This is a genomic window from Kiloniella majae, assembly GCF_002118315.1.
Taxonomy (GTDB): domain Bacteria; phylum Pseudomonadota; class Alphaproteobacteria; order Kiloniellales; family Kiloniellaceae; genus Kiloniella; species Kiloniella majae.
Map to the genome: position 1 here is coordinate 1 of NZ_MTSZ01000006.1, position 215369 is coordinate 215369.

Annotated in this window: 207 protein-coding genes, 4 tRNA genes and 1 riboswitch; of the genes, 117 read left to right on the plus strand and 94 right to left on the minus strand. The window is 43.7% G+C overall.

Annotated features, from left to right (window positions below; genetic code table 11):
• Positions 1-290: 290 nt before the first annotated feature.
• Both gltA and gltX read right to left on the minus strand, forming a co-directional pair.
• Entirely contained in the window at positions 291-1595 is a 1305-nt protein-coding gene (gene gltA, locus BKB51_RS15790; protein WP_085902093.1) for a citrate synthase, read from the minus strand.
• Between the two features lie 110 nt (positions 1596-1705).
• Positions 1706-3121 carry a glutamate--tRNA ligase gene (gene gltX, locus BKB51_RS15795; RefSeq protein WP_085902094.1) on the minus strand — a complete coding sequence of 472 codons (1416 nt, stop codon included), beginning with the start codon at positions 3119-3121 and terminating at the stop codon, positions 1706-1708.
• A gap of 302 nt (positions 3122-3423) precedes the next feature.
• Between gltX and BKB51_RS15800 the strand changes: the two genes are divergently transcribed.
• Positions 3424-5541 carry a ComEC/Rec2 family competence protein gene (locus BKB51_RS15800; protein ID WP_085902095.1) on the plus strand — a complete coding sequence of 706 codons (2118 nt, stop codon included), beginning with the start codon at positions 3424-3426 and terminating at the stop codon, positions 5539-5541.
• Between the two features lie 39 nt (positions 5542-5580).
• Here BKB51_RS15800 and lexA read toward each other — a convergent pair whose 3' ends face one another.
• The 6 genes from lexA to BKB51_RS15830 form a co-directional block, all read right to left on the minus strand.
• A complete protein-coding gene (gene lexA / locus BKB51_RS15805; RefSeq protein WP_085902096.1) occupies positions 5581-6282 on the minus strand; it encodes a transcriptional repressor LexA in 702 nt (233 codons plus the stop codon).
• Positions 6283-6395: 113 nt separating this feature from the next.
• Positions 6396-7589, minus strand: coding sequence for a molybdopterin molybdotransferase MoeA (locus tag BKB51_RS15810; RefSeq protein ID WP_085902097.1), 1194 nt, complete (start codon positions 7587-7589; stop codon positions 6396-6398).
• On the minus strand, positions 7589-8074 hold the full coding sequence (moaC, locus tag BKB51_RS15815; protein WP_085902098.1) for a cyclic pyranopterin monophosphate synthase MoaC: 486 nt from the start codon (positions 8072-8074) through the stop codon (positions 7589-7591). The genes BKB51_RS15810 and moaC overlap by 1 nt, the downstream gene beginning before the upstream one ends.
• A 93-nt stretch (positions 8075-8167) precedes the next feature.
• Positions 8168-8962, minus strand: a complete 795-nt coding sequence (gene trpC / locus BKB51_RS15820; RefSeq protein WP_085902099.1) for an indole-3-glycerol phosphate synthase TrpC — start codon at positions 8960-8962, stop codon at positions 8168-8170.
• Complete coding sequence (gene trpD / locus BKB51_RS15825; RefSeq protein ID WP_085902100.1) at positions 8959-9996, minus strand: anthranilate phosphoribosyltransferase; 1038 nt, start codon at positions 9994-9996, stop codon at positions 8959-8961. Before trpD ends, trpC begins: the two co-directional genes overlap by 4 nt.
• Positions 9997-10062: 66 nt before the next feature.
• Entirely contained in the window at positions 10063-10626 is a 564-nt protein-coding gene (locus BKB51_RS15830; protein ID WP_085902101.1) for an anthranilate synthase component II, read from the minus strand.
• 213 nt (positions 10627-10839) lie between these two features.
• Here BKB51_RS15830 and BKB51_RS15835 point away from each other — a divergent pair, with 213 nt between their 5' ends.
• The 3 genes from BKB51_RS15835 to BKB51_RS15845 all read left to right on the plus strand — a co-directional run bounded on the left by BKB51_RS15835 (position 10840) and on the right by BKB51_RS15845 (position 14855).
• On the plus strand, positions 10840-13086 hold the full coding sequence (locus tag BKB51_RS15835; RefSeq protein WP_085902102.1) for a heavy metal translocating P-type ATPase: 2247 nt from the start codon (positions 10840-10842) through the stop codon (positions 13084-13086).
• A gap of 2 nt (positions 13087-13088) precedes the next feature.
• A complete protein-coding gene (gene cueR / locus BKB51_RS15840; RefSeq protein ID WP_085902278.1) occupies positions 13089-13484 on the plus strand; it encodes a Cu(I)-responsive transcriptional regulator in 396 nt (131 codons plus the stop codon).
• Between the two features lie 105 nt (positions 13485-13589).
• On the plus strand, positions 13590-14855 hold the full coding sequence (locus tag BKB51_RS15845; RefSeq protein ID WP_085902103.1) for a divergent polysaccharide deacetylase family protein: 1266 nt from the start codon (positions 13590-13592) through the stop codon (positions 14853-14855).
• 108 nt (positions 14856-14963) lie between these two features.
• Here the strand turns inward: BKB51_RS15845 and BKB51_RS15850 are convergent, their stop codons facing one another.
• Positions 14964-15551, minus strand: coding sequence for a TetR/AcrR family transcriptional regulator (locus BKB51_RS15850; protein ID WP_085902104.1), 588 nt, complete (start codon positions 15549-15551; stop codon positions 14964-14966).
• Between the two features lie 69 nt (positions 15552-15620).
• Between BKB51_RS15850 and BKB51_RS15855 the strand changes: the two genes are divergently transcribed.
• Entirely contained in the window at positions 15621-16031 is a 411-nt protein-coding gene (locus tag BKB51_RS15855) for an antibiotic biosynthesis monooxygenase family protein (RefSeq protein ID WP_085902105.1), read from the plus strand.
• A gap of 10 nt (positions 16032-16041) precedes the next feature.
• Positions 16042-16722 (plus strand): glutathione S-transferase family protein, encoded by a 681-nt coding sequence (locus BKB51_RS15860; RefSeq protein ID WP_085902106.1) that lies wholly within the window; start codon positions 16042-16044, stop codon positions 16720-16722.
• A 24-nt stretch (positions 16723-16746) separates the two neighbouring features.
• Here the strand turns inward: BKB51_RS15860 and trpE are convergent, their stop codons facing one another.
• Positions 16747-18264: an anthranilate synthase component I gene (gene trpE / locus BKB51_RS15865; protein WP_085902107.1), complete on the minus strand. Its 1518-nt coding sequence runs from the start codon at positions 18262-18264 to the stop codon at positions 16747-16749.
• Between the two features lie 2 nt (positions 18265-18266).
• Positions 18267-20165 (minus strand): SurA N-terminal domain-containing protein, encoded by a 1899-nt coding sequence (locus BKB51_RS15870; RefSeq protein WP_085902108.1) that lies wholly within the window; start codon positions 20163-20165, stop codon positions 18267-18269.
• A gap of 243 nt (positions 20166-20408) precedes the next feature.
• Between BKB51_RS15870 and tpiA the strand changes: the two genes are divergently transcribed.
• From tpiA to eno, 5 genes are all read left to right on the plus strand, one after another.
• Complete coding sequence (gene tpiA / locus BKB51_RS15875; RefSeq protein WP_085902109.1) at positions 20409-21155, plus strand: triose-phosphate isomerase; 747 nt, start codon at positions 20409-20411, stop codon at positions 21153-21155.
• Positions 21156-21304: 149 nt separating this feature from the next.
• Complete coding sequence (gene secG, locus BKB51_RS15880; RefSeq protein ID WP_085902110.1) at positions 21305-21640, plus strand: preprotein translocase subunit SecG; 336 nt, start codon at positions 21305-21307, stop codon at positions 21638-21640.
• A gap of 90 nt (positions 21641-21730) precedes the next feature.
• Positions 21731-23359 carry a CTP synthase gene (locus BKB51_RS15885; protein ID WP_085902111.1) on the plus strand — a complete coding sequence of 543 codons (1629 nt, stop codon included), beginning with the start codon at positions 21731-21733 and terminating at the stop codon, positions 23357-23359.
• 75 nt (positions 23360-23434) lie between these two features.
• A complete protein-coding gene (gene kdsA / locus BKB51_RS15890; protein WP_085902112.1) occupies positions 23435-24298 on the plus strand; it encodes a 3-deoxy-8-phosphooctulonate synthase in 864 nt (287 codons plus the stop codon).
• 60 nt (positions 24299-24358) lie between these two features.
• Positions 24359-25636, plus strand: a complete 1278-nt coding sequence (gene eno / locus BKB51_RS15895; protein ID WP_047763438.1) for a phosphopyruvate hydratase — start codon at positions 24359-24361, stop codon at positions 25634-25636.
• Between the two features lie 138 nt (positions 25637-25774).
• Here the strand turns inward: eno and BKB51_RS15900 are convergent, their stop codons facing one another.
• Both BKB51_RS15900 and BKB51_RS15905 read right to left on the minus strand, forming a co-directional pair.
• The gene (locus BKB51_RS15900; protein ID WP_085902113.1) at positions 25775-26491 is read right to left on the minus strand and encodes a DUF4198 domain-containing protein; all 717 of its coding nucleotides are present in this window, start codon (positions 26489-26491) and stop codon (positions 25775-25777) included.
• Between the two features lie 38 nt (positions 26492-26529).
• Positions 26530-27729, minus strand: coding sequence for a GTP-binding protein (locus BKB51_RS15905; RefSeq protein ID WP_085902114.1), 1200 nt, complete (start codon positions 27727-27729; stop codon positions 26530-26532).
• A gap of 238 nt (positions 27730-27967) precedes the next feature.
• Between BKB51_RS15905 and BKB51_RS15910 the strand changes: the two genes are divergently transcribed.
• The 7 genes from BKB51_RS15910 to BKB51_RS15940 all read left to right on the plus strand — a co-directional run bounded on the left by BKB51_RS15910 (position 27968) and on the right by BKB51_RS15940 (position 35260).
• Complete coding sequence (locus BKB51_RS15910; RefSeq protein ID WP_245813289.1) at positions 27968-28213, plus strand: FtsB family cell division protein; 246 nt, start codon at positions 27968-27970, stop codon at positions 28211-28213.
• 188 nt (positions 28214-28401) lie between these two features.
• The gene (gene pdhA, locus BKB51_RS15915; RefSeq protein ID WP_198946775.1) at positions 28402-29439 is read left to right on the plus strand and encodes a pyruvate dehydrogenase (acetyl-transferring) E1 component subunit alpha; all 1038 of its coding nucleotides are present in this window, start codon (positions 28402-28404) and stop codon (positions 29437-29439) included.
• A 27-nt stretch (positions 29440-29466) separates the two neighbouring features.
• The gene (locus BKB51_RS15920) at positions 29467-30855 is read left to right on the plus strand and encodes a pyruvate dehydrogenase complex E1 component subunit beta (protein WP_085902116.1); all 1389 of its coding nucleotides are present in this window, start codon (positions 29467-29469) and stop codon (positions 30853-30855) included.
• Between the two features lie 21 nt (positions 30856-30876).
• Entirely contained in the window at positions 30877-32193 is a 1317-nt protein-coding gene (locus BKB51_RS15925) for a pyruvate dehydrogenase complex dihydrolipoamide acetyltransferase (RefSeq protein ID WP_085902117.1), read from the plus strand.
• Positions 32194-32204: 11 nt separating this feature from the next.
• Positions 32205-33602 carry a dihydrolipoyl dehydrogenase gene (gene lpdA, locus BKB51_RS15930; RefSeq protein ID WP_085902118.1) on the plus strand — a complete coding sequence of 466 codons (1398 nt, stop codon included), beginning with the start codon at positions 32205-32207 and terminating at the stop codon, positions 33600-33602.
• A 161-nt stretch (positions 33603-33763) separates the two neighbouring features.
• Positions 33764-34783, plus strand: a complete 1020-nt coding sequence (lipA, locus tag BKB51_RS15935; protein WP_085902119.1) for a lipoyl synthase — start codon at positions 33764-33766, stop codon at positions 34781-34783.
• Positions 34784-34798: 15 nt separating this feature from the next.
• Positions 34799-35260 (plus strand): type II toxin-antitoxin system RatA family toxin, encoded by a 462-nt coding sequence (locus tag BKB51_RS15940; RefSeq protein WP_085902120.1) that lies wholly within the window; start codon positions 34799-34801, stop codon positions 35258-35260.
• A 64-nt stretch (positions 35261-35324) separates the two neighbouring features.
• Here BKB51_RS15940 and BKB51_RS15945 read toward each other — a convergent pair whose 3' ends face one another.
• Genes BKB51_RS15945 through BKB51_RS15960 form a run of 4 tightly spaced genes read right to left on the minus strand, consistent with a single transcriptional unit; the run spans position 35325 to position 38310 of the window.
• The gene (locus BKB51_RS15945) at positions 35325-36089 is read right to left on the minus strand and encodes a CPBP family intramembrane glutamic endopeptidase (protein WP_085902121.1); all 765 of its coding nucleotides are present in this window, start codon (positions 36087-36089) and stop codon (positions 35325-35327) included.
• A complete protein-coding gene (locus BKB51_RS15950; protein ID WP_085902122.1) occupies positions 36086-36577 on the minus strand; it encodes a CinA family protein in 492 nt (163 codons plus the stop codon). Before BKB51_RS15950 ends, BKB51_RS15945 begins: the two co-directional genes overlap by 4 nt.
• 9 nt (positions 36578-36586) lie before the next feature.
• A complete protein-coding gene (locus tag BKB51_RS15955) occupies positions 36587-37090 on the minus strand; it encodes a phosphatidylglycerophosphatase A family protein (RefSeq protein ID WP_085902123.1) in 504 nt (167 codons plus the stop codon).
• Positions 37091-37128: 38 nt separating this feature from the next.
• Positions 37129-38310 carry a bifunctional 2-C-methyl-D-erythritol 4-phosphate cytidylyltransferase/2-C-methyl-D-erythritol 2,4-cyclodiphosphate synthase gene (locus BKB51_RS15960; protein ID WP_085902124.1) on the minus strand — a complete coding sequence of 394 codons (1182 nt, stop codon included), beginning with the start codon at positions 38308-38310 and terminating at the stop codon, positions 37129-37131.
• Positions 38311-38417: 107 nt separating this feature from the next.
• Here BKB51_RS15960 and ccsA point away from each other — a divergent pair, with 107 nt between their 5' ends.
• The 12 genes from ccsA to groL all read left to right on the plus strand — a co-directional run bounded on the left by ccsA (position 38418) and on the right by groL (position 52715).
• Positions 38418-39218 (plus strand): cytochrome c biogenesis protein CcsA, encoded by an 801-nt coding sequence (gene ccsA, locus BKB51_RS15965; protein WP_085902125.1) that lies wholly within the window; start codon positions 38418-38420, stop codon positions 39216-39218.
• 118 nt (positions 39219-39336) lie between these two features.
• Positions 39337-40320 (plus strand): tRNA dihydrouridine synthase DusB, encoded by a 984-nt coding sequence (gene dusB, locus BKB51_RS15970; RefSeq protein ID WP_085902126.1) that lies wholly within the window; start codon positions 39337-39339, stop codon positions 40318-40320.
• Positions 40317-41507: a two-component system sensor histidine kinase NtrB gene (locus BKB51_RS15975; protein WP_085902127.1), complete on the plus strand. Its 1191-nt coding sequence runs from the start codon at positions 40317-40319 to the stop codon at positions 41505-41507. Before dusB ends, BKB51_RS15975 begins: the two co-directional genes overlap by 4 nt.
• A complete protein-coding gene (ntrC, locus tag BKB51_RS15980; RefSeq protein WP_085902128.1) occupies positions 41504-42967 on the plus strand; it encodes a nitrogen regulation protein NR(I) in 1464 nt (487 codons plus the stop codon). Before BKB51_RS15975 ends, ntrC begins: the two co-directional genes overlap by 4 nt.
• Positions 42967-45234 carry a sensor histidine kinase NtrY-like gene (locus BKB51_RS15985; RefSeq protein ID WP_085902129.1) on the plus strand — a complete coding sequence of 756 codons (2268 nt, stop codon included), beginning with the start codon at positions 42967-42969 and terminating at the stop codon, positions 45232-45234. The genes ntrC and BKB51_RS15985 overlap by 1 nt, the downstream gene beginning before the upstream one ends.
• A 35-nt stretch (positions 45235-45269) precedes the next feature.
• On the plus strand, positions 45270-46661 hold the full coding sequence (gene ntrX, locus BKB51_RS15990) for a nitrogen assimilation response regulator NtrX (protein WP_085902130.1): 1392 nt from the start codon (positions 45270-45272) through the stop codon (positions 46659-46661).
• 27 nt (positions 46662-46688) lie between these two features.
• Complete coding sequence (trkA, locus tag BKB51_RS15995; RefSeq protein WP_085902131.1) at positions 46689-48065, plus strand: Trk system potassium transporter TrkA; 1377 nt, start codon at positions 46689-46691, stop codon at positions 48063-48065.
• A gap of 52 nt (positions 48066-48117) precedes the next feature.
• Complete coding sequence (locus BKB51_RS16000) at positions 48118-48765, plus strand: HAD family hydrolase (protein ID WP_085902132.1); 648 nt, start codon at positions 48118-48120, stop codon at positions 48763-48765.
• Positions 48766-48924: 159 nt separating this feature from the next.
• Positions 48925-49185, plus strand: coding sequence for an RNA chaperone Hfq (gene hfq / locus BKB51_RS16005; protein WP_047763419.1), 261 nt, complete (start codon positions 48925-48927; stop codon positions 49183-49185).
• Between the two features lie 25 nt (positions 49186-49210).
• Positions 49211-50548 (plus strand): GTPase HflX, encoded by a 1338-nt coding sequence (gene hflX / locus BKB51_RS16010; protein WP_085902133.1) that lies wholly within the window; start codon positions 49211-49213, stop codon positions 50546-50548.
• 161 nt (positions 50549-50709) lie between these two features.
• The gene (gene groES / locus BKB51_RS16015; protein ID WP_046509756.1) at positions 50710-50997 is read left to right on the plus strand and encodes a co-chaperone GroES; all 288 of its coding nucleotides are present in this window, start codon (positions 50710-50712) and stop codon (positions 50995-50997) included.
• Positions 50998-51056: 59 nt separating this feature from the next.
• Positions 51057-52715, plus strand: coding sequence for a chaperonin GroEL (gene groL, locus BKB51_RS16020; protein ID WP_085902134.1), 1659 nt, complete (start codon positions 51057-51059; stop codon positions 52713-52715).
• A gap of 78 nt (positions 52716-52793) precedes the next feature.
• On the opposite strand, the gene BKB51_RS16025 is transcribed toward groL, so the two are convergent.
• On the minus strand, positions 52794-53087 hold the full coding sequence (locus tag BKB51_RS16025; protein ID WP_085902135.1) for a dATP/dGTP pyrophosphohydrolase domain-containing protein: 294 nt from the start codon (positions 53085-53087) through the stop codon (positions 52794-52796).
• Positions 53088-53221: 134 nt separating this feature from the next.
• On the opposite strand from BKB51_RS16025, the gene BKB51_RS16030 reads away from it, so the two are divergent.
• From BKB51_RS16030 to BKB51_RS16070, 9 genes are all read left to right on the plus strand, one after another.
• Positions 53222-54241: an adenosine deaminase gene (locus tag BKB51_RS16030; protein ID WP_085902136.1), complete on the plus strand. Its 1020-nt coding sequence runs from the start codon at positions 53222-53224 to the stop codon at positions 54239-54241.
• A 42-nt stretch (positions 54242-54283) separates the two neighbouring features.
• Positions 54284-55093 (plus strand): inositol monophosphatase family protein, encoded by an 810-nt coding sequence (locus BKB51_RS16035; protein WP_085902137.1) that lies wholly within the window; start codon positions 54284-54286, stop codon positions 55091-55093.
• 104 nt (positions 55094-55197) lie between these two features.
• Entirely contained in the window at positions 55198-55527 is a 330-nt protein-coding gene (locus BKB51_RS16040; RefSeq protein WP_085902138.1) for an NIPSNAP family protein, read from the plus strand.
• Entirely contained in the window at positions 55524-55868 is a 345-nt protein-coding gene (locus tag BKB51_RS16045) for an antibiotic biosynthesis monooxygenase family protein (protein WP_085902139.1), read from the plus strand. The genes BKB51_RS16040 and BKB51_RS16045 overlap by 4 nt, the downstream gene beginning before the upstream one ends.
• 106 nt (positions 55869-55974) lie before the next feature.
• Complete coding sequence (locus tag BKB51_RS16050) at positions 55975-56856, plus strand: AEC family transporter (protein ID WP_085902140.1); 882 nt, start codon at positions 55975-55977, stop codon at positions 56854-56856.
• Entirely contained in the window at positions 56849-57394 is a 546-nt protein-coding gene (locus tag BKB51_RS16055; protein ID WP_125911857.1) for a hypothetical protein, read from the plus strand. Before BKB51_RS16050 ends, BKB51_RS16055 begins: the two co-directional genes overlap by 8 nt.
• A 547-nt stretch (positions 57395-57941) precedes the next feature.
• The gene (locus BKB51_RS16060) at positions 57942-58436 is read left to right on the plus strand and encodes a DUF4402 domain-containing protein (protein WP_085902142.1); all 495 of its coding nucleotides are present in this window, start codon (positions 57942-57944) and stop codon (positions 58434-58436) included.
• Between the two features lie 65 nt (positions 58437-58501).
• Complete coding sequence (locus tag BKB51_RS16065) at positions 58502-59362, plus strand: fimbrial biogenesis chaperone (RefSeq protein ID WP_125911858.1); 861 nt, start codon at positions 58502-58504, stop codon at positions 59360-59362.
• A gap of 35 nt (positions 59363-59397) precedes the next feature.
• Positions 59398-62127: a fimbria/pilus outer membrane usher protein gene (locus BKB51_RS16070; protein WP_085902144.1), complete on the plus strand. Its 2730-nt coding sequence runs from the start codon at positions 59398-59400 to the stop codon at positions 62125-62127.
• A 13-nt stretch (positions 62128-62140) separates the two neighbouring features.
• On the opposite strand, the gene mazG is transcribed toward BKB51_RS16070, so the two are convergent.
• Positions 62141-62989, minus strand: a complete 849-nt coding sequence (gene mazG, locus BKB51_RS16075) for a nucleoside triphosphate pyrophosphohydrolase (protein WP_085902145.1) — start codon at positions 62987-62989, stop codon at positions 62141-62143.
• Between the two features lie 308 nt (positions 62990-63297).
• Here mazG and BKB51_RS16080 point away from each other — a divergent pair, with 308 nt between their 5' ends.
• The 7 genes from BKB51_RS16080 to BKB51_RS16110 all read left to right on the plus strand — a co-directional run bounded on the left by BKB51_RS16080 (position 63298) and on the right by BKB51_RS16110 (position 73176).
• Positions 63298-65382, plus strand: a complete 2085-nt coding sequence (locus BKB51_RS16080; protein WP_085902146.1) for a methyl-accepting chemotaxis protein — start codon at positions 63298-63300, stop codon at positions 65380-65382.
• Positions 65383-65621: 239 nt separating this feature from the next.
• Positions 65622-67691 (plus strand): methyl-accepting chemotaxis protein, encoded by a 2070-nt coding sequence (locus BKB51_RS16085; RefSeq protein WP_085902147.1) that lies wholly within the window; start codon positions 65622-65624, stop codon positions 67689-67691.
• 290 nt (positions 67692-67981) lie between these two features.
• Positions 67982-69346: a substrate-binding protein gene (locus BKB51_RS16090; RefSeq protein ID WP_179187962.1), complete on the plus strand. Its 1365-nt coding sequence runs from the start codon at positions 67982-67984 to the stop codon at positions 69344-69346.
• Positions 69347-69486: 140 nt separating this feature from the next.
• Positions 69487-70503, plus strand: a complete 1017-nt coding sequence (locus BKB51_RS16095; RefSeq protein ID WP_085902148.1) for a branched-chain amino acid ABC transporter permease — start codon at positions 69487-69489, stop codon at positions 70501-70503.
• Between the two features lie 4 nt (positions 70504-70507).
• Positions 70508-71668, plus strand: a complete 1161-nt coding sequence (locus BKB51_RS16100) for a branched-chain amino acid ABC transporter permease (RefSeq protein ID WP_085902149.1) — start codon at positions 70508-70510, stop codon at positions 71666-71668.
• A gap of 12 nt (positions 71669-71680) precedes the next feature.
• Positions 71681-72436, plus strand: coding sequence for an ABC transporter ATP-binding protein (locus BKB51_RS16105; RefSeq protein ID WP_085902150.1), 756 nt, complete (start codon positions 71681-71683; stop codon positions 72434-72436).
• Entirely contained in the window at positions 72433-73176 is a 744-nt protein-coding gene (locus BKB51_RS16110; protein WP_085902151.1) for an ABC transporter ATP-binding protein, read from the plus strand. The genes BKB51_RS16105 and BKB51_RS16110 overlap by 4 nt, the downstream gene beginning before the upstream one ends.
• A 90-nt stretch (positions 73177-73266) precedes the next feature.
• On the opposite strand, the gene BKB51_RS16115 is transcribed toward BKB51_RS16110, so the two are convergent.
• The 4 genes from BKB51_RS16115 to BKB51_RS16130 all read right to left on the minus strand — a co-directional run bounded on the left by BKB51_RS16115 (position 73267) and on the right by BKB51_RS16130 (position 76768).
• Positions 73267-73830, minus strand: coding sequence for an enoyl-CoA hydratase/isomerase family protein (locus BKB51_RS16115; RefSeq protein ID WP_198946776.1), 564 nt, complete (start codon positions 73828-73830; stop codon positions 73267-73269).
• Positions 73831-74200: 370 nt separating this feature from the next.
• Positions 74201-74992, minus strand: coding sequence for an SDR family NAD(P)-dependent oxidoreductase (locus BKB51_RS16120; RefSeq protein ID WP_085902152.1), 792 nt, complete (start codon positions 74990-74992; stop codon positions 74201-74203).
• Between the two features lie 11 nt (positions 74993-75003).
• Positions 75004-75972, minus strand: coding sequence for an LLM class oxidoreductase (locus tag BKB51_RS16125; protein ID WP_085902153.1), 969 nt, complete (start codon positions 75970-75972; stop codon positions 75004-75006).
• Positions 75973-75988: 16 nt separating this feature from the next.
• On the minus strand, positions 75989-76768 hold the full coding sequence (locus tag BKB51_RS16130; protein ID WP_085902154.1) for a CmcJ/NvfI family oxidoreductase: 780 nt from the start codon (positions 76766-76768) through the stop codon (positions 75989-75991).
• A 136-nt stretch (positions 76769-76904) separates the two neighbouring features.
• Here BKB51_RS16130 and BKB51_RS16135 point away from each other — a divergent pair, with 136 nt between their 5' ends.
• The 3 genes from BKB51_RS16135 to BKB51_RS16145 all read left to right on the plus strand — a co-directional run bounded on the left by BKB51_RS16135 (position 76905) and on the right by BKB51_RS16145 (position 79536).
• Positions 76905-77810 (plus strand): LysR family transcriptional regulator, encoded by a 906-nt coding sequence (locus tag BKB51_RS16135; RefSeq protein WP_085902155.1) that lies wholly within the window; start codon positions 76905-76907, stop codon positions 77808-77810.
• Positions 77811-78039: 229 nt separating this feature from the next.
• Positions 78040-78675 (plus strand): LysE family translocator, encoded by a 636-nt coding sequence (locus BKB51_RS16140; protein ID WP_085902156.1) that lies wholly within the window; start codon positions 78040-78042, stop codon positions 78673-78675.
• A gap of 84 nt (positions 78676-78759) precedes the next feature.
• On the plus strand, positions 78760-79536 hold the full coding sequence (locus BKB51_RS16145) for a TIGR02281 family clan AA aspartic protease (RefSeq protein WP_085902157.1): 777 nt from the start codon (positions 78760-78762) through the stop codon (positions 79534-79536).
• A gap of 25 nt (positions 79537-79561) precedes the next feature.
• On the opposite strand, the gene BKB51_RS16150 is transcribed toward BKB51_RS16145, so the two are convergent.
• The gene (locus tag BKB51_RS16150; protein WP_085902158.1) at positions 79562-80140 is read right to left on the minus strand and encodes an SLOG family protein; all 579 of its coding nucleotides are present in this window, start codon (positions 80138-80140) and stop codon (positions 79562-79564) included.
• Between the two features lie 274 nt (positions 80141-80414).
• On the opposite strand from BKB51_RS16150, the gene BKB51_RS16155 reads away from it, so the two are divergent.
• The 3 genes from BKB51_RS16155 (at position 80415) to BKB51_RS16165 (ending at position 82786) form a co-directional block, all read left to right on the plus strand.
• Positions 80415-81188 carry a substrate-binding periplasmic protein gene (locus tag BKB51_RS16155; RefSeq protein WP_158090255.1) on the plus strand — a complete coding sequence of 258 codons (774 nt, stop codon included), beginning with the start codon at positions 80415-80417 and terminating at the stop codon, positions 81186-81188.
• 233 nt (positions 81189-81421) lie between these two features.
• Positions 81422-81826: a GFA family protein gene (locus tag BKB51_RS16160; protein ID WP_085902160.1), complete on the plus strand. Its 405-nt coding sequence runs from the start codon at positions 81422-81424 to the stop codon at positions 81824-81826.
• A 222-nt stretch (positions 81827-82048) separates the two neighbouring features.
• Positions 82049-82786: a substrate-binding periplasmic protein gene (locus BKB51_RS16165; RefSeq protein ID WP_158090256.1), complete on the plus strand. Its 738-nt coding sequence runs from the start codon at positions 82049-82051 to the stop codon at positions 82784-82786.
• Between the two features lie 140 nt (positions 82787-82926).
• On the opposite strand, the gene BKB51_RS16170 is transcribed toward BKB51_RS16165, so the two are convergent.
• The 5 genes from BKB51_RS16170 to BKB51_RS16190 all read right to left on the minus strand — a co-directional run bounded on the left by BKB51_RS16170 (position 82927) and on the right by BKB51_RS16190 (position 88556).
• Positions 82927-84135, minus strand: coding sequence for an aminotransferase-like domain-containing protein (locus BKB51_RS16170; RefSeq protein WP_085902162.1), 1209 nt, complete (start codon positions 84133-84135; stop codon positions 82927-82929).
• Positions 84136-84266: 131 nt separating this feature from the next.
• Entirely contained in the window at positions 84267-85109 is an 843-nt protein-coding gene (locus BKB51_RS16175) for an alpha/beta hydrolase (RefSeq protein WP_158090257.1), read from the minus strand.
• A gap of 86 nt (positions 85110-85195) precedes the next feature.
• Complete coding sequence (locus BKB51_RS16180) at positions 85196-86983, minus strand: TRAP transporter permease (protein WP_198946777.1); 1788 nt, start codon at positions 86981-86983, stop codon at positions 85196-85198.
• A gap of 93 nt (positions 86984-87076) precedes the next feature.
• Complete coding sequence (locus BKB51_RS16185; protein WP_085902165.1) at positions 87077-88033, minus strand: TAXI family TRAP transporter solute-binding subunit; 957 nt, start codon at positions 88031-88033, stop codon at positions 87077-87079.
• A 253-nt stretch (positions 88034-88286) separates the two neighbouring features.
• A complete protein-coding gene (locus tag BKB51_RS16190; RefSeq protein WP_085902166.1) occupies positions 88287-88556 on the minus strand; it encodes a hypothetical protein in 270 nt (89 codons plus the stop codon).
• Positions 88557-88919: 363 nt separating this feature from the next.
• Here BKB51_RS16190 and BKB51_RS16195 point away from each other — a divergent pair, with 363 nt between their 5' ends.
• Together BKB51_RS16195 and BKB51_RS16200 are read left to right on the plus strand one after the other, a co-directional pair.
• Entirely contained in the window at positions 88920-90068 is a 1149-nt protein-coding gene (locus BKB51_RS16195; RefSeq protein WP_245813290.1) for a M14 family metallopeptidase, read from the plus strand.
• Between the two features lie 50 nt (positions 90069-90118).
• Positions 90119-92074, plus strand: a complete 1956-nt coding sequence (locus tag BKB51_RS16200; protein ID WP_085902167.1) for an ABC transporter substrate-binding protein — start codon at positions 90119-90121, stop codon at positions 92072-92074.
• A 56-nt stretch (positions 92075-92130) separates the two neighbouring features.
• Here BKB51_RS16200 and BKB51_RS16205 read toward each other — a convergent pair whose 3' ends face one another.
• The 9 genes from BKB51_RS16205 to BKB51_RS16245 form a co-directional block, all read right to left on the minus strand.
• Complete coding sequence (locus tag BKB51_RS16205) at positions 92131-92910, minus strand: MBL fold metallo-hydrolase (protein WP_085902168.1); 780 nt, start codon at positions 92908-92910, stop codon at positions 92131-92133.
• A gap of 2 nt (positions 92911-92912) precedes the next feature.
• A complete protein-coding gene (locus BKB51_RS16210) occupies positions 92913-93701 on the minus strand; it encodes a TatD family hydrolase (protein WP_085902169.1) in 789 nt (262 codons plus the stop codon).
• Entirely contained in the window at positions 93701-95254 is a 1554-nt protein-coding gene (metG, locus tag BKB51_RS16215; protein ID WP_085902282.1) for a methionine--tRNA ligase, read from the minus strand. The genes BKB51_RS16210 and metG overlap by 1 nt, the downstream gene beginning before the upstream one ends.
• Positions 95255-95299: 45 nt before the next feature.
• On the minus strand, positions 95300-96415 hold the full coding sequence (locus BKB51_RS16220; protein WP_085902170.1) for a DNA polymerase III subunit delta': 1116 nt from the start codon (positions 96413-96415) through the stop codon (positions 95300-95302).
• Positions 96408-97049 carry a dTMP kinase gene (gene tmk, locus BKB51_RS16225; protein WP_085902171.1) on the minus strand — a complete coding sequence of 214 codons (642 nt, stop codon included), beginning with the start codon at positions 97047-97049 and terminating at the stop codon, positions 96408-96410. The genes BKB51_RS16220 and tmk overlap by 8 nt, the downstream gene beginning before the upstream one ends.
• 5 nt (positions 97050-97054) lie before the next feature.
• The gene (locus BKB51_RS16230) at positions 97055-98212 is read right to left on the minus strand and encodes a D-alanyl-D-alanine carboxypeptidase family protein (RefSeq protein WP_085902172.1); all 1158 of its coding nucleotides are present in this window, start codon (positions 98210-98212) and stop codon (positions 97055-97057) included.
• Positions 98213-98331: 119 nt separating this feature from the next.
• A complete protein-coding gene (locus BKB51_RS16235) occupies positions 98332-99288 on the minus strand; it encodes a septal ring lytic transglycosylase RlpA family protein (protein WP_085902173.1) in 957 nt (318 codons plus the stop codon).
• A 141-nt stretch (positions 99289-99429) separates the two neighbouring features.
• The gene (locus BKB51_RS16240) at positions 99430-100740 is read right to left on the minus strand and encodes a lytic murein transglycosylase (protein ID WP_218044062.1); all 1311 of its coding nucleotides are present in this window, start codon (positions 100738-100740) and stop codon (positions 99430-99432) included.
• Between the two features lie 105 nt (positions 100741-100845).
• Entirely contained in the window at positions 100846-101286 is a 441-nt protein-coding gene (locus BKB51_RS16245; protein ID WP_085902174.1) for a hypothetical protein, read from the minus strand.
• Between the two features lie 145 nt (positions 101287-101431).
• On the opposite strand from BKB51_RS16245, the gene BKB51_RS16250 reads away from it, so the two are divergent.
• The 3 genes from BKB51_RS16250 (at position 101432) to BKB51_RS16260 (ending at position 102484) form a co-directional block, all read left to right on the plus strand.
• Positions 101432-101770: a PilZ domain-containing protein gene (locus BKB51_RS16250; RefSeq protein ID WP_085902175.1), complete on the plus strand. Its 339-nt coding sequence runs from the start codon at positions 101432-101434 to the stop codon at positions 101768-101770.
• A 55-nt stretch (positions 101771-101825) separates the two neighbouring features.
• Positions 101826-102170, plus strand: coding sequence for a FliM/FliN family flagellar motor switch protein (locus BKB51_RS16255; protein ID WP_198946778.1), 345 nt, complete (start codon positions 101826-101828; stop codon positions 102168-102170).
• Positions 102171-102394: 224 nt separating this feature from the next.
• Positions 102395-102484, plus strand: a tRNA-Ser gene (locus tag BKB51_RS16260).
• Between the two features lie 57 nt (positions 102485-102541).
• On the opposite strand, the gene BKB51_RS16265 is transcribed toward BKB51_RS16260, so the two are convergent.
• Positions 102542-103081 carry an NADPH-dependent FMN reductase gene (locus BKB51_RS16265; protein ID WP_085902176.1) on the minus strand — a complete coding sequence of 180 codons (540 nt, stop codon included), beginning with the start codon at positions 103079-103081 and terminating at the stop codon, positions 102542-102544.
• A 214-nt stretch (positions 103082-103295) separates the two neighbouring features.
• Between BKB51_RS16265 and BKB51_RS16270 the strand changes: the two genes are divergently transcribed.
• Positions 103296-104195, plus strand: a complete 900-nt coding sequence (locus tag BKB51_RS16270; RefSeq protein WP_085902177.1) for a LysR family transcriptional regulator — start codon at positions 103296-103298, stop codon at positions 104193-104195.
• A gap of 33 nt (positions 104196-104228) precedes the next feature.
• On the opposite strand, the gene BKB51_RS16275 is transcribed toward BKB51_RS16270, so the two are convergent.
• Complete coding sequence (locus tag BKB51_RS16275; RefSeq protein WP_085902285.1) at positions 104229-105542, minus strand: NAD(P)/FAD-dependent oxidoreductase; 1314 nt, start codon at positions 105540-105542, stop codon at positions 104229-104231.
• A gap of 432 nt (positions 105543-105974) precedes the next feature.
• Between BKB51_RS16275 and BKB51_RS16280 the strand changes: the two genes are divergently transcribed.
• Positions 105975-106859, plus strand: a complete 885-nt coding sequence (locus BKB51_RS16280) for a LysR family transcriptional regulator (RefSeq protein WP_085902178.1) — start codon at positions 105975-105977, stop codon at positions 106857-106859.
• Between the two features lie 15 nt (positions 106860-106874).
• On the opposite strand, the gene BKB51_RS16285 is transcribed toward BKB51_RS16280, so the two are convergent.
• On the minus strand, positions 106875-107117 hold the full coding sequence (locus BKB51_RS16285; protein ID WP_085902179.1) for a hypothetical protein: 243 nt from the start codon (positions 107115-107117) through the stop codon (positions 106875-106877).
• Between the two features lie 257 nt (positions 107118-107374).
• On the opposite strand from BKB51_RS16285, the gene BKB51_RS16290 reads away from it, so the two are divergent.
• From BKB51_RS16290 to BKB51_RS16315, 6 genes are all read left to right on the plus strand, one after another.
• Positions 107375-109159, plus strand: a complete 1785-nt coding sequence (locus tag BKB51_RS16290; RefSeq protein ID WP_085902180.1) for a sensor histidine kinase — start codon at positions 107375-107377, stop codon at positions 109157-109159.
• Between the two features lie 9 nt (positions 109160-109168).
• Complete coding sequence (locus BKB51_RS16295) at positions 109169-110566, plus strand: sigma-54-dependent transcriptional regulator (RefSeq protein ID WP_085902181.1); 1398 nt, start codon at positions 109169-109171, stop codon at positions 110564-110566.
• Positions 110567-110800: 234 nt separating this feature from the next.
• Positions 110801-111781 (plus strand): TRAP transporter substrate-binding protein, encoded by a 981-nt coding sequence (locus tag BKB51_RS16300; protein ID WP_085902182.1) that lies wholly within the window; start codon positions 110801-110803, stop codon positions 111779-111781.
• Positions 111782-111873: 92 nt separating this feature from the next.
• Positions 111874-112416 (plus strand): TRAP transporter small permease, encoded by a 543-nt coding sequence (locus tag BKB51_RS16305; protein ID WP_085902183.1) that lies wholly within the window; start codon positions 111874-111876, stop codon positions 112414-112416.
• The gene (locus BKB51_RS16310) at positions 112416-113777 is read left to right on the plus strand and encodes a TRAP transporter large permease (RefSeq protein WP_085902184.1); all 1362 of its coding nucleotides are present in this window, start codon (positions 112416-112418) and stop codon (positions 113775-113777) included. The genes BKB51_RS16305 and BKB51_RS16310 overlap by 1 nt, the downstream gene beginning before the upstream one ends.
• Before the next feature lie 76 nt (positions 113778-113853).
• On the plus strand, positions 113854-114297 hold the full coding sequence (locus tag BKB51_RS16315; protein ID WP_085902185.1) for an SRPBCC family protein: 444 nt from the start codon (positions 113854-113856) through the stop codon (positions 114295-114297).
• 23 nt (positions 114298-114320) lie between these two features.
• On the opposite strand, the gene BKB51_RS16320 is transcribed toward BKB51_RS16315, so the two are convergent.
• On the minus strand, positions 114321-115145 hold the full coding sequence (locus tag BKB51_RS16320) for an alpha/beta hydrolase (protein WP_158090258.1): 825 nt from the start codon (positions 115143-115145) through the stop codon (positions 114321-114323).
• Between the two features lie 245 nt (positions 115146-115390).
• On the opposite strand from BKB51_RS16320, the gene BKB51_RS16325 reads away from it, so the two are divergent.
• From BKB51_RS16325 to BKB51_RS16340, 4 genes are all read left to right on the plus strand, one after another.
• Positions 115391-116500: an S-(hydroxymethyl)glutathione dehydrogenase/class III alcohol dehydrogenase gene (locus BKB51_RS16325; protein ID WP_085902187.1), complete on the plus strand. Its 1110-nt coding sequence runs from the start codon at positions 115391-115393 to the stop codon at positions 116498-116500.
• Positions 116501-116605: 105 nt separating this feature from the next.
• Complete coding sequence (fghA, locus tag BKB51_RS16330) at positions 116606-117469, plus strand: S-formylglutathione hydrolase (protein ID WP_085902188.1); 864 nt, start codon at positions 116606-116608, stop codon at positions 117467-117469.
• A 122-nt stretch (positions 117470-117591) separates the two neighbouring features.
• Complete coding sequence (locus tag BKB51_RS16335; RefSeq protein ID WP_085902189.1) at positions 117592-117885, plus strand: hypothetical protein; 294 nt, start codon at positions 117592-117594, stop codon at positions 117883-117885.
• Between the two features lie 183 nt (positions 117886-118068).
• Positions 118069-118794, plus strand: a complete 726-nt coding sequence (locus BKB51_RS16340; RefSeq protein WP_085902190.1) for a substrate-binding periplasmic protein — start codon at positions 118069-118071, stop codon at positions 118792-118794.
• A gap of 94 nt (positions 118795-118888) precedes the next feature.
• On the opposite strand, the gene BKB51_RS16345 is transcribed toward BKB51_RS16340, so the two are convergent.
• Entirely contained in the window at positions 118889-119509 is a 621-nt protein-coding gene (locus tag BKB51_RS16345; RefSeq protein WP_085902191.1) for a YceI family protein, read from the minus strand.
• Between the two features lie 166 nt (positions 119510-119675).
• Here BKB51_RS16345 and BKB51_RS16350 point away from each other — a divergent pair, with 166 nt between their 5' ends.
• Both BKB51_RS16350 and BKB51_RS16355 read left to right on the plus strand, forming a co-directional pair.
• Complete coding sequence (locus BKB51_RS16350; RefSeq protein WP_158090259.1) at positions 119676-120275, plus strand: YceI family protein; 600 nt, start codon at positions 119676-119678, stop codon at positions 120273-120275.
• A gap of 22 nt (positions 120276-120297) precedes the next feature.
• Positions 120298-120912 carry a YceI family protein gene (locus BKB51_RS16355; protein ID WP_085902193.1) on the plus strand — a complete coding sequence of 205 codons (615 nt, stop codon included), beginning with the start codon at positions 120298-120300 and terminating at the stop codon, positions 120910-120912.
• A gap of 71 nt (positions 120913-120983) precedes the next feature.
• Here the strand turns inward: BKB51_RS16355 and BKB51_RS16360 are convergent.
• From BKB51_RS16360 to BKB51_RS16395, 8 genes are all read right to left on the minus strand, one after another.
• Positions 120984-121059, minus strand: a tRNA-Glu gene (locus BKB51_RS16360).
• Between the two features lie 297 nt (positions 121060-121356).
• Positions 121357-121432 (minus strand) — tRNA-Glu (locus BKB51_RS16365).
• A 91-nt stretch (positions 121433-121523) separates the two neighbouring features.
• The gene (locus tag BKB51_RS16370) at positions 121524-122315 is read right to left on the minus strand and encodes a DUF1194 domain-containing protein (protein WP_085902194.1); all 792 of its coding nucleotides are present in this window, start codon (positions 122313-122315) and stop codon (positions 121524-121526) included.
• Between the two features lie 9 nt (positions 122316-122324).
• Complete coding sequence (recJ, locus tag BKB51_RS16375; RefSeq protein WP_085902195.1) at positions 122325-124115, minus strand: single-stranded-DNA-specific exonuclease RecJ; 1791 nt, start codon at positions 124113-124115, stop codon at positions 122325-122327.
• Positions 124116-124248: 133 nt separating this feature from the next.
• Positions 124249-125217 carry a class II fructose-bisphosphatase gene (gene glpX / locus BKB51_RS16380; RefSeq protein ID WP_085902196.1) on the minus strand — a complete coding sequence of 323 codons (969 nt, stop codon included), beginning with the start codon at positions 125215-125217 and terminating at the stop codon, positions 124249-124251.
• Between the two features lie 62 nt (positions 125218-125279).
• Complete coding sequence (locus BKB51_RS16385; RefSeq protein WP_085902197.1) at positions 125280-126569, minus strand: homoserine dehydrogenase; 1290 nt, start codon at positions 126567-126569, stop codon at positions 125280-125282.
• A 3-nt stretch (positions 126570-126572) separates the two neighbouring features.
• A complete protein-coding gene (locus BKB51_RS16390; protein WP_085902198.1) occupies positions 126573-127784 on the minus strand; it encodes an LL-diaminopimelate aminotransferase in 1212 nt (403 codons plus the stop codon).
• A 190-nt stretch (positions 127785-127974) separates the two neighbouring features.
• Positions 127975-129003, minus strand: a complete 1029-nt coding sequence (locus BKB51_RS16395) for an OmpA family protein (protein ID WP_158090260.1) — start codon at positions 129001-129003, stop codon at positions 127975-127977.
• A 226-nt stretch (positions 129004-129229) separates the two neighbouring features.
• Between BKB51_RS16395 and BKB51_RS16400 the strand changes: the two genes are divergently transcribed.
• The 7 genes from BKB51_RS16400 to BKB51_RS16430 all read left to right on the plus strand — a co-directional run bounded on the left by BKB51_RS16400 (position 129230) and on the right by BKB51_RS16430 (position 144951).
• On the plus strand, positions 129230-131077 hold the full coding sequence (locus tag BKB51_RS16400; RefSeq protein ID WP_085902200.1) for a PHA/PHB synthase family protein: 1848 nt from the start codon (positions 129230-129232) through the stop codon (positions 131075-131077).
• A gap of 162 nt (positions 131078-131239) precedes the next feature.
• Entirely contained in the window at positions 131240-132676 is a 1437-nt protein-coding gene (locus BKB51_RS16405) for an efflux transporter outer membrane subunit (protein WP_158090261.1), read from the plus strand.
• The gene (locus BKB51_RS16410) at positions 132676-133935 is read left to right on the plus strand and encodes an efflux RND transporter periplasmic adaptor subunit (protein WP_085902202.1); all 1260 of its coding nucleotides are present in this window, start codon (positions 132676-132678) and stop codon (positions 133933-133935) included. The genes BKB51_RS16405 and BKB51_RS16410 overlap by 1 nt, the downstream gene beginning before the upstream one ends.
• Positions 133928-137113 (plus strand): efflux RND transporter permease subunit, encoded by a 3186-nt coding sequence (locus BKB51_RS16415; protein WP_085902203.1) that lies wholly within the window; start codon positions 133928-133930, stop codon positions 137111-137113. Before BKB51_RS16410 ends, BKB51_RS16415 begins: the two co-directional genes overlap by 8 nt.
• Complete coding sequence (locus BKB51_RS16420; protein WP_085902204.1) at positions 137110-137769, plus strand: response regulator transcription factor; 660 nt, start codon at positions 137110-137112, stop codon at positions 137767-137769. Before BKB51_RS16415 ends, BKB51_RS16420 begins: the two co-directional genes overlap by 4 nt.
• Positions 137766-139184: a sensor histidine kinase gene (locus tag BKB51_RS16425; protein ID WP_085902205.1), complete on the plus strand. Its 1419-nt coding sequence runs from the start codon at positions 137766-137768 to the stop codon at positions 139182-139184. Before BKB51_RS16420 ends, BKB51_RS16425 begins: the two co-directional genes overlap by 4 nt.
• A gap of 289 nt (positions 139185-139473) precedes the next feature.
• Positions 139474-144951, plus strand: coding sequence for a DUF5801 repeats-in-toxin domain-containing protein (locus tag BKB51_RS16430; RefSeq protein ID WP_085902206.1), 5478 nt, complete (start codon positions 139474-139476; stop codon positions 144949-144951).
• Positions 144952-145058: 107 nt separating this feature from the next.
• Here the strand turns inward: BKB51_RS16430 and BKB51_RS16435 are convergent, their stop codons facing one another.
• Positions 145059-145604: a gamma carbonic anhydrase family protein gene (locus BKB51_RS16435; protein ID WP_085902207.1), complete on the minus strand. Its 546-nt coding sequence runs from the start codon at positions 145602-145604 to the stop codon at positions 145059-145061.
• Positions 145605-145775: 171 nt separating this feature from the next.
• Here BKB51_RS16435 and BKB51_RS16440 point away from each other — a divergent pair, with 171 nt between their 5' ends.
• Positions 145776-146123 (plus strand): hypothetical protein, encoded by a 348-nt coding sequence (locus BKB51_RS16440; RefSeq protein ID WP_085902208.1) that lies wholly within the window; start codon positions 145776-145778, stop codon positions 146121-146123.
• Positions 146124-146231: 108 nt separating this feature from the next.
• Here BKB51_RS16440 and argC read toward each other — a convergent pair whose 3' ends face one another.
• The 3 genes from argC to BKB51_RS16455 all read right to left on the minus strand — a co-directional run bounded on the left by argC (position 146232) and on the right by BKB51_RS16455 (position 148902).
• The gene (gene argC, locus BKB51_RS16445) at positions 146232-147179 is read right to left on the minus strand and encodes an N-acetyl-gamma-glutamyl-phosphate reductase (RefSeq protein ID WP_085902209.1); all 948 of its coding nucleotides are present in this window, start codon (positions 147177-147179) and stop codon (positions 146232-146234) included.
• Between the two features lie 218 nt (positions 147180-147397).
• The gene (locus tag BKB51_RS16450) at positions 147398-147883 is read right to left on the minus strand and encodes a hypothetical protein (RefSeq protein WP_085902210.1); all 486 of its coding nucleotides are present in this window, start codon (positions 147881-147883) and stop codon (positions 147398-147400) included.
• Between the two features lie 98 nt (positions 147884-147981).
• A complete protein-coding gene (locus BKB51_RS16455; RefSeq protein WP_085902211.1) occupies positions 147982-148902 on the minus strand; it encodes a LysR substrate-binding domain-containing protein in 921 nt (306 codons plus the stop codon).
• 148 nt (positions 148903-149050) lie between these two features.
• Here BKB51_RS16455 and BKB51_RS16460 point away from each other — a divergent pair, with 148 nt between their 5' ends.
• On the plus strand, positions 149051-149962 hold the full coding sequence (locus BKB51_RS16460; protein WP_218044063.1) for a DMT family transporter: 912 nt from the start codon (positions 149051-149053) through the stop codon (positions 149960-149962).
• Positions 149963-150023: 61 nt separating this feature from the next.
• On the opposite strand, the gene BKB51_RS16465 is transcribed toward BKB51_RS16460, so the two are convergent.
• Positions 150024-150938, minus strand: coding sequence for a LysR family transcriptional regulator (locus BKB51_RS16465; protein ID WP_085902213.1), 915 nt, complete (start codon positions 150936-150938; stop codon positions 150024-150026).
• A gap of 134 nt (positions 150939-151072) precedes the next feature.
• On the opposite strand from BKB51_RS16465, the gene BKB51_RS16470 reads away from it, so the two are divergent.
• The gene (locus tag BKB51_RS16470; RefSeq protein WP_085902214.1) at positions 151073-151672 is read left to right on the plus strand and encodes a short chain dehydrogenase; all 600 of its coding nucleotides are present in this window, start codon (positions 151073-151075) and stop codon (positions 151670-151672) included.
• A gap of 194 nt (positions 151673-151866) precedes the next feature.
• Positions 151867-152451 carry a LysE family translocator gene (locus BKB51_RS16475; protein ID WP_085902215.1) on the plus strand — a complete coding sequence of 195 codons (585 nt, stop codon included), beginning with the start codon at positions 151867-151869 and terminating at the stop codon, positions 152449-152451.
• Positions 152452-152462: 11 nt separating this feature from the next.
• Here BKB51_RS16475 and BKB51_RS16480 read toward each other — a convergent pair whose 3' ends face one another.
• Positions 152463-152780 (minus strand): hypothetical protein, encoded by a 318-nt coding sequence (locus BKB51_RS16480; RefSeq protein WP_125911859.1) that lies wholly within the window; start codon positions 152778-152780, stop codon positions 152463-152465.
• A 121-nt stretch (positions 152781-152901) separates the two neighbouring features.
• Between BKB51_RS16480 and BKB51_RS16485 the strand changes: the two genes are divergently transcribed.
• On the plus strand, positions 152902-153285 hold the full coding sequence (locus tag BKB51_RS16485) for a hypothetical protein (protein WP_125911860.1): 384 nt from the start codon (positions 152902-152904) through the stop codon (positions 153283-153285).
• 116 nt (positions 153286-153401) lie between these two features.
• Here BKB51_RS16485 and rpsI read toward each other — a convergent pair whose 3' ends face one another.
• Positions 153402-153887, minus strand: a complete 486-nt coding sequence (gene rpsI / locus BKB51_RS16490) for a 30S ribosomal protein S9 (RefSeq protein WP_088245194.1) — start codon at positions 153885-153887, stop codon at positions 153402-153404.
• A 2-nt stretch (positions 153888-153889) separates the two neighbouring features.
• On the minus strand, positions 153890-154354 hold the full coding sequence (gene rplM / locus BKB51_RS16495; RefSeq protein ID WP_047765626.1) for a 50S ribosomal protein L13: 465 nt from the start codon (positions 154352-154354) through the stop codon (positions 153890-153892).
• A gap of 287 nt (positions 154355-154641) precedes the next feature.
• Between rplM and BKB51_RS16500 the strand changes: the two genes are divergently transcribed.
• The 5 genes from BKB51_RS16500 to BKB51_RS16515 all read left to right on the plus strand — a co-directional run bounded on the left by BKB51_RS16500 (position 154642) and on the right by BKB51_RS16515 (position 158748).
• Complete coding sequence (locus tag BKB51_RS16500) at positions 154642-155850, plus strand: NAD(P)/FAD-dependent oxidoreductase (protein WP_085902218.1); 1209 nt, start codon at positions 154642-154644, stop codon at positions 155848-155850.
• Between the two features lie 202 nt (positions 155851-156052).
• Entirely contained in the window at positions 156053-156181 is a 129-nt protein-coding gene (locus BKB51_RS21270) for a hypothetical protein (RefSeq protein ID WP_255312340.1), read from the plus strand.
• A gap of 55 nt (positions 156182-156236) precedes the next feature.
• Positions 156237-156527, plus strand: a complete 291-nt coding sequence (locus BKB51_RS16505) for a hypothetical protein (protein WP_198946779.1) — start codon at positions 156237-156239, stop codon at positions 156525-156527.
• A gap of 276 nt (positions 156528-156803) precedes the next feature.
• Positions 156804-158030, plus strand: a complete 1227-nt coding sequence (locus BKB51_RS16510; protein WP_085902219.1) for a polyhydroxyalkanoate depolymerase — start codon at positions 156804-156806, stop codon at positions 158028-158030.
• Positions 158031-158139: 109 nt separating this feature from the next.
• Positions 158140-158748, plus strand: coding sequence for an SPOR domain-containing protein (locus BKB51_RS16515; protein WP_085902220.1), 609 nt, complete (start codon positions 158140-158142; stop codon positions 158746-158748).
• A gap of 22 nt (positions 158749-158770) precedes the next feature.
• Here BKB51_RS16515 and BKB51_RS16520 read toward each other — a convergent pair whose 3' ends face one another.
• Positions 158771-159547 carry an HpcH/HpaI aldolase family protein gene (locus BKB51_RS16520; protein ID WP_085902221.1) on the minus strand — a complete coding sequence of 259 codons (777 nt, stop codon included), beginning with the start codon at positions 159545-159547 and terminating at the stop codon, positions 158771-158773.
• A 431-nt stretch (positions 159548-159978) separates the two neighbouring features.
• Positions 159979-160719: a Crp/Fnr family transcriptional regulator gene (locus BKB51_RS16525; protein WP_218044064.1), complete on the minus strand. Its 741-nt coding sequence runs from the start codon at positions 160717-160719 to the stop codon at positions 159979-159981.
• A gap of 182 nt (positions 160720-160901) precedes the next feature.
• Here BKB51_RS16525 and BKB51_RS16530 point away from each other — a divergent pair, with 182 nt between their 5' ends.
• From BKB51_RS16530 to ccoS, 9 genes are all read left to right on the plus strand, one after another.
• Positions 160902-161405 carry a hypothetical protein gene (locus BKB51_RS16530; protein WP_085902222.1) on the plus strand — a complete coding sequence of 168 codons (504 nt, stop codon included), beginning with the start codon at positions 160902-160904 and terminating at the stop codon, positions 161403-161405.
• A gap of 161 nt (positions 161406-161566) precedes the next feature.
• Positions 161567-163237 (plus strand): cytochrome-c oxidase, cbb3-type subunit I, encoded by a 1671-nt coding sequence (gene ccoN / locus BKB51_RS16535; RefSeq protein ID WP_088245195.1) that lies wholly within the window; start codon positions 161567-161569, stop codon positions 163235-163237.
• Positions 163238-163252: 15 nt separating this feature from the next.
• Entirely contained in the window at positions 163253-163978 is a 726-nt protein-coding gene (gene ccoO / locus BKB51_RS16540) for a cytochrome-c oxidase, cbb3-type subunit II (RefSeq protein WP_085902223.1), read from the plus strand.
• A gap of 10 nt (positions 163979-163988) precedes the next feature.
• A complete protein-coding gene (locus BKB51_RS16545; RefSeq protein WP_085902224.1) occupies positions 163989-164138 on the plus strand; it encodes a cbb3-type cytochrome oxidase subunit 3 in 150 nt (49 codons plus the stop codon).
• Between the two features lie 2 nt (positions 164139-164140).
• Positions 164141-165010: a cytochrome-c oxidase, cbb3-type subunit III gene (gene ccoP, locus BKB51_RS16550; RefSeq protein WP_085902225.1), complete on the plus strand. Its 870-nt coding sequence runs from the start codon at positions 164141-164143 to the stop codon at positions 165008-165010.
• An 83-nt stretch (positions 165011-165093) separates the two neighbouring features.
• On the plus strand, positions 165094-166569 hold the full coding sequence (gene ccoG, locus BKB51_RS16555; protein WP_085902226.1) for a cytochrome c oxidase accessory protein CcoG: 1476 nt from the start codon (positions 165094-165096) through the stop codon (positions 166567-166569).
• Positions 166570-166592: 23 nt separating this feature from the next.
• On the plus strand, positions 166593-167096 hold the full coding sequence (locus BKB51_RS16560) for a FixH family protein (protein WP_158090262.1): 504 nt from the start codon (positions 166593-166595) through the stop codon (positions 167094-167096).
• Positions 167097-167103: 7 nt separating this feature from the next.
• Complete coding sequence (locus tag BKB51_RS16565) at positions 167104-169353, plus strand: heavy metal translocating P-type ATPase (RefSeq protein ID WP_085902228.1); 2250 nt, start codon at positions 167104-167106, stop codon at positions 169351-169353.
• A 1-nt stretch (position 169354) separates the two neighbouring features.
• Positions 169355-169630, plus strand: coding sequence for a cbb3-type cytochrome oxidase assembly protein CcoS (ccoS, locus tag BKB51_RS21320; protein ID WP_085902229.1), 276 nt, complete (start codon positions 169355-169357; stop codon positions 169628-169630).
• Between the two features lie 43 nt (positions 169631-169673).
• Here ccoS and BKB51_RS16575 read toward each other — a convergent pair whose 3' ends face one another.
• Complete coding sequence (locus tag BKB51_RS16575) at positions 169674-170177, minus strand: GNAT family N-acetyltransferase (RefSeq protein WP_085902230.1); 504 nt, start codon at positions 170175-170177, stop codon at positions 169674-169676.
• A gap of 9 nt (positions 170178-170186) precedes the next feature.
• Complete coding sequence (locus BKB51_RS16580; protein ID WP_085902231.1) at positions 170187-170648, minus strand: Lrp/AsnC family transcriptional regulator; 462 nt, start codon at positions 170646-170648, stop codon at positions 170187-170189.
• A 130-nt stretch (positions 170649-170778) separates the two neighbouring features.
• On the opposite strand from BKB51_RS16580, the gene phhA reads away from it, so the two are divergent.
• Both phhA and BKB51_RS16590 read left to right on the plus strand, forming a co-directional pair.
• On the plus strand, positions 170779-171582 hold the full coding sequence (gene phhA, locus BKB51_RS16585; protein WP_085902232.1) for a phenylalanine 4-monooxygenase: 804 nt from the start codon (positions 170779-170781) through the stop codon (positions 171580-171582).
• A gap of 184 nt (positions 171583-171766) precedes the next feature.
• Entirely contained in the window at positions 171767-172036 is a 270-nt protein-coding gene (locus BKB51_RS16590; RefSeq protein WP_085902233.1) for a hypothetical protein, read from the plus strand.
• Here the strand turns inward: BKB51_RS16590 and BKB51_RS16595 are convergent.
• The 10 genes from BKB51_RS16595 to BKB51_RS16640 form a co-directional block, all read right to left on the minus strand.
• On the minus strand, positions 172023-172586 hold the full coding sequence (locus tag BKB51_RS16595; RefSeq protein WP_085902234.1) for an IMPACT family protein: 564 nt from the start codon (positions 172584-172586) through the stop codon (positions 172023-172025). The genes BKB51_RS16590 and BKB51_RS16595 overlap by 14 nt on opposite strands.
• A gap of 1 nt (position 172587) precedes the next feature.
• Positions 172588-173367, minus strand: coding sequence for an ABC transporter ATP-binding protein (locus BKB51_RS16600; RefSeq protein WP_085902235.1), 780 nt, complete (start codon positions 173365-173367; stop codon positions 172588-172590).
• Positions 173368-173514: 147 nt separating this feature from the next.
• Positions 173515-173591 (minus strand) — tRNA-Pro (locus BKB51_RS16605).
• A gap of 99 nt (positions 173592-173690) precedes the next feature.
• Complete coding sequence (locus BKB51_RS16610) at positions 173691-174128, minus strand: MerR family transcriptional regulator (RefSeq protein WP_085902236.1); 438 nt, start codon at positions 174126-174128, stop codon at positions 173691-173693.
• A gap of 74 nt (positions 174129-174202) precedes the next feature.
• The gene (locus BKB51_RS16615) at positions 174203-174499 is read right to left on the minus strand and encodes an integration host factor subunit alpha (protein WP_046509138.1); all 297 of its coding nucleotides are present in this window, start codon (positions 174497-174499) and stop codon (positions 174203-174205) included.
• Positions 174500-174653: 154 nt separating this feature from the next.
• Positions 174654-175628 (minus strand): beta-ketoacyl-ACP synthase III, encoded by a 975-nt coding sequence (locus BKB51_RS16620; RefSeq protein WP_085902238.1) that lies wholly within the window; start codon positions 175626-175628, stop codon positions 174654-174656.
• The gene (plsX, locus tag BKB51_RS16625) at positions 175625-176671 is read right to left on the minus strand and encodes a phosphate acyltransferase PlsX (RefSeq protein WP_085902239.1); all 1047 of its coding nucleotides are present in this window, start codon (positions 176669-176671) and stop codon (positions 175625-175627) included. Before plsX ends, BKB51_RS16620 begins: the two co-directional genes overlap by 4 nt.
• An 87-nt stretch (positions 176672-176758) precedes the next feature.
• Positions 176759-176938 carry a 50S ribosomal protein L32 gene (gene rpmF, locus BKB51_RS16630; protein WP_082130571.1) on the minus strand — a complete coding sequence of 60 codons (180 nt, stop codon included), beginning with the start codon at positions 176936-176938 and terminating at the stop codon, positions 176759-176761.
• 94 nt (positions 176939-177032) lie between these two features.
• On the minus strand, positions 177033-177590 hold the full coding sequence (locus tag BKB51_RS16635) for a YceD family protein (RefSeq protein ID WP_085902240.1): 558 nt from the start codon (positions 177588-177590) through the stop codon (positions 177033-177035).
• A 160-nt stretch (positions 177591-177750) separates the two neighbouring features.
• On the minus strand, positions 177751-178275 hold the full coding sequence (locus BKB51_RS16640; RefSeq protein ID WP_085902241.1) for a ubiquinol-cytochrome C chaperone family protein: 525 nt from the start codon (positions 178273-178275) through the stop codon (positions 177751-177753).
• A 157-nt stretch (positions 178276-178432) separates the two neighbouring features.
• On the opposite strand from BKB51_RS16640, the gene BKB51_RS16645 reads away from it, so the two are divergent.
• On the plus strand, positions 178433-178891 hold the full coding sequence (locus tag BKB51_RS16645; RefSeq protein WP_085902242.1) for an outer membrane protein assembly factor BamE: 459 nt from the start codon (positions 178433-178435) through the stop codon (positions 178889-178891).
• A gap of 11 nt (positions 178892-178902) precedes the next feature.
• Here BKB51_RS16645 and BKB51_RS16650 read toward each other — a convergent pair whose 3' ends face one another.
• The 13 genes from BKB51_RS16650 to BKB51_RS16710 form a co-directional block, all read right to left on the minus strand.
• On the minus strand, positions 178903-180114 hold the full coding sequence (locus BKB51_RS16650; RefSeq protein ID WP_085902243.1) for an MFS transporter: 1212 nt from the start codon (positions 180112-180114) through the stop codon (positions 178903-178905).
• A 141-nt stretch (positions 180115-180255) separates the two neighbouring features.
• Positions 180256-180708 (minus strand): hypothetical protein, encoded by a 453-nt coding sequence (locus tag BKB51_RS16655; RefSeq protein ID WP_085902244.1) that lies wholly within the window; start codon positions 180706-180708, stop codon positions 180256-180258.
• Positions 180709-180801: 93 nt separating this feature from the next.
• Complete coding sequence (gene thiL, locus BKB51_RS16660) at positions 180802-181788, minus strand: thiamine-phosphate kinase (RefSeq protein ID WP_085902245.1); 987 nt, start codon at positions 181786-181788, stop codon at positions 180802-180804.
• Positions 181789-181812: 24 nt separating this feature from the next.
• Complete coding sequence (nusB, locus tag BKB51_RS16665) at positions 181813-182289, minus strand: transcription antitermination factor NusB (protein WP_158090263.1); 477 nt, start codon at positions 182287-182289, stop codon at positions 181813-181815.
• Between the two features lie 12 nt (positions 182290-182301).
• Positions 182302-182748 (minus strand): 6,7-dimethyl-8-ribityllumazine synthase, encoded by a 447-nt coding sequence (gene ribH, locus BKB51_RS16670; RefSeq protein ID WP_085902247.1) that lies wholly within the window; start codon positions 182746-182748, stop codon positions 182302-182304.
• Positions 182749-182801: 53 nt separating this feature from the next.
• Positions 182802-183944 carry a 3,4-dihydroxy-2-butanone-4-phosphate synthase gene (gene ribB, locus BKB51_RS16675; RefSeq protein ID WP_085902248.1) on the minus strand — a complete coding sequence of 381 codons (1143 nt, stop codon included), beginning with the start codon at positions 183942-183944 and terminating at the stop codon, positions 182802-182804.
• On the minus strand, positions 183937-184551 hold the full coding sequence (locus BKB51_RS16680; protein WP_085902249.1) for a riboflavin synthase: 615 nt from the start codon (positions 184549-184551) through the stop codon (positions 183937-183939). Before BKB51_RS16680 ends, ribB begins: the two co-directional genes overlap by 8 nt.
• A 34-nt stretch (positions 184552-184585) precedes the next feature.
• Entirely contained in the window at positions 184586-185701 is a 1116-nt protein-coding gene (ribD, locus tag BKB51_RS16685; protein WP_245813291.1) for a bifunctional diaminohydroxyphosphoribosylaminopyrimidine deaminase/5-amino-6-(5-phosphoribosylamino)uracil reductase RibD, read from the minus strand.
• Positions 185702-185776: 75 nt separating this feature from the next.
• A complete protein-coding gene (nrdR, locus tag BKB51_RS16690; RefSeq protein WP_085902250.1) occupies positions 185777-186256 on the minus strand; it encodes a transcriptional regulator NrdR in 480 nt (159 codons plus the stop codon).
• A 70-nt stretch (positions 186257-186326) separates the two neighbouring features.
• Complete coding sequence (glyA, locus tag BKB51_RS16695) at positions 186327-187619, minus strand: serine hydroxymethyltransferase (RefSeq protein ID WP_085902251.1); 1293 nt, start codon at positions 187617-187619, stop codon at positions 186327-186329.
• Positions 187620-187649: 30 nt separating this feature from the next.
• A complete protein-coding gene (rpiB, locus tag BKB51_RS16700) occupies positions 187650-188084 on the minus strand; it encodes a ribose 5-phosphate isomerase B (protein ID WP_085902252.1) in 435 nt (144 codons plus the stop codon).
• A 554-nt stretch (positions 188085-188638) separates the two neighbouring features.
• The gene (locus BKB51_RS16705; RefSeq protein WP_198946780.1) at positions 188639-188881 is read right to left on the minus strand and encodes a DUF6898 family protein; all 243 of its coding nucleotides are present in this window, start codon (positions 188879-188881) and stop codon (positions 188639-188641) included.
• A 110-nt stretch (positions 188882-188991) separates the two neighbouring features.
• Complete coding sequence (locus BKB51_RS16710) at positions 188992-189462, minus strand: MarR family winged helix-turn-helix transcriptional regulator (RefSeq protein ID WP_046509100.1); 471 nt, start codon at positions 189460-189462, stop codon at positions 188992-188994.
• Positions 189463-189664: 202 nt separating this feature from the next.
• Positions 189665-189738: riboswitch (SAM riboswitch) on the plus strand.
• Between the two features lie 86 nt (positions 189739-189824).
• On the opposite strand from BKB51_RS16710, the gene BKB51_RS16715 reads away from it, so the two are divergent.
• The gene (locus BKB51_RS16715; protein WP_085902253.1) at positions 189825-191123 is read left to right on the plus strand and encodes an O-acetylhomoserine aminocarboxypropyltransferase/cysteine synthase family protein; all 1299 of its coding nucleotides are present in this window, start codon (positions 189825-189827) and stop codon (positions 191121-191123) included.
• A gap of 77 nt (positions 191124-191200) precedes the next feature.
• Here the strand turns inward: BKB51_RS16715 and BKB51_RS16720 are convergent, their stop codons facing one another.
• Positions 191201-193141 (minus strand): bifunctional 2',3'-cyclic-nucleotide 2'-phosphodiesterase/3'-nucleotidase, encoded by a 1941-nt coding sequence (locus tag BKB51_RS16720; protein ID WP_085902254.1) that lies wholly within the window; start codon positions 193139-193141, stop codon positions 191201-191203.
• Between the two features lie 111 nt (positions 193142-193252).
• Positions 193253-193786: a hypothetical protein gene (locus BKB51_RS16725; protein WP_085902255.1), complete on the minus strand. Its 534-nt coding sequence runs from the start codon at positions 193784-193786 to the stop codon at positions 193253-193255.
• Between the two features lie 165 nt (positions 193787-193951).
• Between BKB51_RS16725 and hemB the strand changes: the two genes are divergently transcribed.
• Both hemB and BKB51_RS16740 read left to right on the plus strand, forming a co-directional pair.
• On the plus strand, positions 193952-194944 hold the full coding sequence (hemB, locus tag BKB51_RS16730) for a porphobilinogen synthase (protein WP_085902256.1): 993 nt from the start codon (positions 193952-193954) through the stop codon (positions 194942-194944).
• Positions 194945-195178: 234 nt separating this feature from the next.
• Entirely contained in the window at positions 195179-195814 is a 636-nt protein-coding gene (locus BKB51_RS16740; RefSeq protein ID WP_085902258.1) for a peroxiredoxin, read from the plus strand.
• Between the two features lie 54 nt (positions 195815-195868).
• Here BKB51_RS16740 and BKB51_RS16745 read toward each other — a convergent pair whose 3' ends face one another.
• Positions 195869-196384, minus strand: a complete 516-nt coding sequence (locus BKB51_RS16745; protein ID WP_085902259.1) for a DUF805 domain-containing protein — start codon at positions 196382-196384, stop codon at positions 195869-195871.
• Between the two features lie 242 nt (positions 196385-196626).
• Between BKB51_RS16745 and BKB51_RS16750 the strand changes: the two genes are divergently transcribed.
• Entirely contained in the window at positions 196627-197217 is a 591-nt protein-coding gene (locus BKB51_RS16750) for a TetR/AcrR family transcriptional regulator (RefSeq protein WP_085902260.1), read from the plus strand.
• Complete coding sequence (locus tag BKB51_RS16755; protein WP_085902261.1) at positions 197217-197558, plus strand: TfoX/Sxy family protein; 342 nt, start codon at positions 197217-197219, stop codon at positions 197556-197558. The genes BKB51_RS16750 and BKB51_RS16755 overlap by 1 nt, the downstream gene beginning before the upstream one ends.
• Before the next feature lie 38 nt (positions 197559-197596).
• On the opposite strand, the gene BKB51_RS16760 is transcribed toward BKB51_RS16755, so the two are convergent.
• The 3 genes from BKB51_RS16760 to BKB51_RS16770 all read right to left on the minus strand — a co-directional run bounded on the left by BKB51_RS16760 (position 197597) and on the right by BKB51_RS16770 (position 200671).
• Entirely contained in the window at positions 197597-199066 is a 1470-nt protein-coding gene (locus tag BKB51_RS16760) for a malonyl-CoA decarboxylase (RefSeq protein WP_245813292.1), read from the minus strand.
• Between the two features lie 101 nt (positions 199067-199167).
• Positions 199168-199776 carry an HD domain-containing protein gene (locus BKB51_RS16765; protein ID WP_085902263.1) on the minus strand — a complete coding sequence of 203 codons (609 nt, stop codon included), beginning with the start codon at positions 199774-199776 and terminating at the stop codon, positions 199168-199170.
• 34 nt (positions 199777-199810) lie between these two features.
• Positions 199811-200671, minus strand: a complete 861-nt coding sequence (locus tag BKB51_RS16770; RefSeq protein WP_158090264.1) for a phytanoyl-CoA dioxygenase family protein — start codon at positions 200669-200671, stop codon at positions 199811-199813.
• Between the two features lie 108 nt (positions 200672-200779).
• Between BKB51_RS16770 and BKB51_RS16775 the strand changes: the two genes are divergently transcribed.
• A complete protein-coding gene (locus BKB51_RS16775) occupies positions 200780-201673 on the plus strand; it encodes a LysR family transcriptional regulator (protein WP_085902265.1) in 894 nt (297 codons plus the stop codon).
• 27 nt (positions 201674-201700) lie between these two features.
• Here BKB51_RS16775 and BKB51_RS16780 read toward each other — a convergent pair whose 3' ends face one another.
• Complete coding sequence (locus BKB51_RS16780; protein ID WP_085902266.1) at positions 201701-202636, minus strand: cation diffusion facilitator family transporter; 936 nt, start codon at positions 202634-202636, stop codon at positions 201701-201703.
• Between the two features lie 335 nt (positions 202637-202971).
• Between BKB51_RS16780 and BKB51_RS16785 the strand changes: the two genes are divergently transcribed.
• From BKB51_RS16785 to BKB51_RS16800, 4 genes are all read left to right on the plus strand, one after another.
• Positions 202972-205227, plus strand: a complete 2256-nt coding sequence (locus tag BKB51_RS16785) for a penicillin acylase family protein (protein ID WP_218044065.1) — start codon at positions 202972-202974, stop codon at positions 205225-205227.
• A 24-nt stretch (positions 205228-205251) separates the two neighbouring features.
• On the plus strand, positions 205252-206472 hold the full coding sequence (locus BKB51_RS16790) for a threonine ammonia-lyase (RefSeq protein WP_085902268.1): 1221 nt from the start codon (positions 205252-205254) through the stop codon (positions 206470-206472).
• Between the two features lie 106 nt (positions 206473-206578).
• Positions 206579-206878, plus strand: a complete 300-nt coding sequence (locus BKB51_RS16795) for an HdeA/HdeB family chaperone (RefSeq protein WP_085902269.1) — start codon at positions 206579-206581, stop codon at positions 206876-206878.
• Between the two features lie 13 nt (positions 206879-206891).
• Positions 206892-208076, plus strand: coding sequence for a trans-sulfuration enzyme family protein (locus tag BKB51_RS16800; RefSeq protein WP_085902270.1), 1185 nt, complete (start codon positions 206892-206894; stop codon positions 208074-208076).
• A gap of 36 nt (positions 208077-208112) precedes the next feature.
• Here the strand turns inward: BKB51_RS16800 and BKB51_RS16805 are convergent, their stop codons facing one another.
• Entirely contained in the window at positions 208113-208592 is a 480-nt protein-coding gene (locus tag BKB51_RS16805; protein WP_085902271.1) for a flavin reductase family protein, read from the minus strand.
• Between the two features lie 279 nt (positions 208593-208871).
• On the opposite strand from BKB51_RS16805, the gene BKB51_RS16810 reads away from it, so the two are divergent.
• The 7 genes from BKB51_RS16810 to BKB51_RS16840 form a co-directional block, all read left to right on the plus strand.
• Positions 208872-209789, plus strand: coding sequence for a DMT family transporter (locus BKB51_RS16810; protein ID WP_085902290.1), 918 nt, complete (start codon positions 208872-208874; stop codon positions 209787-209789).
• A 124-nt stretch (positions 209790-209913) separates the two neighbouring features.
• On the plus strand, positions 209914-210777 hold the full coding sequence (motA, locus tag BKB51_RS16815; RefSeq protein ID WP_085902272.1) for a flagellar motor stator protein MotA: 864 nt from the start codon (positions 209914-209916) through the stop codon (positions 210775-210777).
• Positions 210778-210854: 77 nt separating this feature from the next.
• Positions 210855-211820, plus strand: coding sequence for a flagellar motor protein MotB (gene motB, locus BKB51_RS16820; RefSeq protein ID WP_085902273.1), 966 nt, complete (start codon positions 210855-210857; stop codon positions 211818-211820).
• Positions 211821-211916: 96 nt separating this feature from the next.
• Positions 211917-212423: an RDD family protein gene (locus BKB51_RS16825; RefSeq protein ID WP_085902274.1), complete on the plus strand. Its 507-nt coding sequence runs from the start codon at positions 211917-211919 to the stop codon at positions 212421-212423.
• Positions 212424-212594: 171 nt separating this feature from the next.
• On the plus strand, positions 212595-213377 hold the full coding sequence (locus BKB51_RS16830) for a phosphatase PAP2 family protein (RefSeq protein WP_125911861.1): 783 nt from the start codon (positions 212595-212597) through the stop codon (positions 213375-213377).
• Positions 213378-213519: 142 nt separating this feature from the next.
• Positions 213520-214260 carry an arginyltransferase gene (locus BKB51_RS16835; RefSeq protein WP_085902276.1) on the plus strand — a complete coding sequence of 247 codons (741 nt, stop codon included), beginning with the start codon at positions 213520-213522 and terminating at the stop codon, positions 214258-214260.
• A gap of 225 nt (positions 214261-214485) precedes the next feature.
• Positions 214486-215369 (plus strand): TRAP transporter substrate-binding protein (locus BKB51_RS16840; protein ID WP_085902277.1); only part of this gene is annotated, 884 nt, incomplete at its 3' end.

A 215369-nucleotide genomic window follows, 5' to 3' on the forward strand; every position in this document is an offset into this window, starting at 1 on the left:
AAGTGCATAAAAAAGCCAGCTGCAAAATGCAGCTGGCTATAACCTAAAAAAACGTCAACGTATTTCAGGACGGGTCACCGATATTGGTGTGATTGTGTTTGGGTAATCGTTTAGACAAAGTGATGGTATGTGAAACGAGATAGCGGTAAGTCATGTCGTAAATAATGCAGCTTTCTGTAACCTCGTCTTTGTAAAGAGTCCGGAAAGGCTCAAAATGAATAACCTTCATAAAAAAAAGCCAGTTGCTGAAAGCAACTGGCTTTTGGAATTTATAAGTGTCGAACTTAAGTTTAGCGGTCTTCGACAGGTATAAAGTTGCGCTCTCCAGATCCTAAATAAAGCTGGCGAGGGCGGCTGATCTTGTGGCTTGGATCTTCGATCATTTCTTTCCACTGAGCAACCCAACCAACTGTTCTTGCCAAGGCAAAGAGAACAGTGAACATTGATGTCGGGAAGTTCATTGCGCGTAGAATGATACCAGAATAGAAATCCACGTTCGGGAAAAGCTTTTTGTCCGCAAAATATGGATCGGACAAAGCGAACTTTTCAAGTTCCATTGCCAATTCTAGAAGTGGGTCGTTAATGCCAAGCTCTTCCAGAACTTCATGACAGGATTCACGCATAACAGAAGCACGTGGATCGTAGTTCTTGTATACACGGTGCCCAAAGCCCATTAGACGGAAAGGATCATTTTTATCTTTTGCACGTTCAATGAACTTTGGAATATTGTCTTTGTGTCCAATTTGCTGAAGCATGTTAAGAACAGCTTCGTTCGCTCCACCATGTGCAGGGCCCCAGAGCGATGCAATACCTGCAGCAATACATGCAAAAGGATTTGCACCACTTGAACCTGCAATCCTCACCGTAGAGGTTGAGGCGTTCTGTTCGTGGTCAGCATGAAGAATAAAGATACGATCCATCGCACGGACAAGTGCTGGGCTCGCTTTGTATTCTTCACATGGAACAGAGAAAGTCATGTGAAGGAAGTTTTCAGCATAGCTCAGATCATTCTTTGGATAGACGAAGGGCTGGCCAATAGAATATTTGTAGGCATAAGCAGCAATCGTCGGCATCTTCGCGATCAGGCGATGTGATGCGATCAGACGTTGTTGTGGATCACGTATATCTGTTGAGTCATGATAAAACGCAGAAAGAGCACCTACAACACCAACCATAATTGACATCGGATGCGAATCACGGCGGAACCCGCGATAGAAATTCAGCATCTGTTCGTGAAGCATTGTATGGTAAGTGATTTGATTTTTGAATTCGTCTGATTCTGCTTTTGTTGGCAGTTCTCCGTTCAGAAGAAGGTAACATGTTTCCATGTAATCACTTCCAGAGGCTAGGTCTTCGATAGAATATCCTCTGTGGCGCAATATACCTTTGTCTCCATCAATGTAAGTGATGGAAGAATCACAACTACCCGTTGAAGTGAAGCCAGGGTCATAAGTAAAGCAACCAGATTCACTATACAGTTTTCTAACATCGATAACATTTGGTCCACAAGTTCCTTCGAGGATTGGCATATCCCAACTGTGTCCGGTGCGGTTGTCCGTAACGGTGACGCTGTTTTTGTTGTCGGTATCTGACATATTTGGAACCTCTGCTCTTTGTTATTATTCTGGTTTGTTGCGCAGCAGCATAATACTTTTGCTACTTAAGATCAAATTGTGCGCTGCAATATTTTTGATTAATTATTTCCTCAAACTTGATCCGTAATTCTGTTGATTGATTCGTCTTTGCCCAAGATTGCCATGACTTCAAAGATCCCTGGCGAAACATTAGAACCGCTTAGTGCGGCGCGTAATGGCTGGGCAACCTTGCCAAGTTTGAGTTCGTTCTCTTCGGCAAAGCTTTTGACTGTATTTTCCAGCAGGTCTTCTTTCCAGACAGAAAGGCTTTGAAGGACAGGTAACAGCGTCTTCAAGTTCTCTTTGCCTTCGTCTGACAGAAGTTTTTTGGCTTTATCGTTTAATTGCAAGGGGCGGCTCTTAACGTAAAAGGCAGCACTGTCGGCAAGATCGATAATCGTTTTTGCCCGTTCTTTCAGGCCAGACATCCCTTTGACAAGAACAGCTTTTTGGTCATCCGATATTGTAATCTCTTCCTTCTCGGAAATGAGGGGAGAAATAATATCAGCCAGATAGCTATCATCCGCATTACGGATGTAGATACCATTCAGATTTTCAAGCTTGGCAAAATCAAAGCGAGATGGCGATTTACCAACCCCGTCAATATCAAACCATTTGATGGCCTGTTCTGTCGAGATTATTTCCTCGTCACCATGTCCCCATCCAAGACGGAGTAAATAGTTACGCAAAGCTTCGGGCAAGTATCCCATATCATCGCGATAGGCTTCAACACCCAAGGCACCGTGGCGTTTTGAAAGCTTGGCACCGTCTGCACCATGGATAAGAGGGATATGGGCAAAATTGGGAAGTTCCCACCCCATTGCTTTGAAGAGTTGGGTCTGTCTGAAAGCGTTTGTCAGGTGATCATCCCCACGGATAATATGTGTAATCCCCATATCGTAATCATCAACAACAACAGACAACATATAGGTTGGTGTGCCATCGGCTCTTAGTAGGACCATGTCATCAAGTTGGCTGTTGGCGACTGTAACCTCACCCTGTACAAGATCTTTGATGAGGGTTTCACCTTCCTGAGGCATCTTTAGGCGCACAACAGGTTTTACACCGTCGGGGGCTTCTGATGCAGGGCGATCACGCCAGCGGCCATCATATTTCATTGGGCGACCTTCGGCACGTGCGGTTTCCCGCATTTCAGTCAACTCTTCTGGGCTGCAATAGCAGTGATAGGCTTTCCCTTCAGACAGAAGTTGATGAGCAACCTGTTGGTGGCGTTCTGCACGGGAAAACTGATAGGTGATTTCATCGTCATGTTTTAGCCCTAACCAGTCAAGACCATCAATGATGGCTTCGATGGCTTCAGGTGTTGAACGCTTGCGATCTGTATCTTCGATCCGCAATAAATATTTACCGCCATGGTGCTTGGCAAAAAGCCAGTTAAATAGGGCTGTACGTGCGCCACCAATATGAAGAAATCCAGTAGGTGAAGGTGCAAAACGGGTCACGACCTGTTTCGTGGGATTGCTCATGACGATCTTCCGATAATCCAGAGGTTTTGGGTATTAGTCTCAGTGAGGGTTATCCGGTGCTTGTGAGGTTCTGTAAAACTCTTTACCTGGATAACAAAGACTTTGTTTCGCCGGAGGTGTAACACATTGTTGGCTGTCTCGCAAATAGGCAGGTCCAAAATGAGTAGCTTTATCATATCACTGTTATGTTTTTTACCAGGTAAACCAAGGTGTAAAAAATAGGCGGAGAGAGATAATCAGGCTGGGTTGAAAAAAGAAGATGTTTTTCCCTTTTGTTGTAATAAACTGACCGCCAGGGGGATTTGAGGCTGTTAGAGATTTTCACCAAAGAGCAAGGCACTTTTGCTAACTGGTTTCCTGTCTTTATCGGGGCAGGTATTGGGCTTTATTTTTCTCTGCCCTTTGAGCCAAGTTTACAACAGTCTCTGATTATTTTTTGCGGTTTGTGGTCTGTGGTTGCTGGTCTTTACTACTTCTTCCCGGCCTTTATTCGACATAATTCTCGCGGATCAGCTTATACGATGGGGAAGTATCTCTTTATCGCGGCTGCTTTAGCTTCGACGGGTTTCGTATCTGCGACCTACAGGACCGATAGAATAGCTGCACCTGCAGTTGAGCGAGAGTTCGGTCCCAGCTATTTTGAAGGACGGGTTGTTCAGATCGAACCAAGCTCACCGGGGCAAAGATATTTGCTGGATAATTTGTCGGGCAAAGCCTTCAAGTGGCTCAGCACTCCTCATATCATGCGGTTGAAGTCTAATTTACAGCAAGAAAATATCCGCGTTGGAATGCGTGTGCGAGTTCTGGCTGTAATCCAGCCCCCAGCTCGTCCTAGTATTCCGGGTGGGTTTAACTATGCAAGGCATGCCTATTACCAACAAATTGGCGCCGTTGGTTATATTCTTGGCAGAGTGAAGATTGTTGAAGAGCTGTCATCGAGAGAAAAGCAGAATGACTTTAATCACATGGGAATGACGGCCGCAGAAACCCGGAATTCAATTGTTAGAAAAGTAGGTAAACATTTAGAAGGTGATCAAAAAGATCTCGTTGTAACATTTTTAACGGGACAAAAAGGCGGCCTTTCGAAAAGAACCAAAGAAGAAATCCGGGATGCAGGTTTAGCTCATTTATTAGCTATTTCTGGATTACATATGGGCTTGATGGCAGGAATTCTTTTCTTTGTTATACGTTTTGTTTTGGCGTTGTTTCCAAGTGTCGCGTTAAACTTCCCAATCAAAAAGATTGCGGCAATTGCTGCCATTTTCTTTTGCTTTTTTTATTTGCTGCTCATTAATCATCCTTTGTCAGCTCAACGAGCATTTATCATGATAGCAGTGAGCCTCAGCGCCGTTGTGTTGGATCGTAAAGCGCTTTCCATCAGAACTGTTTCTGTGGCGGCGGTATTTCTACTCGTGATTTATCCCGAAGTTTTGATTTCAGCCAGTTTTCAAATGTCATTTTCTGCTGTCTTGGCGCTTGTCGCTTTCTTTGAATGGTATTCTCATAAAAATGTCGAGCAGAATTTGTTTGGTAAAATGCTAAACGGGATAAAGCTTACCTGCTATTGTTCGCTTGTTGCGTCCATAGCTACCGCACCTTTTGTGCTCTATCATTTTCATAACCTGCCTTTATACGGCATCCTTGCCAACCTGGTGGCGGTTCCTTTCACAGCATTCGTTCTAATGCCATTGGTTTTGGTTTGTTATCTATTGCTTCCTTTTGGGATGGAAGGATGGGCTGTCCTAGTACTGGGGCAGGCGTTTGAATTCTTATTGTGGATTGCGCGTGTGGTTGCCCATATCCCACATGGAGCGTGGCGATTAAGTGCTTTTCCTGTTTCTATGTTGGCCTTTGTGACGTTTGGCGGTATTTGGCTATGTCTTTTTAAAACAAAAATCAGATGGGCAGGGAGTATCCCTGTGGCCATATTTGTTATTTATATCAATACTGTTTCTGGAAAACCTGATGTTTTAATTGACCCCAAAAGTCAGTTAGTTGGTATTGCCATAGGTGATACGCTTTACCTAAACAATACAAGACGATCGAGATTTGTTGCCCGGATCTGGAAACAGGATTTGGCGTTGGAAAATGTCAGGCCCTGGGAAGAGCTATCGCGTGATTATCTGAAGTGTGACGCAGAAGCTTGCCGCCTAACATTACAGGAAACAAAGTTATCTTTTATAAAAAACGGTACTGCTTTTTCAGAGGAGTGTAATCAGGGGGGATTGCTAATTGCAGCGAGACAAAAAATTCCACGTTGGTGTCATCAAAATAGTCAAGATGGCGGTAATCGTGCTCTGGACTATTGGAGCTTGAGAAAAGGTGGTGTGCACAGCATATCACTTAAACAGGGCGCACCACCAAACATACAAACAGTTAGTGAATTTACAGGCAATCGCCCGTGGAATAGAGGTGATTAAAGTTCAATAAGGATATTAGGAATGTTTTGTAATATACTGTTAATGATATGTTCTTAGCAATCCAACAAGCTTGCCTTGAACTTGAACTCTGCCTGCTTCGTAGATTTTGGTTTCATAGGCAGCATTAGCAGGCTCTAGTTTAATTTTACCGCTTTGGCGTCGGACATGTTTAAGAGTTGCTTCTGTATTATCAACAAAAGCCACGCCAATTTGTCCATTTTCTATGGTGTCGCATCTTTTGATTAGCACAGTGTCGCCATCAAGAATGCCAGCCTCGATCATGGAATCACCTTCCACAGTAAGGGCGTAGTGATCACCGCTGCCGAGAAGGTTCAATGGAACATCAACGTAGTTGGCTGGATCGTTCAGTGCTTCGATAGGAGTACCGGCAGCGATTTTCCCATAGAGTGGAAGTTGCACGGTGTCATCAGATGATTGATTAGCTGCTTCTATGTTGTCATTAAGCAGAGGATTGTTTTGTTGCTTAAGGGCGTCATGTTCCTGATGTTGTGGTACTGGTCCGAGATCTTCAGGTAACCTCAGGATTTCAACGGCACGTGCTCTGTGTGCAAGTCTGCGGATAAAACCGCGTTCTTCCAAGGCGGTGATCAGGCGATGAATGCCAGATTTTGACTTTAATTCCAATGCGTCCTTCATTTCATCAAAAGAAGGCGAAACCCCGGTTCGGGTCAAGTGATCCCGAATGTAAAGCAATAGCTCACGTTGTTTCTTGGTCAGCATTAAAATTCCCCCGAAATACAGAACTTGATTTCTGTAGAACAAAACAAAAACATATCTTTTGTTCTACTTTGGTTCTCGTTTCAGGTCAAGAGGTTTTGCGTCTTTTCTTTCGCCTAAAGCCTAATTATCTCGACTTCTGTTCCTTTGGCCGCAGGTGAGGCAAAAGGGGCCCGGATCACGAGGCAATCTGCTTTACGGAGTAGATTTAACATCGCGCTGTCCTGCCGATCAAAAGGGGTGGCCTCTAGCTGTCCGGATGAATTGGTTGATAATTTGGCTCTCAAATAATCCTGCCGTTTATCATTCTCTCCAAGAGCTTGGGTAAGAACAGCCTTTTCTATCTGTAGATTATCAGGGTTTCTGCCCGTCATCTTCCATAAGGCAGGGCGGGCAAAAATATAGGCGCAGACAAGGGTTGAAACCGGATTTCCTGGAAGGCCAATCATTGGCGTTTGCCCAAGCTTGCCAAAAATCAGCGGTTTCCCGGGACGCATGGCAATCCGCCAGAAGTCAATTTCAAGGCCTTGCTCTCCAAGTACAGAGCGAACGAGGTCGTGGTCGCCAACGGACGCACCGCCTGTCGTTAATAACAGATCCGCACCTTCAGCCCCCTTAGCCATAGCAGAGAGGGCTTCCTTGTCATCGGGGGCAATGCCAAGCGATATAGGTTCACCACCGCATTCTTTAACAAATGACATCAGGGCGGTTGTGTTCGAGCTAATGATTTGATTTGGACCCGGTGTAACTCCGGGCAGGACAACTTCATTACCTGTAGCCAGTATTGCAACCTTGGGCTTCCGGTATACTTCTAGCCAGGGGTGGTTCATGGCTGCGGCAAGTGCGAGGTCACGTGCTGTGAGTGTTGTACCCTTTTCTAGACCGATTTGCCCTTCGCTAAAATCCAGTCCGGCAGGGCGAATGTAACGACCTGGTACTTGGCCTTGTTTAACAGTGACGTTTACATCGTCGTGATCTGTATTTTCCTGAATAACAATACAGTCAGCACCAAGAGGAACGGGGCCACCAGTAAAGATACGAACGGCTTCGCCATCTTGAAGCTGAGCCTCATAGCTTCCACCAGCTGGTGCTTCGCCTCTTATTTTGAGGGTAACAGGAACGGTCTGAATATCAGAGGACTTTACGGCAAAGCCATCCATGGCAGAAACATCGCTCGGGGGTTGTGTCAATCTGGCTTTGATATCTTTTGCGAGAACCCGTCCCAAGCCATCGTGCAGGGAGATGGTTTCGGGCGACAGTTCTGTGAAACCAGCAAGAATCCGTTGTAAAGCTTCTTCAACTCGTATCATTATTTCGCCTCGTAGGTGCCTGATTTACCACCAGTTTTTTTGACAAGTCTGATGTCTGTGATTTGAATACCTTTATCAACTGCTTTACACATATCGTAGATGGTTAAAGATGCGACAGATACTGCGGTCAAGGCTTCCATCTCGACACCAGTTTGCCCCGTTAGTTTACAGGTTCCAATAACTTCAATGGCGTTATTATCAGGATCCAGAGTGAAATCAACCTTCACGGATGTCAGCATCAGGGGGTGGCATAGAGGGATCAGATCGGGCGTTTTTTTTGCCCCCATAATACCAGCCAAGCGTGCGATTGCGAGAACGTCGCCCTTTTTGAAGCCGCCTTGTTGAATAAGCTGCATTGTTTCAGGTTGAACCAATACTCGCCCTTTGGCTATTGCTGTTCTGACGGTTTCGGTCTTATCCGAAACATCAACCATGACAGCTTTGCCCTCTTGATCAAAGTGAGTAAGTTCGTTTCCTGATGACATCTTTTTTATCCAATTTAGTACGCAACCGCATCTATTCTAGAGATTAGGTATCTTATTGATAATATCTTTTATAACCGGGGGCATTCCCCCGGCTTATTGTTTTAGGAGATTGATAGTGGCTGCGGTGACATCTTCCTGACGCATTAATGATTCCCCGATCAAAAAGGTCGTGGCTCCGATTGCCTGCATGCGGTTTAAATCTGCGGGGCTGTATAAACCGCTTTCGGCAACAAGTAATTTGTCCTGTGGAACCATCTTGGATAGCTCTTCTGTTGTTGCAATATCAACTACGAGTGTCTTCAGGTTTCTGTTATTAACACCAAGAAGAGGGGACTTGAGGGTATTGAGTGCTCTGGTCAGTTCCTCTGCATTATGAACCTCTACCAGCACGTCCATGCCAAGATCAAAAGCAAGGCTTTCAAGTTCGCTTGCCTGCTGATCTTCCAATGCGGCCATAATCAGGAGAATACAATCTGCGCCAAGTGCACGTGATTCGACAATTTGGTATGGCTCAAGCATGAAATCCTTGCGCAGGGCCGGAAGGTCGACAGCGGCGCGCGCGTCGAGCAGATATTGATCTGCACCTTGAAAATAAGGCTCGTCGGTTAGAACAGAAAGGCACGTTGCGCCACCAGATTGGTATGCTTTAGCTAGGGATGCGGGGTCAAAATCTGCCCGGATGAGGCCTTTGCTTGGTGATGCCTTTTTAATCTCGCTGATCAGGCCATACTTGCCTTGCTCGTATTTGCTTTGTAGGGCTTTGTAAAAGCCGCGCGGGGTATCTTGAGCTGCCGCTTTTGCTTCCAATTCAGAAAGAGAGGTTTTTTCTTTTCTGGCTCGCACAAATTCGAGCTTATCATCACAAATGCGTTTGAGAACATCACTCACTGAGTTGTTTCCTTGTTCGTATATGAAGCCAAACCGTCAAGCTTGGCGAGTGCAGCACCGCTATCAATGGACTTTGCTGCCATCGCAGCGCCTTCTTTGAGATCATTGGTTTTCCCTGCAACGATTAATGCCCCGGCTGAGTTCAGGACAACAGCATCTCGGTAAGCATTCTTTCTTCCACCGAGCATTTCCCGCATTGCAGCGGCATTAAAAGTGGCGTCGCCACCAATGATTTCGTCTATTGGGGATCTTTCCAATCCAGCCATCTCAGGAATTATCTCAAAGTTTCTGATTTGTCCTTGATCCAGCTCAGAAATATAGCTGAGTCCGGAAACTGATAATTCATCCAAGCCTTCCGCACCATGCACAACCCAGGCTTTTTCATGCCCAATAGCCTGTAATACCTGTGCGAGGGGTTCTACCCATTCCCGCCCGAATACACCTGTAATTTGGCGGGTTACTTTTCCGGGATTGGAGAGGGGGCCTAGAAGGTTGAAAATTGTCCGGGTACCAAGCTCTGCCCTTGTGGGTCCAACATGACGCATGGCTGAATGATACAAGGGGGCTGCCAGAAAAGAAGTTCCGTTTTCTGCCAAAGCTTTTTCAACGGCATCGACACTTGCTTCAAGGCCAATGCCCAGTGCACCCAAAACATCGGAAGCACCACTTTTGGACGAAGCCGCTCTGTTACCATGTTTGGCGACGATAGCCCCGGCACCAGCGACAACAAAAGCTGTTGCCGTTGAAACGTTAAGTGTTCCTTTTGCATCACCACCTGTGCCACAGACATCAATGGCATCTTTAGGTGCTTTGATCGTCAGCATCTTACTGCGCATAGAGCGTGCTGCGCCCGTTATTTCGTCGACAGTTTCACCTTTGACACGCAAGCTCATCAAGAAGCCAGCAACTTGTGCCGAAGTGGCTTCACCTGTCATCAGCAGATCAAAGGCACTTTCCGATTGCTCGGCAGTTAGATTGTTGCCGTCAGCTACGTAGGCGATAAATGATTTTATGTCGCTCAGTTCCCCTGACATGGAACAAGCCTCCTTATTATCTATTCCAATGGATAAAGCTTAAGCGGTTTAATTCCTGCTAGGGCTCTATACCGTTAGAAAATTCTTTAAGAGATCATGGCCTTTTTCAGAGGCAATGCTTTCGGGATGAAATTGAACACCATGCAAGGGGAGTTCTTTGTGCTGAAGCCCCATTATGACACCATCTTCGGTCCAGGCTGTAACTTCCAGACAATCTGGCATGCTATCTGGCTCAATCGTTAATGAGTGGTAACGCGTGACGGTTAGCGGATCTGGTAATCCTTTGAAAACACTTTTCCCGTTGTGTTTTATGGGACTGGTTTTGCCATGCATCGGACTTGGTGCCCGGACAACCTTGGCGCCAAATGCCTGCCCAATTGATTGATGTCCAAGACAAACACCCAATACAGGAATTTTACCCGCTACTCGCTCTACAAGCTCAAGGCATATCCCCGCTGATGAAGGATCACAGGGACCGGGAGAGATAACAATCCTCTCTGGATTAAGGGCCATTACCTCATCAACCGAAATCTGATCGTTGCGTTCGACGGAAATCGTCGCGCCCAACTCCCCAAGGAAATGGTAGAGATTATAAGTAAAGCTGTCGTAATTATCGATCAGTAATAACATTTCGGCACACGGGCTTTCGCTGATTGCTAAAGTTAGATTGCAAAAAGTTATAGCAGCAAGATTATGCCGAAGAAATAAGGAAAAACCTGATTTATTTTAAGTTTTGATATTTTTATTACTCTTTTATCACGCTTCTTATAATTCGTGGCTTGACCTTCCCGTAACTGTAAGCCTCATATCTAGCTTATTATCAAACCAGAAGAATGTATTTTTATGTCAAAAGTCATTGAGTTAACGGTTAAGGGAATGTCTTGCGCAGGGTGTGTTCGCTCTGTCGAGAAAGCTTTAACATCCGTCCAAGGTGTTGTGAGCGCGTCTCCGGATTTAATGAGTAATACAGCTACCATCAGCTATACGGGTAGAGTTGATGAAAGTCTGTTGCTTAAAAGCTTGGCAGATAAGGGATATCAAGCAGCTCTTGTGCCCAAAGTTGCGGTTTCTGATGAAGCTAAGGTGCAATCAATTGATTCGGCTAATGATCAAGACGGTTCTGACACACGGTTATTTCTTTTGGCGTTACTTCTAACTTTTCCTCTGGTTGGGCAAATGGTTTTTCTGCCATTGGGACTGAATTATTCCGTTCCGCCTTTTATCCAGTTTTTATTGGCATTACCTGTTCAAGTATTTGCTGGGGCACGCTTTTACAAAGGAATATGGCAAGCTCTAAGGTTTGGTCAGAGTAATATGGATACTCTTGTTGCCATAGGCACCTCTGCCGCCTTTGGACTGTCTGTTTTTATCTTGTTAGGTGATTATTCTGAGTGGATGTCATGGTCATCGCATTTGGCGCATGAACTTTATTTCGAAGCATCTGCCGCAGTTATTACGCTGGTTCTTCTGGGAAAGGTGCTTGAAGAGAAGGCTAAAGAAAAAACTAACAAGGCCTTGGAATCTCTTATTCAACTTCAGCCACTAAATGCAACGGTTATACGTGATGGAAAGCAGCTGACCGTTCCCGCAGCAAAGGTTGCTGCTGATGATAGAGTTATTGTCAGGCCAGGGGATGTTGTTCCAGTTGATGGTGTGATCGATAAGGGAACAAGCCAAATTGATGAGGCCATGATTACAGGCGAGGCGATGCCGGTGATCAAACACATCGGTGATGCCGTTATTGGGGGAACGGTGAATGGTGAAGGCGTACTGCATCTTGCACCGACGACTCTCGGGACAAGCTCTCGTCTGTCGCTGATTATTGAGCAGGTTAAAAAAGCACGTATTACCAAACCCAGAATTCAGAAGCTGGTCGATAAAGTCAGTGCTGTGTTTGTTCCGGCAGTGCTGTTACTTTCATTGCTGACATTTCTGGGGTGGTGGATACTTGGCTCTGTTAGCGTCGAAGTAGCAATAATAAATGCCGTGACTGTTCTTGTTATTGCCTGCCCTTGTGCTCTTGGGCTCGCAACGCCGACGGCAATTATGGTTGGCAGTGGTCAGGCTGCGCGAATGGGAATTCTGGTTAAGAATGCAGATGTAATTGAAAAGCTATCAAAGGCGACCACAGTAGTTTTTGATAAAACGGGTACCCTAACTGAAGGACGCCCGGAAGTTATTTCAACAACTTTTCCTGATGACAAAAATAATGAAGATGTCTTATCCGTGGTTCTTGGGCTTACGAAGGATAGTGCTCATCCATTATCAAAGGCACTTATAGAGTTTATTGATGATAAAATAATACCGAGAGACTTTGATGAAATAACAGCAGTTCCGGGCCTTGGTCTTTCTGCGACGCTTGCTGGCGATACCTACTTTCTGGGTAGTGAACGCTATATGCAACAAGCAAGCGTACAGCTTGATTTTTACCAAGATTTTGTCGAAGCCAATAACGCGTGTGGTGCATCATTGGTTTGGGTTGCGAGAAAAATAGGGAATGCTGAAAACAATAATGCTGCGACAGTTATTTGCGGCTTTGCGTTGCAAGATCAAATAAAATCTCAATCTCTTGAAACTGTTCAGGCCCTGAAAGCGCAGGGAATTTCAGTTGTTATGCTAAGCGGTGATCAACAGTTAGCTGCTCAGAAAGTTGCTGAACAGTTGGCTATCGAAAAGGTAGTGGGAAACCTTCTGCCTGAGGATAAACTGGCTTACCTGAAAGAATTGCATCAACAGAATGAAATCGTTGTTATGGTTGGCGATGGAATTAATGATGCCCCGGCATTGGCGGGTGCTGATGTTGGTCTTGCGATGGGGGATGGCAGCGACGTGGCAATTAATACCGCAGATGCATCGCTTATTCAAAGTAATCCCTATCTGGTATATAAAACGATCAGAGCAGGTCAGGTGATCCACGACAAAATTGCTCATAACCTTATCGGGGCCTTTGTGTATAATGTTATTGGTTTGCCGCTGGCGGCGTCTGGCTTATTAAGCCCAGTGTTGGCAGGATTGGCGATGGCATTAAGTTCAGTAACGGTTATGGCGAGCTCTTTATCGCTCTATTCTTCTTTAAAACGGATTGATTGATGATGAAAATTGGTCAAGTTGCAGAAGTTTCGGGACTGCCGGCAAAAACGATACGATATTATGAATCTATCGGTTTGATCGAACCTGCGGGAAGAACCTCTTCTGGTTATCGTGCCTATCAGGAAAGGGATATTGAAACGCTCAAGTTTATCCAGAGAGCCCGAAGTCTTGGTTTTTCCATTAATGAGGTTTCTGCCTTGCTAACGCTGTGGAATGATCGCAACAGAGCGAGTTCACAGGTCAAAGCCCTGGCAAAGCAGCATGTGGCTGACATGGATCGTAAAATCGCTGAACTGCAAAGTATGAAAGATACCTTGAGCAACCTGATTGAAAAATGCCAGGGAGACCATCGACCGGATTGTCCCATATTAAACGATTTTGCCAAAACGGATCGTTGACTTACACAGGCAGACAGATATCTGTATGTGACAAGTTTTATGAGTTTATACTGTTCACTTCTGCGAGGCTGATATACATATGATCGCTCTTAGTAGAGTGGATTCATGGTAGCAAAACGTAAGACAAAAAAAACAGACTCCTTGCCAAAGAAGGCAAACAAGAGCAAACGTTCCACCAGTAGATCTCAGCGTGGAAGTTTGTTTATTATTGCTGGTTTTCTTTTTTTTATTGCACTGGCTGTTTCCTCAGTTCTTATTCTTCAAAAAAACAAAGATAACGCCAAAACACCTGAGCCTCAGCCTCAATTAACAGAAGCTCAGGCGAAAAAGAAAGCTTTGGCGGCTGCGCCCGCCAACAAGCCACATCCTATTAATCTTGGTGATATTTCTATCGATGATACTGTTTTGGAAGATGGTCGGGCGAATGGACCTGCTAATCTTCCGCCGAACGTGACGATTACTGAAGATAAAGAGATCACGCCTAGAGAAAAATCACTATCCCAAAAATCGGCTCCTCCAAAATCAATCCCCAATGAGATTGAAGAACCTGCAAAGGTATCGGAAACGAAAAAGAATACTTCTGTAATTACGGCAGCAGATCAATCCCGGACCAATGATGACCAAGTTGCCTCTTTGCCACCACAAGAGAAAGCGTTGGCTGAGCCAGATCAACGAAGTGAATGGATAAGGCCAGAACGGCCTATGATTGCCGTAGTGCTGGATGATGTGGGTGTGAATAGAAGGGGGGCTGAGCTTGCAATAGAGCTACCCGGGGCAATTACCTTGGCTTTTATGACTTACGCGCCTGATGTAAAAGAAATGGCTGCTGAAGCGCGTAGAAAAGGGCATGAATTAATGTTGCATGTTCCTATGGAGCCACTTGGTTCTGCTGATCCTGGACCTAAAGCATTATTAACCGGATTAAGTGACGAAGAAATACTCGCGCGTCTGGAATGGGGAATGGCTCAGTTTGATGGCTATATCGGTATCAATAACCATATGGGCAGCAAATTTACGGGGTGGAGACAGGGAATGGAAGTGGTGATATCCAGAATTGAGCAGACGGATCACTTCTTTATGGATTCAAGAACGTCTCCAAGTAGTGTTGCCGCTTCTGTTGCTGCTTCGATGGGGGTACCTGTTCTTAGACGGGATGTCTTTATTGATAATGATTACAAAAATACACTGGAAATTTTAAAGCAATTAAAACAGGCAGAACGCATCGCAAAGAAGAATGGGCATGCCATTGCAATTGGTCACCCACATAAATCGACTGTTGAAGTTTTGCATAAATGGATCAAGGAAGCCGAAGCTCGCGGGTTTGATATTGTTCCTATTTCCGCGATTATGGCATTAAAAAAAACCAATTAGTTACTTTCTTATTGGATCGTTTAATCAATAATCCCTTGCTTAGATCTTGTTGAAAGTTTCAGGAATACCAATGCAACGTATAAGAATGTCTTTGGTAACTATAGTCCATTATTGATTAGGGTTTCCGTGTATACTATGTGCAAGTATTTGGGCAACATCATGCATTTTGTCACGGGATAATCCATGCCGTGCTGCGCCTGAAAGACCTGTCATCGTCGTTTGACAGACATCTGCCATCTTTTCTGGTTCCTTCGCACCAAGCTGTGTCAGCTTATCAACCAATTGTCGGTGAAAATTTTCCCGTATTTTTTGAGTGATTTCAAGAGCCTCTGGGTCTGACGCATTACGGGTGCCATCTAAAATAAGGCATCCACGGCCAGAATTTTTCTGTGTATAACTTTTCACGGCGCTATCAAAGAGTAAGCAGATAAAGTCGGGCAGATTGCTTGCTGAAAATGCATCCTGAAAAAACGGAGTACATTGTGCTTGATATAAATTAACTGCCTTTTCAAATAACTGAGCTTTCGAACCGAAGGCAGCATAGAGACTAGGTGCGCCAACACCTATTGCTTTTGTTAGTTTGGATAAGCCTGTCGCCTCGTACCCATCTTCCCAAAAAAGCTTTAGAGCGATTTCCTGAGCTTGAGTTTTATCAAAACCTCTTGGGCGTCCTCTTTTTTTATTTGTAACGGTCACTAAAGAATCCTTGTAGTGTGGAGTTTATATATGTAACGATCATTATATAAATTAGAAACGGAGAAGACAATGTATAGAAAATTCTTTTGTATTATGGGTGTGATGGCTTTGTTGAGCGGTTTGCCTATCGCTAATGCACAAGATGTAAAAACAGAGATTGATTCTGAGGAAAACATTCTGACCATGATTAATATCCTCACGCCCATTGATGGTGATCAAGAAGCATTGGTTACACAGCTTGAACGCGCACTGCAAAAAACAATGATTCATGAGCCAGGCTTCATTTCAGGAAACGTTCACCGATCCCTTGATTCAAAGCATGTCGTTAATTATGCCCAGTGGAAGGATAAAGCCTCATTAGAAGCTTTTGTTCTCAAACTCCAAGGTGGTAACGCCCCTGAAATGGCAAAAGTTTTTACAATGGCGACGCCAGATTTTCATCCATATGAGGTTGTGTCTAACCATCAACATCTGAATTAAGGGGGAAAGTATGCTTACACTTTATGGTTTGAACACGCCAAACGTCTATAAAGTCACTATTGGTTTAGAAGAAATGGGCCTGCATTATAATCTTGAGACCATTGATGTGCGATCAGGAAAGCAGTTTGACCAATCGATTGTTGACATGAATCCAAACGCTAAAATTCCAATTTTACGGGATGATGAGATGGGAATTACAGTTTCGGAATCAAATGCAATTTTACATTATTTGGCGGAAAAAACAGGGCAATTTTTTCCCTCGGATAAATTTGAAAGGACCAAGGGTATGGAGCTGTTATTTTTTCAGGCTGCATCAATCGGACCTTTGTTTGGTCAGAGAGCACATTTTGCGTTTCATGCCGGGGATACTAATAACGAATACGCTTTAGAACGGTATAGCAATGAGGGAGAACGCCTTTATAGCGTTATGGATGAATATTTATCCAGATCAGAAAAATGGTTTCTCAAAAGTTATTCAATTGTTGATATGGCTATTTTTGGTTGGGTTTATACTGCTGTTCATATGGGGTTTGGCGTAACCGAATATTCTTATTTAAATGCCTGGTATTTTGCTATGAAAGAAAGACCAGCAGTCATGAAAGGGGTTGCTACTCCAGACATGTTGCCAACCTTCCCTGAACCCAAGAGGCCCTTGAACTCTTCTCTCAAACAGATGAGAGTTTCACAGTAATAACTAAATTATTATTTTACTAACTTAGATGTTGTTTTTCTGAGCTGCGAAACGAACTGCCTCTTCAGCAGAACGGATAAGGGCGCGGGCTTTGTTGTGGCATTCCTGATATTCTGATTCTGCAACAGAGTCCGCGACGACACCGGCGCCAGCTTGAATATACATTGTTTGATCTTTGACAATTGCTGTACGCAAAGCAATGCAGGTATCCATACCACCACCAGCACCAAAATATCCGACTGCACCGCCATAGATGCCTCGGCGTTCCGGTTCCAGTTCATCAATGATTTCCATCGCACGTACCTTGGGGGCGCCGGATACTGTACCTGCAGGAAAACCTGCGGCAAGAGCATCAATCATATCAGCACGTTTGGTGTCCAGAGTACCTTCGACGTTAGAGACGATATGCATGACATGGCTATACAGTTCAATAATCATGCGTTCGGTTACTTCTATGCTACCGACCTCGGCGACACGGCCAACATCATTCCGTCCGAGATCCAGTAACATTAAATGTTCAGCAAGCTCTTTAGGGTCTGAGAGAAGATCTGCTGCAAGTTCCTTGTCTTCCGCGGCGTTGGCACCACGTTTACGGGTCCCCGCGATTGGACGGATGGTAACTTTGCCATCCCTGACACGCACAAGAATTTCAGGGCTGGAGCCAACAACGGAAAAATCACCAAAGTTCAGGAAGAACAGGAAAGGCGAGGGGTTCAATCTCCGCAATGCCCGATAGAGGGCAAAGGGGGGAAGTGTAAAAGGAACAGAGAAGCGTTGTGATAGAACCACCTGGAAAATGTCACCTGCCAGAATGTATTCTTTTGCGCGTTCAACAATACCGTGAAATTCTTCCCTGGTAAGGTTGGATGCTGTTTCTGGCAGCACCAAATCGCCTTCAAATGCTTCTGGCTTGTGTTGCAAAGGCGCGTTGAAGTCAGCGGTTACTGCAGCCAATCGATTATGCGCAGCCTCAAAAGCATCTCGGGCGCTGAGGTTATTGTTGGGCCATACAGTTGTTGTGACCAGAATCTGATCTTCAACCCGATCAAAAATGGCTGTTACGGTGGGGCGTAAATACATTCCTTCGGGGAGGCCCAGGTTATCGGGATTATCCGTAGGTAAATGCTCCATCTGACGAACTGTTTCATACCCCATGTAACCAACAATACCGGCTGCCATAGGCGGGAAATCTTCAGGCAGGTCAAACCTGCATTCAGAGACCAGTTTACGCAAGCTTTCCAAAGCGGTGTCGTTTTCATCAACAAAAGCATCAGGTGATGTTTGATATTGACGATTAATTTCAGCTTTTGATCCGTTACATCGCCATACCAGATCGGGATCAAAACCGATAAAGGAATAGCGCCCAATCGTATTTCCGCCCTCGACAGATTCGAAAAGAAAACTATTGGCTCGACGTTCTGCCAGTTTCAAAAAGGCAGAAACGGGCGTTTCCAGATCTGCAATCAACGTTGTCCACACGACCTGTGGTTTTTGTTGATTGTAAGTTTCTAGAAACGCCTCAAATGTAACAGGGTTCTTCATTGTTAGTTTGAATGACCATAAGGGTTAATAGCTTGATTGATTGAGGTTTGATTGATCTCAACGCCAAAGTCTTTTTCAAGAGCTGATATATACTGTGTATAGACATCGTTTTTGTAGGAGTTTTCAATTGCACCTTTTGTGCTCTCAATTTCTTCAGTAACAGTGGACAAATTCGGTTGCTCAATTTTTGTTAAACTTACAACCAAATAGCCATTATCAGCCTGACCAGTCAGTACGTCACCTTTTTCAGCTTTGTATATGTCTCTTACCAGTGCAGGAGCCAAGGCTTCACCGATGCTTGCAGAGAAGCGGTTCATCTCAACACCAAATTTGATCAATTCGGCTGCTTCGTCTGTGACAGCTTGCAAAGGTGTGCCGTTCTTCGCTTCTTCAGCAAGTTTGTCTGCAATAGCTTTTGCTTCTTCGCTTCTTTTGTTTTCAAGCCAAGAGCTCACGAGCTGAACCTTCACTTCTTCCAATGGACGAGGCGCAGGAGGTGTGATTGAATTCACCTTTAGAAGGAAGTAACCACCATTTTCGAGTTCTGTCAGCAAGCTATCAGAGCCTGATTCTGTTTGCGCGATAATTTCGCGGAACCTGGCATCTTCTGCCAGACCAAATTGTGGTAAGCCGTTGCGATCAAGGCCTTCTGCATCAATTGCTTCGTAGCTTAGTATTTCTTGCCCAAGTTTACTCGCTGCTTCTTCAAGTGTCGCGCCGGAAGCAATTTCATCATCAAGCTGATTGGCAATGGAAATTATTTCATCCGTTGCGATGCGTAATGCGGCATCTTTCTTGATTTGCTCTTCGACTTCTTCAAACTGAGCTTCGCGCGCAGGAGAGATTTCCTGAACGGAAACAATGTGCCACCCCAAGGGAGATTTTACTGGCGCAACAACGCCTGCATTTTCCAGACCAAAAACTGCATCCTGTAATTCTGGCAGTAAATCAGATCGTTCCATGATCCCAAGATCAACGCCCGCAGAGCCCGTTACTTCTGTCGCGATTGTATCGAAGTCTGCGCCATTAATAAGTCTATCATATGCTGCATTGGCTTCGGCTTCGTCGCTTAGCAACATCTGCACAAGTTTGCGGCGGTCAGGAAGCGAAAGGCTGTCCTTTTGTGCCAGAAACTCTTCTTGAACTTGATCATCTGTCAGAACGACATTCTGTGCTGCTTTGGTTGGATCAAGAAAAATGTAGCTGACTGATTTATATTCCGGGGCCAGATAGTTCTGTTTTTCTTCTTCGTAGTATGATGCAAGATCTGCATCTGTTGGGTCAGTCAGTTGAGAAAATCTGCTGTAAGGGATTTCTATATAGTCAACAATCCGCTTTTCAGTTTGATAGCTGTAAAGTCGTTCTGCCATTTTCTGCGGTACAGGAATAGCACCTGTGATGGCATTGTTGAGTTGCTGTCTTTCAATATCGTTACTTAGATCGGCAAGAAACGCTGCTTCAGAAAGACCAGCCTGATAAAGCGTTGACTGAAAACGTGCTGCATCAAAAAGGCCAGCCTCATTTTTAAAGGCTTCAATCTTCTGAATTTCTTTTTGTTGCTGCTCACGAGAAACAGTCAATCCCATCTCATCGGATTGCACTTGAGAAAGTGCTCTTGCAACCAAGCGGGAAACAACACGATTGTCTAGGCCTAGCTGCTGTGCTTCCTGTGCATCGAGGGCGCGTCCAAGCTGTTGAGAGAGGGCACTGGTTTCACGGGAAAAATCGCTGGCAAATTCAGCTTGGGTGATTTCTACGTCACCAACTTTTGCGACCGTTTGATTGTTGCCAAGGTTCAGGAAAATATCCTGAATGCCCCAAGCAGCAAAACTCAGGATCAACAGACAAAAGAGAGCCAAAACAATAATACGTTTTAAAAGGCCTGGTTTTTTATGAGCCATAACTTACCCGTGAAATCTTTATAAAGTTTATTTCGTATACATAATCGTGCGGGGCATCTTAGGGATGGAGCAGAGGCTGGGCAACAGCGTTTTTAAAGAATAAGCCCCATATTACTGTGTTGTGAAGTTTTTACGCTCTTTTGGGAGAGCAAGCAGCTTTGTAGCATTAAAAAAACCAGCAGCCTTGGATTGTTGGGAACGACATTGTATAGATGTGCCCATAATTTTTAGGGAGAATCGAATATGGCAGGCAAACTCATTGCTGGTAACTGGAAGATGAACGGATCTGTGTCCTTTGCTACTGAGTTGGTAGAGGGACTTTTAGGGAAAATAAATGAGGATTCCATATCTGCTGATTTTGTTGTGTGCCCACCAGCGGCTTTGCTTGGCACTGTTCTCTCTCTGACAAAAGGTACTGATCTTGCTGTTGGTGGTCAGGACTGCCACGCCAATGTATCTGGTGCTCACACAGGTGATACTTCTGCTGAATTGCTCAAAGATATTGGCTGTGGATACGTCCTCACAGGGCACTCGGAAAGACGTACGGATCATGGCGAGACAAATGCAGATGTAAATGCAAAGAGTGCCGCTGCACTCAAAGCAGGGCTGACCCCAATAATCTGCATTGGCGAAACAGAAGAAGAACGTGTATCAGGTGATACTTTGAGCGTGATCAAGGCGCAGGTTACAGAATCTCTACCTGGCGACTGTGATCCGAATAACATTGTACTTGCATACGAGCCTGTATGGGCCATTGGCACAGGTAAAACAGCTACACCGGCTGATGTTGCTGACGTGCATAATTTCATTCGTGGGCTTCTGAATGACCGTTTTGGCGAAGATGCGGCAAAAAAGATTCGGATACTTTATGGTGGATCTGTGAAGCCGGCAAATGCGGCTGAACTCCTTGCTGTGTCTAATGTTGACGGTGCTCTGGTCGGCGGTGCGAGTTTAAAAGTAGAAGATTTTTGGGCGATTGGTGCTAGATGACACTGGTCATATCGATCTGAAAAGGCTAAATAGCCTGTTAAGTTTTGAATAGGCGCATGAGAACGACACACTCTGGGTTCAATTTGGGGTGTGTGGTTTAGTGTTGAATAGGGATATTTTATCCCGGAAAGTTTGAGAGACTACTAACGATGAACAACGTCCTTTTGGTCATTCATTTGTTGATTACTTTGTCCCTTATTGGTGTCGTCCTTGTGCAGAAAAGCGAAGGCGGTGCTCTTGGAATGGGAGGAAGCGGTTCCGGTGGTGGTTCAGGCGGCTTTGGTGGTTTTCTCACCGGGCAAAGCACTGCAAACCTGCTAACTCGTACAACAGCAATATTGGCCGCAGCTTTTATCGCTTCTAGTTTGTTGCTGACAATCCTTGCAGATACAGGACGTACAACACGTTCTATTACAGATGATATTACTGTTCCTGCAATTCAAACCGAGACTGAGCAACCCGTTGCTCCTCCGGTTTCAGAATAAGTTTCGGATTATTTCCGTTACGTACTATCATTGACCGGGGCCAACAGGGTCCCGGTTTTGTTGAAACTGAATTAAGTGACAACGAGTTTCATGACGCGCTTTATATTTATTACCGGTGGTGTGACTTCTTCTTTGGGGAAGGGGTTGACCTCCGCGGCTGTTGGTGCGCTGCTTCAGGCACGTGGCTACAAGGTCCGCCTCCGTAAACTTGATCCCTACCTCAATGTTGATCCCGGCACGATGAGCCCTTATCAGCACGGTGAGGTTTTTGTGACCGATGATGGTGCAGAAACAGATTTGGATCTTGGGCACTACGAGCGCTATACGGGGGTATCAGCCCGTAAAAGTGACAACGTAACAACCGGGAAAATCTATTCCGAGGTTTTGGCGAAAGAACGCCGTGGTGACTATCTGGGCGCGACTATTCAGGTTATCCCGCACATTACGAACGCGATTAAAGAGTTTGTAATGTCTGATCTGGGGGATGAAGATTTCATCCTTTGCGAGATCGGAGGAACAGTTGGGGATATTGAGGGACTACCGTTCCTGGAAGCTATTCGCCAACTGGGGAATGAGCTTGGACGTGAGCGCAGCTTGTTTATTCACCTGACGCTTATTCCTTATCTTAAAGCTGCGGGTGAGCTGAAAACAAAGCCAACACAGCATTCTGTAAAAGAACTGCAATCTGTTGGTATTCAGCCGGACATGCTTTTGTGCCGTTGTGAACAGGAAATTCCAGAAAGCTCTCTTCGCAAGATTGCCCAGTTCTGTAACGTCCGTGAAACGGCTGTTATTCCTGCTCTTGATGTTGATACTATTTATGCTGTGCCTCGGGCATATCATGAACAAGGCCTTGATGAAGAAGTGTGTCGTCATTTTGGTATTGAGCCCAAAAAAGATCTCGACCTATCGCGTTGGGATCAGGTGACACAAACGATCCGCGAGCCTGATGGCGAAGTGACAATTGGTGTTGTTGGTAAATACACTTCATTGTTGGATGCGTATAAATCACTTGCTGAGGCGTTGGTTCACGGTGGTATCGCCAATAACGTTAAAGTTAAAATTAACTGGCTGGATTCACAGATCTTTGAAAGTGAAGGGGCGATTGAAGCCCTCGAAAATGTTCATGGTATTCTTGTGCCGGGCGGTTTTGGTGAGCGTGGTTCTGAAGGCAAGATTGCTGCAGCTGGCTTTGCACGTAAAACAAATGTGCCGTATTTTGGTATTTGTTTTGGTATGCAAATGGCCGTTCTTGATGCGGCACGTAATCTTGCCGGTCTAGCTGATGCTAGTTCTTCCGAGTTTGGTCCGTGTGATGAACCTCTCGTTGGGATCATGACTGAGTGGGCACGCGGCAACGAGATGGAACAGCGTTCTTATGGTAGTGATCTCGGTGGGACAATGCGTTTGGGAAGTTATCCTTGCGCGCTTGCCGAAGGGTCAAAGGTCCGTGAAGCTTATGGTACTGAACTTGTTGATGAGCGTCATCGTCACCGCTATGAAGTGAACATTAACTATCGCGAAAAACTCGAAGCTTCAGGTCTTAAATTCTCTGGATTGTCACCAGATGGTAAACTTCCTGAAATTGTTGAGTTGGAAGATCATCCTTGGTTTATTGGTGTTCAGTTCCATCCTGAACTGAAATCCCGTCCATTTGAGCCGCATCCGCTTTTCACTTCTTTTGTGAAAGCCGCGATAGAACAGTCTCGCCTGGTTTAAGTCTTAGGATTTTAAGGCTTAGCTCTAATGAACCAGGTGGTGTAAATTTATAGGGAAGAATAGGAAGTTATTTTTATGGCAGTGCATGCAGACCTTCAATCACGGCACGTTAAAGTTGGTAATGTTACTTTTGGTAATGATCTACCATTCGTATTGATTGCAGGTCCTTGCCAAATGGAAGGCAGAGCACACGCACTTGAAATGGCCGAGGCTTTAACCAAGGCCTGCGAAAAGCTTTCTATTCCCCTGATTTACAAATCTTCTTTTGATAAGGCGAACCGCACCAGTCTCAGCTCTTCACGGGGTATTGGTATGGATGAAGCTTTGTCCGTTTTTGAAGAAATCAAATCAAAGTTTGGCTGTCCGGTTATTACGGATGTTCATGCGGCACATCAGTGTGAGCCTGTTGCCCAAGTTGTTGATGTTTTGCAAATTCCAGCCTTCTTGTGTCGTCAGACTGATCTGTTGATTGCTGCTGCTAAAACAGGACGGGCAATCAATGTCAAAAAAGGGCAATTTCTGGCCCCTTGGGATATGGCAAACGTCTCTCAAAAAATCATCGAATCTGGCAATGATAAGGTAATGGTATGTGAGCGTGGAGCATCGTTTGGATATAATACGCTTGTATCCGATATGCGTTCTTTACCAATAATGGCCATGGGAACAGGGTGCCCTGTTGTGTTTGATGCAACGCATTCTGTCGCTCAACCCGGTGGTCAGGGCGCGACCTCTGGCGGACAGAGAGAATTCATTTCTGTATTGGCCCGCGCTGCTATGTCTGTTGGCGTTGCTGGCCTCTTTATGGAGACTCACCAGGATCCTGATAATGCCCCTTGCGACGGGCCAAACATGATTCGGGTGCAAGAACTTCCAGAGCTTCTTTCGCTTCTGGTTGAGTTCGACAAACTGGCAAAAGCACATCCTGTGTCTATTGCTTAATTATTTTACCGAGGCCTGCCCCTCTCTGCGCCTCAACTTTCTTAACGGAGATAGAATAAAATGACGGCGATCATCGACATACAAGGTCGTGAGATCCTCGATTCTCGTGGCAACCCTACCGTAGAAGTTGACGTTCTTTTGGAAAGTGGCGCCTTTGGGCGTGCTGCAGTGCCATCAGGCGCTTCCACAGGGATTTATGAGGCAGTTGAACTTCGTGATCAGGATAAAGGACGTTATCTTGGCAAAGGTGTTCTTAAAGCTGTTGAATCTGTAAACGAAGAAATTCTCGAAGCCCTTATCGGTTTGGATGCCGAAGATCAGCTTCTTATTGATCAGGTGATGATTGACCTTGATGGTACCGAGAACAAATCACGCTTAGGGGCAAATGCAATTCTGGGTGCCAGTTTGGCAGTTGCCAAGGCGTCTGCAGAAGATGCCGGTCTACCGTTGTATCGTTATGTTGGCGGTGCATTTGCCAGAACGCTTCCTGTGCCGATGATGAATATCATTAATGGCGGCGCGCATGCTGATAATCCAATTGATATTCAGGAATTTATGGTCATGCCTGTTGGGGCGGCTTCTGGTTCTGATGCCATTCGGATGGGCGCAGAGATTTTCCACTCATTGAAAAAGTCTCTCAGCGATGCCGGCCACAACACCAATGTGGGAGACGAGGGCGGTTTTGCACCAAGCCTTGCTTCTACAGACGAAGCGTTGAACTTTATTACAAAAGCCGTTGGTAATGCGGGTTACAATCTGGGTGATGACGTTATGTTGGCACTTGATTGTGCTTCTTCCGAGTACTTCAAAGACGGCAAATACGAACTGGCTGGCGAAGGCAAATCACTGGGTGCGGACGAAATGGTTCGGTACCTCGAAGATCTTGTTAATCGCTATCCAATCCTTTCCATCGAAGATGGCATGGCAGAAGATGACTGGGATGGCTGGAAGTCTTTGACACAAGCAATTGGCAATAAAGTACAGTTGGTTGGTGATGATCTGTTCGTGACGAACCCAAAACGTCTATTGCGTGGCCTGGAAACAGATACAGCGAACTCCATTCTGATTAAAGTCAATCAGATTGGTACGCTTTCAGAAACGCTTGAAGCTGTCGATATGGCTCATAAAGCTGGTTATACTGCGGTTATGTCGCACCGTTCGGGTGAGACAGAAGACAGCACCATTGCTGATTTGGCTGTGGCAACGAACTGTGGGCAGATTAAAACTGGCTCTCTTTCCCGTTCTGACCGTATTGCCAAATACAACCAGCTTATCCGCATCGAAGAAGAGTTGGGGTCTATGGCTCATTACGCTGGACGTAGTGTTCTTCGTAAATAAGTAAATATATTAAAAAGCGGGGTTGGAATTTATTCGGAACCGCTTCATATAAACGATCGACAAGGGCCTCGGAATTAACCGAGGCCCTTGTTTTATGATGTGGGGCTTGATCTGATTAATACGATCAGCGTAACGGATTTAATGGTGTTTATGTTCTAAAGCAAATGAAAGGGTAGAAAAATAACCCTCTTTATCTGCATCAGTTTTGTCTTCCAATTCTTTGGTTGTCGAAACAGCGATCACGTTAAGTTCTTGATTTCTTATTGTAATTGTTACTTCACCATTTTTGTCGGTGATCAATTTTTTAGCTGTTTCATCATTGATATAATCAGCAATCACCTTCAATCCTTCAACAGGCTCTTTATTCAACAGAACTCGAAGAGAGAGCTTGTCTCCCTGTTCCAGATCATGTGGGTTTTGTAGAGGGTAAATTTCGAGTGGAAGCCCCAGAGGTTTTTCTAATGTGTCTGCGCCAAGAGGAATGTGCGTAGTATATTTAAAATAACGTCCTGAAGAGACAGGGCTTTCTACCTGTGATTTTTTCTGATTATGCCATTTTCCTTTGGTATCTTTTGTCCAATAACCATTATCAAAAATTGCAGTAACAGCTTGTGTTTCTTTGGGGATTTGGATGTTGATATAGCTATCTGTTTCGCGCGTTTCTCCTTTGCTCACTGTGCCGTTTGGCATGTATATTTGTACTGATTTCAGTTTTTCTGTTTGATAGGCATCATCAGAAGCTCCGTGGCCATAAACGATGGATGGTTCACCAAAGCGATCAGTAATCCAGATGCCATGCGCAAAACTGGCTGTGGGGAAGAAGGTGAGTAATAGAGCGGGGAGGAGTTTTTTCATTGTAATCGAATATCTTTATTTTATGGTTGTTATAATGATCAGGCCTGTTGTGCCCAGTGATTGAAGTAATCTTTATGTTGTGATTGCCAGATTTCAGGCAGAAATTCGTCTTCTTTGACGAGACAGTCATTCAGGCGGTTAATTATTTCTTCCTTATCCATTTGAGAGCCAATGAAAACGATTTCGTTGCGACGGTCACCAAATGCGGGATCCCAGTTCTTTTTGATTTGTGTGATGAAGTCTTGATCATCCGGCCATCTGTTTTTGGGTATGGAAGACCACCACTTACCAATCAATTCCGTGGTGGTGTATTTTCCTGCCTGAGACATCTCGCCGACCTGGTCAGGTCTGTTTGAAAGCCAAAAATGGCCTTTTGATCTCAAAACACCGGATTGTTCCTGTTGGAAAAAATCTGCAATTTTTTCAGGAACAAAGGGTTTTTTCGACCGATAAACAAAACTATCAATTCCATATTCTTCGGTTTCAGGGACGTGGTTTTCGTATCCATAGAGTTCTTTTGCCCACAAGGGGTGTTCATGTGCTTTTGCAAAGCTGAAGCGTTTTGTATTTAACAGATGCTCCAAAGGAACATGTGATTGCACGCTTTCAACCACGATTGCATCTGGGTTGAGTGCTTTGATTACTTTGTGAATTTCGATAATCGTATCTCGAGACACCAAATCGGTTTTATTTAGAATAATTGTATTTGAAAACTCTATCTGTTCGACCAGTAGATTAACGAGGGATCGTTGATCTTCCGGGCCTAGTGCTTCACCTCGATCTAAGAGCAATTCGGAAGATGAATAATCATTGAGTAGGTTGCCGGCATCAATGACGGTGACCATGTTATCCAGCGTTGTGACGTCCGAAAGGCTAAATCCGTTTTCATCTCTGAAGTCAAATGTAGTCGCGACGGGAAGGGGCTCAGAAATACCTGATGATTCAATGATTAAGTGATCAAATTTTTGAGAGGAGGCAAGGTTACTTACTTCGTGTAATAAATCTTCTCTTAAGGTGCAGCAAATGCAACCGTTTGTCATTTCAACAAGATTTTCATCTGTTTGGGATAGGGATGAGTTTTTGAACTGAAGAATATCAGAATCAATATTAATTTCACTCATGTCGTTAACAATAACGGCAACTCTTTCAAGATCAGCATTGTTAAGGATTTGGTTTAAAAGGGTTGTTTTGCCAGCCCCAAGAAAGCCGGAAAGGACTGTTACACTTAGTTTGTTCATGGTTATCACCTCAAGTCAGACGTTTGATTTGTGATATGTTATAACATAACGTTTGTCAATTCTGTTTTTATTTCCTTATTAAAGGGCATTAATGCTTTGTTTATTCCCAATAACTATTTTATCTGTTAGATTACTTTGGCTGCATGCAAAGAAAATTGATTTAGAGTAAATGTCTTTATTTAGAGAGATTCATAAACGGTCCCGTGTCGTGATTCCGCAAGTTTTGGGGGCGTCATTGGTGGCTTATTTCGCGTATCACACAATTGAGGGTGATCGTGGTGTTTGGGCGTGGATCCATCTCACTCAAAACCTTCAAGCCAAACAAGACGAAATGCTCAAAATTCAAAGTGATCGCCAAGAACTTGAATCAAGGGTTGCGCTTTTACGCCCTGATAATCTTGACCCAGATCTTTTGGAAGAGCGGGCGAGGGATGTACTTAATTATGGGCGTGAAAACGAATATTTGGTCATCCAGCAACGATAATAAAGTTAACCGAAAATTGTGCAATGCAGCATTTTTTATCAAGTTAACTTATTTTTGGTTAATTTACAAAAAATCGTTATAAATCAATAATATAAAATCTATTGTAATAATATTACTTTTCCCTTATTTTAAGTGCGAGAAATAAAACCCCCTTAGTGCGTAACACTAACTTGAACGGGAAACCTCGCATGGCGACTAAAAAAACGCCCACCAAACGGGCCCCTAAGAAACGGACAGCATCTTCTGCGCTTCCATCCGACGTTAACAATGAAATGATCCTTGATTTTTACCGTGAAATGCTTTTGATCCGCCGCTTTGAAGAAAAGGCCGGACAATTGTATGGCATGGGCTTAATTGGTGGATTTTGCCACCTTTACATCGGGCAGGAAGCTGTCGTTGTTGGTATCCAGTCTGTACTGGAAGACCGTGATACGATTCTGACATCCTATCGTGACCACGGGCACATGCTTGCTTGTGGCATGGATCCTGATGGTGTGATGGCTGAGCTGACCGGGCGTATCGGTGGATATTCCAAAGGTAAAGGCGGCTCCATGCACATGTTCAGCGAAGAAAAGGGTTTCTATGGCGGACATGGTATTGTTGGTGCGCAGGTTCCAATTGGAACAGGTATCGCCTTTGCCCATAAATATCTGGAAGAAAATGCTGTAAACGTTGCCTATTTGGGTGATGGTGCATTGAACCAGGGGCAGGTTTACGAATCATTCAACATGGCTTCTCTTTGGGATCTACCTGTTGTTTATGTAATTGAAAACAACCGTTACGGCATGGGGACATCAACAGAACGTTCTTCTGCGAATAGCACCGAGCTCTATCATCGCGGTAGCGCCTATGGAATTCCGGGCATGCAAGTTGACGGTATGGATGTTGTTGCCGTGCGCGAAGCTGCAAAAATTGCTGTGGAACATGCCAGAAGTGGCAAAGGACCATATATCATGGAAATGATGACCTATCGTTATCGCGGTCATTCCATGTCTGATCCTGCGAAATACCGTTCTAAAGAAGAAGTTCAAAAGGTGCGTGAAGAGCGTGATCCGATTGAGCGTCTTCGCGCGGTTATGGTCAAAAAGAATGTGATTGACGAAGCAGGCATGAAACAAATCGATAAGGATGTTAAAGCGATTGTTTCCAAATCTGCTGAATTTGCACAGTCTAGCCCCGAGCCAGATCCTTCTGAACTTTACACCGATGTGTACGCTGACGCGTAAGCTGTCCGTCATTCCGGAGAAGAAAATATGCCAATAGAAATTCTTATGCCTGCGCTTTCCCCTACAATGACAGAGGGGAAACTTGCGCGTTGGATGAAAAATGAAGGCGACAGCGTATCATCAGGTGATATTCTGGCCGAAATCGAAACAGATAAAGCAACCATGGAAGTTGAAGCCGTTGATGACGGGGTTCTTGGGAAAATCCTTGTCGCGGGTGATACAGATAATGTTGCTGTGAATACGCCAATCGCTCTTCTTTTGGAAGAGGATGAAAGCGATGCGGACCTCAGTAACTATTCCGCTGCGACACCTGCGCCTGCTGCTCAAGCTGACGCGCAACCTGCTACAGTTTCATCTGAGACTGCCAATGTGGCTGCACCAGAAGCGCCAAAAGCGGAAGCTGTCGCGCCAGAGAGTGAATGGGACGGACCTGTTATCAACACGACAGTTCGTGAAGCCTTGCGTGATGCAATGGCTGAAGAAATGCGCCGTAATGAAAAAGTATTCCTCATGGGTGAGGAAGTTGCTCAATACCAAGGCGCATATAAGATCAGTCAGGGGCTGCTTGATGAGTTTGGTGCCAAGCGGGTTATTGATACACCAATTACAGAGCATGGTTTTGCCGGGTTGGGTGTTGGTGCGGCGTTTTATGGTCTAAACCCGATTGTTGAATTTATGACGTTCAACTTTGCGATGCAGGCGATTGATCATATCATTAACTCTGCAGCAAAAACACGTTACATGTCTGGTGGTCAGGTTAGTAGTCCGATTGTTTTCCGTGGACCTAACGGTGCGGCATCCCGTGTTGGAGCTCAGCATTCTCAATGTTATGCAAGCTGGTATGCGCATTGTCCAGGACTTAAAGTTGTATCTCCTTATTCTGCGGCGGATGCCAAGGGGCTACTTAAATCTGCTATTCGTGATCCAAACCCGGTGATTTTCCTGGAAAATGAGCTTCTGTATGGACAGAGCTTTGATGTACCAGATACGGATGATTGGACGGTGCCAATTGGTAAAGCCAAGATTGTTCGTCCGGGTACTGATGTTACCATCGTAACTTTCTCAATTATGGTTGGAAAAGCTTTGGAAGCGGCTGAAGAGTTGGCAAAAGAAGGCATTTCTGCAGAAGTTATCGATCTGAGAACAATTCGCCCATTGGATACGGAAACCATTCTTAATTCTGTGCGTAAGACCAACCGTCTGGTGACTGTTGAAGAAGGTTGGGCTTTCTCGGGCGTTGGTTCTGAAATTTCGGCAATGGTTATGGAGCAGGCGTTTGACTATCTGGATGCACCTGTTCAGCGTGTGGCTGGTGTTGACGTTCCGCTACCTTATGCAGCGAACCTTGAGCAGCTTGCGCTACCACAGAGTTCTCACATTATTACTTCGGCCAAAGAAGTCTGCTATCGCTCATAAGCAGAGCAGGGGAGAAATACGATGCCTATAAATATTCTTATGCCCGCCCTGTCTCCTACAATGACAGAAGGTACACTATCCCGTTGGCTGGTGAATGAAGGTGATACAGTTAATTCCGGCGATGTTCTTGCGGAAATTGAAACCGATAAAGCCACTATGGAAGTTGAGGCGGTTGATGAAGGTACAATTGCCAAGATCCTCGTTCCTGGCGGAACCGAGGGTGTAGCGGTTAATCAGACGATTGCTGTCTTGCTTGAAGAAGATGAAGACGCCAGTGCGTTAGAGAATGTTTCTACTGAAACTGAAGCGCCTGTTGCACAAGCTGAGCCAAAGCAAGAAGAAGCTGTATCAGTTGCCCCTGCAACAGAAAAAGCGCCATCGTCAAGACCAGCTGCGCCAGCACCGGTTTCTGCTAGTGGTGACCGTATTTTTGCGAGCCCGCTCGCCAGACGGATGGCTTCTCAGGAAAGCCTTGATCTTTCTGCCCTTAAAGGGACAGGTCCTCATGGCCGTATTATAAAGGCTGATATCTTGTCCGCTCTGGAACAAGGTGTTGGTAAGGCTGGTGCTTCGACTGAAACATCTGCCGCGGCTCCGGCTAAAACAGCGCCTGCTGCCTCAGGACCAAATGCGCGCGAACTCGCGGATATGCTTGGTATGGAATACGATCTGGAACCATTGAGCTCCATGCGTCGTGTGATTGCTAGCCGATTGAGTGAATCAAAGCAGACTGTTCCACATTTCTACCTAACGGTTGATTGTGAAATGGATAAGCTACTCGCATTCCGTAAGGAGCTGAATGCAAGCGGCGATGTGAAGATTTCCGTGAATGATTTTGTTATTCGTGCTGCAGCTTTGGCGTTGAAAAAAGTACCTGCTGCGAATGCGTCTTTCAGTGATGAAGGTATTCTTAGCTATAAAAATGCTGATATCTCTGTGGCTGTTGCAACGCCATCGGGTTTGATTACGCCAATCATTAAAGCTGCTCAGAATAAAGGTCTTGGTATTATTTCTGAAGAAATGAAAGATCTGGCTGGTCGTGCACGTGATGGCAAGTTGAAACCAGAAGAGTATCAAGGCGGGACTTTCTCGATCTCTAACCTTGGTATGTTTGGCATTAAAGATTTCTCTGCCATTATTAACCCGCCACAGGGATGTATCCTTGCCGTTGGTGCCGGAGAGCAGCGTCCTGTCGTTAAAGATGGTGCCTTGGCAATTGCGACAGTGATGACCTGTACGTTATCGGTCGATCATCGTGTGGTTGATGGTGCGGTTGGTGCAGAGTACATGGCCGCGTTTAAAGCCCTGATCCAAGAACCTCTCTCCATGCTTCTTTAGGGGATGAAACTATGAGTGATACAAACTTTGACGTTATCGTTCTCGGCGGTGGTCCTGGTGGCTATGTGACGGCGATCCGTTCAGCGCAACTTGGTCTGAAAACGGCTGTCGTGGAAAAAGATCATCTTGGCGGGATTTGCCTGAACTGGGGATGTATCCCGACAAAGGCATTGCTGCGGTCTGCAGAAATTTACCGTAACATGAAGCATGCGGAAGACTATGGATTATCCGCGTCAAATGTCAGTTTTGATCTGCAAAAAATCGTTGAGCGTTCCAAAGGTGTTTCAAAACAGCTTAATGGTGGTGTTGGTCATCTTCTGAAGAAGAACAAGGTAACGGTTTTTGACGGTACTGGTACTTTAACGGCTGCGGGCAAAATGACCGTTGAGGGCAAAGATAAGAAGAAAACAGCTTTAACAGCTAAGAATATTATCATTGCAACGGGTGCTCGTGCCCGGACCCTTCCGGGATTAGAGCCTGATGGTAAGCTTGTTTGGACATATCGTGAAGCTTTGCGTCCGGATACAATGCCGAAATCATTGTTGGTGGTTGGTTCTGGCGCTATCGGCATCGAATTTGCTGACTTTTACAGCACTCTTGGTGCTGACGTTACCGTGGTTGAGATTTTCGATAAAATCTTGCCTGTGGAAGATGACGAGATTTCAAAGTTGGCCCAAAAGCAGTTGGGTAAACATGGTTTGAAATTCCGCACAGGAACCAAGGTCAGCAAGCTGGATAAAAAGTCCAATCAGGTAACGGCGACACTAGAGAAAAATGGTAAGACAGAGCAGATCACTGTTGATCGTGTGATTTCTGCTGTTGGTGTCGTTGGTAATATTGAAAACCTTGGTTTGGAAGCTCTGGGTATTAAAACCGATCGTGGCTGTATTGTTACGGATGAATTTTCACGAACCAATGTACCTGGTGTCTTTGCTATCGGTGATGTGGCTGGCCCGCCAATGCTTGCGCACAAAGCTGAACACGAAGGTGTTGTTTGTATTGAAAAGATTGCAGGTCTGTCTGCGCACCCGATTGATAAATCCAAGATTCCTGGTTGTACCTATTGTCACCCGCAGATTGCATCTGTTGGTCTAAATGAGCAGACAGCCAAAGCGGAAGGTCGCGATGTCAAAATCGGACGTTTCCCGTTTGCGGGTAACGGAAAGGCGATTGCACTTGGTGAGGCCGAGGGTCTGATCAAAACCATCTTTGATGCTAAGACCGGTGAACTTCTTGGGGCGCATATGATTGGCGCAGAAGTTACTGAACTTATTCAGGGATTTGTTGTCGCGATGGGGCTTGAGACAACGGAAGAAGAGCTAATGCATACTGTCTTCCCGCATCCAACTCTCTCAGAGATGATGCATGAATCTGTTCTTGATGCCTATGGTCGGGCAATTCACTTCTAGGTGTGATTTTGCCACAGGCAATCTTAATGCTTGAGATTTTGTTGTAATTCCATATGTATTGCAGCATGTGACAGGAAGGCGCTTTCAGCCTTCCTGTTAGTAACGGCGTGTAAACCTCTTCTATTGTAGGATTGGGTTCACGAAATGGTCGGAGTTAGTTGATGACAGAAACCATGGTTTCAGAACAAACAACATCCCAGCTCGAGGGAAAAGAACGCGCAGAGCGTATTATTTCCTCAAAGGATGACCGTGCGAAGATGCGGCACCCTGAAAAGGCCAAACGTCCCGACTCTCCTATCCAACGGAAACCGTCTTGGATTAGAGTAAAAGCCCCGGTATCCAAAGGGTATCAGGAAACGCGCAAGCTGATGCGTGATAACAATCTTCATACTGTGTGTGAAGAGGCCGCGTGCCCTAATATTGGCGAATGCTGGTCTAAAAAACATGCCACGATGATGATCATGGGCGGGATTTGTACCCGTGCCTGTTCGTTTTGTAATATTGCAACCGGGAAGCCTAATCCGCTAAGCCCGCTTGAGCCCTACAGCGTTGCAGCGGCGGTTGCCAAACTGCAGTTGCGTCATGTGGTGATTACATCTGTGGATCGTGATGATCTGGATGATGGTGGTGCCGAGCATTTCTCAAAAGTGATTGCAGCAACCCGTAAAGACGCACCAGATACAACGATTGAAATTCTGACACCTGATTTCAGGCATAAAGATGGCGCGTTGGAAGTTGTGGTTAAGGCAAAACCAGATGTGTTTAACCACAATCTGGAAACTGTTCCACGTTTATATACAACGGTACGTCCTGGCGCTCGCTATTATCACAGTTTGAAAATTCTGGATCGCGCCAAAGAGCTTGATCCGACACTCTTTACCAAATCCGGACTGATGGTCGGTCTGGGTGAAAGTAAGGATGAGGTGCTTCAGGTTATGGATGATATGCGTTCGGCTGATGTAGATTTTCTGACAATCGGTCAGTATCTACAGCCAACACCGAAACATCATCCTGTTGATCGTTTTGTCGATCCGGAAGAATTCAAGTTTTATGAAAAGATGGCTTATAACAAAGGATTCTTGCATGTTGCATCTACACCTTTGACCCGTTCATCCTATCATGCTGATGAAGATTTCCAGGAATTGAGAAAAGCCAGAGAAGAAAAGCTGTCTCGTTCTTGATTTTGGACATTAGAAATGCCCGTTCACGCTGAAAAAAAAGTACTGAAATTTAAGCCAGAGCAAGTTTTCGAAATGGTTGCCGATGTTGAGCGCTATCCAGATTTCTTGCCCTGGTGCGTGGGCGCGCGAATAAAGCGCCGACAGGATACAACGATATTTGCTGATCTGATCATTGGTTTTAAAATGGTCAGAGAAAAATTTACCAGCCGGGTTGATCTTCACCGAGAGCAATTACGGATCGATGTTGCCTATGTTGATGGCCCTTTTAAGTATCTGACAAACACATGGATCTTTGAAGAGCATCCTGAAGGATGTTTGGTTGATTTTCATGTGGATTTTGAATTCAAATCCAAAATGCTGCAAATGATCATGGAGCCATTTTTCCACGAAGCTGTAAGGCGTATGGTTCATGCATTTGAAACCAGGGCTGCAGTTTTGTATGAGCCCTATGATGGGGAAGGCCGAGCGTCAGCTTAAAGGCCGGGACCTAATTTTAGCTAGTATCAGATTGATAGATGTTGGCAACTTCAAAAAAAGAACTTTAACTCGTCCCGGGAAGTGTTACGCCTTGAGAAAGCGCATAATAGAGCGCTGTTGTCATAAACATGTTAAACCCTGAATGCAGGACGATTGCCGGCCAAAGAGATTGGCTTTTGTATACGATCAAGGAAAAGGCGATCCCCGCGACCGTTAGGGCTGGAATTAAAGTGGGGATGCCGTGTGTTGACCCAAAAAGAAATGAGCTAATTAAAATAGCAAGATATTTTCCGAGTTTTTGGTCAAGCCATCCCAGAATGACGCCCCTGAAAACAATTTCTTCTGCAAAGGGGGCTATGATGCCAGTTGCAATCATTGTGAGTATGTAGGAATGCCACCTAAATCCTTGGGGAGCCAGCATTTCCAGCTGAGGATTAACAAAATCTGTGCTGATTAGTTGTGTGACTGTCGAATTTACGATGCCAATAATAACAACCAGAGGCAAGGTTAGGAGCGCAGCGCGATAACACCAACTTGCGGATGTTTGCACTAACCCTAGGTTTTGCCAATTTAAACGATACCTTTTTAAGAGGAAATGCCGAACAATGATCAGGATAAGTAAATTCTGAATTAGAACCAAAAGGATTAGCGGGAATGAAGTTGATCCGTCGTTTTCTGCTGTTGAGAAAAAGGCGGATAATAAATAGGCGATGCCTTTGATTGCGACCAAAAATACTATAAATGCCAAGACAAGTTGGCTAAGTGGAATGTCTGTAATAGATGGCGTGCGATTAGTCGAGGATGTCTGGGCGTCAATGTGCTTGTTCATAAAAGCCTGTTTTTTAAAAATGAGAGTGCAGCATGAACGGTTTGTTGCCGGATAGATGCACGGTCTCCGTCAAAACGGTAGCTTTGATAAAGTGTTCTGTCATTTTCCAAGGCCGTACCGATGTAGACGGTGCCGACAGGTTTTTGAGATGTACCGCCGCCGGGCCCTGCGATGCCTGTTACAGACACTGTTAATTGAGCGTTAGAGAGCTTCATTGCCCCATCGGCCATGGATGATGCAACTGGTGAACTGACAGCACCGTGCATTGATATTTGCTCTATGCGGACACCCAGCATTTCGTGTTTGGCTTCGTTTGAGTAGGTAACAAAACCTCTGTCCACAACATCCGAAGATCCTGCGATTTCTGTTAAAGCGCCAGCTATTAACCCCCCGGTGCATGATTCGGCAGTGGCAATTTGAAGGCCTTTGGTGCGACAGAGGTCAAGAACTTCTGTTGCAAGCGTCTGAATCTCTGTCGTTAGAGACATAACGGCCTCCTATGAGCGTTGTAGAAGTTCACTAGTATAGGGGATAAATGCATATAGAAGGTAAAATGTTATCAGGGCATATAATCCGGCAACCATATCGTCAGACATAATGCCGAGGCCACCCTTGATATTTTGATCTAACCAGTTTGCCGGAAAAACTTTGACGATGTCGAAAAAGCGGAAGATTAGAAAGCTGATAAGAAAAAGAATCGGGTTCAAAGGAACAAAAGCTAATGCAAGCCACTGACCAGCGACTTCGTCAATAACAACCGCCCCGGGGTCTTCTTTGCCAAGTGCCGTTGAATACTGACCACTTGTCCATATACCAACGCCATATGCGATAAGGGATGCAATGATTAAGCCGACAGGGCCTGTATAATCCGAAATAACCCAGGCAAAGGGAAGTGCGGCCAATGATCCCCAGGTGCCGGGAGCAAATTTTATAAGCCCGGCGCCGAACCATGTCGAGATGAGGGAGACGGGATGAAAAAATGAAAGTTGTTTCTGAGACATATGTTCGTCTTTACGAAGTTGTTTGTGTCCGGATTTGTTTAATCAGTTGAAGGGAGCTGAATTGTTGCAACAGCTTGGGCTGCAATACCTTCTTCTCTGCCCGTAAAACCGAGTTTTTCTGATGTCGTGGCTTTTATGCTGACGCGGTTGGGCTTGATGTCCAGAATTTCAGCCATCTTTGCAACCATCAATTTTCTGTTCGGACCTATTTTAGGTCTTTCGCAAACAATGGTCACATCGACATGAATAATTTTACCCTGCCTTGCAAGAACCCGATCACGCGCAAAAATAAGAAACTGATCAGACAGAGCACCTTTCCATTGTGGGTCACTCGGCGGAAAATGAGTTCCAATGTCACCCTCGCAAAGCGCACCAAGTATAGCGTCGGTCAGTGCGTGCAGACCAACATCGGCGTCGGAATGCCCTTTGAGTTTTTTTGTATGGGGAATATCAATCCCGCAAAGAGTGACATGATCGCCTTCTTCAAAGCAATGTACATCGTATCCAAAGCCAGTTCTGCTTTCCATTTTTAACTCGTTGGTTAGTCTGTTGTTGACGATCATGGTTGCCTGAACCAAATCTTCCGGCGTTGTAATTTTGAAGTTCTCTTTACCGGACGTTACAATAGATATTTGATGACCGCATGTTTCTGCAACTGCGGCATCGTCAGTGTAGTTTGACAGGTCTTCTATGGCGAGATGCGCATTGTGTATCAGGTCAAAAGGAAATGCCTGAGGTGTTTGTGCATGCCAAAGCCCGTTTCGATCCACATTTTTCAAGATGATGTTATTAGTGACCTGCTTAAGGCTATCCACGACAGGGGAAGCGGCTACGGCTGCTTTTCCACAGTTGCTAGCATGGATCAGATCACTAATAACATCATGATTTGTAAAGGGGCGTGCTGCATCATGCACAAGGACAACGTTGGGGCGCGTACTTTCCAGAGCTTGTAAACCGTTTAAAACTGATTCCTGGCGTGTAGCACCGCCGAAAGCAATACGGACTTTATCAGCAAACTGGAAGCATTCACGCTCAAAAAGCTCTTTGTCATCAGAGTGAATGACAACAAGAACTCCATCAATGTTTGGGTGTTTTAGAAAATTATCGAGTGTCAGGGCGAGAATACTGGTATCACCTAATTTGAGATACTGCTTTGGGAGGTCAGTTCCTATACGGCTGCCTCTGCCTGCGGCGACAATGATTGCCCAGGTACCGGACATAGACGTATTCTCCTGATTTCGATTCTTGCCAATTTAGGCTAATTTACAGTAATAACAAAATGATATGTAACAAAGGCTAATCAGATGTCTAGTAAGAAGGTAAGATTATGACCGTTTTTTGGGGGATGCTTGCTCTTGTTCTGATGTTGCCTGCGATATTAATACCCTGGATGTCAAAAGCAGGCGGTTCTCCTCTTCTTATGAGGGGGGCTTTGTTTCTTGCACTGATCGGGTCTAGCTTTACCACAATGCTTCATCTTATGGGGCATTGGGATGGCGGCGTGAGTATCTCTCTCTGGATTACCATATCATTTAGTCTGTTGTTGTTCTTGTGTTTCTCTTTACTGGTAAAAGAGTTCGAAAAGCTTGCGTTACTTCTGGTGCCTTACTTGTTTGTGCTTGGTCTTTTCGCAGTTGTCTGGGAAGGCCAGTCGGCTGCTGCCGATCCTATTGATCGTATGGACAATTGGTTGGTTTTGCACATTCTGGCATCGATCCTGACTTATGCGCTTTGTACATTAGCCGCTATTTCTGCTATATCCGTACAGTTGAGGGAGCGGGCTTTAAAGTCGAAGAAGATCGAAAGTCCTTTTTTGGTTAAATTGCCTTCTGTTTATGATGCTGATCGTTTCCAGGTGAGTTTATTGACAATGGCCGAAGTGGTTCTTGGTCTGGGGATATTGACGGGAATTGCCCGACAGTATTCGGCCGCTGGCTATTATCTGGATCTCGATCATAAGTCGCTTCTTGCGCTGCTTGCTTTTGTTGTTATTGCAATTCTACTAGTGCTGCACAGGTTTATTGGAATACGGGGGCAAAATGCGGTTCGCTTTGTTCTGGCGGTTTATCTGTTATTGACCCTTGCTTACCCAGGTGTGAAGTTTGTGACTGATGTTCTGTTAGCTTGATTATCCGCATTTTTGGTTGATTTTTTACACATTCCCCTTCGCATGAGCAGGGAAACACTGTATAACCAGTTTTTCTTGTTTGCCTAAATCTTAGGCGGTTGCGAATGGTGCACAACGAATGAGCATTTCAATTGGTCCTATCAAGATTGAGGACCCAGTTCTTTTAGCCCCGATGTCTGGGGTTACAGACATGCCTTATCGACGTTTGGTAAAGCGATATGGTGCTGGGCTGGTCATTTCAGAAATGATCGCCAGTAAGGCAATGCTGCAAGAGAGTAGAGAATCCCTTAAGCTTAGTACGAACTGTGCGGAAGAATTTCCAATGGCTGTGCAATTAGCCGGGTGTGATCCGAGTATTATGGCAGAGGCGGCAAAAATGAATGTTGATCGTGGTGCCGCCATTATCGATATTAATTTTGGATGCCCGGTTAAAAAGATTGTCTCCAAGTATGCAGGATCGGCACTGATGAAAGATGAGGTGCTGGCCGAAGACATTATGGATGCGACTGTTCAAGCTGTTGATGTACCCGTTACAGTTAAGATGCGGTTAGGTTGGGATGACGCTAACCGTAACGCCCCTGAATTGGCAAAACGTGCTGAGAATGTTGGTATTCAAATGATTACCGTTCACGGGCGCACTCGAAACCAGATGTATAAAGGTGAAGCAGACTGGGAAGCTGTAAGAGCGGTTAAAGAGGCCGTGAAAGTACCTGTTGTTATCAATGGCGATATCTTAACACCAGAAGATGCGAAACAGGCAATGAATGTTTCTGGCGCGGACGGTGTGATGATTGGTCGTGGATGTTATGGTAAGCCATGGCTTTTGCGAGAAGTTAGTCAGTATCTGAGGGATGGAACGCATGTTCGTGAGCCAGGATTGAAAGAAATCTTTGAACTCATTTGTGAGCACTATGAGGCGATGTTGTCTCATTACGGCGTTCGTAAAGGGGTTGCTATCGCACGAAAACACTTGGCTTGGTATTGCAAAGGTTTGCCTGATTCTGCGGCTTTTCGAGCAGAAATTAACAAAGTAAATGAGCCAGATTTGGTGGTCAAAATGTTAGGGGAATATTTCCAGCCTTACATTGATGAAGCCGCATGACACAAACATATATGAGTAGCCATCCGTTAGATAAAGCCTCCAGCAGGCATCATGCGCAATCGCAAGAAGAGCTTTCTCTGTCTTTTAATGTCTTGAACTCCTTAACAGATCCGGTTTTTGTTGTTGGGCGGGACAAGGCAATTATGTTTGTTAATCAAGCTGCTGAACAGTTCTTGCAGTCAAGTAAGGTTGTTTTGGTTGGCAGCTATTTAAGTACTCACTTCTCAGATGATTCTCAGATTATTCACCTGATTGAGCAAACGCAAAGAGAAGAGAGCTCTGTGGCTGAATATGGGGTGAGGTTGGAGACGCCAAGAATTGGCACGCATTTGGTGACGGTTGTTATTTCGCCTATGCATGACAGTTCCGGGTTTAGTGTCGTTACACTTCAGCAGCAATCAATCGCTCGCAAAATTGATCATCAACTCGTGCATCGTAATGCAGCGCGATCAATCACAGCTATGGGGGCGATGCTTGCACATGAAGTGAAAAACCCGTTGTCCGGTATCAGGGGGGCTGCTCAGCTGTTGGAGTTAAGTGCAGGTGAAGATGATCGACAATTAACGAAGCTGATTTGCGATGAAGCTGATCGCATTGTTACTTTGGTTGATCGTATCGAAATGTTTTCTGATACACGACCTATGGAACGGGAAGCTGTTAACATTCACGAGGTTTTGGCTCACATCAGGCTTCTTGCGGAAACAGGGTTCGGAAAGAATGTAAAGTTCGCAGAGAAATACGATCCTTCGCTTCCCGAAGTTTATGGCAACAGAGATCTTCTTATACAAGCTTTCCTTAATCTTATTAAGAACGCTGTAGAGGCATTGGGAAAAGAAGGTGGGGAAGTCATTCTGACTACGAGTTATCAGCAAGGTGTGCGTATGCGCTTACAAGGAGGGAAAGATCGAATGGATCTCCCTTTACTGGTAACAATCGAAGATAACGGACCCGGTATACCGGGTGATCTGCATGAACATCTTTTTGATCCCTTTGTTTCAACAAAAGCGGGGGGGAAGGGGCTTGGTTTGGCTCTGGTCTCTAAGGTTATTGAAGAACATGGTGGCGTGATCGAACTAGAGAGTATGCCGCGCGCAACAAAATTTTCTGTCAGCTTACCGTTGGTGCCAAAAGATTTACGTAATAAAAAACAAATACACACTGATATTGATTTAAAGGATCCTTCATGAGTGATGCGACGATCTTGATTGCCGATGATGACCAGGCGATAAGAACTGTTCTGACACACGCATTGGGACGCGAAGGGTATCGGGTGCAAGCGGCCAGTAGTGCGGCATCGCTTTGGCAGTGGGTTGCCAAGGGAGAAGGTGATCTCGTCATTACTGATGTGGTAATGCCGGATGAAAATGGATTGGACCTTATCCCGCGGATCAAGAAGATCAGGCCCGAGTTGCGCATTATTGTGATGTCAGCGCAAAACACTTTACTAACCGCAGTAAAGGCAACAGAGCGTGGAGCCTTTGAATATCTACCAAAGCCTTTTGATCTCAAAGAGTTATCTTTAACTGTTAAGCGTGCACTTTCAGAGCCTATTGATGTTGTTGAAGAAGAAATCGACCGTGAGGAAGATCAGTTGCCACTGATCGGTCGTTCTGTTGCTATGCAGGAAATTTATCGTGTGATGGCGCGATTAATGGCTACTGATCTTACGGTTATGGTCACAGGTGAATCTGGAACTGGTAAAGAACTTATATCCCGCGCGCTTCATGATTATGGCAAGAGAAAAAGCGGTCCCTTTATTGCTGTTAATATGGCAGCTATCCCAAAAGAGCTTATAGAAAGTGAACTTTTTGGACATGAAAAAGGCGCTTTTACAGGTGCAACAGCACGATATTCCGGACGTTTTGAGCAAGCGGCTGGCGGGACTTTGTTTCTGGATGAAATTGGTGACATGCCGCTGGAAGCTCAAACAAGACTTTTGCGGGTTTTGCAGGAAAATGAATTCACGACTGTCGGCGGACGTGTGCCAATAAAGGCAGATGTTCGTATTATCACAGCCACGCATAGAGACCTTGCACAAATGGTAGAGCAGGGAAACTTCAGGGAAGATCTGTATTATAGACTGAGTGTGGTGCCGTTGAGATTGCCGCCTCTTCGAGAGAGGGCAGAAGACATTCCTGAGTTGGTATCGCATTTTCTGCGATTGTGTGAGCAAGAAGGTTTGCCGAGTAAGGTTATTGACCAGGGGGCTATGGCGTCTTTAAGGGGGAACTACTGGTCAGGTAATATCCGTGAATTGGAAAATGTGGTAAGGCGGTTGACGGTCCTCTACAGTCAGGATGTAATTTCGCAGGATATTGTTGAGCACGAGCTTAGCCTGATTTCAAAAGGAATTAGTGCGGAGGAAGGTGAGCTTAGCCCAACTGTTGCACCTGCTTTAAATGAATCTCTTGGCGAAGCTGTCGAGCGGCATTTGAGCGAGTATTTTGCAGCTCATTTTCCCGAGTTACCCGCGACAGGACTTTACGACAGAATTCTAAAAGAGATTGAAAAGCCACTAATCGAACTGTCTCTGACTTCTACAAATGGTAATCAAATTCAAGCCTCAAAACTGTTGGGCTTAAATAGAAATACCTTGAGGAAGAAGATTAAAGAGTTGGATGTGTCTGTGATCAAGGGCGGTAAGTAATGACTGAAGAAGTACAAAATAATTTAACTTCAGAACCGCATAGCAGTGGCGAGATAGCAGTTAATAATGGGTTCTGGTCAAGTGCGTCTCAGTGGGCAAAGCGAGTTGGTTTGGAAAGAAAGCTCGCGATAACTCTGTTTATTGCGACAATCATTAGTGGCGTTACTACCTTCTCAGCGCTTTCAGGTGATCTATCGCAAGCAAATGATCCACAGCTTATTCTCTTACTTTTAACAACAGACTTTATCCTTCTAATGGCATTGCTGGCGATTGTTGTCAGGCGGCTTGTTCTTTTATGGCTTGAGAGAAAACGTGGCCTGGCTGGCGCAAAACTTCATTCAAGGTTAGTAGGACTTTTTAGCCTTGTGGCTGTTACACCAACGATTATTGTTGCTGTGGTTTCTGTCGGTTTTTTTGAATTTGGTTTAAAGGGCTGGTTTAATGAGAAAGTAAGTACGGCTGTGAAGGAATCATACGCTGTTGCCGAAGCTTATTTGAACGAGCATCAACAAGGCATTGTTGCAGATGCTTTATCTGTTTCGTTTGATTTGGGGCAATCGTTAAATTTACTTATACAGAATGAAGAGCAATTTGATGCTTTCTTGACTGAACGTGCTAATCGTTTGAATTTGACCGAGGCCGTGGTTTTTGATCAATCTGGGCAAGTGCAAGGGAAAGCGGCCTTTAGTTTTCTTCTTAATTTTGCCCCTGAAATACCCGATTTTGCTATTAATAATGCTATTAATGGTGAAGTGGTTATACTTTCGAGTGAAAATAATGATCGTGTCCGTGCGTTAGTTTATTTAGGTGGATTTGATGGATCTTTCTTAATTGTAGGACGTCCTATTGATCCGAATATTTTAAAGCATATCGAGCGCGCCAAAAGTGCTGTTGCTCTTTATACTGATCTTGAAGGGCAACGTTCAGGCTTTGTAATAACATTTGCGATGATTTTTGCGATTGTTGCATTAATGATCCTATTGGCATCTGTGTGGGTAGGTCTTACCTTCTCTAACAATCTAACAGGACCGATCGGGAACTTAATTGCTGCTGCGGAAAAAGTGCGTAAAGGTGATTTGGAAACTCGGGTCATTTCAAATCAGTCAGAAGATGAAATCGGCCGTTTGTCTCGTACTTTTAATTTGATGACCGGTGAATTGCAGCGCCAGCAACAAGAATTGATGACGACGAATGCGCAGCTTGATGAACGGACAAGGTTTATTGAGGCCGTTTTGGGGGGCGTAACGGCTGGTGTAATTGGTCTAAGTGCAGAAGGGGAGATCACACTTCCTAATCGATCTGCATCAGCATTTTTCGTAGATCAATTCTCTGATCTTCGGGGTAAACACATATCGGTTGTTATGCCGGAAGTGGCTGAGTTTGTTGCGGAAGCGAAATCCAGACCTTTGCGCCCTGTCGAAAAGCATCTTCCCTATACGCAAGAAAACGGTGTTCAGCGGACACTGTTGTTACGAACTGTTGCAGAGCTCGGGGATGATTTTGAAATTATTGGGTTTGTTATCACTTTTGATGATATTACCGAGCTGGTTTCTGCTCAACGTAAGGCTGCATGGTCGGATGTTGCCAGACGTATCGCTCATGAAATTAAAAATCCTCTGACCCCAATTCAATTATCTGCGGAACGTTTAAAAAGGAAGTATTTGAAAGAAATTGGGAGCGATACCAAAACATTTGAGCTTTGTATTGATACCATCATCAGACACGTGACTGATATCGGAACAATGGTGAATGAATTTTCCTCATTCGCGCGGATGCCAGTGCCTAAAATGAAAGAAACAGACCTGAATAAACTTATTAAGGAAGCTGTTTTTCTTCAGGACACTGCTCAGCAAGGAATTCAGTTTGAGGCGATCGTGCCCGATGATCACATTCTTATGTCCTGTGATACTGAACAGATTAACAGAGTGCTGACAAATCTACTGTTGAATGCAGGGGAGTCTATCGAAGGTAAATTGGAAGAAGGGCGCGAGGACAAGACAGCTCTTGTTAAGGTGCTACTCGAAAAATCAGAGGCCGAAGTTTCTATAACTATTCGAGATACAGGGAAGGGTCTGCCTGCCGGTGATCGCGAAAAGTTAACGGAACCATATGTCACCAATAGAGAGAAGGGGACAGGGTTAGGCCTCGCCATTGTTAAGAAAATAATGGAAGATCATGGTGGCTCTCTTGTCCTGGAAGATAATTTGGATCAAACTGGTAAGATAATTGGTGCGCAAGTGCACTTGGTATTCCCGATTGCAAGTTAAATAAATATTATAACTCATTTAAGCAGATTGATTATATGACTCGCGAAATTCTCATTGTTGATGACGAAGCAGATATCAGAATGGCCCTGAGCGGTATTCTGGAAGATGAAGGCTATGTTGTCAGAGAGGCTGCTAACAGCCAGGAAGCTCTGGCGACAATTCATGCTCGTCGCCCAAGTTTGGTTGTCCTGGATATTTGGCTTAATAATTCTGAACTTGATGGTATTGGTATTCTTGAAGCAATTAAGCACGACTATGTTGATTTACCTGTTGTTATGATGTCCGGGCACGGAACAATTGAGACGGCAGTTAGTGCGATTAAAATCGGCGCTTTTGATTTTGTAGAAAAACCATTCAAATCTGATCGGTTACTTCTTATTATCAACCGCGCCATAGAGCTTTCTGAATTAAGGCGAGAGAACGAGCGCCTCAAAGTTAGTGCAGCCGTACAGTCGTCTTTAATTGGTTCATCTGCCCCTGTGCTTCAACTGCAACAGGCCTTGGATAAGGTAGCACCCACAGGTAGCCGGGTTTTGATAACCGGCCCGGCGGGTGCTGGAAAAGAAGTTGTCGCGCGCCAACTACATCACCAATCCACACGCCATAATGGGGCATTCGTTGCGTTAAACTGCGCCACGATGCATCCGGATCGCTTGGAAAGTGAACTTTTTGGCACAGAGAACAAAGGTGAGGACGGTGAAACCTCTATCCGGGTTGGCACCTTTGAACAGGCTCACGGGGGAACCCTTTTGTTGGATGAAGTGGCTGATATGCCGCTTGAAACGCAGGGAAAAATTGTTCGTGTTTTGCAAGAACAATCCTTTACCAGGGTTGGTGGAGATGTAGAGGTCGAGGTTGATGTCAGGGTTATTGCCTCTACTAACAAAGATCTACAGGCATTGATAGCGGCTGGCGAATTCAGGGAAGATTTGTATTATCGTCTGAATGTTGTTCCTCTCGTTGTGCCAGCATTGGTCGACCGCCGTGATGATATTCCGGATCTTGTCGAATACTTCATGGATCTTTCTGCGAAAACTAATGGTATTCCCGCTCGTCCATTGGCTCAAGACGCCATGGCTTCACTGCAGGCTTATGAGTGGCCTGGGAATGTCAGGCAGCTCAGAAACGTTATTGACTGGTTGTTGATTATGGCACCCGGCGAAGGAGATGAGATGATCTCTGCGGAGATGATGCCCCCGGATATCGGATCTATTTCTCCGTCGGTTTCATCTGGTGGTTCAGGGCAAGAAGACCTTATGGCCTTGTCTTTAAGAGAAGCACGGGAACTGTTCGAGAAAAGATATCTTGAAGCTCAGATTATGCGGTTTGGTGGAAATATCTCGAAAACATCTACATTTATTGGTATGGAACGATCTGCTTTGCATCGTAAGCTAAGAACGCTTGGTATTTCGACTGACCGAAGCTAAAGAGATTTATGGATTTAGGATCCTGTTATGAAAGTAGTTATTTGCGGTGCTGGCCAGGTGGGCTTTAATATTGCCCGCTATCTTGCAAGTGAGAATGCCGATATCACTGTGATTGATCGTGATCCTGCCTTGGTTAATAAAATCACCGATTCATTGGATGTGAAAGGTGTGGTTGGTTTTGCCTCGCATCCGAATATTCTGGAGAAGGCAGGCGCATCCGAAGCCGATATGATTATTGCGGTAACACACGCTGATGAAGTCAACATGGTTGCTTGTCAGATCTGTCACTCGATGTTCGATGTCCCGACAAAGATCGCACGTATCCGCGAGCAAAATTATCTGGATCCTATGTGGTCAGATCTCTTTACGCGCGACCACATGCCTATTGATGTGATCATTTCGCCGGAAATTGAGGTTGCTGCTGCAATTGAAAAACGCCTTCAGATACCCGGTGCCTTTGATGTATATCCTTTGGCGGACGGAAAGGTAAGTTTGATCGGGGTGCATTGTACCGACAATACACCGATTATCCATACACCACTTCGACAACTTACGGAGCTTTTCCCGACATTGAATGTCGTCGTTGTTGGAATTTTTCGTCAAGGTAAAGGATTTGTTCCGACACCTGATGACGAACTGCGTCCTGGGGATGATGTCTATCTAGTCTTGGATCATGGGCATTTAAATCGGACGATGGATGCCTTTGGCCATTCAGAATCAGAAGCGCGCAGGGTTGTTATTATTGGTGGGGGGAATATCGGGCTCTACCTTGCTAGAACCGTTGAAGAGAATCATCCCCAAGTAAAACTTAAACTTATCGAACTCGATAAAAAGCGTGCCGAATTTGTTGCGAAATCCCTGAAGAGAACCGTGGTTATTCATGGTGATTCTCTTGACGCCGAGATTTTGAACGAAGCCAATATTTCGACAACAGAAACAATTGTTGCAGTAACTAATGATGATGAGGTGAATATCCTCACATCATTGCTTGCAAAACGACATGGTTGCAAGCGTGCTGTGACATTGATTAATACAACGTCCTATGCGCCGCTTATCAGCACTTTAGGTATTGATACCGTTGTGAACCCTCGTAGTATTACCGTATCTAATATCCTCCAGCATGTCCGTAGAGGACGCATTAGATCTGTGCATACAATTGCAGATGGCCTCGGCGAAGTTATCGAAGCTGAAGCACTCGAAACATCCAGTCTTGTCGGGGTACCGATCCGCGAAGCAAAGCTTCCGCCTGGTGTTATTGTTGGGGCAATTGTCAGAGACGGCGAGGTTATTATTCCAAGAGGTGGGACAATTGTTCGTTCCCACGATCTTGTTGTGATCTTCTCTGCAGCTGAAGCTGTGAAAAAGATAGAAAAGCTATTCGCTGTGAAGCTTGAATTTTTCTAGTAACGCACTTCATATAAGTGACCATTTTGAATTAGTAGAGACATCTTATTTTATGACATCATCATTCCCCAAAGCTATTGTATTTGATTGGGATAATACTTTGATCGATAGTTGGATTTCTATCCATCATGCGCTTTCTGTCACATTTGAAGAAATGGGGCTTGTTCCCTGGACACTAGAAGAAGCCAAGGACAGAGTGCGTGCTTCAGCACGTGAGAGTTTCCCCAAAATTTTTGGTGATAAAGTCGAAACTGCTACTAAGATTTTTTACGATACCTACGAAGCAAGCCACTTGGATGTCTTAACACCTTTGCCGCAGGCAAAAGAGCTTTTGGAGTTTCTTGTTTCAAAAGGGGTTTATCTTTCGATTGTGAGTAACAAAAAAGGGTACATCCTTCGCAAAGAGGTTGCTCAATTGGGATGGGATGTCTTTTTTCAAAATATAATCGGGGCCAACGATGCGGAGAAAGATAAACCAGATCCCGGTGTTATGGATCTTGCGTTAAAGGGAAGTGATATTTCACTGGATAAAGACGTTTGGTTTGTTGGTGATACAGATATCGACCTTCAATGTGCTTATAATTGCGCCTGTTATCCGGTTTTAATTCGTCCAGAACCTCCCAAGCATGACGAGTTTGTAGGGTGCAAGCCCGAACAGCATTTTACATCCTGTGGAGAAATGAAGGCATTTTTATCATAGAAATTTTGAGGATTTTTAAGTCCTGTGTTGATGAGGGGTTGTATTTCCTCAGCATAATGATAAAGAATCTCTCTTGCCCGATTTTCGGGCATAACCCCAAAAGCTAATAATACCAACCAATAAAAACACGCAATAAAAACAAAAAGGGGATTAAACGCGATGGCCGCGGAAAAATCACAGAACGTACAGGATGTATTCCTGAATACGATTCGCAAAAACAAAGTCCCGGTAACGGTCTTTTTGGTAAACGGCGTCAAGCTGCAAGGCATTATCTCTTGGTTTGATAATTTCTCTGTATTGCTTCGCCGTGATGCACATGCACAACTCGTATATAAACACGCGATCTCAACAATTATGCCTGCGACACCAGTTCAGCTTTTTGATCCGGGCAAGGACGACGAAGGCGGAGCAGCATCTTAACCTTTAATGGGTTTTGCTGATTTATATGGGCTCAAAATTTATTGATGATGGCGTGGACCGTAAAAAACAGGTCCGCGCCATTGTACTTCATCCGGAATTAAAAAAAGGCTCTCAATCAACGCGTTCTTCTGAAGCGCGGTTGGAAGAGGCTTACGGCTTGGCTTTGGCGATTGATCTGGAGATTATTCGTCACGAGGTGATCACGGTTGCCCGGCCAAAGCCTTCCACTTTGTTTGGCTCTGGTATTATTGAAAAATATCACGACTATATCCATGCCAATGAGGTTGAAGTCGTTATCGTCGATACAGCTTTGACGCCTGTGCAACAGCGCAACCTTGAAAAGGGGTGGGAAGCCAAAGTTATTGACCGCACAGGGCTTATTCTTGAAATTTTTGGCGAACGTGCGCGTACCAAAGAGGGTAAGCTGCAAGTTGATCTTGCCCAATTAAGTTATCAACGTTCAAGGTTGGTTCGGTCATGGACTCACCTTGAACGTCAGCGTGGTGGCGCTGGCTTTATGGGCGGTCCGGGGGAGCGACAGATCGAGATTGACAGACGTTTGATTGATGAAAAAATCGTTCGTTTGAAAAGTGATCTTGAAATGGTGAAGAAAACCCGTGAGCTTCATCGTTCTGCGCGACGGAAAGTACCTTTCCCGATTGTTTCGCTGGTCGGTTATACAAACGCAGGAAAATCAACACTCTTTAATCGGCTGACAGAATCAAAAGTTTTTGCCGAAGATTTGTTGTTTGCAACTCTGGACCCAACTATGCGTCGGGTTAATCTACCATCCGGACGAGAGATTATCTTATCAGATACAGTTGGGTTTATTTCTGAATTGCCAACGGACCTGATTGCGTCTTTCCGTGCAACTTTGGAAGAGGTCAGGGAAGCGAATGTGCTTGTCCATGTCAGGGATGTTTCACACGAGGATACCGAAGCCCAAAAAGACGATGTGAAAGCTGTTTTGAATGATCTTGAATTAGATCCGGACATTCAAAAGAATATGATTGAAGTTTGGAACAAATCTGACTTGCTTTCTGAAGAGATAAAATCTTCTTTGGAAATACAGTCCGGTCATCAGGATACAACTCTTCTTTGTTCTGCAATAACGGGCGAGGGATGTTCTGAATTTTTACATATGGTCGAGCAGCTTCTTGAGGCGCAAAACCTGGTGTATGAATTTGAAATACCCTATGAGAATGGCGCAGCATTATCTTGGTTACACGATAATGCCAAAGTTCTGGAACAGGATCACCATGAAGAAGGTGTATGGGTTTCTCTCTCTATTCTTCAAGCCGATGCTGATAAGTTTATCAGTAAGTTTGGTATAGATCCGCTCGAAGAAGAACTGGAAGATTAAGACATAATTCCAATTATTTTTTTCTCCATTGGTTGACATCCGACTACCCGAGTTCTATATCGCTGTTAGCACTCATTCGGTGAGAGTGCTAACAATAAGAAAACTCTCACCTTGGGTGCCCGAAATTTTTTTGTTTTAATATACTCTGATGGAGTTGATCTATGAGCTTCAAACCTCTTCACGATCGTGTTGTTATTGAGCCGCTAGACCAGGAAGAAAAAACTGCTGGTGGTATCATCATTCCCGATACTGCAAAAGAAAAACCAATGCAGGGTAAAGTTACTGCTGTTGGCAGTGGCGCTCGTTCCGATGATGGCAAAGTTGTTCCTCTCGACGTTAAAGAAGGCGACACTGTTCTTTATGGCAAGTGGTCCGGCACCGAAGTGAAGCTTGACGGTAAAACACTACTGATCATGCGTGAGTCCGACATTATGGGCATTCTTCAATAATATTAGCTTTAAATAAGCTTCAATATTACTGGTCCCTGAATTAAAGGAAATTAAAGATTATGGCTGCTAAAGACGTAAAATTTGGTACCGACGCTCGCGACAAAATGCTTCGTGGCGTAGATGTACTTGCAAACGCTGTAAAAGTTACACTCGGCCCTAAAGGTCGTAACGTTGTTCTCGACAAATCATTTGGTGCTCCTCGTATCACCAAAGATGGTGTTTCTGTTGCGAAAGAAATCGAACTTTCTGATAAGTTTGAAAACATGGGCGCACAGATGGTTCGCGAAGTTGCTTCCAAAACCAACGATGTTGCTGGTGACGGTACAACAACTGCGACTGTTCTGACACAGGGCCTTGTTCGTGAAGGCGCAAAAGCTGTTGCTGCTGGCATGAACCCAATGGATGTTAAGCGTGGTATGGATCTGGCTGTTTCTACAGCTGTTGAAGCTCTTAAAGCTTCTGCCAAGCAGATCAAAACATCTGAAGAAGTTGCTCAGGTCGGTACAATCTCTGCTAACGGTGAAGCTGAAATCGGCAACATGATTGCTGAAGCAATGGAGCGCGTTGGTAAAGAAGGCGTTATCACTGTTGAAGAAGCTAAGTCTCTTGCAACTGAACTTGACGTTGTTGAAGGTATGCAGTTTGACCGCGGTTACCTGTCTCCATACTTCGTAACAAACGCTGAGAAAATGGTTGCTGACCTTGAAGCTCCATACATTCTTCTGCACGAAGCAAAACTGACAAACCTACAGCCAATGCTTCCGCTTCTCGAAGCTGCTGTTCAGTCCGGTCGTCCGCTTTTGATTATTGCTGAAGATGTTGAAGGCGAAGCGCTTGCAACTCTCGTTGTGAACAAACTTCGTGGTGGTCTGAAAATCGCAGCTGTTAAAGCTCCTGGTTTCGGTGATCGTCGTAAAGCTATGCTTGAAGACATCGCGATCCTGACTGGTGGTACAGTTGTTTCTGAAGATCTTGGCATCAAGCTTGAGAACGTTACTCTTGATATGCTTGGTACTGCGAAACGCGTGAACATCTCTAAAGAAGAGACTGTTGTTGTTGACGGTGCTGGTGACCGCGAACAGATCGAAGGTCGTTGCGCTCAGATCCGTGCACAGGCTGAAGAAACTTCTTCTGACTACGATCGTGAAAAACTACAAGAACGTCTTGCTAAGCTTGCAGGCGGTGTAGCTGTTCTTCGCGTTGGTGGTTCTACTGAAATCGAAGTTAAAGAGCGTAAAGACCGTGTTGAAGATGCTATGAACGCAACACGCGCTGCTGTTGAAGAAGGTATCGTATCCGGTGGTGGTACTGCACTTCTTTCTGCAGTTTCTGCTCTTAAAGATCTTAAAGGTGACAACAACGATCAGAACGTTGGTATCAACGTTGTTCGTCGTGCACTTGAAGCTCCTATCCGTCAGATCTCTGAAAACGCTGGTTACGAAGGTTCCATCGTTGTTGGTAAAATCACAGAGAAAAACGAAGCTGGTTTCGGTTTCGATGCTCAGACTGGTGAGTACAAAGATCTGTTTGCTGCTGGTATTATTGATCCGGTTAAAGTTGTTCGTACAGCTCTTCAGGATGCAGGTTCTGTATCCGGACTGATGATCACAACTGAAGCAATGGTTGCTGATCAGCCCGAAGACAAAGCAGCTGCTCCTGCAATGCCTGACATGGGCGGCATGGGCGGTATGGGCGGTATGGGTGGCATGGGCTTCTAAGCCAGCCAAACATCTGTTTAGCTATCAAGAAAGGGAGCCATTTGGTTCCCTTTTTTTTATGATATATTCTGAATTATTTTATATGATATGACTTCCGGTGCCGTCGCCTTTTGATTTCCACTTCCGGGCGCGATTTATTGTCATTTTTTCGTTAATTTCCTTGTTCAAGTCCAACCCGTATTGATCGAGTAGGCGGTATAGTAAAATAACGACATCTGCAGTCTCTTTTCCTATTTCCTTGATATTATTTTCTTCAATAGCTTCTGATAATTCTGTTGTTTCTAACAAAGCTCTTTTAAGCAAGTCGTTAGGGTTCTTTACGGGGCCAAATGTTTCTTCGGCCCAATCACAGATAGTCGCTTGTGTTTCCATAAGAGGTCTCATTTTTAATGAAGGGGATAATGGCTTAAACGGAATGAGAGAAAAATCACTGTGATTCTATTTTCAAAGCAGTGATAAGGCGTTAGAGTCAGAACATTATATAAAGAATTAATTGGAAGAAATATATGAGTGATCTCAGCAATTTTATCAACGCCTTGCCAAAAGCAGAATTACATCTTCACCTTGAAGGTTCATTAGAGCCTGAAATGATGATGGATTTGGCAACAAGGAATAGTATCGAACTGCCATATCAGTCCGTTGATGAAATAAAAGAGGCTTATAATTTTTCTAACTTACAAGATTTTCTGGATATCTATTATCAGGGAATGAATGTTCTTCAGACGGAACAGGACTTTTATGATCTGACCTTTGCTTATTTGGAAAAAGTCGCCAAAGAAGGTGTTGTCCACGTTGAAGTTTTTTATGATCCGCAAGGGCACACAAGTCGGGGGATTGCATTTTCTACTGTTACAAATGGTATATTGCGTGCTTTGGATGATGGGCAAGAAAAACTGGGCGTGAGCTCAGAGCTTATCATGTCTTTCTTGCGTCATTTGAGTGAAGAAGATGCTTTTGCAACGCTTGAAGAGGCAAAACCATGGTTTGATGGACGTATTATTGGGGTTGGCCTTGATTCCAGTGAGATGGGGCATCCGCCCTCAAAGTTTGAGCGGGTTTTTAATGCGGCCCGTGATTTGGATCTCAAATTGGTGGCTCATGCGGGGGAAGAGGGACCTGCCGAATATGTCCGCGAGGCTATTGAGTTGCTAAAGATTGATCGGCTCGATCATGGTAACAGAACAATTGAGGATGCTGATTTAACACGGGAACTGGCAAAATCCGGTATTGCCTTTACAGTATGTCCGCTTTCAAATCTTAAACTTTGCGGCGTGACGGATATGAAAGAACACCCGCTTCGAAAGATGATGGAAGCTGGTTTAAAGGTTACGATCAATTCCGATGATCCTGCTTATTTTGGCGGTTATATGACGGCCAACTTTATGTCAGTTACAGAAGCCTTGGAATTGAGCAAAGATGATATTGCTGTGTTATGTCGTAACTCTATTGAAGGATCGTTTCTGACGGACGAAGAAAAAACACAGCATTTGGATCGTATCGACGATATTGTCTCAAGTCATCAATGATATGCGCTGTCTCACTTTTAAAACCAGTCTGTTGGGCGCGTAATGTTTTCAAATTTAGATAAGGTGGCAGAGCTTTTAAATGAAGTTGCTGAACAGACAATTCTGCCAAGATTTCAGAACTTATCTGAAAGTGACGTCTCGTATAAAAAAGGCGGAGAGACGGTTACAATTGCGGATACTGAAGCCGAAGAGCTAATTGAAAAACGTCTAGTTAATCTATTTCCCGGTAGCCAGGTAATAGGAGAAGAGAAGGTCGCCCGCAGTCCGGATTTGTTACAAAAGTTGAATGAGCGTGAGCTTACATGGGTCATTGATCCGATCGACGGAACGAATAACTTTGCCCGTGGTCGGGATATTTTTAAAACAATGTTGGCCTTGCTTTATCAAGGTGAAACGGTGGCTGGTTGGATATTTAATCCTGTCCATAAAGATATGCTCGAAGCCCGAAGCGGAGAGGGGGCTTTTCTGAATGGTAAAGGGCTGGATATAAGTGGTGCTATTAAAGCCCTGGATCAGAGTGTAGGAACGCTTCATGGGTCGGAAGATCAGGACCTGATTATTAGAAAATCATTAGATAAAAATAGATCAAAGCTTAATACTGTAAATACACTGCGTTGTGCCGGGGCTGATTATGAGCGTTTGGCAACAGCTAAAACCCAATTTGCTCTTTTTACCCGACTAATGCCTTGGGATCATCTGCCGGGTGAGCTTATTCATCGTGAAGCGGGTGGATACGGGGCCTGTCTTGATCGCACAGCTTATAATTATGGTGCATATAATAAACAGGGGTTGTTATTGGCACCAAATGAGGCGCTCTGGGATGAAATACATCAAAGATTATTCGAGTTTTAGTTCCTAATACCAGCTGTAATCTATATTCACACTTCGTTCTGAAGCGAAACGTTTTAACGTGTGGAAATGGTAATACTCTTTTATCTGAATGATAAGAGGTTAAAATGATTACGTGTATTATTACCTACCAAATTGATCCCTACAAAAAAGATCTATTTGACACCTATGCTAGGAATTGGGGGCAAGCTATTCCTGAATGCGGGGCAGATCTCGTTGGGTATTTTTCTCCGCATGAAGGTTCAACAACAACCGCCTATGGGATTTACAATATTGAGAGCATGGCTGCGTATGAGGCCTATCGACAAAAATTGATGGCGCATCCGATTGGGAAAGCGAACTATGAATTTGCTCAAAAAGAGAAATTCATTCTGAAAGAAGATCGTCTTTTCGTGAAGAATGCTTCTCTGCCTCATACCAATTTTATTGCACCATGATTGCCGTAATTTTTGAAGTGATACCTGCTGAAGGACAAAAAGATCATTACCTTTCATTGGCTGCTGATTTGAAAGACAAGCTGGTAGATGTTGATGGATTTATTTCTATTGAGCGCTTTCAGTCTCTGGTTGATGAAAGGAAAATTCTGTCATTATCTTTTTGGCGCGATGAAGATGCTGTTATGACATGGCGTAATTCCTTTGATCATCGACAGACTCAAAGGAAGGGACGAGAGGGCGTGTTTTCTGATTATAGGTTACGCGTTGCTATTGTAGATAGGGACTACGGTATGAGCATAAGGGATCAAGCTCCGAAAGATTCAAAAGCTCTATTTTCGTGACGATACGACAACCCAAGATGAAGCCGGATTTATATCCGGCTTTTCTTTGACATGGCCTCATTTAATTGAAATTGTATGATTCCATTCAAGTATGCGATTTTGAATAATGATTGCTGAGATTCTAGGGATCATCTCTCCCGTTTTAATTTGTATTTCCATTGGTTTTATCTGGGCTAAAGCTGGCCGTAAGTTTGATACGCCAATGGTTACTTTTCTGGTGACTTATTTTAGTACACCTGCGCTGGTGTTTTATACTTTGGCAACCGTGAATCTTTCGATGGATGCGCTTGTGGCAATTGGAGGGGCGGCAACACTTGCAAATGTTATTTTTGCGATTATTGGGGGGATCTTTTTGGCCTTACTTGGGTTGCCTCAGCGGACCTTTCTGCAATCTTTGACCTGGCCAAATGTCGGTAATATTGGCTTACCACTTTGCCTTCTTGCTTTTGGTGAAGAAGGTTTGGCTTTGGCGATTGGGTTCTTTGCCGTTTATGTTGTTATCCAGTTGACTGTTGGTGTCGCTTTTGTTTCCGGTCAATTTTCTGCAAAATCACTTATTACCATGCCAATTATCCCTGCGACGCTTATTGCGACAGTTGTTCAGGTCGTTGATTTATCGGTTCCAGGGTGGATCTTAAATACAACGAAACTCGTCGGTGATTTAACTATTCCTCTTATGCTCATCACACTCGGTGTTTCACTTGCCAGTTTGAAGGTGGTTAACCTTGGCAGAAGTTTTGGGTTGGCAACTTTCAGGCTTGGAGTGGGGTTTCTTGTCGGCTTGAGCATTGTGTGGTTGCTCGAGCTTGAAGGCACTGCGGCCGGAGTTGTTATTTTGCAGTGCGCCTTGCCTGTCGCCGTTTTCTGTTATCTATTTGCTCAGCTGTATGAAAGGGAGCCGGAGGAAGTGGCGAGTCTTGTCGTTATTTCCACAACACTCTCTATTGTAACGTTACCTATTTTAATGTGGTTTGTCTTACGTGTCTGATTTATCAAAACATAATGAAGCGTTATCACTTGCTTTAACTTGTCCGATTAGTGACGGAGTGTTGAGGTGGTGGGCAAGTCATGTCGCCTCTCTGGGGACACTTCCGTCTATGCAAGAGTTCGAAGTCTTAAAGTTTCCCAAGGCACTTTCTTCTCTCGCTGTGTTTGTGTTTGATGAAGGGCGTCACGATTATGTTTGTCGACTGGCAGGAGAAATGGTCAATGCTTCTCATCATACTACGTTAAAGAACTCTATTTTAAGTGAGGTATATGATTCTGAGCTTGCCACAAAAATAAGGTCGGAGTGGAATCGTACTTTTGATGCAAAAAAAGCCCTGTGTGTAATGGCAAAGCTGGATCACCCAAGTGAGGCACTATATTCTTGGAGACATATTCTACCTGTTTATACTGAAGGAACGGAGGGTAGGGTTATTTTTAGTTTGTCAGTCTATAACTATGATGCTGCCTATTATCACGAAAAATGCCCTAAGAAGATCTATCAAGAATATGAATTATCAGTTGATGATATTTTGCGTTAATCAAGAATTTGTTCCTCTTAAATAATCTCTACAAAATAATGAAGCATCAAAGAACGGTTTAAGCGTTATCACTGGCTTTTATATGGTGATTGTTCTCGCGTGGCTTTTATTCTTATAGATAAAAAAATCTTTTTTATTCACAGAAGTATGCATCTTTTAGAAGGCTTTGCCTTGTGGAAGATATACCTATGGTTTCTTCTTTTGTAATAAGTGACATTTTTATTTCGACAAATTATTTAGATGAACTTGTAAAACTCTAAAGTTACTCAAATAGGAAAAAAATCTATAAATAATCAGCAAAACCGAGTGCTTGGTGAAATTTCTCATGGTCAATATCAACTAGAGGTTTCTTGTTTAAGTAGCTGTGATCGGGTAGCAATTGTTTACCTTTGGTTGAAAGGTAAACAATAAGTAATAAATGCTGTTAATCTTTAATTAATACGAACTTCCTAACAATCATTGCAGATTTTACAAGTAAATGTAGATCTATAATAAAGTACAGTTTTGAAAACATAAAAAAGTATGGTTGTTTTTAAGGAGTAGTGTGTTGAAAGTATTTAGTAAGATTCTCGCGTTTGGTGCTGTTAGTTTAGCCTTTGCATCTTCGTCTTCCGTATCATTGTCTGCCGATGTAACAGGTAATGCTACCGCGCAAATTCAAACCGCAGTTTCTGTTGTCGAGAATACAACAATGAATTTCGGTAATACAGCTGTTGATGCATCTGGTGGTACTGTTACCATGACATCTTCCGGAGCAGTTTCTGGTCCTGCGGGATATAGTTTCTCTGGTTCGCCGGCAGCTGGTGCCTTTACGGTTACAGCGGATGCTAGTACGGCTGTAACGATCAGTTTTACCGATGGTACCTTAACGGGGCCAGGTACAGCGATGGCTTTGAATAATTTTACTCATAATGCAGGGGGAACACCGACAACAGATGGATCTGGTTCTTTGGTCTTCAATGTTGGTGGAGATATGGTTGTGAATGCCACACAGGCAAGTGGTGCTTATTCCGGCACTTACACAGTCACAGTCAACTATTAAGAATATCTGTTCAGGAGGTAGTGATCGTAGGGATCGCTACCTCCTTTTTGTTTGAGGGTGGTAAAATGACAGATACAGTAAGAGTTAGTTTTTTTTTCGATCTATTTGTTAAATTTTTAGTCAAATTTATTCTTTTATTTGCGTTTATTATAGGAAGTTACTTTCCCCATAAAGCTATGGCTGCAGGTGGCATCGTCATATCGCCTCAACTGGTTGAGCTCGATAATAAAAACAGGAATACCGTTCTGACACTTGCCAATAGAGGGCAAGAAACTGAAACCTACCGTATCTCGGTTATCAATTATCGAATGGACGCGCAGGGCAATCTTTTTGAGATTGATAAACCGATTGGTGAAGATGCGTTTGCAAATGGTTTGTTCAGGTTTGCGCCACGTCAGGTAACCTTAAAACCTGGGAGCCCGCAAACTGTGCGGGTTTTGTACCGACGTCCCTCAGGCTTGAAAGATGGTGAATACCGATCTCATTTACTTTTCCAGCAAGTACCTGAAACGACAGCTGCCAATTCCAATACAGCTAATCGCGCTGGGATTTCTGTCGAAATTAAAACAATTTTTGGTATTTCAATTCCAATAATTGTTCGCCATGGAAGCCTTTCTGGCAATGGGGAAATCACTGAACTAAAGCCTGCCAAAAAAGAGAATGGTTCGGATGCTATTTCACTTCGAATTAACCGCACAGGTAATCAATCTCTTAGAGGTGATGTTATTTTGTCATCTGATGGAAAAGAAGTTGGGCGTCTGAATAACGTCGCGGTGTATCTTTCCACACCTTATCGCGAGGTTGTGGTGCCTCTTGTGGAAGAGAAATTGCAGACTCTTTCTGGAAAAACGATCAGTGTTGACTATCGCCCTCGCAAGGGAGAAACCGGCCCTGTAATCGCCTCTAATAATATAACTATCCGATAAATCCTGTTTGGCCCTGATCACACGATTCAAGCAATATGGCCTACAAGATCAAGATATTGATCCGAGGACTTTTTGTTCTGTTGAGCCTTGGATTTGGAAATTTCGAAGCCAAGGCTAGCAACAGTGTAAGTCCACTACTGGATTGGGACGAAAGACCTGATGATGAAATTTATGTCTTTGGGCTTGAGTTAGATGGTTATATTCTGTCGGAAGGTTTCATTATTTTCTTTGATGGAAAAGAAGCTTTTCTGCCATTGGCTTCATTGGCTGATGCGCTGGAGTTTCCTATTGAGGTAAATCCTGATGAAGGTACTGCTCAAGGATGGTTTTTGAATGATGATCGGACTTTTGATTTAAATTTAAAAACCGGGACAGTGAATTTGAAAGATAGACCTCTTTTAATCAAAGAGGGGCAAGTAGAGCGACATCCTGATGATTTGTATGTCTCTTTTTCAGAACTGGAAAAATGGTTCCCTTTTGTTTTAGAACTTCGCTTTGATGATCTACAAATTGGTGTTCGTGCATTGGAACCTTTTCCTCTTCAGGAAAGGATCGCAAAAGAAGCGCGTCGTTCACAAATCAAGCGTCGCGTGAAGGGCGATGATTTAGAGCTTATCGTTCCAAAAAATGATTGGTTTGAATTGCCATTTCTGGATATCAGTATTGATGCGTCAGGGCGGAATACCGAGAACTCTCTTGAAGGCCAGGTAAGGCAGACAACAACAGTTGTTGGTATTGTTGGTGGACTGGATAGCGAAGCAACCTTGGTTGCTAATAGCGCAGAAGAATTCCCAAATATCCGATTGCATATGGGGCGACGATCTCTTGATGGAGGCCTGTTGGGCCCATTAGATGCCAGAGAATTTTCTCTGGGGGATGTGACGACACCAGATTTGGCCCTGATTGCGGATAATACAGTTGGCCGTGGATTTTCAGTTTCCTCTTTTGATTTGAATAGATTAGAGCAAACCAATAGGGTGACCTTGCGGGGGGAACTTGCCGTTGGTTGGGAAGTTGAAATCTATCGTAATGGGGAGCTTATCGATTTTCAAACAGACACTGAAGTTGGTGATGGGCGTTACGAGTTTACGAATGTTGCGACGGTCTCTGGTCTCAACGAATTCCGGTTGGTTTTTTATGGCCCGCAAGGGCAAAGGCGTGAAAAATTTGAGCGTTATTTTGTAACAGCTGAGTTAGCTGAACCTCAAAAAGGATCTTTTAGGATCGCCGCTAACCAGGCAAATCGAGATCTTATTTCCTTTCAAAAGAAAATAAATCCGCGTGAAGATGATGGAGAAAACCGAATTATTGCTCAGGCCGAATATGGAATAACAGAAGTTTTATCTATTAATGGTGGCGTTGCATCCCTTTCATATGAAGGTAAAAGACGGAATTACGCGAAGGTTGGGGCACAAACAACTCTCTTTGGTGTTTTGGGGAATATGGATGTTGCTGTTGATGATGTCGGCGGGACAGCAATTGGCGCGCGGGCACAAACTCAACTTGGGTCATGGTCATTTACGGGTGAACAAAATTGGTTTCAAAACTTTCATTCGGAACAATCAGATAATAATTCTGTCGACGGGCATTTGCGCAGCAAGACGGTGGCGCGTGTTAATGGCCATATTCCTGATTATGGTTTGGGCAATCAACCTTTAACTGCTTCTGTAACCCATGAAATTTCTGAAGATAAAGAATGGGAAACCCAGATTTTTGGACGAATTTCCTCTGTAGTAAGGCCTTTTAATCTCGCTTTGTCTTCTACAGCGCGTATCAGGAGTGATCAAGAGAGCGATAGTGATGCCAGAATGTTGGTAAGTACTTTGATGGGGGATTTCAGGCTGCGCGGGGAGGTTGGTTATAAAATTACGCCTATAGCTGAGCTGGATAAAGTATCTCTAAGTGCTGATTGGCGTATAAATGAAGACTTGGGGGCGCGTTTTGGTCTCTCTCATTCCGGAGGAGATCAGTCCTTAAACGTGGCTTCTGCAGGTTTAAATCATCGGTTTGATAATTTTGCATTGGGGGTCAATTTAGAGGCGGATAGTGACGGTAATTATAATGCGCGGATGGGGCTGTCATTTAGCTTGGGGCATGATCCTGGCACGGGGAGAATTGCAATGAAAAACCAGGCTTTTGCTCGCCGTAGTGCTGTAAGTGCACAGGTTTTTCTCGATAAAGATAACGATGGAATTTATGGACCTGATGATAGCTTGATCGAAAATGCCGGTTTTAGCGGCGTAGCATTATCACGAGATATCAAGACATCTGCAGATGGTACGGCGTTTATTGTCGGCTTGGAGCCCTATCGGGAAGTTGAAATCGGCCTTAATGATGGCACATTGGTTGATCCGTTCTGGGTATCATCCGGTAAACCTAAGAAGTTGATTCTAAGGCCTGGGACAACGACGACATTGCAATTTCCCGTTATAGAAACTGGTGAGGTCGATGGTCTTGTAATTCTTAAAGATAGTACTCTAACGGCAGAGGGTGAGCTTGAAATTACAGAAAAAAGTAGTGCAGGATTAAGGGTAACCCTTGTTGATGGTAAGGGGCAAAAAATATCCGAAACAATGAGTGCTTACGATGGTTATTTTTTCTTCGATCGTATTCCTTATGGCGAATATGAAGTAATACTAGATCAGTCTCAATTAGAAGAGCTAGGTTATAGAAATGAAGTTGGATCAAAGAAGTTTTCTGTTGATCGTAATGAGCCATTTATATCAGCTCAAGATTTAATTATCCAAACCGGTGATGAGATATAAAGGTTACAAAACATTATTCATTTTTCTTACTTGATATCCAGATACTTTCCATATATTCCAATGACATGTCTTGGATATTTAATCCATTATCTCGGATTGTTTTTTCGACAGTGCGAAAGCGTTTTTCAAACTTTTGGTTCGTACGTCGCAGTGCTTGTTCAGGATCTATATCCAAGTGTCTCGCCAAGTTTACAACTGAAAATAATACATCACCAAGTTCATCTTCAGCCCGGTCGTGTTGAACCCGGTCATTTTGATCTGGCATATTGATTTGTTGCTCGAGTTGTAAAACATCTTTCAGTTCATCAATTTCTTCGTGAATTTTATCGATAACAGGGGAGAGGTCAGGCCAATCAAAACCAACTTTGGCAGCTCTTTTTTGAAGTTTTACAGCTCGTGTGGCTGCGGGTAGCCCGACTGTTATTCCGTCGAGTACGCTGTTTTCTTCCTTTCCCTGTCTTTTTTCTCGCTCTTTTGCTTTGAGCTCTTCCCACGCGAGTTTTTGTTCTTCGACATTATCGTGAGAGACATCTCCGTATACGTGTGGATGCCTGTTTATCATCTTTTCTGTAATTGCTTGAGCTACATCTTCAAAATCAAATAAATTTTCATCTTTTGCTATTTGGGCATGATAAACGACCTGTAATAAAAGATCGCCTAGCTCATCTTTGAGCGACACTGGGTCGTTCTTTTCGATCGCGTCAGCAACTTCATAGGCTTCTTCTATGGTATATGGTGCAATTGTACGGAAGTTCTGTTCTATATCCCAAGGACAGCCGCCATCCGGATCTCTGAGATCTTTCATGAGGTCAATAAGGCGGGAAATACCATTTTTTGTTTCATCTGGAATTTGTTTAGGCATGAAGCACCATAATAATTTGGGAACGGCATTCTCAATCTAAAACTCAAATATACATAGAGCAAAAAATAATGTGATTAATTTTCCAATTTTTGATTTTTCTATATTTCATGTTCTGAGAACGAAGATAATCAAACTATATGCGGCAGAACGTTAGTAATATCTATTGGGATGATTTACCGCTTTTTAATATCCAGAAGTTACTCTTCCTCTTCAGTAATTCAGCAATAATCAAATTTATCTTGCTGTGTCACGATTAGTTCTTAGGGCGTTATCGTGTCTGGCTGTTTGGGGAAGATGGAACTACCGATATGCTAAATAAATTATCATTAAGCGCAAAACTGACACTCTACAGCGCATTAATTGTTGTTGTCTGTTTGGTCGTCAGTATCTTTCTGATGGCGCGGACAACGGAAAATACTGTTCGCAACTTAACACTCGATCAAGCCAGAGCTATCGGTGAAGCCGAAGCCAAAGAAGTGCAGCGTCAACTTGATATCGGTATGACTGTAGCGCACTCTTTGACTCAAACCTTTATAGGTTTAAGGGAGAAAGGGATAACAGATCGCTCTGCCTACGATGAAGTTTTAAGGCAAACCTTATCGACTAACCCTGTTCTAGCGGGGGCTTGGGCCGGGTATGAGAAAAATGCCCTGGACGGTAAAGATAGTGATTACGTTAACGATGATAACCCAAGCGGTCGATATCTGACTTATTACTATAATTTTGGTAAAGGTGTTTTGCCGTCAGTTATTACGGCCTATGACGAAGATCAAACAACGCCGGATACTGACTGGTATTATCTTCCCAAAAGGACTAAGCAACCAGTTATTGTTGATCCTATCGGGTATGATATTGAGGGTAATATTGTAACTCTGACGTCCTTTGTTTATCCCATATTGGATAATAATAACAACTTCCTCGGAGTTGTTGGGGTGGATATGAACCTGAATGATATGGCAGCTTCTTTTAATAAGCTGACCCCTTTTGAAACCGGGACCGTAAATCTGATTTCAAACAATGGCCAATGGGTGGCTCACAGTGATCCTGAGCTACTTGGAAAACCACTTGTTGATGAAAAAAATAAAAATGAAGTCCTTGAAAAGGCCGTCAGCTTTGTTGAAAAAGGCGAAGCGTTTGAGCAAAGTGACGGTGATATTTATCGACTTTTTATTCCACTGAATGTCAGAGATTCTGAGGCACCTTGGTCTGTTCTTATTAATGTACCGACGCACAAACTAACAGAACATGCCACGACAATGGCACAATACACAGTTATTGGAGGTATCGCGTTACTCGTTGTTCTAATTATTGCATTGCTTGTACTGGGACGTTTAATCATTCGTAACCCGCTACAAGGGTCAATCTCCATTATCACGTCTCTGATGCAAGGAAACTATAATGTAGAAGTGTCTGGACAGGATCGTGGTGATGAGATCGGTGATATCAACCGTGCACTTGAACAGTTCAAAGCTAATGCAGAGCGGGTTAGCCAGATGGAGGCCGAAAAGCTTGAAGCGGAAAAACGTGCTTCGGAAGAGCGACAGGAATCTCGGATGCAGATGGCCAATGATTTTGAAGAATCTGTCGGGCAGATTATTTCATCTGTTTCCAGTTCAGCCCATGAAATGCGATCTTCGGCTGAGACAATGTCTAATGCAGCGTCGCAATCATCCAGCCAAGCATCTGTTGTAACAGATGCAGCTCAGGATGCTTCTGCCAATGTGCAGTCTGTTGCAGCGGCGACGGAAGAATTGTCTGCGTCTATCAATGAAATTAGCAGCCAGGTACAGCGTTCTGCCGATATTGCAAGTAATGCCGTTGAAGAAACGTCCAGAACCAATCAAAAAATCGAAGGTCTTGCGAATGCTGCGGATAAAATCGGTGAAGTTGTGAAACTGATCAACGATATTGCAGAACAAACTAACCTTTTGGCGTTGAATGCAACCATTGAGGCTGCGAGAGCTGGTGAAGCTGGCAAAGGTTTTGCTGTCGTTGCTTCTGAAGTTAAGTCCCTTGCAAACCAAACAGCAAAAGCGACGGAAGAGATTTCTGGGCAAATCAGTTCTATTCAAGGGGAAACGCGGGAGTCCGTTGAAGCCATTCATGGTATTTCAAAGACAATTGATTCTATCCATGAGGTAGCGACTGCGATTGCATCGGCAGTAGAAGAGCAGGGAGCTGCAACGGCTGAGATTACCAAGTCTGTTCAACAAGCTGCTAACGGTACAGACCAGGTTTCTTCTAATATCAGTCAGGTGCGTGAAGCGGCAAATACAACAGGTACAGCCGCAGAACAGGTACAGAAATCTGCATCTGGTCTTGCCGAAGAAGCGCAACAGCTAGAAAGTAAAGTTCATGACTTTATTGGGCACTTAAGGTCAGTAAACGATTAGTTTCCCGAGATAAATATTTAAAAAAAAGCCCGTGATGGAAGGTTTCCATCACGGGCTTTTTGGTTGGAAAAATCACTTTTTCATGCTCTTCGGCTTTATGCGTAGTTGAGGAGATTAGTTTACTACTTTTTAAGGCGCATTGGATATTGTGTCGGTGAACACAGATATGCCAACGGTGGAATATCTTGAAAGATGTACGCAAATTTTATAATTGCGTCGTTGTAGGATGATGGAACTGAATGATGCTTAACAAGCTATCTCTGAGCGCGAAACTAACAATAACAAGTGCCCTAATTGTTGTTGTCTGTTTGGCAATAAGTATTTTCTTAATGTCATGGACAATGCAAACAACCGTTCGTGATCTTACATTGGAACAAGCCCAGGAAGTCGGTGAGGTTGAAGCAGAGAAGGTTAAAAACCAATTAGACCAAGCGATGACTGTCGCGCATTCAATTGTACAGTCATTTAAAGCTATCCAGGCGACTAATCCCGAAGACCGTCAAGCCTATCATAATGTTTTACGGCAGTCTTTAGAGGCCAATCCGAATTTAGCTGGTGCATGGGCGGGTTTTGAACCAAATGCACTTGATGGTAAGGATGACACCTACAAGGACTCTAAAGAAGGCTATAATGGTGAAGATGGTCGTTATGCAACCTACTATTACAACTTTGGTGAAGGTATAAAGCTGTCATTCCTGACGAATTTTTCAGAGTATTATACTATTCCAAGAGACACCAAAGCACCCATCATTATGGAGCCGATCGTTTATGATATTGATGGCGTTGATGTTCTTTTGACTTCATTTGTTTATCCTATTTTAAATGATAAAGGCGAGTTTATTGGCGTTGTCGGTGTTGATATGAGCCTCAATGACATGTCTGCTGCTTTTAATGAGATACAGCCTTTCGACGAGGGAAGTTCAGTTAATCTGATTTCCAATCAGGCCAAATGGGTTGCTTTTGAAAATCAGGAAGAGCTGGGAAAAGATTTAAACGCAGAAAACCCTGTTTTTGGTGAAGCTGCGCCATTAATTGGCAAAGGTGATGTGTTTGGTAAGGAAGATAATGATTTGTATCGTCTTTTTGTACCGGTACAGATCAGAGATTCAAAAGCACCTTGGTCCGTTCTTGTCAATGTACCTATTAGTCGGTTAACTCAACAAGCTGAAGCAGTACAGCAATATACAATTGTTGGCGGCGTTGTGCTTCTTCTGATTTTGATTATTGCGCTTCTTCTTATTTCCCGTTTTATGATTCGTAATCCTTTGCAAGGCAGTATGGCGGTTATTACCTCGCTTATGCAGGGGGACTATAACGTTGAAGTGAAGGGGCAAGATCGTGGTGATGAGATCGGTGATATCAACCGTGCACTTGAGCAGTTCAAAGCTAATGCAGAGCGGGTTAGCCAGATGGAGGCCGAAAAGCTTGAAGCCGAAAAACGTGCTTCGGAAGAGCGACAGGAATCTCGGATGCAGATGGCCAATGATTTTGAAGAATCTGTCGGGCAGATTATTTCATCTGTTTCCAGTTCAGCCCATGAAATGCGATCTTCGGCTGAGACAATGTCTAATGCAGCGTCGCAATCATCCAGCCAAGCATCTGTTGTAACAGATGCAGCTCAGGATGCTTCTGCCAATGTGCAGTCTGTTGCAGCGGCGACGGAAGAATTGTCTGCGTCTATCAATGAAATTAGCAGCCAGGTACAGCGTTCTGCCGATATTGCAAGTAATGCCGTTGAAGAAACGTCCAGAACCAATCAAAAAATCGAAGGTCTTGCGAATGCTGCGGATAAAATCGGTGAAGTTGTGAAACTGATCAACGATATTGCAGAACAAACTAACCTTTTGGCGTTGAATGCAACCATTGAGGCTGCGAGAGCTGGTGAAGCTGGCAAAGGTTTTGCTGTCGTTGCTTCTGAAGTTAAGTCCCTTGCAAACCAAACAGCAAAAGCGACGGAAGAGATTTCTGGGCAAATCAGTTCTATTCAAGGGGAAACGCGGGAGTCCGTTGAAGCCATTCATGGTATTTCAAAGACAATTGATTCTATCCATGAGGTAGCGACTGCGATTGCATCGGCAGTAGAAGAGCAGGGAGCTGCAACGGCTGAGATTACCAAGTCTGTTCAACAAGCTGCTAACGGTACAGACCAGGTTTCTTCTAATATCAGTCAGGTGCGTGAAGCGGCAAATACAACAGGTACAGCCGCAGAACAGGTACAGAAATCTGCATCTGGTCTTGCCGAAGAAGCGCAACAGCTAGAAAGTAAAGTTCATGACTTTATTGGGCATCTAAGATCTGTAAATGAGTAAGATTCAAACAGATAAGTTTCTGGCTTAATAAAAACCCGTAGTGAAAATATTCGCTACGGGTTTTTATTTGTTTTCATGTTTTACAAAAATAATCTCAATAAAGTAAAAAATATAACAAAAGTTTGAGTTGTTTTTAAAGTTCTGTTGTTCCAATTACGAAACAAGAGGATGCTTTTGTACATAACGGCGTAATAAAATTAACGAGCCGAAAAAGTAACTAAAAAAGTAATTGGGTGCGATCCAGCACAAATGAACAGCATGAGTATACTTCTTGGGAGACGAATACTGTCATGACGAATACAACGAATAAATTTAAGCTTTCTCGTCGCAAACTTTTAACAAGTGCAGCCGCAGCAGGTGCGGGTGCAGCTGTTTTTAGTGGTGCGACACCATACTCTTTCGTGAAAGGCGCTTATGCTGCTGATTTCCGGAATGATCCTAGCAGCCAGTCTTTTATCAAGCTTGGCTTTAACGTGCCTCAGACCGGTCCATATGCTGATGAGGGCGCAGATGAACTGCGTGCCTACCAGTTGGCTGTCAAGCACCTTAACGGTGAAGGTGATGGTGGTATGTTGACAACCATGAAGCCAAGTTCTTTGAAAGGAAATGGTATTCTTGGGAAGAAGGTCGAGTACGTTACTGGTGACACTCAAACGAAATCTGATGCAGCCCGTGCTTCGGCCAAGCGTATGATTGAAAAAGAAGGCGTCACCATGTTCTCTGGTGGTTCTTCGTCTGGTGTGGCGATTGCTACACAGTCTTTGGCGCAGGAAATGGGCGTTATCTTTATGTGTGGTTTGACTCATTCAAACGATACAACTGGTAAAGACAAACGTCGTTATGGGTTCCGTCACTTCTTTAACGCTTATATGTCTGGTGCTGCACTGGGACCGGTTCTGAAAGAAGAAATGGGTACTGCGCGTCGGGCCTATCACCTGACTGCTGATTATACTTGGGGTTGGACACAGGAAGAGTCGATCAAAAACACCACTGAAGCTCTAGGCTGGGAAACTGTAAATACAGTTAAAACTCCTGTGGGTGCGGGTGATTTCTCTCAGTACATTACACCTGTTCTCAATTCTGGTGCTGATGTGTTGATCCTGAATCACTATGGTAAGGATATGATCAACTCACTGACTCAGGCCGTACAATTTGGTCTGCGTGATAAGCAAGTTAACGGTAAAAACTTTGAAATTATCGTACCGCTTTTCTCACGTCTAATGGCACAAGGTGCTGGTGAAAATATCAAAGGTATTCTTGGAACAACAAACTGGAACTGGGCATTGCAAGATGCTGGTTCACAAGCATTTGTTAAGTCCTTTGGTCAGGAATATGGTTTCCCACCATCACAGGCGGCCCATACGTGCTATGTTCAGACATTGCTTTATGCGAATGCGTGTGAAATGGCTGGTACATTCTATCCACCAGAAGTGATTAAAGCACTTGAAGGCTTTAGTTTTGATGGTATGGGGAATGGTCCGACTGAATATCGTGCAGCAGATCACCAATGCTTTAAAGACGTGCTTGTGGTGCGGGGTAATGCAAACCCATCAACACAGTTTGATCTTCTTGAAATTGTTAAAGAAGTTCCGCGTGCCCAGGTTGAGTATGATCCATCTATCTTTGGTGGTGAACTTGGCCCATACGAAGTTTAATTACTCGTTGTAAAATCTGGTCGCTCGTCAGAGCGGCCAGAACTTTAAACTATGTAAGCCCTGATACTGTATTGGGATGCAAAGCTCTAAAAGATATCTCGGTTATATCGTAGAGCGAAAACAGCAGCGAAAATAGAACGATGGATGCATTTGTATTGCAAATCCTGAATGGCTTGGATAAGGGCGGATCTTACGCTCTTATTGCCTTGGGATTAACACTGATTTTCGGTACGCTAGGCGTTGTGAACTTTGCTCATGGAGCACTGTTTATGCTTGGTGCTTTTTGTGCCGTTACCCTTAAGAAAATTCTGACCATTTCCAAACAAGTGAAAGATGAAAGCATTACTTTTTTTGATGCTTTCAAAGAGGTGCCTTACCTTGAAATTTGGTTCGGGGAAACGGGGGCAGCGATTATTGATTATGCGGTTCCGCTGTCAATCTTACTCGCTATACCCGTGATGCTTCTGGTTGGTTTGGCGATGGAACGTGGTCTGATTCGTTTTTTCTATAAGCGCACACATGCAGAACAGATCCTTGTCACTTTTGGCTTGGCGATTGTTTTACAGGAAATAGTTAAAGCCTTTTTCGGGGCTAATCCTGTACCAATGCCGCCACCAGATTTGCTAACCGGGTCAGCTGATATTGGTGCAGCCATTGGGTTGGGTGATTCAGTGATTTATCCGTGGTGGCGCCTGACGTATCTTTTATTTGCTGCAGTTATCATTGCTGCTGTTTTCTGTTTCTTGCAATTCACAACTTTTGGAATGGTTGTGCGCGCAGGTATGCAAGACCGTGAAACCGTTGGCCTGCTCGGAATTAATATTGAACGCAGGTTTACGATTGTCTTTGGTATTGCGGCTGTTGTGTCTGGTCTTGCAGGCGTGATGTACACACCAATTGTTCCGCCGGATTATCATCTTGGTATGGACTTCCTTGTGCTCTCCTTCGTGGTTGTTGTTGTTGGTGGAATGGGATCTCTTGGTGGCGCTGTCACGGCCGGGTTCCTGTTGGGGATTTTACAGTCATTTGCTTCGATGAATGAAGTAAAAGAAATCCTGCCTGGTATCGATCAAATTATAATTTTCCTTGTTGCTGTTGTCATTCTTCTGGTTCGTCCAAGAGGTTTGATGGGACGCAAAGGCGTGATGGAGTCCTAATACAATGATTACTGCTACGCCTCGTAAAGATTTACTGCTTATGGGTATTTTTACCTTCGCAGTTCTTACCATGCCAATTTGGTTGGCGCCGATTGGTGCAAGCTATCCTGATTTATTGCAACGCTTTGCAATATTTGGAATTTTTGCAATTGGATTTAACATTCTCTTTGGCTTGACAGGCTACTTGTCCTTCGGTCATGCCGCTTTCTTAGGGGTTGGTTCTTACACCGCAGTTTGGTCATTCAAGCTGTTAAGTATGAGTGTTGTACCCGCGGTTATATTTGGGGTCATTACCTCTGGGCTATTCGCTGTTGTTATCGGGTATATCAGCCTGCGCAGGTCTGGTATTTACTTCTCAATCCTGACACTTGCTTTTGCTCAGATGTCTTACAACTTGGCCTATTCTGTTCTAACGCCTATCACCAATGGAGAAACAGGGCTACAGCTTAGTCTGAATGATCCGCGTGCGCTGGATAGTCTTGTCGGTGTTGCAGAAACAAGCGGTATTCCACCAACCAATTTCTTTGGTATTGAAATGAGTGGTTATTCCGGGTTTTATTTCTGTGCCATACTTATGATTATCGGGTTTTATATCTCTATGCGGATCTTCCGCTCACCTTTTGGCATGATGTTGAGAGCCGTAAAGTCAAATTCAAATCGCATGAGTTATACGGGACTAAACATGCGCCCCTATACACTGACTGCTTTTGTGATCTCTGGTATGTATGCAGGTCTTGCTGGGTCTTTGATGGCTGTTACCGACCCACTTGCGGGCGCAGAACGCATGCAGTGGACAGCGTCTGGTGAAGTTGTTCTTATGACTATTCTTGGCGGTGTTGGCACCTTGATCGGCCCTGTTATCGGGGCAGGTGTTATCAAGTACTTTGAGAATATCTTCTCGGCGATCAATGAAAATGTGCTCCACGGGATTTTCGACTTCCTGCCTGAAGTTCTTCAGGATGGTGCTGTTGCTGTCCTAAGTCTTTTTGTTGGCGAAGGCTGGCACCTAACGCTGGGTATGTTGTTTATGTTGATTGTGATTTTCTTGCCAGGCGGCATAGTAGAAGGTTTTAGCCGGATCTATGAACGCATTCGCAATAAAAATAATAGCACAAATGGTAAAGCCGATGCAGTTGGCTCCGCCAAAGTTCAACCTGGTGAATAGAGAGATAATATTATGGGTATTCTTGAAGTTCGCGATGTGAACAAACGCTTTGGTGGTCTAAAGGCCCTGGACAAAGTCGAACTTGATGTGGAAGAGGGGTCAGTCCACGCTATTATTGGCCCGAATGGTGCCGGAAAATCCACTTTTCTGAACTGTTTGGTTGGTTTGTTAGTTCCTGATAGCGGCAGCGTTAATTTTAACGGTAATTCTCTTTTGGGAATTAAGCCACATGAAATTAATCAGGCTGGTGTTTCCCGTGTCTTTCAGACACCAGAAATTTTTGGTGATCTGACACTTCTGGATAATGTGGTTATCCCGACCTTGGCTTCACGGGATGGTGCCTTCAAATTGAATGGCTGGAAACGTGCGGACCAAGACAGTGAAATCATAGGGCGTGCTGAGCATATGCTTGAGGATGTGGGCTTGATCGATAAGCGGAATATGCATGCGGGCAGCCTGTCTCGTGGCGATAAACGTCGTTTGGAACTTGCCATGTGCCTGGTGCAAAATCCCAAACTTTTGCTGCTTGATGAACCGACGGCTGGTATGTCCCGTGCGGATACGAATAATACGATCGATCTTCTCAAACGTATCGGGGAGAGAGGTATCACCAAAGTGATTATCGAGCATGATATGCACGTGGTCTTTTCCTTGGCTGACAAGGTGAGTGTTATGGCACAGGGAACTGTTATTGCAGAGGGAACACCGGAAGGGATTAAAGGCGATCCTCGTGTTCAGGAAGCTTATCTTGGGGGGGCACATCTATGAGCCGTATGCAACCAATTAAAAGTGAAGGAACAGCGCCGGCATACTTTTCGGCCCATGACCTTCATGCCTATTACGGCGAAAGTTATATCGTTCAAGGGGTGAGCTTTGATGTTCGTGAAGGAGAGATCCTTGCTTTACTTGGACGAAACGGTGCGGGTAAGACATCAACGCTTCGTGCCATTGCCAGGGCTGTTGATCCTGTCCTGACCCAAGGCGAAGTATGGCTGGACCACAAACCGCTCCACCGTATGAAGGATTTCGAAGCAGCTCAAAACGGTGTTGCGCTTGTTCCTGAAGATCGTCGAATTATCCCGGGACTGACGGTTGAAGAAAACCTCGAACTTGCCCAGATTGCGGAACCTATTGGTTGGTCTATCGAGCGTCTTTATCAGCATTTCCCCCGTCTTGCTGAACGTCGTGACCAAGAAGGAATCACGATGTCGGGCGGAGAACAACAGATGCTTGCTGTTGCACGTGCTCTGGCCCGGGATGTGAAGTTGTTATTGCTTGATGAGCCCTATGAAGGGTTGGCTCCAGTGATTGTTCATGAGATTGAATCAATTCTGCAGGAAATTAAAACACACGGTATTACAACAATTATTGTTGAGCAGAATGCTATCGCTGCGCTTCATCTAGCAGATCGAGCCATTATTCTGGATATGGGACAGGTTGTTTTTGACGGTACAGCACAGGAAGTTCTGGATAATGAAGAGCTTCGTCAGGAATATCTTGCGATTTAAAAAATAAAAAAATGCAGAGTGTATATAGTATTAGGGGCAGCTTTTAGCTGCCCCTTCTTTTGTTAGGAAGATTAATACCATTTGCGAAAGTCAGTTAATTTCTTGAACTTTCATGACTAATTCACTCCAGTTTCGCTGGTTTTCTATGTCATGTTCAAGGCCCTGTTCATCCGCGATAGTAAAGCGTTTTACTGCCGGTGTTTTACTTGTTGCCTGATAGAGCCAATAAGCTTCAGCCTTGAGCGCTTCTTCAATTGGTTTATCGATCGATTCATAAACCATTTGCTTGCAGGCATTAATGGATTCAGAAGGGAACTGCGCGATCCGTTGCGCCAGTTTATCAACGTATTCGTCAATTTCCTCTGGTTCCAATGCCTTGTTGATTGTGCCCATGCGTTCTGCGTCATCTGCATCATAGTCCTGGGCACTCAAAATAATTTCCAAAGCCCGACCCAATCCCGTTTGGCGTGCCATACGAGACGCTCCGCCGCCGCAGGGCAAAATTCCCATACCAACTTCCATCTGCATGAACTTGAATTTCCCGCGAGCTGCGAAACGCATATCAAGAGCAAGCGCTAGTTCGTGTCCTCCACCTCGGGCAAATCCTTCTAATTTGGCGATTTGTGGCTTGTGGAACTTTACTAAGGCGCTCACAAATAGATTGAAGGTCCAGTAACTGAGCTTCGTCCCTTGAAACAGCTTCTGTTGACATGTCTTTCAGCAATTCCGTGTCATAATGACAAACCCATATTTCAGGATTTGCAGACTGGAAGATTACGACCTTTGTTTTACGATCACGTTCCAAACGCATGGCTAGGCTATTAAGGTCAGCAAGCATCTCTTGCCCTTGTACGTTGACAGTTCCAAAATTGAACGTAACTGTCGCGATGGCGTTTTGGACATCAACTGTAAATGTTTGAAAGTTTTCATATTGCATTTTGGTATCCTTTGGCTTGCTTAAGGACGAAGCCCGTTTTTTTTGGAGGGCGCGTTTTAGGCGAATGTACTGTTCAACATGAACGCTTCAATTTAGTTCAATAAGCATTGCCTCAATTGCTTTTGTAACGTGTTCATTTTTACTCGCGACTAGAGCATCAGGATGCGGGTCAGAAAACTTGCCCTGATCGTTATCAAAATAGCGACCGGAAGCGTTGGCGAATTCATCACTCAAGGCAGCACGAACAAGAATATCAGCCCCGATACTCAAATTATTACCTTGCATGCCATACGCATCTTTGACCATCTTGCTTGCTAGAAATGAGGCTGGGTTGATCGCGATGATAGAGGGACTGTTGTTGCCAAGTGTTGCTGCGAGATGCATGGACCACATGGTGAGTGCCAGTTTGCTTTGTCCATAGGCTGCGTTATCGCTTAAATTTGCATTGGGTTTAAATGCCTTCATCTCAACAGCAGTTTGTGCTGCAGAAGATAAATTTATCACACGTGATTCCGAAGACATTATTGGCAGCAGTAACTTTGTCAGAAGATAAGGCGCGGCAGTGTTAACCATAATGCGTAAATCATATCCATCATCAGTAACTGGATTTGGCATTTTAAATACGCCAGCATTATTAATAAGGACGTCAATTGTCTCATGGTTACTTTGAATCGCACTTGCCAGTGTTTTTACACCTTTCATGCTGGATAAGTCGGCACAGTAGGTTTCTGTATTACCATCAATGTCAGCTGCAGCATCGCTAAGCTTTTTCTCGCTTCGGCCATGTAACAAGACATTGTGCCCATTCGCGATCAGCTTCTTTGCAGTTAGCAAACCGATACCATCCGTTGACCCTGTAATGAGAATTGTTTTGCTCATAAAATTTTCCTTTAATGTTTAAATGTAGGAAGCAGCTCGTTTGCCAAACGTTGTAAGGTTGTTTGGATATTGGCTTGATTAAATCGTAGGTTCAGCGCGACGTGATTGATGCCTAATTCTTGTAACTGTGTAAGGTATTCTCTTAGAAAACCGACACCGGATTGAAAACCTAGATGTATGGGGCGAGGAGGGGCCTCTGCGTCGTCCTGTAGGTCGACATATAGTGATTGCATCACTGGTTTGTTCTGGGTGCCTGCATCTGCAATTCTACTTCGATATTCCTTGATAACCCTCGCTTGTGATGACGTGTCACGCGGATAGGTCATCCAGCCATCTCCATTCTGTGCAACCCAATCAGGCGATTGCTGACTACCACCCGTAATGAGTATTGGAACCTGTCCTCCAACAGGCTTGGGTAACATGTCAATGTTGCCGGCGAGAACACCTTGCGTACCTTCGTAATGCGGATAACTATTGGCGACTGCGCGGATATAATCAAAGCTATCCCGAAACCGTTCACCCCGATCAATGAAACTCTTTTGGAGGGCAGGATACTCCTCAGGACGATCACCAGATGCGACGCCGAGTAACAGCCGTCCTCTTGATAAAACGTCTGCGGTTGCTGCTGCCTTTGCGACATGGGCAGGATGGCGTAACGGCAGAATGATACTTGCGGTCCCTAATGCAATATTCGTTGTAACAGCTGCCAGTGTTCCGAGATAGACGAAGGGATCAAACATTTGTCCCGCATCGCCAAAACTCGGTACATTGAATGGTACATCCCGTAACCAAAGAGCAGAGAAACCAAGTTCTTCAGCGAGTTTTGCTGTTTCCAAGTGTGTTTCCATCGCAGGCTCTGCACCAACGGGATAGGCTTCTATGGGAAGTACTAATCCGATACTAAGTTTATTCGGTTCAAAGACAGTATTATAAGCTTGATTAATGACCGGAAATTCGCCTGGGTTCGTTCTTTTGAGCATAATTTATCTCTCTCGTTTAATAACGAATGAGTGTTCGACTCTCGATGCTTTTTCGAATTGTATTGATGTTTACATCTTCAATCATATCAAGCGCGCTGTGGGCAATGGAAGGTAGTCCACGGTTGTCATAGATATTGAAGATTGCAATCTCGTCCGGGGTCATTTTAGATTGATAAATCCATTCATGGTTCTGGTTCTCAACTAAACCCATGATCTGCCCTCTTCTGTCTGGATAAATGAGATCAAGAAGCACCCAGTCATGTTCATCAAGGCTAGATGGACGCACAAATCCCAGTGGCGCGCTATTTATGGGGTTTTCAAGTGGGCGCCAAACATTGATAAAAGCGTAATGCCCCTTGCTCCATTCATGAGCGTGTTCATCGCCCAGAATGTCTATTAGTCTTTGCCTTGCACCATCTTCGCTGTAATCACTATGAACATTACGTGCGGGAAGACGCACTGCATCAGGGTCGTCTTCTCTTATCGTATGGTCAAAGATTATGACGTCTTTGACGCGCAGCTTTTCCTGCAGAAGTGTCGTTAATTCTTGGTCATAAATTTCTCGCCAAGAATTATCTTCGGTCGTGATATTCGTACTGGTTGGTACGTTAGCAAAGGCGAGTGAATCCTTTGGAAATGAAACTGATCCCCGTTTGGTACGCGCATCTGCAACAGGCACATTTACTGTCCGCAATTCAGGGGAAATCAAATTTCCTTTGATACCATCTGCATCCAAATGGAACGCTTGCCGTTCAGGTTTGTGTACGTGGTAATTAACCGTTGCTGTCTGAATCATTATCTGTTCTTTCGAGTATATGAAACGCACTGAAAATGAAGGATGTCCTGGAATTTCTAAGAAATAAGATATTGTCTTTATTGTTAGATATAAATGAGCGATAATTATATTCAGTATTCCGATCTTGGATATAATTATGGATACCGAAAACCTACGTCTTTTTGTTTTGGCTAGTGAGTTGCTTAATATCAGTGCTGCAGGACGTCAGTTAGGTATGGCACCAGCTGTCTCAAGTGCCAAACTTGCCAAACTCGAACATCAACTTGGGACGGAACTACTTCATCGTTCGACCAGAAAAGTCTCGCTGTCACTTGAAGGAGAGGAATTTTTACCTTTTGCCAGAGAGATCATCACTCAGGAAGAAACTGCTTTTGCCGTATTGGGCAAGGGCCAAACACAAATAAGTGGGACATTGCGATTTACAGCGCCCAGTACATTTGCCCAGCTATACATCGCCCCCATCATACCGGAGTTTTTGAATGCACACCCTGGGCTCACATTGGATTTAAGGCTCTCCGATATGCAGTTTGATCTGATTGAAGGTAGTTATGATCTAGCACTTCGAAACGCCCCATTGACTGACACAAGTCTCAAAGGACGCAAGCTTGCGGATGACAGACGTATTCTTTGCGCATCTCCCGCATATCTTGAGCAATCTGGCATACCAGAAATGCCGTCTGATCTGAATGACCATAAACTGATTGCATTTCGCGATCAGCAAACCCGTCCTTTAAAGGGATTGGAAGGTCGGGTCGGCAACTTTGATCCTAGTGTCGCAAACAGCCAGTTAATTGTTGATGACGGACTAAGTTTAAAAAACGCAACACTTGCAGGAGCTGGCATATCTATGAATTCTCTTTGGAGTGTGCATGCTGAACTTGTCTCAGGCGAGCTTGTTCATATTATGCAGGATTATAGTGGGGCAGATGAAACTGTTCTCTGGATGATTTATCCGAAGACAAATGTACTTTCACCGAAGGTTAGGGTCTTTATGGACTTCCTTATTGAGCGGATTGGTAAAAAGCCTGTTTGGGAAAGTTAATTATTTAGCTGATTTCAAAAAATCATTATTCCAGCATAAATACCAAAATAGAATATTGAGCTTTGTATCGTAACTTCGTACTTTAATTTATACGCTTTCCGGGCATTTTGATTGGTTGGTTGTACTTTGTCGCAGGATTTTATCTCTTCCTGTATAGGTCCAAATAGATTGACTTTTTTGGAAGTGAATAAAAAGCTTTGAGAAACAAAGATCATTTCAGGAGAGTGATGTGGATGAGTTGTTAGCCATTGCGAGTATTGTTGGTGTGATCATTATTGGTGCAATGACCCCGGGGCCCAGTTTTATTGTGGTGGCTCAAATCTCCTTGGCAAACTCGCGCTCTCATGGAATAGCTGCGGCCGTTGGCATGGGCCTTGGCGCTTTGGTCTTTGCGGGGCTTGCTTTACTTGGATTGCACCTTCTTTTTATGCAGGTTGTTTGGCTGTACGTCGCGTTTAAGATTTTTGGCGGTCTTTATTTGCTTTATCTCGGCATAAAAATTTGGCGTGGAGCTAAAAACAAGCTGATGTCTGAAGAAAAGGGGAGCACACAACCGCAGGCAGGACAAAGTCTAACGCGCTCCTTTTATATTGCCTTTATGACACAGATTAGTAATCCAAAAGCTGCACTTATTTATAGTGGTGTTTTTGCTGTTTTTATGCCGACAGAAACGTCTATCTGGTTTCCTACGCTTTTATTGCCAGCGTTACTTTTTGTGGAAACGGGGTGGTATGTTCTGGTGGCTTGTGCCCTTTCAGCCAAAGCATCACGTCAGATATATCTTAAATCCAAGAGTTGGATTGATCGCATTGCCGGTGGTTTGATGGGGGCTTTGGGGATAAAGCTTCTAACATCAAGTGCCTGAGGAAATACTTTAAAGCTTTTACGAAAATACCTATTTGTGAAATGCTAGATTTTAAACAGGCATTTATACAGGGCGAAAAGAGACATGGTTGAGCGAAAACCTAACCCGTTTGAGAAGAATTCAGATAATGGGGAAGGGGGAAAACCTTCGAGAGGGGGTATTTCGGCTTTTTGGCTCTTTATCATTCTCATCGTTTTAACTGGTCTGGGGGTGTTTTTTCTTGCTGATCGTTTCCCGGGTTCTCTTAGCAGTGATGATGATCAGATAGATCTTGTTCGAAGCCTTGCAATTTTACTCCTTGTTATGTCTTCGATACTTGGTGTTGGGCGGCTTCAAAAATCTGATTTACCAAGACATTTACGGGATATCGGGCTTTGGGTGGTTATATTTATCGTTCTTTTTGTCGGCTATAGCTATCGCGATGTCTTTGAGAATGTATGGGACCGGGTTTCGAACAATCTTGTCCCGGGGCAGGGCTATACAAATCAGGCTGGTGATCTTGAGTTTGCCCGCGCCAGTGATGGGCATTTTTATATCGAAGCATTTGTTGATGATGAACGTGTTAAATTTCTTGTTGATACAGGCGCAAGTTCAATTGTTTTAAGCCCGGATGATGCACAGCGTTTGGGGTTTGACTTTGATAAGCTGACTTTCAACCGAATTTTCGAGACGGCAAACGGCACCGGGAGAGGGGCCTCGGCTCAGGTTTATCGAATGACGCTGGGTGAGAGAGAGTTTCAAGACGTGCGCGTTTCGATAAATCAGGCGCCAATGTCAACGTCCTTACTTGGGATGGCGTTTTTGGAAAAATTCCCCAGTTTCGAATTCCGTGGGGATAAGCTTATTCTTAGATCACGATAATGTTCATCAATATAGCCAATAAACTCTAGGCAAATTTACTGTGATAATCTTCTCGTACTGGCTTAAGCACTGTAATGGTGTCTTCTTTCAGAAAGCCTTGTTCAATGAGGCCGTTGATTGCTTCTTGCGGTATGGCGGGGGCATCGGGACTGGCAATTTCCCATTCCCAATGACTATGTTGGAAAACAAGACGCCCTTTACCTGACCAATAGTAATCCAGAATGGTTTTTTCGGCTTGTTCCATTTCTTGCCAGTCAAAGCCATATATTTGGTGGTGAATTTTTATGCCCGCCTTGGCTGCCTCTCTCAACATACAGCTCGCACCGGGGCTTTTACCGTCCCATAAAAGGATTAATCCATCAGCATAGTTTGCCATTTCCCGGTTTCTGAGCTCACCAGCTTCCCGGCCATATTTAACCCAGTCGGCATGAAGTACTTTTTTGGAGATGTCGTTTTTTTTAGCCCATTGCTCTCCCAATGTATCAACCCCGCGACAGCCACCGGATACCACTTCTTCTATGGGCCAGTCGACGCCCTCAACAAAACTTTCCAGAGCATTATAATCATTAATGGTGCGTGAGCCGGCAATAATTACTTTCATCATGAAACCTTTGTTTGGGGTAGGGATAAATCAGCATTATTGTAGCGATTAAGACAGGCATTATAAACGTGGGAAATTGACGCAGATAATAGAAACAGCATAGCTGTAAGTGATCAAATGGTAGATTATAATAAGATAAACGTAATTTAGTTTATAGTCTTTGTCGGTCTCGATAAAATTTCATTAATATCTCTTACGTAATATGTGCGTATGTTATGTTGCCGGATACCATTTAAACAAGCGTCTTATCAGTGGAGTATGTCGTATAAGAAGTCTATTGCCTGGTATCTTTTGTCTTATCTGGTTTTGTAGTGCTTCTGCAGGGATATTATCTGCTGAGGAGCGATCTTCGCTGTCCGGAAAATATGTTTTTGCCATTGGTGCTGAAGACTATCCGCCCTATGAATTTGTGGAAGATGGTAAGCTTACTGGATTTCATATTGAGCTTATTCGTGCTGTCGCTCAGAAAAATAACCTTGAAATAACCTTTGAACGCTATCCCTTTAAACGGGCTCAACAGATGCTCAAAGCAGGGAAAATTGATGCCTTTACTTATTATGGACGGACGGCAGAGCGCGAAAAAGATACACGCTATATAGACGGGAATATACTTCACATAGCAAAAATTGTTTATGTGGTACCAAAATCACGAGAGAAAGAAATCCTATTCAATGGTAATCTTGAATTACTCCGTGACTATCGTATCGTGACACAAGCGGGTTTTTCCTATGGGCATGAATTTGATAATGCCGATTACCTCAAAAAATATGCCGCGCCGACGCTTAATGGTTTAAAAGATCTATTACTTAACGGTCGCGGAGATCTTGGCATTGTTTATCTCAGTGATTTTTATTCAGCCTATAAAGATACAGATATTCTGGACAAATTTACGATCATTGATCCGCCAGTGCTTGAGCGCCCAATGTATATCGGTTTCTCAAGAAAGGCCGAGAAAGATAACATCAGCGTTTATTTTGCAGACAAAATGGAAGAGTACAAAGCCACAGAAGAGTACCAGGTGTTGTACAATAAATATTTTTCCGAGGAATGATTTAATTTCCAAGCTTCAAAAGTGTCTTCGCTAAAGTTGACTTCGTTTATGTAGTAATAATTTTCCATAATATAGATTATGCGAATTAATTGTTTATAAGGCTGTTACTCTGTTTATTGCCTTAGCTGTCCCGACTGTTAGGCTTCTTATGTCGTTTAGCGATAAGTTGTTTGTTTATGAATTTTGTTCATGTTACGTTCTGGTGTTGGGAAATTTTGTAGAAGGAACGTAAGATGATTAATGGAAGTTGTCTGTGTGGCGCGGTTAAGTTTAAAATTTCAGGAGAACCCTCTTCGTTAAGCTATTGTCATTGTTCAAGATGTCGTAAAGCTGCGGGTGTTTTTTCGGCTGTCTTGATTGGCAAAGCAGATGATCTCAAAGTCACTGCTGGTCAGGAAAAAATAGCAAAAGTCCCAACCGGACCAGAATGGACGCTAGAGCGATGTTTTTGCAAAGAATGCGGGACGTCATTGGGTGATATGGTTACTGGTGATATTTATGTCGTTGCGGCTTCTGCATTGGATGACGATCCGGGAATACGGCCAACAGTTCACATTCATACCAAATCAAAACCTGACTGGTACCAAATTGACGATAACCTGAAAAAATTTGAAGGTGACTATATCCCGGACAAATGAAATATATTTCTAAGGCTTTTGGAGAGTACATTCATTAGATTGTCGATTTATCTCTACAAAGTAGGAATTTTGGTTAGAAATTTTATTTTAAATAATATTTTAATTTATGTGCCTGTAGAGTTGAATTAGTTCAAAAATTGAATCAACTCTAGGCACCAGTTAGTGTGCATGTTGCCAAAAATCTGATTTTATTTTGATTGGATTTGAATGATGAAGACTTTCATGTGGGTTCTAGTATGCGCTTTATGTGTTTCAAAAGCTTCTGCAGAAGAACTTAAAATTGCTGTTGGATCATCAATACCGCCCTACATTATCCAGAGCGAAAACCGTGGTATTGAATATGATATTCTCAAAGAAACCCTTGAACTCGCGGGGTACAGGATGAAGGCGCGATACGTCCCCCTCGCCCGAACGCTTGCAGAGTTTCGATCGGGGCGGATGGATGGCATCATGTCTACGGGGTTAGATGATCTTCCGGGATGTTACACAAACTCTCATATAACCTATCGAAACTATGCTATTACCCTGAAATCAAATAATTTAAAGATCAAGAGTATTGATGGCTTGAAAGGCAAGCGAGTCATCGCTTTTCAAAATGCCAGTAACTATTTGGGGCCGAACTTCAAGGATTTAACAAAGGATAATGGGTTATATCGAGAAATTGGAGATCAAAACACACAAAGCAAAATGCTCTTTACCAAGCGGGCTGATGTAATTATTGCGGATAAGTACATTTTCCAATGGTTTAGTCGTAATTTTGCTAAAAATAATGGAACAGAAAACCCTGTTGTAACTTATCATGAATTGTTTCCACCCAGCCATTTCCGATCTGTTTTTGCGAAACAGGAAATATGCGACAAGTTTAACATTGCATTGAAAACGATAAAAGAATCAGGTCGTTATAACGAGATCGTAAGGTCATACGGCGTAACTGTTGATGGTGATCCTTTGGTGAATTAATGAATCTGTTATCAGACTATTAATTTTTCAATTCATTTATTAAAGCAACTAGCTAATCTATTGTAGTTAATTGCTTAAATAAAAAGGCACGTACTTAAAAGAACGCGCCTTTTTATACAGATACAAATTGTAGTCGCTAATTATACCGATTTCAGCAAAAGGCCTAATCTGCGGATACCTTCATTGATCGTTTCTTCGTTTGCCTGAGAGAAGCTCAAACGCATCGTGTTGCGGTTCGATCCATCTGCGTAGAATGCATGTCCGGGAACAAAAGCGACGCGTTGCGTTTCGATTGATTTAGCCAGCAATTCAGCCCCATCCAGATGTTTGGGCAGGGTTAACCAGATAAACATCCCGCCTTCAGGCTTTGCCCAGCTTACGTCCTCGGGCATGTGTTCTTCCAGTGCGGCAAGCATACAGTCACGTCTGGTTGAGTAAGCAGTAAAAATCTTGGCGACCTGTTTATCAAAACCTTTGGACGCAACTTCGTGGATGGCAATCTGGTTAATCGTTGAACTATGTAGATCTGCAGCCTGTTTCATTAAGACGAGCTTGCTGATCACGGACTGAGCAGCACAGACCCACCCTACTCTTAAACCTGGCGCAAGTGTTTTAGAAAAACTACCGCAATAGAGCGTTCGGGTTTCGTCAATATGTCCCTTACGTTGAATATCAAGGGCCAGAATTGGTGGAATTGCTTCGCCGTCATACCGAAGAGATTGATATGCAGCGTCTTCAATAACAGGAATATCAAGCTCTTCTGCCAGATCCAGCAATTTTTCACGACCGGGACGATCAAGAGTTTCCCCGGTTGGGTTTGCGAAATCTACAGACATATAGGCGAACTTAACTTTGCTATTCTTTTCCTCGGCGGCTTCTTGATATTCTTTCGCAGAGCGGTTGCCATTCGCAACCAAACGATCGTAATGGGGCTCATAAGCATTAAAGGCCCCAAGCGCGCCCATATAGGTTGGCCATGTAACGAGTGCCGTATCATTCGGCGACAGTAATAGTTTGCCCAGATAATCCAGTGCTTGCTGTGATCCAGATGTAATCAGAATGTTATCAATGCTACAGGGAATACCAAGACCTTCCATTTGTTTGGCAATCCACTGTCGCAATGGGACATAGCCCTCACTTACAGAATACTGCAAAGCAGTTGTCTGTTTGTCACCAGTGAGTGTGTTGGTAAAGGCCTGTTGAAATTCTTCCGTTGGGAACAGTGCGGGATCAGGAATACCGCCAGCAAATGAGATGATGTCTGGTTGGTCCAGAAGTTTGAGTAACTCCCGAATTTCGGACGCCTTCATACGAGAAGACCGCGTGGCAAATACTTTTTCCCAATCCATAAACCATAACTCCTGTAGAATAAGAAGTTACCAGTACTTCAGGAAACTTGATCCTGTCAATAATGATAAATTACTTAAAACAGATTCCTGTGAGCATTAAATAAAAATGCTATAGGGCTTTGCGTTTTTTATCAGTTTTGATCAATGATAAATTGACAGATTTCTTTGGTGATTTTGGGAGCTAGTTCAAGCTTAGGATCTCTATAACTTGCCAGGTTTTCACTAATTGTTAGAGCTTTGTCTTTCTGGACCTTCGGCTGTTTTAGAATATGATTTACACCGTTAAGTATAACGAGTTTCGATCTCGGTTGGGCTTTCTTTAGTTTGTTCGCATTTTCAACAGAAACCTGAATATCTTGATCTCCTTGGAGGATCAGTGTGGGGATGTTAATTTCTGATATGAGTTCGACAGGTTCATGAGACATTAAATCAATAAGATAGTCCTGAACAACAGGGGCAAATAATTGTTGAAGTGAGGTGTCATATAAAGACATTTCAACGTGTTGACCGTTTTCAAGTTGGTCTATGATAACAAAGGCATCATTCATAACCGTTGTGTTCGAAAGATTTTGGTTGATTTGTTTTCTCAATAACTGCCCGAAAGATACACCTGATGTGGCAACAAGAATAAGGCCTGATGAGCATGTTGGTGAAATTAGGGTTGATTTTAGTGCTATTAGACCGCCCTCACTGTGCCCTAATAGCCAAATGTTTTTACAGCCAAGTTTCTCTTTGATTAGACTGATCCAATCAATGATATCTTCGACGTAATCATTTACGGTAACATTGTTTGGATTTTCTGTTGCAGAGCTGCTCCCATAAAGGCCTCTTTTATCAATTCTGAGTGAGCTTATACCCTTTTTAGCAAGGTCTTCTGCCAGAAGTTTATAGGTTCCTGCTGATACACCCAGCGGATTATTACCGTTTCTATCCGTTGGTCCCGATCCGGGTATAATCAAGACGATTTGTTCCATTTGGTTTGTTGTATCAGATTTTAAATATGTTCCTTCTAGGTGCCCATTAACTTTTTGAACATGTAAAGTTTTCTCATGATATGAAATCATAGGACTAAACCGGGAGCAAAGATAATGATAATGCCAAATAGGATAAGACCTAATTTATAAATCACAGATTTCACGGCAATTAAACCATATGAAATACAGGTTAGCCCAAGGCCAATCTGTATGAATGACACCAGAGCCAGAAGCGGTGTTTCCGAAAGGCTGAGGATATCGGGGTTCGCGATCATGCCCAGTGGGATAATATAGAGACCGACACCTAAAGCCATTGCCGTTAAAGCTACCTTTAACCAGTTTTCCCCGATCATACCGGCGGCGATAAAGACGGCTCCACAGACGGGTGGGGTAATTGTTGAAAGCAAGGCAAACCAGAAAACAAACAAGTGTGCCTGAAGAGGTGCCAGACCGAGTTGCGTTAACGCCGGGCCTGCTACTGATATACATATTACATAGGCTGCGGTGGTCGGAACTTCCATACCCAGTATCAGGCAGGCCAAAGCTGTTAGAAAGAGCGAAGGCCACAGTAAGCCACCAGACCCCGATAGAATTAGTGAGGTAATCTTTACGCCCAGACCTGTAATTGAAAGTACGCCAATTATGATAGAGGCACAGAGTATGATCGCAGCGATCATGGATACCTGTTTAGCTGAGTTAATAACAGCATTTTCAATTCGATAAAGAGTTTGTTTTAAGTCGAATGTGAGCTTTTTTGTGAAAAAGAGTAGCAAAAACCCAGCAATAATAGCCATACATGCTGCGTACTGAGGTGTGTAGCTGAAATAAAACATGCCCAAAAGCAAAACACTAAAGGGAACCAGAAAGAATGCAGATGTAATAAAGACGTCCTTTGTATTTGGTCTGTCTTTGTCTTCAATGCCCTTGAGATCCTGATTACGGGCATAGGCATTGATACCAACCCAGACTGCGAGGAAAAAGAGGATCGCAGGTAGTATTGCTGCACTCATAATGCTGGTATAGGGAGTGCCGGTGAGCTCAACCATCACAAAAGCCCCTGCCCCCATTAACGGTGGCATAATCTGTCCCCCCGAAGAGGCAACGGCCTCAACGGCGGCTGCAAGACGCTTGGGGTAACCTAGGCGTGTCATGGCGGGCAAGGTAATTGCGCCTGTTGATGCTACGTTTGCAGAGGCTGATCCGGATATGGAACCAAACAGGGCCGAGGAAATGACAGATACCTTGGCCGCCCCTCCCTTTAAACGTCCGGCAGCCGCAGCGGCAACATTCATAAACCCTTGTCCTGCTTCGCCCGCGTTTAATACAGCACCAAAAATGACAAAAATAGAAACAACACTGACGGAAACCCCGGTTAAGCTGCCCCAAATTCCACCTTCGGCGATTGTCAGGGTGCCCAGAAAGCTTTTTATGGGTGTGCCGGCGTGACCAAATTCACCAGGTATATGTTGCCCTAACAGGCCATAAAGAAGCGCGAGTGCTGCTACAATGGGCAAGGGCCAGCCAATGGCACGTCTTGCGGCTTCGAGAACAACGAAAAGTAGGGTCACGGCAATTGCTATTTGGAAATCGTTTTCCAGAAAACCGTATTGGTCACTTAGGAGATTGTGATTAAAGGTAATCCACAGGGCTGCCCCGATACCTGCTGTGGCAATGATGGCCCCTGTGATACGTGATATCGCGTCAGTTTGCTTGCCGAGGATCAAAACCCAGGGAAGAATAAAAGCAAGATGAAGGGGGCGGCTAACGAGATTGGGAACCAAGCCTGAAAAAATCAAACCGATATGAAAGACAACAAGCAATGTCGCAAGAACAAAGCATATCATGCGCAAGGACTTCGATGGATTTTCAGACATGGGATATCACTGTTAAAATATTCGATCGTGTGGATATGAGAATCCCGGCTGATTGATACAGCCGGGATTTTTAACTTTATAAAAAAAGAGTAGTTATTGTTGCGCGTTAGGGAGCGTCATACCTTTTTCTTTATAATAACGAACGGCACCGGGATGAACTTTTCCCTCAATGTTTGATAGTAAGTCTTTGCTGACACCATTCCACCATGCTGCGGACTGTCCCATTGTCTCTTTTTGTTCCCAATAGGTTTTGGTGAGCTGATAGGCTGTATCGTCGTTCATAGCAGTTGTTGTATAGGCGACAACAGGTAGTGAAGTTGTTGTTATATCGGCATCTTGCCCGCTATAGGTGCCCGCAGGAATGGTTAACTCTTTGCGCTTGGAAGCTTTGATCTGATCTGGTGTTAAGGAAAGTACGTTCACACCTGTTGAGGCCGCCGCTTCTATAACGTTAGGAGCAGGATAAGAACCTGCAGTTACAAAACCGTCAATTTGACCATTTTTCAAGGCTGGGACAGCGTTTGACAGTTCAACGTTTGCCAGATCTACTTTACCTTCCAGACCAAATAATTTGAGGTATTTGGCCCCCTCCTTGGCCCCAAATGACCCCTTGCCCAAAAGAATTTTCTTACCTTCCAGGCCTGCAAAATTTTTGATACCGCTGTTTTCAGATACAACAAAATGCATCGTCAATGAAGGAATGGGAAATAAGGCTCTGATTTCGTTAAATTTGGGATCGCCTTTTCCTTCGAACATTGCTTTTCCAGCCTTGGCCAAACGTACAAGTGCCGGAGGTGTGGTGAAGACGTAGTCTCCTCCTCTGGCCCTTACTTCCATAACATTTTGAACTGACCCTTGGCTCTCTTCTACGGTAACCACTATATCGCCGGATGAGCCACTTTTCATCGCTTCTGCAATTTGTACCGCCATCTGATAATAGGAAGATGTTGTTTTGGCTGATTTATAGGTTATGCGTGTTTCTGCCATTGACGGCATGGCGATAGCCATGGAGGTAATAGCAGCAAGACTGATTTTCTTGAGGTGTTTCATCAGAACTTCCTATCAGAGGTATGTGTGTATTCTTGAAGGCAGGTAGAGCGATCGCCGACCTGATAAATAATAGAGAGAATGTTAGGTTGCCTGTCCGGGCACTGTCAACTGGCGCAGAACGGCTTTTATATTCTATACAAAATAGATTGCGATTTTGATATTATCTCGAAAAATATACATTAAAGAAAAATCAGGAAATAACAATGAGTTATTCCCTGACTTGAAAGTGAAAAATAATTATGAAAACGCTTGTTTACAGTGTTGCTGGAAAATCCTTGAGCGGATCGCCAAACTTGTGTTCAGTCCACTTGACGATCAGAAAACCGCCTATTGCTATCGTCGCAGCAATCAGGGCGGACATCATAAGTGGTTCCAGTAATAACTGACTATTTCTCCCGAGCATGGGGAGAAGTGTTGCAAATGCACTAGCAGCAAAAATTGTAGCCAGCAGTGTTCCAATTCGGCTTAGAACCCAACCAGAAGACTTGAGTATCACTGGTAAATAGGTGGGCTTATTACGCATGATACAACTACCTTTCTCTGTAGTTTGGAATGTTACACTACCTGTTGTTGAGCATAATTTCAATCCGGTGCGCAATTTTGCCACAGATAAACCGTATTCTAGATAAGTGTTTTCAAGCGGCAAAAAGAAAAAAATAAATCCAAACAACGTCTGTTTTCGTAGAAATTTCAGATCCGTATCTGCAAAATTTCGGTTTGCGGCAGGGTGTGAAAAGATTAGAAAAACTCATGAAAAGAATTTTTTGTTACGATTAAATTTTACCTGACTGTCCGTTGGAGAGCGATTTCCAGAACAGGACGACACAAAGCTTGCTGCTTGCTACTTATCAGGTATTCTTGTGCATAAATGTATAAGCGTAATTAAGTGAGTAATACCCTAATGATCCGTATTTCAAGTAATTTTGATGCAGGCAATATCCGCTGTCTGTCTTCTGATAATCCTTCTGATATCCAGTTAGAAATCGAATCAGACACGAATTCTCATTTTTATCAGTGGTTTTACTTTCGTCTTAGCGGCGCACAGGATCAGGCTTGTACTTTAAAAATTCTCAATGCTGGTGGTGCAGCTTACCCTGGTGGATGGGAAAACTATCAGGCTGTTGCTTCTTATGATCGAGAAACCTGGTTCAGAGTACCAACAACGTCGTATGACGGAGAAACGTTAACAATTGAATTTACGCCGGGATATAACTCAGTCTATTTTGCTTATTTTGCCCCCTACTCTATGGAACGACACGCAGATCTCATCGCTGAAGCTCAGCATGGTCAAGGTGTTAATCTCGATGTCTTGGGACAGACGATTGACGGTCAGGATATTGATCTTTTAACGATCGGCGAAGCGGATAAGAACAAAAAGACATGCTGGGTGATTGGAAGACAACACCCGGGAGAAAGCATGACAGAGTTCTGGATGGAAGGCTTTTTGGGCCGCCTGCTTGATGAAAATGATGCGACGGCACGAGAACTGTTAAAAAAGGCTGTTTTTTATGTTGTTCCGAACATGAATCCGGACGGCAGTCGACGGGGAAATCTTCGCGTTAATGCTGTTGGATCAAATTTGAACCGTGAATGGCAGGCACCTTCGTTGGAAAAGAGTCCCGAAGTTTATTACGTCCGTCAAAAGATGATGGAAACCGGGGTTGATCTTATGTTTGATATTCACGGTGATGAGGCTATTCCGCATAACTTTATTGCAGGAACACATGGCATCCCGTCCTTTGATGATCGTTTGTTAAACTTGTTGGATCATTTCCAGAGCTATTACATGGAAGCCAACCCCGATTTTCAAACCACTCACGGATATCCTCAGAATGAACCGGGGAAAGCCAATCTTACAATCTGCAGCAACAATACGGCTGAAACACATGATTGCCTGTCGATGACATTAGAAATGCCTTTTAAAGATACGGCTGATGCGCCAAATGAATTTGAAGGCTGGTCACCTGATCGATCTGAAAAGCTTGGCGCCAGTAGTTTGGACCCTATTTACCGGATAATTAATGATCTTCGATAGGATCTTCACGTAAGATAGAGTGCTGGGGTTTCGGTAGTGTTGAGAGAGAAATGAATAAAATAGCTGGTAAACTTATAAAAACGTCAATCAAATCATTGGCGATATTAAGTATGGTGACAGGAATATCCTCTAGCTTTGCGGAAACCTATCTCTCTCCTGTCTCTGACTTTAAACCTGAATTACTTCGGGAAGTCCCGGTTTTTGAAGGCAAGGTTATCAATGGTGAGATGCTTCCCATTGCAAAACGAGTTCCTGAAAATCCCTTTGTTGTTAAGCAAAGCCATCACTGGCAAGCGGGAAAATATGGCGGTTCAATCCGAAGTTTGATTGCGAAGTCAAAGGATGTTCGACTGTTTTCCGTTTATGGCTATGCCCGTCTTATTGGTTACACACCGGATCTTGGCTTTACCACGGATATTTTAGATAAGCTCGACGTCCAAGAAGGCCGTATTTTTACGCTGACACTTCGTAAAGGGCATAAATGGTCAGATGGGCACCCTTTTACGTCTGCTGATTTCAAGTACTTTTGGGACGATGTTGCCAATGATAGCAACTTAAGGCCCTTTGGGCCCCCTGCCGAGTTACTGGTTGATGGAGAAATGCCCACGGTGGAAATTCTTGATGAATTAACCGTTCGGTATAGTTGGTCGGTCCCTAACCCCTTTTTCCTTCCAAGTTTGGCAGCAACACGTCCGCTTTATCTTTTCCAGCCAGCACACTACATGAAGCAGTTTCATGCAAAATATGTAGATGCTGATGAATTGGAACAACGTGTCACAAAAGCCGGGGCGCGAAACTGGGTACAGCTCCACAATCGTAAAGCACGGCAGTATAAATTTACGAACCCTAAACTGCCGACATTACAGCCGTGGGTGAATACGGTGAAGCCGCCTTCGACGCGATTTGTTGGCAAAAGAAATCCCTTCTATCACAGGGTAGATGAATTTGGGCATCAACTTCCCTATGCGGATGAATTCATACTTTCAGTTGCCGGAGGGGGATTAATTCCAGCAAAGGTTGGTTCGGGAGATTCTGATTTACAATCCAGAGGACTTAACTTTTCCGACTATACGTTTTTAAAAGGGAATGATGATCAAAACGGGTATTCCGTGCGTCTTTGGAAGACAGTTCGTGGATCACAATTTGCGCTCTATCCCAATTTGAACGCAAAGGATCCTGAGTGGCGTAAGTTGAACCGGGATAAAAGGTTTCGTCATGCGCTGTCTCTGGCGACTAATCGCTATGAATTAAACCAGGTGCTCTATTACGGACTTGGTCTTGAAGGTAATAACACTGTTTTACCGAGCAGTAGTCTTTATAAAGAAGAGTATTTCAAGAAGTGGACTGAATTTGATCTGGAAAAAGCCAATGCGCTTTTGGATGAAATCGGCCTGACACAACGAGATGAAGATGGTCTTCGTTTGTTGAACGATGGGCGCCCGATGAAGGTTATTATTGAAACGGCGGGTGAAAGTAGTGAAGAGACGGACATTCTGGAATTAATCGCAGATTCCTGGTTGAAAATTGGAGTAAAACTTTATCCAAAACCTTCCCAAAGAGAAGTTTTACGTAACAGAATTTTTTCTGGCGAAACCAATATGTCGCTTTGGTATGGCAATCTCAATGCGCTTTTATCACCGCATTCGTCGCCTGCTGAACTGGTTCCTCGACAGCAACAGTCTTTCCAGTGGCCAAAATGGGGACAGTATGTGGAAACCAAAGGTAATGCTGGCGAAGAAGTTGATATTACTAAAGCAAAAGAACTGAATAATCTTTATATTCTCTGGTTCAGAGCACAGTCAACGGCAGAAAAGAAAGACATTTGGCAACGTATTCTGGAAATCAATGCCGAGGAAACCTACACGATCGGACTGGTTGCTGAAATTCCTCAGCCGGTGGCTTTATCAAACAAGCTCATGAATGTGCCGGAAGACGGTTTTTACAACTGGGAGCCTGGTGCTCTACTTGGCGTTTATAAGCCTGATGGCTTCTGGTTTAACGAGTAGTTATCATGTGAAAAAATAGGCGATGAAATTATCATCGCCTATTTTTTTACGATTTTCTATTTTACTTCGAAGGTTAGGCCATCATACCCAGGCTCAACACCCTCGGGACATTTTGATAATAAATCATCATAGTCCACTTGCTGGTTCATATGGGTAAGGATTGTTCTTTCAGGCTTTAAGCGTTCCACCCAGCTAAGAGTTTTTTCAAAGTGAGCATGTGATGGGTGCGGCTCATACCGTAGGCAATCGACAATCCAGTGCTTTACACCAGCCAGTGTTTCAAAGGCGCGTTCATCAAGGTCAAAAACATCTGTCGAATAGGCAAAATCGCCAAAACGAAATCCGAGAGACGTTGTGTTACCATGGTTTTGATAGAAAGGTGTAATTTCAATCGATCCTACCTTAAAGGGACCATCGATGGTTTTATCATCCATCATTGGTGTATAGGTACTTTCAGGATCACACGAAGATGTAAACGCATAGGCAAAGCGGTTTGTAATAATTTCTCTATCTGCTTCGTCCATAAATGCTTCAATCGGACCACCAGCTTTATAGGCCAGATACCTTAGTTCGTCCAATCCATGAATATGATCAGCGTGATCGTGGGTATAGAGAACGGCATCAATATATTCTACCCCGGCGTCCAAAAGCTGAATTCTTAGATCTGGACCTGTATCAACCAGGATAGTCGTGTCTTCATGCTCGACAAGGATGGAAACTCTGCGACGTCTGTTTTTCGGGTTTTCCGGGTTACAGTTCCCCCAATTGCCACCGGCTGCACCCGAACAAATGGGAACACCACCGGAACCACCGCATCCTAGCATTGTAATTTTCATGATTATGCTGCCGTCGGCCTTTGAGCTTTTGTAAATAGACGATAAAAGTTATCAGTCGTTGCTGTATGAATTTCCTGCAAACTTACCTTTTTAACATTGGCCAAAGCTTCTGCAGTATGGCGAACAAAAGAAGGTTCATTCTTTTTGCCACGCATTGGAACCGGTGCCAAATAAGGACTGTCCGTTTCAATCAGCAAGCGATCAAGTGGTGCTTCGGAAATTGTTGTTCTGATATCTTCGGCTGACTTATAGGTGATAATCCCGGATAGAGATATGTAAAAACCCATTTCCAAGGATGCTTTTGCTAATTCAGGCCCCGCCGTAAAACAATGAATTAGCGCGGGATAGGCACCTTTGTCGAATTCATCACGCATGATGGCAATGGTATCGTCATCTGCATCACGGGTGTGAACAACAAGCGGAAGACCTGTTTCTCTTGCAGCTTCAATGTGAGCCCGGAAACTTTCTTGCTGTCGATCTCTGGGGGCGTGGTCATAGTAGTAATCAAGACCACTTTCACCCAAACCGATTACTTTTGGTTCCTTGGCTTTTTCAATCAGGATCTCCGGAGATGATAGCCCTTCGGTTCCTGCTTCGTGTGGATGGATGCCAACGGTGCAATAGATATCATTATTTGCATTTGCGATGCCCAAAACTGTATCGAAAGTGGATAGTTTGGTACCGATGGTAACCATACAGCCAATTCCAACATCACGGGCACGTGTTAAAGCATCTTCAAGATCACCATCTTTTAGAAAGTAATCGAGATGACAATGAGAGTCGACAATCATTATGCCCCCTCTTCCTCTATATACCGTGGGAAAACACCCTGCGGTTTATCGATTTCAACGCCCGTAGAAAGTGCAATTTTCAGATCTGAGAAAGTGCGTGCATCTGCAGGAAGGTTGAGCTGATTTAGCATCGTTTCCATTGATTCAGGCATAACGGGTTGAAGAAGAATTGCTATTTGGCGAATAGTTTCAGTCAGAACATACAAAACAGTTCCCATACGGGCCAAATCTGTTTTCTTTAATGTCCAAGGCGCTTGTTCATCAACATATTTATTGGCTGCTGAAATAACGTTCCAAACAGATTCCAAACCACGGTGGAAGCTTTGTTTGTCGAAATCATTTCTGAGTTTGTCATGCAACGCAGTTACACTATCAAGGAGTTCCTTGTCAGCATCAGTGAAATCTCCATGTTCAGGGATTTTACCTTCGCAGTTTTTGAAAACCATCGAAAGAACACGCTGAGCCAGATTCCCAATATCGTTTGCCAGATCTCCGTTCATCCGGGAAATCATGGCCTGTTTTGAATAGTCGCCATCTTTCCCAAAGGGAACTTCCCGCATCATAAAGTATCGGACCTGATCGAGGCCGTATTCTTCGATAAGGGCGTTAGGATCAATTACATTCCCAACTGACTTCGAAATCTTTTGACCTTCATTCGTCCACCACCCATGCGCAAAGATACGCTTTGGTAGCGGTAAATCGGCAGCCATAAGGAAAGCGGGCCAATAGATAGCATGGAAGCGAAGAATGTCTTTTCCAACCATATGAAGATCTGCGGGCCAGAAGTTTTTATATTCTGTCGCACTTTCATCCGGGTAACCAACTGCAGTCAGATAATTCGTTAAGGCATCGAGCCAAACATACATGATGTGATCATCGTTACCGGGAACCTGAACACCCCAGTTAAAGGTTGTCCGGCTGACAGAAAGGTCTCTTAAGCCACCTTTGACAAAACTGATCACTTCGTTTCGACGGCTGTCAGGGCCAACAAAAGATGGGTCGTTTTCGTAAAGCGCTAATAATTCATCTTCAAAAGCAGAGAGTTTGAAGAAATAAGATGGCTCTTCCACCCATTCAACTTCTGCACCCGTTGGTGCGATACGCTTGCCGTCGGCATTTTTAGTAAGTTCTGTCTCTGTATAGAAGGCTTCATCGCGAACAGCGTACCATCCGGCGTAACTTCCTAAATAGATAAAGCCTTTATCTTCGAGGACCTGCCAAAGCTTTTGACATGCTTTCTTGTGGCGATCTTCAGTTGTTCTGATGAAATCATCATTTGAATAGTTACAGGTTTTAGTAAGGTCTCTGAAATTCTGAGATACCTGATCTGTAAAAGTTTGTGGATCAATACCTGCTTTTTCGGCTGAAGTCTCGACTTTCTGACCATGTTCATCGGTCCCGGTCAGAAACTTCACATCATATCCATCCAGCCTTTTGAAGCGAGCAAGTACATCGCAGGCGAGTGTGGTATAGGCATGCCCAATATGTGGCTTATCATTCACATAATAGATGGGCGTCGTGATATAATAGGATCCGTTTTCTGATCCAGTCATAGGGAACTCCTGATCAACAGCACTTGCCATGGTACCCTGTGTTAATCAGGCAGTCAGGGTCTGGAGTTCCGTTAAGGTTGTCACAACGACCTGCTTCTTATCCAGATTAGCACGAGTAGCACGGGCATAATTCTTCGAGCACTTCTCCCACAGGCCGAGCCATTGCGCAAGACCATGTCGTTCAATTAATGCAGAGATTAGTGTTTGTTCTTCGGGAATAACCATGTCCGGCATAACGCCTTGCCCTGATGTTTTCGTCAAACGGGCCAGCCACCAAAGGTACAGTTCCATACCTGTTTTAAAGGCGAGCGGATCTGAGCTGGAAAGTTTATCGGCAAAGGCATAAAGTTTGACCATATCCAGGTTCGGTAAGGTTGAAAGCAAGGAGATCATCTCTCTATAGAGATCAAGGCCTCCACTTTTCCAGAGGTCTAGCGCTTTTCCGACTGAGCCTTCTGATAGTTTGGCTAACTGTGCAGCATCACCATCGGAGAGCTCTGGTACTTTATGTCTGAGTAAGGTAATAACCGTGTCTTCTTCCAGTGCTGCAAGCGGAAGATGACAGCATCTGGAATGGATGGTTTGCAGAATTTGTCCGGGAAGGTGTGATATTAGCAAAAGCACTGTTTTTTCTGGTGGCTCTTCCAGAACTTTGAGCAGAGCATTCGCTGCATTGGCATTCATTTCCTCTACAGCATCAACAATGACAATGCGCCAGCCACCTTCGATTGATGTCTTGTGAGAAAAGTTAACAATTTTACGAACTTCATCGACAGGAATTGTCGTTCGCATCTTGCCTTTTTCATCCGAACTTAACTCCAGGGTGACGAGATCGCCATGTGCACTGGCTGCAATTCTTTTCGCGACAGGATTGTCGGCACCAATATCCAATGTTGTCGGCGGTGCGCTATCGCCAAATAGGCTGTTGCCCTCATCCTCATTGATTTGATTCATAAGGAAGCGGGCAAAACGATAAGCAAGTGTTGCTTTGCCAATGCCTTTGGGACCTGTAAGCATCCATGCATGCGGAAGCTTGCCGGAATTAAATCCCCTTAGAAGAGTTTCTTCTGCTCTTATATGGCCAATCAGGTCTTGTGTTGATCTGGGATGATCAATGATATCAGGTTCGGGCTGTGCCTTTTTTTTTGTCGCTTTAGCCATCGAAAGAACCAGAAAATTTATTGGTTACTGCTTTCCATATCGAACTTTCGACATCATCCAGTGATTGCGTGGCGTCAATAACGATGCAGCGTTTTGGCGCGTGTTTTGCTATTGATAGAAAGCCGTCGCGCATTCGTTCATGAAACGATGTTTCCATGCCTTCAAAGCGATTTTCTCCGAGATCGTGTCCTCTTGTCCGCCCAAGCCCGACGGAAACAGGTAAATCCAATATCAAGGTAAGGTCGGGTTGAAAATCACCAAGAACCCAATCGTGAAGATCTGTAATTTTTTTTGCGCCTAAACCATGTCCTATGCCTTGATAGGCGACAGAGGAATCTGCAAAGCGGTCGCAAATTACCCATTCTCCCTTTTCAAGGGTGGGTTTTATTACCTTTTCGACGTGTTCTTGCCGAGCGGCAAACATCAAAAGAGCTTCTGTTTTGGGTGTCCAGCGGGATGCATCGCCGCGGACCAATAAGTCTCTAATAAGTTCGGCCCCTGGCGTGCCTCCGGGCTCTCTTGTACAGGCGTTTTTGTAACCGTACTTGTCAAGACGTTGGGATAAGCGTTTGATTTGCGTGCTTTTCCCTGCCCCTTCTCCACCCTCAAGGGATATAAAATAACCTTTGGACATGGGCGTTATGATTTTCCGAATATCAGGTAATTCAGTGCAGAAACTATACGGCTAAAGCCCCCTTCTCTCTCTACTGAATTTGCAGCAACAAGTGGAACTTCGACTGTATCTATATCAGGCGCAGCAATTGTTAATGTCCCTAGTCTTTCGCCCTTTTCAATCGGGGTCTGGATCGGTCCAACATAATTGACTGTCGCGGTCATTTTATTTTTTGCATTCCGTGGCAACGTCAAGAGCAGATCGTCTTCAGGAACCAGATCAATGGTTTTCTCTGTGCCAAGCCAGACATCAGCAGTATCAACTGTTTCGCCTGCTTTAAAGAGTTCAAAATTATCAAACTCTCTAAAGGCCCAAGAAACCAGCCGCGCTGATTCTTCTGCACGTTCTTTGGCACTGCCCATACCATTCAAAACCATAATGATGCGGCGGTCCCCCTGCTTGGCGGAAGCCGTTAAACCATATCCAGCTTCTTCCGTGTGACCCGTTTTAAGGCCATCAGCGCCAAGGTTTTTATAAAGTAACGGATTTCTGTTTCCCTGTGTAATGCCGGACCAGGTAAAGGATTTTTCCGAATAGACATCATAAAATTCAGGGAAGTCTGTAATAATACGATCAGCAAGGATAGCCAGATCTTTTGCAGTCATTCTCTGGCCGGGGTCTGGCCAACCCGTTGCATTGGCAAAGGTACTGTTTTCCATGCCAAGCTCGCGTGCTTTTGCAGTCATTTCCAGCGCGAAGTTTTCTTCCGACCCCCCCAGACCTTCTGCGACAACGATACAAGCATCATTTCCTGATTGAACAATAATACCGCGTAAGAGGTCGTGAATAGAAACTTCTTTGCCGACTTCGACAAACATTTTTGAACCACCCTTGCGCCAGGCCTTTTCGCTGACAGGCAGTTTGTCATCGAGGGAAAGCCTGCCATCCTTAAGGCGCTCAAACACCATATAGGCGGTCATGATTTTACTCATGGAAGCCGGAGGCATAGAAACTTCGGCGTCTTTATTAATCAAAACCGTTTTGGTTGTATAATCAATCAGGTAGGCTTCTCGCGCTGATGTCTCAATGGCATGGGCTGATTGCGCGATAGCAAAGAGGCATGCGCCACCGAATAAAATAGATTTTAAAGAAGATCTAAAATTTGAATTTATTTTGTTTTGCAATGATCTGACCTGAGTGTCTTAGAGTTTTTTTTGAGAGTAATCTGTTACGTAGAGTTAGATGAGTACGGGGGTTTTGTGGAGAAAATATGGCCCCCAGTCAGTATTAACTGACCAGAGCATTAATCCACCACAACACGCGCATCATTATAACCGTTGTCGTGTAGTATTTTTAAAAGCTCGTCAGCCTCTTGAACATTTGTCAAAGGACCAAGGCGTACACGATAAAACGTACGTTCTCCAACGGCTGCATTAGCTACCTGCGCTGTACCTAGCGGAGATAACCTAGCGCGAAGACGATCTGCATTATGAACCTGAAGGAATGAGCCAGCCTGAACATATATGCTACTGGGTGCAACAGGCGTCTGAGACACGACGCCATCGGTAAAATTTGCAGTAGGCTCAACACTTGCTGTTTGAACGGGTGGAGCTGGTTGGCTTGCCGTCGGTGCACTTGCGACCGGAGCATCCAAAGGTTCTGCCGTAACTGTCTCTGTTGGCGCAGCCAATGTTGTGTTCTCGCTTGAAGCAACCTGAGGCGTATAGTCTTTCCCCTGTGCCTGCGCCGCAAGTTGCCTGCTCTCTTCTTCGAGTATTTCAACTTTGACTTTTGCCGTTCCTTGAAGCTCAAAGCCTAGAAGCTGGGCTGAACGACGAGAAACATCAATAATTCGATTGTTAGAGAAAGGGCCGCGATCATTAATTCGTAGCTTAATGGAACGTCCGTTTCCAAGGTTTGTCACACGTACAAGCGATGGCATGGGGAGTGTTCTATGGGCTGCGGTAAGCGCATATTGATCATAGATTTCGCCGTTCGCAGTTTTCTTGCCATCAAACCCTGGGCCATACCATGATGCGATTCCAGTCTCACTATAGCTATAATCTACAGCCGGATAGTACCAGATGTTCTTGACTTGATAAGGAGAGCCAACTTTGTATCGACCAATGGTTTTTGGTGTATCACTTCTCGTGATGCTTTTGGTTGCATGAGAGGCAAGCTCAATTTCTGCACACCCACTTAACCCGATACCTATAACGGTAAGGCATGCTGCGAATTTTGGAAATTTATTTAAGCTCATTGAGACCCCCATACATATACTGTGAAAGATTGTATGCTTCTATCGAAGTCATATCAATCTTATCTAGTGTGATCCCTGTGATTAATTTCTTCGTGATTAATTTCTTCAACTCTTTTGGTCTCATCTAATATTTTGTTGCTTTCAGGATTTTCTCAGCTTCAAGAGAAGGGCTTCATCAGGATATCCATCACCAGGTAAACCAACTTTCTTTTGAAAGTTACGAATACCTTCACGTGTTTTCCTTCCTATGATGCCATCAGCTTTACCAACATCGTACCCCAGGTTTGCAAGGAGAGTCTGGATTTCTTCAATTTCTGTTCGATGTAAGGGGCGTTCATTTACCGGGCGAGGTGAAATGAGAGGGGCTTTTCCGGCGATACGATCTGATAGATGGCCGACGGCAAGGGCATAAAGTATAGATCTGTTCCAGTTCAGGATTTTACGGAAGTTGTTGTATACAAGAAAAGCTGGGCCTTTGTGTCCTGAGGGGAGGATAAGCGATGCTTCTAAATCAAGTGCAGGTAAATTGTTCCCGGTTATCTTCCTGACGCCAGCTTGTTGCCACTCGACAAGGCTTTTCTTGGTGTTGAGGCCGACTAAATTCCAGTTGAAATTCTGAGGTAGTTGAACTTCCCTGCCCCAAGTATATTCATCGTCCCATCCAATTTGTCCAAGATAATTAGCTGCCGATCCAAACACATCTGGCAGGCTGTGCCATATATCTTTACGACCATCACCATTTTCATCCACGGCGTAGAGATTATAGGTCGAAGGAATAAATTGGAGGTGCCCCATGGCACCAGCCCATGATCCCTGCATTTTTTCCGGTGTGATATGACCGTCATCTATAATGCGTAAGGCTTCGAGTAACTGGGTTCTGAAAAAATCACTGCGTCGCGTATCATACGCAAGTGTTGCATCAGCTGCGATGACCGAAAATCCGCCCGTATGTTGACCAAAATTACTTTCCAGCCCCCAGAAAGCGAGTAAAAATCGACTTTGGACACCGTATTTATTGCTTATATTATCCAGTAGTTCTTTGTGGGTTTTCTGAAGTTGTTGCGCCTTTTTTATGCGTTGAGTATTTACTGCTCTATCCAGATAGCTCCAGAAAGTGCGGGTGAATTCTGGTTGTCTGCGGTCATATTCAATGATTTTTGGGATTGGCTGTATGCCCTTAAAGCTTCGGGTCAGGGTTTGTTCTGAAATACCCTGGCCTCTTGCTTCTATTTTGAACTCATTAAGCCACTGTTCGAATGATATTTTTTCTACGGCCTGTTCAGAGTTGTTCTCAACTGTTTGAGCGTGCGCGGTTGGAATCAGGGCCGGGATCAGGGGCGTGATCAGGACAGAAGAAATAACCGATGAAAGAAAATACCTGTAGAAAGTAATTTTGGAATTAATGCTATTATTTTTTTTAAATTTGAAGTTTCGGCGTAATGAAAGAAACAAAGTAAGCTCCGAATCGCGTATAGATGATCTCAAACATGTTTAAAGAACTCTATCCGAAATAATGCGGTAAGCGCTAGCTTGTTTCCAATAATGTTAGTCTAAAATCTATATTCGTTTGTGATAGACACGACAATTCGATGTCCCCTGTCCTTTGAACAGGTAAATTCTATCTTTTTCGGCAAGCTTTTTGGGATCGTGCAACATATTCCTCTGGTATAGTGCTGCTCCATATTTTCGACCATCAACGACGGCGACATATTGCATCGACTTAACCTGTTTGAAACGCCCACGTTGGCAAGCTTTGCTTAACCCGACATCTTTTGTAAAGATTTCCTGCAATGGATCTGCGGTACTATATATTAGACGACTGCCGAGATAACGTTCTTTTTTGAGTTGCTGATTTGGCAACCCGGGCTTTAACAATGGCTTTCGTGTTATGTTATTGGGAGTTAGATACCCATTTTGTGCGACACTGTTGTGCGAAGAAACAATAAAAGCAGTACAGATTAGTGCTGTTGAGATGATTTTTTTCAGATGTTTTCGCATAACAATACTTTTCTTTGTGCTTTATATTTTAAGAACACAAATATAACTGTTAAAAGAAAACGTAGAGTTAACATCTTGTTTTCATTTTTATGGGATCTTACAAGTTATTGTATTGTTAAATTTATTTTAAGGGTCTCGCCCACGCATGATCAAAAATTTACTAGATAAGCTTTTTGGTAAAAAAGAAATACGCCGCGAAGGTCGTGAATTCGGTGTTACCGGAACTGTTGCCGTTAAGGGCGTTGATTATTCTTTGGATAATTGGAGCTCCAGTGGCTATGCGATAACGGGGTATGATGGCCCTTTATTACGTGGTGATCATGTTGATATTCATTTTCGTCTTGAATTGGATGGCGGTGCATTGGAATTTGACTGTAAATCGATTATCGTTCGGATTGAACCGGACAAAGAAACACTGGCAGGTGTTTTTGTTGAAATGAGTCCGGAAACACGAATTCTTATCGCAAATTATTTTGATAGCTAAGATCTGCAAGCCATCGTATTCTGTATGAAGATAAATTATATAAGAAGGTAACTTCATGTCTGATGAAGAAGCTATGAACAATGATGATGTCGATGATATGTTCGATTCTGCACCTGCGGAACAGGATACGACAGCGTCAGATTCCCCTGAAATAGATGAAAACGTTCCGGCGGTTCATGGCGTTGGGCTGGAAGTCTCCGCGATCCTTGGTACGGCACAAATGCCTGTCAGTCAGCTATTGAAAATGGGACGTGGCGCGGTTGTTGAGCTTGATAAATATATCGGTGATACCATTGATATCTCTATCAACGATCAAATGATTGCCCGTGGTGAAGTTATGATTAAAGAAGATCGCCTTTGTGTTGAGATTATAGAAATGATCAAACGAACAGGTGATTGATATTTTAGCTTTGCCTGTTGGGTAAAACTTGTCTTCAATGGACAAAAATTAAAGGAGCTTTGCGGCTCCTTTTTTCATTTTTTGCCAGAAAAGATAAGAAAAGATAAGAAAAAATAAAAAATGTCATCTTTTCTTATCTAAGCATTTGACACTACGCTCAAATGGAGATATTTCAGAGCCCGTCGGAACGAGAATAACAGAATATAGTTCTCAAGACGATATGTGGAAGGATGGCAGAGCGGTTGAATGCACTGGTCTTGAAAACCAGCAAGGGTGCAAGCCCTTCCAGGGTTCGAATCCCTGTCCTTCCGCCACTCTCTAAAGAATAAGCGCCGTTTCCGGCGCTTTTCTTTTTTGTACTTTTCCTGACTTTAACCGTGAAGAGCAATAAGTGCCTCGTGCAATTTCTGCTTCAAGTCTTCGTTCGTAAGTTGGTTTGCATCACTGTCGAAATTGTCGAAAAAACTTGGAACTGAAAGTGTGCCTTTTATCTCTGCGCCAAAAAACGGTGCTGATGTTTCTGCTGATTTCAGAACACTGCTTGCGCCGCCTTGCCCCGGTGACGTCGACAGGAAGAGTGACGGCTTACCCTGAAAGACTTTGGTCTCTATCCGCGATGCCCAATCAAACAGGTTTTTGTAAGCTGCTGTGTAGGATCCATTATGTTCGGCAAAAGAGATAATAAGGCCGTCAGATTCTTTAATTTTGTTAAAAAAGTTATGAGCCAGCTGTGGTTGGCCAAGCTCTTCTTCTCTATCGACGCTGAACAGAGGTAGTTCATAATCGTTAATATCAATAACCTCGACAGTAACATCACTCCGCAGTTCTCTAAGCTGCTCACCTGCATAGGTAACGAGTGTTTTATTGATTGATTTTGTGCTGTTACTGGCTGCAAAGGCGAGTATTTTCATTGTAACTTCCTAAACTGCTATTTGTTCTTTTTAACACGGGACCTAAAAATAAAGTCATATAGTCGAATATTGAAGCAAAAGCTTATCGACCCGAACTACTTCTATTCCAGCCCTTAACTGATTTACAAATGGTTGTTCTAAAATATTTTTGTAGATCTAAATTTGAGATATATTGTCCTGAAATCAGAACAATGGTCATTAAAAGGGATCTCCAGTGATTAATTTGAACGATATGGTGCTGTTTGCAAAGGTCGCCGAACTGGAAGGTATTTCGGCGGCAGCAAGAGTGTTGAACATACCAAAATCACGAGTAAGCCGACGGATTGCTACACTTGAGAATGACCTGGGAGTGCGGTTAATAGAGCGGACAACACGCGCTGTTCAATTAACGGAAATGGGAGCCATTTTTTTCCATCACTGCAGACGCATTGTCGAAGAGTCAGAAAGTGCGGTTGAGACTATACACAACATGCGGGAAACGCCGAGAGGGAATCTAAGGGTTAGCGTTTCTTTTGCAATTGGTCAGTATCTTGTTGCGCCCTATCTAGGTGAATTTTCTAAACTCTATCCAGATATTAAAATTAGCCTGGACCTTAATAATCGACATGTTGACTTGATTACAGAAGGATATGACCTGGTAGTAAGGGTGGGGGAACAAAAAGATTCAAGCTTAATGAGCAAGCTTATTGGACAGGCAAGAGCTAAGCTGTGTGCATCTCCCGCTTATCTTGAAGAGCACGGGCATCCGACGTCTTTGGAACAATTGCCTGATCATAAAATACTTATGATGAGTGACAGTAATGCACTGAAACAATGGGTATTGGAAAATCAATCTGGGAAATTATGCACTGTCGATGTGGTGCCGAATGATAATATCAATGATTTTACGGCCTTGCGTTCCATGATCGAAGATGGGTGTGGCATTTCGATTATACCTGAATATGTTATTCAGAACTCGATAGATACTGGTAAACTTGTAAACGTCTTACCTGATTGGCAAAGCAAAGTTATCAGCTACTATGTTCTTTATCCCAGCCGGAAAGGCTTAACGAAAAAAGCTCGGGCATGGATCGATTTCTTTGAAGAAAAGTTTAAGGCCAATACAAAGTCATGAAATTTCGGCAGGGATACAGCGGTAACCCTAGGGTTACCGATCCAGTCCAACCCCTATAAAACGCATTTTGACTTTGAAGAAAGCACCAATGTCCAGAAATGGTCGTGGTGGGATCCATGTGGCGGGGGCAGAGGCAAGACAATCGTCCACTAATTGGGAGGATACGTTACAGGCGTAATCGGCCAAAGCTGCTCCAAAGGCAGTTCCCCTGCTCACTCCTGAGCCATTATATCCGCCAGCGAGATATATATTTGATGTTTGTTGCCCAAAAAAATTCGTAAAGTTTTGACTGATGCCTTCTACACCAGACCAGGAGAATTCAAAGGGAACATGAGCAAGTTGAGGGAAGCGTTTCTCGAAAGCAGCGCGATGAATTTCCCGACGTTTTGACAAGAGCGTATCAGACATTAAGACTGCGCCGTGATATTCTGCCGTATTGCGGAGGGAGAAACGATTGTCCTGTGTCAGTCGAACAGTTGCGCCGCCACTGTGAAGAGAAAGAACACCCCATTCTTTTAAAGTTCCCAGGCTGGAAAGTTCGTCAGTCGTTAGTTGACGCGTAAAGCTGCCAGATAGAGTGCTCCCCATAATATAGCGTTTTATGAAACCAAGCTTAGGGGCTTCATAATTTGTTGCGATAATAACTTTATCCGCAGTTATTTTACCGTTTTCAAGATCAAGAACGGCCGGCTCACCTTGATTTATTTTTAATACGGGACTGTTCTCATAGAGAGTTACATTGTGAGGCAAGTTATCGCCAAGTCCGTGTACAAGAGCGGCAGGTTGTAAAAGAACCCCCTTGGGAACATGAACACCTGATTTATAAAGATTCGTACCCAGGCGCTCTGTCAATTCATCTTGATTTAAGAGTGTGTGCTCATACCCCAATTGATTGAGGTGGTCTTTGAAATTATCGTATTCTTTGAGTGATTTTTCATCTGCAGCAGTGTGATAAAAACCGTCCTCTTGCCACTGACAATCAATTCCAAGGTCGTTTACCTGTTGACGTAACAGGTCGAGACCTTGTGTATTGATACGATTAACACGGCGATAATTAGTTTCCTGGTTTTTATCAAATGCGCCTGAAAATTGGCTAATGGCAACGGCATAACCGGAATTTCGACCTGAAGCCCCCTGCCCCAGTTTTCTGGCATCTAACAGTATTATCTGATCGTTAGGATTATATTGTGCCAACCGTTTGGCGGCAGACAGACCTGTTACCCCTGCGCCGATTACAACCCAGGGGACACGATGATCTCCTGACAAAGGACTGGTTGCTTCCCTTTTGGTAAGAAGCTCTGCCCACCCATGATTGTCCGTTGAAAAATTATGTGTTGCCAGCGCCATCAAGACATATCCCGAAAGATTTTTGTTGTTAGAAAAGGCTGTCGCATACCCAGAGCTGACGGTCAATATATGTTCGATGTTTTCCTATAGTTATGATTGCCCTGCGCCTCAAAATATTTGTGACCTGAAAATCAATTGCTCTGAATAATAACTGTGTCGGGGAATATCTTTCCATCGGAGATTATTTCTATCATGATTGTTCTCAAGATCAGGTGTTAAGTAACAAAATGCAGGTAACTTATCTTCCGACAGACCTATGTCATTTAAAATATGCTTATTGGTAATGGGTAACACGTTGGTTGATTGCCTAGTGAATAGTTTTTTAAACAGGAATAACATCTTAAATCTCTCACTATCTGATGCGACTCCCGTTATTTGACTATAAGCTATCATTTCATAAAATTAGCTAATTATGTAACTTGCTATACAAAAATGAATAATATGCATTGGAATGATTTGAAGGTTTTTGCTGCAGTGGTTCAAAAAGGATCACTCTCTGCGGCTGGGCGATACTTGGGCCTGAGCCAACCAACAATTGGGCGCCATATTGATAGTTTGGAAAAGGCGTTAAATAAGAAGCTCTTTAATCGTGGCTCGAAGGGATATGTATTAACTGAACAAGGCCTCGAGCTCCTCCCGCATATTGAAGCGATGGAACGGGCTAGTCTCGCGATAGAAGAGCACGATCAAAGTGAAATATCGGGCATTGTTAGGCTTTCTCTGCCAGAAATCACCAGCCGTTATCTGGGGAAAAGGTTGTTACCTCTGCAAAAGCTTTACCCAGATATAAAGCTTGAAATTGCAACATCAAACCAGTTTGTCAATCTATCCCGAAGAGAAGCTGATATTGCGCTTCGTACAGAACTTCCAGCACAGGGGGATTTAAGGACAAAGCTCGCTTTTCGTACACAGGCAGCAATCTTTGCAAGCCATCAATATACAAAGCTAAATCCTGCAGCCTTAACCGAGGAACGATACCAAAAATGTGACTGGATTGTTCCGATCTGGGGACGTGCATCGAAGCAAGCTGAGGATTGGTACAAAGATAAAATGCATACATCCCGTGTTGCTTATCGCTGTGCTTCTTTTCATGTAATGATGGATTTGGCGCTTGCTGGTGCAGGTTTAATCCTATGGACCAGCGGCTATGCCAAAGATCATGCGGGATTAGTCCGTGTCTCGGAAGAGATAACAAGCCAGCAACGGGATTACTGGCTTGTGTCACATAGTGGAGCGCTGGAACAGCCAAGGGTTCGCGCAGTATGGGATTGGATTAGCGCCCTTTTTGAACAAGAGAGGTCAAAATTTATCCTGTAGGGTGCAAATTTTCTGTTAGGGAAGGTTGCCCTTTTCGTGTTGGTCGACGAGGTATCCTGCCCCTGCTCCCACAGCACCGCCTATAACTGCGCCACAAGTTACACAGCCGCCAGTAACAGCGGTGCCGACAACACCGACGCCAGTACCTATGGCACCGCCACTTAAAACACGTTGTTGCGTATTTGATAACCCGCTACAGGCACTGAGAATAAGCGTAGCTGCTACAATGATCACGAATTGCGGTTTTATTTTTGTCATAACCAACCCATTAGATTTAGTAGATGAGATTTGCTTATAAAGACTAGTGGCTGAGAAATCGTGTAGCTAATTTGGTAAATAAATGTGTTGAAAATGTGCCGCGTTGAGCTGCCTATTTTCCTAAATGCTTTGCATTCAAAGACATGTAGCTTTTAATTTACTGATGAGCACAAGTAAGATAGCTGTATATAAAGGATGTATAGATCTTACTTTTTTACGTAATCACCTCAAATTTCTAAAGGCTTAAATAGCGATCCATGTTTTCTTTCACTTATCAATTTTCCAGACAGGTATTGGGGGGGTGGATCTTTGTTATTGTAATCGGCAGTCTGTCGATCTGGTTGGCAAATTATTGGCTAGGGGCATCTACGGCCCTTGAATTAAGAAAAACGTCCATAGAACGATTGAGCCTGTATGAGGCAACGCTTCTCGGGGAGTTGGATAAATATCGTTATCTTCCTTTTGTTTTGTCCGGAAACGAAGACGTTAAAGAGTTACTGACAACATTTCAGGATGATACCTATTTTGCCAACAAAGTTAGCCAATCCCTTGCTGAGACAAACAATAAGGCCGAAGCCAATGTTCTCTATATCATGGATAAAAAAGGAAATACGTTAGCTTCTTCAAACTGGCAGGACGAGACAAGTTTTGTTGGGCATAACTATTCGTTCCGACCTTATTTTCAGGATGCCATAGAAGGTCGAGAAGGTCGTTTCTTTGCGATTGGAACGATATCGGGAATACCCGGTTTCTTTATGTCTCATCCAGTATACGAAGACAGTAGTATTATTGGGGCCGCGGTTGTTAAAGTAAATTTGACCCCATTGCAACAGCAATGGAATGATGGCGGAGAAAATGTTTTCATAACAGATGGAAATGGTGTGATCTTTTTGGCCAGTAAAAAAGATTGGCTCTACAAAAGCTTGCGGCCTATTCCCTCAAAACAGCTACAAAAGCTTCATCAAATCAGGCAATACGGCGCCTCAAATTTTGATATCCTTGGCACCAATCACGTCAGTGTCGCGGGCGATTTGGCAACAGAAATTGAAGGCAACGGGTATCTTGAGACGAAGCAGGATATTGCAAATACAGACTGGAAAATTCATTACCTTGTGTCAGTAAGTCCAATTACAGAAAACCAACGGACCATCGTCGCAATTGGAATTGGCGTTATTGTAACATTGCTTGTACTGGCCCTGTTTATAAGAGAAAGACGTCAAAAGGTTATTTCAACTCGCCGTGCATTAGAAGCGGAAAAAATGGAGGATATGAACCGGCAGCTTGAAATAGAAATAGAAGAGCGTAGACGAACGGAAAAAGAGCTCAGAGCTGCACAGGACGGGTTGGTTCAAGCGGGTAAGCTTGCTGCGCTTGGGCAAATGTCAGCAGCAATTGCCTATGAAATAAATCAACCGATTGCTGCTATTCAAAATGATGTTTCAAACTGTGTAACCTATCTTAAAGATGAAAATGATCAGGAGCTTAACAGCTCTTTGACCGAGATTTCGTCTTTGACGGAAAAAATGGGGATGATTACAGCACAATTGAAAAATTTTGCTCGAAAATCTTCAATGAAAATCCGACCAATTGATGTTGTAAAGGCCATAAACAGAGCGGGACATTTGATGCAACCCGTTTTAAAAGCACGATCCGTTCATCTTGAGATTAGCACTGCTCCAGAGGCAATGCTAATATCCGGGGATGAAATCAGGCTAGAACAGGTTTTTGTTAATCTGTATCGAAATGCAGTTGATGCTATGAAATTCATCAAAGATGAAAAGATCATATCAATCAATGCATTTGTTATAGATAATCAGGTTAATGTAACTGTATCTGATACAGGAACAGGTCTTGAAGACCATGTTTTAAACAAGCTCTATGACCCCTTCTTTACCACAAAATCAAATAGTGAAAGCTTGGGGCTTGGCCTGTCGATTACCTATGGCATTATAAAAGACTTAAAGGGCGAGATACAGGCGTCTAATAATCCAGATGGCGGAGCTTGTTTTGTTCTGTCTTTTCCCCGTCATATAGAAAAGTAGATCGTATAAATGGCACAGTTAGAAGAGCAAAATGATCAAGCCGCTATTGATGGCCCGGTTATCCTTATTGATGATGAAAGAGCAATAAGAGTTTCGACAAAACAATGGTTGGAATTGGCCGGACATAATGAAATAGACGATTTTCAAGATGCTCGATCTGCGCTGGAAAACTTGAATTGGCATTATCAGGGGATCGTGATTTCCGATGTTAAGATGCCAGGTATGGATGGGCTTTCTCTATTAAGGGAGATTAAGAACATCGACGCCAATATTCCTGTGGTATTGGTAACAGGGCATGGGGATGTTTCTATGGCCGTTGAAGCGATGAGAAATGGCGCCTATGATTTTATTGAAAAGCCTTTCGAGCCGGAACATTTGCTGGATATTGTTCGAAGGGCGTTAGAAAAACGCGCGCTTGTTCTGGATAACCGCGCTCTCAAACGTGACCTTGTTGCTGCGGAAGGTCTGGATGCCCGCTTGGTTGGTGCTAACCCTATTATGCGCGCTCTTAAAAGAGATATTATTGATATTGCGCCGACAAGTGCTTCCATTCTTATTCAGGGAGAAACAGGTAGTGGTAAAGAGGTTGTTGCCAGTTGTCTGCATGAATTTGGTGAAAATCCAAGTGGAAGTTTTGTAGCTGTTAACTGTGCCGCTATTCCAGAGCAAATGGCTGAAAGTGAATTTTTTGGACATGAGAAAGGCGCGTTCACGGGGGCACAATCCAGACGAGTGGGGAAATTGGAAGCGGCAAATGGTGGTACTTTGTTCCTTGATGAGTTGTCATCCATGTCAATGGATTTACAAGCAAAACTATTAAGAGCGCTCGAGGAACGCAAAGTTACGCCATTGGGCGGAAATGTTGCAAAATCGGTTCAGTTCCGATTAATAGCCGCCCTTCAGGAACCGCCCGAAGAAGCGATTGCCTCTGGACGATTACGCGAAGATCTTTATTACCGTATCGCGACCTTTGTTATGGCAATCCCCCCTCTTCGGGCGCGTAAAGATGATTTACCTATTTTATTCAGACTTTTAGCAAAACGTGCGGCGGAAACCTTTGGGCGTGAAATCGAAATGCCTGGCCCCGAAGGTATCGCAAGTCTGATGGCACATAATTGGCCGGGAAATGTACGGGAACTCAGGAATGCTGCTGAACGCTATGCACTGTCTACCCGCCCACCTGAAGAAAAACTTTCGATCATTTTAAATAGCGAAAAAGAAAGTCAGGTTAAAACATCCTTGCCCCTTATTGAGCAAGTCAGATTATTTGAGCGAAATGTAATCCTTGCATCTTTGGATCGACATAAAGGTAATGTATCTGCTGTTATGGAAGAGCTTTCTATTCCCAGGCGTACACTGAATGAAAAAATGGCCAAATATAATCTAAAAAGAAGTGACCACGAGTAAAGATTATCAATAAATTCGGCGGATTTTCGCCGATTTCCAGTTTTGCTTTCGGCAAGGTTCTGCTAGTCGCAATGAGCGTATTCTAATTTTGTAATATATATCAGCTGGTTATAAAAACACTAAATTGGCACGAGCTTTGCTGTTACACTTGTTGGTAATGAGTGATCGTTATCTACAAAATTCTTTGTAGTTTCTGTTTATAAAAAATAAAAATTATCCTATGGGAGGATACTCATGCGTAAACTTACTCTTCTTATGGCAGCGGCAGGCGTTGCACTTTCAGCTTTTGCTGCACAGGCTGAACCTATCATCATCAAGCTTAGCCATGTTACAAAAGAGACAGGCCATCCAAAGGGGGAAGCTGCTGCGCTTTTTGCCAAACGTGTTAATGAAGAATTAGCAGGTAAGGTAGAGGTTCAGGTTTATCCAAATTCAACTCTTTATAATGATGACAAGGCTCTGGAAGCTCTTCTTCTTGGTGATTTGCAAATGGCTGCACCTTCGCTTTCGAAGTTTGAAAAATATACAAAAAAATATCGCATTTATGATTTGCCGTTCCTGTTTGATAACATTCAGGCTGTTGATCGTTTCCAAAATAGTGAAAAAGGTCTAGAGCTTCTTGGTGCTATGGAAGATCGCGGCCTTCGTGCACTTGGCTATTGGCATAATGGTATGAAGCAGATTTCTGCAAACAAGCCACTGATTAAGCCTGAAGATGCTGAAGGTTTGAAGTTCCGTGTTCAAACATCTGATGTATTGGTTGCGAACTTCAAAACTCTTGGTGCCAACCCGCAAAAGATGGCGTTTAGTGAAGTTTATGGTGCCTTGCAGCAGGGTGTTGTTGATGGACAGGAAAATACTTGGTCAAATATCTACACCAAAAAATTCTACGAAGTTCAGGATGGAATTACAGAGAGTAACCATGGGATTCTTGATTACCTAATCGTAACATCATCTGAATTCTGGGATGGTCTTCCTGCTGATATCCGTGGCGACCTAGAGCGTATTCTCGCTGAAGTATCCCAGGAGCGTAATTCGATTTCTGCAGAAATCAACCAGGCCAATAAACAAAAAGTTATTGATGCTGGTGGTGTTGTCCGTACCCTAACAGCAGAGCAAAAAGCTGAATGGCGTAAAAAGCTTGCACCTGTCTGGGAAGAATTCACAGGTGACATTGGTCAGGATATGATCGATGCAGCCCTGGCTTCAAACTAATCCAAGTTTGACCTGAAAATCGTTTGATTTCTCAAATATAGGGGCTTGCTGGCAGCAGTTAAGCCCCTTTTATTATCTGGAAGCAAAGTCCCATGAGCAAATTCATTACGCAAATTGAGGAAAGCTTCATCTCCCTACTTATGGCAGCGATGGTCTTGGTCACCTTTTCGCAAGTCGTAGCTCGGTATGTTTTTAACAGCGGGGCTTTGTGGGCGTTGGAGTTAACGACCTATCTATTCGCATGGCTTGTTATTTTTGGTATCTCCTATGGCGTGAAGACCCACATCCATATCGGCGTGGACGCCTTTGTTAAGCTTTTCAAGACACCCGTACAACGGCTATTTGGTTTGTTGGCTGTTATAGCCTCTATCATCTATGGCGGGATCATGTTTTACGGTGGTTGGATCTATGTGGGTAAGTTGAAAAAAATCGGCATTGAAACCCACGATATGCCAATTCAAAAATGGTTATTTCTATCTATCCTTGTCATTGGAATGGGGTTGGTGATTTTCCGTTTACTTCAAGCTTTTTGGAACATCCTCACTGCAAAAGATGATTTCTCGATCCTTGGGGATGAAAGCAAGGATGCTATCGAGCAGTTTATGGATGACGATAAGAGCGAGGAACAAAAATAATGGCTATTCTTGTTCTCTTTACGCTATTGTTCCTCTTACTTTTGGTGGGAACGCCTATTGCATTTTCTCTTGGTTTGGCAAGCCTGACAACGATCATTTTCTTTTCAAATGATTCCCTTGGCTCCATATCTCTCAAGTTTTTTGAGACAATGGAACACTATACGTTGTTGGCTATTCCTTTCTTCATCCTTTCATCTGCCTTTCTTTCGACAGGTGGTGTTGCTCGACGATTAATACGTTTTGCGATGGACTGTGTGGGACACTTGCAAGGTGGTATGGCAATGGCATCGGTTTTGGCCTGTATGCTATTCGCTGCTGTTTCAGGTTCATCCCCGGCAACAGTTGTTGCGATTGGCTCTATCGTTATTGCTGGGATGCAAAAAGCTGGCTACTCAAAAGAATTTGCTGCTGGTGTTATCTGTAATGCGGGCACGCTTGGTATTCTCATTCCCCCATCTATTGTAATGGTGGTTTATGCAGCGGCAACTGATGTATCTGTTGGTCGTATGTTTATGGCAGGTGTTATCCCAGGTCTTATTGCCGGCTTAATGCTGATGATTGGTATTTATGTCGCCGCACGGGTTAAGAAGCTCCCTCGTCTTCCAAAAGCATCTAGTGCGGAAGTTTTTGCTGCCTTTGGTGATGCGATTTGGGGGCTGATGCTAATCGTGATTATTATGGGCGGTATTTATGGCGGTGTTTTCACACCAACCGAAGCAGCTGCTGTTGCCTCTGTCTATGCTTTTGTTATTGCTGTATTTGTCTATCGGGATATGGGACCACTTAAAGGGCGTGATACTTCTGAGTTAGCAGTTAGTGATTATTTGATCGCCATTCCTAAGAGTGTGTTTGATGCGGATGTTCGTAAAACCATTTTGGAAGCAACTAAAGTAACAATCATGTTGCTGTTCATTGTGGCCAACGCGATGTTGTTTGCGCATGTGCTGACAACGGAGCGTATTCCACAAACCATAACCAATGCTATTCTAGAAGCAGGCCTTGAGCCTTGGATGTTCCTGATTGTTGTGAACATTCTCTTGCTTATCGCCGGGAACTTTATGGAACCATCAGCGATCTTGTTGATTATGGCACCTATCTTGTTCCCGATTGCCATGCAACTTGGTATCGACCCAATTCATTTGGGCATCATCATGGTTGTTAACATGGAAATTGGCATGATTACACCACCCGTTGGTCTCAATCTCTTTGTGACAGCAGGTATAACGGGAATGCCAATTCTCAAAGTAGTAAAGGCAGCTTTGCCTTGGTTGATGATTTTGCTGGTCTTCCTGATATTGATTACCTATGTACCTATCATCTCTACTTTCTTGCCGGATCTTGTATACGGTGCACAGAAATAGCATTTAGAAAGGGGAGCTTAACCGCTTCCCTTTTTTATGACATCTTCTTATTTGTACTTTCAGGGATAAATAGTTAATGGAAATGACAGGTCGCTATATAATAAACGCACCTAGAGACAAGGTGTGGACAGCGATGAATGACCCGCAGGTTTTAAGACAGGCTATTCCTCGGTGTGACGAAGCTATCCGTCATTCGGATACAGAATTTACAGCGGTCTTTTCTTTTAAGTTAGGTTTTATCAAACCACGGTTGGAAAGCCTGATTTCCCTATCAGATATTGATGCGCCGAATTCGTATGTCATGACGGCTGAGGGTAAGGGGAAACTCGCAGGGTTAGCCAAAGGACAAGCAAATGTAACTCTTCATACCCAAGAGGAGGATAAAACCCTATTGGAGTTTCATGCCAGCGGAGATATGCAGGGAACAATAGCAGAGATGGCTTCCAAACTGGTGACAAAAACCGCGCAAAGGCTTGCCGATGATTTTTTTACGCGGTTTGATGAGGTGGTGAGCAGATAGACGTAAGATATTATTTTATAATATTATTCTGCTCCGACGTTTTTCATCGTTGGCATCACGTATCTATTCAAAAAGGCGGTAACATCTTTTTCTGCCCCGTGTTCATAAAGGTCCATATGAAACCCCTTTTCAAAAAAAGCAGCTTTCTTTTCACCTGGGATAGCCTCTAATAACTTGCGGGAAAATTGAACAGGAATAACCCCGTCTTTTTCGCCATGAAAAATAAAGACGGGTGCTTTGACGCCTTTTATTGCTTCATGAGATTTCCATTTGTCTTTTAATAAAAACCTTGCGGGTAAGAACCAGTATTTTGATTGGGCAACATCAGCAATAGAACTATAGGGTGCTTCCAGTATAACTGCTTTGACGGCATGTTGTGAAGCCAACCAAACCGCCATCCCTGTGCCTAGGGATTCCCCGTACATTATCAATTGTTCGTCGGTATAACCTTGGCTTTTTAGCCACTTCAACACGTCCAGTCCGTCGCTTTTAAAAGCTTGCTCTGAGGGTGTTCCTCCATGGCCAGCGTATCCACGGTATTCTACTTGAAACAAGCCATATCCAAGATCAGTCAAATAAGACAATTTTTTCAACCGATCACCTGTATGTCCCGCGTTACCGTGGAATGCAACAATCACAGGATAGCCGGGTTTCTTTACTGGTTGATACCAATGGGTTAATTCTATGCCATCAGATGTTGTCAGGGTAATTTCCTGTACCCCTGCCCCGCCATATAGCTCTGGCTTCGCGCGTACTTCTGATCCAGGGTAAACCAGTTTTGTTTGCAACAAATACATTCCGACGAGTACCAATGTGTAGAATGTTGCTGCAAAAATAAGAAAGTTCATTAACAGGCTCCTGAGACGCATACCACTACCTTGTTTTTAAATACCTATAGATCAGTACCTCATATTCATGATTTTATATATAGTATATGAACGACAAATGTTGTCGGGAAATGACATGAAATAATCGTGAGTATAACGTCATACTTTATATTGATTAATTCCTTATTGCCATCCATGGCAGTCGTGTTAATGAATAAACCGAGATAAGAGTTTAATTTACCTAATTCATCAGGGAGTGATAGATTATGGATGTTCGTGCTGCGGTCGCCTGGGGTGCTGGCAAGCCCATGACAATTGAAACTGTTCAACTGGAAGGTCCTCGTCACGGGGAAGTTCTTGTTGAAATGAAAGCAACTGGTGTTTGCCATACCGATTACTTCACTCTTTCCGGGGCTGATCCCGAAGGACTTTTCCCGACAATTTTGGGACATGAAGGTGCCGGGGTCGTGGTTGATGTTGGACCGGGTGTAACATCATTAAAAAAAGGCGATCACGTTATTCCCCTCTACACGCCAGAATGTCGCGAGTGTGATTACTGTCTAAATCCGAAGACCAATCTTTGTCAGGCAATCCGCTCTACACAGGGGCAGGGATTAATGCCAGATGGGACAAGCCGTTTTTCCATGGACGGGAAAATGCTGCACCATTATATGGGCTGTTCAACCTTTGCGAATTACAGTGTTCTTCCAGAAATTGCATTAGCAAAAATTCGTGAAGATGCGCCTTTTGATAAGGTTTGCTATATCGGGTGCGGCGTTACTACAGGTGTTGGTGCAGTTATCAATACGGCCAAGGTTGAACCAGGGTCGAATGTGGTTGTTTTTGGCCTTGGCGGAATTGGCTTGAACGTCATCCAAGGTGCCAAGATGGTTGGCGCCAACAAAATCATTGGCGTTGACCTGAACGATGATCGCAAGGCACTCGGCGAAAAGTTCGGGATGACGGATTTTGTGAATCCAAAAGATATCGACGGCGATCTTGTTGAAGCTCTTGTCGATTTGACAAACGGCGGTGCGGATTATTCTTTTGAATGTATTGGTAACGTGAACACCATGCGTCAGGCTCTAGAGTGCTGCCACAAAGGTTGGGGCGTTTCAGTGATCGTTGGTGTCGCAGGTGCTGGACAGGAAATCGCGACACGCCCGTTCCAGTTGGTTACAGGACGCGTATGGAAAGGGACTGCTTTTGGCGGTGCTCGTGGACGTACAGATGTGCCACAGATTGTTGACTGGTACATGGATGGTAAAATCAATATCGATGACTTGATCACCCATACAATGCCGTTGGACGATATTAACTCTGCGTTTGATCTCATGCATAGTGGCGAATCAATCAGATCTGTCGTGCTGTATTAATTTACATGCACACTTGAGGGGCCTTTTTAAATAAAGGGCCCCTCTTCTTTTTATGATCTAAAGTACCTTTCTTTTATCATCAGGCTATAATCAGGTTTCTTTTCAATGACAGAGCTTAATATTACCGACCTTGATCTAATTAGTGAAAACAAAATGTTTGGTGGTCTACAACGTGTCTACAGCCACCCGTCAAAGGTTTGTAACGGGTTAATGCGTTTTGCGATCTATTTACCGCCAGCGGCATTGAACGGGAATAAAGTACCTGTCGTAACCTATCTTTCTGGTTTGACCTGTACCGAAGATAACGTGACGGTTAAAGCTGGCGCACAACGTATTGCCAGTGAGCTTGGTATTATTTTTGTTGCCCCTGATACATCCCCGCGAAATCAAAATATCCCCGGTGAAGATGACAGCTATGATTTCGGATCTGCTGCAGGTTTTTATCTGGATGCAACCGAAGACCCATGGTCCGGTTCTTATAATATGTACAGTTATATCACCCGGGAACTGCAAGATGTTATTTCGGGTAATTTCCTTGAAGCAAATATGAATAGACAGGGCATTACAGGGCACTCCATGGGCGGTCATGGTGCGTTGACTATTCATTTGAAGAATCCAGATCTTTTTAAAACCTGTTCTGCTTTTGCGCCGATCTGTGCGCCGATGAGCTGTCCTTGGGGAGAAAAAGCATTGGGTGGATATCTGGGAACAGATAAGTCGAGCTGGATCGATTATGATGCAACAGAGCTCGTAAAAAAATCACCTTCTAGTGCTACTCTTCTTGTGGATCAGGGAGGTTCTGATACCTTCCTGGTGGAGCAGTTAAAGCCAGAGCTTTTACAGGAAGCTTGCGATAAGTCAGGGCAGAAACTGACCTTGAGAATGCAAGAAGGCTATGATCACAGCTATTTCTTTATGGCGACCTTTATCGAAGATCATCTGAAACATCATTTCAATGGCCTGTCGTAGGAAGTAAATCTGTCGTAAGGGATAAATTTAACACACTTTGCCTCTTGTAAAGGTTTTGGTCATAAATCCCGTGCCATTATCTTTTTCGTATTACAGGTAGTAATAGATGAAAGAGGCAAAGTATGTCTAAGTTACTCGTTTCTGGTGATAGTTTATCATCCCAAGACATTGAATTAATTCAATCTTTCTATAGAGATAATATAGAAAATGGCCATATTGGTGAAGTTTTGCCATTGGCGACACAAGACGGTGAACAGGTTGTTGCTGTTCTAACCCCGGATAATAGTAATTTACTGTGCGCATTTGGAAAGGTGTCAGATTGGTATTGTGCAATCGACACCCATTCTAATGTGCTTGCGAAGGCACAGGTGTTGGGAGATCTCGTCTCTAACCTGTCTCTGGCTTCTCTAAGTTAAGAATTATATTGAGAGAACACCGTACTTATATCGTAAGTACGGTGTTTTTTTATGTTCTATGTTGAAGAAAATTCACCAAAACAAAAGATCCCAAGTTAAGACGCAGAGTATGAATATTTTTTGCCAATAGCAAAATATGTTATATTAGCACACTTGTATGCTTAATTAAGATGAGGAGTGAGCATGAAGAAAGAGATTCTTACATTTTTTATGATACTCTTTTTTCTTTGGTCATTTTCCACGCAAGCACAAGAGCAGCTTGTCTTTACAGGGATTGAAAATTCTTCTTACGCCACGATTAGCAAGCGTGTGATGGAGGAGGCATATAAGCGTTTAGGGCGTGATGTAAAGTTTTCCGATTTACCGGCAGCGAGATCGTTAGCTGTCGCAAATTCGGGAAGAGTTGATGGTGAATTATACCGCATTAAAAATATCCATTTAAAATACAAGAACCTCATTATGGTTCCCGTACCCATCGGAATTATGGAAGGCGTTGCTATAACAACAAACCCCAAAATATCGATACAGAATTGGGACAGTTTAGCTCCATACCGTGTTTGCATTCGCAACGGTGTGAAATTTGCCGAAGCGGGCACCAAAAAAATGACGGTTGATGTCAGCAATTCCAATGAGCATCTTTTTTACAATTTGGGCTTGAATAGATGCGATATTATTGTTCTGGCGCGTCTTACAAGTATAAAACTTGCCCAGGATTTTGAGACGGAGATGAAGCGGCCTGTCCACTATCACGTGATACAAACTTACCCGTTGTTTCATTACCTTCATAAGAAAAACAAGCCGTTGGTTCCAAAGTTAACGAAAGTTTTGGAAGAAATGCAAACAGACGGCACCATTGCAAAAATACGGGCAAGCTATATTGAAGAGATATCTTCAGCGACTTCTAGCTGATAGTTAGTACTCGGTTGGGTAATTTGAATGAAATATAAATTAAACGGTTTTCGCCAGAGGCGTGGTATAGTTTAGTTACTTAAAAAAATTGTCTTCATGTGTTATCTCTTAAAAATTCTGCAGAAATTTGAAGCGTGACTTCATCACCAATAGCTGGGACAAGATCAGAGATATTATAATCCGACCGTTTGATTGTGCCTGTGGCAAAAAAGCCGAGTGTATATTTCCCTGTTAAAAAATTTACTGCTCCACCATTAAATTTTATTGTCATTGAAATTGGTGCTGTAATACCTTTTAAGGTCAAATTTCCCTTCATTTCGACTTCTGTGTCACTTACAGGGATAATTTTTGTGCTTTCAAGGTAGGCAAAGGGGTGGTTTTTACTATCAAACCAACTGCGACCACTAAGTTCAGCCTCAAAGTCTTCGTTATTAACATCTAGACTTGTGACATCAACTTTTGCAAAAAGCTTTGTTGTTTCTGGGGTCTGAGGATCAAAATCTAAAGACGCTTCTATCGTGTTGAACCTACCGTAATAATCAGAAAACCCCAGATGATTGAGAGAGAAAATTAAACTGGCATGATCAGGGTCTAATTGATAAGCGCCTTCTCTCCACTCTGAAACTTGTGTTTGCTGGTGATTAGATGGAATAAGGCTGCCGCAAGAGATTAAAAAAAATGTTATTGACGTTATTAAAATATGTCTGATTTTCATAAAATTTTCCCTGAATCAAGCAGAACCTATTCAATAATCTATATCACTAAATAGGTAACTTCCTCTCACAAAGCCTTGATAATACTTTTTCTGATAAATTTTCTTCTTATTTTCCAGATAAGACATCATGATATATTTTTTATTTAAGCTATATTATTGGATTGCCATGCTGAGTTTTAAGGTTTCGAGTAATTTTTTTGTTAAACAGCTTTTCCTGTTTTTCTTTGCGTATATAAGCTCCTTTCCTTTTGCCACAGATGCTTTTTCAGCGCCGTCATGGCTGCTTGATCAAGAGGCCAGTAAACTGGGGTTTCTTGCTGTTCAATCCGGACGCGATGTTGAAGGTTTCTTTGAAGAGTATCAAGCTTCGATAAGTTTTCATCCCGACGACCTTACAACAAGTTATATCCGTGTTATCGTTGAGATTGCATCCCTTTCAACACAATCTATTGATAGGGATAAGGTCATTAAATCGGCTGCTTTTCTGGATAGTGTTTCATATCCGAAAGCTCTTTTCGAGACGTCAAAGATTATAAAAATGGGCAATGATTATCAAGCTGTTGGAACGTTGAATCTGCATGGCATAACAAAGAAAATTATCCTGCCTTTTAAGGCACAAGTAATTTCGAATAAATTGTTAGCGTCGGGTGTTGTTTCTGTATCGCGGCTTGATTTTAACATTGGTTCTGGCCAATGGTTAGAGACAAATGTCGTTGGAGATGAGGTTCGAATTATCTTTTCGATAGAGGGGAAAAGCGAACAGTGAAGAGATCCCCGGGAAGCTTTTTATGAATATGACGACTGTCACGGAACGAAAGTCACTTAAAAAAAGTACGCTGTGTTTCATATTGGCTTTTTGCTTGGTCGTTGTAGTTCCGGGACAAGCGATGGCTACGGAAAATTATTATGTCTTTGATAGTGTAAATACAAAAATTGACTTTGGCTTGAGAGTCTTAGGGCTGAAAAAAATTACGGGCGAGTTTGGAAAGATCAAGGGAAAAGCGATTATAAGCCGTGATAATCAAAGGCAGAACTTTATTAATATTACAATCTCATCTGACTCTGTTCGTAACGATAGTACTTATATTGAGAGGCGGATGAAGAGTGATGACTTCCTTAATACTACAGTATTTCCAACCATAAACTTTCAAAGCAATAGCTTTGAATGGACTGCACAGGATGACATTGTAATCATTGGTCCCCTTACCCTTCATGGAATTACAAAAGAAATTAAATGGGTGGCCAGGATGGTAAACTCTAGAGAGCTCTCTCAGGAACAGTCGTTTTATCGTGTGAATGCAGTGATTAGCAGATCAGATTTTGGCATGACGAAAGGGCTACCGTTTATATCTGATAAAATTACGCTGAACATAGAGATACAAGCATCTCTACCTCAGGGATAATCTTATATTTAAATTTGTCAAAAAAACGCTCAGGAATCAAAAAAGCCGCTTAGAAGCGGCTTTGAGCCGAATGGCGACCCCTACGGGATTCGAACCCGTGTTGCCGCCGTGAAAGGGCGGTGTCCTAGGCCTCTAGACGAAGGGGTCATCTTTCGGTGAGCAAGTAATTACCGATTTCAGAGACCCTTGGCAAGCACCTTTTTCATATAAAGTTCGTTTTTTTAATTTTTCTTTGAAAAACTCTAAAAAAGATCGATTCTAGATTTAATTTCAGCAGGATAGATGTCTTGATGTCGCCGCGAATCAATTGAAACCATTCCTCCCCTCTTCATTTAATATAACGAATCGTTTTGTCAGAATGCGAGAGTTAGGGGAAGCATATATAAATGGGAAATCTATAACCCAGGAATCAAAAAAGCCGCTTTAAAGCGGCTTTGAACCGAATGGCGACCCCTACGGGATTCGAACCCGTGTTGCCGCCGTGAAAGGGCGGTGTCCTAGGCCTCTAGACGAAGGGGTCATCTTTCGGTGAGCAAGGATTTACCGATTTCAGAGACCCTTGGCAAGTAGGTATTTTCGATTCTGTGGTTTTTTTTCAAATTAGCTTTTGTTTATTGGCTCGCCAGCTTGATTTCATTGGCTTTTTGCGCGACGGGCACGCCCCCAATTTCTTTGATCAACTTTTCTTTCATCGCAGCACCAAAGTCTTCATAGGTCGTTGCAGTTTGAACAAAGGCCCCTGTGCCCCCAATAACAAACTTTTCATAGTACCTATCAATAAAGGGATCTTCATTGTTGATGGTCAAACCATTAATCACAATGCCCTGTGTTGTGGATTGATTGCGAACAAGTTCCGGTGGAGCGCCCTGATTGGATCGTCCGTCCCCGGAAATATCGATAACTTTACGTGCGCCTATGAAAGGGTTGATTTCCATTTGGCGCGTTGAATAGGTAATTGCCCCGCCAATAGAAGTACCACCGCCAAAAATATATCTCGGGGTTTCATCTACAATGTCAGCAAATTGTGCAGCGCTTTCCTGATCACGTATCAAGAACCAATCTACTGCTACCTTTTGAAGTAGATTGTTTGCCCACTGGATAACAGCAACTGCCACGCCACGATCCCCGGCAACGGCAATGGCCTGCACGACAGAGGGATCGCGAAAAGCCTGCGCAATCCCCCGCATCTGTAGATCAAATTCCTGTGCGGAAACGCTTGTAGAGGCATCAACAGCCAAAACAAGTTCCAAGTCAACATGAACGCCTTCTTGTGCAAAGGCTTCGTTTTTTTGGATGAAGGCAGATGTGATGAAAACGGTTAAAAAAAAGGCAGAAACTACTCTGCCTAAGGAATAAAAATAATTAAAAGAATAGCGTCTGTAAGAAAAAAACGACTGTTTCATTTTGTTATCTTACCCGTTTATTGGTGCGGCGTCTTCTATAATTATTTGTACACCATCTGGTCCGGACCAGGTATCACGTTTTAGTTTACCGCAGACATGAATGGGCATCCCCCCCGTATTCAAAAGCAGTTGTCCCAATTCGTTATCAAGAGATCGAAAGGCTATGCCCTTGATCGTTCGTCCATCAGAACCGCTTAAAATACATCTGACGTGGCTTTCCCCAACGAGGCCGGGGCGTAGAACGCGTACCGAGGGGAACACGAACCTTGGTTGAGGATTACCAACACCAAAGGGACCACATGAATCCAGCAAGTCGATAAGATCCGTACTGGCGCCACCTGGTTGAAGTGCGCCGTCTATACCGATGCTTGGGGTAAAGGAAACTTCGGACAAAGCTTTTGAGAGGCGTTCTGATAAGAAGCCGCACAGTTGTTGATAGTTTTCTTGGCGAACTGTTAAACCTGCTGCCATGGCATGCCCTCCGCCGTTTTCTAACAAGCCGGCCTGCCGTGCGGCAATGATTGCAGCCCCAAGGTCAACACCGGGAACTGAACGACCAGATCCTTTGCCAATCCCTTGTTCATCAAAGGCGATAACAAGAGACGGCATGTTGTAGCGATCTTTGAGGCGGCTAGCGACAATACCAATAACACCGGGATGCCATCCCTCACCTGACGCAATGGCAATGCCTTTTAGCTCCGTTTCGTCCCCGATTGTTCCTAATGCCTGATCCAGAACATCTGTTTCGATGGTTTTGCGCTCTGAATTGTATTCTTCCAGTTTTGATGCGATTTTTAACGCTTCGTCTGCATTTTCTGTGGAAAGTAATTTCGCACCGAGCCATGATTGACCAACACGCCCGCCCGCATTTACACGGGGACCTAGTGTGTAGCCGAGATGCCCGCTGTCAGGTTTCTCTGATAGCTTGGCCACATCTGATAGTGCAACAATGCCGGGGTTATGACGTTTTGCCAGAACTTTAACGCCCTGACTGACGTAAGCCCTGTTCAGTCCAGATAGAGGAACAACATCACAAACCGTTCCCAAAGCGACAAGGTCCAGAAGCGACATAAGACTAGGCTCTTTGATGTTTTGCTGGCTGAGCCATCCTGATTCTCTCAGACGTCGGTTTAAGGCAACAAGAACAAGAAAAACCACACCCACGGCGGCCAGAGATCCGTATTCGCGGGTTTCGTCCTGTCGGTTTGGATTAACCACGGCAACAGCGGGTGGTAACAACGCTTCAGCTTCATGATGATCGATGATAAGAACATCAAGGCCCGCTTGCTTAGCACCTTCAAGAGCTTCAAACGCTGATGTGCCACAATCAACTGTGATAACAAGTGAGCATCCCTGCTGTTGCAAATTTAACAATGCAGGAAGATTTGGACCGTAACCTTCACTTACTCTATCTGGAATGTGTACGGCAATTTCAACACCAATTGCATTAAAGTAACGTATGAGAAGTGCAGAGGAAGTTGCTCCATCTACATCATAATCTCCAAAAACAGCAATTTTTTCTTTTTGTTCCAGCGCCTTGAGAAGTCGTTCTGTTGTATCGTCCATTCCCTTTAGAACGGATGGGTCTGGTAGCCAATCTTTTAGAGTTGGTTTCAAGAATGCTTCGGCTGTATCCAGTGTGACCCCACGGGCGGCCAGCAACCTGCCGATAATTTCAGGTAAACCGAGACGCTGACTGAGGGCAAGAGCAGAACGGTGATCCTTTAAACGTTCTTCCCAACGCTTGCCTGTAATCGAGCTTTCAATACCCAAAAAAGTATCTCGTTCTTCACCCTGCATAATAATGAACCGACCAATTAAAAGTGTTTAAGAAAATAAAGACTGCCTAGGTACTTAGCCTACCGGGCTTCCTATAAAAAACAAGAGGCGCCACATTGGGCGCCTCTTTTATTTCTGGTATTTGGGTAAAGGATTATACACCCAGATTGTCATACCATGTTTTGCGGTAGAAGTTGTGAGTTGCATCAACAACACGGGATGTGCCAGTTTTAGAACGCATGACAATAGACTGTGTCGTAGCACCGCCTTGGTAACGGCGTACACCGCGAAGAAGGCTGCCATCTGTTACGCCAGTTGCAACAAACATAACATCACCTTTGGCAAGTTCATTGATTTCGTATTTACGGTCAAGATCTTCGATACCCCAGCGGCGGGCACGGGCAACTTCATCGTCGTTTCTAAAGAGTAAGCGGCCCTGGAACTGACCACCAGTGCAACGAAGAGCTGCTGCAGCAAGAACACCTTCTGGTGCACCACCTGCCCCCATGAACAGATCAATACCACTATCAAAACGGCTGGTTGCCAAAGCACCAGCTACATCGCCATCACCAATAAGAACGATACGGGCACCGCATTCGCGAACCTGTGCGATTTTTTCTTCGTGACGCGGGCGATCCATAATACAAACAACCAGGTCACTAATGTCGGTTTTCTTTGCTTTTGCAAGACTGGACAGGTTGTTTACGACAGTTTCATCAAGATCAACAACGCCTTCTGGAAGCCCGGCACCAACGGCAATCTTGTCCATATAGGTATCCGGTGCATTCAGGAAATTTCCTGATTCAGCCATGGCAATAACGCACATTGCGTTTGGACCACCTTTGGCGGTGAGTGTCGTGCCTTCCAAGGGATCCAGCGCAATATCAATGCCAGGACCGCCCTTTCCAACTTTTTCACCGATATAAAGCATTGGCGCTTCATCACGTTCGCCTTCGCCGATAACAACGGTTCCGTCAATGGCCAAGCCGTTTAAGGCGTCGCGCATTGCATTCACAGCAGCTTGGTCAGCTGCTTTTTCGTCTCCGCGTCCCATAAGGCGGGAAGAAGCCAATGCGGCAGCTTCTGTGACACGTACGGTCTCTAGGGCCAGGTTGCGTTCCATATCTTTGTCCTCTGACTTTGATATCGTTCAATAGTGAACGGTTATTGCTTTCAGATCGTTCTTTAAAGGGAAACGATCCGGATCATATTTGGTTTTTCAAGTACGCAATCTAGTTGCGAGATTTTTTCAAGGGATCGGCTCATTGCTGTTTCCACCGTTGCCTGTGTTGTAATCACAAGCGGAACTGATTTCCCGGGGTTGGATTCATGCTGAATGAGTGACTTTACAGAAATATCTTCGTCCTTGAGGATATTTGATATGTCTGCAATTACGCCTGGACGATCTTCGACCTGTAAACGCAGGTAATAGGAACCTTCGCGTTTTTCTACGGGCTGCGCGATTGGTTTTTCAAGCGCGTTTGCCGGAACACCGAAAGTTGGCAAAATAGTCCCGCGGGCAATATCGACAAGATCGGCCACGACGGCAGAAGCTGTGGGGCCGCCGCCTGCTCCTGCACCTTCGAACATTGTTGTCCCAACGTGGTTTCCGTTACAGACGACTGCGTTCAAAACACCTTCTACAGAGGCAATTGGCTGGTCTTTGGCAACCATGCACGGGTGAACACGTTGATCGATACCATGTTCTGTCTTGCGGGCAATACCAAGAAGCTTGATCCGATATCCGAGCTCTTCTGCATTAGCAATATCAAGTGCAGAAATATTTCTGATGCCCTCAATGTACACAGCATCAAAATCAACTTCAGTACCAAAAGATACTGAACTTAACAGCGATAGTTTATGCGCAGCATCAACGCCGTCGACGTCAAAACTAGGATCTGCCTCGGCATAGCCAAGTTCCTGTGCTTCAAAAAGAACTTCTTCGAAGTCGCGACCTGTTTCGCGCATATTCGTGAGGATAAAGTTACACGTGCCGTTGAGGATACCATACACAAGATCAAAAGAATTGGCCGCAAGCCCTTCGCGAAGGCCTTTAATAACTGGAATTCCACCTGCAACAGCTGCTTCATAGGCTAAAGCAACGCCGGCTTCTTCAGCCAACTTGGCAAGTTCTGTTCCGTGGTGTGCTAGCAGGGCTTTGTTCGCAGTAATAACATGACGCCCTTTGGCGATTGACACTTCGACGACTTCTTTTGCGATGCCCTCGGAACCGCCGATCAGTTCCATGAGAACGTCAGCATCACAGTTCTCGGCCATGTCCACTGCGTTATCATAGTAGGTCATGTTGCTCATATCAAAATCGCGATTTTTACGGCTGCGAGCTGATACTGCTACGATAGACATTTCACGTCCCGTGCGTTGGGATAGGACGTTAAGATTATCCTGAATAAGTTTGACGGTTCCAGTACCAACGGTACCTAAGCCGGCGATCGCAATCTTAAGGGGTTCACTCACGATTTATTTCCGCTTACTAATTTGTTCAAGAATACTGTCTTTTTTCTGCATCATGGCTTTTACATTTTTAACAGCCTGACGTGTACGTTGTTCGTTTTCTACGAGTCCCAACCTGACGTAACCTTCGCCATACTCGCCAAAACCGACACCGGGGGCAACCGCTACATTAGCATGTTCCAATAATAACTTGGAAAATTCCATTGATCCCAAGTGGGCAAATTCTTTCGGTAAGGGAGCCCAGGCAAACATTGTCGCGGGTGGACTTGGTATATCCCACCCTGCTGCACTGAGGCCTTTTATCAAGACGTCTCGACGACCACGATAGCGATCGCGCATTTCGCCAATACATTCCTGTGGGCCATTGAGGGCAGATACAGCAGCAACCTGAACAGGTGTGAAGGCACCATAGTCAACATAGGACTTAACCCGGGTCAGTGCCGCGACCAACTTTTTATTTCCTGAGCAGAATCCAACACGCCATCCAGCCATTGAGTATGTCTTACTCATGGACAGGAATTCTACGGCGATATCTTTTGCGCCGGGAACCTGAAGAATAGAAGGCGGTGGTGTATCGTTAAAATAAACCTCGGCATAAGCCAGGTCAGAAATGATATAAATCTCGTGCTTACGACAGAAATCAACGATCTCGGCATAAAAATCCAGATCTTTAACTTCGGCTGTGGGGTTTGACGGATAGTTCAGAATTATTGCCAGAGGTTTTGGAACGGAATGTCGAACAGCAATTTCCAGCTGCTCCATGATATTCCCGCCCTGTGTCATTGGCATGGATCTGATGGCAGCACCAGCGATAATAAATCCAAAGGCATGGATCGGATAGCTTGGGTTTGGTGCCAGAATGATATCACCCGGACTGGTAATGGCCTGTGCCAAATTGGCTAGACCTTCTTTTGAGCCTAGTGTGACAATGGTTTCTGTCTCTGGGTCAATATCAACACCAAAACGTCTATCATAGTAAGCAGATATTGCTTTCCGTAAGCCGGGAATGCCGCGGGATGTAGAATACCCATGCACTCTGGGGTTTTGAACAACTTCCGTTAGCTTATCAATAACGTGTTGTGGCGGGGGCTGGTCGGGATTTCCCATACCAAAATCGATAATATCCCTTTTCGCCGCTCGCGCCGCTGCTTTCAATGCATTAACTTCAGCAAATACATAAGGCGGCAAACGTTTTATACGGTGAAATTCCTGGTCCATTCTCAACTCGAAATTGTTGGGTTGTCTCTATTTAGCCAGAGAAAGAAGGATATTTCTTTCTGTTCTGACCAAGGTGATTAGCCCCTATAAAAAAGGCCACGAAGCAGATAGCAGAATACCAGCTCCGTGACCAATGTTTTATGCGTTTTTATTCAGAGAAATGTATCAAATATTTCTCTGAATAATGTGCTTAGTTTACATATATTTCTACACGTCTATTTCCTGCCTCACCCGTTGGCATGAACTCGTGGAAAACAGGGTTACTGTCAGAGCGTGCGTCTGTAAGGATTTGACGTGCGGGAACGCCAGAGTTTTGTAGGGCGCGCGTGACGGCCTCGGCACGGCGTCCAGAAATTTCATAGTTAACCTGTTGATGACGTAATGCGTCTGTTAACTGTGTTCTGGAACTTGAATGACCAAGAACGGTAATAGCCCCACCACGTTGTCCGTACAATGCAGCGACATCACGAATAACCTGAATGTCTTGATTATTCAGATTTGATGAACCGTGCGAGAAGTAAATGACAGCAACGAGTTGCCCGCCAGCTTGTGCTGCGTAAGGTGAGCCGTATGCGGCCTGGCCAGTGTAAGACTGACTGTAGCCTTGTTGCGCATAGGGAGAGCCCCAGCTTGGTGTATTATATTGTGGTCCGGTGTACTGGGTTTGTGCATAAGCAGGTGCGCCGTTTGGAAAAGCGGGCGGCAAAGCGGCACCTTGTGATGAAATAACCGTTGTTTGTGATGTTGCGCCAGTCGTGGCTTGGGGCGATGCAGGAACTGTGCTTGGAACAACAGGTGCCGGTGCTGCTGGTACAGACTGTGGTGTTGTTTGTGCAACAGAAGGTGCTTGCGGTACAGAAGGTGGTGGAGCTGCTGGAACCAGCGTGGATCTGGCCGTTAATGGCTGATCACTATATTCTGCGTTGTTACGATCTGCGACGAGACCTTCAGCAACCTGAGTTCTGTAATCGCCTGATGTTGTCTGCGGGGATTCGCCAGGCACGCTTGAAAGATTCGGAAATCCTTCGGCAGGTACGACATTTTCAGCGTTAGTTACCTGTGTTGGCTGTTCCGGTTCGTCACTTTCAAACCAAGCAACCGGGTTCGCCCAATCAGGTGTTGAAGAGCAGGCTGCAAGTACCAGAGGAAGCACAAGTGCTCCTAAAATGCGACCCTTACCCCCAAAGCGGTATACACTACGTTTTTTCAACTCAGGCATATAATTGTCCTTGGCCATAACTAGAGACCGTTCCCCCATGCAACTGTCAAATAAATCGATACACATACATCAAAATTACAACTGACTAGATGTACATAGCAACGAAATTGACCTCACTTGTTGTTCTTTGCGCTTCCAGCTGTAACAATGGGTGTATAACATTGAAAGAGCTACAAGGCGATATACTATTCTATAAAAAGACTAAACAGATCATAGGGAAGGCTGGATGGTCGATCAACACCCCGAGGGAATAAAGCTACCTGACCCCGCAGAAATTTCTGAAACAATGACAGCAATTTCTGAAAAATCTCAGGCAATGATTGAACGCTTTTTAATGAAACAAAGCGGACAAACGCTAGATAATGAGCCCGATCCAATGCGGATTGGCAAGGCATTCTGGCAATTGTCTCAACAATTCTGGTCTGATCCTGAAAAAGCAATCAAGCTGCAAACTGACTTATGGCAGGGATATAATTCACTCTGGCTGGAAGCATCGAATAATTTCTTTAACCCGGAAGATCAACTTGGGAAAAATAAATCAAACGCTGCGAAAGAATCGTCTTCAGAACAATCGGTTCAGCGTAAGAAAAAGAAAAAAGGTGATCGGCGTTTTCAGGATGAAGCTTGGGAAGAAAATCCATTTTTCAACTTTCTTAAACAGTCTTATCTTTTAACGGCGAATACGATTCACAGTTCTGTTAAGGATGTTGACGGCCTGAGCGAGACCGATGCGCGCAAGGTAGATTTCTATACGAAACAGTTTCTGGATGCGCTTTCTCCAAGTAATTTTTTGATGACAAATCCTCAGATTTTGAGAGCCACGGCAGAATCTGGAGGCAAAAATTTGTTACAGGGGTTGGAAAATCTAATTTCTGATCTGGAAAAAGGCCGTATTAAAATGACGGACGAAGATGCTTTTGCTCTGGGCGAAAACATCGCAACGTCAGAAGGTAGTGTTATATACGAGAATGAGCTTATGCAGCTTATTCAATACGCGCCAACGACAGAGAAAGTTTATTCTCGTCCCCTTATGATTATTCCTCCCTGGATCAATAAATTCTACATTCTGGATCTTAAAGCTAAAAACTCTTTCGTGAAGTGGGCCGTGGAACAGGGCTTTACAGTTTTCATGATTTCCTGGGTGAACCCGGATGAGAGTTTGGCTCATTACTCGTTTGAAAATTATATGCTCCGTGGTCCCCTCGCCGCCCTTGATGCCATTGAAAAAGCAACAGGATCGAAAGACGTTAATGCTATTGGGTATTGTTTGGGTGGCACTTTACTGGCATCGACCCTGGCATATATGGCGGAAAAGAAAGACAAGCGTATAAAGAGTGGTACGTTCTTTGTCACCATGACTGACTTTGCCGAAGCGGGTGAGCTTAGAGTTTTCATTGACGAAGAACAGATGGAAGTTCTTGAAAAGAAAATGTCTGATCGAGGGTATCTCGATGGGGCTGAAATGGGCACAACCTTTAATATGTTGCGGGCAAATGACCTTATCTGGTCTTTTGTTGTAAATAACTATTTGCTTGGTAAAACGCCTTTTCCTTTTGATCTGCTCTATTGGAATTCCGATACGACGAGAATGCCCGCAAAGATGCATTCTTTTTATCTTCGAAACATGTATCTGGATAATAAGCTGGTAGAACCTGGCGGAATTACATTAGACGGCGTGCCGATTGATTTAAGTAAAATAGATGTTCCAAGCTTCATGATTTCTGCAAAGGAAGATCACATAGCCCCGTGGAAATCCACCTATGCCAATACGAAACATTTTTCAGGCGAAAAAGAGTTCGTGCTGGCTGCGTCTGGGCATATTGCCGGTATTATCAATCCTCCTGCTGCTGAAAAGTATTCTCACTGGGTTAATTCGGACACCCCCGATGATCCTGATCAGTGGTTTGAGGCTGCAAAAGAACACCCGGGATCGTGGTGGCCTCATTGGGCAAAATGGGCGCAGAAGAAAAGCGGAAAACTTGTCCCTGCCCGAACTCCTAGTGAGGGTATGTCTAAAGATAAAGCTTTAAAGATAATCGAACCTGCCCCGGGGCGTTATGTAAAATCCCGATAAGGTAGATGAATATCTTTTCTAACTATTGCCTAAAGTCTCTGACAAAACGCTGATTTAATAGCTGGTTGCTATTGTCAGCGTTTTGTCAGGCTCGGGTCTTATCTTAGGCCTATGTGCTGGCTTATATTATCTAAAACTAACCTTCCCCGAGTTGTTGCGGCAATGAGTTTCATTGCTGTGCAAGGGTGTGTCATTTCAACAGATCTTCCTGATTATAAAGCGACGTTGCCAAAGGTCGCTGATCAGTGGTCTTCCCAGGAAACATCTAATGTTGATAAGAACACTGTTTTTGAAGTTTCCCAAACATGGTTTACGCCAGATTTCCATCAGAAAGTTAGTGAATTTATTGTTGAGGGAATAAAGAATAACCTGGAACTAAAATCGGCCAGAGCACGCTTAGAACAGCAAATTGCTCAGTATAACGCAGCCGAATCAGCCTTGTTCCCAACGATCGATTTATCCGGTGATGCCAGTAGAACAAAAAGCTCTTCAAAAGGTCTGAATGGCGAACGAATTAAAAGCTATGAGAACTCTTTTAAAGCCGAAGCAAGAATTTCTTGGGAAATAGATGTTTGGGGACGTTTAGAGGCCGAATCACAAGCCTCTTATAGCGCCCTGTTACAAAGGCAACGTGATGTTGAATTTGCTGAGTTGTCAGTTGCGACACGTATTGTGTTGCAATGGATTGAGCTTATTGCTCTGGCGCAACAGCTAGATATTTCTCGCCAAGAAAAGAGCAACTTGATTGAAGTGGTGGATCGAACACAGGATAGATACCAACAGGGAATTGGATCAATTTTAGATCTTCGTCTTGTGGAAACAGATCTTGCAAATGCAGATGCGACATTAACATCAAAACTTAATGAACAATTACAAGCTACTCGAAAATTGGAGTTAATTCTGGGGAGATATCCTTCCGGGAAAATTAAAAGCGCGAAAGAATTTCCAAAAATTGTAACCGATTTCTCTGCTGGTATTCCTTCTGATTTATTGGTTCATCGTCCTGATCTACTCGTTGCTGAACAGAAAATTATCGCCGCACATCACAATCTGAATGCGTCGGAAGCCAATCGATTGCCGAGATTATCCCTTACGCAAAGTACGAGCTATCAGAATAGAAAACTGAGTGATATTTTTGATCCCTACAGCCTTGTTGCATCTATCGCAGGTAACATTATTCAGCCTATTTATGATGGAGGTCAGCGCCGCGCTGTTATCGCGCAGAATAAGGCGGTTGAAGATGAGACAATTTCCGAATACGTGAACACAGCTTTGAAGGCTTTTGATGAGGTCGAAAATTATCTGGGAAATGAAATTCATCTCAAAAAACAAGAAGAAGAGTTAAGTCGTGCCGCTTTGATGGCAGAGCAAGGCCAAAATCTTTCACGTGAAAAATATTATAGCGGTTTGATTCCTATTCTGGATTTGTTGCAGGCACAGCAGAGATCTTTTGTAAGCAAATCCAGGCTTATTAATATTCAGAAACAAAGGCTTCTGTCTCGGGTAAATCTTTACCTGGCCCTTGGTGGACATAACACTCCGTTGCAAAAAAGTGTTCAATCTGATCCAGCGTTGTCAGAAGATAATAGGAATTTGTGATGACCTTCGATTTATCATTAAAGAAGACAACAATTTTGCTGTTAAAATTAATTTTTCCAGTTTTGCTTCTGACAGTATCAATATTCTTGACCTTGCTGGTCATTGAGGATGAAAAACCGATCGTAGCCGAGATATCAAAACAGCCGGAATTACCAAAATTATCGACCTACAATATCGTTGAGAAGCACACAAATTTTAACATCAAAACCCAAGGCGTTGTGCATCCACAGTTTGAAACGACTTTAACTACACAAGTTTCCGGCATTATTACAAAAACGGCAACTGACCTTAAGGTTGGTGATCGTTTTGTGAAGGGAGATTTCCTCTTTCAAATTGACCCACGCGATTATGAACTATCCCTGGCAACTGCTAAGGCTAATGTGGCTAGCGCAAAACAGAAACTGATCAAGGAACAAGCCGAATCAAAGCTCGCAAAATTAGAGTGGAAAAAATACGGTAAAGGATCTCCCTCACCTTTGACGTTGCGGATACCACAGTTAAACGAAGCAAAGGCCAATCTTGAGGCGGCAAAGTCAGAGCAAAAAAAAGCATTATTAGCGCTTTCACGGACGACAATTGTTGCACCTTATGACGGAACGATAAGAGAGAAATTCGCTGCTATGGGGCAGTATGTTTCTTCCGGAACGAATGTTGCCAAGTTTTTTTCTGACCGATTACTGGAAGTCAGATTGCCTGTAACGCGTCGTCAGTTAGATAGTCTCTCATACTCTTCAGAGAGTATTCATTCAACAGACATCGTTATAAGAGATCCACAGCGTAAAGATAATCGATATTGGACTGGTCAAGTTATTGGAATGGAAAAGGAAATTCAAAAACAAACAAATCAGTACATGCTGATTGCCAATGTTAGCTCTGAAGAAAGCTCTAATTTAGATCCATTGTTATCCGGTACCTTTGTTTTTGCCGAAATAAAGTCTGAATCAATATCGAATATGTACCGGATACCTGCGACTGCTCTTTATATGCGAGACAGTATCCTGGAAGTTGATCAGGATGATTTTGTTCGTCAGCGTAAAATCGATATCCATCACAAAGATGCGGGACAGGTATATTTTACGGCAGCTATCAAATTACCGACAAAAATTTTAACACAACCACCTGAAATTTTTGTCGAAGGCATGAAAATCAGAACGAACTCAAATGGCGCCGTAGGTAAATTACATTCTATCAAAAATTTAGCCATCAATAATCCTGATCTTGATAACAGCAATAATCAGGTGGTTTTGATCAATGAATAAAATACTTCATTGGTTTGTCAAAAACCCGGTTACCAGCAATCTGTTAATGGCCGTTATATTACTCGGGGGTGTTGTCGCCAGTTTTGACCTTAAAACACAAATATTTCCGCCTGCGAAACTAAACGCTGTCGATATAACAATCGAATACAGCGGTGCGACGCCTGAAATTATTGCCCGAAATATATCAGTTCCCGTGGAAAATACGCTCAAAAATATAGAGGGTATAAAAAACCTATACTCTTTTGCTGTTGAGGAAATCGGAACAACAACGGTCTTTTTTTATTCTGATGTGGATATTGATGAAAAAATCTCTGAAATTAAAAGAAAGATAGATGCCCTTGGCACGTTACCTAAAGGGATTGAACGCCCGCAAATAACCGAAACCAAAGATAAAGACCGTATTCTGGATATTGCAATTCATGGTAATGTTGATTTGGAAACCCTGACCCGTATTGGTGAGTTGGTTAAAAATAAACTCATTAGCGAAACCAGTGCGAGTGACGTAAAACTCTTTTCTGCGCCTAAACGTGAAATAGGCATAGAAATATCATCCGATGATTTAAAGCGCACGGGCCTTAGCCTAAAAGATATAGCCAATGCGATCTCTGTTGCTTCGGTAAATGTACCTGCTGGTTCTATAGGACACGGCAGTAATCAGATTTCTATTCGAGGTAATGAACGAGCGTATCACCCGGATGATTTTGAATACATTCCTGTTGTGAATAAAAAAACAGGTGAAAAAATTCTCTTGGGCGAAATAGCAGAAATAAAATTTGACCGTAAAGATGTGAATTTTATTAGCCGCTTTAACGGAGAAAATGCGTCTGGATTAGAGGTTTTTATTTCTGAAGGACAGGATCTTCTGGGCGTAAGGGATGAAATTGGACATAAAATTACTGAAATAAAAAACAGGTTGCCGCAAAATGTTGGTGTCACTATTTGGCTGGATGACAGCAAGGACATTGCTCAGCGTTTAACAATGTTGCTTGATAATGCCTTGGTAGGTATGTGCCTGGTTTTTGTGGTGCTGATCCTCTTTCTTAACCTAAAACTCGCATTTTGGGTTTGTACGGGTATTGTTATCTCCTTTACCGGGGGGATCTGGCTCCTCCCCGCGTTTGATATTTCTCTCAATCACCTATCGACTTTTGCTTTTTTATTGATCCTGGGTGTTGTTGTCGATGATGCAATTGTTGTTGGTGAAAGTGTTTACAACAGGCAGCAGAAAAATGGTCCGGGTGCAAAGTCAGCCTTTTTAGGGGTGAAAGATGTCTGGAAACCTGTTTTTCTTGGTGTACTCACGACCATTGCTGCTGCAGTTCCTGGTTTAATGTTCAAGAGTATTATCGGTAGTTTTCTTTTTGATATTTCTTTTATCATTGTTGCTGTTCTTTGCTTCTCACTCATAGAATCACTTCTGATCCTACCCTGCCATCTGGTTACATTTAAGCCAGGGATTGATGGTAAGTTTAGTCAGCTAATTAAAATGCCACGTAGAAAGTTTCAAAAAGGATTGCGTGTAGTTATCCTGAAACTTTATCGTCCTTTGGTTAAAAGAGCCGTTGTCTGGCGTTATTTTACCTTGTCGATCTTTTTGTCAATTGCGGTTTTATCCGCAGGATTAGTGATATCGGGTAAAGTTCCCATGCAGCTTTTCCCCAATATGGTCGAAGGGCAGATTATCTCGTCAATCTCTATGAACCGGGGAACAACGGCTGATGAAATGCACGACACAATGTTACAGCTTGAACAGTCTTTTGAGGCCGTACTTCCGGCAATAATATCCGATTTTGATTCTACACACGAAGATGATGTTTCATTATCAACACTCATAAAAAACAGAGCGTCATTTATAGCCGATAATGATATTTATATGTTGGTAGAACTTGATTCTGATGCCCTTAAAACGATCCCCATCGAAGAGATTGAAGCCAGATGGCAAAAGGAGCTCGGGGTCATTTCAAATGCAAAAAAGGTCAATTTTTCCTCAAGTGAAGATGGTGATGCCAATAGCATTTCATTGAAGGTTTTCGGGCAAAATTCAGACCAAATAACATTGCATGTTAATGCTTTGAAACAAAAGCTTCTTAGAACCAATGGGGTGTTTAATTTTACGGTTACGCAAGGAACGGAACAAAAAGAATTTCTCATTGATCTCTTACCTGAAGGGATGCGGTTTGGGGCAAATGTAAACAGCATCAGTAATCAACTCTCTGAAGCTTTTTATGGGACACGGGTCGATCGATTACCGGGGGTTATGGAAACCATGGACGTTAATTTACGTCTTCCGGACAGTGAACGTTTGTATGTCGAAAATATTGAAGACTTCCCTGTAAAAATCACGGATCAGGATGTTCTGGTTCCTTTTACAAGCATCGCAAAACTCAGGGATGCGAAAACACCGGGCTATATTGAACGTATTAACGGTCAGCAAATTGCAACAATCAATGTCAATTTTGATGAAGACCAGTGGACACGTTTCGAATTGTTGAATGTAATCAACGATCTTTATCTCGAAGATATACGTAGTGAATTTCCAAATTTTAGCTACAAACTGGATGGTGATGCTGAGGAAGAAGAAGAGTTTCTGTCAGAATCGTTCCGATTATATGTTATTTTCTTTTTTGTCATCTATGCGATTTTGGCGATTGGGAGTAATTCTTATCTGTTGCCTTTTATTATTTTAACGGCAGTTCCGTTTGGTCTGGTCGGTGCTATTCTGGGGCATAATCTCTTTGGATTAGAGATCAATGCCTTTTCAATAATGGGGGTTCTGGCTGCGGCAGGTGTCGTTATTAACGATAATCTGGTTCTCATTGACCAGATTAACAAGCTGAAGCAAAAGGGTGTGAAGAGTTCCATTGCTATTTTACATGGGAGTGTTTCACGATTTAGACCGATTGTGTTGACATCGCTGACAACATTTCTCGGACTGTTACCAATTTTGTTCGAGACAAGTTATCAGGCTCAATTTGTTATTCCCATGGCTATATCCCTAGCATTTGGCGTTATTCTCGCAACTTTTGTTACCTTGTTGTTAATCCCGTCTCTCTATGAAATCGGTCTTGATATCTCTCGAATTATCTCATTCTTTAGGAATGCTGTGAAAGATGATAAACCAAGATCACCGATCCAAATTCAGGTGTGCCAAACTCAGCGTGAGAAAGTTAAAGCATGAAAGTGTTACTTGTCGAAGATGATCCGCAACTGGGCGCAACACTGGAAAGAGCACTGCATCATGACGGAAGCGTGTGCGAATGGGTGAAATCAGCCGAGGATGCCTCTCTCGCATTGGATGTGAGCGTTTTTGACCTTATTATTCTTGATTGGATGTTGCCGGACCAACAAGGTATCGATTTTCTGAAAGAAGCACGGAACAAAGGTATTACATTGCCAGTTCTGATGTTAACAGCGCGAACGGCAACATCGGAAAAAATCGAAGGTTTGGATAGCGGCGCAGATGATTATCTGACAAAACCCTTTGATCTGGATGAACTTTTTGCACGACTTCGTTCTTTGGGGCGGCGTCGGGAAGTTCGGGCATCCAGTATAATTACCGTAGGTCAATTAAGCTTGTGTCCTGATCGACACGAAGTCAAACTGGATGACGCTGAAATTCAATTATCAAAAACCGAGTTTATTATTCTGAAAAAATTAATGGAAAATGCCGGGCGATATGTTTCTAAATCCCAATTGGAAGAATACGCCTATACTTGGGATAATTGCGTGACGCCGAATGCTATAGAAGCTCAAATATCAAGGCTGAGAAAACGTCTTGGGTCTGATATTATCTCTACCCTGCGTGGTGTGGGGTATAAGGTTGAAAGTGTATGACGTTTTTTTCCGTTAAAACACGACTTTATTTTTATACCTTATCAATAACATCGCTGACCTGGGCTCTTGTTTTTGCGACGGTTATCTTTGGCTTAAAGGGACTTGTTATTAGCTTGACCGAAGATGCGCTAGAAATCAGAAGCGAGATTTTGGCAAGTGCCCTGCCCTTAAGTTATTTTGATGAAAGTGATCCTGCTTTAACAAGGTGGTTGGAACAAATTTCTCAAAAGCCACCAGGCTTTGTTGATGCCGGGATTGCTTCAGATAGCAGCTATCAAATTTGGTATAACGGCGAAGTTATTATCAAATCCTATATCAGTCCAACGATGCCTGAACCAACCAATGAAGGGGCTGGTTCTTTTTTTGATCATGTGCAGGATGATGACATTGTCTGGTTGACTCATGCGACAAAAATTGAGGGGAAAGATGCTTGGGCTGTCGCAACGGAAGATATGGAACTGGCTTTCGAGGGCATTATTCCCTTCTCCCTGGTTATCTTTATTTTTATAGGTGAAAATTTTCCTTATGTTTTTGTCATTCTTCCCCTGAGTTTTTTTGGACTTTTCTTTGGAATTAAAAAAGGTATCGCGCCAATTATTGAAATTTCAGACACAATTGAAACGAGAGTAGATAAAGATATAACTCTTATTAAGTTAAAGAAAAATCCATTAGAAATCAGATCATTAATTGACGAAATTAATTTGTGTTATGAAGTAATTCGACGAAATGAAACTGAGCTTAATACCTCCCTTGAAAGCGAAAAAAAGTTTACGGCGAACGCGGCACATGAACTTCTTACGCCTTTGGCTGCAATTAAATCAGAAGCACAGTTAAGAGAACGTCAAACAAGTGACCCTGTTCAAAAAGAAGGCCTAGCAGCCATTTCTATCAGGGTTGATCGGGCAACACATACCGTTGAACAGCTAGTTACCCTTGCACGACTTGATCCGAAAACTGCACAAGAGAAGCTGAAGGACGTTAACCTGTGTCGTATTATTCAAAATGTTTCTGCAGAGCTGGGTAATAAAATAAACGAGAAAGATATTGATTTCAGAGTATCCCTATCCGATCCGTGTAATTTAAAGGGACTTGCGTCTGCAATGAGTGTCTTGTGCCGTAATTTGATAGATAATGCTGTTCGGTATTGTTCAGAAAATGGCGTGGTATCTATTGAGGTCTTTTCTGATACTTCAAATCTCACCCTACGTATCAAAAACACTGGACGTCCGATACCTGAGTACATGAGAGATTATATCTTTGATCGATTTGTTCGTGGCGCCGGGGAAGAGGAAACAGGCTCTGGCCTTGGCATGTCGATTGTCAAACGTGTTGCCGAAATCCATCGGGCTGAAGTGTTGTTAAGCGACCCAGAGGATATGACTGGGGTTCAGGTGGATGTTGTTTTCCCGATTTAGTCTAACTTAAAAATAACAACTTATTTATCCCGGACGTAAGGGGGGCAATGGTAATTTCATTGAGAGATATTTTGCTCAAAAAGTTTCACACTTTGGTGGGAATTATAAAGACACAACTTATCACGAATTATAACGAAGGGTTCAAACTTATATAAAAAAGTTTGAACCCTTTGGTTTTCTCCTACGACTGATTTCCAAGTTAATCGCGCTTGGGGGCAATTCAATCATTAAACCCTGAGACATTTTGGAAACATTTGCACATTTTTCACGTGCTAATCAGGGGATTTATATGACTGAAAATTACAGTGATCGAGCGACAGCGGATACTATTCATGCCGATACTATTGAAATCATTAACCAGTCAGAAGTTGTCCGAGGTGAATCTGTACAACAAGTTCTCGCTGGCCAGGCTTCTCAAGGTCCGATCAATATTCTGGAACCCACAAGAGGTGAAGTTAGATTAATTACGACCAATCAAGGCGACGTTTTTGATCTTCAATTTGAACCCAGCAGTGCCAGTTCAAGCATTCAGGAAAATGATTTTATTCTTGAATTTGATACCAATTCTGATGGCACGTCTGATGCGCAGTTGGTGTTCAGAAACCTTGTCACACAGGCAAATACGGATAATAGTCCAACATTGATTATTGGTGGTGTCGAAGTATCAGCTGATCAGCTTTTATCCAGAATTGTTGCGCTATCTGAGGGAGAGGCAACACTCGAGACAGCTGCAGGTGCTGATAGCGATGTTTCTGGCGGCGGAAACAATCTTTATAGCGATAACCTCGGGAACATTATTGATCTGTTGATTGCACAGGGGGTTATTGATCCCACTGAACTATCTTTTGGACTTTTCAGTACCATTGACGAGAATACCGACCCTGCTCGGGGATCTTTTTCCTTAAGCTTTAATACACCCGGGTTTGAGTTGGTTGGCGGATTTGAAGATACTCTTCCCAATCAACATCTAATTGGTGGCGATGTGGGATTTGATGATAGCCCCTTCACACCGGGTGAAACAGAAGCTTTTCCTCTTCAATTGCTATTCAATTTCGTCCCCCAGGACAATGAAGTGCTTCAATCCGTTTCGATTGATCCCTTTCCAATTGATGTGAAATTGTTTGTTGGCGGGTTTACGCTGGCTAATGAAGTACCTGGACCATTCCCGGTTGTTATCGCATCTGAAAATTTTGATAAAGTATTCCTTTTGCCGCCTGCTGACAGCGATCAGGATTTTATCGTAGCTGGTTCCGCAACGATTGTTGATCCCGATACCAATCAGGCATCAGTAATTCCCTTCGCAGAAGAGGCAATTATTGATGCCGTGGCTGATGTGCCTGAAATGAAACTGAAACTAGAACATGAGGACCCTATTGTTCAGGCAGAAGAAAAAACAATTATCCTTCGATTGGAAGCTGCCTTAAGAGATATTGATGGTTCTGAAGCGCTTTCCCTTGAAATAACGGGTGTTCCTGAAGATTTTACGCCGTTGGGCGGTGGACTACCGAATGGATGGGAACTCGTGCCTGAAGACCCGGTAGATGGCTTTGTAAAATACAATGTCGTTTATACAGGTAATGGCCCTGCCCCAACGAGTATTTCAGGTTCAATCAGTTTTGCTTATAATGATTATACGACCCATAACGCAAGTTCAGGTGCTGGTCGAGATGCAGATGGTACGGCTAATAACGATGGTCCGTTGCACATTACAGTCAGTGCCATTGCAACAGAGCTTGAAACAGATCTTGGAACAGATGAATTAACACTGGAAAACAACGTTGCCGTTGCCAGCGATACAGTCATTCTTCATATCCATGAAGATGTTCCTACCATCGAAAAAACAGTCAAAATCTGGGTTGACGAAACTGCCGGCGATCAAGGCGGTGCGGAATGGCATGTAACAAATAATGTTGCAGGGGTCGCAGATGCCATTGATGCTGTGGATAGTGCCCTTAATACTGATGGATTAATCGTCGATCGAGACAACGCGTTGACGCAAGGCTTTGTCAAAAAAAATGCAGCTGTAAATCTCTATAGTGATGGGAAAGACGACGAAGTTGATTTGTCGGATGTAAATCCGGATAACAATAATGATCTGGGTGGGCCGCAAAACAATACCGATGATCAAGAGGGAATAGAGTTTGTTACCTATTCGGGTGATCCTGCTGTAAGTGATGGTCCTGCGAACCATATGCATACAACGGGCGGGGACCCAATTTACCTCTATTCTTCAAGTGAAAATCCGTGTGTGGTTTATGGTGTTTTTGGGGATGATGCAGCCAATAATCTCGATGGATCTACAGTAGCTTTTATTGCTTATATTACAAGTGACTTGAACAATGGTCTAAACGCTGTCGAAGTTTATCTGGAACAGTTTGTTTCATTAGATCATCCTAATCCATGGATTGATTTTGAACACATTCGTCTGGATCTCGAATTTGTCGTTGTTGACGATGAGGGCGATGTCAGTGATCCTGGCACACTAAACCTTTATTTTGCAGACGATGGTCCATTTGTCGAAGTGGAAAATAATGTCGATGCAAATGGTAGTTCGCTCGGTGTTTCGTTCCCGAATATGGACGAAACTTTATACGACGTACCCGGTGATTTAAACGCAACTGACGATAATGTCGTCCCTAACATTTTTTCAGACCCTACTGGAGTTCATCCTATTGGGCGTATTTCAACCCTGGAAGATACTGGGATATTAGGGGGCCTGTTCAATATTAACGTCAATGTTGGCGCAGATGAAGAAGGCGCAACTGTTGAGCATATTTTCGAACTGACACTGGGCGGTTTGACAGAGGATTTGGTTGGTGACCCGACGTTGGCCAAAGGCATCGAAACCATGCTTTCTGTCACTCAGGGCACGAGCGGACCAGATTATGAGGGGACGACAATTTTCCTCTTCCTGGAAAATGGACAAATTGTCGGACGGTTTGATCAATTCGCAGATCAAGATGATATTCTTGAAGGTATCGCATTCCGTATCTTTATGGATGATGTGAACGATCTTGAGAATGCAGACTTAATCTTGGAGCAGTACATGGCACTGGATCATCTGGATACAACAGATACAGACGAAGTGCTTGCTCTTTTAACCAAAGATGATATCGACGTTGGTTTGAAGCTCACGGTAAAAGTAACCGATGGCGATGATGATACAGCCGAAAGCAGTGCAGAAATTCTGTTGTTTGATGATAAAACCAGCGTCTTTACGATTGAGGATGATACGCCACGTTTTACACCTGTTCTAAATGAGGAACTCATTACCAATGGAAGTTTTGAAACAAACCCGTTGAATGGAAATGGTTGGGGTACCTTTGATGCCATTGAGGGATGGAGCAATGGATCTGGCAATCAGTTTGAAGTCCAAAAAGGCAACATTGGCGGTCTACCCCCGAAAGAAGGTAGCAGTAAAATTGAACTTGACGGTCATAATGGACCAGACAGTAACGCTACATTGCAACAAACAGTCGATGGTACAAATGTTGGTGAAGATTATGTTCTAACCTTCTGGTACGCCCCTCGCCCTAATGATGGACAATCTGACAGTAGTAGTTTCAAGGTTCTTTGGGATGATCAAGAGGTTATCGTCAAGAATTCTTCCAATGTTAGTAGTGGTTGGCAAAAGGTCACCGTCGTGGTGGCTGGTACAGGCGAGCCGACCAATCTGACATTCCTTGGTACAGGACAGGAAAACACGCTTGGTGCTTACATTGATGGTGTCAGTCTGATGGCTGCACATGTGGTTGATGAGGATGATTTACCAAATGGCAGTGACCCAGAAAAAGAAAGCTTGGTTGTTTCTGGTGATTTGAACGTTAATTTTGGAACCGATGAGGCAGGATCAGTTTATCTATCGGATGAACAGCTTGCCGATTTACTTCAACTGGGATTGAAATCCGGTGGTGTTGATCTGGATGATTACAGTTTTGATGCCAACACAGGTGTTTTGACTGCTAGCGCGAATGGGGAAGCTGTCTTTACCATTGGCTTTAACTCAGAGGAAGGTACTTTTGAGTTTACCTTGATCAAAGCTTTGGATCATGCCGATATCGCTGGTGAAAACATTTTATCTCTTTCCATCCCATTCACCGCAACGGATGGCGATGATGATCCTGTTGAAGGGTTCATTGATCTTAAAGTTGTTGATGATATTCCTGCGGCAGTTGACGATGAAGATCATGTTCTGATGCAGGATGGTGAAACCCATTACAATATAGCGTTTGCTTTGGATGAAAGCGGAAGCATTAATGAAGAAGAATGGGAGTTGCAAAAAGATGCCGTCAAGAATGCTGCTAAACAGTATTTTGATAATGGCGTTACCAAAGTATCTATATTCACATTCTCAGCAGATGCAGAATTTGACGGAATTTTTGACAACTACTCGGACTTTGAAGATTTCATCGATTCGCTTGCTGATGAGAACGGGTCAACAGATTATGTTGACGCTCTGAATGTTATCCAGAGCGATTTTAATATTGATCCGAATGCGATCAATCGGATTTATTTCTTGAGTGATGGCGACCCCTTTGGCAATGGAAATACACCTTCTGATCAGCAATATGATGATTGGAATACGTATCTAACCGATAACAATATCGATGTCGTTGGTATCGGAATTGGCAATGATCTTAACCATATACTGAAAGTAGATGATGGACAGGGTGAAGATGCTCCTATTCTGATTAACAGTTTTGATGACCTTAATGCTGCTCTGGTTGATAATCAACAAGATGGAGGTAATGCAAATGGTAATCTTTTCGACAATGATCTTATAAGTGCAGATGAACCTCTGATCATTACTGACATTATTTATAACGGTCAGACTTATACGGATGATAATGATGATGGTCAGGAAGATGATAACATCATAACTATTCTAACTGAGAAAGATGCAAAGCTAGAAGTCAACACATTGACCGGTGAATACCTCTACAACGTTGAAGTTTTTACAGAAGCATTCACAGAAAGCTTTGTGTATACGGTTCAAGACTTTGATGGCGATACGTCGCAGGCTGTATTGAATATTGCTGGTAAAACCTGGATTGCTTCTGATGATAAAATCATCACCAATATTACTGATGAGATAGTCATTCCCGATAGTGTTCTATTAGAGAATGATGGATTGAAATCGGGTCATGAAATTACCAATGCAGATAATGCACAAGGTGGTGATGTTAATCACGACGACCAGTCGGAAAGTATTTTGTTTTCTCTGGATGATTCCGGTGACTTGCCCTCTTTTGAGTATGAAGTGACAAACGACGGTCAGACAGAAAGTGCGTCCGTTAAGATTATGGTCCAGGAAGGCACCAATCTGATGGGATCAAATCAGAACGACATTATTATTGCGGGTGATGGCAATGATACCCTTACTGGCAATGCCGGAGATGATATTCTCATCGGTGGTGAAGGCAGTGATATTTTTGTCTTCACAACAGAAGACCTTGGGTTTGATAATATCATAACGGATTTTAATCCGAATGAAGGTGACAGGATTGATCTTACAGATATATTCGAAAATGCTCCTTTGGGGAATGGGTTAGAAAATGATGATCTAGCCGCACTTTTGAATGATTATTTGGATGTCAGTTATGATGGCAGTGATACCTTGATCAAAGTCGATCCTGACCAGTTTGGTGAAGGAATGGAAGCAACGGCTTCAATCGCACTGGAAGGAATTGATTTACTGAATGGCTATGCAGATAGTCAGGAACTGGTTAACTCTTTGCTGGATAATGATAATTTGATTGTTCAATAGGATCTATTTTGCAGCCTAACACCTACAGGTTCTTGTCGGTGTAGTTTTTGGCAACACATAGCGAAAGCTACTCTCCATTTAATTATCACGAGTAACCCATTTAATTATCACGAGTAGCTTTCGCTTAGTTTTATATAGTTTGCTGCGGAGTATTTTATTTCTTCGAGTTCTGCTGGTTTTAAATCACGGAATTTTTTTGCGGGTGAACCGGACCAGAGTTCGCCTGTTGGCACAACTTTACCCGGGGTAACCAACGCCCCGGCAGCAACCATGGCATTCGTCTCTACAATAGCTTTGTCCATGACGACGGACCTCATGCCGATAAAGGCATCATCCTCTATTTCACAAGCATGCAACAACGCCATGTGACCGACAGTAACACCACTGCCGATGCGGGTTGGAATACCGCCACCTGTTTCTCTGTAATCGCCCCCGGTTCGGTCGTGGTTGACGTGTATGATTGTTCCATCTTGTATATTGGCGTTTTCCCCAATGGTAATGGAATTGACATCACCACGCAGAACGCAATTGTACCAAATGGACGTCCCTGCCCCGATTTCAACATCTCCAATGATAACTGCGTTTTCTGCAATGAATGCATCCTTGGAAATTCTTGGGGATATGCCGCGGTAGGATTTTATAATGCCAGACACGTTATTTTTCGCTTTCTCTAGAGACGTTTGAGTAAAATATTTAGTTAACAAAAACAAAAAAGTGCGATATAAAAAAAATTCTTTGTCTCATCTTTACCATTTTTAAATCACCTGGAAACCATATATAAGTTCACGTGATGAAGTTTTTACCTTTTCTGGAGAGCAGAAAATATGCCTAAAGGCACCAAATGTATCGCTATTTTTGCACTTGTCGCCGCTATTGGCATTAGTACGTTTTTTGTTTCTACACCAAGTTACGCGCAGTTTAACGAACCACGTTGGTATCAACAGCAAGTTTGCCTTGCCAAAGCCTATACCAAAGTGAACCAGCTTCAAAAGTCTGCGGCTCATAAAGAAAGAGCAAAAAAGTCCCGCTCTAAATTAAGTCGCGCAGGTGTTCCTGAATCTCATATTCGTGAACTGGCGAACAGAACACTGAAAATGCTGCAGTTTGGTATCAATGGTAACAAAGAAGCCCGTGGCCCTCGCCTTTGCCAACAATGGTATCCGGTTGGATAAGAGCTAAGAATTATACTTGGAAAAACAAAAGGACGTTTTCCCGTCCTTTTTTATTGCCTTGAATCTGTTGGTACTCAAAGGTCAACGACCTCTATATATCCATAACCCCTAAAGGCCAGCGTCTTCTGCCAAGCCCAGCATCAAGTTAAGGTTCTGTACCGCAGCTCCTGATGCACCTTTACCGAGGTTATCGAGGCGTGCAATCAGAAGTGCTTGCTCTGTGGCATCATTTGCAAAAACGAATAGTTCAAGTTCATTACTGCCATTCAGAGCATCTGGTCTTAGGAATGCGGAACGCTCCAGATTTTCTGAATTGTTCAGGTTCTTGACCTTAACAAAACGGCTGCCTTGATAGTGTTCTGCGAGGCTTTCCTGTAACAAGGTACCGCTTACACCATTTTTCATCTGTGCATAGTGTAGTGGAATTGAAACCAGCATTCCCTGGGCGTAGTCACCGACAGAGGGCATGAATAATGGCTTATGCGTTAAGCCATTGTGTTGCGTCATCTCTGGCACATGCTTGTGTTGCAACGAAAGACCATAGGTACCAAAAGGCTCGGCTTGGCCACCTTCGTGAATTTCGATAAGGGCTTTACCACCCCCTGTGTAGCCGGAAACACCCTGTACGTTGATCAAGGTATCCTTGGATACAATGTTTCGTTCAATCAAAGGCCGCAGCAAGGCAATGGCACCGGTTGGGTAACAGCCCGGATTACTCACGCGTTTGGAGTTAGCAATCTTTTCCCGATGGCCTTCGGTCATTTCCGGGAAACCATAAGTCCAGTCTGGATCAACCCGATAAGCGGTTGAGGCATCAATAATGCGTACTTCAGGATTTTCAACCAGAGACACGGCCTCTATCGCTGCGGCATCCGGCAGACACAGAATGACAAGATCTGCAGAGTTTAAGAGCTCTTTTCTTGCCGCTGCGTCTTTCCGCAATTCAGGTGCAATCGATATTATTTCAAGGTCTTGCCGATTTTCCAGGCGTTGACGGACCTGCAGGCCAGTAGTGCCAGCTTCGCCATCAATAAAAATTCTTTTGCCTGTCGACATTGGATTAACCTCAAAAAGTAATAATACGTGCCCTATAACTACACATTATTTTTTGTATTTCAATACAGAAACTTGGATATTCGTATGCATGCTAAGTAAGTGATAGAACACAACAGCTGTAGGGGGCGCTTGGGAATATCGACCAGCTAACTTTAGGCGAGTTTATTAAGTCATGGCTAAAGTTGGCTTCTTGTCATCATTTGAAAAAGCCAAATATGTTATTTCAGCTCTAACCCTGCTGCGTTGCCGTTTTTTCGCCCCAGAACAGTTGTTACTACATCCCCCGTTGTCTGTTGGCGGGTTGAGATAAAGAAGTGTCGGTCTCCCAAACCATAGACAACAAAACAGTTTTCGGGCTGAGGGATCTCAAACTGATAGTTAAAGCAGATCAGGTTGGTTCGTATTTGCCAGGTGCCTTGAACAAGCTGGGTGAAATCGTAATAGGCGACACGACCATCTCCTGAGATAAACTCTACCCAACGATTTGCGTTGGGGTCTTGTTCTGATTTTGTATGATCCACATACTTGCCGTATAGGGTATTTCCAGCAAACGCCCCGACAATATCAGAGCCCATTAACTGTGTTGCTCCGGCGGCGATAAGTTCTTGATCATTGTAATAGGTTTTTGTGTCATCGACAGCCGGTGTTGTGACGCAACTTGCTAAAGAAAAAGAAAGCAGCAACAGGATGGCTTTGTAAGTCATTTTCATATTCCTTATTGGCTCATATACCTTTTGGCCTATTCAATTATGTGAGCAAAGAAGCTGTGTTTTTACATGCATATATTAAGCCAATAGTCTGCTCAGGTTACTTTCAAGACAGCAGGAAGGGCGGCTTCAAAGGTTTGGATTTCTGTACGCAACCATCTGCGAAAGGTTTTTGCTGATTGTGAGGGTTCCCGTAATTCTGAATGCACGAGGTAATAGCTAAAGGGGGATTGTTTCCAGTCTGTCATTGCAGGAACAAGATTTCCTGACACAAAGTCATCTGCAATCAGAACCGATCGACCCAGCATTATCCCCTGCCCCTGTCGTGCAGCGCCAATCAAAAGGTGTGTATCACTAAAGGCAAGACTGTCACCTTCTTTATCAAGGTTTCCAGTTGTTTGATTTAGCCATCTTTCCAGAGAAAGCTTTATTCCCTCTGGCCCGCCGGAATCTTTTAAAAGCGTATAGTCAGAGAGTTTTTTATCCCTCGTCATTAAATCAGGATGACAGGCAGGACCGATCATTTCGTCCATAAGTTTTTCTTCAACAACGCCTTTATAGCTTCCCGGTCCGTAGCGAATAGCCAGATCGATGTTTTCCCGCGCGAGGTCACTAAGGTAATCAGATGTCAGAAGTTCAAGCTGGATATCCGGGTAAGCATCCCGGAATTTCTTTATGCGTGGAAAAAGCCATTCAGCAGCGAATGACTGTAATGTTGAAATACGGAGCTTTTTCTTATCGTTACCTGTAAGGCTTGCCGTTAAGTCATCGAGGTTATCTAATATGACGGTGAGTTGTTTTAGATAGCTTTCCCCTTTTTCTGTCAGGGAAAAACTGTTGGGACCACGATCAAGAAGCTTTACACCTAACCACTGTTCCAGTCCCTTGATTTGCTGACTTACGGCAGATGCAGAAACGGACAGTTCGTTGGCCGCAAGGGAAACGCTTCCTGTCCTGGCTGCGGCTTCGAAAGATTTGACTGCATTCAATGGTGGCAGTTTACGTTGTTTTAGCATTAGAAAAACTTACTCAGCCTAATATCTTCTTGTTTTACAGAAATTATATAGCAACCCATATTGAAAACAACGCCGCATACTTGTTCTGTTATCATATAGCGAGATAAAGCGGGAAAAATCTGATTTATCGTTTATGAAAGTTAATAAAATGGCCTCGGCTTTTCGTTTGAATATTGGTGTCGCTCAAATGTCTCTGGCGATGTTCCTTTCCGGCTTTATCGGCTTGTTTGTTTTTGAATCCGGGCAGACACCTTTTAACATCGTATTTTTTAGATGTGTCTTCGGGGCAATCGGACTTGGTCTGTTTTGCTGGTGGAAAGGCTATTTTACGGCCGATGTGCTGAACAAAAAGAATATAACCCTTGCGCTTTTAAGCGGCTTTGCATTGGTTTGTAACTGGATCCTGCTTTTCACATCCTTTAAGTTGTCCCCTATTTCAATCAATACAGCCATTTATCACACACAGCCTTTCTTTCTTGTTCTTTTTGGTGCGTTGTTCCTGGGGGAAGCGTTCAGCTTTCACAAGTTTGTCTGGCTTATTCTCGCTTTCCTTGGCCTGATCTTTGTTATTGAACTGGACGCAAACAGTTTTCAGGGGGACACCTCAATGATTGAAGGCGCAGGTTTTGCCTTGGGTGCTGCCATTCTCTACACAATTACGACAATCATCACCAAGCGGTTAACCGGAATGCGCCCACATCTGATTGCCTTTATTCAGGTGACTTTGGGTATTGTGATGTTGAGCCCCTTGGTTGACTTCTCAACCGCGCCAACACTTTCTGATACCAAGGTTTGGGGCTACCTGCTTGCGCTTGGTCTGATCAATACCTGTTTTATGTATATCATCCTTTATTCCGCGTTCCAGAAGTTACAAACACCGGTTATTGCTGTTTTGTCCTTTATCTATCCGGTCGTTGCCTTGGGCGTTGATTATATCTTCTACGATCAAAAACTGAGTACTCTTCAGTTCACCGGTATTGTGTTTATTCTGGTTAGTGCTGCAGCCGTGAACCTGGGCTGGAAGGTCTTTCCATCACGGGCAAAGGTAAAAGAAAGCTGATTAATAAGTGTCACAGCAAGAGATGGGGACATGCCCTTCTCTTGCTGCTTTCTTATCTGGGCTATTTCAAAAAGTGATCCCGTTCAGAAAACCAGCTTTTTACAAAATCGATAAATTTTCTGACCTTGATTGGCAGGTGTGTCTGATAGGGATAGACAATAAAAATTGGGTGAATTTTGGTGTGGTATGATGGCAAAAGACGTACCAGTTTTCCTTCGGAAATTTCTTCCTCTGCCAGATAAGACGGGAGTTTGCCAATCCCGCCACCGGATAAAATGGCTTTCTTGAGCATGGGAAAGTGATGAACACAGAGCTTTGCTTCTATGGAAACACGATGAGATTCTGTTTCATTTTGAAAATGCCATAATGTTGGCTCTAGCTTTCTCGCATTTAACAACAACTGGTGTGCCAACAAATCCTGAGGTTTTGTGATAGCGGGCTTGTTTGCCAGATACCGAGGCGATGCGCAGATATATTCTGTCCAGTTACCCACCTTAATCGGTACCAGATTGTCTTCCATCTGTGTCGTGGCACGAAAAGCCAAATCAATATTTTCTGATTGCAGATCTTTGATTTTATTATCAAGTTCCAGTTCAAACTTTATGTCTGGATAAATAGCATTAAATCCCAGTGTGATGTCGCTCAAAAAAGCTTCACCGAATGAAATGGGGGCTGATAAACGAATAGAGCCTGAGACTGTCCCCTTTATGGCTTCAAGATCCTTTTGGGCCTTTTCTAAACTGCCTGCTATTGCTTTACAGTGATCGTAAAAGACGCTTCCCGCTTCAGTGAGATCCAGTTTGCGGGTCGTTCTGAACAGCAATTGAGTGTTAAAGTGTTTTTCCAGCCGGGAAACAAGCTGGCTGACATGGGCTTTTGAATAATCAAGGCGCGTTGCTGCGCGGGTGAAACTACCCTCTTCCACGACAATAGCAAAAACCGCCATGGCTTCTAAGTGATGATAATTAGCATTCATATGAAAACAATATGTTCATAATTGTCGGTATTATCATTTTAAATAAAAACAATATATTTACCAGCAGTGAATGATTTATTCCAAAAATGATCTGGGTTTATCCAGAAGTAATTTGATTTTACAAGGAGATTACCATGAAAATAGTTTTAGTCGGCGCAAGCGGTACAATTGGTAAAGCCGTACACAAAGAACTGTCTGTTCGTCACGAAGTGATAACGGCAGGTCGTTCCACGGGTGATCTACGGATTGATATCACCGATAAAGAAACCATCAAAACTGCTTTGTCCTCGGTTGGAAGCTTTGATGCGCTGGTTTCCACAACGGGCTCTGTTCATTTTGGCGAATTTATGGAAATGAACGAAGAAGAGTATATGGTCGGCATCAAAAACAAATTGATGGGCCAGGTCAATCTTGTCCTGATTGGGCGTGATTACATTTCACCAGAAGGTTCTTTCACCTTGAGTACCGGCATCCTGAACCGCGACCCCATTCGTTTGGGCAGTTCAGCGGCAATGGTCAATGGCGCAATCGATAGCTTCGTAATGGCCGCCGCGATGGAAATGCCAAACAGAGTTCGTATCAACTCTGTCAGTCCTACGGTCATCACAGAAGCAATGGATAGCTATGGCCCCTACTTCAGAGGTTATGCCCCGGTTGATGCGGATTTAGCCGCGTTGGCTTATAGCAAGTCTGTGGAAGGCATACAGACAGGACAGACCTATATTGTCGATTAGATTACGTTTTTTGCTGACGGGGATACTTGTCGTTATCCACAGGTATTGCCCGTTAGTCGGAGCGATTTCTTTCTAGCAAAAACACGTTAACTGCTCATTACATAAAAATATCGAACAGTTAAGTTTAACTGCGGCACATAGTGCTCCTTGAATGACAGGAGTATAGTTTCTGAATTAAGGAGTATTTTGAGCTTATGTCTATTATCATTGCAATGTGTACCTATGCCCTGACCATGTCGATTTCACCGGGGCCAGTGAATGTTATTACCATGACATCTGGTCTGAACCATGGTGTTTACCGAACCATTCCCTTTGTTGCCGGGGCAACGATTGGCTTTACCTTGTTACTTTTTGCAATTGGTTTGGGTGCGGCAGAGCTTATAATGCTATTCCCGCAAACTATGCAGGTAATTGGTTATGTGGGCGCGGCATTTATGCTTTATATGGCGTATAAGATCGCTTTTTCCACGGGGACAATCTCACTTGAAGAAAGATCAGAACCCGGATTTTATCAAGGGATGCTGCTCAATATTTTAAACCCGAAAGCCTGGATTGCCTCTATCTCTGGTGTGACCGCCTTTACCGCAAAGGGCGATGTCTCAAGCCTTTTTCTCTTCTGCGCGTTATATTTTGTGATTTGTTTTATTGGGGTGGGCACGTGGGCTGTCGTTGGAAAACAAGCTAAAATTCTGGTTCAAACGGAAAAGCACCTGCGCCTGTTCAATATCTTTATGGGAACAGGCTTGGCAGCGGTCGCCCTCTATTTACTTTTATTTTAAACCTCCCCCCCCTAAAGCGGCAAATAATTACCGCTCATGGAGTTCTGTTCTGGAAATTTTCGGATAGGAAGTTTCCGTTTAAGTTCTATTGGTAAAACTGTGGTGATTTTTTTAAGGCTATCACACTGTGGTTTGTCGTGCTCAATCCACAGTGTGGCCCCTGTTCTATCGAGAATATTATCAATGCGTACAAAGGAACGGATGCTGCTTTTTTTATCATTCCAGATCGGTAGGCCGTAATTTTCTCTATTTTCCTGAAAGTGATACAGATTTCCGGAAATGATAATGGGACCTATGTCTAGGTGTGGAGAGAATAACCACGGTACCATCACCAAACACATCATGATCACCGTTTAGCTTTATGTTTTTACCTTTTCAAACTTGGTGTAATCGGCTGGAACAAAGCCATGGTGATATACTTGTGTGCTTTTAATTATGGTTTTTGTTTTTATGAAAAAAGTGGAATATATGAACTATATCACTTCTTATAAGGAAAGAGACTTAATGGTCTTAGATAATGATTCTTGGTTGATTGAGGTTGGCGATCACGTAATTCAAAAGAAAACGAGTGAAGGGACTGAAAGCCTTTCTGAAATTGAAATGGCTATTTATTGCTTCTGGGTTCTCGATTATTCTGTCAGAAACTCTGGTAGCCTAGAAGAGATAGAGGATATCTATCCACAGGCTGTTAATCAGTTGATTGATATTTTCCAAAAAAATAAATGGCGCTCTAGTACGTTTCTTGCTCTTGCCGAATTAGATCGTAACGCATTTTGCCGTAATTATTATGCTGAGTTTGATCAGATATGTAATGAATTACGGGCAGCTTATTAGTAGGCGAATCATAAGTCTCCAATATGTAAACTTATTTCAGGACGGGATGTGAATAACAAAAAGGGCCGCCATTTTGGCAGCCCTTTTCGAATTTCTGAACTTCTGTTCTTCGAAGCTTAACGCTTGGAGAACTGGAAGCTACGACGGGCTTTCGCCTTACCGTATTTCTTACGTTCAACAACACGGGCATCACGTGTAAGGAAGCCGCGTGCTTTAAGCGCAGGACGAAGGCCTGGCTCGAAGTAAGTAAGAGCTTTTGAGATACCGTGACGAACAGCACCAGCTTGACCAGAAAGACCACCGCCTTTAACTGTGCAAACTACGTCGAACTGACCAGAGCGCTCAACAGTCTCGAAAGGCTGTGCGATCATCATACGTAGAACTGGACGCGCGAAGTAAACTTCCTGTTCGCGACCGTTTACGGTGATTTTACCAGTACCTGGCTTGATCCATACGCGAGCAATGGCGTCTTTACGCTTACCAGTAGCATAAGCACGACCTTGTGCGTCTAGTTTTGGCTCGGCAACAACTGCGGTTGTATCTTCGACTGCAGGTGCTGCACCGCCAAGATCACTCAAAGAGTTGAGGGTTTCTTCAGCCATTGTTACTGGCTCCTCTTGTTCTTGGTGTTTTTAGAAGCAAAATCCAGAACTTCTGGCTGCTGAGCTTCATGATTGTGGTCAGGACCAACAACAACGCGAAGGTTGCGCATTTGCTGACGACCGAGAGGACCTTTAGGAACCATACGTTCGATAGCTTTTTGAACAACACGCTCAGGGAAGCGACCGTCCAGGATCTGACCAGCTGTACGTTCTTTGATACCGCCAGGGTGGCCAGTATGCCAGTAGTACTTTTTGTCAGCCAATTTGTTACCTGTAAGGGCGACTTTCTCGGCATTGATGATGATAACATTATCACCACAATCCATGTGTGGTGTGAATGTTACTTTGTTTTTACCGCGCAGGATATTTGCGACTTCGACAGCCAAGCGACCGAGAACAATGCCTTCAGCATCGATCACGAACCACTTTTTCTCGATATCTGCGGGTTTAGCAGAATAAGTTTTCATTTAACAGAGCCATTGCATACTGTTGTATAAGGGGCAAGACACACCTTAGTGCTCTTGCGTTGGTGGGTTCTAATACAGTGAATAACAGCTGTCAAACAAAAATATTTCAGAAGAATTTTATTTTATCAATAAAAACAACAAGTTAAGATTGCGGTAATATGGTACCCCATAAATTTCAACTTTTTTATCCCCAAATAAATTTTTCCGGGGAAGAAACAAATCTGTTGTCTGCATGAGAACCACGCGTAAAGATGCGACTTCGTATATAATATAAATATGGAGTATGTATGACCAAGACATCAGATGTCGTTATTATTGGTGGAGGCATTATCGGAAGTGCCGCAGCTTTCTTTCTGGCAAGGGATACGACATTTAGCGGGAAGATTACCGTCATAGAAAAGGACAATAGCTATCAAGGATCATCAACAACCTTGTCTGCGGCGTCAATTCGACAGCAATTTTCTACGCCTGAGAACATTAATATATCCCTCTTTGGTATAGGTTTCCTGCGTAACCTTTCTGAACATCTGGCATTAAACACAGAGCAACAGCCCACAAACTCACTGGATATCGGCCTGCAGGAAAAGGGGTATTTACTTCTTGCCAGTGATAAGGGGCAGGAAACACTTCAAAATAACAACTGGATACAAAAGGAACTCGGGGCTGATATCTCGCTTTTAACCCCTGCCCTTTTAGAAGAACGTTTTCCCTGGATGAACTGTGATGATATTGCTTTGGGGTCTTTGGGGCTATCAGGTGAAGGCTGGTTTGATGCCTATAGCCTGTTGCAATTGTTCAGGGCAAAAAACAAAGAGCTGGGCGTTATATATAAAGACGGCGAAGTTACCGGTTTTGTGAAATCAGGTGATGAGATTATCGCGGCAGAACTGAAAACGCCTGAAAGTGTTTCGGGTGAAAAAATTTCGGGCGAACACTTTATTAATGCTGCGGGGCCTATGGCGTCTCGGATTGCCGCTATGGCTGGCATAGATATTCCGATTGAAAGCCGCAAGCGATGTGTCTTTGTCTTTAACTGCCGCGAAGAAATAACCAACAGCCCGCTTGTGGTCGATATCAACGGGGTTTATTTCAGGCCAGAGGGCGAACACTTTATCTGTGGCACCTCTCCGCTGGATGGCCATGACCCCGAGTGTTTTGATTATCACGTGGATTACAATCTTTTTGACGAGCATATCTGGCCCACCCTTGCCAATCGGGTCACGGCCTTTGAATCAATCAAACAGATCAATGCATGGGCCGGACACTATGCATACAACCTGTTGGATCAAAACGTCGTGCTGGGAACGCACCCTGATGTGGGTAATCTATATTTTGCCAACGGCTTTAGCGGGCATGGTCTGCAACAGGCACCTGCGGTCGGTCGGGCGTTGTCAGAATTGATTATTTACGGAAAATACCGGAGTCTGGATCTGTCCATCTTTGGTATGGAAAGAATTATAAATAAAACGCCTGTCAAAGAGCTGAATGTGATATAGATATTAACGTTAATTAACCATGGTAAGGTATTGTTTTTAATTAATAATAAGACAATGCCTTGCCATGTTGATGTCTCGTTATCCATTCTGTTCACATTCTTACCACTTTTTTGCCCCACCACGGCTTTGTTTTTTTCCTTATATTAAAGTCATGGGAAACTTTAATAGAATATATCGCACAGATATGCGGGCCAAGATGTCAATGTCATCACATGTCGACAAGAATGACGATATTGATGTTGATCGTCTGGTTTGGGACGTCGAGTACAGAGAAATCGTCAAGCGGCTTTTGCAACCCAAAGGCAATACCTCTGTTTCACTTGGCGCTTAACCCAAGCTCTTAAGATCTTTGGCAATTTTATCCGGTTTGTGATAGAATTGCGATTATGCCCGAGAAGAAAAAACAATCCAAAAAACCAAATTCCAAACAACTTGAATGGCTTCAACGCGGCCTTGATCAAGCGGGTGGAAAACTGCCCCTTTTTGATGAACACGGTCAACACTATGATGTTCGCTTGATAAAAGCCTGTATTGATCACGGATGGGCTGAGCCGTGGTTCAGTAATGCCCTGAAGCCCGACTGGATTGTTTGCAAGCTGACAAAAAAGGGGAGAGATTTTTGTGCCTCCACCCCTCATCCATCTCCCCGATCTTCTGGTCGTGTTTCGGCGTCTTAAAGCAATTTTGCTTTGTTTTTTTAATTGACGCTTTCATGAAACCTCTGTGAAAAGTCAGACAATCATTGACTGTTTAGTCAAAGATGCTTAGCTTTTGAGTTAATTGTGCGGTGCACAATAATATAATTTTGACTAATTTAGATCCGACTGACGACCGTCCTGCAAGACAACCAATATTGATTATAGGTTTTCTTTTGGTCGGAATTTCGTTTGAACAGAAGGTCATTTGCAGCTTTTAAACAAATAAAGCTGCTTCATTTGTTAGGGGTAGATGACGTGTTATATACATACTTTGATATGCAAAGCGCAGCGTTGGGACCAATGCGCGCCATGACGCAGCTCACAAAAACCTATTTCAACAACCCTCTGTTCCCCTTTTCCCAAACCTACATGGGAAAAATAATGGCAGCGAGTGCCGATGTTATCGAAGGTGTTATTCGGCATCGAGGAAAGCCCGAGTGGGGCTTTCAGGCTATTCACCGTGAAGACGGAATACATCCTATTGATCTTGCCAGAATTGATCACAGACCTTTTGGTGATCTCATCCGTTTTAAGTGTGACCTTGCAAAGTCCCCGAAAAAGATATTGCTCGTCTCCCCGATGTCAGGTCACTTTGCCACTTTATTACGCGGGACGGTAAAGACCCTTGTGGAGCATCATGAAGTCTATGTCACGGATTGGACGGATGCCAGTAAGGTGCCTGCGTCTGATGGTGAATTTGGGCTGGATGAGTATATCGAATATCTTGTTGACTACATGAAACTGCTAGGCCCGGACCTGCATGTCATTGCCGTGTGTCAACCTGCCCCACTGGTTCTTGCTGCGGTTTCGATCTTGGCGGCAAATGATGATTCGGCTCAACCAAGTACCATGACCCTGATGGGAGGCCCGATTGATCCCGGGGCTGCAGAAACCGAGGTCACAAAACTGGCGGATAGTAAGTCCCTTTCCTGGTTCAAGGATAACCTGACTGCAACGGTTCCTCTTCAATACGAAGGATCAGGGCGTCGCGTTTATCCGGGGTTTCTGCAGTTGGCTGCATTTATATCCATGAATTCCATGCGCCACGTTGATGCCCATATGCAGCACTTTAACAACCTTGTAAAAGGTGATGGGGATTCAGCAGAAAGTCATAATAAGTTTTATGATGAATATCTTTCAGTGATGGATGTCACGGCTGAATTCTATCTGGATACAATTGAGCACATCTTTCAGGAAAGAAGCCTTCCCAATGGCACGATGACCTGGAAAGGGCAGTTAATTGATCCGTCAAAAATCAAAAAAACCGCGCTTCTGACTGTCGAGGGCGAGTTGGATGATATCTCTGCACCAGGGCAAACCGAGGCCGCGCATGAAATGTGCAGCTCCCTTGCTAAAAGCAAACACAAAAATCACGTTGAAGCCGGTGTCGGGCATTATGGTATCTTTAATGGTCGCAAGTGGCGTGAAAGTGTTTCTGTTGTCATCAATGACTTTATTGAAAAACATCATCCAAAGCCTTAGTTTTTAGAACAAGAGCGCGAATAAGTCATAGAATTAATTATCTTTTTATAAATATGTACTATTTAAGGTTAGATGTAATCTACATCTAACCTTTTTTGGTGCTCGCCCTATGTCAATACGACGTTATAGTTCTTTGTTTGTTGTTATCCTTTGTTCATCTCTGATCCTGAGTGGTTGTGAAAGTGTCTATGATGATACAAAAGGCTGGGGCGTTGATCTGTGGGAAGATATCAAGAAGGGTTCCAAAAAGGCGGCAAATTCCACGAAAGAAGCACTTGATTCGCTTGCTGAAAAAGACGGCGATCCTGAAGAAACTGATAGCCCGAAAAAAGTTGATGGTGATCAAATAAAAACGACAGCACTTGATGCTGATGATGCCAATAGCGTTGCCCCAAAGGGGCAAAAGATTACCCCTGCCCCCTTAAAGAATTCAGAAAAAATCGCTCAACCACCTGTTATCAAAACCACGGGTAAATATGCTGTTCATTTGTCTTCCAATAAAAGCAAGGCAAGTGCTGAAAAAGAATGGGCCGAATTAAAGAGTGTCTTCCCCAAAGAAACCAACGGATTAAGCTTGCAGCTAAAGCCCGTCAAAATAACAGGAAAAGGTACATTTTATCGTGTTTTGGGTGCAGCCTTTGGCAATAGGGCTGATGCCAATAAAGCCTGTGAATCCTTCAAACGAAAGAAACAGTATTGCGCTGCTGTTAAGTTATAAAGCCAGGTAGAGCTTTGAGTATTTAGATACCCAGTGTCCCCTTAAGCTGCGCAACCTTTTCTCGGGCACCTTTGACGACAAAGCCAATATCACTACCATCAAGAACCATGTCATAACCGGATTTAAAAAGAGCTTCGGCACTTCGCTCCGGTGTTGGAATAGCACCGAGTAGTTTGCCCGCATCTTTGACAATCTCTTCAACTATAAAGATCGCTTCGAGAACAGCGGGATGATCTGGCTCCCCCGGGTAACCAAGGTCGGCTGAAAGATCAGAAGGTCCGATAAAGATCATATCCACACCATCGGTGTTGGCAATTTCTTTCGCGTTTTCGACACCTTCAGCATCTTCAATCTGACAAATCAAAAGCACCTGATCGTTAAAATTTTTCAAATAACTTTGAGAGTTAACGCCATAATCGGCGCCTCTAACTATCGTTGACGCAACCCCTCTTTTGCCTTTGGGTGCATAATGTGATGCCTCAACAGCGTACTCTGCTTCTTCTTTAGTGGATACAGATGGCACCATGACTCCATCGGCACCTGCATCCAGAACGCGTTTGATCTTTGCATTGGAATTACTTGAAACCCGGACATAAACTTTGGGGCCATAAGCTTTGGCAGCCTGCATCTGGGTAATCGCATCCATCACGGAACCGGGGCCGTGCTCAAGATCAATCATTAAGCAATCATTCCCAGCCTGTGCAATAATCTCGGTAGCGATTGGGCTAAACATATCAATCCAGCACCCAAAAACAGGATGATGATCGCCAAGTTTATTTTTTAGCTGTGGACTTGCCATTTTTATATCCGTCGTTTGGTTTAAAGTGAGTATGAATAACCAAGAGTTACGCAAACTGAATGTTTGAAGACGTTAGGTTAAGGGAACAAAAGCATCATGAAAAGTCAAACTTGAAAGGAACAAGCAAGCCCGCCGAGGATGCACAATGAAGTGCACCCTCCCGGAACACTATTGCCAGGTTCCGGATCACGACTTACATGTTGCGTGATAAGCGGCTCGCTTTGGGAAGTGCGTCCAATCGCGCCCTGAGATCGCTCTCCGTGGCAGCGTACAGACCCCTTTTCCCAAAGCCAGTTAGATAGTTACAGCCAGTTAGATTGGTATAGATTATTACAGGGTTAATACAGGAAGATGACTACAATAGATATAGGGAATAGATGATTTATTTAAAGACCAAGCACATTGAATGGTATTTCCAATCAGTCCATAAATCAGTCCATACCCTCGGCAAGGTCAGTTAGCTCTTCTATGTCGTTAATTTCCAACCGACCGTTTGTCGGAATGGAAACGATCCCTTTTTTCTTCAGATTGGTCAGTGTTCGACTAACTGTTTCTGTTGTCAGGCCCAGATAATCACCAATGTCAGAGCGTCCCATGGGTAAGGAAATAACATTTCCTGCGCCTGTTTTGCTTTTGGTGCGCTTTGAAAGAGACAGCAGGAAGCTACTGACCTTTTCAATGGCCGTTTTCCTGCCAAGCAACAACATCTGATCCTGAGCTAAAACCAGCTCGTTTGAAACCATGTTGAGAAGTCTATTTTCCAGATCTGGAATTTCTTTTAAAAGTTCTTCGAGCCTGGCGCGGGGAAATCTGCAGAGTTTGCAATCTTCAAGAGCTTCTGCTGAATAGGCATAACAATCGTTCATTGCAATACCAAGAAAGTCGCCAGGAAAGAGAAATCCGGTCATTTGACGGCGACCATCAGGCAACAGTTTGTACAGCTTGATGGAACCACCTGTCACATTAAACAAAAAATCAGCAGAATCCATTTCGTTAATGATCGTGACACCTTTGCCGACTTCAACCCCTGTTGAGATTGAAGACAATTTGCGCAGGTCATCACAAGAAAGAGCATGACAAAGACTCATTTCTGCAACGTTGCATTTTTCACAAGGAGAGTTCACCAAAGGATTGGAAGAGGCCGTTTGGGCAAAGTGTGAACCACTTCTCATTCGTTTATCATTCCCGACAGAGTTTTTTATATAGCTGATTTTTAGTAATATATTGATACTACTACAAGGGCGTTAAAGAAACACGCAACAAATAATTTCTATTGGTTATTTCTGTGCGTCATATTGACCTACATCAAAGACTTATCCTTTGAACGGGACTTCAATAAAATCAACAAAGTCATATGTGGATTTATATAGCCGTGCAATTTGCGATCAAACCATTAAATCAGTCGAACACTGTGCAGGTGTTGCCACTGATACAAACGCTAAAAAGTGATATTACGACTGATCAATGGATGGATTATGTCGATAGTTTTACAGGTCGTGACAGTCGAGAATGTGGCATTATTACGGTCAAGAATACTGCTGGATATTATATGGGGGTTCTCTGCTATAAAGTTGTAGAAGATGTTACGCATCAGATAGTTATGGATGTCTCTAACTATGTTACTGCAGATATGCTTGGGCGAAATGACATTTCAGAAACGCTGTTGGAGTGGTTAGAAGGTCAGGCTTCTGAGCGCGGATGCCAGGCGATACACTTAACGATTGATATTCGGAATACAATTATTCCAGAAAATGGTTATACTAAGTCTATTCCGAACCAGCTTATCAACAAAGGGTATGTTTGTGACGCAGTCAGGCTTTGTAAAAAAATAAACGAAAATCCAACGACTCAACACTAAGCCATAAAACAAATTCACGTTTGTTATTTTGGGGTGCGTCAACCCGTATCATTGACCTAGATCAATGCTCTTTTGTACTTGAGAGGTAGGTTACGGGGTACTGTGAGGTGTTCTATCTTACAGTGTTATCACGTTTTTTACGATAAAAGGCGACTTCAGGAATGACTCGGGAAACTACCGCAAAAGCGAAAATGCCCCTCGACGGATGGGTAATAGCTGCGGCATTGGTGATTGGCACGTTTTACGCCACATTAACCGCCGCGCGAACCGAAGATCCGGTAATGTCTGTACATGCATATGTCTTTGCAGGTGCATTCTTACTTGGGATTTTTGGTATTATTAAGGCTTATTTTGACACGTCAGAAAGCCTTGCAACACAATCAGCAGACGCACCAATTGAATACGACCTCAAAGTTGTTAAGGCGGGGGTTATTGCCTCTGTCTTTTGGGGGATTGCCGGCTTTATTGCTGGTGATACAATTGCTTTTCAGTTGGCGTATCCAGACTTGAACTTTGATACATCCTTTATCAATTTTGGTCGATTGCGTCCTCTTCACACATCAGCGGTTATTTTTGCTTTTGGTGGCAACGTTCTTTTGGCGACATCTTTTTATGTTGTACAGAGAACCTGTAAAGCCCGCCTTCCCGGTGTTTTCTCATCATGGTTTGTATTCTGGGGGTATCAGCTTTTCATCGTTGTTGCTGCGACCGGTTATTTAATGGGCGCAACACAGGGTAAAGAATATGCTGAGCCAGAGTGGTATACAGATATTTGGCTAACGATTGTATGGGTCGTATATCTGCTTGTGTTCTTGGGAACACTCTGGAAGCGTCGTGAACCACATATTTACGTTGCCAACTGGTTCTATCTGGCCTTTATCGTAACCGTAGCCATGTTGCATATCGTCAATAACCTGACAGTACCGGTTTCATGGACAAGTTCAAAAAGTTATATCCTGTTTGCCGGTGTTCAGGATGCTCTGACACAATGGTGGTATGGTCATAACGCTGTTGGCTTCTTCCTGACGGCTGGCTTCTTGGCGATTATGTATTATTTCGTTCCCAAAAGAGCGAACCGTCCGGTTTATTCCTATCGCCTTTCAATCGTTCACTTCTGGTCTTTGATCTTTATGTATATCTGGGCCGGACCTCACCACTTGCACTATACGGCGCTCCCTGATTGGGCCCAGACTTTGGGGATGACCTTCTCAATTATGCTCTGGATGCCGTCATGGGGTGGCATGATCAACGGCCTTATGACGTTATCAGGTGCATGGGACAAGCTTCGTACTGATCCTGTTTTACGTATGCTTGTTGTGTCTATTGCTTTCTATGGCATGAGTACCTTCGAAGGTCCTGTGATGTCTATCAAAGCTGTGAATTCACTTAGCCACTATACGGATTGGACTGTTGGACACGTTCACTCTGGTGCATTGGGTTGGGTTGCCTATGTCAGCTTTGGAGCACTTTACTGTCTTGTTCCATGGCTTTGGAACAGAACACAGCTCTATTCCTTGAAGCTGGTGAGCTACCACTTCTGGATCTCTACCTTTGGCATCCTGCTTTACATCACGTCCATGTGGGTATCCGGTATTCTACAGGGCCTAATGTGGCGTGCGTATGATGACCTTGGCTTCCTGGAATATTCTTTCGTGGAAACTGTCGAAGCGATGAATCCTTTCTATTGGATCCGTGCGATCGGTGGTGCCTTCTTTGTGATCGGTTCTCTGATCATGGCTTATAACCTATGGCGGACAGCCCGTGGAGATGTGAGAACGGAAAGTCGTTCACTTGCTCCCGAAGCTGTTCCTAGCCCAGTAGCTGCAGAATAAGGAGGTTTTAAGATCATGATTAAACATGACGTATTTGAGAAAAACTCAATCGTACTATTGATCGGGATCCTGATTGTTGTCTCAATCGGCGGTCTTATTGAAATCGCACCACTTTTCTTTCTTGAAAGTACAATCGAGAAAGTAAAAGGCATGCGCCCTTATTCCCCGCTGGAGTTGGCCGGGCGTAATATTTACATCCGTGAGGGCTGTTATAACTGTCATTCGCAAATGATCCGTTCTTTGCGTGATGAGGTCGAGCGTTATGGCCCCTACTCTCTTGCGGCAGAATCAATGTACGATCATCCCTTCCAATGGGGATCAAAACGTACTGGTCCTGATTTAGCACGTGTTGGCGGTAAATATTCTGATGAATGGCATAAGGAACACATGGTCAATCCACGTGGTATTGTTCCTGAATCTGTAATGCCAGGGTATCCTTTCCTTTTGGATGCACCTCTTCGTTTCAACGATATTAAAGAACATCTGGAAGCAAACCGTATGGTTGGTGTTCCTTATACAGATGAGATGATTGAGTTGGCTGAAGAAGACTTGCGTGCCCAGGTCGATCCAGATGGTGATACCGATGGATTACTTGCCCGTTACCCCAAAGCACAGGTTCGTAACTTTGACGATAATGCCAAAGTGATTACAGAGATGGATGCTTTGATTGCCTACCTGCAAATGCTTGGCACCCTCGTGGATTTCTCAGCCTACAAGGCTGAAGGTCCGGAACTGCGATAAGGAGATAGTTATGGAATACAACGACGTTTCTACTTTTTCGCAAACTTGGGGGCTAGTGTATCTGGTTGTGATGTTTTTAGGCGGCGTTATTTATGCGCTTTGGCCCAAGAACAAAAGCAAGTTTGATCACGCCGCTCAAATTCCATTAGAGGATGACTAGTCATGGCAGGAAATCCAAGAAAAGACGAGATCTCTGGTGTCGATACCACTGGTCATGAATGGGACGGCATTGAAGAGCTGAACAATCCCCTTCCCCGTTGGTGGCTGTGGGTCTTGTACGCATCTGTAATTTGGTCCATTGGTTATTGGATCGCAATGCCCGCCTGGCCGGGTATCAGTGATTACACCAGGGGTGTTTTGGGGTATTCTCAACGCCAAACGGTTATGGATGAACTAGCTGAAGTTAAAGCCGGTCGCGCTGATATCGAAGCAAAAATTGTAGCATCCAGTTTGGAGGATATCGCAAAAGATCCTAACCTTAATCAGTATGCACTTGCAGCTGGTCAGGCGGCTTTTGGCGATAACTGTGCCGGGTGCCACGGCAGTGGTGCTCAAGGGGCCAAGGGCTATCCGAACCTAAATGATGACCATTGGTTATGGGGCGGATCACTCGAAGATATCCACTACACCATTAACTATGGTATTCGTTCCACACATGATGAAACCAGATTTAACGATATGACGGCGTTCCTTGCAGATGAAATCCTGGAGAAACAGGAAATTTCGGACGTTGCGGAATATGTTTTATCTTTGTCCGGTACATCAAGTGATAGTGAAGCAGCGCAGCGCGGGTTGCCTATTTTTGAAGATAACTGTGTCGCCTGTCATGAAACAGGTGGCGTCGGTAATCGTGAAATGGGGGCGCCGAACCTGTCTGATAAACTGTGGCTTTTCGGCGGTGATAAAAAAACCGTAGTGCAGTCCATTGCGTATGGTCGTAAAGGCGTAATGCCAACATGGGAAGCCCGTTTGGATCCTGTGACGATTAAAGCCTTGAGCATTTATGTTCACTCCCTCGGTGGCGGTGAATAATACTAAGGCCTGTGTACGGGAGAGATTTGTCTCTCCCGTACTATAAAAAAACAACTTAACGTCAGAAAAGAACGTCTGTAAACATGAGCACCAAGCTGGAACAGATCGTTAAGGAAGCCACTGTTGAAGTGGAGGCCGTTAACAAAAAAGAGAACCGTCCTCTCTATAAAAAACGTGAACCCATATTTCCAAAACGAGCAGTTGGTCAATTCCGCCGTTTAAAATGGCTGATTATGATCATCACGCTCTCAATTTATTATTTAGTTCCTTTTATTCGCTGGGATCGTGGTCCCGGGGCCCCGGATCAAGCTGTACTTATTGATTTTCCGGGCAATCGTTTTTATTTCTTTTTTATCGAACTCTGGCCGCAGGAAGTTTACTACATTACCGGTATTCTTATTGTTGCCGGGCTTGTCCTTTTCTTTTTTACCAGTCTTTTTGGTCGCGTGTGGTGTGGTTACGCCTGTCCTCAAACCGTCTGGACCGATCTGTTTATTGCGGTTGAGCGTTGGATTGAAGGCGATCGGAATGCCCGGATTAAATTACATCGGCACAAGTGGGATTTTGAAAAGATATGGAAGTACACCCTGAAGCATACAATCTGGTTGATTATTGGTATGGCAACCGGTGGTGCATGGGTTTTTTACTTTGCAGATGCGCCGACACTTTTAGTGGATCTATTTACACTACAAGCCGATATCACGGCGTATAGCTTTGTCGCTTTGCTTACCTTTACAACTTACACCCTTGGCGGATTATCACGGGAACAGGTCTGTATCTATATGTGTCCCTGGCCACGAATTCAGGCTGCAATGATGGACGAAGATTCATTGCAGGTTACCTACCGAAAAGATCGTGGAGAACCAAGAGGACGTGCTAAAAAAACACAGGACGATAAAGCTTTTGGTGACTGTATAGATTGTAAGCAGTGTGTCGTTGTTTGTCCGATGGGCATTGATATTCGGGATGGAGCACAATTGGAATGTATTAACTGTGCGCTTTGTATCGATGCCTGCGATGGTATTATGGACAAGATGGGAACAGCACGCGGTTTGATTGGCTATGATACCGATGCAAACATGGCTCGCAGGGTAAAAGGGGTTCCGCAAAAATTCAGCCTCTTACGCATGAGAACCATTTTTTATGCTGTAGCTATTTTTGCTGTTTGTGCCTTTATGGTGTATTTGCTCGCCAGTAGATCGCCCTTGGATCTCAATGTATTAAGAGATCGCAACCCACTGTTTGTAAAGCTATCCGACGGCAGTATCCGTAATGGCTATACAGTAAAAATCCTGAACAAAGAGCGTGCACCACAACAGTTCTTGGTGACTGTTACGGGGCTTGATTTTAAAGAGGTTAAAATTAACGACATTGAAAATGTAGGTCCGGCACCAATTGTTGATGTTAAGTCCGACAATTTGCGCAGTGTCCATCTGTTCCTGTCTGTTGATGCTCAAGAGCTTGAGACTGCTTCTGAACCAATTACGATCACAGTAACTAATAAAGACACTGGTTATAGTGTCTCTAATGATAGTGTTTTTATAGGTCCGAACAAATGAGCATTGTAGAAAGCGTATCTGTAATGAATAAATCCCCTGCTCCGCAGAAAGAAAAGAAATTCACAGGAAAGCATTTTCTGATTTCTATCTTGTCTTTCTTTGGTGTGATCATTGGAATGAACATCGCGTTTGTTTATTTTGCAACAAATACCTGGACCGGATTATCCAAAGAAAATGCCTATGTTGATGGTTTGAATTATAATCAAACCATTGAGGCCGCGAAGATACAAAAAGATCTCAATTGGCAAAGCTCTCTCGAACTAGAGGTTGTTGGGTCACAGAAATTGATTTCCTTTGAGTTAAAAGATCAAGACAATCAATCTCTGTCTGGTTTTGATGTAACCGTAAAGGTCGGGCGTCCGACCCTTCAGGGATATGATCAAACACTGGTACTTGCAGAAAGTCGCCAGGGGAAATATGAGGCAACTGTTGATCTTCCGCTCAACGGACAATGGCACGTCAGTCTTTCTGCGACCTCTCCGACAGGGACTCCTTTCCAGTTGGAAAAGCGCTTTTTTGTGAAGTAACGTAACTATGTCAAAGTGTTGTTCTAATCTCAAAAGTTCAGATGTTGAAACGCCAACAGAGATACCGGCCAGTATTGATCCTACTGCGTATGTGTATAAAAACGAAGTCGGGCTTTCACAGCTTAATCTAATCGTTGATACCATTCACTGCCCATCATGTATTCGTCTTATTGAGGGTAATCTCAACAAAATGGACGGGATTGAAACTGCACGGGTAAATCTGTCGACAAAAAGATTGTATGTCCTATGGGATGAGACCAAAACATCAGCAAATGCAATTGTTCGAAAGCTGGATGGTCTTGATTTCCCACCAACGCCTTATAATCCGGCTTTGATGAGTTCAGCCAGTGAGCAAGAAGACAAGGCACTTTTAAAAGCAATGGGTGTGGCTGGTTTTGCAGCTGCGAATGTCATGCTTTTATCCGTTGCTGTATGGTCTGGCGTTGATGATATGGGGCCAGCAACACGTGATTTACTCCATTGGGTATCTGGTCTCATTGCTTTGCCGACCGTTGCTTATTCAGGGCAGCCTTTTTTCAGGTCAGCAATCGCAGCCCTGAAAACGCGTAGTTTGAATATGGATGTTCCCATTTCGCTCGCTGTTCTTCTCGCGGTGGGAATGAGTGTTGCTGAAACCTTGCAAAGTGCACAGCATGCTTATTTTGATGCATCCGTTATGCTGTTGTTCTTTCTTCTTATTGGTCGATATCTTGATCGACGGATGCGTAGCAAAGCACAGTCTGCAGCACAGAACTTGTTATCACTTCGTGCCATAGCAGCAACAATTATCAGAGATGACGGAACCCATGCCTCTCTTCCTGTTGAGGCTGTAAAACCTGGCATGAAAGTCGCTATTGCGGTGGGTGAGAAAATTCCTGTTGATGGTACAGTTATAAACGGCAAAACAGAAATTGATAGCTCACTCATCACAGGAGAGTCCTTGCCGCAAAAAGTATCAGTTGGTAGTGCTGTTTTTGCTGGCACACTTAATATTTCCACGCCAATTGAGGTCGAAGTCACAGCACAAGACGATCAAACACTGCTTTCTGAAATCGTCAAGTTGATGGAAACAGCAGAGCAAGGTCGGGCTAAATATGTGCGTCTTGCTGATCGCGCTGCCCAAATTTATGCACCGGTCGTTCATATTCTCTCTGCGTTGACATTTGTGGCGTGGTGGGCTCTGGGGGATGGTGGTTGGCATTTGGCGCTGATGAATGCGATTGCCGTTTTGATTATTACCTGCCCCTGTGCATTGGGTTTAGCTGTGCCAACTGTTCAGGTTGTCGCAAGTGGACTGTTGCTGCGTCGGGGAATTTTAGTGAAAGCAGCGGATGGGTTGGAACGCTTGGCTGATGCCGATGTTGTCGTCTTTGATAAAACAGGGACTTTAACCAAAGGGCAACCTGTTCTGACCAACAAAGACATTTTATCTTCAGATGATTTAGCATTAGCAGCCTCCCTCGCCCTATCCAGTAAACACCCGTTGTCAAAGGCGTTGGTCGCCGCAACGGATACTTCTGCTATTGTTAGGCTGGGGCAAGTGCATGAAGAGCCTGGACAGGGTTTGGAATGTTATCTGAATGATAACAGGGTTCGCATTGGTAATCGTAGCTGGTGTGGTATTGGTGGCGACGATGACGGAATGGATGAAGACGCTGTCAGCGAACTCTGGCTATCTGACAGTTCTGGCAAGAAAGTACGGTTTACCTTTGAAGATCAGTTAAAGGACGATGCGCGCAGTGCTGTTGATTATGCACAGGAACACCTTAAATCCGTAGAGATTCTCTCAGGTGATAGAGAAAAGGCCGTTAAAAAGGCTGCAGCATTATTGTCTATAGAAAAATGGACGGCCGGGGCCAATCCGAAAGACAAGATTACCTACTTGGATACGTTATCTGACCAACACCATAAGGTTTTAATGGTTGGCGATGGATTGAATGATGCGCCAGCACTTGCGAGTGCCTTTGTATCAGCGTCTCCTGCAACGGCGTCGGATATAAGTCAGACGACTGCTGATTTTATTTTTCAGGGAAATAAACTTAAGCCGATTGTGGAAGCAATAACGATAGCCCAAAAAGCTCGTGATTTAATTTTTCAGAATTTCGGGCTAGCAATTGTGTATAATGTTATTGCTGTGCCTTTGGCGATGAGCGGATATGTAACGCCTTTGATTGCATCTATTGCAATGTCTGCATCATCTATTGTTGTTACTCTTAATGCCCTGCGGCTTAGACTTTCAGAAAAGGGAGTATCGTAAAATGACGGCTCTTACATTTCTAATTCCAATTGCACTGTTGCTTGGTTTATTGGGACTAATTGCTTTTTTGTGGTCTTTACGTACAGGACAGTATGACGACTTGGAGGGGGCAGCCTATCGAGCGGTTTTTGATGACGAGCCTATGGAAAAAAACGATATGGTCACAAAAAAAACTGTTGAGGAAGAAAGTGCGTATGTTGTTCTTGATGATTCAGATTACAACACAAAACAAAAAGGCCAAGATGCGTTAAACAAGTCCTTTCCTAAATGTTGCTAAACACAATAAAATTTAAAAAACGCACTTTTTGAACTTTAAAAAATCAAGATGGTAGCCCAAATGCTTGAGAATAAATCACTTTTCCATTTTCAGGAAAGATGTTTTTCCTGAACTCGAGCCCCATAAATGCTTCCCCTTTGAAGGGTGCATCAAGGTGTTCTGTGGACGTATCTGTAAAACCGAACTTGGAATAATACGCCGGGTCACCAAGAACAATGATGCCCGATAGATCTTCTATATCTCTGCAGACTTGAATACCATGCTCTACAAGTTGGCTCCCTATTCTTTTGTTTTGGTGAGTGGGAACAACAGATAACGGGGCAAGGCTCGCAGTCTGAATTTGTAGATGTGGGGATGTAATTTCCATCGCGCTAAAAAGAATGTGGCCTAAAATTGTTCCCTCTTCTTCTGCGACCAGCCCAAAAAGAACATCCTCATCCAGATACAATTGTTTGACGAGATCGCACTCATCCCATTGACCAAATGCATCGTGGACAACCTGTAAAACCTGTGCACGATCTTTGATCTCTTCTTTCCTGATTTGCATAACTTTCCTCTAGATCGGTAGCTCAGTAGAATATTTAACACTTCTTAGGGCAAAACGTGAATTTACTGAATTAATAATCGGCAAGTGAAGAAATTGTTCTGTGAGCATACGATCATAAGATTCAATATCTTTTGCGACAATTCGCAAGAGGTAGTCCCTGTTTCCTGTAATGGTGTAACATTCCATTATCTCAGGGCGGCGATCAACAATATCTTCGAATTGTCTGACTTGCTCTTCGCTGTGTTGAACCAATGTTACTGTTGCAAAAACCGTCACGCTAAGGCCGGCAATTTTAGGGTCCAGTAAACACACCTCCTTACGGATCAATCCCTCATCTCGAAAACGTTTTATGCGTCGCCAACAAGGGGACTGCGAGAGACCAATGGCTGCCGCAATTTCTGCAGTGGAAAGAGAAGCATTTTTTTGTAAAAGGCTAAGTATTTTTATGTCTAGGGGATCAAGGTCAATCATTTCAATTAATAGCCTATTATTGAATAAACTTACTTCTTAAATTCAATTATATCGGTTTATTAGAATATAATATCTCATATTTTAAGATAAAATAAACAAATAAAGCAGGGATAAAATAATGAGGTAAAAAATGGGACATCATGGTTCTACCTATGAATCAAAAACACCGAATTCCGACGGTTTATATCACTATACCCGATCAGAGAATGAGATTTGGGGGGATTTAATCACGCGACAAAATCAAATTCTGGAAGGTCGTGTTTGTGATGAATTTGTCCGAGGCAGAGAAATTCTTGGATTAAATAATCGTAAGGTTCCTCAATTGAAAGAAGTCAGTGAGCGGCTTTTTGAAGCTACAGGCTTTGGGGTTGAATCTGTTCCAGCTGTTATCCCACCAAAGGACTTCTTTGGTATTTTGGCTAACAGACGCTTTCCCGCAGCAACCTTTATTCGGGTTAGAGAAGATTTTGATTATATAAAAGAACCCGATGTCTTTCATGAGATCTATGGACATTGTCCGATGCTGACAAACCAGTCCTTTGCAGATTATGTCCAAGAGTATGGCAAGCTCGCTCTTTCGGTTGAAAAGCAATACATGTGGCCTCTTCAAAGGCTTTTCTGGTTTACGGTCGAATTTGGTTTAATCAAAACGGGTAAAGGAAACCGGATATACGGTGCAGGCCTGGCGTCTTCGTCTGGTGAGGCTGTCTATTGTATGGATAGTGACAAACCGATGATAATGGAGTTTGATCCGTTGAGTATTTTCAGAACCAATTATCGTATAGATATCTATCAACCAATTTATTATGTAATTAATAGCTTTGAGCAGCTATTTGAGACGATTACTTCAGATTTAATCCCTGTGATTGATCAGGCTAAGGAGCTTGGTAATCTAAATCCTCTTCCAGCACCACCAGATCATAAAACGCATTAATCAGATAATATAAACCTTAAAAGAACACCCTCAGAATAGAGGGTGTTTTTCTGTGTTTTGATTTTACTTTGACGGATATATTTAAAATTGAGGCTTTATAGTAGCAATTTTAGTTAAATTGTAGTAAGAAACTGTTAACCAATTATCTGAAGATGAAAAAGCTTATAGTACAGGGACGAGCTTGATGCATCAGGGGGCCATAAAAAATACAACGGATATTGAGGCTGTGCTTAAACGCGAGCAGCCCAAGCATCTGTCATTGGTGCACGACCCAAACAGTAAATGGGCTGTACTAACCAAACAGGCTCACCGTATTTTCCATTATCGTTTGACCCAACATAATCTGTCAGAAAATGACAGGGAATCTTTGATGCTTGCGCGTAATGAACTCATGGCTTTGGCAAAATCCCTGAAAGCTGTCTCGTCTGTACAGAATGTGCTTAACGAAGATTAAGTTTTCCCTGTAATTCGGATAATTTCTCTTCCACGCTCTCTACAACAAATGTTGCCCCAGCACTGCCGAAATCTTTCTGGAGTATTTCTATACCGATTTGATTACAGAGATATTCCGCATGAGGTATCGATTTGAAAGGCAGATCAATTTCCAATTTGTGTAACTTTACATAAGTAAGGAGGCTTGCTTCCTGAATAACCTGTTTCGTACTTTCGCTGTAAGCGCGAACCAAGCCGCCGGTACCCAACTTGGTACCACCAAAATAACGTACTGTAATGACAGCAGTGTTAATTAAGTTGTTACCTTGCAAAACTTTAAGGGTTGGAGGACCTGATGTCCCGGAAGGTTCACCATCATCGCTGGACCCTTCTTCTATTTGATCGTAATGATTTAAGCGTCTGAAGGCCCATACGTGATGATTTGCTTTTTTGTGCTCGTCTCGTAATTCTGCTAAGCGGTTTTCAAAAAATGAAACAGGCATCAAGAAAGAGATAAAACGGGATTTCTTCTCGTCTATTTCGGTTACATTTTCGCAGGTAACATAAAACATTTTACTTGGTCAGGACAGCAATGGGGCCCTCTGCTGACTTGTGTATAAACTGTTGAACATAAGGGTTATCAGTCTTATCGAGATCAGCCGTTGGCCCATGCCACACAACCTTTCCTTCGTGTAGCATTAAAATCTTTGTAGAGATATTACGTGCAGAATCTAAATCACTGCTGATAATAATTGATGTGGAAAAGTGTTCTTTAGCCTGCTGATTGATGAGTTGGCTAATAGAATTACTCATAATTGGGTCAAGTCCGGCTGTTGGCTCATCGAGGAATAAGAATTCAGGGTTCCCCGCAAATGCCCTGGCCAGCCCAACCCTTTTTTGCATGCCGCCAGATAGTTCGGCGGGAAACAGATCGGCGACTTCTGGTTTTAGCCCGACCTGATCTAACTGCTTAATAACCGTTACTTTGGCTTCCTTTTTATTTGCATTATGTTTTTCTAGCTCTTTAAAAGCAATGTTCTCCCACACTGTCATGGAATCAAAAAGGGCAGATTGCTGAAAAAGCATGCCAAAACGATCGAGAAAATTCTGAGAATTATCTTCTAGTTCTTCTTTGGAGTATCCATTAATGAAAATTTCGCCAGTATCATATGGAATAATGCCGAGCAGCGTTTTAAGTAACAGCGTTTTCCCACTACCGGAGGCACCGATAATGACTAGAGTTTCCCCAGAATCAACTGTCAGATCGGCAATATCAAGAGCCTTCAGGCCGTTAAAGCTTTTACATAGATTTTTGATTTTTAATGCATTTTTTGATTTTGTGTTTTCGGTCATTATACCGACAGATCCTTAAATCCCCTATTTATAGGGCAAAGATTATCATAGTAGAACAATAATACCAGTCCGATAAGCCATTGAATCTGTGAACAGATAGAGAATTAAAAAAACCTCTGACCTTATAAAAGATCAGAGGTTCCATTTTGGTCGGAGTAGCAGGATTCGAACCTGCGACCCCTTGGCCCCCAGCCAAGTGCGCTACCAGACTGCGCTATACTCCGATAGAGAAAAGCCATAACACTTTGATCAGCGCTATCTTGGCATTATATACATTCGCAAAAAGTGCAAGGCAATGGTATTTGATCGAAAAAACTGAAAAATTAGTCTAAAAGAGCACGAATGGATTTTAATTCGTTTAAAACTTCTTTTTGTCTCTCAGGTGATAAGCCAAGAACTTGATCTACTAGGCTCTTTTCGTCTCTTTTATCGTTTTTACTTTTTTCAACGACAGTACTTTTAGGAGCTGTTTTTTCTTCATTAAGAGAACTATTCGCCTTTAAGGAACCTTCTTTAAAGAGCTTTTGCACACCTTTGATGGTATAGCCGTCTTTGTACAAGAGGTCCCTTATCTGACGAAGTATTTTCAGATCTTCCGGGCGGTAATAACGCCTGCGTCCTGCGCGTTTCAATGGTTTGACCTGGGGGAATTTAGTTTCCCAGAACCGCAGCACATGCTGAGGAACATCCAAGTCGCCAGATACTTCGCTAATCGTCCGGAACGCAGCCGCAGATTTGCTTGAGGTTTCCGCAGCAGACATTTGCAGATTAAACTCCTGCTTTTCTAGGTTTTGTCAGTATTTACCGACGCGTTCCGATAATAAATACGATCTTTTTAAGAAAGAGATGTATTTATCTTATTTTTCAAAACGTGAGATGCTCGGAACACGAGAACTCTGCGTGGTAAAATTGGAACTTCTTCCCCAGTTTTTGGGTTACGTCCAATACGTTCGCCTTTTTCACGAACGGCAAAACTACCAAAAGATGATATTTTAACCGAATCACCTTTGATCAAGGTGTCAGAAATTTCATTCAATACAGATTCTACTAAATCTGCAGACTCATTTCTGGATAGGCCAACTTCTTGATATACGGCTTCACTGAGATCAGCACGAGTGACTGTAGTGCTCATAATGAAGTTCCACTCCCCTTGTTATCGTTATGTGAGTTTACCAGAAAAATAGGTAACTCATATGATATACAAGGCAATTTTGCTAAACTTTTCAGGAAATTACAAGTTTTATCTCGAAAAGATGTCATAAAACATTGTTTCGAATAGGCCCTGATCACCAGCGTATAAGAGCAGATCCCCAAGTAAAACCACCGCCCATAGCGGCCATCATGATCATATCACCACGTTTAATTCGACCATCATAAACGGCTTCTGTTAACGCCAGTGGGATCGAAGCAGCTGAAGTATTTGCGTGCTTATCAACGGTAACAACGACACGATCTTTGGGCAGTTTGAGTTTTTTACCCATTGCTTCGATAATACGGATATTTGCCTGGTGAGGAACGAGCCAGTCAATAGCTTCTGGTGCTAACCCTGATTGCTTTAAAGCTGTATCAATAGCTTCGGGCATTCTGGTCACAGCTTGACGGAAAACTTCTTTTCCTTCCATTCTGAGAAGGCCGGTTGTTCCCGTTGAAGACGGCCCACCATCAACATAGAGGGCATCATGACACCGTCCGTCCGCATAAATATGCGTACTTAAGATACCGCTGTCGTTTGTATCTCCGTTCCCCTCTTCAGCCTGGAGCACAATGGCCCCTGCCCCGTCGCCGAAAAGAACGCAGGTAGAACGATCTTCCCAATCAAGAATACGGGAAAAGGTTTCTGCACCAATAAGTAATGCTGTTTTTGCTTGTCCGGTTTGGATCAGACTGTCAACAACTGATAAGCCATAGACAAAACCACTACAGACCGCTTGTAGGTCAAAGGCTGCGCCTCTGGTAACGCCCAGGTTTTTCTGGACGACAGTTGCTGTGGCGGGGAAAGTTTCATCAGGAGTAGCAGTCGCACAGACAATCAAATCAACTTCAGAAACATCAATATCGGCATGTTCCAGTGCAGCCAAAGCTGCTTTTGTCGCCAGATCAGACGTTAGCTCATTATCGCCAGCGATATATCTGTGTCGAATACCTGTGCGTTGACGGATCCATTCATCTGATGTGTCAACACGTTCAGCCAATTGATCATTCGTGAGGATACGCTCGGGTAAATAAGAGCCACAGCCTTTGATATTTGCACGCACTATCATTCAAACCCAGCCTGCTCATTAATCGGTTCGCGTGTTAACGAATCGAAATCTTCACGAATTTTTGTAACAATATCCTGATCACGCATATCAACAGCAACACCGATTGCATTGGCAAATCCAATTGCGTCTGTACCACCATGGCTTTTAACGGCAATACCGTTCAGACCAAGAAAGATAGCCCCATTATACAAGCGGGGGTCAACACGTTTCTTTAATTTATTAAGGGCAGAACTCGCCAATAGATATCCAAGGCTGGCTAAGAAGCTGCTTTTGAATGTTTGTCTGAAAAACTCTGAAATGAGTTTAGCAGTACCTTCGGCAGTTTTTAGCGCAACATTACCGGTAAAGCCGTCTGTTACAATAACATCGACAGTACCCTTGCCAATGTCGTCACCTTCGACAAAACCAACAAAGTCACCCGGGAGATCTGCCTTGCGCAACATAGAGCTTGCGACTTGCAGGTACTCATGCCCCTTAACATCTTCGGATCCGACATTCAGAATGCCAACAGAAGGTTCCTGTACGCCAAGAACACAACGGGCAAAAGCATTACCCATCACCGCAAAATCGACGAGATTATCAGCATCACAGCTAAGGTTAGCCCCTAAATCCAACATGAGGGATTCCCCACGTAACGTTGGAAAGAAAGAGGCGATTGCCGGACGGTCAACGCCAGGGAGAGTTTTCAGGACAAATTTTGACATGGCCATAAGAGCACCAGTATTTCCGGCGGAAACTACACCATCCGCACGGCCATCCTGTACTGCGTTTATGGCAAGACGCATTGATGACTTACGCCCAGAGCGCAAGGCCACAGCAGGTTTATCATCACTGAGAACTTTGTCCTCTGTATGAATAAAATCAACGACGTCTTTTAATTTGGTCGTTTTTTCCAGCAGAGGCATAACCTCTTGCTCTCGACCAAACATGAGAAATCTGACGTTAGGATATCTCTGTGAAGCAATTTCTGCTCCCTGTACAACGATATCCGGTGCGTCATCACCTCCCATTGCATCTAAGGCTATGGTTATGCTAGCGCTCACTGGTTTCCCGCTTGTCAAATTGATCCATAAAAGAAAGGCCGACCATCGCAATGATCGGCCTATCACAAAAGACTATTTTGACAAGCCTTAGGCTTCAGCTTCTGCTACGTCACGGCCATCATAAGTGCCGCATGAAGCGCAAACATGGTGTGGGCGTTTCAGCTCACCACAGCTTGGGCATTCTTGTGAAACGCTTGCTGGAAGCGCATCGTGTGACCGACGCTGACCGCGACGGGAATTACTAATCTTACTCTTTGGAACAGCCATTGCTCTAACTCTCGCATTTAGCTTTAATAAAAAACTCGCCGCTTATTAACGAATAACTACGTCCACGGCAAGCCCTAACTAAGGTAAAGATACCCTACTTTTTAATTTGCAGGTCTTTTAGTACAGAAAACGGGCTTGTTTTAGCTGCTTCCTGCATTTCTTCTTCATCTGGCGCTTCGTCCACAGAATCGCCATCCCAAGTAGAATTTGGTGCTTTCGGATAAGGGTCTAACATAACAGCTAGTTGCTGAACAATAGCCTCTCCAAAATCAATTCCTGTTGGATCAGCCAATTCAGGCGGATCTTCAGCATCAATATCAATCAGAATTTCTTCTGCGGTATCCCGGATTGGTTCAAAGCTATACATGGTTTCAAACGGCTCATCTATAATCGAAGGCACAGGTTCTGCTGTTATGATACAGAATTGTGTGACTTCGGCCTTCAAATGACCTTTGACATCAAGTAGTGAGCCCTTTCCCTTTGGGTCAAGTTCCAGTGTTGCGGAAAGTGATTGTAAGTCGATTAGATCAAATCTCTTTGCCACAGCATCACATTCTTCGGGTTTAGCTTTTAACTTTAAAACCTGTGAACGTGCCTGAATTTTATCAACGGGATAGCGACGCGAAAATTCACTTTCGCACGGCGTTTCCATTGCAGAACTCCTGATTATATTTCAAACGATGTTGCTCTTCATTAAGTGCATGTCGGAACAGATAACAATCAAAATTTACACTTAAATTTGAGATCGCGCACAATAAGGGCAGTGAAATTATGGGTCAATTTATTTTATTGCAAAGCAGCTATACGAAAGCTTAAGTGTGGAATGTAATTTTACCAGCCATTATCTTGCCAATATCTTGATCTTTTAGATGCTCTATCTGCCGAACAAGATACTCTCTCATATATTGAACTGATGTCTGGTCAGCTTTCGTTGTTCCGTAAAGGTTACGTTCCAATGCGCCTTCGAGAGATCTCTCCCCTTGCAGCAGAGATTTTTCATAAGCAGCTAGTCGACCGTAGAAGCCTTGCAACATCGCTTTGACACGCTTCCCAACACCGACATCACCTACACCCATTTCTCTCAGGCTAAGATCCATATCATAAAACATTAGATCAAAGAGCTTCTGAGAAAATGTTTCGGTTGTCTCTTTTTCAGCTTTTAATCTGTGTAAGACCAAAAACATATGTAAAGTGATCATATCGAAACGCCCGTCCAGACTATCTGGAACGGAATGGTTTTCGTAAAACTCTTTTTGACGCGCTTGCTCCACAAGACTGGCGTATAGATCATGCACGGCATCAGATTCGCTATCGCGACGAAAAAGCTTCCTGAACAACTACTGAACCCCTTGATATAATCAGCTTGGATTTATGACTCGAAAAAAGTATATAGACGAGTATAGTGCCTGTGTAACGCGTATGGTTTAGCAAAAACAGGTTTTATGTTAAATAGCCAAACGTTCATTGTTAGATCAATAGGGTCAGAATATCGGTATGTCTTATAAAGTTTCCTCAAAAGCCAAGATTCTCTTGGCTGCAATGCTTTTTCCTGTCGTGCTAAGCGCTTGTGAAAGCCGCGTTAATGTCCGGGGAAACTATCCTGATCCGGAAGAAGTCAGCAAGCTGGAAACGGGCGTATCCAGTCGCCGGGACGTCGCGGAACTATTAGGTTCCCCCTCAACTCTCTCAACTTTCAAAGATCAGGTCTGGTATTACGTTGGAGAGAGAGTTGAAAAAACGGCTTTTTACGATCCCGTTGTCCTTGAGCGGAGCATTCTTGTTGTTAAATTTTCAGAAGATGGAAAACTGGAAGAATCGCAACAGTTTGCATTAGAAGATGGTCGGGTAATTGATCCTGTAACACGAGAAACACCGACAGAAGGTCAGGATTTGACTGTTATTCAACAGCTTCTTGGTAACCTTGGTAAATTTACACCGGGTGGAAGTAATTAATACTAACTCGATCATGCGCTTGCAGGAGTGGAATCTAATCTGCTCCTCAAAGAGTTTCTATAGATAATATGGACAGCGATAAAAATACCCACAGGTATGAATGCCAGTGTATTGACCGCTGTCCAACCAAACTTTTCAAATACAAAACCTGAACTAAAGGCCGTTGTTGCGACGACACCAAAGACCAACAGCTCGTTAAAGGCCTGAACTTTTGCTTTTTCTTCTGGTCGATATGATTCGGTGAGCATTGCGCTGCCCCCAACATAGAGAAAATTCCACCCAAGCCCCAATGTCACGAGTCCAAACCAGAAGTTTTCTACTTCAATACCCGTTAAGTTGATGGATGCAGCCAATGCAATCAGTATAACGCCGGTAATTTGAATTTTAATCAAGCCAAATCGATTAATTAAAGACCCCGTAAAAAACGATGGTGCGTACATACCAAAAACGTGCCACTGAATGACGAAGGCTGCGGCATCAAATGGATGTGCGCAGGCAATCATCGCGGCTGGTGTAATGCTCATGATAAGGTTCATACAGGCATAACTGACAATACCGCTGAGTACAGCGACAAAGAAAACGGGTTGTTTTGCGATCTCAAATATTGACCGCCCTCCTGATTTCATTTGATGAACGGCAAGTTTAGGGATGTTCAAAAACTGTACGATCAATAAGGTCGCCAAACAAAGTACTGTGATTGCGTAAAAGCTTCCAACAAAAAGAACCGGACCAAAAAATTCCAAATCCTTTGACCACTTGGCCAGCTCAGGACCTGCAAAGGCAGATATGACGCCGCCAGCCATAACAAGTGAAATTGCCTTGTTCTTAAAAACTTCTGTGGCTGTATCTGCAGCTGCAAAACGGTAATAGGCAACAGTCGACATAAAGGCGCCAAACAAAAATGAACTAAGGCAAAAGAGCTCAAAGTTATTATCAAGAACAGCTTGTGCAGAGAAAAAACCAGATAATGCGCCGCAGATTGAGCCCAGACTGAACCCTGCCCTGCGACCGTAATGTTTCATGAAGTAAGAAATTGGTAAAGCGCATACCATCATGCCAAAGAACTGAAGTGATAAAGGCAGGGTACCGTAAGACTTGTCTTCGGCCAGGGTTGTACCAACCAGCGAGCTCATTGAAATAAGCATTGACCCGCAACTCATTCCCAGTGCTTGGCAGATTGCTAAAAAAATTACGTTAGATTTTGTTGGATCGCGGTCGGGCATGTGCCTAAATATCTCACTTGATTAAGCGCAACCATATACAGGTGTGGCAAAGAATTCCAAGAGAGAATTCTCTGATAGGCAAAGAAAATTTAAGTGATTAATCTGATCTAACCTTTTGCCAAAATTAGTTATTTTCTAAAATTAACTGTTAGAAGGTTTTGTGATACCTTCGACCAAGAGTTCGACGTTACGCACAACACCCTTTCCCATTACCTTGTCTGCGACATCGATCAGACGTTGGGTGATTTTTTCGCTCGTATACCCATTCTGAGTGAAATATCTATAATAATAAAGCGAATGAAGTTCTGTCATAAAATCGTTTTGCAAACGAATTTGCCAACGTTCTGCATTAATCAGGTCAGGGCCTTCGGCAATTTCGATGGTAATCTTCACCGTGACATGATGAGTGACAACACCTTCTTTTATCAAGTGAATTACTGTTGGCGGAAATTCTAGAAAAGCAGAAGGTATCTCGGGGATTTCTTCAACGACTTCTTCTTCGCTATCTGGTGCTTTTAGAAAAAACCACCATCCGGCAAAACCGCCACCGCCAAGCAGTAATAGTATTGCTATGAGTATGATAATTTTTTTCATTCAGTCACCAGTGAAATAAACCTTTAAATGTAATAGGGATAATAAGGGGTAGTTTAAGTTAAACAAAGGAAATTCAATTAATTGATATGATTTTTAAAAATGCTTCCATCCGCTTTTGATAACAGGTATCTCTTTGTTGTTTTTATCTAAAAGAAGAGTATTTTTTCCTTGAGTCAAGGTGCCAATACGAGTGATTGGAATGCTTAACTCTTCTGATAATTCAATAATTTGGTGGATTTTCTTAGGGTGAGCTGTGAACAGTATTTCGTAATCATCACCACCTGTTGCAGCTAGCTGGATGCCCTCATCCGGTGCAGTTTGAAAAGTATCCCGAAAGGCCTTTGAGAAGGGGATATTAGATGAAAATATCCTTGCCTGAAGGTTTGATCCTTCAGCAACATGGTTGATATCTGCAAGAAGCCCATCAGATACATCCAGTGCCGTTTGGCAGATATCTCGTTCTAATAATGCGATGCCAAGTGAGGTTCTGGGATGTGGAATTCTATATCTATCAATCAGAAAAGCTTCGTCATTCGAACTTTCAGCTTTGATTTCTTTTTTTAGCAACTTTAATCCTGCAGCAGAATCTCCGATCGTTCCGCTAACCCAGATATCATCCCCTTCTATACCTGTTGTTCTGTACAAACATTTATTACGAGGCACAGAACCAAAACAAGTAAGAGCAATCGTCAATGGCCCCGGAGTTGAAACTGTATCGCCACCAATTAGGTGACATCCAAATATTTCCTGATCTGCAGCCAGACCTTTTGTGAAGGCTTCAACCCAGTCACTACTAACGGATGAATGGTATGAAATGGAAAGCGTATACGCTTTGGGTTTGGCACCCATTGCTGCTAAATCGGATAGATTAACCCGAAGTGATTTTCTTGCGATGTCTTCTGCCGGGTCTGTTGAAAAAAAATGGATACCCTCGACAAGAGTATCCATTGTAACAACTGTAGACCGATTTGGATCTTCGCTTATAAGTGCGGCATCATTTGAAAGGCCGTAAGCTTCGGGATACTTACTTGTAAGAGGCGCAAAATAGCTTTTGATTAGATCAAATTCTGTTTTGTCCACTTAGAGAATCCTGTTTGATATGCGTTAAAACTCGTCTTTGCGCAGGCTATGAGCCAGACGATCCAGAACACCATTTACCATGGCAGTTTCTTTATCACCAAGGAATGCATGCGCAACATCAACGTATTCAGAAATAATAACCTTTACGGGTGTTTCTACACGTTGCTGAATTTCATAAGCGCCAGCAACCATAACCAGTCTCAGCAAAGGATCTAGCCTGTGGATAGGCCATGATTTGTCGAGAACAGAAACAAGCATATCATCAAGAAGTTCACGTTCTTGATTAATACCTTTATAGAGCTCAATAAACAGTTTCTGGTCCATGGCAGCAATGTTAAGGCCGTCGACCTCTTCATCCCGGCGCATGTTTAGAAACTCATCCAAAACAGTCTTTGAGCTTGCCTGGTTGAATTCGATCTGGAAAAGCGCCTGTATTAAAGCAAGGCGAGCCATGCTCTTTTTTAAGCTTGCGCTTGGCGCTTTTGTGTTGTCCTCAGTCACGGTCATAAATCCTTATGCAACACCGTACTGGCGTTTTAATGCAATCATATCAAGGCAAGCCCGTGTTACTGCGCCGCCTTTGTTTTTCTCAGAGGCTCTTGCCCGTGCCCACGCTTGTGCTTCGTTTTCAACGGTCAGAACACCATAGCCAATTGCCATATTGCTATCAACGGCTAGATCCTGAAGCTTTCTTGCGCTCTCAACACAAACATAATCATAATGACTTGTTTCTCCGCGAATAACACACCCAAGTGCCACATACCCGTCAAACTGACGACCATCATTGCGTTGTGAGGCAAATTTAATTGCAGCAGGCAACTCAAAGGCACCAGCAACGGCAACAACTTCGTAAGTGCAGTCGTCTTTTTCAAGTTCAGCAATAGCGGCATTTTTCATTTCGTCAGCAATTGCGCTGTAGAAACGTGCTTCAACAATCAGAACGTGGGGTTTATCAGTCATTCTTTGCTACCTAATAAATCTATGCTGTCTTGCACTAATCCAATTCGTCAGGATTATGCTGTTTCAACTATTGGACGCTGTTCAACTACAGAAAGCCCGTATCCGTCAAGCCCAACAATGTTTTTCTCTGAATTTGTGAGCAGAATCATCTTCTGTACCCCTAAATCAAGCAAGATCTGGGCGCCAACACCATAATCTCTGAGATCGTGGTTGATTTCTACAGGTTCTCCTAGTCGCGTTTTAATCGCATCGGAAAGGCTTTTGGGAGATGGCTCTCTGATGAGAACGATAACACCGCGCCCTTCTTGTTCGATCATCTTCATCGAATTATGAAGATCACCAGCTTTTCCGCTATGGCTGTCAATCAATACATCATCAAGAATATTTAGTGCATGCATTCTGACCAGTAGAGGTTCATCCGTAGAAATATCCCCTTTCCATAAGGCGATGTGTTCGGCGTACGTCGTGTTGTTGACGTAAACAGCCATATTGAATTCACCCGCAATTTTTGAATGCAATGTGTCTTCGAGTGTTTTCTCGATCAGATGATCGTGTTTTCTGCGATAGGCGATCAAATCAGCAATTGTTGCAATTTTTAACTTATGGGTTTGTGCAAATTCAATAAGATCATCACGACGCGCCATTGTTCCATCGTCATTCATGATTTCACAAATAACACCAGACGGATTTAATCCGGCAAGGCGGGAAATATCAACAGCCGCTTCTGTGTGTCCTGTTCTGACAAGGACGCCACCGTCTCTGGCAACGAGAGGGAAAACGTGCCCAGGTGTTACAATATCATCCGGAGATGCAGTCGGGTCCGTTGCAACAGAAATCGTGCGAGCTCTGTCAGGTGCTGAGATACCTGTTGTGACCCCCTCTTTTGCTTCAATGGATACAGTGAAAGCTGTCTCGTGACGGGTCCCGTTCTTTTGCGCCATAAGTGTCAGGCCGAGCTCTTCTACACGTTCTCTACACAAGGCTAAGCAGATAAGACCTCGACCGTATTTGGCCATGAAGTTAATGGCCTCGGGGGTTGCCATCTGTGCCGGAATGACGAGATCGCCCTCGTTTTCGCGATTTTCATCATCCACCAGAATAAACATATGGCCATTGCGTGCTTCTTCGATGATTTCTTCTGGCGGAGAAAGAATATCACTGAATGATTGGATGTCATTAGAAGATGCATTAGCCATTATTTTGCCTTTCCAGCAGCTGCCCAACGTAACGGGCGAGTAGATCAATTTCCAAATTAACCTGACAGTCACCGGCTTTAAAACTTCCGACTTGCCATTGGCCGAGCGTTGTCATCTCGGCGGTGTGGGGAATGATATTTACGCCAAACTGATTTCCGTTCACTTCGTTTACCGTCAGGGATACGCCATCTAAAACAATAGAGCCTTTTGGCGCAATAAACTTCGCAAGTTCTGACGGGGCTTCAAATGTAAAGCGTTTGGAATCTCCCTCTGGTACGATACTGACTACCGAAGCAACACCATCGACGTGTCCGGAAACCAGATGCCCCCCCAGCTCATCCCCCATCCGCAAGGCCCGTTCAAAGTTAACTGGCGTACCTTTTGTCCAAATTCCTAGCGTGGTTTTTGACAAGGTTTCAGCCGAAACATCAGCACTAAACCACCCCGATCCTTTTTCAACAACTGTCAGGCACACACCTGAACACGCAATTGAAGCACCAATATCGACCGTATTCATGTCAAAGGTGGTGTTAAAGACGAAGCGTTTATCGCCATTATTTACGATAGATTGAACAGATCCAAGATCTGTGATTATACCAGTGAACATCTAAATGCCTTTTCCTGCGCATTCGATAACAAAACTAAAAATTGCGGCGATAACTTTCCATCATGTCGTCGCCGAGACTGGCAACATTTGACAGCGTAAACCGTGGAGCCAGAGACAATTCTTCCAAACCAAATCCCGTTGTTACACCTAGTCCGTCACCACCGATAACTTTTGACGCCCTGAACCATACAATACGATCAATGAGATCTGCTTTAAACAATGATCCTATGATATGGCTCCCACCTTCTACCAACAGTCGGGTAATACCTTGTGATCCGAGCTCTTTTAGTACCGCAGATGGATTAATGTATCCATCTTCATTTTTGTCAATAAGGCACACTTCGACACCAGCATTCCGATAGGCATTTAGACGAGAAGCATCATTTTCCTTAAAGGTCATAAGGATCGTTTTATGCTCTTTGGCTCTAACCACTAAATCATGCGTTAGGGGCAGTCTTAAGCGCCCATCCATTACAACCCGTGTTGGGGACTTATTTTCAAGTCCGGGCAGACGTACATCCAGTCGGGGATTATCTATAATTGCTGTACCACTACCAACGAGGATAGCATCATTTCGCACCCGAAGCATATGTCCTGCGCGACGAGCTGCTTCGCCAGTCACCCATTTACTTTGGCCTGATTTGGTTGCAATACGCCCATCCAAAGAAGTAGCAACCTTAAGAGTAACAAGTGGTCGACCATGTCTGTTTCTTATGAAAAAGCCTGCATTCAGGTCTTCGGCTTCATGCTGGCGGATACCAACGACAACTTCTATACCTACATCTTTCAATGCTTGTAGGCCGCGCCCTTGAACACGCGCATCGTTGTCTTCCATCGCGACAACACAACGGGATATTCCTGCGGCGATTAAAGCTTCGCAACAAGGCGGGGTCTTTCCGTGATGTGAACAGGGCTCCAGGGTTACATAAGCCGTAGCCCCTCTTGCGGCTTCGCCGGCTTCTTTCAGAGCAACAGTCTCTGCATGTGGCCGGCCACCGGGTCGTGTTTGCCCCCTGCCAAGGACGCGGCCATTTTTCACGATGATACAGCCGACAGACGGGTTTGGACTGGTCGTCCCTAATCCCCGCGCAGCCAGAGACAAGGCAGCATCCATATGTTGGAGGTCAACATCATGTTGTTCAGTGTGCATGACAGATTTCTATAGCTGTTTGAAGACGATTTTATTCGTTATAACGTAAATTCGAAAATGATCGATCAGGATGGATCAGGATGGATCAGGGTCCAGAATGTCCAGATCATCCCCTAATTTACCAACAAACTCTTCAAAATCTCTTACTTCTTTGAAATCCCTGTAAACAGACGCAAAGCGGACATAACCAACTTGATCCAGCGTGGCCAAAGCATCCATAACAAGCTCGCCGATAAGGTCAGTTGCAATTTCACTCTCACCAGATGATTCCAGCCGGCGAACAATACCGCTTACAACGCGTTCTACACGATCTCTGTCAACATCGCGCTTTTGAAGGGCAATATTCATTGAACGGGCTATCTTTTCCCGGTCAAAGGGTTCGCGCTGTCCATTTCCTTTTACAACAATGAGTTCGCGCAATTGAACGCGTTCGAATGTTGTAAATCTGGCACCGCAACTAGCACATTGCCGCCGTCGACGGATCGCTGTGTGATCTTCTGTTGGTCTCGAGTCTTTGACTTGAGTATCTTCACTACTGCAAAACGGGCAGCGCATATTCCCTCACAGTTTCCCCCTAAGGGGATCCGAGTTATGACAATTTGGAAATCATAACTCGGATAAAACCTTAGATTTCCAAATCTTGGTAGATTGGGAATTCACGGCAAAGTGCTTCGACTTCGCTGCGAACTTCCGCTTCGATTTTGGAGTTATCTTCGCGGTTTGCAGCAAGTCCATCAAGAACTTTAGTGATTAGCTCACCAATTTTCTTGAATTCAGCATCTTTAAAGCCACGAGTTGTGCCCGCAGGAGTACCCAAACGGATACCGGAAGTCACCATTGGCTTCTCAGGATCAAACGGAATACCGTTTTTGTTACAGGTCAAGCCAGCACGATCCAGGCTTTCTTCTGCAATGTTACCTGTTAGACCTTTTGGACGCAGGTCAACCAGCATCAGGTGCGTATCTGTACCGCCTGTTGTAATGGCAAAGCCATTTTCAACAAGAGTTGCTGCAAGTGTTTGAGCATTGCTCACAACCTGTTTCGCATAAACTTTGAAATCAGGATCCAGTGCTTCTTTCAACGCAACGGCTTTGGATGCAATACAGTGCATCAAAGGACCACCCTGAAGACCTGGGAACGCAGCTGAGTTGATTTTCTTTCCGATATCCAGATCGTTGGAAAGAACCATACCTCCACGACCGGCGCGCAGTGTTTTATGGGTTGTTGTTGTTACAACATGCGCATGCTGCATTGGGCTTGGGTGAATGCCAGCCGCAACCAAACCGGCAAAGTGTGCCATATCGACGTGTAGGTAAGCGCCTACTTCGTCTGCAATTTCACGGAACTTGGCAAAATCAAGGACGCGTGGGTATGCGGAACCGCCAGCAATAATCAGCTTTGGTTTGTGCTCAACAGCTAGGTCACGAATTTCATCGTAATTTAGCTGATGTGTTTCTTTATCAACGCCGTAACAAACAGCATTGAACCATTTACCGGAAAGGTTCGGACGTGATCCGTGTGTCAGGTGACCACCTGAAGCCAGATCAAGGCCCATAATTGTATCGCCTGGCTTGATGAGCGCGAGGGTAACGCATTGGTTTGCCTGTGCGCCAGAGTGTGGCTGTACGTTTACATATGCACAGTCGAAAAGTTCTTTGGCGCGGTTGATTGCCAGTTCTTCGACAACATCAACGTATTCACAACCACCGTAATAGCGACGATTAGGATAACCTTCGGCATACTTGTTTGTTAGAACTGTTCCCAGTGCCTGCATTGTAGACAAGGAAACGATGTTTTCAGATGCGATCAATTCGATCTGATTTTGTTGACGTCCTAATTCTTTGTTAATTGCGTCTGCAATTTCAGGATCTGTCTGCGCCAAAGGTGCATTAAAGAAGGTGGTTGTATCTAAGCTCATGACAACTTCACTCTCTGGTAAAGGTGATTATTATCCAAGTTTTTCGATGCGTCCTTGATGGCGCCCACCGGCAAACTCAGTGTTCAAAAAAGTCTTGAGGGAAGCTTTTGCCACCTCAACACCGGTTGTTCTGGCCCCTAAAACCAGAACATTGGCATCGTTATGCTCACGCGCTAAACGAGCCAGTGTTTCGTCGTGACAAAGAGCAGCACGAATGCCAGCGTGCCGATTTGCGGCAATTGAAATGCCGATACCGGAACCACACACAAGAATACCTGTTTGTGCGTCACCATTTTGAATGGCTTTTGCTAATGCAAAACCAAAATCAGGATAGTCAACACGATCCGGGCCATTTGTTCCCAGATCAAGCACATCAAATCCAAGGGCTTTGACATCCTCTTTCAACAAATCCTTTAGTTCGTAACCAGCATGGTCTGCAGCTAAGGCAATGGTGTTTTTACTCATTTGTCCGTACTTTTTTGTTATCCCGATAAAGCAAGTAGATCACATAGCACACCTGCCGTATTCTCGAAAGAGAATGACAGGTAAAGATCTCAGTCATAGTCAATTACCAAACGAGATAAAATCTCTATGAAATGAGGTCGAGCATGTTCCCTGAAACCAAGGCTTATCTTTTATTGCTTTATCGAGCCTTAAACAGGTTTAAGGTTATAATGTGATTCTTTTGTCGCAGGCTAGACAATTTACGTACATTTTATAGAACATCTGCGGCATTATTGTACCAAGACAACTTATTAGGTATTACAGATCAATTGATCTGCGTTTCAATAATGACTGCTATGTCTTTGATTTTAAGTCTTTTAAGTTACAATTGTTATAAATATATATTATACAAAGTAAAAATAAGTAATTGAAATTTCAGAATTATTTAAAACCTGATAAAATATGTGGGCTATTTTGTCGCAGGTGTTTGGTGGCTAAATTTTGAGCCTGGAAGATCTAGGTTGCGCCTGATTCTTTATATTCGGATTGATCCGGGATCGTTCTCGATGGAGTTTTCAGACAATAATTCCTCCCTTATGATCTTTTTTCGGTGTTTGTTGGTTTGATTTTTTAGCGGCTTCTTTATTTAAGACGTAACTCAATTTTTTTAAGACAGTTTGTTTTAGCTTTTGCTCTGTTTCTTTTGGATCCCCTACAATTGAGACTTCGGTCATCGTTGCTTCATGGAAAGCGCTTACTTTGATGTAGGATCCCATTCTTGAAAACTCTATGATTACGCCGTGGTCAGGTGAATGCATTTAATTAAACCGTAGATAAAAAAAGACCTCTGTAATAACAGAGGTCTAAAATAACAGAAATCACTTTATTTTCAAAGTCCCTGAAGGTTTATTCAGGGTAATTCGTAGCATCAAGCCGCAGGGTTAACGCCTCCCCCCATTGGCATCGGTGATGACCAGAATAGTTGAAGACGGTGAAGGGTTGCTGTTGTGACTTTCAAGTCTTCATCGGAAACAACGCCGCCGCTTATTTGTTCGGCATGGGCATCAAAGAGTGTGGAAATAGAATTGAAAATTTCCAACCCAGTATCAGAAGCCCTTACATGGAATGATCTACGGTCATGTGGTGAGCGTTCTTGAATAAGGTATCCGTTTTCCACCATTTTCTTTACATTGTAAGAAACGTTGGAACCCAGATAGTAACCACGGTGGGTAAGTTCCCCGACAGACAGTTCTTCTGTCCCAATATTATAGAGGATTAAGGCCTGAATATTATTCAGGTCCCGAATGCCGCGGCGATCTAACTCTGCCTTTACGACTTCCAAACACTGACGATGCAAGCGTTCGACCAAAGAAATTGTTTGCAGATAAGCAGCCTTCACGATGTCCTCACAATAACCATAAACTTTAACAAAATTCGATGTTATTTTATGCAATAGGCGTTAACGGCGGATTAACCGGGAATCTAAATAAGGTAAAAATATTAAATAAAATCATTGATACAAAACAAAATTTTCCATTTGTTTTGTGTAGTTTGAATGAATTCTCTCTTGCTCTGGTTCTTTTATAAACGTAGGGTAAAAGACATTAATTAGCGCTGATTTGGAGCTCAGCTTGCGGGCGCTTAAAAAATGCAGCTAAATCGAGGGGAAACCCATCCGAATTAAGATCACGCATTTTCCCGCTTGTTGTCCATCCAAGTCTAAAATCCCTATTGAGGGAAATACTATAAACGGGTGAAGCTATGACAATCGACACGAAAAATCCGGAAACTCTGGTTCTACATTCTGGTTACAGAAATGATCCGCAGACAGGTGCTGTTGCCGTTCCTATCTATCAAACAACGTCTTATCAGTTTGATAGTGCTGAACATGCTGCCAATCTTTTTGCTCTCAAAGAGTTCGGCAATATCTACACTCGGATTATGAACCCAACAACTGCTGTTCTTGAAGAACGAATTACAGCATTAGAAGGTGGCGCAGCATCACTCGCCGTCAGCTCTGGGCAGGCAGCGAGTACTTTGGCCATTCAAAACGTTGCAAAAGCAGGCGATAATATTGTCAGTTCTACTGAACTCTACGGTGGTACCTATAACCTTTTTGCAAACACACTGCCGAACATGGGGATTGAAGTTCGTTTTGTTGATCCGACTGATCCCGAAAATTTCCGTCGTGCGACAGATGAAAACACCAAAGCTTATTATGCAGAGACACTGCCAAATCCACGGCTTCGTGTTTTCCCGATCAAGGAAGTAGCTGATATCGGAAACGACGTTGGCGTGCCCCTTATTATGGATAATACGGCGGCACCGATCCTTTGTCGTCCTATTGAACATGGCGCACATGTCGTCGTTTATTCTACAACGAAATATATTGGCGGCCACGGAACATCAATCGGTGGCATGATTGTCGATGGTGGTAATTTCGATTGGGAAGCCAACGCAGACCGGTTCCCGCTTTTGACGCAGCCTGACCCCAGCTATCATGGGGCTGTCTGGACAGAAGCCGTTAAACCACTCGGTCCGATTGCTTATATTATTCGGGCACGTGTTGTTTTGCTTCGTGATCTTGGGTCGGCAATGTCACCGATGAATGCCTTCCAGTTTATCCAGGGCATGGAAACGCTTCCCCTTCGTATGCGGGAGCACTGTAAAAATGCAACGGCTGTTGCTGAATTCCTGAGCAATCACCCTGCTGTGGAAACAGTGATCCACCCAAGTCAGGCAAGCGGTTCTGAACGAACCGTGGCTGATAAATATCTGAAGGGCGGTCATGGTGCTCTCCTTGGTTTCGAGCTAAAGGGCGGCAAAGAAGCCGGACGTAAGTTTATTGATAGCCTGAAAATGTTCTTCCACGTTGCCAATATTGGGGATGCGCGTAGCCTTGCGATCCATCCGGCGACAACAACCCATTCTCAGTTAACAGCTGAAGAACAAGCGCTTACCGGTATATCTGAAAGCTATGTTCGTCTGTCCATCGGGATTGAGCATATTGATGATATCATCGCAGACCTAAGTCAGGCTTTGGAAGCTTCTGGCAGTTAGGTCGAGAAAGTAAATTACGCAATAAAAAAGGGAGCATCGAATTTAGATGCTCCCTTTTTAAGTCCCTATATCAATTCTTATTCAAAAGAGATCTGATATTTACCAAAACCATCTTTGCCTTCGCCGACGTAACTGATGATATCTTTACTACCCAAGATATCTTTTGCAGAAGGTGTCGTTTCAAAGGTTACATTTACACCCTCTTTGATAGGTGCAAATCCCCAGTTTTTATCCGCACTTGGATCAATTTTCTTTTGATCAAAGATATAGTTTGCCAGAACGGTTCTGTTTTCATCAGGTGCTTGAATAATGACTGTTGTACCGTCCAGTGCCGGGAAGTTTCCGCCACCATGGGCACGATAGTTATTCGTTGCCACAATAAACTGGGCATCCATATCCAGTGGTTTGCCCTGATAGGTCATATCAATGATGCGATGGCTATCAGAGTTAACAACCTGCCCTTCTTTGTTATAACGGGCTGGTTGTGTCAAATCGACATTGTATTCTACGCCGTCAATGACATCGAAGTTGTAAGAAGGGAAATCCGGATTGAGCAATGATTGCTCCCCATCGTTCTTTTTGTCGATCTGGTTAAAAGCCCCTGCGGACATTTCCAGCCATTCGCGAACCTGTGCACCGTTTAGTAACACAGCACGAAGAGTATTTGGATAGATATAGAGGTCAGCAACGTTTTTAAGAGCGATTTCGCCCGTTGGTATGTTGGTGTAATAATCAGCGCCACCTCGGCCACCAGCTTTAAACGGTGCACCAGCTGAGAGAACAGGAATACCGTCGTACTCGGTACCTTTGATAAGCTTCTCAACATACCATTTCTGAGCATTTGTTACGATCTGGATCGAAGGATCATCCTGAACGAGAGCAAAGAAGGAGTTAATCGGGGCTGAAGTTGTTCCCACAGCCTTACGCATAAATTCGATTGTTTCTTCGTGTTCATGTTTGACGGCATCAACAATGGTTTGATCAGCTTTGACCAAAGGATGCTTTTTACGTCCGTCACGCTTGTAAATACCACGGGTTGATCCTGTGCTATCGATAACCTTCCAGTTTCCGTTATCATCAACATCAAGCGTCAGGTCAACAAGGCCGAGGTGGCTCCCCCAAAAGCCAGGCATTGTTGCGGCTACGCCGTTGATTGTACCTTTTTCAATATCGACACCAGCAATATCTTTGTAGGTTTCTGACGGGAAAACAGCATGAGCATGACCAAAGAGAATGGCGTCCAAGCCCTCTACTTTGGATAGGTGATAGGTAGCGTTTTCATCACGACCCTGCGGTGTTACATCACTTAATCCAGAATGGGGAACAGCAATAATAACATCTGCGCCCTTCTCTTTCATTTCAGGAACGTATCTTTTAGCTGTATCAACAATATCGTGGGTGACAAGCTTTCCCTTAAGGTTGGCTTCGTCCCACTGGGTTATTTGTGGGGGGAGAAAGCCAATTACACCAACTTTGATTTTGTGTTTGTTACCTTCGGTATCGACAACTTCGCGATCAAGAATGATATATGGATTGAAAGCCGATTTATCATTACTTGGATCATTGTCTCCATCATCAATAAAAACGTTGGATGAAATGTAAGGGAATGCTGCATCATTCAGTGTTTCGGTCAAGAAGTCCAAGCCGTAGTTGAATTCATGGTTTCCCAGATTACCAACATCATATTTTAAAAGATTCATAGCTTTAAAAACGGGGTGAACTTCACCCTTTTTCAAGCCACGTTCTTTCGCCATGTAATCACCCAAAGGATTACCCTGAATAAGGTCACCATTATCGATCAAAAGTGAATTCGTGGCTTCTTTGCGTGCCTCTTTAATCAATGTTGCTGTTCTGGCCAAACCAACGGCAACAGATGGCGCATCTTTATAATAGTCGTAATCAACAATATGGACATGGATATCAGTTGTTTCCAGAACTCGTAATTGAACTTCTGCGGAATGAGCTGTGCCAAGACCGAGGGCCAACACCCCTGCCCCTGCGAAAAGAATTTTTTTCATTATATCACCTGTGTGTGTGTCTAAGCTGTCTAGCTTACTCACGATTTCAGGATAATTCCAAGGACATAAAAGTGACAGCTCAATTAAAATATTTTTACAGTTCCGGAGATCTTATTTCCGAGCTTTTCTGGCGGTGACTATAAAGTAGAGGACCAACGACTGAATGATAAACGTTCTTCCAAGCAGCCCTTGCCCATGAAGTGACAGGTTTGCTTTGTCGGTCAGCGTTATAACCTTTGTTAAAGCCAAAAAATCAGGAAATTTTTTAATAACGATTTGAATAGGTAAGCCGTCGAAAATTATATAGTAATAGGCGTAATATATTTGAGGTGAAAGCCAGATAAAAAGACTAAAGATAATAAGATTTAAAGCTATATCAGAGAAAGTGATTATCTCTAATCTCACGTTGTACTTCTTTGCGATCTGATACAGCAGGTATGATTTTTTTAATGCTAAAAAGAGAATGCTAAAGCTCAGGATTATTGTAATTGCTATTAACCCCAGGCTTTCGAGTAGTCCAAGAGTATAAAAACTGTCACCTTCGTAACCTTTAGCGATAAATCCCCAAAAATCTATGGAGACAAATAAAGTCAGACATAAAGAGATAAAAATAACACCCCATGATGATTGCGTTAATTTTTTCAAAGCCTGTTCATTTTTGATATCACTCCCTTTGTTCTCTATAAAACAGCTGTTTCAAACCAGATGTTTTGCGACGATCTGCCCCATAGACTCTCAATGTCCAATACTTGCAATTTCAGGAGCTTGGGTAGAAAGTAGCAAAAAACGAATCTCATCAGGAGAAAATAATTGAATACAACCTTTAGACAGGATCTTGTTGTTAGGCCGCGTCGTATCCGGACGGATGACTGGACGCGCCGGATGGTTGCAGAAAATCGCCTGTCTGTTGATGACTTTATTTGGCCTGTGTTTCTACAAGAAGACAATGGTACCAGTGACGTACCGTCTATGCCGGGCGTTAAAAGATACGGCCCAGATTGTTTGATTGATGCGATTGCCGAAGCTGTTGAACTGGGTATTCCGGCCATTGCACTTTTCCCCTATAACAACCCGGAAACCAAAACAGAAGATTGCCGGGAATCTTATAATCCCGACAATCTGATCTGTCAGGCAACAAGATCAATCCGAAAGCATTATAAAGAAATTGCTTTGATTGGAGATGTCGCCTTGGATCCTTATAATTCTTTGGGGCATGACGGCATTGTTAAGGATGGCGTTATTCTAAACGATGAGTCCGTTGAAATTCTTTGTCGTCAAGCTTTGGTTCAGGCCGAAGCCGGATGTGATTATGTCGGACCGTCAGATATGATGGACGGACGCATTGGTGCAATTCGCGACACATTGGATGAAGCTGGCTATACCTATACAAAAATCATGTCTTATAGTGCAAAGTATGCGAGTGGTTTTTACGGTCCTTTCCGGGATGCTGTGGGCGCCAAAGGTGCCCTAAAGGGTGATAAAAAAACCTACCAAATGGACCCGGCCAACAGCGAAGAAGCTTTGCGTCTAGTGGAAAATGACCTTCAGCAAGGGGCTGATATGGTCATGGTTAAGCCTGGCATTGCCTATCTGGATATCATTCAACGTATTAAAAGCACATTTGGTGTTCCGACCATGGCCTATCAGGTCAGTGGTGAATATGCGATGATCAAGGCTGCATCTGCCAACGGTTGGCTGGATCATGATGCCGTAATGATGGAAAGTTTAATGGCTTTTAAACGGGCTGGAACAGATGCGGTTCTCTCCTATTTTGCGCTGGATGCTGCCCGGTTGCTTAAATAGCTGATCAAGTTATTAATTCGATGAAAGGCCTGAATGATGTTTCAGGCCTTTTGTTTTGATGATGCAAAATTTTTATATTAAAATATTGGATATGTACGGGTTGGATATTTACTACCAATCACTATCTTTTCAGAGTAAGATCACTTTTCTTTTCAGAGAACTTCTTCAAGTTTTCGTATTTATCTCGAAAGCGGATTTCTTTCCGTTCCTTATGACACCTCAATGGAGGCTGCAATGACTTTACGTCTCGGCGATACAGCACCTGATTTCACACAGGATTCTACCGAAGGTACAATCGATTTTTATAATTTTGTTGGAGACAGCTGGGCTGTTCTTTTCTCTCATCCAAAAGATTTTACCCCTGTTTGTACGACAGAGCTCGGATACGTTGGAAAGCTCAAGCCTGAGTTTGACAAACGTAACGTAAAGGTTCTGGGCCTAAGTGTTGATCCGCTTTCAGATCACACACAATGGGTTGGCGATATCGAAGAAACTCAGGGTCATCAGTTTAACTTCCCGCTTTTGGCTGATGCAGATCGCAAAGTGTCTGATCTTTACGACATGATCCACCCAAATGCGAACGATACACTAACCGTTCGTTCTGTTTTCATCATTGATCCTTCTAAAAAAGTACGCCTGATCATTACCTATCCGGCAAGTACCGGACGTAACTTTGATGAAATCCTGCGTGTTATCGACTCATTGCAGTTGACCGATGGTTACAAAGTGGCAACGCCAGTTAACTGGAAAGACGGTGATGATGTTATCATCGTGCCCGCCCTAAGCGACGAAGATGCGAAAGAACGTTTCCCGAAAGGCTGGGTCGCACACAAACCTTATTTGCGTGTCACACCACAGCCAAATAAATAAATTGACAGTTTTATATGTTTGATATGAAAGCCCGGAAACGTTTCCGGGCTTTTTTTATTCGTCGAAATCTTTATCTCTGTAACGTTGCATAGCAGAACCAGAGGACGAGTATTCATAAGACAAAGAAGGTTCCGTATCCTCCGAATGTTCTAAAAAATTAGAGGGGAGTTTTCTTACCCTTTTTCCGGGCATTGCGGTGAGTAAAAAACTGAAGATAAGGTTTACTGCCGGAACTGCAATTAATAGTGCTAACCACTTCGGCCATCCGATATGGTTTAAACGATGTACCATCCAACATATTTGCGTACAGATAGCGATAAGTATAACAGAGAGCACAGTCCAACCACCTTCAATTTGAATGTTACCTGTTGGATTTTTAAGAACCTTCAAAGCTTCTTCGGCAGGAATAACATGTGTAAAACTCATGACTAAAAAAGCCCAGAGAAAGAGAGATAGAAATAGCATTCTGAAAACATAAGTTAGGCGGCCAAGAACTTTCTCATCACTGCTCACGTAAATAATTGTTGGTAGTAAAAATACCACAGAAACGATTGCAAAAATTCCGATCATAAAACGGGCTCAACTTAGTTTATTTCCAGAAACATTTTACTGATTAGGAGTGAACCAGAAATAAATTATAGCTAAAATTGCATATTTTTCTTTTTCTTGATCTGATGCCTAGAAAATCTATGCGTTCACAGCGGCGATCTTTTTAGTCATTGAAAATAAATATAAATATGAATTACTTGCCATGCTAATAATTTTATAATATCTATTTTAAAACAAACAATCTAAAATTTTATGAGAATTATATGGGCCGGAATCTGTCATTTGACGAAAAAGAGACCCTTGCGAAGGTAGCAAATATCTTTCGTGAAAAGGGGTATGAAGCAACGACGGTTAAAGACCTGGAAAAGACGACAGGTTTAACATCGGGAAGCCTTTATAATTCGTTTGGTGGCAAAGAAGCTCTCTTTGATATCGCGATTGGTTTTTACAACAATAACGTTGTGCGAAACCGGATCAGTACTTTTTTGGATCAAGCTGATGATCCGCTCTCTGGTATGAAAAATCTTTTCCATTCATTACTCAATGAACCCGATGGGCAGGAAAATGGATGTTTGTTAACAAACACTGCGGTTGAGTTTAACAACAGGCGCCGACATACCACACAAGAACTTGATACCGGATTTTCACTTTTAGAAGCCGCGTTCAAAAGACAGATCATTCGCTGTGTCGAGAGAGGACAAATAGCCAAGCACCCTTCCCCACAACAAGCCGCTACGCGTCTGCTCATTTTTTACCAGGGCATTCTCGTTCTTGTTCGTGCTGGATTACGACGTAAAGAGATTGAACAAATCATCAACGATGAAATTGACTTGATTTTAGGAAGAAGGTTTTGATGCTGGAAGATCCTGATGTCCTCAAAGCTAATTTTTCTCTGTATATTCTTGAACAACTTGAACCACTGGGGGCCTTGAAAATTGGACGTTTCTTTGGCGGTAAATCAATAAAGTACCAAAACAAGCAGTTCTGCATGATAATGAAAAACAGATTGTATTTCAGGGTAGGCCCGAACAACCTTGCTGAATATCTGGTTTATGGGGCAGAACCTTTTAGCTATTTAACAAAGAATGGGCGGGTACAGGTCAAAAAATATTATGAAGTCCCGGCTGACGTTCTTGATGATGTTGATGAATTAAGAAGTTGGGCCAAACGTGCCATTGAAGCTGCGTTGAAATAGCTCTCCATTTCTTTCACCAAAACGTTCAATCCCTTACGTTATCCTGCAATCGTACGCTTTAATTTTGCAAATGTACTTTCTGCGCCTAACTCACCGCTGAGCTGCTTTAAATAACTTCGCACCTGTGAACTCATAACAACAGACCCGTCGTTCATAAACCTTTCGTGGTTCTTCTCAATATCAGCAAGGTCATAGCGGTAATTGACCATAATACCACTTGCTTGTGAAATCCCTTTTTCTGATGTATCGCCCAACCAGTTGATCTGATTTAGCTGTGCGCCATTTTTAAGGTGGAAACGTGCGACAGGATCCAGTGCACGCCCTTTATGATCTTTTTCGTGAAAATAGGCGACACATAAACGGCTAAGTGGTCCGCGCAAAAGCTCGCTGAGTTCTTTGTTTTCAAACCAGTCCTTATCTTGAAAGCAAAGGAAAATAGCCGTTTTGGCAACATCTGCCCCTGTTTTTGCTTTTAAACGCCCCATTTCATCAGCTGTTACTGCGTCTTCATAGAAGCTTGCGTCCAGATCGGCCAACCATGACCTAAAACCTGGTACAGGAGACAAGGTTGCATAGGTCTTTATCCAGGGCATTTCGTGGGATAGATGGTGGACCACCTGTTTAATAAGGTGTTCACCAAAAGATATACCGCGTAATCCGGTTTGCGTGTTGGTTATGGAATAGAAAATTGCCGTGTCAGCATTTCGCGGGTTCCCAAGCGGAGCTTCGACATCCAATAGAGCTTGAACATTCTTTGCCACGCCCTTCACCAAGGCGACCTCGACAAATGCGAGAGGTTCATCCGGCATTCTTGGATGAAAGAGCGCATAGCAGCGCCGATCCGAATCTAGACGGTTACGCAGGTCGTCCCAGGAATCAATTTCATGTACAGCTTCGTAAGCGATCAGTTTTTCCAAAAGTGCTGCAGAGGTATTCCAGGTCATTTCAACAAGGTCAAGAAACCCCGTATCAAACCAGGAGTTGAGAAGCTGTTGCAGGTCACGATCAAGGGCATTGAGATAAGGATCTTTGCCTTTTATCTTTAAAAGATCATCCCGAATATCCACTAAAAATTTAACGCCATTAGGCAAGGCATTGAATTGAGTTAATAACTTCAATCTATCTGGTGATGAAGATTGCCTTAAGTGATAAGCAGCAATAATCCGTTCGGCTTCATTTTGGGCCGTTTCGTACTCACTTATAGAAGTTTTGATTTGGTCATCATTTGCGCAAAAGTCTTCGGCAAGCGTTTTTAGGAAGATGCGTTTTCCATCCAAATCAAGATCGAGATATGTACGCCCAAGATCAGCGGTTCGCATTCTGGCGGATACATCACCGCCCGGCCCGTTCAGGCATTCATCCATCATCTTTTTTAAATTTTTGGTGCTGACGGATGTATCCGACCTTGAAAGCCCGACACTGCGGGCTGCCGTCTGCGCTATATCCCGCCATGCCCCAGATAGCTGTGATAAAGTACTTACAGTTTCCAGGTTTTCGTTCGCCATCATTAATACCTTTAAAGATCAGAATGTCCTTAGTCACACTTGATGCTGATCTCGATTAATTCAAGATCAGCTTTTAATAGGATACTATCTAATCAGTGACGAAATTATGATGCAACTTTTTCGGGGACTCCCTTGACGATATTTTCCTGAATAATATCTGGATCGTAAGCTTTTCGGGCAAAGACCTCTTCAACCATTGGCACAAAGAAATCCAGACTTTCCATTGGATAATCCGGGTCGAAAGAGCTTTGATCCCACCGTTCGCAAAAATCTGCACAGGATTTATAATAGATATGGTCTTTAAACTCGTCCCGGGCATTCTCATCCCATCCATAGTGATGAGCGTAAAAATACATTTGAAAAATACCGTGATGTTCGACAACCCAGGTTACTTCCTCTCTGACAAATGGACGTATTACTTCGGCAGAAAACCGGTCATGGTTTTGTGGGGCTAAGCCATCGCCAACATCATGCAACAAGGCGCCAACAACCCAGTCTATGTCAGAACAGTCCCGATAAGCTCTTGTGGCCGATTGCAAGCCGTGTTGCAGACGGTTTATTTTGTACCCGGTTAATGTGTCCTCGCCTTGTCGACGCAGCTCTGACAGCACTCTTTCAGCTGTGAGGGCCAGATATGGTTTTTCTTTTTGCGCCAGAAACTCGTACTCTTCTTTGGTGCCATCTTTCATTTGCGTGAAATTAATAACGTCCATTGTAATCCCCATTCTTTATCAATATCGCGGTTTTTTATTTGGTATAAAGCCCGACAGTCTGTTCAGCGCCCGCTGTCAGTGTTGATGATTGCTTTGCCAGTATTTCATCATAAAGTCTGAGTTCGTTGGTTCCAAAAAGTTGACTTGGCGTGGACACATTAATCCAGTTACCCTTTTTATCTGATCCGCGAACCAGCATACCAAAATCCTTTTTTTCATTGTTATGTTCAACGCCCGGGGTGACAAATCGGATAGCCATTCCGATACGTCGATCATCTGATTTATTGGGCCCCGATGCATGGAATAATCGCCCGTGATGCAAGGACATTTGCCCCGGTCTTAATTCATCATAAACGGCGTCTTCTTCATTGACGTCAACGGCAATTTCCTGACCGCGAGAGAGTAGGTTATCTTCATTGAAAGTATCTTGGTGCGGGACAATCCTTTGTTTATGTGATCCCGGAATAAAGCGCATGCACCCGGCTGCTTTTGAAACATCGGAAAAGGCAATCCAGGCCGTGACTTCGTCGTCGGTTTCGCCCATTCCCCAATAGGTTAAGTCTTGGTGCCAGGAAACGGTCTTTGCCGTTCCCGCTTCTTTGATAAAGAGTTCGCAGGACCAAACTAAAAGATCCGGTCCCAAGATGTCTTCAACAGCATCCAGAAGCTTTGGGGTTTGCGCTATTTGAGCCAATAAAGGAATAACGATTTGGCCATTAATACGAAAGAATTGATTAAGAGGATACTCCCCGACGCCATCCCTGTATTGGGTTTCAAGATCTTCGATCTCTTGCCTGTAATCGAAGGCTTCTTGTAGCGAAAAGAGGTCAAGAGGCAAAAGGTATCCCTGCTCTTCATAAGCGTTGATTTGTTCAGGTGTTAATTTCTTTCCCATTTTACCCATACCTTTCCAGAAATTCAGACTTCATAGTGGTTCGTTTGATGGAAATAAATAAAGTTATATATATTGCACTTCAGGAAAAGCTGAGCTTATCCTGAAGGGATGACGATAAGACGAATTCCATCACTGAATTGGCTGCGGGTATTTGAGACTGCGGCGCGTACAGAGAGCTTTGCCCATGCTGCGAAGCTTTTGAACATGAGCCCGCCCGCTGTCAGCCAGCAAATAAAATCGCTTGAAGGATATCTCGGCAAGGCGCTTTTCAAGCGAGGTGCCCATAATGTTAGTTTAACGGATGAAGGCCGTGCTTTTCTGCCGATCGTACAGCAATCTCTTTCGTCAATGGAAACAACGGCCGTGGCACTTTTCGGCCCCAAAGAATCAGAAACCTTGGTTATCCAGGTTCTATACCTTTTTGCTTGTGGCTGGTTACCTGAACGTTTGAAAGAGTTTGAAAAGCTTTATCCGGGTATTCACCTTCAAATTACCTGTGGTAATACACCTGATGATTTTCATCGTAGTCGACCTGATCTTCAGCTTGCCTTTGGATCAGCTACGGATTTTCCCGAAAATGCTGAGCGCCTGATTGGGGAAACAATTATTCCGGTTGCCACGCCAGAAATTGCGGAACAAATTGACCAACCAGCAGATTTTCTCAAGCATCGACTTATTGAAGTCTCTACACACCAAAGTGGCTGGATGCAGGTGCTCGGATCTCGTGTTGATGGGGATTTATCCGCAGACTATCGTTTCACTGATAATACGGTAACAGCCCTTGCTATGGCTGGTGCCGGATATGGTATTGCACTCGCAAGGTCACCTGTGAGTGATGCGTTGGTTGAAAGTAACAGACTGGTCCCTTGTCTGGACAGTTTTCAAGTTGCAGGAGTTCAGCACTATTATCTGTTTAACCCTTTGGCACAAAGCATCAAATCCTCTGCTTTGACCTTCCAAAAATGGCTTAAGTCAGAGCTTCAGAAATCAGCTAATAATTAGCCGAACCTCGTTTAGTTACTGTGGGGTTTAGTTACTATTGGCCGCTCTGTTGTGTCCTCGCCAACTCTGCGCTTCAATAAAGACTTTCCTGACATCGGCGTGGGTTGTTCTGATTTTCCGTTCCATTTTAGAGATAACAGACTCAATATCCTGGGATGTTATGTCATCTTTAAAATCAAGGGACAGCGTAACCAGAATATCCATGGGACCATTTTGAAGGGAAAGGATTTCGTTGGTTCTAAGGACTTCGGAGTGTTGTGCAATAATGCGTCGAATTGATTTTTCAATTTCGGGATCTGCCCCCTCACCGATTAAAAGTCCTTTGGTCTCATAAGCCAAGACCCAGGCGATGGCGGCAAGCAAAATACCAATAACAACGGAAGCAACACCATCAAGTTCAGGAATATCCAACCATAAGCCCAGACCTAATCCGATCAATGCTATCAGAAGCCCTAGCATTGCCGCTGAATCTTCAAGCAAAACTGCGAAAATGGATGGATCTTTACTTGCCGCGACTGCGGCAAAGTAATTCCGTCCTTTCACTGATCTTCTGAACTCTTTAAAGGCGATATACCAGGCAGCTCCTTCAAATATGAGTGCTGCGCCGAGAACGACAAAGTTAACCATTGGGTTTTTGATTGGTTCTGGTTCCATAATTTTATGAATACCTTCGTATATAGAAACACCGGAACCGATGGCAAAAACCAATAGAGCGACAACAAAAGCCCAAAAGTATAATTCGCGACCATAGCCATAAGGATGTCGGTCATCCGGGGAACGTTTTGCACGGTGTAATCCGTAAAGCAACAGGCCTTGATTTCCGGTATCGACTGCCGAATGAATAGCTTCACTAAACATGGCAGAGCTACCTGTATAAGCCGCTGCGATTGCTTTGGTTATCGCAATCAATCCATTTCCGGCCATTGCAGCAAAAATGACCATTTTAGATGAATTTCCGGCCATGTCTGTTCCCCTTAATAACGATCAAGTTCAAGGCCCGTTATTGTAATCAGGCTCAGCTATCTGACTTGGTTCGTTTATTGAAATCGTAATCAAATAAGATGCGACATAATAAGCAACATATGAGAAGGTTCAATCACCTTCTTTTGTTATCTGATTTTTACGACCTGATTCTATTTATTCTGTCATGCGGATTTATGATGTCCCGTCAAATTAAACGTAAACTTAAAATCCTTTTTTTCTGCCTTGCAGGTTTATTTTTCAGTCTAATGCTCTTTGCGACAGGCACGTTCTTTTGGATACGGGGATCTTTGCCGCAATTAACAGGCAACATCCAGATGGAGAGCTTGCAAGAAAAAGTTGATGTTATTCGGGATGAAAGCGGGTTGGTGACCATTAAGGCCCAAAATGTAACCGATGCCTATAAGGCACTTGGCTTTGTTCACGCACAGGACAGACTTTGGCAAATGGATTTCATGCGAAGAGCTGGGTCGGGGCGACTATCTGAAGTGGTTGGTGAAGCAACACTTAATATTGATCGTTTCATGCGAACCTTAGGCTTTCGGAAATTGGTCGAAGAAAACTATGCAAAATTACCACCTAAGTTACAGAGTGCCTTCGTCGCCTATAGCGCAGGTGTTAACGAGTATATTGACAACCATTCATCAACTCTTTCACCTGAATTTCATCTTTTAAATTATCAACCCGAAAAATGGAAACCGACAGATTCCCTGTTATGGGGACGGCTTATGGCTCTTCAGCTTTCGGATAATTTCAATCGTGAGCTCCTGCGCCAAAGACTTTTAAAATACCTTCCCGTAGAGGAGATTGACAGCTTTTGGCCCCGTGATAACAGTGATCCAGCAATTATCCCCCAGTTTGATCTGTCAAAAGCAACCCGACAAGAAATCTTTGCCGGCGCACACCCCTTGCCTTGGTCCTTGGCACCGAAGGACGCATCAAATGCATGGGTTGTTTCTGGTGATAAAACAATTACGGGAAAACCAATTCTGGCCAATGATCCTCATCTTGCTTTGGATGCTCCGGGGCCTTGGTATCTGGTTCGAATAGAAACACCAGATTACACATGGGCCGGGGCTACATCACCGGGTGTTCCTTTTCTGGTCCTAGGACATAACAGTCATATTGCCTGGGGCTTTACAACAACGCACAGCGATACGCAGGACTTGTTTATCGAGAAGCTGAACCCCGATAATCCCAAGCAATACCTAACATCTGATGGATATAAAGATTTTGAGGTGATCACTGAGACAATTTTAATCAAAGACCAGCCCTCGCAAGAATTTTCAGTTCGAAAATCGCGCCATGGACCAATTCTTTCTCCCGTTTTAAATGATGCAGATAATAAAGAAAATGGCCATCTTCTTGCCCTCGCATGGACAGCTTTACGCAAAGACGATCTGACGGCTCTAGCACTTTATGACATCAACTTTGCAACAAAAGCTGAAGACTTTACGCGTGCGGTTCAGAACTTCCATTCCCCGCAGCAAACATTGGTTATGGCGGATCGACAAGGCAATATTCAATTAATGGCGCCGGGGCGCGTTCCCATTCGCAAGCAAGGCGATGGTCGTTATCCTGTTGCTGGTTGGACAGGGCAAAATGACTGGATCGGTATCATTCCGCAAAAGGACTTACCACAAAGCTTAAATCCCGATGACCAAAAACTTGTTACAGCCAATAATAAGCTTGTCGGTGGTGATTATCCTTACTTGATAGCAAAGGACTGGCCCAACTCTTACCGCGCGAGAAGAATACATCAACTGATTGATAAAAATAATAAATTGACCATTGAGGATAATCAGGCAATTCAAATGGATACACTTTCGATTGCCGCATTGGAAATTTTAGAAACTTTGCTGGTTACACCTGCAGCTGATCCAGAAAGCGAAACCATAAAACAAAAACTCTCTGAGTGGGATGGACGGCTTGATTTAAACTCGACGGAGCCAGCGATTTTTTATCATTGGATTTACTGGTTAAACCGGGCAGCTTTTGGAAAACTTCCCACAGATGCTCGTTCTTTCCAAACACCAGATATCCTTCGACTACAGAGACGTTTATCTGAAAGCCCTGATTCTTGGTGTCGATATGGCGAAAAACTCGTCAATAATGAGAACTGTGTCGCCCAGATGACAGAAAGTCTGAGAAGAGTTGCCTCTAATTATGCAAAACTGGATAAAAGCATCTCTTGGGGAGAGTTACATTCAACAAGTTTTCAACATCAAATTTTTGATAGAATTCCAATTTTAGGTGAGCTATTAAAACTAAAGATCGCGACACCGGGTGGGCATGACACGATTAATCGAGCTAGTCCGTCCATGAAAAATGGTGATTTATGGCGTTTTCCGAATGTTCACGGGCCTTCTTATCGGGCTGTATATGATCTGAATAATCTTGATAATTCAAGATTCCTGATCGCAACAGGGCAATCGGGTAACCCACTATCAAAGTTTTACGGTAATTTTCTATTACGTTGGCGCGATGGAAACTATGTGAAGCTGGATGGAACAAAAACAGAAAAGAATGCTCAACACCTAACGTTGAGCACAAAGAGTATAAACTATAACTAAATAAAAAATATTAGGATTGATAGGGTGACAGTAACAATTGAAGATATTCGCCAAGCGGCAGATGAAATACGCGACGAAGTGGTTAGAACCCCCTTTGTTCATGCAAAGCGGCTTTCTAAAATACTTGGCTGCGAACTCTACCTTAAACTGGAGAGCCAACAGTTTAGCGGATCGTTTAAAGATCGTGGCGCGCTGTATCGAATTAAGAACCTGACGGATGCACAAAAAGAAAAAGGTGTGATTGCCATGTCCGCAGGCAACCATGCACAAGGTGTTGCCTTGCACGCCAATCGTATGGGAATACCAGCCACAATTGTTATGCCGGAAACCGCCCCTTTTAGTAAAATAGAACGTACGCGTGCTTTAGGTGCCAAAGTTATACTGTCTGGTGAAACCTTGGACGATTCCCGCAAAGTGGTTGATGAAATCGTCGCAAAAGACGGCCTGACCTTTGTTCATCCTTATGATGACGAGCATGTTATTGCCGGTCAGGGAACAATTGGTCTGGAAATGTTGGAAGAACAACCTGACCTGGACGCCATTATTGTTCCTATTGGCGGCGGTGGTATCTTGTCCGGTATCTCGCTGGCAGCAAATGCAATTAATCCAGATATAAAACTCTATGGTGTTGAAGCAAACCTCTTCCCCTCTATGTCTCAGGCAATAAAGCATCAACCTGCGACATCCGGCGGATCGACAATGGCTGATGGTATTGCCGTTAAAGAACCCGGCGTCATTACCCGCGAGATCATAGATCAACTTGTCGAAGAAATCTTTCTTGTCGATGAAAGTCAAATTGAAACAGCTATCCTTACCCTTGTTGAAGAACAAAAAGTTGTTTCTGAAGGTGCTGGTGCCACAGGTGTTGCCGCTATTCTGAATAATCCTGAACAGTTTAAAGGCAAAAAGATTGCGACAGTTATATGTGGTGGCAATATTGATGCCCGTATGTTGTCTGGTTTGTTGATGCGTGGCCTGATGCGAGATGGTCGTCTTGTGCGTATTAGAACCGAAATGGTTGATCAACCCGGCTTGTTAGCAAAGATCTCAAGCGAAATCGGCAAAGCTCGCGGGAATATTATTGATGTGATGCATCAAAGGCATTTTTATGATGTGCCTGCAAAAATGGTCGAAATTGATTTTATCATTGAGACCCGTGATAGCGAACATGTCGATGAGATTGTTGAACGCCTGCAAGAAATGGGTATTACAACGAGAATTTTATCATCCAGATCAACAGATTAAGTTGTTTTTCTGATTTAAACTCAAAGGGGCTTTTTAGTCCCTTTTATTTATCAGTATCTTGTCAGTAATCAAACGGTATCATTCCATTTTTTGAAAGGTACCCGTTATGAAAAATCATTTCTGCAAAACCATCGTATTCCCGCTATTCTTGACTTTATCTATATTCAATTGGCCAGTGCTTGCTTCTGAGCCAAGTTTTAAAAATGTTCCTTGTTCTGCTTTTGGTGATGAAGATGATTTGATGACTTTTGCCTTTTGGCTGGATGGTTATCTAACGGGAACACAGCAAAAGCCAATTTTTGATCAGGAAGCGATCGAACCACTTTTGGAGGCAACTTTAACGTCTTGTCAAAGTAATCCTGAAAAGGCAGTGTTTCAAATCGTTAGCGAATTAAAATCACCATAAGCGAAACTTCATAATGTCTGATAGCCCCAGAAGGTCTGCAAAACGACCCAATAGACTGTCTTTTGCAACACGAACAATTCATGCAGGCCAAGAACCTGATCCGAGCACAGGGGCTATCATGCAACCAATTTATGCCACCTCTACTTATGTGCAGGATGGTTTGGGCGTTAATAAGGGGTACATGTACAGCCGCACGGAAAATCCGACACGTCAGGCTTATGAACGCTGTATAGCTGACTTGGAAAGCGGTCATCTGGGGCTTGCTTTTGCATCAGGTTTGGCCGCTATAAGCACTGCACTGGATCTGTTGGATAGTGGCTCTCATGTTATTGCCATGCATGATCTCTATGGAGGAACCCATCGTTTGTTTCGCGATGTGCGCCCTCGTTCTGCAGGTTTGGATATTAATTTTGTTGATTTAACTTCAGTCGATGCCTTGAAAGCGGCTTTGAAGCCGGAAACCAAAATGATCTGGATAGAGACGCCGACCAACCCTCTTCTTCAACTCGTCGACCTTCAGGCTGTGGCATCTATTGCAAAACGGCACGGTATAATAACCGTCTGTGATAATACCTTCTGCTCCCCTTGGGTACAGCGACCTCTGGAGTTGGGGATTGATATGGTTATGCATTCAGCAACCAAGTATCTGAACGGTCACTCCGACATGATTGGGGGTATACTTGTTGTCGGTGAAAACCCCGAACTCTGTGAAAAAATTAAATATTTGCAAAATGCGTTGGGGGCTATTCAGGGGCCTTTTGATTCTTTCCTCGCGCTCAGAGGTTTAAAGACTTTGGCACTTCGGATGGAACGTCATTGTCACAATGCACTTGAAATCGCGAGTTTTTTGGAAAAACAGGACCAAGTAGAAAAGGTGTGGTACCCCGGGTTATCAAGCCATCCCCAATATGATCTCTGTAAACAGCAAATGAAGTCTGGCGGAGGCATTGTAACATTCACACTCAAAGGCGGGTTGGAAGAGAGTAAGCGTTTCCTGGAACGAGTTGAACTCTTTGCCCTCGCCGTTAGTTTGGGCGGTGTAGAAAGCCTAGTTGAACACCCTGCATCAATGACCCATGCCGCCGTTTCCCCTAAACATAGAGAGGCGATTGGTATCACCGATAACTTGATCAGGTTATCAGTTGGCGTTGAGGATATAAATGATTTGGTTGATGATTTAAATTACGCACTTAATTGATTAAATATAGTATCTTATCAGATAGTTTTAATATTTTTATTCAATATGAACACCGCGGTATTTACCGCGGAAATACAGTAAGGGATCACCTTCATTCTGTATTAATGTTTCTTCTACCTTGCCAACAACAATAATATGATCACCTGCATCGTATTGTGCATGCATTGAACAGTCCAGATTAGCCAGACAGCCTTCCAAAATTGGTACACCAGTTTGAAGGGTTCGTGTTTTTACGCCCTCCCATCGTTCTTCAGAAAAAGCAAAGCGATCCGAGATATCTTTTTGCTTATCAGTCAGCACGTTGATAGCAAAGGCATCAGCCTCATTAAAAGCTGGCAGGCAGTTTGATCTCTTATCAATACAGAACAACACCAACGGCGGTTCCAATGATACAGAAGAAAATGAGTTCGCGGTCAACCCGTGAGGTATGCCCGATTTATCCCGGGTTGTGACAACGGTCACACCCGTAGCAAAATTCCCCAAAACTTTGCGAAACTCATTAGAGTTAAAAGCCATTACCGAGTACTCTATTCTTAATTTATTCTGTATTCTCTGCCTTGATAGGCGCAACGGCACCCTACAAATAAAGTAATACTGAAAACAACTGAATTTTTGTGCCGTAGTAAATATTCCCCACAAAAATACTAAAGTATTCTGAAAGCGACCTCTTTTTCTAAGATGATTTTGCTAATCTCGCCAAAAATCTTTGGTAAGATGTGTCGTGCTTGTACCTCTATCAAAAAGCAGATATGTGAACTCGCTTATGTGTTTATAAGTGTTGTGAGTTCAAAGGCTATGTCTCGTATTCAAGCTAACCTTATATTGTTAGTCGCCGCTGCAATCTGGGGATCAACATTTGTTGTCCAGCATGTGTCGATGGATGTAATTGGCCCAATGAGCTTCACCTCGACACGGTTTTTTCTTGGATTTCTTGTTGTCCTTCCTCTGGCCCTAAGAGAATGGAAAAAGAAGAAAGATGTGGAGAAAGAAATACCCTTTCTCGTCGTTACAAGAAAAGACCTAGCCTTAATGTGTTTGATTGGTGTCATCCTGTTCACGGCGACGATTATCCAGCAATACGGTATTATTCATACAAGTGTTACCAACGCCGGCTTTCTAACGGCTCTTTATGTTCCTATGGTTCCCTTGCTTGGCCTTATTATCTTTCGCAAGCGACCCCATTGGATTACATGGGTAGCAATTTCGTGCTCCTTTGCAGGCACGACACTTATAAGCGGCGTTGATGCAAATTTGCAATTGGGATACGGCGATGCCCTTATTCTGACATCTACCATTTTCTGGGGGTTGCATGTTCTCTTGGTTGGATTGGTTGCCGCGCGTACTTCAATGCCGTTAACCCTTGCCGCAATTCAGTTTTTCATTTCAGCAATAATTGCGGCCGTCTTCGCTATTGCAATGGAAACCTTAACGCTAGAGATACTTAAGGCTGCCTTTTGGTTTATTGCTTATGCTGGTGTTTTATCTGTTGGCATTGCCTTTACGCTTCAAGTTGTTGGTCAGGCCCATACGCAGCCGGCTGATGCCGCTTTGATACTAAGCATGGAAACAGTTTTTGCAGCCATTGCCGGGGCATTTATACTTGGTGAGAGACTAGAAATTAACGGTATGATTGGGTGTGCTCTTATATTGAGTGCTATCTTAATGGTTGAAGTTTTACCAATGCTTATTCGGAAACGCAGACGTTTTAGCTAAGATCAAAGTATTCATATAAAATTTGAAGATTATTTAACTAGTTTTTACAGATAATTACGACTTGTTAACCTTATTCCGTGATGATGCGAGATATAGAGTTTTAATCAGGAATCGAACTTCTGTCATGACAGTTATTGTAGGTCTCATCGTAGTATGTGCGTGTGTTGTCGGTGGATATATGGCCGGTGGCGGACACATGGGTGTCCTTTGGCAACCATTTGAATTTGTTATTATTCTTGGCGCTGGCATAGGGGCGACGGTTTGTGCAAACTCAAAAGCCACTCTAAAAGGAATTGGTTCTGCTTTTGGTCGTATGATCAAGGGACCAGCATATAAAAAAGAAGATTTTTTGGAACTTCTTTGTTTGCAGTATCAGATATACAAACTAGCAAAAACCAAAGGGATGCTGGCACTTGAGCAACATGTGGAAAATCCCGAAGAGTCTGCTCTCTTTTCGCAATTTCCAAAATTTCATGGCGACCATCATGCCGTTGCTTTTGTATGCGACTATCTTCGCTTAATGAGTTTGGGTGCTGACAATCCTCATGAAATAGAAGGATTGATGGATCAAGAACTGGAAGTACACCATTTGGAAGATGCAAATGTTGGTGGCGCCTTGGCTGGATTGGGCGATGGTCTTCCAGCCCTTGGAATCGTGGCAGCGGTGCTTGGAGTTATTCATACAATGGGTTCTATTAGTGAGCCGCCTGAAATTCTTGGTAAGCTTATTGGTGCCGCGCTTGTGGGAACATTTTCAGGTATTCTTGCGGCTTATGGTTTTGTATCGCCGATGGCTTCTGCCTTTACAAAAGTTGCCGAAGAAGATTCCAGATATTACGAGTGTCTGAAAGCTGGATTGCTTGCACATATGGCTGGTAATGCCCCAACCGTTTCTGTTGAGTACGCTCGAAAAACACTTATGTCTCACGTAAGGCCAAGTTTTTATGAAGTTGAAGAAGCGGCAAATGAACTTCCCGCACCAGGTTAGAAGCTTTGATCAAAGTTCATAATTTCACCTAAATTTTCATATATCACATTTAAAGCTAGTTAATCCGGAAAAGAAGAATGGCTGAGGAACCTCAAGGCGTAGTCATCATAAAAAAAGTCAAGAAGGGCGGCCACGGCGGACATCACGGTGGAGCCTGGAAAGTTGCTTACGCTGATTTTGTGACTGCGATGATGGCCTTTTTTCTTCTTCTCTGGCTATTAAATGCGACGACTGAAGAACAAAAAACGGGCATCGCAGATTATTTTGCCCCCTCTTCCAATATTTCTAAATCGACAAGTGGTTCTGATGGGCTATTAGGGGGACAGTCTATTTCCGCAGATGGCGCTTTGGTTTCGGAGTTTTCGAGCATTGGCGTACAAATGCAGTTACCTCCAGAAGAAGAGAGTGATGAGGTTGATCCCAATGCTGAGAAAGATCCTTTAAAAGGTGACGGTAAAGCAGACGAGGAGCAGCTGGAAGAATTTCGTCGTGAACAAGAACAAAAACAGTTTGAAGAAACCGCTGTGGCCTTAAAGACTGCCATTGCTGATAATCCTGATCTTGCTGGATTAGAAGAAAACCTTCTTATTGATAAGACGCCAGACGGCCTCAGAATTCAACTGGTTGATCAAAATGGTACCTCCATGTTCCCGAGCGGTGCTTCGAACATGCTTGATCACACAGAGAAGCTTTTGGGGTTGGTTGCAGATGCGATCAAGGATATTGACCAGCAGATTGCGATCAAAGGGCATACGGATGCAACACCTTACAAAACGGCAAATGGCTATACAAACTGGGAACTTTCTTCTGAAAGAGCAAATGCCAGTCGACGTGCCTTAATCAATGCTGGTTTAACTACAGATCGCGTTGCATCTGTCGAAGGTTTGGCCGCAACCGAGCCTTTTGATAAAGAAAATCCGACCGCAGAAATAAACAGGCGTATATCGATCATCCTGTTAAAAGATAACGATGACGTTATGAAGAAAAAGATGAACCAAGGAAAATCCATTGATGTTAATAGCATCACATCTGACCCAACCTAACCTAACCCAAGCTAGAAAGATACTCCAGGATAGAGTGAGGGAAAATCCTGTTGGGTAAATCTTGTATTATATCCGTGCTACCCTTATCTATACTGGATGACTGATACACAAGCTGTTGGCTTTAATAAAGTAGCACAAAAATTACGATTTGGTATTAGACCTTCTGATACAAGAGGAGTTCCCTTTGATCGAAGTTTTGCCTATATCATTGATTTTATTATTCTTGCCGTCTTGGGACTTATTGCCGGGTTTATTGCTTTTATCCTGACAATCCTCTCTTTTGGAATTCTCTCGCCTTTGCTGGCTTTATTATCCTTTCTCCCTCTGCTCTATCACAGCTATTTCTTGTCACAACAAGGAGCCACGCCGGGCATGAATGCCATGGGGATCAAGATGGTCACTATGGATGGAAAACCAGTAACCTTGGTTCACGCTCTGCTCACCACAATTATTTTCTATCTGACGGTCCCTGCAACAAGCTTTCTGATTTTACTCGTCGTCTTTTTCAACGACGAAAAAAGAACGCTGCACGATTTGTTAACCAATACAATTGTTGTTAATGATGAAATTCCAGAAGCAACAATTGATGAGATTCTCAGATAATTGGGGGGCATTCCTCATTTATTACCTGTAAAGATCAGTACGTTCCTACCTCTCCATAATTTAGCCTTATTAGCGCTTAATAAATCTGTCACCTTTTCATCTGGTCTTATCGGGTTTTTCTCGGTAATAAAGACGTGGAATTTGTATCAGATTATTATTGAGAAAAACAAAATGCAGCGTGAACTTCTTGGAACAGAGTGGCAGGTTAAAAAGCTTACCTTTTTAATTGCCATGGCTGTTCTTATCGGACTTTCGTATATCTGGACACCAACAAGTGAGCTTTGGCACGCTGTCAGTGTGGATTTTTTCTGGGCTGTTAATGGCACATTGACTTGGGGTGAAGCCTGGCAAGTCTTTTGGGCGGCTTCAAATACACCGATATTCGATAAGCTGAACGGGCTTATTATGGCTATTCCCTGCCTTTGGTATGTCATTGACGATCGTAGCAGACCGCTCAGCTTACGCTTAAGCCACATGCTGGTGATGGGAATTGGTATTATTGTAGGCGTCTATTTCGCCAAACATGCTTTCAGATCTTACGAATCTCTCAGCCCCTCTCTGATTTACAGCGATACATTCAATAATTTGAACGAGCTGGTCCCGTGGATTAAAGCCAAAGTAAGTGCTGATGATAGTTTCCCCGGAAACCACGCAGTTGTTGCAGGTATTTATGGTTTCTTTTTCTATTTTGCTATAGGACGCAAATACTTCTGGCTTGCTTTACCAATTGCCATTCTGGGGGGCACAGCGCGTGCCGTTGCCGGGGCTCATTGGCTATCTGATTTGGTTGTTGGTGGGACGATTCACATTCTTCCTATCATGGCCTTAACCTTTACAATACCGGCAATTCGTTGGGCTGAAAGCTTTCTGAACACACTGGCAGATGTTTTGGTTTTGAATTTACCAAATGCACTGACGTCCCCTTTTGTGAAGCTGACCCAAAAGCTCGCATAAGATAACGCTGGCATGTGTTTTGGAATGCTAAAGAACAGGGCCGTTGACCATGTGCAGCGGTCCTGTTTATCCTTTGTTTCGCTTAATTCTTTTTTAGTCAAAAATCGATAATCTCAAAAATAGATAATCATAGTATTGGTATATGGTATTCACAAAGCCACAACTGTTCTTCACTACTCCTCCCGCACCTTGCCCTTACAAAGAAGGTGAAGAAGAACGAAAGCTGGTTACAGAATTCTCAAATCATGAAGCTATTCAACAATACGACTTATTGATAAAATCTGGCTTCAGACGCAGCCATAATTATCTATACCGTCCTCTCTATAATAACCCTGACTATTGTTTGTCTGTCCGTGTTCGCGTTGATGATTTCACGATGAAAAAATCTCAACGACGTGTTTGGAATAAAAATCAAAAATTACAAGCCAAAGCCTATAAAGCTGTCGCGACAGAGGAACAGTTTGATCTTTTTCGTTCCTATGTACAACGGCGCCACGGCGATGGCGATATGAGCGATATGTCCTGGGATGACTATAAAGACATGGTCGACACCAGCCCCATTGATACTGAGATCATAGAATTCAGAACCGCAGATAATAGCCTTGTTTCAGCTTGTTTGGTTGATTGGGTCAATGATGGTGTTTCCGCAGTCTATAGTTTCTTTGATATTCGCCAATCTGATAAAGGTCTTGGGAGCTATATGATTTTGTGGCTTCTGGACGAAGCTAGACGTAGAAAGCTTCATTATCTCTATTTGGGGTATTGGATTAAAGAATCTCAAAAGATGGCATACAAATCTAAATTTACACCACTAGAAGCTTTTCGGGCTGGTGCCTGGACAGAATTATCATTTTCTTCTGATTTCGGGACAACGTCCGAATAGAATAGGAATAGATCCTTCAAGGCCATTTGGGTCAAAATCATGCTTATCGATTTGTTATATAAAGATTATGCATAAATTTAAGTGCCATTATGCAATAATACTATCAGTAAAAATGTCGGGATTTATTGCACTCGCGAAGCAACTTGCTTATCCTGTGCCTCACTTCTTTATTACTAATCTATAATATTCCTAAATTGGAAATATCTCAGCAGGGAGACAATTTTAATGAATCGTAGAAAGTTTCTAACGGGTGCGGCTACGGGTGTAGCAGCAGGTGCAGCAGCGGCCACACTTAGCGCGCCAGCGATTGCACAGGGCAAACGCGACCTGAAAATGGTAACCACTTGGCCAAAGAATTTTCCTGGCCTGGGTACAGGTGCCCAGCGTGTTGCTGATCGCATCACGGCTGCTTCTGACGGCAAGCTGAACGTAAAGCTCTATGCTGCGGGCGAACTGGTACCACCTTTTGAATCCTTTGATGCCGTTTCCAACGGAACAGCAGATATGTACCACGCTGCCGAATACTACTGGCAGGGTAAACACAAAGCCTTTAACTTCTTCACAGCTGTTCCTTTCGGCTTTACTGCCAACGAACTCGACGCCTGGGTACACTATGGCGGCGGTCAGGAACTGTGGGACAAGCTCTCCGCACAGTACAACCTGAAATCCTTCATGGCCGGTAACACCGGTGTTCAGATGGGTGGCTGGTACAACAAGGAAATCAACACACTCGAAGACTTCAAAGGCCTGAAAATCCGTATGCCGGGTCTGGGTGGTGAAGTGCTGCGCCGTATTGGTGCTGCGGCTGTAACCCTGCCGGGTGGTGAGATTTTCCCATCTCTCGAATCAGGCGCGATTGATGCGACTGAATGGGTTGGCCCTTGGAACGATCTGGCCTTTGGTTTCTACAAAGTAACCAAATACTACTACCAGCCAGGTTTCCACGAGCCAGGTTCTGGCCTTGCGTGTGGCATGAACAAAGACGTTTGGGAAAGCTTCTCTCCGGATGAGCAAGCCCTGATCCAGTCAGCCTGTGCTGCCGAGAACAACGTCATGCTGTCAGAGTACAATGCCAAAAACGGTGACTCTCTGGATGTTCTGTTGAACAA

Coding starts and splice junctions, on each gene's coding strand:
- gltA (WP_085902093.1), bottom strand. CDS start 1,595: ATGTCAGATACCGACAACAAAAACAGCGTCACCGTTACGGACAACCGC.
- gltX (WP_085902094.1), bottom strand. CDS start 3,121: ATGAGCAATCCCACGAAACAGGTCGTGACCCGTTTTGCACCTTCACCT.
- lexA (WP_085902096.1), bottom strand. CDS start 6,282: ATGCTGACCAAGAAACAACGTGAGCTATTGCTTTACATTCGGGATCAC.
- BKB51_RS15810 (WP_085902097.1), bottom strand. CDS start 7,589: ATGATACGAGTTGAAGAAGCTTTACAACGGATTCTTGCTGGTTTCACA.
- moaC (WP_085902098.1), bottom strand. CDS start 8,074: ATGTCATCAGGAAACGAACTTACTCACTTTGATCAAGAGGGCAAAGCT.
- trpD (WP_085902100.1), bottom strand. CDS start 9,996: ATGTCAGGGGAACTGAGCGACATAAAATCATTTATCGCCTACGTAGCT.
- BKB51_RS15830 (WP_085902101.1), bottom strand. CDS start 10,626: ATGTTATTACTGATCGATAATTACGACAGCTTTACTTATAATCTCTAC.
- BKB51_RS15835 (WP_085902102.1), top strand. CDS start 10,840: ATGTCAAAAGTCATTGAGTTAACGGTTAAGGGAATGTCTTGCGCAGGG.
- cueR (WP_085902278.1), top strand. CDS start 13,089: ATGAAAATTGGTCAAGTTGCAGAAGTTTCGGGACTGCCGGCAAAAACG.
- BKB51_RS15845 (WP_085902103.1), top strand. CDS start 13,590: ATGGTAGCAAAACGTAAGACAAAAAAAACAGACTCCTTGCCAAAGAAG.
- BKB51_RS15855 (WP_085902105.1), top strand. CDS start 15,621: ATGTATAGAAAATTCTTTTGTATTATGGGTGTGATGGCTTTGTTGAGC.
- BKB51_RS15860 (WP_085902106.1), top strand. CDS start 16,042: ATGCTTACACTTTATGGTTTGAACACGCCAAACGTCTATAAAGTCACT.
- trpE (WP_085902107.1), bottom strand. CDS start 18,264: ATGAAGAACCCTGTTACATTTGAGGCGTTTCTAGAAACTTACAATCAA.
- BKB51_RS15870 (WP_085902108.1), bottom strand. CDS start 20,165: ATGGCTCATAAAAAACCAGGCCTTTTAAAACGTATTATTGTTTTGGCT.
- tpiA (WP_085902109.1), top strand. CDS start 20,409: ATGGCAGGCAAACTCATTGCTGGTAACTGGAAGATGAACGGATCTGTG.
- secG (WP_085902110.1), top strand. CDS start 21,305: ATGAACAACGTCCTTTTGGTCATTCATTTGTTGATTACTTTGTCCCTT.
- BKB51_RS15885 (WP_085902111.1), top strand. CDS start 21,731: ATGACGCGCTTTATATTTATTACCGGTGGTGTGACTTCTTCTTTGGGG.
- kdsA (WP_085902112.1), top strand. CDS start 23,435: ATGGCAGTGCATGCAGACCTTCAATCACGGCACGTTAAAGTTGGTAAT.
- eno (WP_047763438.1), top strand. CDS start 24,359: ATGACGGCGATCATCGACATACAAGGTCGTGAGATCCTCGATTCTCGT.
- BKB51_RS15900 (WP_085902113.1), bottom strand. CDS start 26,491: ATGAAAAAACTCCTCCCCGCTCTATTACTCACCTTCTTCCCCACAGCC.
- BKB51_RS15905 (WP_085902114.1), bottom strand. CDS start 27,729: ATGAACAAACTAAGTGTAACAGTCCTTTCCGGCTTTCTTGGGGCTGGC.
- pdhA (WP_198946775.1), top strand. CDS start 28,402: ATGGCGACTAAAAAAACGCCCACCAAACGGGCCCCTAAGAAACGGACA.
- BKB51_RS15920 (WP_085902116.1), top strand. CDS start 29,467: ATGCCAATAGAAATTCTTATGCCTGCGCTTTCCCCTACAATGACAGAG.
- BKB51_RS15925 (WP_085902117.1), top strand. CDS start 30,877: ATGCCTATAAATATTCTTATGCCCGCCCTGTCTCCTACAATGACAGAA.
- lpdA (WP_085902118.1), top strand. CDS start 32,205: ATGAGTGATACAAACTTTGACGTTATCGTTCTCGGCGGTGGTCCTGGT.
- lipA (WP_085902119.1), top strand. CDS start 33,764: ATGACAGAAACCATGGTTTCAGAACAAACAACATCCCAGCTCGAGGGA.
- BKB51_RS15940 (WP_085902120.1), top strand. CDS start 34,799: ATGCCCGTTCACGCTGAAAAAAAAGTACTGAAATTTAAGCCAGAGCAA.
- BKB51_RS15945 (WP_085902121.1), bottom strand. CDS start 36,089: ATGAACAAGCACATTGACGCCCAGACATCCTCGACTAATCGCACGCCA.
- BKB51_RS15950 (WP_085902122.1), bottom strand. CDS start 36,577: ATGTCTCTAACGACAGAGATTCAGACGCTTGCAACAGAAGTTCTTGAC.
- BKB51_RS15955 (WP_085902123.1), bottom strand. CDS start 37,090: ATGTCTCAGAAACAACTTTCATTTTTTCATCCCGTCTCCCTCATCTCG.
- BKB51_RS15960 (WP_085902124.1), bottom strand. CDS start 38,310: ATGTCCGGTACCTGGGCAATCATTGTCGCCGCAGGCAGAGGCAGCCGT.
- ccsA (WP_085902125.1), top strand. CDS start 38,418: ATGACCGTTTTTTGGGGGATGCTTGCTCTTGTTCTGATGTTGCCTGCG.
- dusB (WP_085902126.1), top strand. CDS start 39,337: ATGAGCATTTCAATTGGTCCTATCAAGATTGAGGACCCAGTTCTTTTA.
- BKB51_RS15975 (WP_085902127.1), top strand. CDS start 40,317: ATGACACAAACATATATGAGTAGCCATCCGTTAGATAAAGCCTCCAGC.
- ntrC (WP_085902128.1), top strand. CDS start 41,504: ATGAGTGATGCGACGATCTTGATTGCCGATGATGACCAGGCGATAAGA.
- BKB51_RS15985 (WP_085902129.1), top strand. CDS start 42,967: ATGACTGAAGAAGTACAAAATAATTTAACTTCAGAACCGCATAGCAGT.
- ntrX (WP_085902130.1), top strand. CDS start 45,270: ATGACTCGCGAAATTCTCATTGTTGATGACGAAGCAGATATCAGAATG.
- trkA (WP_085902131.1), top strand. CDS start 46,689: ATGAAAGTAGTTATTTGCGGTGCTGGCCAGGTGGGCTTTAATATTGCC.
- BKB51_RS16000 (WP_085902132.1), top strand. CDS start 48,118: ATGACATCATCATTCCCCAAAGCTATTGTATTTGATTGGGATAATACT.
- hfq (WP_047763419.1), top strand. CDS start 48,925: ATGGCCGCGGAAAAATCACAGAACGTACAGGATGTATTCCTGAATACG.
- hflX (WP_085902133.1), top strand. CDS start 49,211: ATGGGCTCAAAATTTATTGATGATGGCGTGGACCGTAAAAAACAGGTC.
- groES (WP_046509756.1), top strand. CDS start 50,710: ATGAGCTTCAAACCTCTTCACGATCGTGTTGTTATTGAGCCGCTAGAC.
- groL (WP_085902134.1), top strand. CDS start 51,057: ATGGCTGCTAAAGACGTAAAATTTGGTACCGACGCTCGCGACAAAATG.
- BKB51_RS16025 (WP_085902135.1), bottom strand. CDS start 53,087: ATGGAAACACAAGCGACTATCTGTGATTGGGCCGAAGAAACATTTGGC.
- BKB51_RS16030 (WP_085902136.1), top strand. CDS start 53,222: ATGAGTGATCTCAGCAATTTTATCAACGCCTTGCCAAAAGCAGAATTA.
- BKB51_RS16035 (WP_085902137.1), top strand. CDS start 54,284: ATGTTTTCAAATTTAGATAAGGTGGCAGAGCTTTTAAATGAAGTTGCT.
- BKB51_RS16040 (WP_085902138.1), top strand. CDS start 55,198: ATGATTACGTGTATTATTACCTACCAAATTGATCCCTACAAAAAAGAT.
- BKB51_RS16045 (WP_085902139.1), top strand. CDS start 55,524: ATGATTGCCGTAATTTTTGAAGTGATACCTGCTGAAGGACAAAAAGAT.
- BKB51_RS16050 (WP_085902140.1), top strand. CDS start 55,975: ATGATTGCTGAGATTCTAGGGATCATCTCTCCCGTTTTAATTTGTATT.
- BKB51_RS16065 (WP_125911858.1), top strand. CDS start 58,502: ATGACAGATACAGTAAGAGTTAGTTTTTTTTTCGATCTATTTGTTAAA.
- BKB51_RS16070 (WP_085902144.1), top strand. CDS start 59,398: ATGGCCTACAAGATCAAGATATTGATCCGAGGACTTTTTGTTCTGTTG.
- mazG (WP_085902145.1), bottom strand. CDS start 62,989: ATGCCTAAACAAATTCCAGATGAAACAAAAAATGGTATTTCCCGCCTT.
- BKB51_RS16080 (WP_085902146.1), top strand. CDS start 63,298: ATGCTAAATAAATTATCATTAAGCGCAAAACTGACACTCTACAGCGCA.
- BKB51_RS16085 (WP_085902147.1), top strand. CDS start 65,622: ATGATGCTTAACAAGCTATCTCTGAGCGCGAAACTAACAATAACAAGT.
- BKB51_RS16090 (WP_179187962.1), top strand. CDS start 67,982: ATGACGAATACAACGAATAAATTTAAGCTTTCTCGTCGCAAACTTTTA.
- BKB51_RS16095 (WP_085902148.1), top strand. CDS start 69,487: ATGGATGCATTTGTATTGCAAATCCTGAATGGCTTGGATAAGGGCGGA.
- BKB51_RS16100 (WP_085902149.1), top strand. CDS start 70,508: ATGATTACTGCTACGCCTCGTAAAGATTTACTGCTTATGGGTATTTTT.
- BKB51_RS16105 (WP_085902150.1), top strand. CDS start 71,681: ATGGGTATTCTTGAAGTTCGCGATGTGAACAAACGCTTTGGTGGTCTA.
- BKB51_RS16110 (WP_085902151.1), top strand. CDS start 72,433: ATGAGCCGTATGCAACCAATTAAAAGTGAAGGAACAGCGCCGGCATAC.
- BKB51_RS16120 (WP_085902152.1), bottom strand. CDS start 74,992: ATGAGCAAAACAATTCTCATTACAGGGTCAACGGATGGTATCGGTTTG.
- BKB51_RS16125 (WP_085902153.1), bottom strand. CDS start 75,972: ATGCTCAAAAGAACGAACCCAGGCGAATTTCCGGTCATTAATCAAGCT.
- BKB51_RS16130 (WP_085902154.1), bottom strand. CDS start 76,768: ATGATTCAGACAGCAACGGTTAATTACCACGTACACAAACCTGAACGG.
- BKB51_RS16135 (WP_085902155.1), top strand. CDS start 76,905: ATGGATACCGAAAACCTACGTCTTTTTGTTTTGGCTAGTGAGTTGCTT.
- BKB51_RS16145 (WP_085902157.1), top strand. CDS start 78,760: ATGGTTGAGCGAAAACCTAACCCGTTTGAGAAGAATTCAGATAATGGG.
- BKB51_RS16150 (WP_085902158.1), bottom strand. CDS start 80,140: ATGATGAAAGTAATTATTGCCGGCTCACGCACCATTAATGATTATAAT.
- BKB51_RS16160 (WP_085902160.1), top strand. CDS start 81,422: ATGATTAATGGAAGTTGTCTGTGTGGCGCGGTTAAGTTTAAAATTTCA.
- BKB51_RS16165 (WP_158090256.1), top strand. CDS start 82,049: ATGTGGGTTCTAGTATGCGCTTTATGTGTTTCAAAAGCTTCTGCAGAA.
- BKB51_RS16170 (WP_085902162.1), bottom strand. CDS start 84,135: ATGGATTGGGAAAAAGTATTTGCCACGCGGTCTTCTCGTATGAAGGCG.
- BKB51_RS16175 (WP_158090257.1), bottom strand. CDS start 85,109: ATGGAACAAATCGTCTTGATTATACCCGGATCGGGACCAACGGATAGA.
- BKB51_RS16180 (WP_198946777.1), bottom strand. CDS start 86,983: ATGTCTGAAAATCCATCGAAGTCCTTGCGCATGATATGCTTTGTTCTT.
- BKB51_RS16185 (WP_085902165.1), bottom strand. CDS start 88,033: ATGAAACACCTCAAGAAAATCAGTCTTGCTGCTATTACCTCCATGGCT.
- BKB51_RS16190 (WP_085902166.1), bottom strand. CDS start 88,556: ATGCGTAATAAGCCCACCTATTTACCAGTGATACTCAAGTCTTCTGGT.
- BKB51_RS16200 (WP_085902167.1), top strand. CDS start 90,119: ATGAATAAAATAGCTGGTAAACTTATAAAAACGTCAATCAAATCATTG.
- BKB51_RS16205 (WP_085902168.1), bottom strand. CDS start 92,910: ATGAAAATTACAATGCTAGGATGCGGTGGTTCCGGTGGTGTTCCCATT.
- BKB51_RS16210 (WP_085902169.1), bottom strand. CDS start 93,701: ATGATTGTCGACTCTCATTGTCATCTCGATTACTTTCTAAAAGATGGT.
- metG (WP_085902282.1), bottom strand. CDS start 95,254: ATGACTGGATCAGAAAACGGATCCTATTATATCACGACGCCCATCTAT.
- BKB51_RS16220 (WP_085902170.1), bottom strand. CDS start 96,415: ATGGCTAAAGCGACAAAAAAAAAGGCACAGCCCGAACCTGATATCATT.
- tmk (WP_085902171.1), bottom strand. CDS start 97,049: ATGTCCAAAGGTTATTTTATATCCCTTGAGGGTGGAGAAGGGGCAGGG.
- BKB51_RS16235 (WP_085902173.1), bottom strand. CDS start 99,288: ATGAGCTTAAATAAATTTCCAAAATTCGCAGCATGCCTTACCGTTATA.
- BKB51_RS16245 (WP_085902174.1), bottom strand. CDS start 101,286: ATGCGAAAACATCTGAAAAAAATCATCTCAACAGCACTAATCTGTACT.
- BKB51_RS16250 (WP_085902175.1), top strand. CDS start 101,432: ATGATCAAAAATTTACTAGATAAGCTTTTTGGTAAAAAAGAAATACGC.
- BKB51_RS16255 (WP_198946778.1), top strand. CDS start 101,826: ATGTCTGATGAAGAAGCTATGAACAATGATGATGTCGATGATATGTTC.
- BKB51_RS16265 (WP_085902176.1), bottom strand. CDS start 103,081: ATGAAAATACTCGCCTTTGCAGCCAGTAACAGCACAAAATCAATCAAT.
- BKB51_RS16275 (WP_085902285.1), bottom strand. CDS start 105,542: ATGGCGCTGGCAACACATAATTTTTCAACGGACAATCATGGGTGGGCA.
- BKB51_RS16280 (WP_085902178.1), top strand. CDS start 105,975: ATGAATAATATGCATTGGAATGATTTGAAGGTTTTTGCTGCAGTGGTT.
- BKB51_RS16285 (WP_085902179.1), bottom strand. CDS start 107,117: ATGACAAAAATAAAACCGCAATTCGTGATCATTGTAGCAGCTACGCTT.
- BKB51_RS16290 (WP_085902180.1), top strand. CDS start 107,375: ATGTTTTCTTTCACTTATCAATTTTCCAGACAGGTATTGGGGGGGTGG.
- BKB51_RS16295 (WP_085902181.1), top strand. CDS start 109,169: ATGGCACAGTTAGAAGAGCAAAATGATCAAGCCGCTATTGATGGCCCG.
- BKB51_RS16300 (WP_085902182.1), top strand. CDS start 110,801: ATGCGTAAACTTACTCTTCTTATGGCAGCGGCAGGCGTTGCACTTTCA.
- BKB51_RS16305 (WP_085902183.1), top strand. CDS start 111,874: ATGAGCAAATTCATTACGCAAATTGAGGAAAGCTTCATCTCCCTACTT.
- BKB51_RS16310 (WP_085902184.1), top strand. CDS start 112,416: ATGGCTATTCTTGTTCTCTTTACGCTATTGTTCCTCTTACTTTTGGTG.
- BKB51_RS16315 (WP_085902185.1), top strand. CDS start 113,854: ATGGAAATGACAGGTCGCTATATAATAAACGCACCTAGAGACAAGGTG.
- BKB51_RS16320 (WP_158090258.1), bottom strand. CDS start 115,145: ATGAACTTTCTTATTTTTGCAGCAACATTCTACACATTGGTACTCGTC.
- BKB51_RS16325 (WP_085902187.1), top strand. CDS start 115,391: ATGGATGTTCGTGCTGCGGTCGCCTGGGGTGCTGGCAAGCCCATGACA.
- fghA (WP_085902188.1), top strand. CDS start 116,606: ATGACAGAGCTTAATATTACCGACCTTGATCTAATTAGTGAAAACAAA.
- BKB51_RS16335 (WP_085902189.1), top strand. CDS start 117,592: ATGTCTAAGTTACTCGTTTCTGGTGATAGTTTATCATCCCAAGACATT.
- BKB51_RS16340 (WP_085902190.1), top strand. CDS start 118,069: ATGAAGAAAGAGATTCTTACATTTTTTATGATACTCTTTTTTCTTTGG.
- BKB51_RS16345 (WP_085902191.1), bottom strand. CDS start 119,509: ATGAAAATCAGACATATTTTAATAACGTCAATAACATTTTTTTTAATC.
- BKB51_RS16350 (WP_158090259.1), top strand. CDS start 119,676: ATGCTGAGTTTTAAGGTTTCGAGTAATTTTTTTGTTAAACAGCTTTTC.
- BKB51_RS16355 (WP_085902193.1), top strand. CDS start 120,298: ATGAATATGACGACTGTCACGGAACGAAAGTCACTTAAAAAAAGTACG.
- BKB51_RS16370 (WP_085902194.1), bottom strand. CDS start 122,315: ATGAAACAGTCGTTTTTTTCTTACAGACGCTATTCTTTTAATTATTTT.
- recJ (WP_085902195.1), bottom strand. CDS start 124,115: ATGCAGGGTGAAGAACGAGATACTTTTTTGGGTATTGAAAGCTCGATT.
- glpX (WP_085902196.1), bottom strand. CDS start 125,217: ATGGAACGCAACCTGGCCCTAGAGACCGTACGTGTCACAGAAGCTGCC.
- BKB51_RS16390 (WP_085902198.1), bottom strand. CDS start 127,784: ATGGACCAGGAATTTCACCGTATAAAACGTTTGCCGCCTTATGTATTT.
- BKB51_RS16395 (WP_158090260.1), bottom strand. CDS start 129,003: ATGCCTGAGTTGAAAAAACGTAGTGTATACCGCTTTGGGGGTAAGGGT.
- BKB51_RS16400 (WP_085902200.1), top strand. CDS start 129,230: ATGGTCGATCAACACCCCGAGGGAATAAAGCTACCTGACCCCGCAGAA.
- BKB51_RS16405 (WP_158090261.1), top strand. CDS start 131,240: ATGAGTTTCATTGCTGTGCAAGGGTGTGTCATTTCAACAGATCTTCCT.
- BKB51_RS16410 (WP_085902202.1), top strand. CDS start 132,676: ATGACCTTCGATTTATCATTAAAGAAGACAACAATTTTGCTGTTAAAA.
- BKB51_RS16415 (WP_085902203.1), top strand. CDS start 133,928: ATGAATAAAATACTTCATTGGTTTGTCAAAAACCCGGTTACCAGCAAT.
- BKB51_RS16420 (WP_085902204.1), top strand. CDS start 137,110: ATGAAAGTGTTACTTGTCGAAGATGATCCGCAACTGGGCGCAACACTG.
- BKB51_RS16425 (WP_085902205.1), top strand. CDS start 137,766: ATGACGTTTTTTTCCGTTAAAACACGACTTTATTTTTATACCTTATCA.
- BKB51_RS16430 (WP_085902206.1), top strand. CDS start 139,474: ATGACTGAAAATTACAGTGATCGAGCGACAGCGGATACTATTCATGCC.
- BKB51_RS16440 (WP_085902208.1), top strand. CDS start 145,776: ATGCCTAAAGGCACCAAATGTATCGCTATTTTTGCACTTGTCGCCGCT.
- argC (WP_085902209.1), bottom strand. CDS start 147,179: ATGTCGACAGGCAAAAGAATTTTTATTGATGGCGAAGCTGGCACTACT.
- BKB51_RS16450 (WP_085902210.1), bottom strand. CDS start 147,883: ATGACTTACAAAGCCATCCTGTTGCTGCTTTCTTTTTCTTTAGCAAGT.
- BKB51_RS16455 (WP_085902211.1), bottom strand. CDS start 148,902: ATGCTAAAACAACGTAAACTGCCACCATTGAATGCAGTCAAATCTTTC.
- BKB51_RS16460 (WP_218044063.1), top strand. CDS start 149,051: ATGGCCTCGGCTTTTCGTTTGAATATTGGTGTCGCTCAAATGTCTCTG.
- BKB51_RS16465 (WP_085902213.1), bottom strand. CDS start 150,938: ATGAATGCTAATTATCATCACTTAGAAGCCATGGCGGTTTTTGCTATT.
- BKB51_RS16470 (WP_085902214.1), top strand. CDS start 151,073: ATGAAAATAGTTTTAGTCGGCGCAAGCGGTACAATTGGTAAAGCCGTA.
- BKB51_RS16475 (WP_085902215.1), top strand. CDS start 151,867: ATGTCTATTATCATTGCAATGTGTACCTATGCCCTGACCATGTCGATT.
- BKB51_RS16480 (WP_125911859.1), bottom strand. CDS start 152,780: ATGGTACCGTGGTTATTCTCTCCACACCTAGACATAGGTCCCATTATC.
- BKB51_RS16485 (WP_125911860.1), top strand. CDS start 152,902: ATGAAAAAAGTGGAATATATGAACTATATCACTTCTTATAAGGAAAGA.
- rpsI (WP_088245194.1), bottom strand. CDS start 153,887: ATGGCTGAAGAAACCCTCAACTCTTTGAGTGATCTTGGCGGTGCAGCA.
- rplM (WP_047765626.1), bottom strand. CDS start 154,354: ATGAAAACTTATTCTGCTAAACCCGCAGATATCGAGAAAAAGTGGTTC.
- BKB51_RS16500 (WP_085902218.1), top strand. CDS start 154,642: ATGACCAAGACATCAGATGTCGTTATTATTGGTGGAGGCATTATCGGA.
- BKB51_RS21270 (WP_255312340.1), top strand. CDS start 156,053: ATGTCATCACATGTCGACAAGAATGACGATATTGATGTTGATCGTCTG.
- BKB51_RS16505 (WP_198946779.1), top strand. CDS start 156,237: ATGCCCGAGAAGAAAAAACAATCCAAAAAACCAAATTCCAAACAACTT.
- BKB51_RS16515 (WP_085902220.1), top strand. CDS start 158,140: ATGTCAATACGACGTTATAGTTCTTTGTTTGTTGTTATCCTTTGTTCA.
- BKB51_RS16520 (WP_085902221.1), bottom strand. CDS start 159,547: ATGGCAAGTCCACAGCTAAAAAATAAACTTGGCGATCATCATCCTGTT.
- BKB51_RS16525 (WP_218044064.1), bottom strand. CDS start 160,719: ATGAGAAGTGGTTCACACTTTGCCCAAACGGCCTCTTCCAATCCTTTG.
- BKB51_RS16530 (WP_085902222.1), top strand. CDS start 160,902: ATGTGGATTTATATAGCCGTGCAATTTGCGATCAAACCATTAAATCAG.
- ccoN (WP_088245195.1), top strand. CDS start 161,567: ATGACTCGGGAAACTACCGCAAAAGCGAAAATGCCCCTCGACGGATGG.
- ccoO (WP_085902223.1), top strand. CDS start 163,253: ATGATTAAACATGACGTATTTGAGAAAAACTCAATCGTACTATTGATC.
- BKB51_RS16545 (WP_085902224.1), top strand. CDS start 163,989: ATGGAATACAACGACGTTTCTACTTTTTCGCAAACTTGGGGGCTAGTG.
- ccoP (WP_085902225.1), top strand. CDS start 164,141: ATGGCAGGAAATCCAAGAAAAGACGAGATCTCTGGTGTCGATACCACT.
- ccoG (WP_085902226.1), top strand. CDS start 165,094: ATGAGCACCAAGCTGGAACAGATCGTTAAGGAAGCCACTGTTGAAGTG.
- BKB51_RS16560 (WP_158090262.1), top strand. CDS start 166,593: ATGAATAAATCCCCTGCTCCGCAGAAAGAAAAGAAATTCACAGGAAAG.
- BKB51_RS16565 (WP_085902228.1), top strand. CDS start 167,104: ATGTCAAAGTGTTGTTCTAATCTCAAAAGTTCAGATGTTGAAACGCCA.
- ccoS (WP_085902229.1), top strand. CDS start 169,355: ATGACGGCTCTTACATTTCTAATTCCAATTGCACTGTTGCTTGGTTTA.
- BKB51_RS16575 (WP_085902230.1), bottom strand. CDS start 170,177: ATGCAAATCAGGAAAGAAGAGATCAAAGATCGTGCACAGGTTTTACAG.
- BKB51_RS16580 (WP_085902231.1), bottom strand. CDS start 170,648: ATGATTGACCTTGATCCCCTAGACATAAAAATACTTAGCCTTTTACAA.
- phhA (WP_085902232.1), top strand. CDS start 170,779: ATGGGACATCATGGTTCTACCTATGAATCAAAAACACCGAATTCCGAC.
- BKB51_RS16590 (WP_085902233.1), top strand. CDS start 171,767: ATGCATCAGGGGGCCATAAAAAATACAACGGATATTGAGGCTGTGCTT.
- BKB51_RS16595 (WP_085902234.1), bottom strand. CDS start 172,586: ATGTTTTATGTTACCTGCGAAAATGTAACCGAAATAGACGAGAAGAAA.
- BKB51_RS16600 (WP_085902235.1), bottom strand. CDS start 173,367: ATGACCGAAAACACAAAATCAAAAAATGCATTAAAAATCAAAAATCTA.
- BKB51_RS16610 (WP_085902236.1), bottom strand. CDS start 174,128: ATGTCTGCTGCGGAAACCTCAAGCAAATCTGCGGCTGCGTTCCGGACG.
- BKB51_RS16615 (WP_046509138.1), bottom strand. CDS start 174,499: ATGAGCACTACAGTCACTCGTGCTGATCTCAGTGAAGCCGTATATCAA.
- BKB51_RS16620 (WP_085902238.1), bottom strand. CDS start 175,628: ATGATAGTGCGTGCAAATATCAAAGGCTGTGGCTCTTATTTACCCGAG.
- rpmF (WP_082130571.1), bottom strand. CDS start 176,938: ATGGCTGTTCCAAAGAGTAAGATTAGTAATTCCCGTCGCGGTCAGCGT.
- BKB51_RS16635 (WP_085902240.1), bottom strand. CDS start 177,590: ATGGAAACGCCGTGCGAAAGTGAATTTTCGCGTCGCTATCCCGTTGAT.
- BKB51_RS16645 (WP_085902242.1), top strand. CDS start 178,433: ATGTCTTATAAAGTTTCCTCAAAAGCCAAGATTCTCTTGGCTGCAATG.
- BKB51_RS16650 (WP_085902243.1), bottom strand. CDS start 180,114: ATGCCCGACCGCGATCCAACAAAATCTAACGTAATTTTTTTAGCAATC.
- BKB51_RS16655 (WP_085902244.1), bottom strand. CDS start 180,708: ATGAAAAAAATTATCATACTCATAGCAATACTATTACTGCTTGGCGGT.
- ribH (WP_085902247.1), bottom strand. CDS start 182,748: ATGACTGATAAACCCCACGTTCTGATTGTTGAAGCACGTTTCTACAGC.
- ribB (WP_085902248.1), bottom strand. CDS start 183,944: ATGGCTAATGCATCTTCTAATGACATCCAATCATTCAGTGATATTCTT.
- BKB51_RS16680 (WP_085902249.1), bottom strand. CDS start 184,551: ATGTTCACTGGTATAATCACAGATCTTGGATCTGTTCAATCTATCGTA.
- ribD (WP_245813291.1), bottom strand. CDS start 185,701: ATGCACACTGAACAACATGATGTTGACCTCCAACATATGGATGCTGCC.
- nrdR (WP_085902250.1), bottom strand. CDS start 186,256: ATGCGCTGCCCGTTTTGCAGTAGTGAAGATACTCAAGTCAAAGACTCG.
- glyA (WP_085902251.1), bottom strand. CDS start 187,619: ATGAGCTTAGATACAACCACCTTCTTTAATGCACCTTTGGCGCAGACA.
- rpiB (WP_085902252.1), bottom strand. CDS start 188,084: ATGAGTAAAAACACCATTGCCTTAGCTGCAGACCATGCTGGTTACGAA.
- BKB51_RS16705 (WP_198946780.1), bottom strand. CDS start 188,881: ATGCATTCACCTGACCACGGCGTAATCATAGAGTTTTCAAGAATGGGA.
- BKB51_RS16715 (WP_085902253.1), top strand. CDS start 189,825: ATGACAATCGACACGAAAAATCCGGAAACTCTGGTTCTACATTCTGGT.
- BKB51_RS16720 (WP_085902254.1), bottom strand. CDS start 193,141: ATGAAAAAAATTCTTTTCGCAGGGGCAGGGGTGTTGGCCCTCGGTCTT.
- BKB51_RS16740 (WP_085902258.1), top strand. CDS start 195,179: ATGACTTTACGTCTCGGCGATACAGCACCTGATTTCACACAGGATTCT.
- BKB51_RS16745 (WP_085902259.1), bottom strand. CDS start 196,384: ATGATCGGAATTTTTGCAATCGTTTCTGTGGTATTTTTACTACCAACA.
- BKB51_RS16750 (WP_085902260.1), top strand. CDS start 196,627: ATGGGCCGGAATCTGTCATTTGACGAAAAAGAGACCCTTGCGAAGGTA.
- BKB51_RS16755 (WP_085902261.1), top strand. CDS start 197,217: ATGCTGGAAGATCCTGATGTCCTCAAAGCTAATTTTTCTCTGTATATT.
- BKB51_RS16760 (WP_245813292.1), bottom strand. CDS start 199,066: ATGATGGCGAACGAAAACCTGGAAACTGTAAGTACTTTATCACAGCTA.
- BKB51_RS16765 (WP_085902263.1), bottom strand. CDS start 199,776: ATGGACGTTATTAATTTCACGCAAATGAAAGATGGCACCAAAGAAGAG.
- BKB51_RS16770 (WP_158090264.1), bottom strand. CDS start 200,671: ATGGGAAAGAAATTAACACCTGAACAAATCAACGCTTATGAAGAGCAG.
- BKB51_RS16775 (WP_085902265.1), top strand. CDS start 200,780: ATGACGATAAGACGAATTCCATCACTGAATTGGCTGCGGGTATTTGAG.
- BKB51_RS16780 (WP_085902266.1), bottom strand. CDS start 202,636: ATGGCCGGAAATTCATCTAAAATGGTCATTTTTGCTGCAATGGCCGGA.
- BKB51_RS16785 (WP_218044065.1), top strand. CDS start 202,972: ATGGAGAGCTTGCAAGAAAAAGTTGATGTTATTCGGGATGAAAGCGGG.
- BKB51_RS16795 (WP_085902269.1), top strand. CDS start 206,579: ATGAAAAATCATTTCTGCAAAACCATCGTATTCCCGCTATTCTTGACT.
- BKB51_RS16800 (WP_085902270.1), top strand. CDS start 206,892: ATGTCTGATAGCCCCAGAAGGTCTGCAAAACGACCCAATAGACTGTCT.
- BKB51_RS16805 (WP_085902271.1), bottom strand. CDS start 208,592: ATGGCTTTTAACTCTAATGAGTTTCGCAAAGTTTTGGGGAATTTTGCT.
- BKB51_RS16810 (WP_085902290.1), top strand. CDS start 208,872: ATGTCTCGTATTCAAGCTAACCTTATATTGTTAGTCGCCGCTGCAATC.
- motA (WP_085902272.1), top strand. CDS start 209,914: ATGACAGTTATTGTAGGTCTCATCGTAGTATGTGCGTGTGTTGTCGGT.
- motB (WP_085902273.1), top strand. CDS start 210,855: ATGGCTGAGGAACCTCAAGGCGTAGTCATCATAAAAAAAGTCAAGAAG.
- BKB51_RS16825 (WP_085902274.1), top strand. CDS start 211,917: ATGACTGATACACAAGCTGTTGGCTTTAATAAAGTAGCACAAAAATTA.
- BKB51_RS16830 (WP_125911861.1), top strand. CDS start 212,595: ATGCAGCGTGAACTTCTTGGAACAGAGTGGCAGGTTAAAAAGCTTACC.
- BKB51_RS16835 (WP_085902276.1), top strand. CDS start 213,520: ATGGTATTCACAAAGCCACAACTGTTCTTCACTACTCCTCCCGCACCT.